Annotated in this window: 212 protein-coding genes, 3 tRNA genes and 1 riboswitch (2 of these 216 running past the window's edge); of the genes, 125 read left to right on the forward strand and 90 right to left on the reverse strand. The window is 56.2% G+C overall.

Features of this window, described 5'->3' with window-relative positions:
• The 5 genes from AC6I8B_RS01260 to pgi form a co-directional block, all read right to left on the reverse strand.
• Positions 1–1638, reverse strand: the 5' portion of a protein-coding gene (locus AC6I8B_RS01260; RefSeq protein ID WP_033770826.1) for a YjbH domain-containing protein. It extends 453 nt beyond the left edge of the window; the window shows 1638 of its 2091 coding nt (coding positions 1–1638); its start codon is at positions 1636–1638; its stop codon lies beyond the left edge, outside the window.
• Entirely contained in the window at positions 1638–2381 is a 744-nt protein-coding gene (locus AC6I8B_RS01265) for a capsule biosynthesis GfcC family protein (protein WP_010252675.1), read from the reverse strand. Before AC6I8B_RS01265 ends, AC6I8B_RS01260 begins: the two co-directional genes overlap by 1 nt.
• Complete coding sequence (locus AC6I8B_RS01270) at positions 2378–3025, reverse strand: YjbF family lipoprotein (protein WP_010672200.1); 648 nt, start codon at positions 3023–3025, stop codon at positions 2378–2380. Before AC6I8B_RS01270 ends, AC6I8B_RS01265 begins: the two co-directional genes overlap by 4 nt.
• A gap of 197 nt (positions 3026–3222) precedes the next feature.
• Positions 3223–3471, reverse strand: a complete 249-nt coding sequence (gene yjbE, locus AC6I8B_RS01275; protein ID WP_010252668.1) for an exopolysaccharide production protein YjbE — start codon at positions 3469–3471, stop codon at positions 3223–3225.
• A gap of 565 nt (positions 3472–4036) precedes the next feature.
• On the reverse strand, positions 4037–5683 hold the full coding sequence (gene pgi / locus AC6I8B_RS01280; protein WP_010672201.1) for a glucose-6-phosphate isomerase: 1647 nt from the start codon (positions 5681–5683) through the stop codon (positions 4037–4039).
• Between the two features lie 391 nt (positions 5684–6074).
• Positions 6075–6267: riboswitch (Lysine riboswitch) on the forward strand.
• Between the two features lie 113 nt (positions 6268–6380).
• On the opposite strand from pgi, the gene lysC reads away from it, so the two are divergent.
• The 3 genes from lysC to panS all read left to right on the forward strand — a co-directional run bounded on the left by lysC (position 6381) and on the right by panS (position 9768).
• Positions 6381–7733 carry a lysine-sensitive aspartokinase 3 gene (gene lysC, locus AC6I8B_RS01285; RefSeq protein WP_022625207.1) on the forward strand — a complete coding sequence of 451 codons (1353 nt, stop codon included), beginning with the start codon at positions 6381–6383 and terminating at the stop codon, positions 7731–7733.
• 238 nt (positions 7734–7971) lie between these two features.
• Complete coding sequence (gene aqpZ, locus AC6I8B_RS01290; RefSeq protein WP_304623069.1) at positions 7972–8667, forward strand: aquaporin Z; 696 nt, start codon at positions 7972–7974, stop codon at positions 8665–8667.
• A 183-nt stretch (positions 8668–8850) separates the two neighbouring features.
• Complete coding sequence (gene panS, locus AC6I8B_RS01295) at positions 8851–9768, forward strand: ketopantoate/pantoate/pantothenate transporter PanS (protein ID WP_010252655.1); 918 nt, start codon at positions 8851–8853, stop codon at positions 9766–9768.
• Positions 9769–9863: 95 nt separating this feature from the next.
• Here the strand turns inward: panS and AC6I8B_RS01300 are convergent, their stop codons facing one another.
• The 6 genes from AC6I8B_RS01300 to AC6I8B_RS01325 form a co-directional block, all read right to left on the reverse strand.
• Positions 9864–11489, reverse strand: a complete 1626-nt coding sequence (locus AC6I8B_RS01300) for a Na/Pi cotransporter family protein (RefSeq protein WP_497817558.1) — start codon at positions 11487–11489, stop codon at positions 9864–9866.
• Positions 11490–11597: 108 nt separating this feature from the next.
• The gene (locus AC6I8B_RS01305) at positions 11598–12590 is read right to left on the reverse strand and encodes an ABC transporter ATP-binding protein (protein WP_010252646.1); all 993 of its coding nucleotides are present in this window, start codon (positions 12588–12590) and stop codon (positions 11598–11600) included.
• Positions 12591–12592: 2 nt separating this feature from the next.
• Positions 12593–13378 carry an ABC transporter permease gene (locus AC6I8B_RS01310; RefSeq protein ID WP_033769434.1) on the reverse strand — a complete coding sequence of 262 codons (786 nt, stop codon included), beginning with the start codon at positions 13376–13378 and terminating at the stop codon, positions 12593–12595.
• Between the two features lie 11 nt (positions 13379–13389).
• Positions 13390–14235 carry an ABC transporter permease gene (locus tag AC6I8B_RS01315; RefSeq protein WP_157353530.1) on the reverse strand — a complete coding sequence of 282 codons (846 nt, stop codon included), beginning with the start codon at positions 14233–14235 and terminating at the stop codon, positions 13390–13392.
• A complete protein-coding gene (locus AC6I8B_RS01320) occupies positions 14232–15044 on the reverse strand; it encodes an alkaline phosphatase family protein (RefSeq protein WP_157353527.1) in 813 nt (270 codons plus the stop codon). The genes AC6I8B_RS01315 and AC6I8B_RS01320 overlap by 4 nt, the downstream gene beginning before the upstream one ends.
• 20 nt (positions 15045–15064) lie before the next feature.
• Positions 15065–16126, reverse strand: a complete 1062-nt coding sequence (locus tag AC6I8B_RS01325; RefSeq protein ID WP_010252250.1) for an ABC transporter substrate-binding protein — start codon at positions 16124–16126, stop codon at positions 15065–15067.
• A gap of 206 nt (positions 16127–16332) precedes the next feature.
• On the opposite strand from AC6I8B_RS01325, the gene AC6I8B_RS01330 reads away from it, so the two are divergent.
• The 4 genes from AC6I8B_RS01330 (at position 16333) to ubiA (ending at position 19016) form a co-directional block, all read left to right on the forward strand.
• Positions 16333–17040, forward strand: coding sequence for a UTRA domain-containing protein (locus AC6I8B_RS01330; protein WP_010672207.1), 708 nt, complete (start codon positions 16333–16335; stop codon positions 17038–17040).
• A gap of 71 nt (positions 17041–17111) precedes the next feature.
• Positions 17112–17522 (forward strand): phosphate-starvation-inducible protein PsiE, encoded by a 411-nt coding sequence (gene psiE / locus AC6I8B_RS01335; RefSeq protein ID WP_010252246.1) that lies wholly within the window; start codon positions 17112–17114, stop codon positions 17520–17522.
• Between the two features lie 86 nt (positions 17523–17608).
• Positions 17609–18121 (forward strand): chorismate lyase, encoded by a 513-nt coding sequence (ubiC, locus tag AC6I8B_RS01340; RefSeq protein ID WP_010252243.1) that lies wholly within the window; start codon positions 17609–17611, stop codon positions 18119–18121.
• A gap of 58 nt (positions 18122–18179) precedes the next feature.
• Positions 18180–19016 carry a 4-hydroxybenzoate octaprenyltransferase gene (ubiA, locus tag AC6I8B_RS01345; protein ID WP_154209916.1) on the forward strand — a complete coding sequence of 279 codons (837 nt, stop codon included), beginning with the start codon at positions 18180–18182 and terminating at the stop codon, positions 19014–19016.
• A 63-nt stretch (positions 19017–19079) separates the two neighbouring features.
• Here ubiA and plsB read toward each other — a convergent pair whose 3' ends face one another.
• Positions 19080–21503, reverse strand: a complete 2424-nt coding sequence (gene plsB / locus AC6I8B_RS01350; RefSeq protein WP_010252237.1) for a glycerol-3-phosphate 1-O-acyltransferase PlsB — start codon at positions 21501–21503, stop codon at positions 19080–19082.
• A 128-nt stretch (positions 21504–21631) separates the two neighbouring features.
• On the opposite strand from plsB, the gene AC6I8B_RS01355 reads away from it, so the two are divergent.
• The 4 genes from AC6I8B_RS01355 to AC6I8B_RS01370 all read left to right on the forward strand — a co-directional run bounded on the left by AC6I8B_RS01355 (position 21632) and on the right by AC6I8B_RS01370 (position 24523).
• Positions 21632–22000, forward strand: coding sequence for a diacylglycerol kinase (locus tag AC6I8B_RS01355; protein ID WP_010252234.1), 369 nt, complete (start codon positions 21632–21634; stop codon positions 21998–22000).
• A gap of 105 nt (positions 22001–22105) precedes the next feature.
• The gene (lexA, locus tag AC6I8B_RS01360; RefSeq protein ID WP_010252231.1) at positions 22106–22720 is read left to right on the forward strand and encodes a transcriptional repressor LexA; all 615 of its coding nucleotides are present in this window, start codon (positions 22106–22108) and stop codon (positions 22718–22720) included.
• A gap of 100 nt (positions 22721–22820) precedes the next feature.
• On the forward strand, positions 22821–24143 hold the full coding sequence (dinF, locus tag AC6I8B_RS01365) for an MATE family efflux transporter DinF (protein ID WP_497817559.1): 1323 nt from the start codon (positions 22821–22823) through the stop codon (positions 24141–24143).
• A 167-nt stretch (positions 24144–24310) separates the two neighbouring features.
• Positions 24311–24523, forward strand: a complete 213-nt coding sequence (locus AC6I8B_RS01370) for a CsbD family protein (RefSeq protein WP_033770834.1) — start codon at positions 24311–24313, stop codon at positions 24521–24523.
• A 73-nt stretch (positions 24524–24596) separates the two neighbouring features.
• On the opposite strand, the gene zur is transcribed toward AC6I8B_RS01370, so the two are convergent.
• Positions 24597–25118, reverse strand: coding sequence for a zinc uptake transcriptional repressor Zur (gene zur / locus AC6I8B_RS01375; protein WP_010252202.1), 522 nt, complete (start codon positions 25116–25118; stop codon positions 24597–24599).
• A 450-nt stretch (positions 25119–25568) separates the two neighbouring features.
• Here zur and AC6I8B_RS01380 point away from each other — a divergent pair, with 450 nt between their 5' ends.
• From AC6I8B_RS01380 to pspG, 3 genes are all read left to right on the forward strand, one after another.
• Positions 25569–26819, forward strand: a complete 1251-nt coding sequence (locus AC6I8B_RS01380) for a conjugal transfer protein TraF (RefSeq protein ID WP_010672213.1) — start codon at positions 25569–25571, stop codon at positions 26817–26819.
• 107 nt (positions 26820–26926) lie between these two features.
• On the forward strand, positions 26927–27919 hold the full coding sequence (dusA, locus tag AC6I8B_RS01385) for a tRNA dihydrouridine(20/20a) synthase DusA (protein ID WP_010252200.1): 993 nt from the start codon (positions 26927–26929) through the stop codon (positions 27917–27919).
• Positions 27920–28099: 180 nt separating this feature from the next.
• The gene (gene pspG / locus AC6I8B_RS01390; RefSeq protein WP_010252199.1) at positions 28100–28366 is read left to right on the forward strand and encodes an envelope stress response protein PspG; all 267 of its coding nucleotides are present in this window, start codon (positions 28100–28102) and stop codon (positions 28364–28366) included.
• 210 nt (positions 28367–28576) lie between these two features.
• Here pspG and AC6I8B_RS01395 read toward each other — a convergent pair whose 3' ends face one another.
• Positions 28577–29560: a quinone oxidoreductase gene (locus tag AC6I8B_RS01395; protein ID WP_010252198.1), complete on the reverse strand. Its 984-nt coding sequence runs from the start codon at positions 29558–29560 to the stop codon at positions 28577–28579.
• 96 nt (positions 29561–29656) lie between these two features.
• Here AC6I8B_RS01395 and dnaB point away from each other — a divergent pair, with 96 nt between their 5' ends.
• From dnaB to AC6I8B_RS01425, 6 genes are all read left to right on the forward strand, one after another.
• A complete protein-coding gene (gene dnaB, locus AC6I8B_RS01400) occupies positions 29657–31063 on the forward strand; it encodes a replicative DNA helicase (RefSeq protein WP_010252197.1) in 1407 nt (468 codons plus the stop codon).
• A 129-nt stretch (positions 31064–31192) separates the two neighbouring features.
• Positions 31193–31672, forward strand: a complete 480-nt coding sequence (locus AC6I8B_RS01405; RefSeq protein WP_010252196.1) for an Lrp/AsnC family transcriptional regulator — start codon at positions 31193–31195, stop codon at positions 31670–31672.
• Between the two features lie 240 nt (positions 31673–31912).
• Positions 31913–32527 carry a YitT family protein gene (locus tag AC6I8B_RS01410; protein WP_497817560.1) on the forward strand — a complete coding sequence of 205 codons (615 nt, stop codon included), beginning with the start codon at positions 31913–31915 and terminating at the stop codon, positions 32525–32527.
• A 40-nt stretch (positions 32528–32567) separates the two neighbouring features.
• Positions 32568–33761: an amino acid aminotransferase gene (locus AC6I8B_RS01415; protein ID WP_179257391.1), complete on the forward strand. Its 1194-nt coding sequence runs from the start codon at positions 32568–32570 to the stop codon at positions 33759–33761.
• 121 nt (positions 33762–33882) lie between these two features.
• Complete coding sequence (locus tag AC6I8B_RS01420) at positions 33883–34302, forward strand: secondary thiamine-phosphate synthase enzyme YjbQ (RefSeq protein ID WP_010252188.1); 420 nt, start codon at positions 33883–33885, stop codon at positions 34300–34302.
• Positions 34302–34625, forward strand: coding sequence for an MmcQ/YjbR family DNA-binding protein (locus AC6I8B_RS01425; RefSeq protein ID WP_010252186.1), 324 nt, complete (start codon positions 34302–34304; stop codon positions 34623–34625). The genes AC6I8B_RS01420 and AC6I8B_RS01425 overlap by 1 nt, the downstream gene beginning before the upstream one ends.
• 52 nt (positions 34626–34677) lie before the next feature.
• On the opposite strand, the gene AC6I8B_RS01430 is transcribed toward AC6I8B_RS01425, so the two are convergent.
• A complete protein-coding gene (locus AC6I8B_RS01430) occupies positions 34678–35742 on the reverse strand; it encodes an NAD(P)-dependent alcohol dehydrogenase (RefSeq protein WP_010252184.1) in 1065 nt (354 codons plus the stop codon).
• Positions 35743–35975: 233 nt separating this feature from the next.
• Positions 35976–38804: an excinuclease ABC subunit UvrA gene (gene uvrA / locus AC6I8B_RS01435; RefSeq protein WP_010252182.1), complete on the reverse strand. Its 2829-nt coding sequence runs from the start codon at positions 38802–38804 to the stop codon at positions 35976–35978.
• 224 nt (positions 38805–39028) lie between these two features.
• Here uvrA and ssb1 point away from each other — a divergent pair, with 224 nt between their 5' ends.
• Positions 39029–39592, forward strand: a complete 564-nt coding sequence (gene ssb1 / locus AC6I8B_RS01440; RefSeq protein WP_010252180.1) for a single-stranded DNA-binding protein SSB1 — start codon at positions 39029–39031, stop codon at positions 39590–39592.
• Positions 39593–39663: 71 nt separating this feature from the next.
• Here ssb1 and AC6I8B_RS01445 read toward each other — a convergent pair whose 3' ends face one another.
• A complete protein-coding gene (locus tag AC6I8B_RS01445) occupies positions 39664–40185 on the reverse strand; it encodes an isochorismatase family protein (RefSeq protein WP_497817561.1) in 522 nt (173 codons plus the stop codon).
• A 120-nt stretch (positions 40186–40305) separates the two neighbouring features.
• On the opposite strand from AC6I8B_RS01445, the gene AC6I8B_RS01450 reads away from it, so the two are divergent.
• Positions 40306–41133 (forward strand): AraC family transcriptional regulator, encoded by an 828-nt coding sequence (locus tag AC6I8B_RS01450; protein WP_179257386.1) that lies wholly within the window; start codon positions 40306–40308, stop codon positions 41131–41133.
• A 77-nt stretch (positions 41134–41210) separates the two neighbouring features.
• Complete coding sequence (locus tag AC6I8B_RS01455) at positions 41211–42170, forward strand: DMT family transporter (protein ID WP_346550587.1); 960 nt, start codon at positions 41211–41213, stop codon at positions 42168–42170.
• Between the two features lie 924 nt (positions 42171–43094).
• On the opposite strand, the gene AC6I8B_RS01460 is transcribed toward AC6I8B_RS01455, so the two are convergent.
• Entirely contained in the window at positions 43095–43490 is a 396-nt protein-coding gene (locus tag AC6I8B_RS01460) for a transposase (RefSeq protein ID WP_003855733.1), read from the reverse strand.
• A gap of 525 nt (positions 43491–44015) precedes the next feature.
• On the opposite strand from AC6I8B_RS01460, the gene AC6I8B_RS01465 reads away from it, so the two are divergent.
• Both AC6I8B_RS01465 and AC6I8B_RS01470 read left to right on the forward strand, forming a co-directional pair.
• Positions 44016–45272, forward strand: coding sequence for an oligosaccharide flippase family protein (locus tag AC6I8B_RS01465; protein ID WP_031591774.1), 1257 nt, complete (start codon positions 44016–44018; stop codon positions 45270–45272).
• Between the two features lie 8 nt (positions 45273–45280).
• Positions 45281–46231 carry an ATP-grasp fold amidoligase family protein gene (locus AC6I8B_RS01470; protein ID WP_010252168.1) on the forward strand — a complete coding sequence of 317 codons (951 nt, stop codon included), beginning with the start codon at positions 45281–45283 and terminating at the stop codon, positions 46229–46231.
• A 54-nt stretch (positions 46232–46285) separates the two neighbouring features.
• On the opposite strand, the gene AC6I8B_RS01475 is transcribed toward AC6I8B_RS01470, so the two are convergent.
• Together AC6I8B_RS01475 and soxS are read right to left on the reverse strand one after the other, a co-directional pair.
• Positions 46286–46567 (reverse strand): YjcB family protein, encoded by a 282-nt coding sequence (locus tag AC6I8B_RS01475; protein WP_010252166.1) that lies wholly within the window; start codon positions 46565–46567, stop codon positions 46286–46288.
• A 255-nt stretch (positions 46568–46822) separates the two neighbouring features.
• Positions 46823–47248, reverse strand: coding sequence for a superoxide response transcriptional regulator SoxS (gene soxS, locus AC6I8B_RS01480; protein WP_010252163.1), 426 nt, complete (start codon positions 47246–47248; stop codon positions 46823–46825).
• A gap of 100 nt (positions 47249–47348) precedes the next feature.
• On the opposite strand from soxS, the gene soxR reads away from it, so the two are divergent.
• The 4 genes from soxR to AC6I8B_RS01500 all read left to right on the forward strand — a co-directional run bounded on the left by soxR (position 47349) and on the right by AC6I8B_RS01500 (position 52043).
• Positions 47349–47834, forward strand: coding sequence for a redox-sensitive transcriptional activator SoxR (soxR, locus tag AC6I8B_RS01485; protein WP_497816108.1), 486 nt, complete (start codon positions 47349–47351; stop codon positions 47832–47834).
• A 39-nt stretch (positions 47835–47873) separates the two neighbouring features.
• The gene (locus tag AC6I8B_RS01490) at positions 47874–48539 is read left to right on the forward strand and encodes a glutathione S-transferase family protein (protein ID WP_497817731.1); all 666 of its coding nucleotides are present in this window, start codon (positions 47874–47876) and stop codon (positions 48537–48539) included.
• A 359-nt stretch (positions 48540–48898) separates the two neighbouring features.
• The gene (locus tag AC6I8B_RS01495; protein ID WP_311974756.1) at positions 48899–50248 is read left to right on the forward strand and encodes an NCS2 family permease; all 1350 of its coding nucleotides are present in this window, start codon (positions 48899–48901) and stop codon (positions 50246–50248) included.
• 145 nt (positions 50249–50393) lie between these two features.
• Positions 50394–52043, forward strand: a complete 1650-nt coding sequence (locus AC6I8B_RS01500; protein WP_010252155.1) for a Na+/H+ antiporter — start codon at positions 50394–50396, stop codon at positions 52041–52043.
• 44 nt (positions 52044–52087) lie between these two features.
• Here the strand turns inward: AC6I8B_RS01500 and AC6I8B_RS01505 are convergent, their stop codons facing one another.
• Positions 52088–52990 carry a LysR family transcriptional regulator gene (locus tag AC6I8B_RS01505; RefSeq protein ID WP_010252153.1) on the reverse strand — a complete coding sequence of 301 codons (903 nt, stop codon included), beginning with the start codon at positions 52988–52990 and terminating at the stop codon, positions 52088–52090.
• 103 nt (positions 52991–53093) lie between these two features.
• Between AC6I8B_RS01505 and AC6I8B_RS01510 the strand changes: the two genes are divergently transcribed.
• From AC6I8B_RS01510 to AC6I8B_RS01520, 3 genes are all read left to right on the forward strand, one after another.
• Complete coding sequence (locus tag AC6I8B_RS01510) at positions 53094–53519, forward strand: CidA/LrgA family protein (RefSeq protein WP_010672051.1); 426 nt, start codon at positions 53094–53096, stop codon at positions 53517–53519.
• Positions 53512–54207: an LrgB family protein gene (locus AC6I8B_RS01515; RefSeq protein ID WP_187484396.1), complete on the forward strand. Its 696-nt coding sequence runs from the start codon at positions 53512–53514 to the stop codon at positions 54205–54207. Before AC6I8B_RS01510 ends, AC6I8B_RS01515 begins: the two co-directional genes overlap by 8 nt.
• 136 nt (positions 54208–54343) lie before the next feature.
• Complete coding sequence (locus AC6I8B_RS01520; protein ID WP_010252147.1) at positions 54344–54889, forward strand: YfaZ family outer membrane protein; 546 nt, start codon at positions 54344–54346, stop codon at positions 54887–54889.
• An 82-nt stretch (positions 54890–54971) separates the two neighbouring features.
• Here AC6I8B_RS01520 and AC6I8B_RS01525 read toward each other — a convergent pair whose 3' ends face one another.
• From AC6I8B_RS01525 to acs, 3 genes are all read right to left on the reverse strand, one after another.
• On the reverse strand, positions 54972–56627 hold the full coding sequence (locus tag AC6I8B_RS01525; protein ID WP_022625224.1) for a cation acetate symporter: 1656 nt from the start codon (positions 56625–56627) through the stop codon (positions 54972–54974).
• Entirely contained in the window at positions 56624–56953 is a 330-nt protein-coding gene (locus AC6I8B_RS01530; RefSeq protein WP_010252143.1) for a DUF485 domain-containing protein, read from the reverse strand. The genes AC6I8B_RS01525 and AC6I8B_RS01530 overlap by 4 nt, the downstream gene beginning before the upstream one ends.
• Positions 56954–57093: 140 nt before the next feature.
• The gene (gene acs / locus AC6I8B_RS01535) at positions 57094–59049 is read right to left on the reverse strand and encodes an acetate--CoA ligase (RefSeq protein ID WP_010252142.1); all 1956 of its coding nucleotides are present in this window, start codon (positions 59047–59049) and stop codon (positions 57094–57096) included.
• Between the two features lie 583 nt (positions 59050–59632).
• Between acs and gltP the strand changes: the two genes are divergently transcribed.
• The 6 genes from gltP (at position 59633) to AC6I8B_RS01565 (ending at position 66901) form a co-directional block, all read left to right on the forward strand.
• Positions 59633–60934, forward strand: a complete 1302-nt coding sequence (gltP, locus tag AC6I8B_RS01540) for a glutamate/aspartate:proton symporter GltP (RefSeq protein ID WP_010252141.1) — start codon at positions 59633–59635, stop codon at positions 60932–60934.
• Between the two features lie 219 nt (positions 60935–61153).
• Positions 61154–61429, forward strand: a complete 276-nt coding sequence (locus tag AC6I8B_RS01545; RefSeq protein WP_010252139.1) for a type II toxin-antitoxin system RelE family toxin — start codon at positions 61154–61156, stop codon at positions 61427–61429.
• Between the two features lie 119 nt (positions 61430–61548).
• Positions 61549–61923, forward strand: a complete 375-nt coding sequence (locus tag AC6I8B_RS01550; protein ID WP_033780420.1) for a helix-turn-helix domain-containing protein — start codon at positions 61549–61551, stop codon at positions 61921–61923.
• Between the two features lie 839 nt (positions 61924–62762).
• Positions 62763–63674: an N-acetylmuramic acid 6-phosphate etherase gene (gene murQ / locus AC6I8B_RS01555; protein WP_010252133.1), complete on the forward strand. Its 912-nt coding sequence runs from the start codon at positions 62763–62765 to the stop codon at positions 63672–63674.
• The gene (murP, locus tag AC6I8B_RS01560; RefSeq protein WP_157353522.1) at positions 63674–65128 is read left to right on the forward strand and encodes a PTS N-acetylmuramic acid transporter subunit IIBC; all 1455 of its coding nucleotides are present in this window, start codon (positions 63674–63676) and stop codon (positions 65126–65128) included. The genes murQ and murP overlap by 1 nt, the downstream gene beginning before the upstream one ends.
• Positions 65129–65356: 228 nt before the next feature.
• On the forward strand, positions 65357–66901 hold the full coding sequence (locus AC6I8B_RS01565; RefSeq protein WP_010252127.1) for a methyl-accepting chemotaxis protein: 1545 nt from the start codon (positions 65357–65359) through the stop codon (positions 66899–66901).
• A gap of 22 nt (positions 66902–66923) precedes the next feature.
• On the opposite strand, the gene AC6I8B_RS01570 is transcribed toward AC6I8B_RS01565, so the two are convergent.
• Positions 66924–67889, reverse strand: coding sequence for an AraC family transcriptional regulator (locus tag AC6I8B_RS01570; protein ID WP_033770846.1), 966 nt, complete (start codon positions 67887–67889; stop codon positions 66924–66926).
• Positions 67890–67993: 104 nt separating this feature from the next.
• On the opposite strand from AC6I8B_RS01570, the gene AC6I8B_RS01575 reads away from it, so the two are divergent.
• The 5 genes from AC6I8B_RS01575 to AC6I8B_RS01595 all read left to right on the forward strand — a co-directional run bounded on the left by AC6I8B_RS01575 (position 67994) and on the right by AC6I8B_RS01595 (position 71714).
• Positions 67994–69181, forward strand: a complete 1188-nt coding sequence (locus AC6I8B_RS01575) for an MFS transporter (protein WP_010252123.1) — start codon at positions 67994–67996, stop codon at positions 69179–69181.
• Positions 69182–69393: 212 nt separating this feature from the next.
• Entirely contained in the window at positions 69394–69603 is a 210-nt protein-coding gene (locus AC6I8B_RS01580) for a YdgH/BhsA/McbA family protein (protein WP_009092571.1), read from the forward strand.
• Between the two features lie 202 nt (positions 69604–69805).
• Entirely contained in the window at positions 69806–70858 is a 1053-nt protein-coding gene (gene yncE, locus AC6I8B_RS01585; RefSeq protein WP_061901847.1) for a 7-bladed beta-propeller protein YncE, read from the forward strand.
• A 210-nt stretch (positions 70859–71068) separates the two neighbouring features.
• Complete coding sequence (locus tag AC6I8B_RS01590) at positions 71069–71422, forward strand: type II toxin-antitoxin system RelE/ParE family toxin (protein WP_497816110.1); 354 nt, start codon at positions 71069–71071, stop codon at positions 71420–71422.
• Positions 71415–71714 (forward strand): helix-turn-helix domain-containing protein, encoded by a 300-nt coding sequence (locus AC6I8B_RS01595; RefSeq protein ID WP_022625233.1) that lies wholly within the window; start codon positions 71415–71417, stop codon positions 71712–71714. Before AC6I8B_RS01590 ends, AC6I8B_RS01595 begins: the two co-directional genes overlap by 8 nt.
• A gap of 47 nt (positions 71715–71761) precedes the next feature.
• Here AC6I8B_RS01595 and sbmA read toward each other — a convergent pair whose 3' ends face one another.
• Positions 71762–73003: a peptide antibiotic transporter SbmA gene (gene sbmA, locus AC6I8B_RS01600; RefSeq protein ID WP_033770848.1), complete on the reverse strand. Its 1242-nt coding sequence runs from the start codon at positions 73001–73003 to the stop codon at positions 71762–71764.
• A gap of 276 nt (positions 73004–73279) precedes the next feature.
• Between sbmA and AC6I8B_RS01605 the strand changes: the two genes are divergently transcribed.
• Genes AC6I8B_RS01605 through AC6I8B_RS01615 form a run of 3 tightly spaced genes read left to right on the forward strand, consistent with a single transcriptional unit; the run spans position 73280 to position 77122 of the window.
• Entirely contained in the window at positions 73280–74014 is a 735-nt protein-coding gene (locus AC6I8B_RS01605; protein WP_010672043.1) for a gluconate 2-dehydrogenase subunit 3 family protein, read from the forward strand.
• Positions 74015–74016: 2 nt separating this feature from the next.
• Positions 74017–75801 carry a GMC family oxidoreductase gene (locus tag AC6I8B_RS01610; RefSeq protein ID WP_010672042.1) on the forward strand — a complete coding sequence of 595 codons (1785 nt, stop codon included), beginning with the start codon at positions 74017–74019 and terminating at the stop codon, positions 75799–75801.
• Positions 75802–75811: 10 nt separating this feature from the next.
• On the forward strand, positions 75812–77122 hold the full coding sequence (locus AC6I8B_RS01615) for a c-type cytochrome (RefSeq protein ID WP_033780611.1): 1311 nt from the start codon (positions 75812–75814) through the stop codon (positions 77120–77122).
• 46 nt (positions 77123–77168) lie between these two features.
• Here the strand turns inward: AC6I8B_RS01615 and AC6I8B_RS01620 are convergent, their stop codons facing one another.
• Positions 77169–78578 carry an MFS transporter gene (locus tag AC6I8B_RS01620; protein WP_061061385.1) on the reverse strand — a complete coding sequence of 470 codons (1410 nt, stop codon included), beginning with the start codon at positions 78576–78578 and terminating at the stop codon, positions 77169–77171.
• 381 nt (positions 78579–78959) lie between these two features.
• Between AC6I8B_RS01620 and nadS the strand changes: the two genes are divergently transcribed.
• On the forward strand, positions 78960–79244 hold the full coding sequence (nadS, locus tag AC6I8B_RS01625; RefSeq protein WP_022625237.1) for a NadS family protein: 285 nt from the start codon (positions 78960–78962) through the stop codon (positions 79242–79244).
• Between the two features lie 78 nt (positions 79245–79322).
• On the opposite strand, the gene abgT is transcribed toward nadS, so the two are convergent.
• The 3 genes from abgT to AC6I8B_RS01640 form a co-directional block, all read right to left on the reverse strand.
• Complete coding sequence (gene abgT / locus AC6I8B_RS01630) at positions 79323–80840, reverse strand: p-aminobenzoyl-glutamate transporter (RefSeq protein WP_010252101.1); 1518 nt, start codon at positions 80838–80840, stop codon at positions 79323–79325.
• A gap of 161 nt (positions 80841–81001) precedes the next feature.
• Positions 81002–82444, reverse strand: coding sequence for a M20 family metallopeptidase (locus AC6I8B_RS01635; RefSeq protein ID WP_157353508.1), 1443 nt, complete (start codon positions 82442–82444; stop codon positions 81002–81004).
• The gene (locus AC6I8B_RS01640) at positions 82441–83754 is read right to left on the reverse strand and encodes a M20 family metallo-hydrolase (protein ID WP_497816111.1); all 1314 of its coding nucleotides are present in this window, start codon (positions 83752–83754) and stop codon (positions 82441–82443) included. Before AC6I8B_RS01640 ends, AC6I8B_RS01635 begins: the two co-directional genes overlap by 4 nt.
• A gap of 114 nt (positions 83755–83868) precedes the next feature.
• Here AC6I8B_RS01640 and AC6I8B_RS01645 point away from each other — a divergent pair, with 114 nt between their 5' ends.
• Together AC6I8B_RS01645 and yjdN are read left to right on the forward strand one after the other, a co-directional pair.
• Complete coding sequence (locus AC6I8B_RS01645) at positions 83869–84765, forward strand: LysR family transcriptional regulator (protein ID WP_010252093.1); 897 nt, start codon at positions 83869–83871, stop codon at positions 84763–84765.
• Between the two features lie 75 nt (positions 84766–84840).
• The gene (yjdN, locus tag AC6I8B_RS01650) at positions 84841–85278 is read left to right on the forward strand and encodes a VOC family metalloprotein YjdN (protein WP_010252091.1); all 438 of its coding nucleotides are present in this window, start codon (positions 84841–84843) and stop codon (positions 85276–85278) included.
• A gap of 96 nt (positions 85279–85374) precedes the next feature.
• Here the strand turns inward: yjdN and AC6I8B_RS01655 are convergent, their stop codons facing one another.
• The 3 genes from AC6I8B_RS01655 to AC6I8B_RS01665 all read right to left on the reverse strand — a co-directional run bounded on the left by AC6I8B_RS01655 (position 85375) and on the right by AC6I8B_RS01665 (position 88532).
• Positions 85375–86241 (reverse strand): nucleoside-specific channel-forming protein Tsx, encoded by an 867-nt coding sequence (locus AC6I8B_RS01655; RefSeq protein WP_052271192.1) that lies wholly within the window; start codon positions 86239–86241, stop codon positions 85375–85377.
• A 279-nt stretch (positions 86242–86520) separates the two neighbouring features.
• Positions 86521–87876, reverse strand: coding sequence for a sensor histidine kinase (locus AC6I8B_RS01660; RefSeq protein ID WP_022625242.1), 1356 nt, complete (start codon positions 87874–87876; stop codon positions 86521–86523).
• On the reverse strand, positions 87873–88532 hold the full coding sequence (locus tag AC6I8B_RS01665; protein WP_010252086.1) for a response regulator: 660 nt from the start codon (positions 88530–88532) through the stop codon (positions 87873–87875). Before AC6I8B_RS01665 ends, AC6I8B_RS01660 begins: the two co-directional genes overlap by 4 nt.
• Before the next feature lie 546 nt (positions 88533–89078).
• Between AC6I8B_RS01665 and AC6I8B_RS01670 the strand changes: the two genes are divergently transcribed.
• The 4 genes from AC6I8B_RS01670 to AC6I8B_RS01685 all read left to right on the forward strand — a co-directional run bounded on the left by AC6I8B_RS01670 (position 89079) and on the right by AC6I8B_RS01685 (position 92338).
• A complete protein-coding gene (locus tag AC6I8B_RS01670) occupies positions 89079–89345 on the forward strand; it encodes a hypothetical protein (protein ID WP_154209812.1) in 267 nt (88 codons plus the stop codon).
• A gap of 241 nt (positions 89346–89586) precedes the next feature.
• Positions 89587–89955 (forward strand): helix-turn-helix domain-containing protein, encoded by a 369-nt coding sequence (locus tag AC6I8B_RS01675; protein ID WP_009092546.1) that lies wholly within the window; start codon positions 89587–89589, stop codon positions 89953–89955.
• A 170-nt stretch (positions 89956–90125) separates the two neighbouring features.
• Positions 90126–91022 (forward strand): LysR family transcriptional regulator, encoded by an 897-nt coding sequence (locus tag AC6I8B_RS01680; RefSeq protein WP_010252069.1) that lies wholly within the window; start codon positions 90126–90128, stop codon positions 91020–91022.
• A gap of 110 nt (positions 91023–91132) precedes the next feature.
• Positions 91133–92338, forward strand: coding sequence for an MFS transporter (locus AC6I8B_RS01685; RefSeq protein ID WP_010252067.1), 1206 nt, complete (start codon positions 91133–91135; stop codon positions 92336–92338).
• Positions 92339–92393: 55 nt separating this feature from the next.
• On the opposite strand, the gene AC6I8B_RS01690 is transcribed toward AC6I8B_RS01685, so the two are convergent.
• The gene (locus AC6I8B_RS01690) at positions 92394–94784 is read right to left on the reverse strand and encodes a glucose/quinate/shikimate family membrane-bound PQQ-dependent dehydrogenase (RefSeq protein ID WP_010252065.1); all 2391 of its coding nucleotides are present in this window, start codon (positions 94782–94784) and stop codon (positions 92394–92396) included.
• Positions 94785–95059: 275 nt separating this feature from the next.
• Positions 95060–95659: a hypothetical protein gene (locus AC6I8B_RS01695; RefSeq protein ID WP_029519503.1), complete on the reverse strand. Its 600-nt coding sequence runs from the start codon at positions 95657–95659 to the stop codon at positions 95060–95062.
• 400 nt (positions 95660–96059) lie between these two features.
• Here AC6I8B_RS01695 and AC6I8B_RS01700 point away from each other — a divergent pair, with 400 nt between their 5' ends.
• The gene (locus AC6I8B_RS01700; RefSeq protein WP_010252060.1) at positions 96060–97301 is read left to right on the forward strand and encodes an MFS transporter; all 1242 of its coding nucleotides are present in this window, start codon (positions 96060–96062) and stop codon (positions 97299–97301) included.
• Between the two features lie 323 nt (positions 97302–97624).
• On the opposite strand, the gene AC6I8B_RS01705 is transcribed toward AC6I8B_RS01700, so the two are convergent.
• Together AC6I8B_RS01705 and AC6I8B_RS01710 are read right to left on the reverse strand one after the other, a co-directional pair.
• Positions 97625–97834: a hypothetical protein gene (locus tag AC6I8B_RS01705; protein ID WP_124889615.1), complete on the reverse strand. Its 210-nt coding sequence runs from the start codon at positions 97832–97834 to the stop codon at positions 97625–97627.
• A gap of 215 nt (positions 97835–98049) precedes the next feature.
• Entirely contained in the window at positions 98050–99207 is a 1158-nt protein-coding gene (locus AC6I8B_RS01710; protein WP_010252054.1) for a Gfo/Idh/MocA family protein, read from the reverse strand.
• A 270-nt stretch (positions 99208–99477) separates the two neighbouring features.
• Between AC6I8B_RS01710 and AC6I8B_RS01715 the strand changes: the two genes are divergently transcribed.
• Together AC6I8B_RS01715 and AC6I8B_RS01720 are read left to right on the forward strand one after the other, a co-directional pair.
• Positions 99478–100362, forward strand: a complete 885-nt coding sequence (locus AC6I8B_RS01715; RefSeq protein WP_061901843.1) for a glucosamine kinase nucleotide-binding domain-containing protein — start codon at positions 99478–99480, stop codon at positions 100360–100362.
• 40 nt (positions 100363–100402) lie between these two features.
• Entirely contained in the window at positions 100403–101521 is a 1119-nt protein-coding gene (locus AC6I8B_RS01720; protein ID WP_010252050.1) for an ROK family transcriptional regulator, read from the forward strand.
• Positions 101522–101578: 57 nt separating this feature from the next.
• Here the strand turns inward: AC6I8B_RS01720 and AC6I8B_RS01725 are convergent, their stop codons facing one another.
• The gene (locus AC6I8B_RS01725) at positions 101579–102670 is read right to left on the reverse strand and encodes an ABC transporter ATP-binding protein (protein WP_157353499.1); all 1092 of its coding nucleotides are present in this window, start codon (positions 102668–102670) and stop codon (positions 101579–101581) included.
• 12 nt (positions 102671–102682) lie between these two features.
• A complete protein-coding gene (locus tag AC6I8B_RS01730) occupies positions 102683–103282 on the reverse strand; it encodes a GNAT family N-acetyltransferase (protein WP_033787521.1) in 600 nt (199 codons plus the stop codon).
• A 550-nt stretch (positions 103283–103832) separates the two neighbouring features.
• Here AC6I8B_RS01730 and AC6I8B_RS01735 point away from each other — a divergent pair.
• From AC6I8B_RS01735 to AC6I8B_RS01750, 4 genes are all read left to right on the forward strand, one after another.
• Positions 103833–105164, forward strand: coding sequence for an extracellular solute-binding protein (locus tag AC6I8B_RS01735; protein ID WP_010252044.1), 1332 nt, complete (start codon positions 103833–103835; stop codon positions 105162–105164).
• 57 nt (positions 105165–105221) lie between these two features.
• Positions 105222–106094, forward strand: coding sequence for a carbohydrate ABC transporter permease (locus AC6I8B_RS01740; RefSeq protein ID WP_497816112.1), 873 nt, complete (start codon positions 105222–105224; stop codon positions 106092–106094).
• On the forward strand, positions 106094–106909 hold the full coding sequence (locus AC6I8B_RS01745) for a carbohydrate ABC transporter permease (protein WP_010252038.1): 816 nt from the start codon (positions 106094–106096) through the stop codon (positions 106907–106909). Before AC6I8B_RS01740 ends, AC6I8B_RS01745 begins: the two co-directional genes overlap by 1 nt.
• A 103-nt stretch (positions 106910–107012) precedes the next feature.
• Positions 107013–108344: a glycoside hydrolase family 28 protein gene (locus AC6I8B_RS01750; RefSeq protein ID WP_475009996.1), complete on the forward strand. Its 1332-nt coding sequence runs from the start codon at positions 107013–107015 to the stop codon at positions 108342–108344.
• A gap of 1 nt (position 108345) precedes the next feature.
• Here AC6I8B_RS01750 and AC6I8B_RS01755 read toward each other — a convergent pair whose 3' ends face one another.
• Positions 108346–109416: a tartrate dehydrogenase gene (locus AC6I8B_RS01755; RefSeq protein WP_010672027.1), complete on the reverse strand. Its 1071-nt coding sequence runs from the start codon at positions 109414–109416 to the stop codon at positions 108346–108348.
• A gap of 64 nt (positions 109417–109480) precedes the next feature.
• Between AC6I8B_RS01755 and AC6I8B_RS01760 the strand changes: the two genes are divergently transcribed.
• Both AC6I8B_RS01760 and AC6I8B_RS01765 read left to right on the forward strand, forming a co-directional pair.
• Positions 109481–110422, forward strand: coding sequence for a LysR family transcriptional regulator (locus tag AC6I8B_RS01760; protein ID WP_497817562.1), 942 nt, complete (start codon positions 109481–109483; stop codon positions 110420–110422).
• A 198-nt stretch (positions 110423–110620) separates the two neighbouring features.
• Positions 110621–111715, forward strand: coding sequence for a YncE family protein (locus AC6I8B_RS01765; RefSeq protein WP_122889199.1), 1095 nt, complete (start codon positions 110621–110623; stop codon positions 111713–111715).
• Between the two features lie 30 nt (positions 111716–111745).
• Here AC6I8B_RS01765 and AC6I8B_RS01770 read toward each other — a convergent pair whose 3' ends face one another.
• The 4 genes from AC6I8B_RS01770 to AC6I8B_RS01785 form a co-directional block, all read right to left on the reverse strand.
• Positions 111746–112039 carry a DUF1330 domain-containing protein gene (locus AC6I8B_RS01770; protein WP_010252030.1) on the reverse strand — a complete coding sequence of 98 codons (294 nt, stop codon included), beginning with the start codon at positions 112037–112039 and terminating at the stop codon, positions 111746–111748.
• 10 nt (positions 112040–112049) lie between these two features.
• A complete protein-coding gene (yghU, locus tag AC6I8B_RS01775) occupies positions 112050–112913 on the reverse strand; it encodes a glutathione-dependent disulfide-bond oxidoreductase (RefSeq protein ID WP_010252027.1) in 864 nt (287 codons plus the stop codon).
• A 218-nt stretch (positions 112914–113131) separates the two neighbouring features.
• Positions 113132–114010 carry a sugar phosphate isomerase/epimerase family protein gene (locus tag AC6I8B_RS01780; protein WP_010252025.1) on the reverse strand — a complete coding sequence of 293 codons (879 nt, stop codon included), beginning with the start codon at positions 114008–114010 and terminating at the stop codon, positions 113132–113134.
• 18 nt (positions 114011–114028) lie between these two features.
• Positions 114029–115072 carry a Gfo/Idh/MocA family protein gene (locus tag AC6I8B_RS01785; RefSeq protein ID WP_346440258.1) on the reverse strand — a complete coding sequence of 348 codons (1044 nt, stop codon included), beginning with the start codon at positions 115070–115072 and terminating at the stop codon, positions 114029–114031.
• 330 nt (positions 115073–115402) lie between these two features.
• Between AC6I8B_RS01785 and AC6I8B_RS01790 the strand changes: the two genes are divergently transcribed.
• The 3 genes from AC6I8B_RS01790 to AC6I8B_RS01800 all read left to right on the forward strand — a co-directional run bounded on the left by AC6I8B_RS01790 (position 115403) and on the right by AC6I8B_RS01800 (position 118676).
• Positions 115403–116428, forward strand: coding sequence for a LacI family DNA-binding transcriptional regulator (locus AC6I8B_RS01790; protein ID WP_192073004.1), 1026 nt, complete (start codon positions 115403–115405; stop codon positions 116426–116428).
• 150 nt (positions 116429–116578) lie between these two features.
• Positions 116579–117496: a TIM barrel protein gene (locus tag AC6I8B_RS01795; protein ID WP_062759355.1), complete on the forward strand. Its 918-nt coding sequence runs from the start codon at positions 116579–116581 to the stop codon at positions 117494–117496.
• 10 nt (positions 117497–117506) lie between these two features.
• Positions 117507–118676, forward strand: coding sequence for a Gfo/Idh/MocA family protein (locus AC6I8B_RS01800; RefSeq protein ID WP_033759601.1), 1170 nt, complete (start codon positions 117507–117509; stop codon positions 118674–118676).
• 423 nt (positions 118677–119099) lie between these two features.
• Here the strand turns inward: AC6I8B_RS01800 and AC6I8B_RS01805 are convergent.
• The 6 genes from AC6I8B_RS01805 to aspA all read right to left on the reverse strand — a co-directional run bounded on the left by AC6I8B_RS01805 (position 119100) and on the right by aspA (position 124827).
• Positions 119100–119175, reverse strand: a tRNA-Phe gene (locus AC6I8B_RS01805).
• 107 nt (positions 119176–119282) lie between these two features.
• A complete protein-coding gene (gene dicD, locus AC6I8B_RS01810) occupies positions 119283–119858 on the reverse strand; it encodes a division control transcriptional repressor DicD (RefSeq protein WP_010252014.1) in 576 nt (191 codons plus the stop codon).
• A gap of 63 nt (positions 119859–119921) precedes the next feature.
• A complete protein-coding gene (locus tag AC6I8B_RS01815) occupies positions 119922–121622 on the reverse strand; it encodes a protein-disulfide reductase DsbD (RefSeq protein WP_089414648.1) in 1701 nt (566 codons plus the stop codon).
• Positions 121598–121912 (reverse strand): divalent cation tolerance protein CutA, encoded by a 315-nt coding sequence (gene cutA / locus AC6I8B_RS01820; RefSeq protein WP_052271182.1) that lies wholly within the window; start codon positions 121910–121912, stop codon positions 121598–121600. Before cutA ends, AC6I8B_RS01815 begins: the two co-directional genes overlap by 25 nt.
• 65 nt (positions 121913–121977) lie before the next feature.
• On the reverse strand, positions 121978–123279 hold the full coding sequence (locus AC6I8B_RS01825) for an anaerobic C4-dicarboxylate transporter (protein ID WP_157353495.1): 1302 nt from the start codon (positions 123277–123279) through the stop codon (positions 121978–121980).
• Positions 123280–123390: 111 nt separating this feature from the next.
• Positions 123391–124827 (reverse strand): aspartate ammonia-lyase, encoded by a 1437-nt coding sequence (gene aspA / locus AC6I8B_RS01830; RefSeq protein WP_010251996.1) that lies wholly within the window; start codon positions 124825–124827, stop codon positions 123391–123393.
• A gap of 328 nt (positions 124828–125155) precedes the next feature.
• Here aspA and AC6I8B_RS01835 point away from each other — a divergent pair, with 328 nt between their 5' ends.
• The 5 genes from AC6I8B_RS01835 (at position 125156) to AC6I8B_RS01855 (ending at position 129096) form a co-directional block, all read left to right on the forward strand.
• Positions 125156–125617 (forward strand): FxsA family protein, encoded by a 462-nt coding sequence (locus AC6I8B_RS01835; RefSeq protein ID WP_010251992.1) that lies wholly within the window; start codon positions 125156–125158, stop codon positions 125615–125617.
• 462 nt (positions 125618–126079) lie between these two features.
• On the forward strand, positions 126080–126373 hold the full coding sequence (locus AC6I8B_RS01840) for a co-chaperone GroES (RefSeq protein WP_010251990.1): 294 nt from the start codon (positions 126080–126082) through the stop codon (positions 126371–126373).
• A gap of 49 nt (positions 126374–126422) precedes the next feature.
• Positions 126423–128072 (forward strand): chaperonin GroEL, encoded by a 1650-nt coding sequence (groL, locus tag AC6I8B_RS01845; RefSeq protein ID WP_010251987.1) that lies wholly within the window; start codon positions 126423–126425, stop codon positions 128070–128072.
• A gap of 217 nt (positions 128073–128289) precedes the next feature.
• Entirely contained in the window at positions 128290–128445 is a 156-nt protein-coding gene (locus AC6I8B_RS01850) for a YegP family protein (RefSeq protein WP_073999522.1), read from the forward strand.
• 303 nt (positions 128446–128748) lie between these two features.
• The gene (locus AC6I8B_RS01855) at positions 128749–129096 is read left to right on the forward strand and encodes a DUF4156 domain-containing protein (RefSeq protein ID WP_010251983.1); all 348 of its coding nucleotides are present in this window, start codon (positions 128749–128751) and stop codon (positions 129094–129096) included.
• A gap of 53 nt (positions 129097–129149) precedes the next feature.
• Here the strand turns inward: AC6I8B_RS01855 and epmB are convergent, their stop codons facing one another.
• Positions 129150–130178, reverse strand: coding sequence for an EF-P beta-lysylation protein EpmB (gene epmB / locus AC6I8B_RS01860; protein WP_033759609.1), 1029 nt, complete (start codon positions 130176–130178; stop codon positions 129150–129152).
• A gap of 43 nt (positions 130179–130221) precedes the next feature.
• Here epmB and efp point away from each other — a divergent pair, with 43 nt between their 5' ends.
• The 3 genes from efp (at position 130222) to AC6I8B_RS01875 (ending at position 131208) form a co-directional block, all read left to right on the forward strand.
• A complete protein-coding gene (gene efp / locus AC6I8B_RS01865) occupies positions 130222–130788 on the forward strand; it encodes an elongation factor P (RefSeq protein WP_010251979.1) in 567 nt (188 codons plus the stop codon).
• Positions 130789–130839: 51 nt separating this feature from the next.
• Positions 130840–130971 (forward strand): entericidin A/B family lipoprotein, encoded by a 132-nt coding sequence (locus AC6I8B_RS01870; protein ID WP_003848306.1) that lies wholly within the window; start codon positions 130840–130842, stop codon positions 130969–130971.
• 102 nt (positions 130972–131073) lie between these two features.
• On the forward strand, positions 131074–131208 hold the full coding sequence (locus tag AC6I8B_RS01875) for an entericidin A/B family lipoprotein (protein WP_003848302.1): 135 nt from the start codon (positions 131074–131076) through the stop codon (positions 131206–131208).
• Positions 131209–131263: 55 nt separating this feature from the next.
• Here the strand turns inward: AC6I8B_RS01875 and AC6I8B_RS01880 are convergent, their stop codons facing one another.
• Complete coding sequence (locus tag AC6I8B_RS01880) at positions 131264–131788, reverse strand: lipocalin family protein (protein WP_010672015.1); 525 nt, start codon at positions 131786–131788, stop codon at positions 131264–131266.
• 135 nt (positions 131789–131923) lie between these two features.
• Here AC6I8B_RS01880 and epmA point away from each other — a divergent pair, with 135 nt between their 5' ends.
• Positions 131924–132901: an elongation factor P--(R)-beta-lysine ligase gene (gene epmA / locus AC6I8B_RS01885; protein ID WP_003848297.1), complete on the forward strand. Its 978-nt coding sequence runs from the start codon at positions 131924–131926 to the stop codon at positions 132899–132901.
• A gap of 160 nt (positions 132902–133061) precedes the next feature.
• Here the strand turns inward: epmA and degS are convergent, their stop codons facing one another.
• The 3 genes from degS to zapG all read right to left on the reverse strand — a co-directional run bounded on the left by degS (position 133062) and on the right by zapG (position 136098).
• A complete protein-coding gene (gene degS, locus AC6I8B_RS01890; RefSeq protein WP_039386970.1) occupies positions 133062–134123 on the reverse strand; it encodes an outer membrane-stress sensor serine endopeptidase DegS in 1062 nt (353 codons plus the stop codon).
• Between the two features lie 89 nt (positions 134124–134212).
• Positions 134213–135586: a serine endoprotease DegQ gene (gene degQ / locus AC6I8B_RS01895; RefSeq protein ID WP_010251960.1), complete on the reverse strand. Its 1374-nt coding sequence runs from the start codon at positions 135584–135586 to the stop codon at positions 134213–134215.
• A gap of 110 nt (positions 135587–135696) precedes the next feature.
• On the reverse strand, positions 135697–136098 hold the full coding sequence (gene zapG / locus AC6I8B_RS01900; RefSeq protein WP_003848291.1) for a Z-ring associated protein ZapG: 402 nt from the start codon (positions 136096–136098) through the stop codon (positions 135697–135699).
• A 178-nt stretch (positions 136099–136276) separates the two neighbouring features.
• Here zapG and zapE point away from each other — a divergent pair, with 178 nt between their 5' ends.
• From zapE to sspB, 5 genes are all read left to right on the forward strand, one after another.
• On the forward strand, positions 136277–137404 hold the full coding sequence (zapE, locus tag AC6I8B_RS01905) for a cell division protein ZapE (RefSeq protein WP_497817563.1): 1128 nt from the start codon (positions 136277–136279) through the stop codon (positions 137402–137404).
• A gap of 227 nt (positions 137405–137631) precedes the next feature.
• Positions 137632–138060 (forward strand): 50S ribosomal protein L13, encoded by a 429-nt coding sequence (gene rplM, locus AC6I8B_RS01910; RefSeq protein ID WP_008925400.1) that lies wholly within the window; start codon positions 137632–137634, stop codon positions 138058–138060.
• Positions 138061–138075: 15 nt separating this feature from the next.
• Entirely contained in the window at positions 138076–138468 is a 393-nt protein-coding gene (rpsI, locus tag AC6I8B_RS01915; protein ID WP_008925401.1) for a 30S ribosomal protein S9, read from the forward strand.
• Positions 138469–138799: 331 nt separating this feature from the next.
• Complete coding sequence (gene sspA, locus AC6I8B_RS01920; RefSeq protein WP_009092481.1) at positions 138800–139441, forward strand: stringent starvation protein SspA; 642 nt, start codon at positions 138800–138802, stop codon at positions 139439–139441.
• Between the two features lie 3 nt (positions 139442–139444).
• Positions 139445–139930 (forward strand): ClpXP protease specificity-enhancing factor, encoded by a 486-nt coding sequence (gene sspB, locus AC6I8B_RS01925; RefSeq protein WP_010251939.1) that lies wholly within the window; start codon positions 139445–139447, stop codon positions 139928–139930.
• 110 nt (positions 139931–140040) lie between these two features.
• On the opposite strand, the gene AC6I8B_RS01930 is transcribed toward sspB, so the two are convergent.
• Positions 140041–141798 (reverse strand): sulfite reductase subunit alpha, encoded by a 1758-nt coding sequence (locus AC6I8B_RS01930; protein WP_010251935.1) that lies wholly within the window; start codon positions 141796–141798, stop codon positions 140041–140043.
• Positions 141799–141983: 185 nt separating this feature from the next.
• Positions 141984–147515 (reverse strand): glutamate synthase-related protein, encoded by a 5532-nt coding sequence (locus AC6I8B_RS01935; RefSeq protein WP_157353488.1) that lies wholly within the window; start codon positions 147513–147515, stop codon positions 141984–141986.
• An 889-nt stretch (positions 147516–148404) separates the two neighbouring features.
• Here AC6I8B_RS01935 and arcB point away from each other — a divergent pair.
• Positions 148405–150738: an aerobic respiration two-component sensor histidine kinase ArcB gene (gene arcB / locus AC6I8B_RS01940; RefSeq protein WP_010251930.1), complete on the forward strand. Its 2334-nt coding sequence runs from the start codon at positions 148405–148407 to the stop codon at positions 150736–150738.
• A gap of 888 nt (positions 150739–151626) precedes the next feature.
• Positions 151627–152346 carry a monofunctional biosynthetic peptidoglycan transglycosylase gene (mtgA, locus tag AC6I8B_RS01945; protein WP_157353486.1) on the forward strand — a complete coding sequence of 240 codons (720 nt, stop codon included), beginning with the start codon at positions 151627–151629 and terminating at the stop codon, positions 152344–152346.
• 3 nt (positions 152347–152349) lie between these two features.
• On the opposite strand, the gene npr is transcribed toward mtgA, so the two are convergent.
• From npr to AC6I8B_RS02000, 11 genes are all read right to left on the reverse strand, one after another.
• Positions 152350–152622: a PTS phosphocarrier protein NPr gene (gene npr, locus AC6I8B_RS01950; protein ID WP_010251923.1), complete on the reverse strand. Its 273-nt coding sequence runs from the start codon at positions 152620–152622 to the stop codon at positions 152350–152352.
• Positions 152619–153473, reverse strand: a complete 855-nt coding sequence (gene rapZ, locus AC6I8B_RS01955; RefSeq protein WP_010251920.1) for an RNase adapter RapZ — start codon at positions 153471–153473, stop codon at positions 152619–152621. Before rapZ ends, npr begins: the two co-directional genes overlap by 4 nt.
• A gap of 47 nt (positions 153474–153520) precedes the next feature.
• Positions 153521–154000, reverse strand: a complete 480-nt coding sequence (gene ptsN, locus AC6I8B_RS01960; RefSeq protein WP_033787513.1) for a PTS IIA-like nitrogen regulatory protein PtsN — start codon at positions 153998–154000, stop codon at positions 153521–153523.
• Between the two features lie 152 nt (positions 154001–154152).
• On the reverse strand, positions 154153–154440 hold the full coding sequence (gene hpf, locus AC6I8B_RS01965; protein WP_010251913.1) for a ribosome hibernation promoting factor: 288 nt from the start codon (positions 154438–154440) through the stop codon (positions 154153–154155).
• 21 nt (positions 154441–154461) lie between these two features.
• The gene (gene rpoN, locus AC6I8B_RS01970; protein WP_010251911.1) at positions 154462–155895 is read right to left on the reverse strand and encodes an RNA polymerase factor sigma-54; all 1434 of its coding nucleotides are present in this window, start codon (positions 155893–155895) and stop codon (positions 154462–154464) included.
• A gap of 48 nt (positions 155896–155943) precedes the next feature.
• A complete protein-coding gene (lptB, locus tag AC6I8B_RS01975) occupies positions 155944–156669 on the reverse strand; it encodes an LPS export ABC transporter ATP-binding protein (RefSeq protein ID WP_003851107.1) in 726 nt (241 codons plus the stop codon).
• A gap of 5 nt (positions 156670–156674) precedes the next feature.
• Positions 156675–157226, reverse strand: coding sequence for a lipopolysaccharide ABC transporter substrate-binding protein LptA (gene lptA / locus AC6I8B_RS01980; protein WP_010672013.1), 552 nt, complete (start codon positions 157224–157226; stop codon positions 156675–156677).
• On the reverse strand, positions 157201–157773 hold the full coding sequence (gene lptC / locus AC6I8B_RS01985; protein ID WP_010251907.1) for an LPS export ABC transporter periplasmic protein LptC: 573 nt from the start codon (positions 157771–157773) through the stop codon (positions 157201–157203). Before lptC ends, lptA begins: the two co-directional genes overlap by 26 nt.
• Positions 157770–158336 carry a 3-deoxy-manno-octulosonate-8-phosphatase KdsC gene (gene kdsC, locus AC6I8B_RS01990; protein WP_010251905.1) on the reverse strand — a complete coding sequence of 189 codons (567 nt, stop codon included), beginning with the start codon at positions 158334–158336 and terminating at the stop codon, positions 157770–157772. The genes lptC and kdsC overlap by 4 nt, the downstream gene beginning before the upstream one ends.
• A 13-nt stretch (positions 158337–158349) precedes the next feature.
• Positions 158350–159333, reverse strand: coding sequence for an arabinose-5-phosphate isomerase KdsD (gene kdsD, locus AC6I8B_RS01995; RefSeq protein WP_010251903.1), 984 nt, complete (start codon positions 159331–159333; stop codon positions 158350–158352).
• Between the two features lie 16 nt (positions 159334–159349).
• Complete coding sequence (locus AC6I8B_RS02000; RefSeq protein ID WP_010251901.1) at positions 159350–160330, reverse strand: calcium/sodium antiporter; 981 nt, start codon at positions 160328–160330, stop codon at positions 159350–159352.
• On the opposite strand from AC6I8B_RS02000, the gene AC6I8B_RS02005 reads away from it, so the two are divergent.
• The 8 genes from AC6I8B_RS02005 to murA all read left to right on the forward strand — a co-directional run bounded on the left by AC6I8B_RS02005 (position 160329) and on the right by murA (position 165363).
• Entirely contained in the window at positions 160329–160586 is a 258-nt protein-coding gene (locus AC6I8B_RS02005) for a hypothetical protein (RefSeq protein ID WP_124889623.1), read from the forward strand. The two genes, AC6I8B_RS02000 and AC6I8B_RS02005, sit on opposite strands and share 2 nt — an antisense overlap.
• Complete coding sequence (mlaF, locus tag AC6I8B_RS02010) at positions 160558–161373, forward strand: phospholipid ABC transporter ATP-binding protein MlaF (protein ID WP_010672012.1); 816 nt, start codon at positions 160558–160560, stop codon at positions 161371–161373. Before AC6I8B_RS02005 ends, mlaF begins: the two co-directional genes overlap by 29 nt.
• Positions 161374–161377: 4 nt before the next feature.
• Complete coding sequence (gene mlaE, locus AC6I8B_RS02015) at positions 161378–162160, forward strand: lipid asymmetry maintenance ABC transporter permease subunit MlaE (protein ID WP_010251894.1); 783 nt, start codon at positions 161378–161380, stop codon at positions 162158–162160.
• A 4-nt stretch (positions 162161–162164) separates the two neighbouring features.
• Positions 162165–162710: an outer membrane lipid asymmetry maintenance protein MlaD gene (gene mlaD, locus AC6I8B_RS02020; RefSeq protein WP_010251890.1), complete on the forward strand. Its 546-nt coding sequence runs from the start codon at positions 162165–162167 to the stop codon at positions 162708–162710.
• 15 nt (positions 162711–162725) lie between these two features.
• Positions 162726–163361 carry a phospholipid-binding protein MlaC gene (gene mlaC, locus AC6I8B_RS02025; protein WP_010251887.1) on the forward strand — a complete coding sequence of 212 codons (636 nt, stop codon included), beginning with the start codon at positions 162726–162728 and terminating at the stop codon, positions 163359–163361.
• The gene (gene mlaB / locus AC6I8B_RS02030) at positions 163361–163666 is read left to right on the forward strand and encodes a lipid asymmetry maintenance protein MlaB (protein WP_010251883.1); all 306 of its coding nucleotides are present in this window, start codon (positions 163361–163363) and stop codon (positions 163664–163666) included. The genes mlaC and mlaB overlap by 1 nt, the downstream gene beginning before the upstream one ends.
• 113 nt (positions 163667–163779) lie before the next feature.
• Entirely contained in the window at positions 163780–164037 is a 258-nt protein-coding gene (gene ibaG, locus AC6I8B_RS02035) for a BolA family iron metabolism protein IbaG (protein WP_010251880.1), read from the forward strand.
• A 66-nt stretch (positions 164038–164103) separates the two neighbouring features.
• Positions 164104–165363, forward strand: coding sequence for a UDP-N-acetylglucosamine 1-carboxyvinyltransferase (gene murA, locus AC6I8B_RS02040; protein WP_010251868.1), 1260 nt, complete (start codon positions 164104–164106; stop codon positions 165361–165363).
• Between the two features lie 73 nt (positions 165364–165436).
• Here murA and AC6I8B_RS02045 read toward each other — a convergent pair whose 3' ends face one another.
• Positions 165437–165721, reverse strand: a complete 285-nt coding sequence (locus tag AC6I8B_RS02045) for a helix-turn-helix domain-containing protein (protein ID WP_022625265.1) — start codon at positions 165719–165721, stop codon at positions 165437–165439.
• Positions 165722–165959: 238 nt separating this feature from the next.
• Positions 165960–166931 carry an octaprenyl diphosphate synthase gene (ispB, locus tag AC6I8B_RS02050; RefSeq protein WP_008925415.1) on the reverse strand — a complete coding sequence of 324 codons (972 nt, stop codon included), beginning with the start codon at positions 166929–166931 and terminating at the stop codon, positions 165960–165962.
• A 257-nt stretch (positions 166932–167188) separates the two neighbouring features.
• On the opposite strand from ispB, the gene rplU reads away from it, so the two are divergent.
• The 3 genes from rplU to cgtA all read left to right on the forward strand — a co-directional run bounded on the left by rplU (position 167189) and on the right by cgtA (position 169188).
• Positions 167189–167500, forward strand: coding sequence for a 50S ribosomal protein L21 (gene rplU / locus AC6I8B_RS02055; protein WP_008925416.1), 312 nt, complete (start codon positions 167189–167191; stop codon positions 167498–167500).
• Between the two features lie 15 nt (positions 167501–167515).
• Positions 167516–167773, forward strand: a complete 258-nt coding sequence (gene rpmA, locus AC6I8B_RS02060; RefSeq protein WP_003851093.1) for a 50S ribosomal protein L27 — start codon at positions 167516–167518, stop codon at positions 167771–167773.
• Positions 167774–168015: 242 nt separating this feature from the next.
• Complete coding sequence (gene cgtA / locus AC6I8B_RS02065; RefSeq protein WP_003851092.1) at positions 168016–169188, forward strand: Obg family GTPase CgtA; 1173 nt, start codon at positions 168016–168018, stop codon at positions 169186–169188.
• 72 nt (positions 169189–169260) lie between these two features.
• On the opposite strand, the gene AC6I8B_RS02070 is transcribed toward cgtA, so the two are convergent.
• From AC6I8B_RS02070 to AC6I8B_RS02090, 5 genes are read right to left on the reverse strand one after another with little or no spacing between them, the layout of a single operon-like run.
• Positions 169261–169680, reverse strand: a complete 420-nt coding sequence (locus AC6I8B_RS02070; RefSeq protein WP_029519501.1) for a hotdog fold thioesterase — start codon at positions 169678–169680, stop codon at positions 169261–169263.
• A 2-nt stretch (positions 169681–169682) separates the two neighbouring features.
• Positions 169683–170441 (reverse strand): 2,3-dihydro-2,3-dihydroxybenzoate dehydrogenase, encoded by a 759-nt coding sequence (gene dhbA, locus AC6I8B_RS02075; protein WP_022625267.1) that lies wholly within the window; start codon positions 170439–170441, stop codon positions 169683–169685.
• Entirely contained in the window at positions 170438–171292 is an 855-nt protein-coding gene (locus AC6I8B_RS02080; protein ID WP_052271178.1) for an isochorismatase family protein, read from the reverse strand. Before AC6I8B_RS02080 ends, dhbA begins: the two co-directional genes overlap by 4 nt.
• Before the next feature lie 18 nt (positions 171293–171310).
• The gene (locus tag AC6I8B_RS02085; protein WP_010251844.1) at positions 171311–172927 is read right to left on the reverse strand and encodes a (2,3-dihydroxybenzoyl)adenylate synthase; all 1617 of its coding nucleotides are present in this window, start codon (positions 172925–172927) and stop codon (positions 171311–171313) included.
• Positions 172928–172937: 10 nt separating this feature from the next.
• Positions 172938–174116 carry an isochorismate synthase gene (locus tag AC6I8B_RS02090; protein ID WP_157353485.1) on the reverse strand — a complete coding sequence of 393 codons (1179 nt, stop codon included), beginning with the start codon at positions 174114–174116 and terminating at the stop codon, positions 172938–172940.
• Between the two features lie 177 nt (positions 174117–174293).
• On the opposite strand from AC6I8B_RS02090, the gene fepB reads away from it, so the two are divergent.
• Positions 174294–175262 (forward strand): Fe2+-enterobactin ABC transporter substrate-binding protein, encoded by a 969-nt coding sequence (gene fepB, locus AC6I8B_RS02095; RefSeq protein WP_033787509.1) that lies wholly within the window; start codon positions 174294–174296, stop codon positions 175260–175262.
• On the opposite strand, the gene entS is transcribed toward fepB, so the two are convergent.
• Positions 175257–176501 (reverse strand): enterobactin transporter EntS, encoded by a 1245-nt coding sequence (gene entS / locus AC6I8B_RS02100; RefSeq protein WP_157353484.1) that lies wholly within the window; start codon positions 176499–176501, stop codon positions 175257–175259. The two genes, fepB and entS, sit on opposite strands and share 6 nt — an antisense overlap.
• A gap of 145 nt (positions 176502–176646) precedes the next feature.
• On the opposite strand from entS, the gene fepD reads away from it, so the two are divergent.
• The 3 genes from fepD to AC6I8B_RS02115 are packed head-to-tail and all read left to right on the forward strand — an operon-like array spanning position 176647 to position 179401.
• Positions 176647–177636 carry a Fe(3+)-siderophore ABC transporter permease gene (gene fepD, locus AC6I8B_RS02105; RefSeq protein ID WP_072171285.1) on the forward strand — a complete coding sequence of 330 codons (990 nt, stop codon included), beginning with the start codon at positions 176647–176649 and terminating at the stop codon, positions 177634–177636.
• Positions 177633–178613, forward strand: coding sequence for an iron-enterobactin ABC transporter permease (gene fepG, locus AC6I8B_RS02110; RefSeq protein ID WP_045140844.1), 981 nt, complete (start codon positions 177633–177635; stop codon positions 178611–178613). Before fepD ends, fepG begins: the two co-directional genes overlap by 4 nt.
• The gene (locus AC6I8B_RS02115; RefSeq protein WP_010251825.1) at positions 178610–179401 is read left to right on the forward strand and encodes an ATP-binding cassette domain-containing protein; all 792 of its coding nucleotides are present in this window, start codon (positions 178610–178612) and stop codon (positions 179399–179401) included. The genes fepG and AC6I8B_RS02115 overlap by 4 nt, the downstream gene beginning before the upstream one ends.
• A gap of 43 nt (positions 179402–179444) precedes the next feature.
• Here AC6I8B_RS02115 and AC6I8B_RS02120 read toward each other — a convergent pair whose 3' ends face one another.
• From AC6I8B_RS02120 to fes, 3 genes are all read right to left on the reverse strand, one after another.
• Positions 179445–183374: an enterobactin synthase subunit F gene (locus tag AC6I8B_RS02120; protein ID WP_497817564.1), complete on the reverse strand. Its 3930-nt coding sequence runs from the start codon at positions 183372–183374 to the stop codon at positions 179445–179447.
• Complete coding sequence (locus AC6I8B_RS02125; RefSeq protein ID WP_029519500.1) at positions 183367–183585, reverse strand: MbtH family protein; 219 nt, start codon at positions 183583–183585, stop codon at positions 183367–183369. Before AC6I8B_RS02125 ends, AC6I8B_RS02120 begins: the two co-directional genes overlap by 8 nt.
• A 102-nt stretch (positions 183586–183687) precedes the next feature.
• Positions 183688–184893 (reverse strand): enterochelin esterase, encoded by a 1206-nt coding sequence (gene fes / locus AC6I8B_RS02130; protein ID WP_497816118.1) that lies wholly within the window; start codon positions 184891–184893, stop codon positions 183688–183690.
• A gap of 250 nt (positions 184894–185143) precedes the next feature.
• Between fes and AC6I8B_RS02135 the strand changes: the two genes are divergently transcribed.
• Positions 185144–187411, forward strand: coding sequence for a TonB-dependent siderophore receptor (locus AC6I8B_RS02135; protein ID WP_346553630.1), 2268 nt, complete (start codon positions 185144–185146; stop codon positions 187409–187411).
• A gap of 63 nt (positions 187412–187474) precedes the next feature.
• Here the strand turns inward: AC6I8B_RS02135 and dacB are convergent, their stop codons facing one another.
• Positions 187475–188908, reverse strand: coding sequence for a serine-type D-Ala-D-Ala carboxypeptidase (dacB, locus tag AC6I8B_RS02140; RefSeq protein ID WP_010251813.1), 1434 nt, complete (start codon positions 188906–188908; stop codon positions 187475–187477).
• Between the two features lie 249 nt (positions 188909–189157).
• Between dacB and greA the strand changes: the two genes are divergently transcribed.
• Positions 189158–189634 carry a transcription elongation factor GreA gene (gene greA, locus AC6I8B_RS02145; protein WP_010251811.1) on the forward strand — a complete coding sequence of 159 codons (477 nt, stop codon included), beginning with the start codon at positions 189158–189160 and terminating at the stop codon, positions 189632–189634.
• A gap of 106 nt (positions 189635–189740) precedes the next feature.
• Here greA and yhbY read toward each other — a convergent pair whose 3' ends face one another.
• Positions 189741–190034, reverse strand: a complete 294-nt coding sequence (gene yhbY, locus AC6I8B_RS02150; protein ID WP_010251809.1) for a ribosome assembly RNA-binding protein YhbY — start codon at positions 190032–190034, stop codon at positions 189741–189743.
• A 127-nt stretch (positions 190035–190161) separates the two neighbouring features.
• Here yhbY and rlmE point away from each other — a divergent pair, with 127 nt between their 5' ends.
• The 17 genes from rlmE to AC6I8B_RS02235 all read left to right on the forward strand — a co-directional run bounded on the left by rlmE (position 190162) and on the right by AC6I8B_RS02235 (position 208183).
• Entirely contained in the window at positions 190162–190791 is a 630-nt protein-coding gene (rlmE, locus tag AC6I8B_RS02155) for a 23S rRNA (uridine(2552)-2'-O)-methyltransferase RlmE (protein WP_010251807.1), read from the forward strand.
• A 113-nt stretch (positions 190792–190904) separates the two neighbouring features.
• Entirely contained in the window at positions 190905–192830 is a 1926-nt protein-coding gene (ftsH, locus tag AC6I8B_RS02160) for an ATP-dependent zinc metalloprotease FtsH (protein WP_010251805.1), read from the forward strand.
• 79 nt (positions 192831–192909) lie between these two features.
• Positions 192910–193749 (forward strand): dihydropteroate synthase, encoded by an 840-nt coding sequence (gene folP / locus AC6I8B_RS02165; protein ID WP_497817565.1) that lies wholly within the window; start codon positions 192910–192912, stop codon positions 193747–193749.
• Complete coding sequence (gene glmM, locus AC6I8B_RS02170; RefSeq protein WP_010251799.1) at positions 193746–195080, forward strand: phosphoglucosamine mutase; 1335 nt, start codon at positions 193746–193748, stop codon at positions 195078–195080. Before folP ends, glmM begins: the two co-directional genes overlap by 4 nt.
• Positions 195081–195296: 216 nt before the next feature.
• A complete protein-coding gene (gene secG, locus AC6I8B_RS02175) occupies positions 195297–195635 on the forward strand; it encodes a preprotein translocase subunit SecG (protein WP_010251798.1) in 339 nt (112 codons plus the stop codon).
• A 37-nt stretch (positions 195636–195672) separates the two neighbouring features.
• Positions 195673–195759, forward strand: a tRNA-Leu gene (locus tag AC6I8B_RS02180).
• A gap of 59 nt (positions 195760–195818) precedes the next feature.
• Positions 195819–195895: transfer RNA gene (locus tag AC6I8B_RS02185), tRNA-Met, on the forward strand.
• A 212-nt stretch (positions 195896–196107) separates the two neighbouring features.
• Positions 196108–196560, forward strand: coding sequence for a ribosome maturation factor RimP (gene rimP / locus AC6I8B_RS02190; RefSeq protein WP_010251795.1), 453 nt, complete (start codon positions 196108–196110; stop codon positions 196558–196560).
• A 24-nt stretch (positions 196561–196584) separates the two neighbouring features.
• Positions 196585–198072 (forward strand): transcription termination factor NusA, encoded by a 1488-nt coding sequence (gene nusA, locus AC6I8B_RS02195; protein WP_010251792.1) that lies wholly within the window; start codon positions 196585–196587, stop codon positions 198070–198072.
• A 17-nt stretch (positions 198073–198089) separates the two neighbouring features.
• Positions 198090–200783 (forward strand): translation initiation factor IF-2, encoded by a 2694-nt coding sequence (infB, locus tag AC6I8B_RS02200; protein ID WP_010251789.1) that lies wholly within the window; start codon positions 198090–198092, stop codon positions 200781–200783.
• Positions 200784–200848: 65 nt separating this feature from the next.
• A complete protein-coding gene (rbfA, locus tag AC6I8B_RS02205; RefSeq protein ID WP_010251785.1) occupies positions 200849–201256 on the forward strand; it encodes a 30S ribosome-binding factor RbfA in 408 nt (135 codons plus the stop codon).
• Positions 201256–202200, forward strand: coding sequence for a tRNA pseudouridine(55) synthase TruB (gene truB, locus AC6I8B_RS02210; RefSeq protein WP_497817566.1), 945 nt, complete (start codon positions 201256–201258; stop codon positions 202198–202200). The genes rbfA and truB overlap by 1 nt, the downstream gene beginning before the upstream one ends.
• A gap of 131 nt (positions 202201–202331) precedes the next feature.
• Positions 202332–202601 carry a 30S ribosomal protein S15 gene (gene rpsO, locus AC6I8B_RS02215; RefSeq protein WP_003851063.1) on the forward strand — a complete coding sequence of 90 codons (270 nt, stop codon included), beginning with the start codon at positions 202332–202334 and terminating at the stop codon, positions 202599–202601.
• Positions 202602–202911: 310 nt separating this feature from the next.
• On the forward strand, positions 202912–205050 hold the full coding sequence (gene pnp / locus AC6I8B_RS02220) for a polyribonucleotide nucleotidyltransferase (RefSeq protein WP_010251767.1): 2139 nt from the start codon (positions 202912–202914) through the stop codon (positions 205048–205050).
• Between the two features lie 129 nt (positions 205051–205179).
• A complete protein-coding gene (gene nlpI, locus AC6I8B_RS02225; protein ID WP_010251765.1) occupies positions 205180–206064 on the forward strand; it encodes a lipoprotein NlpI in 885 nt (294 codons plus the stop codon).
• Between the two features lie 105 nt (positions 206065–206169).
• On the forward strand, positions 206170–206226 hold the full coding sequence (yrbN, locus tag AC6I8B_RS02230) for a protein YrbN (protein ID WP_098053093.1): 57 nt from the start codon (positions 206170–206172) through the stop codon (positions 206224–206226).
• A 16-nt stretch (positions 206227–206242) separates the two neighbouring features.
• Entirely contained in the window at positions 206243–208183 is a 1941-nt protein-coding gene (locus tag AC6I8B_RS02235) for a DEAD/DEAH family ATP-dependent RNA helicase (RefSeq protein WP_010251762.1), read from the forward strand.
• A gap of 55 nt (positions 208184–208238) precedes the next feature.
• On the opposite strand, the gene AC6I8B_RS02240 is transcribed toward AC6I8B_RS02235, so the two are convergent.
• Positions 208239–208985: an SDR family NAD(P)-dependent oxidoreductase gene (locus AC6I8B_RS02240; RefSeq protein WP_172608700.1), complete on the reverse strand. Its 747-nt coding sequence runs from the start codon at positions 208983–208985 to the stop codon at positions 208239–208241.
• 174 nt (positions 208986–209159) lie between these two features.
• Here AC6I8B_RS02240 and AC6I8B_RS02245 point away from each other — a divergent pair, with 174 nt between their 5' ends.
• A complete protein-coding gene (locus AC6I8B_RS02245) occupies positions 209160–210080 on the forward strand; it encodes an AraC family transcriptional regulator (RefSeq protein WP_497817567.1) in 921 nt (306 codons plus the stop codon).
• Here the strand turns inward: AC6I8B_RS02245 and AC6I8B_RS02250 are convergent, their stop codons facing one another.
• The 3 genes from AC6I8B_RS02250 to ubiU form a co-directional block, all read right to left on the reverse strand.
• Positions 210081–211091 (reverse strand): luciferase-like monooxygenase, encoded by a 1011-nt coding sequence (locus AC6I8B_RS02250; protein ID WP_010251755.1) that lies wholly within the window; start codon positions 211089–211091, stop codon positions 210081–210083.
• Positions 211092–211211: 120 nt separating this feature from the next.
• The gene (locus tag AC6I8B_RS02255; RefSeq protein WP_497817732.1) at positions 211212–212090 is read right to left on the reverse strand and encodes a U32 family peptidase; all 879 of its coding nucleotides are present in this window, start codon (positions 212088–212090) and stop codon (positions 211212–211214) included.
• A gap of 9 nt (positions 212091–212099) precedes the next feature.
• Complete coding sequence (gene ubiU, locus AC6I8B_RS02260) at positions 212100–213095, reverse strand: ubiquinone anaerobic biosynthesis protein UbiU (protein ID WP_052271171.1); 996 nt, start codon at positions 213093–213095, stop codon at positions 212100–212102.
• Between the two features lie 204 nt (positions 213096–213299).
• Between ubiU and ubiT the strand changes: the two genes are divergently transcribed.
• Both ubiT and AC6I8B_RS02270 read left to right on the forward strand, forming a co-directional pair.
• The gene (ubiT, locus tag AC6I8B_RS02265) at positions 213300–213824 is read left to right on the forward strand and encodes a ubiquinone anaerobic biosynthesis accessory factor UbiT (RefSeq protein WP_010251750.1); all 525 of its coding nucleotides are present in this window, start codon (positions 213300–213302) and stop codon (positions 213822–213824) included.
• Complete coding sequence (locus tag AC6I8B_RS02270) at positions 213818–214324, forward strand: GNAT family N-acetyltransferase (protein ID WP_010251747.1); 507 nt, start codon at positions 213818–213820, stop codon at positions 214322–214324. Before ubiT ends, AC6I8B_RS02270 begins: the two co-directional genes overlap by 7 nt.
• Here AC6I8B_RS02270 and AC6I8B_RS02275 read toward each other — a convergent pair.
• Positions 214308–214601, reverse strand: a complete 294-nt coding sequence (locus AC6I8B_RS02275; RefSeq protein WP_031292823.1) for a GIY-YIG nuclease family protein — start codon at positions 214599–214601, stop codon at positions 214308–214310. The two genes, AC6I8B_RS02270 and AC6I8B_RS02275, sit on opposite strands and share 17 nt — an antisense overlap.
• 75 nt (positions 214602–214676) lie before the next feature.
• Between AC6I8B_RS02275 and AC6I8B_RS02280 the strand changes: the two genes are divergently transcribed.
• Complete coding sequence (locus AC6I8B_RS02280) at positions 214677–215105, forward strand: YhbP family protein (protein WP_497817568.1); 429 nt, start codon at positions 214677–214679, stop codon at positions 215103–215105.
• A 34-nt stretch (positions 215106–215139) separates the two neighbouring features.
• On the opposite strand, the gene AC6I8B_RS02285 is transcribed toward AC6I8B_RS02280, so the two are convergent.
• Positions 215140–215661 (reverse strand): type 1 glutamine amidotransferase domain-containing protein, encoded by a 522-nt coding sequence (locus tag AC6I8B_RS02285; protein ID WP_010251739.1) that lies wholly within the window; start codon positions 215659–215661, stop codon positions 215140–215142.
• A 144-nt stretch (positions 215662–215805) separates the two neighbouring features.
• Here AC6I8B_RS02285 and AC6I8B_RS02290 point away from each other — a divergent pair, with 144 nt between their 5' ends.
• A complete protein-coding gene (locus tag AC6I8B_RS02290; RefSeq protein ID WP_033759652.1) occupies positions 215806–216441 on the forward strand; it encodes an NAD(P)H-binding protein in 636 nt (211 codons plus the stop codon).
• Here AC6I8B_RS02290 and nrdG read toward each other — a convergent pair.
• Together nrdG and nrdD are read right to left on the reverse strand one after the other, a co-directional pair.
• Positions 216433–216900 (reverse strand): anaerobic ribonucleoside-triphosphate reductase-activating protein, encoded by a 468-nt coding sequence (nrdG, locus tag AC6I8B_RS02295; protein WP_022625291.1) that lies wholly within the window; start codon positions 216898–216900, stop codon positions 216433–216435. The genes AC6I8B_RS02290 and nrdG overlap by 9 nt on opposite strands.
• Positions 216897–219035 (reverse strand): anaerobic ribonucleoside-triphosphate reductase, encoded by a 2139-nt coding sequence (gene nrdD / locus AC6I8B_RS02300; protein ID WP_033759656.1) that lies wholly within the window; start codon positions 219033–219035, stop codon positions 216897–216899. Before nrdD ends, nrdG begins: the two co-directional genes overlap by 4 nt.
• Positions 219036–219284: 249 nt before the next feature.
• On the opposite strand from nrdD, the gene AC6I8B_RS02305 reads away from it, so the two are divergent.
• Complete coding sequence (locus AC6I8B_RS02305) at positions 219285–221663, forward strand: beta-N-acetylhexosaminidase (RefSeq protein WP_497817569.1); 2379 nt, start codon at positions 219285–219287, stop codon at positions 221661–221663.
• A 33-nt stretch (positions 221664–221696) separates the two neighbouring features.
• Here the strand turns inward: AC6I8B_RS02305 and galR are convergent, their stop codons facing one another.
• Complete coding sequence (gene galR / locus AC6I8B_RS02310; RefSeq protein ID WP_010251726.1) at positions 221697–222698, reverse strand: HTH-type transcriptional regulator GalR; 1002 nt, start codon at positions 222696–222698, stop codon at positions 221697–221699.
• A 190-nt stretch (positions 222699–222888) separates the two neighbouring features.
• Between galR and AC6I8B_RS02315 the strand changes: the two genes are divergently transcribed.
• The 4 genes from AC6I8B_RS02315 to AC6I8B_RS02330 form a co-directional block, all read left to right on the forward strand.
• On the forward strand, positions 222889–225162 hold the full coding sequence (locus tag AC6I8B_RS02315; RefSeq protein ID WP_497817570.1) for a molybdopterin guanine dinucleotide-containing S/N-oxide reductase: 2274 nt from the start codon (positions 222889–222891) through the stop codon (positions 225160–225162).
• Positions 225163–225442: 280 nt separating this feature from the next.
• Positions 225443–227182, forward strand: a complete 1740-nt coding sequence (locus AC6I8B_RS02320; RefSeq protein WP_010251720.1) for a penicillin-binding transpeptidase domain-containing protein — start codon at positions 225443–225445, stop codon at positions 227180–227182.
• A 420-nt stretch (positions 227183–227602) separates the two neighbouring features.
• On the forward strand, positions 227603–228814 hold the full coding sequence (locus AC6I8B_RS02325; RefSeq protein ID WP_497817571.1) for an efflux RND transporter periplasmic adaptor subunit: 1212 nt from the start codon (positions 227603–227605) through the stop codon (positions 228812–228814).
• Positions 228811–230686 carry the 5' portion of an efflux RND transporter permease subunit gene (locus tag AC6I8B_RS02330; protein WP_497817572.1) on the forward strand. 1364 nt of this gene lie beyond the right edge of the window, so the window shows 1876 of its 3240 coding nt (coding positions 1–1876); it begins with the start codon at positions 228811–228813; its stop codon lies off the right edge, out of view. Before AC6I8B_RS02325 ends, AC6I8B_RS02330 begins: the two co-directional genes overlap by 4 nt.

Raw genomic sequence — 230686 nt, forward strand, 5'->3', positions numbered from 1 at the left:
GACCGGGCGATAGAGCAGCTCGCCGCCCACGCCGCCATACATCGTCTCCAGGTACCCGCCGTAAACCTGACCATAGAAGCCGTTACCGAGGTGGCCCATATAGTTCGCCTGCAGATCGTTGACGTAGACGTTGTTCTCAACGTAGTCGCGGATATGGGTACGCACACGCGGCAGCGAAGAGTCCGCCGGTGCGCCGTTGTAGTTGAACTTGTCGTAGTTGTTGGCGAGGTTACCAAACAGACTACCGCCCACCAGCAGGTGATCCGTCAGCCAGTAATCAGCGTTAGCCATTACGCCGACCTGATACATATAGAAGCTTTCCGGGCCGCCCACCGACTGATTCAGCACGGGTGAGAGGCTGTAGTTCAGGCGATCCTGACGAATAAACATACCCTGCTCGGTGCTACCCGGATCGACCGGTTCTTTGCGGGTCTGTTGCAGTGGCTGCTCATGGCCCAGCGGATAGCCTTCCAGATTGTTACGCAGGCTGGCGACCTGTGTCTCAGTCGTCACCTGTGGCATGTTAAAGCGCGACTCGGTGACATTGATGGTGTCGATGCCGTCAGGCAGGTGGTTCATGATGATGCGGTTCGCACGATCCACCCCTTCACGGGTATCGCGATACTTCGTCTGCTCGCCTGACACATAGATCGTGTGACCCTGAGTCTGAATACGCGGACCATCGAGACCGGCATTGTATTTCAGATCGGTCAACTGAGTGCCCACCACCGTCGGCTCCAGCAACTTAGGTTGCGGCTGCGGATTGTAGGAAGGCTTCTCACTGTCGATGTGCGCCTGACGCAGATCGTTGAAGTTGGTGCGAATGGTGACACCAAACATAAAGGTGTTACCGCGTTCGTAGCTGGCGTTGATGTCAGCCCAGTCGGTCACGCGATAAATCGCGCCGACGTTGAGCTTGCTGCGCTGCTCAAGGCGACCAGCAAAGTCATTCTGGTAGTCGTTGCCCTCATACTCCATTTTAAGGCGCAGCGGCTGCCAGGGCGTCTGATACTCCACGCCGCCAAACAGCGCCGTCGGGCCGTGGAACATCTGCGAGCCGTTGATTGAACCCGCTTCGCCCACCTGCGGACGCTGGCAATAGCTGTCGCTGTATGAGCAGAAGGGGTTCTTCACGGTGCCGCTGTTGCCGAGATAGCCCCAGCCAAGCCCCAGGGTAAAGTCGAACGGTCCCCATGCTTTGGTCGCCACCAGATATTCGCTGTCGAACAGACCGGTACCGCCCAGATCGCGGGTTCCCACCGCCACTTCCGGCAGCCAGAAGCCCTCCTGCCACAGACGGAGTTTCAGGTCGAAGGCTTTATCTTTATAGCTCTGCGTGCCGCTGAATTCTGAGACCGCACTGTACTGACGGGTGCGCACGTCGGTATACCGCACCGTGGTCTCCAGCCAGGGAAAGAGCTGCAGTGACGCGGAGTAGTATCGGTACTGATCGTTGTCGCGCGCGTTGAGGCTGAACTCGCCCTCTTTGGCCATGCGCGCCGTCGGCACCTGCATCAGACCCACGCCGCCGAAATCGGATTGTGAAGGGCCCACCGGCTCGGGCCAGGTGTCAGCCTGCGCCTGACAGGCTGCCGCCACGGAAACAGCCAACAGGCTGAAGAGATAACGTTTTTTCATCAGTCTGGTATCCGGTGAGTCAGTACGGAAAGGATGCGTTCATTAAGGTCTTCATAGCTGCCTGGCAGGCTCCATGACGAAAAGCCGAGCCAGATAATGCTGCCTGGCTCCACTTCCGCGTGGCGATGATTCCAGTAGGCAACCGGCACCTGCTGTGTGGCGCCTGAAGGTGCAATCACGGTGACAAAATTGCGTTCTGCCCCGGAGAGTGCGTCATGACCATCCAGATAGTCGCGTACTGATTTACCCGGCTGCCAGCTCACTTTGCCAGCGCCGCTCAGCGCGCCGAGCAGCAGCACAGAATCGGAGGGGGCCTGCAGATAGAGGTCATAGCTGCCTTCCAGCCGACGGTTGTCAGCCGGATGCAGACGGATCCAGTCCGGGTCGAGCGACGTGAACTGGCGACCTGCTACTTTGATGGCGCTCAGCTGGCGGATCACCTCATCAATGGCCGCCGCCCGATCGCCGCTGCTGTCGGCACGCCAGGCACGTAACGCGCCCAGCGTCTGTTGATAGTGCTGCTGTGCCACTGCGCTGGCGCCGCGCTCGGCAATAAAGGTCGCACGCCAGTCAGTGTTGACCTGCAGTGGAGGCAGAGTCACCAGCTGGGAGAGATCCGCGACCTGGCTCAGCTCAGCCTGACCGCCGTTGTGCGGTGCATGAACGATAACCTGCGCAGTTGCCTGCGCTTCTGCGGCGCTGAACAGGCTCAGCCCGGCCAGCAAAAAAGTGATTTTTTTCATGATTTCGCCGGCTTCAGAATAGTGATATCTACAGGGAAGGCGTCTGCCGCCAGCATCTGATGGGCCTGCACCACATCGCCGCTGCTGTTATCGATCCAGAAGGTGTTTTCCCACTCGCGGTTACTGCTGTCGATGCTCACCTGCTCATGCCAGACGCGGCACGGAATGCGGTTGCCCGCCACGGTCAGGACTTCGTCGGTGCCGCGCTGGAAGGTTGAACGCACAGTCGCGCCGCGAACCTTGCCCTGTTCGGTCCACTGCACGATGCGGGTCCAGCCTGCACCGTTGCTGATATGCAGGCTGTCAGCGAGCGGATCCTGTTGCAGATTGCTGACGCTAAGCAGGTTATCCGGCAAGCCCAGGGTTTTAACCAGGCGGCCATGCTGTGTCACCAGCATCGCCTGATCCTGTGTCACCCATTTCTGCTGACCTTTCTCGTTGTAGCCGAGCACTACAAAAATGCGCGGACCTTCATTCAGGCGAGCATAGAGACTGGCATAGGGAAGATTGTTGACCTGTTGATCGGTAACGGTCACGTCGTCCGGACCGTTAACCGCAAGCAGCAGAGTCTGTTCAAGACCTTTTTGCGTTTGTGTACAGGCCTGCAGCAGCAGGCAAGCGAGCAGCAGAGGAAGTTGGCGCACTGTGTGTCCCTGATAAGTCATGCCAAAGTAAAAAATAACCACACAGGCGTGTGGTTATGTTTAAAGGTGCTCTGCCCGTCCCGTTCCGGCTGCAGAAATACAGGTTACGTGGCTCAGCGTCCTCACTCACCGAAGTCAGTGGTTCAGCCTCTGCCCGTTTGCTGCAGATCAGCAATCAGACGGGGGTCGGGCATCCATCAACGAGTGGTGCTCGTCGTGGTCGTGGTTGTTGTACCGGTATTTGCACCGTCACCACCGCCAGAAGCGGCAATGCCGAGCCCGACCAGCGCGCCAAGTGCACCGATACCCACAGCGGTAGACGTGCCAGCAGAGATTGCTCCCGCCTGCGCGCCAGCTGCGGTACCAGCTTCTTCCGGCGCAGCAAATGCGCTGGAAGAGACGGCAACGAAGATCAAGGCTGCACCGGCAACCATAGTTTTTTTCATAACAGCGTTTCCTGCATTGAGTGAATGAAGGATCTCTGTCCGCTGAGGTTGCAACGCAGTCAGACTGCGGCAAAATCGACAGACAGTCCCATTGCGGGCGCGTTCAGTATAGGGCAACAAAATACCAGAGTTCAGCACCGGAAAAACCAGGGTGAATAGCGGGGTGGGCGCGTGATTTAATTAGCTGGATTGGGGATAACTACTTTTTATATCGGAATATTTCGGGCTGATGCCAGATATTTCGCTGCTGGCGAATCAATTGCAAAGCGTAATGTTCTTTTTTATTAATATCTGGTACGGAATAAGAATAATCAGAATTTACTCAGGATTGCTGAAACTGAATATGATTATGAATCAATAGCTAACAATAGAGATTACCCGATTTCAGGACCATTTTATACTTTATGCTGGCCCGTTCAGCGCATCGATGTTCAGAATTATCTTAGGTTATTTTAAGACTTTTCCCTGACAACCCATGCTCTCCAACGATATAAACAGCCCATTCAGATGTAAAAACAGTCAAAAAAAGGGCGGCAAAGTGGCCGCCCGATGAAATTAACGCCGATTAACGCCAGGATTTATAGCGGTTAATTAAGGCATTAGTGGAGCTGTCGTGAGTGGTAACTTCGTCCTCGTTTTCCAGTTCCGGCAGAATACGGTTCGCCAGCTGCTTACCTAATTCCACACCCCACTGATCGAAAGTGAAGATATTCAGGATGGCACCCTGAGTGAAGATTTTGTGCTCATACAGGGCAATCAGCGCGCCCAGGCTGTAAGGGGTAATCTCACGCAGCAGGATGGAGTTAGTCGGGCGGTTACCTTCAAACACCTTGAACGGCACGATATGGGCCACAGACTCTGCAGATTTACCGGCATCGGTAAACTCTTTCTCTACGACGTCGCGTGACTTACCAAACGCCAGCGCTTCAGTCTGGGCAAAGAAGTTAGAGAGCAGCTTCGGATGGTGATCCGCGAGCGCATTATGGGTAATGGCCGGCGCAATAAAGTCGCACGGAACCAGCTTGGTACCCTGGTGGATCAGCTGATAAAACGCGTGCTGACCGTTGGTGCCAGGTTCGCCCCAGATGATTGGGCCAGTCTGGTAGTCCACCGGATGACCGGCACGATCCACATACTTGCCGTTTGACTCCATATTGCCCTGCTGGAAATAGGCGGCAAAGCGGTGCATGTACTGGTCGTAAGGCAGAATCGCTTCGGTTTCAGCACCAAAGAAATTGTTGTACCAGATGCCAATCAGTGCCAGCAGCACCGGCAGGTTCTGCTCAGCCGGCGCAGAGGCGAAGTGCTGGTCCATGGCATGTGCGCCGCTCAGCAGCTGCTCGAAGTTATCGAAACCAATCGAGAGAATGATCGACAGGCCGATCGCTGACCACAGTGAATAGCGGCCGCCAACCCAGTCCCAGAATTCAAACATGTTGTTGGTGTCGATACCAAATTCGCCCACCGCTTTGGCGTTGGTCGACAGCGCAGCAAAGTGTTTCGCTACGTGCTGCTGGTCGCCTGCCGTTTTCAGGAACCAGTCGCGCGCGCTGTGGGCGTTGGTCATGGTTTCCTGGGTGGTGAAGGTTTTCGATGCCACCAGGAACAGGGTGGTTTCCGGGCTGAGGTCTTTCAGCGTTTCGGCGATGTGGGTGCCGTCAACGTTAGAGACAAAATGCATGTTCAGATGGTTTTTGTACGGGCGCAGCGCTTCAGTCACCATAAACGGGCCGAGGTCAGAGCCGCCGATACCGATATTCACCACGTCGGTGATCGCTTTACCGGTATAGCCTTTCCATTCGCCGCTGATGATGCGCTCAGAGAAGCCTTTCATCTTATCCAGCACCGCGTTGACCTCTGGCATCACATCTTTGCCATCCACCAGAATCGGCGTGTTACTCCGGTTACGCAGCGCGACGTGCAGCACCGCACGATCTTCGGTGCGGTTAATCTTCTCACCCGAGAACATAGACTTAATGGCACCGCTCAGGTCGGTCTCTTTGGCCAGCGCCTGTAACTTATCGAGGGTTTCCTGGGTGATGCGGTTTTTGGAGAAATCCACCAGCATCTGATCATCAAAGGTGGCAGAGAATTTGGCAAAACGATCGGCATCCTGGGCGAACAGATCGGCAATTTCTACCGACTTCATCTGCTCAAAATGCTGTTGCAGCGCTTTCCAGGCTGCGGTTTGTGTCGGATTGATATTTTTCATGGCAACACTCTTGTTGATATTAAGAACCGTCATTCCATCGGAGGCACATCATGCCCGTTTAGCGTTTCAGTATGACCACAGTTGTAACTGAAAGGAAAAATTTTGTCAGCGCGCGCCGGACAGGCGATCTGAACGCCGCTGTTTATCGCCAGCATTCACTGGCGCGAACAGCCAGCGGACCGCAGAGGCAACGCGCGGTAAAGTGTGACGCGAAAGTCTGCGCAAAACGTTGTGCCGTATCAGGGATTGCTGCATGGGCTGAACCCATTAAGCACTGTAGCCGCTGCGACGCAGAGTCATTTGTTTTCTGATGCGGCGCTCCGGGCATCGCTGACATTGACAGCAGGTCCAGAAAAGGCTAGATCTATGCGCCTACTTGCGCACCTGTGCGCAAGCCAGAAGAGGCGCGTCGCCCAGGCAGTGTGTTGGAGGAACCGTATCCGGTGAAAACACATGATGGGGAGCGACGCCGAGGTGGGTCAGCACGCGGTGTGCTGCCTGTCGGCTACAGGGGCTGAATCCTCTGGGTTGTCACCAGAAACGTCTGCAGTCGACGTTTCGCAAGGTGGGGCGCTTCTGGGTGACTCGTCTATCCGATCTTGTCCGCCCGTTTCTGCTCTTTCCTTGTGCCTGGCTGAAAGAATGTTTCTCGACCCTTTCATCGGCGAGAACAAGATAACCTGACACGAGGTCCTACATGTCTCAAACACTGATAGTGGCAAAATTCGGCGGCACCAGCGTAGCCGATTTTGAAGCGATGAACCGCAGCGCCGATGTGGTGTTGCAGGACGCCAGCACGCGTCTGGTGGTGCTCTCTGCTTCGGCGGGCATTACTAATCTGCTGGTTGCGCTGGCTGAAGGCCAGCAGGCTCCCCAGCGCGCTGTGCTGCTTGATGATATCCGCCGTATCCAGTACGCCATTGTTGATCGACTGCAGCGTCCGGAAGTGATCCGCGATGAAATTGATCGGATGATCGACAATATCAGCATGCTTTCCGAAGCCGCCTCACTGGCCACCTCGAATGCCCTGACCGATGAACTGGTCAGCCACGGTGAGCTGATGTCATCACTGCTGTTTGTGGAAATTCTGCGTGAACGCCAGGTTAATGCGGAGTGGTTCGATGTCCGCAAGGTAATGCGTACCGACGATCATTTTGGCCGGGCAGTACCGGATGTACAGGTGCTGGCGGAGCAGGCGACGGCGCAGTTACAGCCGCGCATTGAGCAGGCATTAGTCATTACTCAGGGTTTCATTGGCAGTGAAAGCGAAGGGCGCACCACCACCCTGGGTCGCGGCGGCAGTGATTACACCGCCGCGCTGCTGGGCGAAGCGCTGAATGCGGCGCGTGTGGATATCTGGACGGATGTGCCGGGCATCTACACCACCGATCCGCGCGTGGTGCCGACGGCGAAGCGTATTGATGAAATTACTTTTGAAGAAGCCGCTGAAATGGCGACGTTCGGTGCGAAAGTGCTGCACCCGGCGACGCTGCTTCCCGCTGTACGCCGGGGTATTCCGGTATTCGTCGGTTCCAGCAAGGATCCGGCAGCTGGTGGGACCCGCGTCTGCAATGAAACCCGCAACCCGCCGCTGTTTCGGGCGCTGGCGCTACGCCGTAAGCAGACGCTGTTAACGCTGCACAGCCTTAACATGCTGCATACGTTTGGTTTTCTTGCTGAACTCTTCAATATTCTGGCGCGTCATAACGTCTCGGTTGACCTGATCACCACCTCCGAAGTGAGCGTGGCGCTGACGCTCGACACCACCGGATCGACCTCAACCAGTGCCAGCCTGCTGACCCAGGCTTTACTGACTGAACTCTCGTCGCTGTGCCGGGTTGAAGTGGAAGAAGATCTGGCGCTGGTGGCGATTATCGGTAACCAGCTGTCAAAAGCGTGCGGCGTCGGCAAAGAGGTGTTTGGTGTGCTCGACCCGTTCAACCTGCGGATGATTTGCTACGGTGCCAGCAGCTACAACCTCTGCTTCCTGGTACCGGGCAACGATGCGGAAAGCGTGGTACGTACGCTGCATCGTAATCTGTTCGAGTAAACTTCTCTGCCATTCAGGCCGCGTCAGCGCGGCCTGAAAAACGGCAAAAATGGTTCATATCTCCCTCATTACTCCCCCGGCACGCGACTTCCGATAAAACCTGTTAATACATAAAGTTACATTCTGTTATTGCCAAATGGCAACCCCTTTCTCTGCGCATTTCGTGCACCTGCATTGCGCTCCCTTTCCGCAGATTTATAATCCCGCCGCTGAATCAATTCACCCAAATTTAGGAAATATCATGAAAAGGTTAGTCGCAGAGGCGCTGGGTACCTTCGTGCTGGTGGCCGGCGGTTGTGGAAGTGCCGTGCTGTCAGCTGCGTTCCCGGAGCTGGGCATTGGCTTCATGGGCGTGGCGCTGGCTTTCGGGCTGAGCGTGCTGGTCATGGCGTATGCGGTCGGTCACATCTCAGGCGGGCACTTTAACCCGGCGGTGACCCTGGGATTAGTGGCAGGCGGACGTTTTCCCGCGTCTCAGGCCATTCCTTACATCATCGCGCAACTGGCAGGCGGCATTGCCGCTGGCGCGGTGCTCTATCTGATCGCCAGCGGTAAAGGCGACTTCAGTGCAGCGGCCAGCGGCTTTGCGGCGAATGGCTACGGCGAACACTCGCCAGGCGGCTTCAGCCTGCAGGCAGGCATGATCGCCGAAGGGGTGATGACCGCTATCTTCCTGATTGTGATTATGGGTGCCACCAGCGAACGCGCGCCGAAAGGCTTTGCACCTATTGCGATCGGCCTGGCGTTAACCCTGATCCACCTGATCAGCATTCCGGTAACCAATACCTCGGTTAACCCGGCACGCAGCACCGCGGCAGCCCTGTTCCAGGGTGACTGGGCGATCTCTCAGCTGTGGATGTTCTGGTTAATGCCGATTATCGGTGCCGTGATTGGTGGTTTGATCTACCGCGGTTTAGAGGAAAAAGCAGCGTAATTTCTTCGATATGCAGCGGATCGGCAGCAGTCGATCCGCATTTTCCCGCCTCGACCCATCTTCGCCTTACGCCATGATAATGAAATGTTATGATCCCGCCTTCGTCACGGCAGTCGTTCCTGCATGATGACTCTCTATGGCAAATCTGCATAAAACATAACATTCTTATAAGGAAGTCTGGCTATGCTCGCCACGTTAACCCGCCTGTTCCCGCTCTGGGCCGTGCTGTTGTCTGTCGCCGCTTATTACTCTCCAGGTACGTTTCTCGGCATCGGACCCTGGGTCACTTATCTGCTGATGCTGATTATGTTCGGCATGGGTGTGACCCTGAATATCGACGATTTTAAACGGGTCCTGACCCGACCTGCGCCGGTGATTGCCGGAACCTTTCTGCACTATCTGGTGATGCCGTTAGCCGCCTGGGGGCTGGCAAAACTGTTTCATATGCCGCCAGATCTGGCTGCCGGTATGATTCTGGTCGGCTCAGTTGCCAGCGGCACCGCCAGCAACGTCATGATCTATCTGGCGAAGGGGGATGTGGCGCTGTCGGTGACGATCTCGTCAGTCTCTGCGCTGGTGGGTGTGTTCGCCACGCCGCTGTTAACCCGCTTTTATGTTGATACCCACATTCAGGTTGATGTGGCTGGCATGCTGCTGAGCATCGTGAAGATCGTCGTGATCCCCATCTCCCTGGGACTGATCATCCATCACAGCATGAACAGCGTGGTTCGCCGGGTGGAACCCTGGCTGCCTGCGTTTTCGATGGTCTGTATTCTGCTGATCATCAGTGCGGTGGTGGCGGGCAGTCAGGCCTTTATTGGATCGGTGGGTCTGATGGTGATCGCGGCGGTGATCCTGCATAACGCGATTGGCCTGCTTGGCGGCTACTGGGGCGGTAAGCTGTTTGGCTTCGATGAGTCAACCTGCCGTACCCTGGCGCTGGAGGTCGGCATGCAAAACTCCGGTCTGGCGGCGACGCTGGGCAAACTCTACTTCTCACCGCTGGCGGCATTGCCAGGCGCGCTGTTCTCGGTGTGGCACAACCTGTCAGGTTCACTGCTGGCGGGTTACTGGTCAGGAAAGCCGATTAAGAAGAAGTAACAGTGGCGGCGCATTATTACACTGCGCCGCATCTCACTGCTGCCGCGCCAGACGATCGCCGCTCCGGCGCGGCAGGTTATTCACTCCGCTCAGTTTTATTCATAGTCACGTTCATCGTCGGGCTGTTCCAGCACCGTGTAGGCCACACTACAAAACAGTGAATTCAGGCGCTTCATGTCGCCCAGTAAACCGAGATGCAGCGAACTGGTCTCAATACTCTGCACGTTCTTCTGGTGCAGGCGGTCAACATGCGCATGAGAGTAGCGACGGATCATCAGACGGAAGCGATGTTTAGCGCGACGCAGACGTTTAGCGCTGGTGATATCTTGTGACAGAAACACCGACAGACTCATTCTGAGGTTAGCGATCAGCAGCTCATGCAGCTCCTGCAGCTCTTTTAATCCCTCGGCAGAGAACGCGCGGCCCGCTGCCAGTGACTTGTCAGCGACATCGCCGCTCATCCGCTCAATGATGTCCCCGGCCTGCTCCAGATTTAGTGACATTTCAATGATTTCGCCCCAGCGACGTGAGTCCTCTTCGGGGAGGTCCTCTTTTGGCATCCGCGCCAGATAGAGTTTGATGGCGGTATAGAGCACATCGACATCATCATCCAGCCTGCGCACCGTGCGTTCCTCGCGGGATTCGCCATGTACCACCTTATTAAACGCCTCCAGCATCTGCTCCAGCACGTCACCCATGCGCAACGCTTCGCGGGCGGCATTCACCAGCGCCAGCGCCGGCGTATCCAGCGCGCTGCGATCGAGGTGCTTCGGCTTGAGGTGCAGCGCGTTATCCACGTCGTCGGCGATCATACGGCGACAGAGGCGCGCCATCAGGTCAGCAAACGGCACCATCGCCACGCAGCGGATCAGGTTGTAAAACACATGGAAGAAAATCACTAACTCTTCATCGTTGACCGGCAGCTTATCCAGCCACTCCGCCACAATATCGACAAACGGCAGGATGAACACACAGCCGATCAGCTTGAACAGCAGGCTGCCGAGCGCCACGCGCTTGCCCGCGGCATTCGAGCCGCTGGCGTTGATCATCGCCAGCAGGCCGCTACCGAGATTGGCACCAATCACCAGACAGAGCGCCACCTTGAACGAAATCACGCCGGTGGCGGTGAGCGTCGCGGTGATCAGCACCGCGGCCAGGCTGGAGTAACTGATGATGGCAAATACCGCCCCCAGCAGCGCATCGAGCATCACGTCGCCGGTCAGGCTGGAGAAAAGCACCTGGACACCGGCGGCCTGGGTAATCGGGCGAGCCGCTTCGACAATCAGCTGCAGCGCCAGCAATATCAGGCCCAGGCCGATACTGGCCCGGCCTAACTGACCCGCACGGGTCTGCTTGCGGCTGAGGAAGAACACCACGCCAAAGAAGATAAACAGCGGTGAAAGCCAGGAGAGATCAAATGTCAGGATACGCGCCATAATCGCGGTGCCGACATCCGCGCCAAGAATCACCACCAGCGCGGGCGTCAGGCTGACCAGATTCTGCGCCACAAAAGAGGTCACCAGCAGCGTGGTGGCGTTGCTGCTCTGCACCAGCGTGGTCACGCCAATGCCCGCCAGAAACGCCATCGGTTTTTTTTCTATGCTGCGACTCAGGACGCGGCGCAGATCGGCACCGTAGACCCGCATGATGCCGGTTCGTACGATATGCGTGCCCCAGACCAGCAGGGCCACCGCAGAGAGTAAATTAAGCAGGGTTAACACGTGGTGTCGCTCCTCGAATGTCAGGCTCAAAGCACAGACTGCCAGCCTGACGGAAGAGAGCAATCTGTGAAGGGGATTGCCGTGCTATGCGTGATTTTTTCCTGTGTTTTAAGCCACCTGGCGCAAAGTCGACATCTCCAATTGTAGACCAATCTTCCTGCCAGCGGGATGCAAATCCGCCGCCGATCGGTTAAGCACATCAACCGAAAGTTCCACATCATGCGCCCGGATACGATAGCGGATCACGTTGCCCAGCAGGCTGTGGCTGAGGATTTCCGCAGGAATGCCCTGGCCCGGCGCGGTGAACAGCATTGATTCCGGGCGAATGGCCACCTGGCTGTGGAAAGGCTGACCGGTCAGTCGCGTCGCCTGCTCAGCGCTCAGCAGGTTGTAGTTGCCAATAAATCCGGCGGCGAAGAGATCGACCGGTTGGGTATAGAGCGCTTCGGCATCGCCATTCTGCACAATTTTGCCCCGGTTCATCAGCACGATACGATCGGATAGCGTCAGCGCCTCCTCCTGATCGTGGGTGACGAACAGGGTGGTGAGATTCAGCTCGCGCTGGATGCGCCGGATTTGATCGCGCAGATGGCGGCGAATACGCGCATCCAGCGCCGACAGCGGTTCATCCAGCAGCAGCAGACGCGGACGCGTCACCAGCGAACGTGCCAGTGCCACGCGCTGACACTGCCCGCCTGACAACTGGTGCGGATAACGGCGTGCATAATCATTGAGTTCAACCAGCTCCAGCACCTCCAGCACCCGCTGGCGAATCTGCGCTTCGGGCAGTTTCTGCATCTTCAGGCCAAATGCGACGTTCTTCTCTACCGTCATGTTGGGAAACAGCGCATAGCTCTGAAACACCATACCGATGGCGCGCTTCTGCGGGGCCAGCGGCACGATATCTTTGCCCTCCAGCCTGATTTCACCGCTGTCGACGCCGGTTAATCCCGCCAGACAACGCAGCAGCGTCGATTTACCGCAGCCGCTGGGGCCGAGCAGGGTGACAAATTCCCCTTCAGCGGCGCTGAAATCGATCTGCTCAAAAATGGGCGTGGGTCCATAGGACTTGTTCAGCTCTCTGACCTCAAGGTAACTCATATTCAGCCTCGTTCGGGATTCAGGGCGTTGGCCAGCCAGGTAACCAGCAGCACCACAAAGAAGTAGGAGATCACCAGCGCGCTGGTGAAGTGACCGCTGCCGTTACGCATGTTGAAGAGGTAAACCTGCAGGGTTTCATAGCGGTTGCCGACCAGCAGGTTAGCGAAGACAAATTCGCCAATCAGGAAGGAGAAAGAGAGCAGCACGGCAATCAGCATCCCTTTGCGCAGGTTGGGCAGCACGACCCACAGCGCCGCCTGCCAGGTGCTGGCACCCAGCAACTGCGCGGCATCAATCAGCTCTTTGAGGTTGATCGCCTGCATATTGTTCGCCAGTGCCCGGTAGATAAAGGGCAACGCGATAGTGAAATAACAGCCGATTAAGATCCACGGCGTGCCGGTCAGCATCAGCGGTGACGAAGAGTAGAGTTGCAGTAATCCCACTGACGACACCACCGGCGGCACGGCGAAAGGCATCAGGATCAGGACGTTCATCACCGCATCCAGTCGAGGAAAATAGTAAGCGATTACAAACATGGCAGGCAGCACCAGCACCAGCGAGAACATAAGCGCACCCAGGCAAATCAGCAGCGAATGGCTCAGCGCCGTCAGAAATCGCGGGTCGCTCCAGAGCTGGATGAACCACTTCAGGCTATAGCCCTGTGGCAGAATGGTGTTACTCCAGTCGGACGACAGTGCATAAAGCAGTGTGGCCAGTAAAGGCAGTGCCAGCAGGGTAAAGAGTAACCCGACCATTATCCGGTGATAGAGGTGCTCAGCACGTGACATGGCGGCTCCTTTCATGGCTGTTTCGCATTGAGATAGCTACGGCGCACCAGATATTGCTGCACCAGGGTGATCAGCGCCATAATCGCCACCAGCAGCATCGCCAGCGCACTACCGGTGTTGGGATCCAGCGAGATATCGCCGGAGACCAGCGCGGCAATGCGCACCGGCACCACGTTGAAATTACCCGTGGTCAGGGCATAAATCGTGGCGTAAGCGCCCAGCGCATTCGCCAGCAGGATCACAAAGGTCCCGAGCAGCGCCGGAAACAGAATCGGCAGGCCGATGTGCCACCAGTAGTGCCAGCGGCTGGCACCCAGCAGCGCAGCGGACTCCTGCCACTCTTTTTTCAGCCCGTCGAACGCCGGGTAGAGCAGCAGCACGCCCAGCGGGATCTGGAACCAGGTGTAGACCAGCACCATGCCGTTGCGCGAGAAGAGTCTGAAGCTCTCAACCAGACCAAAATGGCGCAACAGCAATGTCAGGCAGCCGTTCAGCCCCAGCAGAATCACAAAGGCAAACGCCAGCGGGACACCCGCAAAGTTGCTGGTCATATTGGTAAAAGCGATGAGAAAGCGCTGCAGTCGCCCGCCGCCGAGCTGATGCAGTGAATAGCCGGTGACCAGTGCAATCAGTAAGCCGTAGACGCTTGACCAGAGTGAGATATCCAGCGAAAAACGAAACGCCTGCTGGTAGAAGGGCGAGGTGAGAATGTCCTGATAGTTATCCCAGCCCCACTGGCTGTTCATCTCACTCCAGAAGCTGTTAATGGCGATCCACAACAGCGGTGCCAGCTGAAAGGCGACCCAGAACAGGGTGAACGGTAACAGCAGCAGCAGCGCGACTCCTTTTCCTCTCATCTCTTCGACTCCGCCAGCAGGCCGCGACAGACCGGCTTGTCATGCGCCACCTCAAGCAGTTCACACAGCGTGCCGCACAGATCGGTCTGCTGCGGTGCCAGGTCAGGCTGCAGCGAGAAAGCCCGGCCAAAGACAAACAGCGGCACCGTGGTCTCTTCCGGCAGAATGCCGCCGTGGGAGCGATCGTCATTCATGCCGTGATCGGCGGTCACCATCACCTGATAGCCCTCAGCCAGCCACAAGGGCATCCACTGCGACAGCAGGCCGTCGGCGATGCGTGCCCGGTTGCGGTACTGTGGCGAAGAGAGGCCCGATTTATGACCGGCATCGTCGATATTCATCGGGTGGATTAGCAGAAAATCGGGATCGTGACGCAGCCGCAGGCTCTCTGCATCTTCAAACAGATGCGAGTCGGGATAGCTATCGTCAGAATAAAAATGGCCATACTGAATGGGCAGGTCCGGCGCGTCAGTGTGACGATCGCGCGCCGGAACGAACGGCGTTTGGTTATAAAGCTCACTCACCCAGTGGTAGGCCGCCGCCGCAGTCGTCAGTCCCGCCGATCGCGCAAAGTGAAAGATGCTACGCTCGCGGCTTAACCGACTGACGCCATTATGAATAATGCCGCTTCTGACCGGCGGAACACCGGTCAGAATGCACTCATAAAGCGGGCGTGACAGCGAGGGTAATTCACAGGTCATACGGTAATAAAACCCGTTGCCCTGCGAACATTCGGCATGCAGGTAACCCATTGCATGTTGTGCGACCTGATTGCTCAGGCCGTCCAGCACTACCAGGATGGTCTTCATTCCGTTCTCCCTGCCGCGAATTACTGCTGCATGTTGATGATGACGTTTTCCTGCCACAGGCGCGGCAGCATTTTCGACGATTTATCCCAGGCAGCCTGATCCTTCACCGGACGGGCATTTTTATATTCAGATTGCGGCAGCAGGCGAGCCTGAACGTCCGCTGGCAGCGTCAGATGTTCAGCACGGATAGGACGGGCATAGCCTTTCGCCAGATTGATCTGTCCCTGGTCTGAGAAGATATATTCGCGCGTCAGTTTTGCGGCGTTAGGGTGTTTCGCATATTTGTTGATGACGGTGGTGTAGCCGGAGGTCACGGAGCCATCAGACGGGATAACCACTTCGTAGCGGTTTTTGTCGATCTGGTCCCGGTAGTTAAGGGCGTTAAAGTCCCACACCACCGCCATCTGCACTTCGCCTTTTTCGATATTGGCAATCACCGGATCGGTAACGCCAAGACGACCCTGTTTAGCCAGATCGGCAAAGAAAGCCAGCGCCGGTTTCAGGTTCTTCTCATCGCCACCTAAGGCGTAGTTTGCCGCCAGTACGCCGTTAGCCGCCTGAGCTGCCACGCCGACGTCACCGATAGTAACCACATACTTACCTTTTTTCAGATCGGCCCAGCTATGGGGGATATCTTTAACCTGCTGCTTGTCGATCAGAAAGGCGATGGTGCCGGTATAGGCCAGCGCCCAGTGGCCATCTTTATCTTTAGCCCAGGCCGGAATCTGATCCCAGTGAGTGGGTTTATAGGGCTGGGTCACACCTTTAGCGACAGCGATCGGGCCAAAGGCGGCACCCACGTCACCGATGTCAGCGCTGGCGTTCTCTTTTTCTGCATCGAATTTCGCCAGCTCCTGCGCCGATGACATATCGGTATCGCTGTGCTTAAGGCCATATTTGCTGCTGATGTCGTTCCAGGTATCTTTCCAGTTAGCCCAGCTATCCGGCATCCCGACGCTGTTGACCTGGCCTTCACTGCGTGCCGCTTTTTCCAGTGCGGCAAGGTCGTTATCGGCGGCCTGCGCAACGGGCAGGGTGAGCACTACAGCACTGGCTACTACAGAGGCGATAAACGCTTTCATCTCAGTTGCTCCGGGTGTAAGTTGATGGGCCTGGCTGGTCTAGTCCAGCAAGAACCGAGCCAATGTAGCCCCTGTATATGAACGATTTATGACAGGGCGGCGCTGTGCGGGGGATGGGCGATGAAAGATGTGACCCGTTCGCCTGTCACAGGCGCGTTTACCTGAACAGTAAGAGTGCGGAGTCGCACCAAAATGAGGCTACTGTTGTGGAGTCGATAGCACTCAAAACGGCGGATGCGATCGCCAGCGTCCTGCTGACGCGTATTCAGGCCGGAGAGTTCAGCGCCGGGCGACTGCCGGCGGAGCGTGCCTTAAGCGAAGCGTTCAGCACGACCCGGATTACCCTGCGGGAAGCACTGGGCAAGCTGGAAGCCCAGGGAATGATCTACCGGGAACTGCGTCGCGGCTGGTTTATCGCACCGCCGCGGCTGATCTATAACCCGCTGCATCACAGCCACTTTCATGCCATGGCAATGGAGCAGGGACGGCAGGCGGCCACCGAGGTCATCGCCGCCGAACAGGTCGCGGCGCACGACAGCGTGGCGACGGCGCTGCGGCTGGCATCCGGTTCGGCGGTGTACTGCATCCGCCGTTTGCGGCGCATCGACGGGCGTGCGGTGCTCTATGTTGAACACTACCTCAATCCGCGTTTTTTCCCTGGTCTGCTTGATGAAGATTTGACCCGCTCACTGACCGATCTCTATGACCAGCGCTACGGCATTCGTTACGGCGGCGCGCGCTTCACCATCCTGCCCGGCCCGCTGCCGGAGGTCGCCGCACCCATGCTGAATGTGGCACCGGGCAGCCCCGGTTTGTTGATCACCCGCATCAATCGCAACCAGCAAAAAGAGGTGATTGATTGCGACTGTGAATACTGGCGTTACGATGCGCTCTGTGTTGATGTGGAGGCCTGAGGAGTTATTGTGATTTGCGTCACACTCGCGCATGATACCGCGCGCTAACAACTCCTTTTTTAAGGCGCAACATGAGTGACAAAAATCCTTTGGCCCGCCACCTTGCAACGGTACTGCAATGGGTGCTGAATCTGGGTCTGCTGAGTCTGGCGATCATCCTGATCGTCTTTTTAGGCAAAGAAACTATCCATCTGGCAAACGTGCTGTTTAACACCAGCGAGCAGTCATCCTCCTATCTGTTGATTGAGGGGATTGTCATTTATTTCCTCTACTTCGAATTTATTGCGTTGATTGTTAAGTACTTTCAGTCGGGATATCACTTTCCGCTGCGCTATTTTGTCTATATCGGTATCACGGCAATTATCCGCCTGATTATCGTCGACCATAAAAATCCCTTCGATACGCTCTGTTACTCTGCGGCGATTCTGATTCTGGTAATCACTCTGTGGCTGGCAAACAGCAACCGCCTGAAACGCGAGTAATCTCCCTGCCGTCTGTCATGACGGCAGGTGTTCGCATCGCGTCTCTGCGCTAAACTAGCGTCCTGAAAATTATTGGGAGTGGTGCTATGTCGCAAGACGCGCTCAGCTTATTACGTGCGCTCAACTGGCTTTCTCCGTCGCAGGCAACGCTTGCGCCGCCATTGCTCGACTGGCTGATGGAGGAGGATTCAATGACGCGCCGTTTTGAACAACATTGTCAGCGGGTCACGGTTCAGCCGCTGCGTGAAGGCTTTATCGACGCCAGCGAGTTGGGTGATGAAAAGGGCTTGTTGCCAGACGATCAACGCTTCTGGCTGCGTGAAGTGTTGCTGTTCGGCGACGATCAGCCCTGGCTGGCTGGCCGTACGCTGGTGCCGGAAAGCACCCTTAACGGGCCAGAAGCGATGCTGCAGCAGCTGGGCACCCGGCCGCTGGGTCGCTATCTCTTCTCCTCTTCAACGCTGACCCGCGATTTTATTGAGCCGGGGCAGGTGGAGGGATTGTGGGGACGACGTTCACGCCTGCGTCTCTCCGGCAAACCGCTGCTGCTGACTGAACTATTTTTACCGGCATCGCCGCTCTATCGCGATCTGGTCTGAGGATCCTGTGGTGCAAAATAGCTTAAGTATAAATAAATGGCGGGCCTACACGCGCCTGATGCGTATCGATAAGCCGATCGGTACGCTGCTGCTGATGTGGCCAACGCTCTGGGCATTATGGCTGGCTGACATGGCGATCCCGCCGCTGCCGGTGCTGGCGGTGTTTGTTGCCGGTGTCATCGTGATGCGTGCAGCCGGTTGTGTGATCAATGACTATGCCGATCGCAAAGTAGACGGTCATGTCGAACGCACGAAACATCGGCCACTGGCCAGCGGCGCGGTGAGTGCAAAAGAGGCTAAGCTGCTGTTCGTGATACTGGCTCTGGCGGCTTTTGCGCTGGTGCTGACTATGAACATGATGACGATTATGCTCTCCGTGGTAGGGCTGGCGCTGGCCTGGGTCTATCCCTTTATGAAGCGCTATACCCACCTGCCGCAGGTAGTGCTGGGTGCCGCCTTTGGCTGGGCCATTCCCATGGCATGGTCCGCAGTTAGTGAGTCCTTACCTCTGGTCTGCTGGCTGGTATTCATCGCCAACATCTGCTGGACGGTCGCCTATGACACTCAGTATGCGATGGTGGATCGGGATGATGACCTGAAGATTGGCGTGAAGTCGACCGCGATTCTCTTTGGCCGTTTCGACAAGCTAATCATTGGTCTGCTGCAACTGGCGACGCTGTTGCTGATGGCGCTGGTTGGCCTCATGCTACATCTGAACAGCGCCTTCTACTGGACGCTATTACTGGCCGCCGCGCTGTTTGTTTATCAACAGAAGCTGATCGCCGGACGCGAGCGGCAACCCTGTTTCCAGGCTTTTCTCAATAATAACTATGTTGGGATGGTGCTGTTCCTCGGTGTACTGATGAATACCCCGCCGTTCAGCCAGCTGTTCTGACAGGGGATTCAGGCACAAAAAAGGCGACCTCATGAGGTCGCCTTTTTACTATGCGCGCTGGGGTCAGTCGTGCGCCACAGCGGTTTCAATCGTCATGCGGACATCGCTGGTGACCAGGTCTGCCAGCATATGCCAGGTCGCCAGGGTCTGCGCAACATCGGCATCACCGCTGTCGCTGATATAACCTTCATCGCGCAGGGTCAGGACCAGTGAGGTAAAGACCGCTTTGTCGAAGAATTCCGGGGCATTGATACCGTGCAGCACCGACAGACGCTGTGCCAGCGTCCGGCTCTCTTTCTCCAGCGTGCCGCGGTTAATCGTCGGCTTGGCGCTGAGAATGGAGAACGTAATGGCATAACGCTGCAGCGTTTCACGCACACCGGCGGCCAGCAGTTGCAGCGTGCGATAGCGCGCTGAGGAAAAGCGCAATTCGCCAGCTTCGAGCGTAATCAGGCCCTGACGCGCCAGCTCCTGACTCAGTTCGGTCAGCAGTTGTGGCAGCTCATCGGTCTGCCAGCGCAGGAACAGCTCACTCTTCAGCATCGGGTAGATCAGGCTCACCTGACGCAGCAGTTCTGCTTCGCTCAGTGTCTGATGCTGCTGAACAATAGCGGCAATCAGCGACGGCATCACCAGCATGTGATGAATATTGTTGCGATAGTAGGTCATCAGCACCGCCTGCTCACGCGGCAGAATGATGATGTCGCCAATGCTGTCCTTTTCACTCTCAAACTTATTCATACCCATGGCGTGATCCAGCAGCGCTTCCGCTGAAAGATCGGGTACGGTCGCATTTGGCGAGTAAGGCACGTTGCGCAGCAACTGGGTATAGCACTCCAGTTGTTCAATCAGCTGTTCACGGGTTAGTGAGCGCTGACGTGACGCCAGCAGGGCGGTGACACAGAGGTTCATGGCGTTAGCCGCGCCCGCTTCATTGATACGCACCATCAGGCTGGCAGCAATATCGTTGACGGTTGGTGTTAACCAGCTGGGACGCTGCGGCTCAATCGGATCGATGGCATCGCGCCATTCCGGCACCCGCTTGTTGAGATAGTTGACCAGCGGCAGGGGTTCGCCAAAGTTCACGTAACCCTGACCGAGATTGCGCAGCTTGCGTAAGCCGCGCACCATCTGCATGAAGCCCTCTTTCTCTTTCGCCGCGCCGCGCAGTTCTTTAGCGTAAGTGCCCACTTCCATCACGTGCTCATAGCCGATATAGATCGGCACCAGCGTGATCGGGCGATTTCCGCCGCGCAGCATCGCCTGCAGCGTCATGGCTAAGGTGCCGGTTTTAGGGTCCAGCAGGCGACCGGTTCGTGAACGGCCTCCTTCGACAAAGTACTCAACCGAATAGCCGCGGGTGAATAGCTCGCCGAGATATTCGCGGAATACCGTGGCGTAGAGCTTGTTGCCTTTAAAGGTACGACGAATAAAGAAAGCGCCCAGGCGACGGAAAATCGGGCCGGCTGGCCAGAAGTTGAGATTGATACCGGCTGCGATGTGCGGCGGCACCAGACCCTGATGATAGAGCACATAGGAGAGCAGCAGATAATCCATGTGGCTGCGATGGCACGGCACATAGACAATCTCGTGGCCATCCTGCGCCAGCTGGCGGACTTTTTCGCCGCCATTGACGTTGATGCCCTGATAGAGCCGACTCCAGAGCCAGCCCATCACGCGGTCAGTTACGCGGATGGCTTCATAGGAGAAGTTTGCCGCAATCTCCTCCATCATTTCGACGGCGTTCTGCTGCGCTTTCTCATGGGAGATTTTTTTGCTGCGAGCTTCATCTTCTACTGCTTTTTCAATCGCTTTGGATTGCAGCAGACGAGTAAACAGATCCTGACGCGCCGGCAAGCGCGGGCCAATCGCCGCCAGCCGCTGGCGGGCAAAATGAATGCGCGCCACGCGAGCCAGCTTCTGGGCGATCGACTGATCCGTACCGTGTTCAGTTGCCATGCGGCGCAGCGACACTGTCGGCGAGAAGCGGACAAAACTGTCGCGCCCGTGCCAGATAACGGCAAAGAACTTCTGCACCCCGTTCAGCACCCGCAGGTGTGGCGTTGCTTCGCCCTGGACTTCACGTCCTGGTGCGCGGCCAAACATCACCGTGACCGGCAGCATCTGAATATCCAGCTTAGGGTTATTGCGATGCAGGTCCAGGTAATCGTGAAAGATTTTCACAGATTCAACGCTGGGCACAAAATAGGGGAAGACGCGTGGGCCATTGTGGATAAAGACGTGGCGCGGCAGCAGAGAACCATCAATCTCCAGCGGAGTGAGCGGGTCGGGCAGGTGATGCCGCAGACACTGTGCACGTAAAGTCAGTAAGTCGGCCTTCGAATCGTAAGGCAAAACATACATAATAGGTCGGGTCGGATCCAGACCATGTTCAGACACGGGATCGGCCGGAATGGCCTTACTTTTTACCAAAAACGACAGTGGTAAATTAAGCAGTTTGTAATAGAGTTTACGCCAACCTGACATAGACAACATGAAGCCTCTTGTTAGCAAAGCGCCGCAAGCATACCAGAAAGCGCAGCGAAGATCTGTGGTGGTGCCAATTGCACGCAGCCCAGACATTGACGTCAATCCGATGAAAGGGTTCCCACATCATGGCAAATAATGCCACCGGACTTATCAGAATAGTAAAAGCTGCAGGTTACTCATGGCAGGGGCTTCGTGCCGCCTGGCAACATGAAGCGGCGTTTCGGCAGGAAGCGCTGGCTGCGCTGGCCGCTATTGTTATCGCGTGCTGGCTGGATGTCGATGTGGTCTCCCGCATCCTCATGATTGGTGCGGTGGTGCTGGTGGTCATTGTTGAAATCCTCAATAGCGCCATTGAAGCGGTGGTCGACCGCATCGGTCAGGAGCATCATCCGCTGGCGGGCCGGGCAAAAGACATGGGCTCGGCGGCGGTGCTGATCAGCATATTACTGGCACTCTTCGTCTGGATCGCGCTGCTCTGGACACATTTGCGATAAGCCTTCCATAACGCGTCTGAGGGCGCGTTTTCCCTGACAATCGGTTTCCATTTCACCAATACCTGTATATACTCACAGCGACTGTATAAACAACCAGGGGGCGGGATGAAAGCATTAACCAGCAGGCAGCAGCAGGTCTATGACCTGATTCGCGACCATATTTCTTCAACGGGCATGCCGCCTACGCGTGCCGAAATCGCCGCGCAGCTGGGCTTCCGTTCGCCGAACGCGGCAGAAGAGCATCTGAAAGCGCTGGCGCGCAAAGGCGTCATCGAGATCGTTTCCGGTGCATCGCGCGGCATTCGACTGTTAATGGAAGAAGAAGCCTCAGAAGGGCTACCGCTGATTGGCCGGGTTGCTGCCGGTGAGCCGATCATGGCGCAGGAACATATCGAAACCCACTACAAGGTCGATCCGGGCCTGTTTAAGCCGTCTGCTGACTTCCTGCTGCGCGTCAGCGGAATGTCGATGAAAGATATCGGGATTATGGATGGCGACCTGCTCGCGGTGCATAAAACCCAGGATGTGCGTAACGGCCAGGTTGTGGTTGCCCGCATTGATGATGAAGTCACCGTTAAGCGCTGGAAAAAGCAGGGTGCTATCGTGCATCTGCTGCCGGAAAACAGCGATTTTGACCCGATTGTCGTCGATACCCGTGCGCAGTCACTGACCATAGAAGGTCTGGCTGTTGGCGTGGTGCGCAACGGCGAGTGGCTCTGATTCTTCTGCCAGCGTGCATTCGCCTTCTCTGATGCTATTCTGTCTGCCCTAATTTTGTCGCTGCCTCTTTTGCGCAGCGACACTGAGCACGGAACGGCGAATGCGCTTTATTACGGCAACCGATAAAAATCTCTGGCGGCTTGCGCTGCCGATGATCCTTTCAAATATCACCGTTCCCTTACTGGGAGTGGTCGATACTGCAGTAATTGGTCATCTCGACAGCCCTGTCTATCTTGGCGGGGTTGCGGTCGGGACTACAGTGACCAGCTTCCTCTTTATGCTGCTGCTTTTCCTTCGAATGAGTACCACTGGCCTTACGGCGCAGGCATTTGGCGCTGGCGATAAAATGGCGCTGGCACGCGCGCTGACTCAGCCGCTGATCATTGCGCTGCTGGCGGGCGTACTGTTCATCGCTTTGCGTTATCCGATTATTCAGCTGTCGACCCATCTCGTTGGCGGCAATCCCGATGTACTCGAACAGGCGGCACTGTTTATTCAGATTCGCTGGCTCAGTGCGCCTGCCACGCTGGCAAACCTGGTCATTCTGGGCTGGCTGCTGGGCGTGCAGTATGCACGCGCGCCGGTGATCCTGCTGGTGGTGGGCAACCTGGTTAACATCGTGCTCGATCTCTGGCTGGTGATGGGGCTGCACTGGGGTGTCGCGGGGGCGGCAACCGCCACGGCGCTGGCGGAATACATTACGCTGGTTGTCGGCAGCATCATGGTCTGGCGGGTGTTAAAACTGCGCGGAATTACGCTTAGCCTGCTGAAGCAGAGCTGGCGCGGTGACAGCGGCCGGCTGCTGCGACTGAACCGGGACATCATGCTGCGCTCTCTGATGCTGCAGCTCTGTTTCGCCTCGCTGACCGTACTGGGTGCCCGGCTGGGTCCGGATGTGGTGGCGGTTAACGCAGTATTACTGATGTTCATCACTTTTACGGCTTACGCGCTGGATGGCTTTGCCTATGCGGTTGAAGCTTTTGCGGGTGAGGCGCATGGTGCAAAAGATGGCAGCAAGCTCCTGCGCGTCTGGCACTCTGCCTGTCGGCAGGCGGTAGTGGTGGCGCTGTTCTTCTCGCTGATCTATGCCATTTTTGGCCCGCAGATCGTTACCCTGCTGACCTCTCTTCAGTCACTCCAGCAGACAGCGGACCGCTATCTGGTCTGGCAGATGATAATGCCGCTGATCGGCGTCTGGTGTTATCTGCTGGATGGCATGTTCATCGGAGCGACGCGCGGGCGTGAGATGCGTAACAGCATGGTAGTTGCCGCAGCCGGCTATTTTCTGACGCTGCTTAGCGTACCGGTGTTAGGTAACCATGGTCTGTGGCTGGCGGTCACGATTTTCCTGGCGCTGCGCGGCCTGTCGCTGTGGCTCATCTGGCGTAAGCACTGGCGTCAGAACAGCTGGTTTGATGCCTGAGTCAGCCGTGGCTGCACGCAAGCCGATACGGATTATTCTGTATTATTCCACGGTTAATAAATTGGCTACTACAATTAACTCCATGCAGCGCAGTTAACCAGCGCTTTGTATCGTTATTTTGTTAAGTAGCAAGATAATCATTAAAACCCGAGGATTGGAGGTCTGCCATGAATAAAGACGAAGCAAGCGGCAACTGGAAGCAGTTCAAAGGCAAAATGAAAGAGAAATGGGGCAAGCTGACCGACGATGATATGCAGGTTATCGAAGGTAAACGCGATCAGCTGGTCGGCAAAATCCAGGAGCGTTACGGCTCTACCAAAGATGAAGCCGAGCGCGAAGTAAGCGACTGGGAAGGTCAGAACAAAGATCACCGCTGGTAATCAGACAATAGCTTGATAATCAGCTGAATGCGTTCCGGTGGGCCCTCACCGGAACCGCACAAGGATGTGCCGATTACCCGCGTTTCCCCCGCTTTTTACCCTCATCCTGATGGTCATGCTCGCAGCTTTCATGGTGCGTACAGGCTTCAACCGCAGCACAATTTTCACATAAACCATGCGCTTCAATCACGCTGTGGCGTAATGCAAACTGCGCTTCACCTGCCAGACCAGCAATAATCTTCTCTACGCCCTGCGCCTGCTTCTCTGTAACGGCGGCACAGCGGTCACAGACCAGCATCACCGATGTATGTGCTGGTGCCTCAAAATGGTGACACATGACGTAGCTGTTGTTGGATTCCACCCGATGAATGAAACCCTGCTCCAGCAGGAAATCGAGCGCCCGGTAAACCGTGGGTGGCTTGGCCTGCGGCTCGCTGACCCGGAGTTGATCCAGCAGATCGTAGGCGCTGATCGAGCCAGGCTGCTCGGCCATCAGGCGCAACACTTCAGCACGTTGCGAAGTCAGACGCACACCGCGCTGCAGGCACATCTTTTCGGCCTGAATCAAAATTTGCTGCGACGTCATGTTTGTCATGAAAATTCTCCGCTGGATAAGTGATGTTATTTTATCACACATAGTTTCGCGGCGCTGAGGTTGGTTTTCGTCTGAAAAAACAGCATCATTTGCCTGATAAAGCAGCATAATCAGAATTTAAGCCGTCTTCTATCTCAAATCTGACGACAAATCAGATCCATTCTGAATCCACCTGAAGCGGAATTTGTTGGCATTTTGCTTTGCATCTCACTGAGTTAAGAAGTAATGTTCAGAAAGACTTAAGAAAAGTCTGGCATTATTTGAAATATCCCAATGCAGTTTGAACAATTACAACGGTTTTTTGATTGGAAAACGTCCAATCCTTTGAATTAAGACACTGTTTCCTTTGAATTCACAGCAATAACGCGTTAGCCAGGGTTCACAATAGGGCTAACAAACTATTCAGTCATTGAATGTTTCAATGACAATTTCTCAGGTGATGGCAGGCAAATGGTGAAAAAATCCGCTCAACGTTCAGCGCTAATCTACACAGCTGTAACGACCGCGCTTTTCCTTTCTTCTTCCGCCATGGCGGCAGGGACCTGGTATGATGCACGTAATGACGCCATGGGCGGCACCGGCGTAGCATCTTCTCTTTATGGCTCCGCAGTGCTGGCGAACCCGGCATTAATGACGCGCGCCAAACCCGACGATAGCGTCAGCATTATTTTCCCTTCAGCCGGTATTCAGGTCACCGACAAAGATAAGCTGATAGATAAAGTGGATGATATTACCGATACCGTTGATCGCTACCGCGACGTGCTCAGTAATTTAACCTTCGCTGATTATCTGCGTGGCTATCCTGAAGTGCGCGCCGCCTCAGGCGATGTCGCCAACCAGCTAAATGATTTACGCGGCAACAAAGCGGACGGTAACGCCGGGGTTGCCCTGGCCGTCACTATCCCTGACGAGACGCTGCCTTTCGCCTTTATCACCAAAGCCTATGGCTCAGCGCACGTGCGTGCCAATGTGGTCCAGAGCGATATCGACTATCTGCGCGGTGTGGCTAACGGCACAGTGCTTCCTCGTCCTGGCGATCAAAATAACCTGCGCTCCAGCGCGAATGGCTTAGCGGCGCTGGTCACCGATTATGGTGTGGCGGTGGCGCATGAGTTCACCATCGCTGGTCAGCCAGTATCGGTAGGCGTCACACCGAAAGTGCAGAAAACCTGGCTCTATAACTACACCGCCAGTATTTACAACTACGACAAAAGTGACATCAATAACAGCCAGTATCGCAGCACCGACACCGGCTTCAACGTTGATGCCGGTCTGGCGACCACCTTTGCTGAAAACTGGACGCTGGGTGTAACCGGACAGAACCTGGTTTCACGCGATCTGCAGACCAAAGAGGTCAATGGTTTCCGCGACACCTACCAGATTCGCCCGCTGGTCACCACCGGTCTGGCCTGGGATAAAGGTCCGTTTACCGTGACGGGCGATGTGGATCTGACTGAAACCAAACGCTTCAAAACTCAGGATAACAGCCAGTATGCGGCAGTGGGCGCGGAATACCGCGTACTTGACTGGCTGCAGCTGCGTGCAGGTTATCGTGCGGACATGCGTTCTAACGACGAAAATGTCGCTACGGCCGGTTTTGGTCTGTCACCGTTTAACAAAGCCGTACATCTGGATCTGGCGGGCTCTGTGGGTGCTAACAACACCTGGGGCGCGATGATGCAGCTGGGCTTTAACTTCTAAGCGCGTTATTCAGACTGTTCGGGGGCGGGCGATGCACTATCGCCCGCCCTTGTGTTATCCTTGCACAGAATTCCATCACCCCTTAATTACCGGATTGTCTGCGCTTCATGCCTAATTTCTCTTCGCAACGTTTCTCTATCGCCCCTATGCTCGACTGGACCGATCGTCACTGTCGCTATTTTCATCGCCAGCTGACCGGTGACACGCTGCTCTACACCGAAATGGTGACCACGGGCGCAATCATTCATGGCAAAGGGGATTACCTGGCTTACAGTGAGGCTGAGCATCCGGTCGCGTTGCAGCTTGGTGGTAGCGATCCGGCGGCACTGGCGCAGTGCGCGAAGCTGGCAGAGCAGCGCGGCTATGATGAAGTGAACCTTAATGTCGGCTGTCCCTCTGATCGGGTGCAGAATGGCCGTTTCGGCGCCTGCCTGATGGCCGAGGCGAATCTGGTCGCAGATGCCGTTAAAGCGATGCGCGACGTGGTTTCAATTCCGGTCACGGTGAAAACCCGCATTGGTATCGATGAGCTGGACAGCTATGAATTCCTGACCGATTTTATCGGCACGGTGGCGGGACGCGGTGAGTGTGAGACATTTATCATTCATGCGCGTAAAGCCTGGCTCTCCGGCCTCAGCCCGAAAGAGAACCGCGAGATTCCACCGCTGGATTATCCCCGCGTCTATCAGCTGAAACGCGATTTTCCGCAACTGACCATTGCCCTCAATGGCGGCGTGAAAACCCTGGAAGAGGCACTGACCCATCTGCAACACCTTGACGGCGTGATGATGGGACGTGAAGCCTACCAAAACCCCGGCATTCTGGCGCAGGTCGATCAGACATTGTTTGGTCGTCAGCATCCGGCGGCGAACCCGGTTGAAGTGGTGCGCGCCATGTATCCCTATATTGAAGCGGAACTGGCAAAGGGGACGTATCTGGGACATGTCACGCGCCATATGCTGGGTCTGTTCCAGGGGATCCCGGGCGCCCGCCAGTGGCGACGCCACCTGAGTGAAAATGCCCACAAACCCGGTGCCGATGTCCGTGTGCTGGAGGCGGCGCTGGCGCTGGTAGCGGATAAAATCCCCCAGGAAGCCTGACGCCTCACCTGAACCCGAAAAAACCAGCTCTGAATGCTGGTTTTTTTTACGCCACTATGTGGTTTTTCTCACCAGGTGGCGCTCTTCTGTTTATCTCTTATCAGAAAAAAATCAATGAGTTAACTGTTGGCACGTTTTTTGTAATAGCTATAACAATCAATCTCAAAAAGGAGCGCTGACGTGGAAATTTTATTCGTATTGGGGTTTTTCCTGATGCTGTTGCTGACCGGCGTTTCGCTGTTAGGCGTGCTGGCGGCACTGGTGGTAGCAACCATCGTGATGTTTGTCGGTGGGCTGTTTGCAATTGTTATTAAAGTGTTGCCGTGGCTGGTGCTGGCGGTGATTGCGGTCTGGCTGCATCGTGCCTTTTTTGGCGACAGCGATGAGCGAGCACGTCGTAAGCTGCGGCGTAAGATCAACAGGTTAGACCGCAAAGGCTGGCGCTAAATGCGGTGAAGATCACAGTGTGAGAGATTGGTCAGGGCTGATCTGCAATTAAACATATTTTTTACTTATGTTTTCTGGCAGGATGCCTGTCGTCAAATCGATGTGCCATCGACTCGACACGAATTCATCGCCGCTGTCCCTACACCAGCGCGAACAAAAAATAAAAAAAGAGAAGGGCTTCCCGCAGGAGGCCCTTTTTGTTGCTCACTACTATGGAATTAAGAGACAGGATCCCTGCGTGGCGCGGCTCTCCAGCATCTGGTGCGCTTTGCTGGCCTCTTTCAGCGCAAACTTCTGCTGCTCCGGCACATCAACTTTAATTGCGCCACTCGCCAGCAGCGAGAAAAGCTCGGCACTGGCGGTTTCCAGCTCCTGGCGGTTGGTGATATAGCCAAACAGTGAAGGGCGGGTCACAAACAGCGAGCCTTTCTTATTCAGAATGCCGAGATCAATCCCGGTCACCGGACCCGAAGCATTGCCAAAACTGACCATCAGCCCATGACGGCGCAATGAGTCCAGCGATGCTTCCCAGGTATCTTTGCCCACGGAGTCATAAACTACACCCACTTTTTTCCCGTCGGTCAGTTCGCTGACGCGTTGCGCAATATTCTCTTCGCGGTAGTTAATCGTCGCCCAGGCGCCGGCCTTTTTCGCCATCGCTGCCTTTTCTGCTGACCCGACTGTGCCAATCAAATGGGCACCCAGCGCTTTTGCCCACTGACAGGCAATTAACCCGACGCCGCCCGCTGCGGCATGAAACAGGAAGGTCTCACCGGCGCTGATTTTATAGGTCTGGCGCAGCAGATATTGTGTGGTCAGCCCTTTCAGGTAGCTGGCTGCGCCCTGCTCAAAGCTGATCGCCTCCGGGAGATGCATCAGGCGATCTTCCGCCACGTTGTGCACTTCGCTATAGGCCCCCATCGACGCCAGACAGTAGACCACGCGATCGCCGGGCTTAAATAATGTCACGCCACGTCCAACCCGCGACACCACGCCTGCGGCTTCTGTACCCAGGCCAGAGGGAAAAGCGGCGACCGGATAAAGCCCGCTGCGAACATAGGTATCGATGTAATTAATCCCGATAGCGCGATGTTCTACCTGCACTTCATGTTCGGCCGGGTCAGCAGGTTCAAAATCTGTCCACTCTAAAACGTCCGGGCCGCCATGTGCGCTGAACTGAATACGCTTTGCCATTCTGACTCCTGTGATTGTTTCATCATGAGGGTGAGGCACGCACCCCAACTAAGGTATACTTGCGCGTCCCCACAGAAGATCGGTAATGCATTCACTATGGCAGGAAATAAACCCACCAACAAATCGAACGAAACGCAGGATCGCCAGCTCGCAGGCGTGAAAATGCCCCCGCATTCGCTGGAAGCGGAGCAGTCGGTGCTCGGTGGGTTAATGCTGGATAACGAGCGCTGGGACAATGTCTCTGAGCGCGTCGTCGCGAATGATTTTTTCAACCGCTCGCATCGGCTGATTTTTTCAGAGATGCAGCGGCTGCTGGAAAACAGCAAACCTATTGACCTGATTACGCTCTCCGAATCGCTGGAAACCCGTGGCGAGCTGGAGATGGCGGGCGGCTTCGCCTATCTGGCGGAACTGGCGAAAAACACCCCGAGCGCGGCGAACATCGGCGCCTATGCTGACATCGTGCGCGAACGTGCGGTGGTGCGTGAGATGATCGCCGTCGCTAACCAGATTGCCGATGCCGGTTATGATCCGCAGGGGCGTAACAGCGAAGAGCTGCTCGACTTCGCGGAGTCGAACGTCTTTAAAATTGCGGAAGCCCGCGCGGATAAGGATGCTGGCCCGAAAAACATCGAGCAGATTCTGGAATCGACCGTCTCGCGTATCGAATCGCTCTATCAGACACCGCACGATGGCGTCACCGGCGTCGATACCGGCTATCAGGATCTGAATAAAAAGACCGCGGGCCTGCAGGGTTCTGATCTGATTATTGTTGCCGCACGTCCTTCGATGGGTAAAACCACCTTTGCGATGAACCTGTGCGAAAACGCCGCCATGCTGCAGGAAAAACCGGTGCTGATCTTCAGTCTGGAGATGCCCAGCGAGCAGATCATGATGCGTATGCTGGCGTCACTCTCCCGCGTCGATCAGACCCGCATCCGTACCGGGCAGCTGGATGATGAGGACTGGGCGCGTATTTCCGGCACCATGGGTATCCTGCTGGAGAAGAAGAACATGTACATTGATGACTCTTCCGGCCTGACGCCCACCGAAGTGCGTTCGCGCGCCCGCCGCATCTACCGTGAAAACGGTGGATTAAGCATGATCATGATCGACTATCTGCAGCTGATGCGTGTGCCGTCGCTGTCGGACAACCGTACGCTGGAAATTGCTGAGATCTCCCGCTCGCTGAAAGCACTGGCCAAAGAGCTGAACGTGCCGGTTGTGGCGCTGTCGCAGCTTAACCGCTCGCTGGAGCAGCGAGCCGATAAACGTCCGGTCAACTCGGATCTGCGTGAATCGGGCTCGATCGAGCAGGATGCGGATTTGATCATGTTTATCTATCGCGATGAGGTTTACCACGAAAACAGCGATCTTAAAGGGATCGCGGAGATCATTCTGGGTAAACAGCGTAACGGCCCGATCGGTACAGTACGCCTGACCTTTAACGGTCAGTGGTCACGCTTCGACAACTACGCTGGCCCGCAATACGACGACGAATAATCCCCGGTTTGTGCTGTCATGCACGATCTGTGCATGACAGCACCCATCATCACAAAATAGTGTTGGACAACCTCTCGGGTTATCGGGTTATCTGTAACAAAGCGACGCCCATCACGCTGTGGAAACGGAATGACTCACGTAGACGATTACGACCTTAAAATCCTGACTTTATTACAATCCAACGGCCGTCTGACCAACCAGGAACTCAGCGATCTGGTCGGCCTTTCCGCCTCACAATGTTCCCGCCGTCGTATCAATCTGGAACAGGCTAATCTGATCCTGGGTTATCATGCCCGGCTGTCGCCCGATGCGATCGGGCTTGGCATGGTGGGATTGATTGAGGTGCGCTTAATTAACCACACCGCAGAATATGTCGAGAGCTTTCACCGGATGGTGGAGCAGGAGCAGGCGATCGTGGATGCCTATAAAACCACCGGCGATGCGGACTATCTGCTTAAAGTGGCGGTGGCCGATCTCAATTCCCTTAGTGCGTTAATCAGCCAGTTAGTCGCGGGCCACCAGAGCGTTTCCCATGTGAAAACGTCGGTAGTGCTGGGACGCATGAAAGAGAACGGGCTGATGATGCTGCCTGAGCAGAAGACGCGCTAAAAAGGTGCGCGCTGTGCGCTTTTGGTGCACACTTGCGGCAATTAATGCGAAGAGCGCGCATAGAGGCGGACTTTAACGCATAGGTTGACGGTATCAGCCGGAATTTATGCACAAAGTTCTTTTTTAAAGCGCCTTAGATATCAATGGGATATCGCTGGCACCCGGTTTACAGCAGTTCAGTGCTGTGGCGATGGTGCGTTTTTTGCATCGAAACCGCATCCTTTGCCCTGAGAAAACCCCATGGATAACATCGCAGAACCCTCCCGCGTCCCGCATTCGCGCATTGAAGATGCGCTGGCGATGGTGCTTGGCACCCTGATGGTCTCGTTCGGCGTCATTATGCTGAAACAGGCGGGAGCGCTGACCGGCAGCACCGCAGGCATCGCCTTTCTGATCAGCTACCTGTCGCCGCTTTCGTTCGGCAGCGCGTTTTTCCTGATCAACATCCCTTTTTACTGGCTGGCGGTAAAACGCATGGGCTGGGAATTTACGCTGAAAACCTTCTGCGCCGTCGGTCTGGTGTCGCTGTTTACCCAGCTGCACCCGCTGTTCGTCCACTTTTCTGACCTTAACCCCTTCTATGCGACACTGTTCGGTAACGTCATCATGGGAATCGGGTTTATAGTGTTATTTCGTCATAAGGCGAGCCTGGGCGGCATCAATATTCTGGCGCTGTGGCTACAGGATCGCTTTGGGATCCGCGCGGGGAAGCTGCAAATGGTGGTCGATACCTGCGTCGTGCTGGCGTCACTCTATGTGGTGAGTGGCCCCATCCTGCTCGCGTCGATTGCGGGTGCGGTGATCCTGAATCTGATTATTGCAATGAACCACCGTCCGGGACGCTATCGGGTTTAATCCGCATCTTCCCTCTGGACCAATCATGGAGACCTACACCGTGTTTCAAAACGTTGATGCCTATGCTGGCGATCCGATTCTGTCGTTGATGGAAGCCTTCAAACAAGACCCACGCGAACACAAAGTTAACCTGAGTATCGGCCTCTATTACGACGAAAAGGGCATCATCCCGCAGCTGAAGGCTGTAGCCGCTGCCGAAGAGCAGATCTATGCTGAGCCGCATCAGGCATCGCTCTATCTGCCAATGGAAGGACTGAACAGCTACCGTAGTGCGATTGCACCGCTGCTGTTTGGTGCCGATCATCCGGTGTTAAACGCGGGCCGTATCGCCTCTATTCAGACGCTGGGCGGTTCTGGCGCGCTGAAAGTGGGCGCGGATTTCCTTAAGCGCTACTTCCCGCAGTCTGCGATCTGGGTCAGCGATCCGACCTGGGAAAACCACGTCGCGATTTTTAATGGTGCAGGTTTTGAGGTAAATACCTATCCCTGGTATGACGCAGAGACCCACGGCGTGCGGTTTGATGCCTTTATCAGCACCCTGAAAACCCTGCCAGCGCAGAGCGTCGTGCTGCTGCATCCCTGCTGTCATAACCCGACCGGTGCTGACCTGACCGATGCGCAGTGGGATCAGACCGTTGAGGTGCTGAAAGCACAGCAGCTGATTCCTTTCCTGGATATCGCCTATCAGGGCTTTGGTGCCGGCATGCAGCAGGATGCCTATGCGCTGCGTGCAGTCGCGGCGGCGGGCCTGCCAGCCCTGGTGAGCAACTCCTTCTCCAAAATTTTCTCGCTCTATGGCGAGCGCGTGGGCGGTCTCTCTATCGTCTGTGACAGCGCCGAAGAGTCAGCGCGTGTGCTGGGCCAGTTAAAAGCCACGGTTCGCCGCAACTACTCCAGCCCGCCGAATTTCGGTGCGCAGGTTGTCGCGCGCGTACTCAACGATGACGAGTTGAAAGCCAGCTGGCTGGCTGAAGTGGAAGCGATGCGCTTACGCATTCTGGACATGCGTCAGTCGCTGGTGGACGTGCTGAGCACTGCACTGCCAGGTAAAAACTTCGACTACCTGCTGAAGCAGCGTGGCATGTTCAGCTACACCGGCCTGAGTGCGCAGCAGGTCGATCGTCTGCGTAACGAATTTGGCATCTATCTGGTGGGCAGCGGCCGCATGTGTGTGGCCGGTCTGAACAGCAAAAATGTGCATCAGGTGGCTGAAGCGTTTGCCGCCGTGATGTAACGGCCGCCAGGCTGTAAAAAAAACCGTCAGGGTGCTCTCTGGCGGTTTTTTTATGGGTCAGGGTTTACCTTTCGGCGACATGCTGCACACTTAAACGGGGTAACCGTTTCAGGAATAAGCTATGTGGCATCAACAAACTATTACGCTGAGCGCGAAGCCGCGCGGGTTTCATCTGGTCACCGATGAGATCGTGAACTCGCTCTCCGGACTGCGTGATATCAAAACCGGTCTGCTGCATCTGCTGTTGCAGCACACTTCGGCGTCGTTAACCTTAAATGAGAATTGCGACCCGACGGTGCGCAGCGACATGGAGCAGCATTTCATGCGGCACGTGCCGGAGAATGCGCCTTATCAGCACGATTACGAAGGGCGTGATGATATGCCGGCGCACATCAAATCGTCGATCTTAGGGGTTTCGTTGTTATTACCGGTTCAGCGGGGACGTCTGGTGCTGGGCACCTGGCAGGGTATCTGGCTGGGCGAGCATCGCATTGAGGGCGGTGCCAGGCGGATTGTCGCCACTTTACAAGGGGAATCGTAATGAATAACTCAGACTTACTGACCTATTGCATGAGCAAGCCGGGCGCGGAGCAGAGCGTCCACAGTGACTGGAAAGCCACGCAGATTAAAAGCAACGGCGTGCTGTTTGCGATGGTACATGAGGCGAAAGGGAGGCCAGCGGTCTCGCTGAAATCGACGCCTGCGCTGGCCGAATTACTGCGCGAAGAGCATAGCGATATTATTCCCAGCGAGCATCTGAACAAGTCACACTGGAGCACGCTGTTCCTGGACGGTTCGCTGAAAGATTCGCAGATCTACTATCTGGTCGATGCCTCATTCCAGCAGGTTGCAACGGCCCGCTAAATGGCAATAAAAAACTCTCTTACCTGAGCAAGAGGGTTTCAGAGGCAACGTGTTACGCGGCAGGCTGCTCGCGCAGGGTATTAATGTCGATAACGAAGCGGTATTTCACATCGCTTTTCAGCATGCGCTCATAGGCTTCATTGATCTGGTCCATCGCGATCAGTTCAATGTCTGACGTAATGCCGTGCTCACCACAGAAATCGAGCATCTCCTGGGTCTCTGCGATGCCGCCAATCAGTGAACCGGCGATGCTGCGACGCTTGAAGATCAGGTTAAATACCTGCGGTGCCGGGTGATCGTGCTCCGGTGCACCCACCAGCGTCATGTTGCCATCCAGCTTCAGCAGGGTGATGAAGGGGTTGAGATCGTGCTGAGCCGCCACGGTATTCAGAATGAAGTCGAAGCTGTTGGCGTGCTGCGCCATCTGCTCCGCATCTTTAGAGATCACGACTTCATCGGCACCCAGACGTTTGCCATCTTCAATTTTGGAAGGCGAGGTGGTGAACAGCACCACATGTGCGCCCATGGCATGGGCAATTTTCACGCCCATATGGCCCAGGCCGCCTAAGCCTACGATACCCACTTTCTTGCCCGGGCCGACATTCCAGTGGCGCAGCGGCGAGTAAGTGGTGATACCGGCACACAGCAGCGGTGCCACGCCCGCCAGCTCCAGGTTCTCGGGAATGCGCAGCACAAAGCTCTCATCAACCACCATCGACGTTGAGTAACCGCCGTAGGTAATGGCGCCGGTTTCACGATCTTCACCGTTATAGGTGCCAACAAAGCCGTTTTCACAATACTGCTCCAGACCCTGCTGACAGCTCGGACAGCTGCGGCACGAATCGACCATGCAGCCTACGCCGACCAGATCGCCGACTTTGTATTTCTGCGTCTGCGGGCCAACGGCCGTGACGCGACCGACAATTTCATGGCCCGGAACCACGGGAAAAATGGTGTTTTTCCACTCATTACGGGCCTGATGCAGGTCTGAGTGGCAAACGCCACAGAACAGCACCTCAAGCTGAACGTCATGGGCGCGCAGCTCACGCGGCTTAAAATCGAACGGTGCCAGTTTGGATTTTGCATCCTGAGCAGCATACGCATGCGTAATATTCATGGTGTCTCCAGTTTCGATGTGTCGTGAGTGTTATTCGATGAAGTGCAGCAGCGTTGATGTGCTGCGAAAACAGGGCGACGCCAGGGGCGTGCCAAAGAGGAACCGCTTAAGGATAGTCAGCGTGGGGAAAAGCGTATATGCCTATACATGTCTGAATCTTGCCTGATTCTGCAATTTTCTGGCTGAATCGACAGGGGAGAGTAAAAGGCCCGCACGCGGCGGGCCTGACAGAATTACTTCTGTAACAGTGGCTTCAGGAAGCGCGCGGTATGTGATTTCTCACATTCCGCCACGGTTTCTGGCGTACCAGCTACCAGGATTTCACCGCCGCCGCTGCCGCCTTCCGGACCCAGGTCGACAATCCAGTCTGCAGTTTTAACCACATCCAGGTTGTGCTCAATCACCACGATGGTGTTGCCCTGATCGCGCAGCTTATGCAGCACTTCCAGCAGCTGCTGGATATCGGCAAAGTGCAGGCCGGTGGTCGGCTCATCCAGAATGTAGAGTGTCTGACCGGTGCCACGCTTCGACAGCTCACGCGCCAGCTTCACGCGCTGGGCTTCACCGCCGGAAAGAGTGGTCGCGGACTGACCGAGGCGGATGTAGGTGAGACCCACATCGATCAGCGTCTGCAACTTACGCGCCAGCGCCGGCACCGCATCGAAGAACTCACGTGCCTCTTCGATGGTCATCTCCAGCACTTCGTGAATGCTCTTGCCTTTGTACTTCACTTCCAGCGTTTCACGGTTATAGCGTTTGCCTTTGCACTGATCGCACGGCACATAAATGTCCGGCAGGAAGTGCATTTCGACTTTCAGCACGCCATCGCCCTGACAGGCTTCACAGCGACCGCCACGCACGTTAAAGCTGAAGCGGCCCGGATTATAGCCGCGCGAACGCGCTTCCGGCACGCCCGCAAACAGTTCACGCACTGGGGTGAAGATGCCGGTGTAGGTGGCCGGGTTGGAGCGCGGTGTACGACCAATCGGACTCTGGTCGATGTCGATCACTTTGTCGAAGTGCTCCAGTCCCGCCACGTCACGGTAAGGTGCCGGTTCGGCGATGGTCGCGCCGTTCAGCGCCCGCTGGGCAATCGGGAAGAGCGTATCGTTGATCAGGGTCGATTTACCCGAGCCGGAAACACCGGTAATACAGGTGAACAGCCCGACCGGCAGCGTCAGCGTGACATCCTTGAGGTTGTTGCCGCGTGCGCCGGTAATCTTCAGTACTTTGGCCGGGTCGCCTTTGACGCGCTCCTCTGGCACTGCAATGCCACGCTTGCCGCTCAGGAACTGGCCGGTCAGTGACGCTTCCTGCGCCATGATCTGATCAACCGTGCCTTCAGCCACCACCTGGCCGCCATGTACGCCCGCACCCGGACCGATATCGATCACATGGTCAGCGGCACGAATCGCATCTTCATCATGCTCAACCACGATCACCGTGTTACCGAGGTCGCGCAGATGAATCAGGGTGCCGAGCAGGCGTTCGTTGTCGCGCTGGTGCAGGCCGATTGAAGGCTCATCCAGCACATACATCACGCCGACCAGACCGGCACCGATCTGACTGGCCAGACGGATACGCTGTGCTTCACCACCGGACAGGGTCTCGGCGGAACGCGACATCGAAAGATAGTTCAGGCCGACGTTGACCAGGAAGCTCAGGCGATCGCCAATCTCTTTCAAAATTTTCTCGGCGATCTGCGCACGCTGGCCGCTGAGTTTCATGTTTTCAAAGAAGGACATCGCATGGCCGATGCTCATCTCAGAGATGGTCGGCAGCGTGGTGTTCTCCACGAAGACATGACGCGCTTCACGACGCAGACGGGTTCCTTCACAGCTGGCACAGGCGCGGTTGCTGATAAATTTCGCCAGCTCTTCGCGTACCGCTGAGGACTCGGTCTCTTTGTAGCGGCGCTCCATGTTATTGAGCACCCCTTCAAATGGATGACGGCGCACCGAGGTGTCGCCGCGATCGTTGATGTACTTAAATTCGATGCTCTCTTTGCCTGATCCGTACAGAATCACTTTCTGTACGTTTTCTGGCAGGCTGCCGAACGACGCTTCGATATCAAAATCGAGGTGTTCCGCCAGCGAACGCAGCATCTGGAAGTAGTAGAAATTGCGGCGATCCCAGCCGCGGATTGCACCGCCCGCCAGCGAGAGTTCAGGATTCTGCACCACTCGGTCAGGGTCAAAATATTGCTGTACGCCAAGGCCGTCACAGGTCGGACAGGCGCCCGCCGGGTTGTTAAACGAGAACAGGCGCGGCTCCAGCTCGCTCATGCTGTAACCACAGATCGGGCAGGCGAAGTTAGCCGAGAAGAGCAGCTCTTCTGCGGCGCTGTCATCCATGTCCGCCACGATGGCCGTCCCGCCGGAGAGCTCCAGCGTGGTCTCAAACGATTCCGCCAGGCGGGTTGCGAGATCTTCACGTACTTTAAAGCGGTCAATCACCACTTCAATGGTGTGCTTCTTCTGCAGCTCGAGTTTTGGCGGATCGGAGAGGTCACACACTTCGCCATCAATACGCGCACGGATATAGCCCTGGGTCGCCAGATTCTCCAGCGTTTTGGTGTGCTCACCCTTACGATCTTTCACCACCGGCGCCAGCAGCATAAGGCGACGGCCTTCCGGCTGGGAGAGCACCTGATCGACCATCTGGCTGACGGTCTGCGCCGCCAGCGGCACATCATGATCCGGGCAGCGCGGTTCGCCAACGCGGGCAAACAGCAGACGCAGGTAATCATGGATCTCGGTGATGGTTCCCACGGTCGAGCGTGGGTTGTGCGAGGTGGATTTCTGTTCAATGGAAATGGCGGGCGACAAACCTTCGATATGATCGACGTCCGGCTTCTCCATTAACGAAAGAAACTGGCGCGCATACGCAGAGAGCGACTCCACATAGCGGCGCTGACCTTCCGCATACAGCGTATCAAACGCCAGTGAGGATTTACCGGAACCTGACAGGCCGGTTACCACAATGAGTTTGTCGCGTGGGATGGTCAGGTTGATGTTTTTCAAATTATGGGTGCGGGCACCACGAACTTCGATCTTATCCATTCACCTTTCCCGGATTAGCAGCACTCACCGCGCCTTGCCGACACGGCCAGAATAAACGTGTCATTATGGCACAAAAAATAGACTGAATAAATATCCAGTACTCTCAGCCTCTGGCGCGCAGCGGATTAAAACTGGAACCCCGCTCGAAAGTGGGAAACAGACCGCAGGACGTGTTAGAATTGATAGATTAGACTGTATGCATTAACTCATCGGGAGACAGCAACATGGCCAGTCGTGGCGTTAACAAAGTGATTCTTGTCGGGAATCTGGGTCAGGATCCGGAAGTACGTTATATGCCAAATGGTGGCGCTGTTGCCAACATTACGCTGGCTACGTCGGAAAGCTGGCGCGACAAGCAGACCGGTGAAAACAAAGAGATCACTGAGTGGCACCGTGTGGTGCTGTTTGGCAAACTGGCTGAAGTCGCGGGTGAATACCTGAAAAAAGGGTCGCAGGTCTATATCGAAGGCCAGCTGCGCACCCGTAAATGGCAGGATCAGGGTGGCCAGGAGCGTTACACCACCGAAGTCGTGGTTAACGTTGGTGGTACCATGCAGATGCTGGGTGGCCGTCAGCAGGGCGGTAATGCCGGTGCAGGCGCTCCAGCCGGTGGTGGCGCGCAGGGCGGTGGCAACAACAATGGCTGGGGTCAGCCGCAGCAGCCGCAGGGCAACAATAACCAGTTCAGTGGTGGCGCGCAGTCCCGTCCGCAGCCGCAGCCACAGAGCGCGCCGGCCAGCAACAACAACGAACCACCAATGGATTTCGACGACGATATTCCGTTCTGATTCCGTTGGCCAGAGAGTACAAAAAAAGCCCGCTTTGCGGGCTTTTTTTATGCGCGGCGTCTGGCGGCCAGCTACGACCATTCCGCCAGAATCGCCTCCGTGCTCAGCACACGTGGCACGTTGCCGGAGATCAGCAGTGAGGCCCACACATCATTGTGCTGGTTAATCAGTGCTTCGGCGCTGACCCAGCGGCGATCTGCCGTGGTGTGCGCATCGGCGGCAACGGTAATCGCATAGCCCGCACTGGCACCGACTTTTATCGTGGTATCCAGGCAGTAGTCAGTGGCACAACCGCACACCACAAATTCCTCTACCGCCAGCCTCTTTAACAGCGTGGCCAGGTCGGTGTGCCAGAAGCTGTCGCAGGCAGTTTTGGTCACATAGTGTGCGCCAGCAGGCTGAGCGATTTCTGGCAGCAGCTCGAAAGCCGCATTACCCTCGCACATCTCGCCTTCGCGGTGCTGGATAAATATTGTGATATCGGCGCGTTCGGTCAGCCGGTTAATCTGTGCAATCCTTCCCGCTGTGTCGAAGCGTGGCGTGCTGAAGACGCCATTCTGCATATCAATGACCACGACTACCCGCTGTGCCATGCTTAATCCCATCTGGTTTGAAAAAAGCAGTGTTACCTGAGGCATTGCGGAAAGCAATCTTTTGCATTTTCCCCCCTGTCACAGGCATGCTAAACCGACTGGTTAAATAAGGAGAGAGAAGTGGAAGGTGTTCCGGCGAGTTTTCCCTGTGAGAAAGACCGCGCCCGGTTTCAGCAACTCGCCGAGCTGCCCGGTGTGGAACTCTATCAGGCCCACATCTCCCGCTACGCATTTGAACCCCATACCCATGAAGCCTTTGGTATCGGCACCATTGAAGCGGGCGCGCAACGCTTTCGCTACCGCGGCACCGAATATACTGCGCCGGAGAACTCGCTGGTCATGATGAATCCGGATGAGCTGCATACCGGTGAGTCAGCGTGTGAAGAGGGCTGGCGCTACCAGATGATCTACATTCAGCCGCAGCTGATGGATGAACTGACCGGCGATCGCGGCTGGTGGTTCAACGAGGCGCTGTTGACCGATCCGCGCGTGGCGCGGCCGCTCTCCCGCACGCTGGCGACACTCTGGCAGGCGGAATCACCACTGGCGCGCCAGAGCCTGCTATCAGAACTACTGTTGCAGATTCGTCCGCTGGCACGCATGTCCTCACAGGACAGACCGGATGCACGGCATCGTTTTGATCAGGTAAGAGACTTTCTGCGCGCGAACCTCGCAGAACCGGTGCGGCTGGATGAGCTGGCGGCGCTGGCCTCGCTTTCGCCGTGGCACTTCTTACGCGCCTTTCGTCAGCACTATCACGTTACGCCGCATCAGATGCTGATGGCTTTCCGGCTTTACGACGCCAAGCAAAGGCTGGCACAGGGTGAAGCGGCTGCCAGCGTTGCGGCGGCGGTGGGATTAACCGATCAGGCTCATCTGACCCGCGCCTTTGCAAACCGTTATGGCATCACGCCGGGCCGCTATCAAAAGCAGGTGCGCCAGCCCTGATACCACCGCAATCTGCTACAAGCATTCCCCGCCCGAACCCGCCACACTGAACGAAAAAGCTATATAAGGAAGAAATTATGTTTGCTGGTGTCATGTTTGCCGTCACCGCCGGACTGCTGTGGGGGCTGATCTTTGTCGGGCCGCTGCTGGTGCCTGACTATCCTGGCGCGCTGCAATCGGCGGGACGTTATGTGGCGTTTGGGCTGATTGCGCTGCCGCTGGCCTGGCACGGTCGTCATCGCCTGCGCAAGCTGGCCCGGGCCGACTGGCGTGAGGCGGTAAAGCTCTCGCTGGTGGGAAACCTCTTCTACTATGCGTTTCTGGCGAACGCCATTCAGCGCACTGGCGGGCCGGTCTCCACCATGATTATCGGCACGCTGCCGGTGGTGATCGCTGTGACGGCCAATCTCTGCTACGGCCATCTTGAAGGACGCCTGCCGTGGCGGCGGCTGTTTCCGGCACTGGTCATGATGGCGGCCGGATTACTCTGCGTGAATGCGGCGGAGCTACAGAGTCAGGGCCACACCCTTGATCTCAGCCGTTATCTGACCGGTATCGCGCTGGCGCTGCTGGCTGTGGTCTGCTGGACCTGGTATCCGCTGCGCAATGCCCGCTGGCTGCGTACACATCCCGAACTGCGGCCATCGACCTGGGCAACAGCGCAGGGAGTCGTGACGCTGCCGATGGCGCTAATCATGTACGCGCTGGTCAGCTCGCAGCTCGCCTGGCAACAGCCGGCTTTTTCGCTGCCGTTTGGGCCGCGTCCTGCGGTGTTTATCTCCCTGATGCTGGCGATTGGTCTGCTCTGTTCCTGGCTGGGGACCTTATGCTGGAACGCTGCCAGCCAGCGTCTGCCCACCGTACTGATGGGGCCACTGATTGTTTTTGAGATCCTTTTCGGTCTGTTGTGGACTTTTCTCTGGTATCAAAGCTGGCCACCCCTGCTCACCGTGACGGGGATTATTTGTCTGATGGCGGGTGTCCTGTGGGCAATGCGCATTAAACCGCAGCCTCTCGTCGTCGCGGTTAAAGAGTAAACCGCGAAGATTGCCAAAAGACCTCTGCCGCGCGGATAACACGCCGCGCGGCTTTTTAAGATTAAACCCTACCCCGATTTGCTCGCTCTCCGGCAGATTTGTGCCGCGAAATCGATTTCATGCCTCTGCGTAATCGTGCCTTTACCCCCGAAAGCCTCTTTCATCCCCTGTTTGTCAGTGAAAAAACGGGACTGATGGTCTCCTGAACATAGCCATGTTTAGCGTTGCCAGGGAGGAACTGTTCAGATATCGGTCATTAATCAGGAAAAATCGCGCAGCATTATGGACGTTATGCTTTTATCAGCGGCTTTTTATTGCGGTATGGTCCTGAGAAAGGGAGGCTGAAAACCACTATTAACTTCACTCAGTGATGAATGAGTAAGAAAACTCCGCCGCTGCGTTAATAATTAAAGATTAATCTCTGGCATCAATGATGCGCAATGAAGAGAGCGAAAAGATAGACACATAACGTTAGTGATAAGGAGCAATAAACTATTTATCCTGGATTAATCCTGGAGAAAGTATATGCCATTAACCCATTCCCCGGAATTAAACGCAGCCGCAAAAATTTGAGTCAGGTCCAGCATTAACTCAAATATACGGTGATTGTTTTTTGCGCGATGTTTAAATTGGCTTAATGATATTGAGAAGATTTAGTTCCGACTATTAGCTGAGCTTACGTAAGAAAGGGAGGGCCCAATCCCGCGTAAACGAGATTGGGAAGGGAAGAGTAGCCGTAGAATGCGAGACGTTTGCTGTTGTGAATCAATTTTACCGCAAAAAAAGAAGCTTAGCCGTGAAGCCATTCATTAGTTATAAATGGAGCGGAAAAGGGTGCCGCAATTGTCCTGTTAAATGATCTTCATCTCTTCTGGTAAGAACAAATCTCAGCGTTAAGTCTAAAAAGCGCGGTAGCATTGGGGTTTAGCGGTTCTCCGTGCCTGACGGATAATGGTATACGCTGCGACTGATATCTAATAAGCGGCAGCTGCGACGGGTGCCAATGTCAAAGGTGGCCTGCAGGAAATCCACAGCCTGACGTTTTTCATTAGTGGTAAAGAAGTGCTTCAGAACACTCTGCAGCATCTCTTTGTCCGAGTTGAGCGTCTGCAGTTCACGCGTGATGTTCTGCAGTTTTTCTTCCAGCTCTTTGATTTTTCTGCCTTCTTCCGAAGACAACCCAGAAAACTTCTTCTTCCAGCTGTAGAACGTGGCTTCAGAGATGCCTAACTCTTCACAAATCTCTCTGACTTTCACGCCCGATTCAGAAGCTTTAATGGCATTTGTGATTTGATCTTCGCTGTATCGTGACTTTCTCATAAATGCTCTTACCTTTCTTATCGATTAATGGATGAGAATGACTTTAATAATTTCTGGCACTGTAAGATTCTATTAAGGCAGTATTAAAGTGCGCGAATTGAATTGCGAAGCCTAAATTAAGATATTTAGAATAAATATCATCATGGGATAAATCTTATTTTATTCTTATCCGGTGGGCGTGCCTTCCTGGAGGGGGATTTTTGTTATAAATTCATCGCATCCAAAATACGAAAAAATTCTACGTACATTGGATATTTAGCCTGACCGACTTGATTAATATGGCGGGAAGGGCTCTTAAAGGTTGTTTTATTTTCAGCCTGAAATCGTTTCCATCTGAAGTGATTCGCGCCATTTATAATAAGAATTATCCTGAATTAACACTCCGGATCATGATTTACATCTCAATTTTCGGACCAGCTTGGTCTGAAGTCTTACATTTTCGCCAGGCCCACTGAGCGCTTATTAATTCGTTACAGGGATGTTGTACCGAAGCGGTTGTAGTTGAGTAATACTAAGGAAGAGTCGATGAAATTGAGCGTAATGTCTAATGCCGCCTGGATGATGTCTGAGAAGATCATCTCCGTTTTTGGCGTCATTTTTGTGACGTCTTACGTGGCGAAATCCTTTGGCCCAACGGTGTTTGGCCAGATGGCGTTTTCTACTTCACTATTTGCGATGGTGCAAACCGTTGCAATCTTTGGCACCGAAACCATTCTGTTTAAACGCGTCAGCAAAAATGCGTCAAAAGGCCTGCGCCTGATGACCATCGCCCGCACGATGAGAATGGTGCTGTTGCTGGTCACTTCGGTGCCAGTCTTAATCTGGGTCTGGTACAACATGCAGGAAAATTTCCTGGCGTTTGCACTGGCCTCATTTGTTGCCTCGGTTTTTGTCACCCAGGACACCTTCAGCGTTTATAACAACGCGCGTCTTGCCTCGCGTCTTAACACCATCGCCAACGCCGTGGGCATGCTGCTGAGTTTCGGCATCAGCTTCACCGTCGCCTGGCTGCGTCTTAATCCGCTCTGGCTGACGCTGTCGATTGTCGCAGTGACACTGGTGCCTTACCTGATTAAGCGTCACAACTTCTATCAGGACCATCAGGATCAGATGCCACCGCGCGAAAAGCGCACGGCCTATCTGCGTTATCTGATGTATGCCGGTCTGCCACTGGCGATCTCCAGCATCTTTATCTCTGTGCAGGTAAAAGCGGCGCAGATGTTCCTGGCAGGCACGGCACCCGCGCGCGACCTCGGGCTGTTTGCGGCGGCGAATACCATTTCCGCCTCATGGATTTTTATCCCGGTGGCGCTCATCACCTCCTGCTTCACTGAAATCTTCAGGGAGCGGGGCGAGGTCGCCATTAAGCTGGCTGCGCGGCTCAATGGCTATGTTATGGCGGTTTCATTGCTGATGCTGCTGGTCATTTCGCTTTACGGCGAGCGGATCATCATTGCGTTGTACGGCCCGGAATTCACACAGTCAGGAAGTCTCATTACGTTGCTGTCGATAGCGACCAGCTTTTCGGCAATGGGGACCGTAGCGTATCGCTACATGGTCAAAGAGGGAGGATTTAACTACTTGCTGAGGAAAATCATCTGCCTGATGGTCATCAGTTTGCCGCTCTCCTGGTGGTTGATCCAGGGTCACGGCATCATGGGGGCCGCGTGGAGCGTTTTCCTTTCAGAACTTTTGTCCCTGACCGTAATGAATTACTTCTTTAAAAACGGCGTCATTCAAAAGATTCAGGTTTCCTCACTCAACTACAAAACATACAAATGAGGTCAGATATGCTCAAGTTGAAAGAAGAACTCAGAAGAAGTGTGCAGTATTTTATTAAGAAGATGCCCTGGGCTTATCAGGACCGCATCTACTACTTCCATAAGTTCAGAAAGCTGCCCAATCTGCGTCAGCCAAAAGTGTTCAACGAGAAGGTGTTGTACCGTAAGTTTATCTTCGGCGATTACCAAAGCTATGGTCGTCTGTCAGATAAGTACTCGGTGCGCGAATTCATTGCTGAAAAAATCGGTAATGAATACCTGATCCCGCTGGTACACGAAACGACTGACCCGACCACGCTGAACAGCTTACCCTGCTGGAAGGGGACCGTGATCAAGCCGAACCACGCCTCCAACATGGTAGAGATTCTGCTGGAGGAGCCAGACGCACTGCGCAAGCAGCAGATCATTCATGACTGCTATCGCTGGCTGAAGACCGACTTCGCCAACGAAGCGCGTGAGATTCACTATCGCTACATCAAGCCACGTATCCTGGTTGAGAAGTACATTGGTGATGGCAAAAGTGCGCCGATTGATTACAAGTTTCATATGTTCAACAAGCGTGATGGCAAGTTCGAATATGTGCTGCAGGTGATCTACAACCGCTGCCAGCCGCTGCTGTCGATGAATTTCTACGTGAATAACCTCAATGAGGCCTATCACAAGATTCGCGATACCGGTCTGGATGTCTCACCGATTATGCCGTCACTGGAACATGCGCTCGAACTGAGCAAGAAGCTGGCCAGTGATTTCGACTACGTGCGTGTGGACTGGTATATCCATGACGAGCGCATCTACTTTGGCGAACTGACCTTCACCCCAGGTGCAGGACTGGTCACCGGATTAGATCGTGGTTTAAATCAGATGATGGGAGATATGTGGATTCAGGACCGCCGCGGAACGCAGAGCCCGGGCGTTACAGTGCAGGATGTTAATATTCCTGCCATGTTGAAGAAAATTTAAGCACACACAGCAATATAAAAAACCCCGCTAAGCGGGGTTTTTTATGCGCAAAAATCAGGGCATCGGCCAGTCAGCAGGCGCCTGGCTCATCACATCGATAAAGGCATGCTTTGAGATTTCCAGAAAGTTATGCACGTTATCCATACTCAGGGTAATGCCCATCAGACCGGTAACAAACCAGCAGGTCATGCCTAAACCAATCCCGCCACACATAAATGCCATCACGTGACGGCTATCCTGACGAAGTTTGGTTTTCAGGGTGCTGGCAAAAAACATCATGATTGCGCTCAGCAATTCCCAACGCATAACAAGTAAACTGGCGGTTAACGTAGCCATCGGCCGGACCTCAATATCAGTAAGTATTCCTGACAATCTGCGGACATCACCGGCGGCGGAAAAGTGTGTCAGGGGGTGCTTTTTCGCCGTCAACCCAGGTTCAAAGTGTGACTTGAGTCACATTATATCACCCGATTTTAAATTTTGAACAAAATTTGACTCTGGTATGGTAGCGGCGTGAGGGAATAGTGAGCAGTAGAAGAAGAACGGCGGGGAAATCAGTCAGATGCGCCCGGGCGGGCGCATCTGAGGGGGTCAACGAACCGGACAGCACTCGCCGGTCGTGCGCTGGGTAAAGCTACTGATACCGTCATTGCAGCCAAAACTCAGCAGGCGAGGGCGCTGAATCGCCTGGCGGCGCATGGTATGGCGGTAAGCGGTAGGCGTCTGTGAAAACTGACGACGAAACACACGGGAGAAGGTCTGCTGCGAGTCATAGCCATACTGCATCGCGATATCAAAAACCGGCCGCTGTGTCTGTGACAGCGCTTCCGCTGCCAGCGTCAGACGGCGCTCGCGAATATAGCCACCCAGCGTCTGCTTCGTTACCGAACGGAACATACGCTGCAGATGCCATTTCGAATAGCCCGATTTTGCGGCAACCTCATCGATCGACAGGCTCTTATCCAGGTTCTGGTCAATCCAGTGCGTCAGGGAATGAATGATCTCTTCTTGCATCATGGTCTCATCCTTCTGGTGCTTAATAAGCGGTAATGGGAGTTTAGTGGTTTTGATGGAGAGCGAGTATAATTCCTCAAGTTAACTTGAGGTAAAGAGCCTGATGAAAAAAGAACGCAACTATCCGAAACCGGTCTTAACACCGGGTGAAGTGGCGCGCCGCAGCGGTGTGGCGGTTTCGGCGCTGCACTTTTATGAGACAAAAGGACTTATTTTCAGCACCCGCAACAGCGGCAATCAGCGGCGATACAGCCGTGACGTGCTGCGACGCGTCGCGATTATCAAGATTGCGCAGCGTATCGGCATTCCGCTGGCAACGGTCAGTGACAGCCTGGATCACATTCCGCCTGACAAGCGCATGTCGACACCGGAGTGGGATGCGCTGACACAGCACTGGCGCGAAGAGCTGGATAAGCGCATTGAAACCCTGACCCGCCTGCGTAATGACCTGGATGGCTGTATCGGCTGCGGCTGTTTGTCGATGCGCGACTGCCCGCTGCGCAATCCCGACGACCGGCTGGGTCAGCAGGGCTCGGGTGCGGTGCTGCTTGACCCGGAACAGGATGATAAACATCCCGATGTGGAGTGACGTCTATACTTGGTGAAGGTCAAAACACAGGGAATCATGATGATCACCGTTCACCATCTTGAGAAATCGCGCTCGCATCGGGTGCTGTGGCTGCTGGAAGAGCTGGAAGTGCCGTACCAGATTAAACGCTATCAACGCGAACCGACCATGCTGGCCCCGGAGGCGCTGAAAAAAGTGCATCCACTGGGAAAATCACCGGTGATTACCGACGGGAACCAGGTAGTGGCAGAGTCAGGTGCCATTCTCGAATACCTTGAAGAGAAATATGATCACGAGTTCCGGCTCAAAGTGAGTGATGAGGCATCACGACTGCAGTGCCGCTACTGGCTGCACTATGCCGAAGGCTCGCTGATGCCGCTGCTGGTGATGAAGCTGATCTTCGGTCAGATGGGTAAAGCACCGGTGCCGTGGCTGCTGCGCCCGGTCGGGGCGGCATTCGGTAAAGGTGTACAGAAGGCGTTTCTGGATAAACAGCTTAAGCCACACATGCAGATGATCGAACAGCATCTGACTGCAAATCCCTGGTTCGCCGGTCAGCGCTTCAGTATCGCTGATATCCAGATGAGCTTTCCGCTGCTGGCGCTTGCGCGACGTGCCGGACTGGAGCAGATGCCCGCCAGCCAGAAATGGCTGCAGACTGTGCAACAGCGTGCCGCCTGGCAGCGCGCGATCGATCAGGGCGGTGAGCTTTCGCTGCCAGGTTAATTCCCCTCCTCCACTGGCGGGTCGTGTCTCATCACGGCTGCGCCGGTGCGCATCCTCCCTGAAAATCGCGTTAACTTCAGGGCGTCAGCGTTTGACGTCGGCCTGGGCCACGTGGCTGCTGGCCACTTAAGCCTGATCTTTATGCTGAAGAATCTCCCTCTGACAGTTGAAAATGTGCCGCTAAACGCCGGATAATCGCATGCCTTTTTATCTGGCCGCTTCTGGCGGCCAACTATCTGCGGCAAGGTAAACGTTTGCCTGCCGGGTAAAACCCGACAGTGACGCCGTCTACCCGCTTATTCCAGGGACAGCGATGGTCGCAGAGCGATCCACACAACAAAAATTTTTGAGGCTCAACTATGTCAACTGAATCACGCCCGGCCAGTGGAAAACTGGACGCCTGGTTCTCGATCTCGGCGCGCGGCAGCAGCATGCGCCAGGAAATTCTGGCCGGACTTACCACCTTCCTGGCGATGGTCTACTCCGTTATCGTGGTGCCGGGAATGCTGGGCAAGGCCGGTTTTCCCCCTACTGCCGTGTTTGTCGCCACCTGCCTGGTTGCCAGCTTTGGTTCCATCATTATGGGACTGTGGGCCAATCTGCCGATGGCAATTGGCTGTGCAATCTCCTTAACCGCCTTTACCGCTTTCAGCCTCGTGCTGGGCCAGCACATCAGCGTGCCGGTTGCGCTGGGCGCGGTGTTCCTGATGGGCCTGCTGTTTACCCTGATCTCAGTGACCGGCATTCGAGCCTGGATCCTGCGTAACCTGCCGATGGGCGTGGCGCACGGCACCGGCGTCGGAATTGGCCTGTTTTTGCTGCTGATTGCGGCTGACGGTGTAGGCCTGGTCGTGAAAAACCCGGCACCGGGCCTGCCGGTGGCGCTGGGCCACTTCACCACTTTTCCGGTAATGATGACGCTGTTGGGACTGGCAGCAATTATTGGACTGGAGAAGCGCAGGATGCCCGGCGGTATTCTCATGACAATTATCGCCATTTCGCTGCTGGGGCTGATCTTCGATCCGGCGGTGAGCTACAAAGGATTGTTTGCGCTGCCGAGCCTGCGTGATGCCAGCGGTGAGTCGCTGCTGTTCAGCCTCGACATTATGGGCGCGATGCAGCCGGTCGTGCTGCCAAGCGTGCTGGCACTGGTGATGACGGCGGTCTTTGATGCGACCGGCACCATTCGCGCGGTCGCGGGTCAGGCAAATCTGCTGGATAAACAGGGCCAGATTATCAATGGTGGCCGTGCGTTGACTAGCGACTCCGTCAGCAGCCTGTTCGCGGGTCTGGTGGGCGCGTCACCGGCTGCGGTTTATATCGAATCGGCGGCAGGAACGGCGGCGGGGGGTAAAACCGGTCTTACCGCGATTGTGGTCGGCCTGCTGTTCCTTGCCATTCTGTTTATGTCACCGCTGGCGTATCTGGTGCCGGCTTACGCCACCGCGCCTGCATTAATGTATGTGGGTCTGCTGATGCTCAGTAATGTGGCGAAAGTCGACTTTAATGATTTTGTCGATGCGATGTCGGGCCTGTTAACGGCGGTGATTATCGTGCTCACCTGTAACATCGTCACCGGCATTATGATCGGCTTCGCCAGCCTGGTCGTGGGGCGTCTCTTCGCGGGGGAATGGCGCAAGCTCAACGTCGGCACCGTCATTATTGCTATCGCGCTGGTGGCGTTTTACGCCGGTGGCTGGGCGATCTGACTGTACAACCGGGCGTGCGGCTGCACGTCCGGAATTTTTCACTATTTTCCCGCCCGGCGCACGCGTAGCTGACAATCTTCACCGCAGTTTGTTTTACACTTTAGCGCTTAACCAATGATTGAAAGAAACGACGCCTAAGGAAAGCATGGAAATCTTTTTTACAATTCTCATCATGACGCTGGTCGTGTCGCTCTCTGGCGTCGCGGCTCGTATCCTCCCTTTTCAGATCCCGTTGCCGCTGGTCCAGATCGCTGTTGGTGCGATGCTGGCCTGGCCAACTTTTGGTCTGCATGTCGACTTTGACCCGGAGCTGTTTCTGGTGCTCTTCATTCCGCCGCTGCTGTTCGCGGATGGCTGGAAGACGCCGATCAGTGAGTTCCTGCATCATGGTCGCGAGATAATTGGCTTAGCACTGGCGCTGGTCCTGATTACCGTGATCGGCATCGGCTATCTGATCTACTGGCTGGTACCAGGTATCCCGCTGATCCCTGCCTTTGCGCTGGCGGCGGTGCTGTCACCGACCGATGCCGTGGCGCTCTCAGGCATTGTCGGTGAAGGCCGTATTCCCAAGAAGATTATGTCGATCGTGCAGGGCGAAGCCCTGATGAATGACGCTTCGGGCCTGGTATCGCTGAAATTTGCCGTGGCAGTCGCCATGGGCACCATGGTGTTTACCTGGGGCGGTGCCAGCGTTGAGTTCCTGAAAGTGGCGGTGGGTGGTCTGATTGCGGGTGTCGCGATCTGCTGGCTCTACGGTAAGTCACTGCGCCTGCTCAGCCGCTGGAGCGGTGACGATCCGGCCACCCAGACCGTACTGCTGCTGCTGCTGCCGTTCGCCTCTTACCTGATTGCTGAACATCTGGGTGTCTCAGGCATCCTGGCGGCCGTGGCGGCCGGTATGACCATCACCCGTTCCGGTATTATTCGTCAGGCACCGCTGGCGATGCGCCTGCGTGCCAACAGCGTCTGGCAGATGCTGGAATTCGTCTTTAACGGCATGGTCTTCCTGATGCTGGGCCTGCAGTTGCCGGATATTCTGCAGACCTCTGTCGATCAGGCGCAGGCCGATCCAAACGTCGAACTCTGGATGCTGTTTGCCGATATCGGGCTGGTCTATGCCGCGCTGATGATCGTGCGTTTTGGCTGGCTGTGGATTATGCAGCGCTTCAGCAAACGCCTGCTGAAGAAGAAGCCGCTGGAGTTCTCCAACTACTCGTTGCGTGAACTGCTGATCGCCTCCTTTGCGGGTGTGCGCGGCGCGATTACCCTGGCCGGTGTCCTGTCGATTCCGCTGTTCCTGACCAACGGCGAGCCTTTCCCGGCGCGTTATGAACTGGTCTTTATCGCCACCGGCGTGATTCTCTTCTCGCTGTTGGTAGGGGTAGTGATTCTGCCGATTCTGCTGCGCGGCATTGATACTATTGATAAAGGCGCACACCGTCGCGAGTTGCAGAATGCGCGTGCGGTAATGGCAGGCGCAGCCATTGAGAGCCTGCACAAGATGGAAGAGCGGCTGGAGAATGAGTCGGAAGAGAACATCGATCCGGAGCTGCTTAAAGAGGTGAGTCTGCGGGTAATTGGCAACTTACGTCGTCGCGCCGAAGGGAAGAATGACCTTGAACACGCGCTGTTCGCTGAGAACCTGGAGCGTCGCTTCCGCCTGACCGGACTGCGTGCCGAACGTGCTGAGGTCTATCATCTGCGCGCCACCCAGCAAATCTCCAATGAGACGATGCAGAAGTTACTGCACGACCTGGATCTGCTGGAAGCGCTGCTGATTGAAAAAGAGGAGTAAGTCCTGACTGGCACGCCTGCGCGTTAATGCGGCGTGCCAGCCTTTCACACCGACAGCCGCGGCGGCTCATCCGGCCAATGCTCGCGACAACAGGCTATCCACGCCTGCGCACTGCGCGACAGATAACTCCCTTCCCGCCAGATCAATCCCAGACTCCACTTCAGCTCCGATTCCAGCGGCAGCCACAGCAGCGACTGCTTATCCAGCCGCTGACAGATCGGCTCCGGCAGAATCGCCAGCCCCATCTCCGCCTGCACCATCGCCGCCAGAAAATCCCACTGTCCGCTGCGAACCGCCACCGTTGGCGTCAGGTTGAGCCGCTGAAACGCCTGCATCAGCTGACGATTCAGCGAGAACTCCTCATTAAAAATCAGCAGTGGATGCTCTGCCAGTTCTGCCAGTCCAATCTGCTGGCGGCTGAGCCACTCCGGGCGACGCGGCAGCAGTACGCAGAGCGGATGATGCATCAGAGGCAGGGTGTTCAGCGGCAGCTCGGCATCGACCGGTAGCGCGGTCAGGGCGATATCCAGACTGCCCGCCAGCACCGCCTGTTGGACGGTCAGACCGCCGAACTCAGAGATTTTCAGCTTCACACCGGGATAGCGGCGGCGAAACGCGGAAATCGAACCGGCAATCTGCATACCGACCATCGGCGGAATACCCAGTCGCAGCTCACCGGTTTTGAGCTGGTTAATGTCACCAATCTCCGCTTCCAGCTGATGAAACTCCTGCAGGATCGCCAGGCCGCGCTGATAGACCGCCTGGCCGCTGTCGGTGAGGTGCAGACGACGACCATCGCGCAGGATCAGCGTGCAGCCCAGCTCCTCCTCCAGCTGGCGCAGCATTTTGCTGATGGTCGGTTGCGTCACAAACAGCTTCTGCGCCGCACGGGTAAAGCTCTGCTGGCGTACGACTTCAGTAAAGTAACGCAGGGCGCGGACATCCATAACTATTCCTTTCAGGCATGATTTCGATAATTTTAATTCATTTTTTTCACCTTCTGTTGACGATTTATACTGGTGACGTCAATTTAATCGGGGAGACAAGGTGATGGCGTTAGCGCTCACTTTACGCAGCAACCGCGCAGTGCAATGGCTCAGCCTGCCGCTCCAGCTGGGTTTCTATATCGGCCTGTTTATCGCCTGCGACCGGCTGGTGAGCTGGCTGCATCTGCCGCTGCCCGCCAATATCGTCGGGATGCTGCTGCTGCTGGCGTTAATCGTGACGCGGATTGTGCCGCTGAACTGGGTGAAAGCCGGATCACGCTGGCTGCTGGCCGAGATGCTGCTGTTCTTTATTCCGGCGGTGGTAGCGGTGGTGAACTATGGCGATCTGCTGCGGGTTGATGGCTGGCGCATCTGTGTGGTGATCGGCGTCAGTACGCTGCTGGTGCTGGCCTCGACTGCCTGGGTGGTGGACCGGCTTTATCAGTATGAAGTCGCGCGTGCTGCGCGTAAGCAGGATCCGCATGCGTGATTTTCTGCTCAGCCTGCTGTGTGTAGCCGTTACGCTGCTGGTTTATGCGCTGAATAAACGGCTTTACCGCCGCTGGCGGACGCTGCTGCTGATGCCACTGGTGATGACGCCGCTGGTGCTGGTGGCATTGCTGCTGCTGACGCATATCAGCTGGCAGGATTACATCGCCGAAAACCACTGGCTGCTCTGGCTGCTGGGGCCGGCGACGCTGGCGTTTGCCGTGCCGGTCTATGAGAATGTGGAGATTATTAAGCGCCACTGGCTGTCGCTGAGCGCGGGCGTAGTGACCGCGACGCTGGTCGCCGTCTGCAGTTCCGTCTGGCTGGCGCGGCTGTTAACCCTGCCGGAGTCGATTCAGCGCAGCCTGGCCGTGCGCTCTATCACCACGCCGTTTGCGCTGGCTGCGGCGGGTTCGATTGGCGGGCAGCCCGATCTGGTGGCGCTGTTCGTGGTGATTACAGGCGTGTTTGGCATGGCAATCGGCGACGTGCTGTTTCTGCGGCTCGCCATTAAGCAGGGCGTGGCGAAAGGCGCGGGATTCGGTGCGGCGTCACACGGTGCCGGCACGGCACGCGCCTATCAGATTGGCGAGCAGGAGGGCGTGGTCGCCAGCCTGGTGATGATGCTCTCTGGCGTGGTGACCGTGGTGCTGGCCCCGCTGATTGGGCACCTGATGTGGACAATATAGGCTACACTCCGTCGCACAGACGCTGGTCTGCGCTGAGACACGTATTTTTACGTAAAGTTTTCCAGATTTTGTTGTCTCCCCATTTCAGGCTGTTAACCTTGCGGCCGAATTAATTGTCCTTTCACGGAGTGGAATCATGTTTAAGCAACTTGTTGCCGGGAGCGCCCTCGGGCTGGTTTTAATGAGCGGTGCCGCTCAGGCGATTGAAGGCAGTGTTGATGTCAGCGAACACAACACCAACCTGAATGTGGGTCTGGGCACCACAACACCCGGTCTGTTTCTGAAAGGTAACTGGCTGCGTAGCGATCATGACGGCAGCACCTACGGTGCCGGTCTGGGTTACAACGTTGATTTCGGGCCGCTGCGTCTGGCGCCGACCGCAAAAGCGATCTTCACCCATCCTGAAGATGGAAAAGATGGATTTGCGGTGGCGCTGGGTGGTGCAGCACACTACAGCTTCAACAGCATGTGGGGCCTGTATGGCGAATATTATTACGCGCCAGAGTCTTTCACCGATCAGCTCGACAGCTATCAGGAAGCCGGTGGCGGCCTGAGCTTCACGCCGGTTTCACTGCTTAACCTGCGTGTGGGTTATCAGTACATCGAACTGAACAACAAAGATGGACGCAAAGATAACGTGCTGGTCGATGGCCCGTACGTGGGTGCATCGCTGCGCTTCTGATTCTGCTGCGCAAAAGAAGAGGGCGACTACTTCGGTAGCCGCCCTTTTTTATTGCCTGCTCGTTATGAACGAAAAGCCACGATCAGTGCGCTTTGCCCTGTTCGATGCCGGTGCCGGTCTGCGAGCGGATAAACTGTGCACGGAAGCGTGAACGTTCTTCTGCGCCCTGCTGCGAATGGTCGGTAATCGAGAAGAGCCAGATGCCCACAAAAGCCACCGCCATGGAGAACAGCGCCGGATACTCATAGGGGAAAATCGCCTTCGCGTTGCCCAGCACCTGTACCCACACCGTCGGGCCGAGGATCATCAGGATAACGGCGGTCAGCAGACCGAGCCAGCCGCCCACCATCGCGCCGCGCGTCGTGAGTTTTGACCAGTACATCGACAGCAGGATGATCGGGAAGTTACAGCTGGCCGCAATCGAGAAGGCCAGCCCGACCATAAAGGCGATGTTCTGTTTCTCAAACAGAATACCCAGCGCAATCGCCACCACGCCCAGCGCCAGCACGGTAATTTTTGAAACCCGCAGCTCATCTTTCTCGCTCGCCTGACCTTTACGATACACGCTGGCGTAGAGGTCGTGAGACACCGCCGACGCACCTGCCAGGGTTAAGCCTGCGACAACGGCCAGAATCGTGGCGAAGGCAACCGCAGAGATAAAGCCCAGGAAGGTGCTGCCGCCCACGGCGTTCGCCAGATGCACCGCCGCCATATTGGTGCCGCCAATCAGCGCGCCGCTGGCATCTTTAAAGGCCGGGTTAGCCCCCACCAGCAGGATGGCACCGAAGCCGATAATAAAGGTCAGGAAGTAGAAGTAACCCATAAAGCCGGTGGCCCAGAAGACGCTTTTACGTGCCTCTTTAGCATCCGCTACGGTAAAGAAGCGCATCAGGATATGCGGCAATCCGGCCGTACCAAACATCAGCCCCAGCCCCAGCGACAGCGCGGAGATAGGATCTTTGACCAATCCGCCAGGCTGCATAATCGCGATGCCTTTTGGATGGACCGCCATCGCTTCAGTGAACAGCGTATTAAAACTGAAACCGGTCGCCTTCATTACCATGACCGCCATGAAGGTGGCACCAAACAGCAGCAACACGGCTTTGATGATCTGCACCCAGGTGGTGGCCAGCATGCCGCCAAACAGCACATACATCACCATCAGAATGCCGACCAGGACTACCGCAACATGGTAGTTAAGGCCAAACAGCAGCTGGATCAGTTTACCGGCCCCGACCATCTGCGCGATCAGGTAGAGCGCCACGACCACCAGTGAGCCGCAGGCTGACAGGGTGCGGATCGGCATCTGCTTCAGACGATATGAGGCGACATCGGCAAACGTATAGCGACCCAGGTTGCGCAGTCTCTCGGCGATTAAAAACAGAATCATCGGCCAGCCGACCAGGAAGCCGAGCGAGTAGATCAGCCCGTCATAACCAGAGGTGTAAACCAGCGCCGAAATGCCCAGGAACGAGGCGGCCGACATGAAGTCACCCGCCATCGCCAGGCCATTCTGGAAGCCAGTGATATTGCCGCCCGCGGTGTAGTAGTCATTACGTGATCGGGTGCGCTTTGAGGCCCAGTAAGTAATTCCCAGCGTGGCCCCGACGAAAATCGTAAACATGATAATCGCCTGGTAGTTGGTCGCCTGGCGCTGCACGGCACCGGTTATCGCATCGGCAGCCAGCGCTGAAAACGGCAGCATTAAGGCCAGCAGCCATAAGGTGAGACGAGTCATGATTTCACCTCGCTGAGGATCGCTTTCGTTAAACGGTCAAACTCACCGTTGGCACGCCAGACATAGACGCCGGTCAGCACAAACGACATCACAATCAGCCCGACCCCAATCGGGATACCGCGCGTGACGTTGGTGCCGGCATGCAGCGGGGTACCGAGCCAGCCGGGTGCAAACGCGATCAGCAGGATAAAGCCGACATAGAGCACCAGCATGATCAGCGACAGCAGCGTCGCGAACGCCTGGCGCTTACGGACTAATTCATGAAAAAGGGGATTACGCTCAATCTGTTGATTGATGGCATCCTGATTCGAAAGGGCGTCATTCATCACATTTTCTCCAGAGGGCTTGCAGGCGAGAACCTCGCGACAGGGCGCGGATTCAGCTGGTTATAATATTTGTGACTACCGAAACAGACTGCGTAGGGCGGGTGTGGCGGGAAGCGATCTTCCCGCCGGACAGCGTGCGCTTAAGGCATTTTGATCGACTGTTTCTCCTCAAGCAGTTTTTCTACTACGCCAGGATCGGCGAGCGTAGAAGTATCACCAAGATTACTGGTATCCCCGGTAGCAATTTTGCGCAGAATACGCCGCATGATTTTGCCGGAGCGGGTTTTCGGCAGTGAGTCGGTCCAGTGCAGTACATCCGGTGTGGCTATCGGGCCAATCTCTTTACGGACCCACTGGCGCACTTCGGTGTACAACTCCGGCGACGGCTCTTCGCCATGATTCAGCGTGATATAGGCATAAATCGCCTGGCCTTTGATGCTGTGCGGAATCCCCACTACCGCCGCTTCGGCAATTTTAGGGTGCGAGACCAGCGCCGATTCAATTTCGGCGGTGCCGAGTCGATGACCGGAAACATTGAGTACGTCATCGACGCGTCCGGTGATCCAGTAGTAGCCATCTTCATCACGACGGGCACCATCACCACTGAAGTAGACATTTTTAAAGGTAGAGAAGTAGGTCTGCTCGAAACGGTCGTGATCGCCATAGAGGGTACGTGCCTGACCCGGCCACGACTCGGTGATCACCAGATTGCCTTCACAGGCGCCTTCCTGGGGCTGACCTTCGTTATCCACCAGCGCGGGCTGCACGCCAAAGAACGGTCGGGTGGCGGAACCCGCTTTCAGTTCGGTCGCACCCGGCAGCGGCGTGATCATGAAGCCGCCGGTTTCGGTCTGCCACCAGGTATCAACAATCGGGCAGCGGCTGTTGCCGATTTTCTTGTAGTACCACTCCCAGGCTTCCGGGTTAATTGGCTCACCGACCGATCCCATAATGCGCAGGCTGCTGCGGTCGGTGCCGGCAATCGCCTTATCACCTTCCGCCATCAGCGCACGGATGGCAGTGGGCGCGGTGTAGAGCAGCGTGACTTTATGTTTATCGACCACTTCCGCCATACGGCTCGGCGTTGGCCAGTTCGGCACCCCTTCAAACATCAGTGTGGTGGCGCCACAGGCCAGCGGGCCATAAACCAGATAGCTGTGGCCCGTCACCCAGCCAACATCAGCGGTGCACCAGTAGATATCATCCTGATGGTAATCAAAGACGAACTTAAAGGTGGTCGCGGCATAGACCAGATACCCGCCGGTGGAGTGCAACACGCCTTTGGGTTTGCCGGTTGAACCGGAGGTATAAAGGATAAACAGCGGATCTTCCGCGCCGACTTCTGCGGCAGCGTGGTTGGTGCTCGCGTTCAGCATCAGGTCGTGCCACCACTGATCGCGGCCTTCAACCCAGCCCACATCTTTACCAGTGCGCTGGAACACCACCACGTTTTTCACGCTGGTGACATTAGGATTTTTTAACGCGTCATCAACATTTTTCTTCAGCGGAATGCTGCGACCGGCGCGGATCCCTTCATCGGCCGTGATTACCAGCGAGGCGCTGGAATCGACGATGCGGCCCGCGACCGCCTCCGGTGAGAAACCGCCAAAGATCACCGAGTGAACGGCACCGATACGCGCACAGGCCAGCATCGCTACTGCGGCTTCCGGCACCATCGGCATATAGATCGCCACCACGTCGCCTTTTTTCACTTCCAGCAGTTCCAGCACGTTGGCGAAGCGACAGACTTCGGCATGCAGCTGGCGGAAAGTCAGGGTTTTGCTTTCGCTGGCGTCGTCGCCTTCCCAGATAATCGCCGGGTGATCGCCGCGCGTGGCTAAATGACGGTCAAGGCAGTTTGCCGCCAGGTTGAGCGTGCCATCTTCGTACCAGCGAATGTTAATGTTACCTGGTGCAAACGAGCAGTTTTTCACTTTGCTGTAAGGCTTGATCCAGTCAAGGATTTTGCCCTGTTCGCCCCAGAAACTGTCTGGATCGTCGACAGATTGCTGATACATCGCCTGATACTGTTCTGCAGTAATCAGGGTGTTTGCTGCAATATTCTCTGGAACGGGATGTTTGTGTATTTGGCTCATGGCGGATCTCCTTGAAGATGTTAATGATATGTCAATCAATGGTTAATTAAAGCCTGCGCCAGAGCTTTGTTTCTTTTTTGCGCCACAGATCACGTGATACACATCCCCCGAGAAGCGTTAAGCCATTCTGATCTATCAGGTTAACGCTCTGGCGGCGCTGGAGAAGTCAGGCATCTGTTTTACGCTTTTATCCTGAATAAAAAGCGAGCAAACGCGCCGGATCAGTTTTTAATCGTTTCTGCATAGCTATGCGTAAATTCATCGAAGTAATACTTTTCATAACAGCAGGTTAGGGTTTTTCAGCTCCAGCAGCACTTTATGCTGCTTAGATGGTGAACTTTTAATCGGATCCGCCAGGGGTTGCATTTACCACAGTGAAAATGGTACTTATCTCGCCCCTGTTCTGCAGGTATCAACTCAGACCGCGTCTGAAAATGGGTATGGGAATCATCAGATTTTCATACGAGGCGCTGTTTCAAGACACCCTCTAATTTACCGGGCTTTTTGCTCACTCCCTGTGTGTATTGTCTTCTGCACCTTCGCAGTAGAGAGAAACGGGTTTTGACTGAGGAAATTACACGTTATGAAAGGTTTTAAAATCAGCCTGGCCTGGCAGATTCTGACAGCCCTGGTGCTTGGCATCGTTGTGGGTGCTGTGTTGCATAATCAGCCAGACAATCGTGAATGGTTAGTCACCAACATTCTCAGCCCGGCAGGCGATATCTTTATTCATCTTATCAAGATGATTGTGGTACCGATTGTGATTTCATCCCTGATTGTCGGCATCGCTGGCGTGGGTGATGCAAAGAAGCTGGGACGCATCGGCGTCAAAACGATTCTCTACTTTGAAGTGATCACCACCATTGCCATTGTGGTCGGTATTACGCTGGCCAACGTATTTCAACCCGGCACCGGCATTGATATGTCAACGCTGGCAACGGTGGACATCTCTAAATATGAAGCGACAACGGCAGAGGTACAGGGCGGTCCGCACAGCCTGGTGACCACCATTCTGTCGCTGATCCCGCAGAATATTTTCGCCTCAATGGCGAAGGGCGACATGCTGCCGATTATCTTTTTCTCGGTGCTGTTTGGCTTAGGCCTGTCGTCACTGCCGTCAGAACAGCGCGATCCGCTGGTGAACCTGTTCCGTGGCATTTCTGAAGCGATGTTTAAAGTGACGCACATGATCATGCGCTATGCCCCGGTGGGTGTGTTTGCGTTGATTGCGGTGACGATTGCTAACTTCGGCTTTGCCTCGCTCTGGCCACTGGCCAAGCTGGTGCTGCTGGTTTACGCGGCAATTCTGTTCTTCGCCTTTGTGGTGCTGGGCGGAGTGGCGCGCTTCTGTAAGCTGCGGATTACCACGCTGATGCGTATCCTGAAGGATGAGCTGATTCTCTCTTACTCTACTTCCAGCTCGGAAACGGTGCTGCCGCGTATCATGGAGAAGATGGAAGCCTACGGGGCGCCGAAAGCGATCACCAGCTTCGTGGTGCCGACCGGTTACTCGTTTAATCTGGATGGTTCAACGCTTTATCAGAGTATCGCAGCGATCTTTATTGCGCAGCTGTATGGCATTGACCTGTCGCTGACCGACGAGATTGTGCTGGTAATAACGCTGATGGTGACCTCGAAAGGTATCGCTGGCGTGCCAGGCGTCTCCTTCGTGGTGCTGCTGGCCACGCTGGGCAGCGTCGGCATTCCTCTGGAAGGTCTGGCGTTTATCGCCGGTGTTGATCGCATCATGGATATGGCGCGTACCGCGCTGAACGTGGTCGGTAATGCGCTGGCGGTGCTGGTGATTGCCCGCTGGGAAAACCAGTTCGACGTCGAAAAGGCGAAAGAGTATGAGCTGGAGCTGCGGACACAGACCGCAAGCTGAACACGGCATTAACGTAAGAATGGGCTCAACGAAAGTTGGGCCTTTTTTTTTATGAGATTTTTCATGGCAGATATACAGGTTGACTGAAAATTAAAAGGTTATAATTTTATAACTAAAAACCATGTTTATACGACAGGGATATTGTGATTATGATTGATTATAGTTATATTTCGTTGCGGTAAGTTGACTGTCTTCTTTGACAACATGGAGTGTTGACGGATGCCAGAAATTAACTGGACGAAAAAGGCATTGAAACAGCTTTATGGGCTGCCTCAGAAAGAGGGTAACGCTATTGAAGATGCTGTAGAGGCGCTGGCTAAATGGCCGGATATTCCCCATCTGAAAGTCGAAAAGCTGACTGATGATAAACAGAAGCGAATGAAGCTGGTAGTAGGTCACTACCGCGTACTCTGGAAGATAGAGAAAGGTCAGCCAGTAGTGATAGATATACTTGAAGTCGTAAGAAGAACATCGACCACGTACAAAAAGCGCTAGCAGTGTGGCAGGAGCAATGTGCGTCATCAATAAGTTCTGTGCAGCCGGGTTTAGCGTTCCGCAGCACAGGCAGACGATCAGACAGTGTTGCCTGCCGTACCAGTAAGGAGTGATTACCCATGAATGCTATACAGTTTCTGACGGACGAGCGCGGGAACCGCACTGGTGCTGTCATCCCTATAGAGCTGTTTAATAAGCTCATGGCTGAACGTCATTTAGATGATGTGTTTGAGTCTGTCCCTTATGAAGTGGGTCCAGACGATGATGAAACGATTCCTCACGATGTAATGAAAATCAGCCGACGGCAATCCGTTCCTTTGCATGTTGCCTGGCGTTTGCATCGTCACCTGTCACAGGAAGAGGTGGCGAATAAACTGGGCATCACGCAGGCTGGCGTGTCGAAGTTAGAGTCGAGAAAGAAACCTCAAAAACAAACGCTTGAGAAGCTGGCTGCTTTATATGGCTGCAGAACGTCACAACTTTATATTGATTAAATGGATGCGCTTTTAACCTGCGATTGGTGGGTTTTAATTGTCTTTTGGATGAGTGACATAGGATGGGAGGCGAGGTCTTTGCAGGGAAAACAGTGCTCCGTTCAGTCGGATACCAGCAGTGACTGCGTAAAGTCGTCGAAAGCCCATCCCTGGGGCCTCGGCCGCCGGTTCACTCACCTCATCCATGAGGCTCGCCCGCAAGCGGGCCAACGCTTTGCATTGTTCAAAAACGCTCCCGACGTTTTTGAACAATGCGGCGGACGCTTAACTCCGTCAATGCTGGTATCCGCCTTCTCATCCACCTCGGGTACAGATTGTCAGAAGGACAAAAACCAGGAAAGGACATCTTACTCCAGCAGGCCTTTTTCAACGTTTATGTCCGACTCAAGCCTCTTTTCAAGCAGCCATAAAAAAGCCTGAGGGATGAAAAGGTTCACCTGAAGAGTAAAGCGTCCCACGGCAGGGACGGCGTGGGCTTAGCGTCAGTGTGCCTGAGGCCGCGTTCCATCATTCAAACAGCAATAAAAAAGCTTGAAGGAAGAAAAGGTTCACCTGAAGAGTAAAGCGTCCCACGGCAGGGACGGCGTGGGCCGAGCGTCATGGATGACGAATGCGTCTTTACGATCAGGCGAATCTTTTCTGACCGGCACCGGTCTCCCAGCGATTGCACTCACATGCACCGAACCCAGGTCGTAATGCTTATACTCATCACTCAACCAATCTGATCCCCCGCAACATGACTCACCCCACATCCATCGAAAAAAGATCTCACCCAATGAATTAATCATTCGTTATGATGGTTAGTAATTTGAATAATTTATTCCTTTGCGGAGCCCGCCATGAAACTCGACCTCAGCCAGATGATCACCGAAGGCCGCAACCCGGCCAGCCAGAATATTGACGAACTCTCCACCGAAGCGATGCTTCGCGTCATCAATGATGAAGATAAAAAGGTGGCGCTGGCGGTTGAGGCCATCGTGCCGCAGATTGCCGCCGCCGTTGACGCCATCTGCGCCGCATTCCAGGCCGGTGGACGACTGATCTATTGCGGCGCAGGCACCTCCGGTCGGTTGGGCATACTGGATGCCAGCGAATGCCCACCTACCTTTGGCACACCCCGCGAGCAGGTTATCGGCCTGATTGCAGGAGGCCATACCGCCATACTTCAGGCGGTAGAAAACGCGGAAGACAACCGGGAGCAGGGCGCGCAGGATCTGAAAGATATCCACTTCAGCCGCCACGATGTGCTGGTTGGCATCGCCGCCAGCGGTCGGACACCCTACGTACTGGGCGCACTGGCTTACGCGAACGAACTTGGCGCGACTACTGTATCGCTCACCTGTAATCCAGGCAGCGCCATGTCGCAGGTTGCCGCGATTGCGCTCACGCCGGTGGTCGGCCCGGAAGTGGTCACCGGGTCTTCCCGTATGAAAGCGGGCACGGCACAAAAACTGGTGCTCAACATGCTCACTACCGGGTCGATGATCCGCAGCGGAAAAGTGTACGGCAACCTGATGGTCGATGTGGAAGCCACCAATCAGAAACTGGTACAGCGTCAGGTTAACATCGTCATGCAGGCCACTGACTGTGATGAGGCGACGGCCAGCGCCGCGCTCACCGCCTGTGGCGGACACTGCAAAACCGCCATCCTGATGGTACTGGCTGACCTGGCTGCTGATGAGGCGAAAGCGCTGCTCAGTCAGCATCAGGGCTTTATCCGTCAGGCTTTACAGGCAGCGGGAGCACGCTAATGGCCAGAATCACCGAGGCACTGTTGCGCGACATCCTGCAGGCGGTCGGTGGCGCGCAGAATATCGCGGCCTGTGGTCACTGCATGACGCGGCTCCGCCTGACGCTCAATCAGCCGGGAGAGAGTGATCTGGCACGGTTAAAAAGCCTGCCGGGTGTCTTAGGCGTTATCGACAGCGAGGCACAGTTGCAGATTGTGCTGGGACCTGGCAAGGCGCAAACCGCCGCCGAGGGGATGCAGAACCTGCTGGCTCAGGGTGATACCGCGCTGGCACCGCAGGGCGAAACAGCGGAACTTCGCGTGCTGGCGCAGCAGCAGAAGCAGCAGCTAAAGGCGAAACAGACCAGCGGCGTGCATCAGTTCCTGTCGCGCTTCGCCACCATCTTCACTCCGCTGATTCCGGGCTTTATCGGCGCGGGGCTGCTGCTGGGATTTGCCACGCTGATTGAACAGAGTCTCCACCTCACTGCACCCGGTGACCACGCGCCCTGGCTGCTGCATACCGTGGCGTACATGAAAGTCTTCGGTAAAGGGCTGTTCACCTTTCTCAGCATCCTGATTGGCTACAACGCGCAAAAAGCGTTTGGCGGCAGCGGCGTCAATGGCGCAATCATCGCCTCGCTGTTTGTGCTCGGCTATGTGCCCACGGCCACCACCGGCTACTACAGCGGCATGGAAAACTTCTTTGGCCTGGCGATCGACCCGCGCGGCAACATTATTGGCGTGCTGATGGCGGCGATTATCGGGGCGTGGATTGAAAAACAGCTGCGCAAAATCATTCCCGACAATCTCGATATGATCCTCACCTCGCTGTTTACGCTGTTGATCACCGGCGCCATCACCTATCTGTTGATCATGCCGCTGGGCGGCGAACTGTTTAAAGGGATGTCGTGGCTGTTTATCCATCTCAATAACAATCCCTTTGGCTGTGCGCTGCTGGCCGGGCTGTTCCTGATCGCGGTGATGTTCGGCATCCATCAGGGCTTTATTCCGGTCTACTTTGCGCTGATGGAAACCCAGGGTTTTAACTCGCTCTTCCCGATTCTGGCGATGGCGGGAGCAGGCCAGGTCGGCGCATCACTGGCGTTGTGGTGCAAAGCAGAAAAAGGGGCGCTGCTGCGGGCGCAGATCAAAGGCGCAATCGTGCCGGGGCTGCTTGGCGTCGGTGAACCGCTGATCTACGGCGTCACTTTGCCGCGCCTCAAGCCCTTTATCACCGCCTGCGGCGGTGGTGCGCTGGGCGGGTTCTTTATCGGGCTGGTGGCGTGGCTGGGTTTGCCGGTCGGGATGAACACGGTATTCGGACCCTCCGGCCTGGTCACGCTGCCACTGATGACCTCCAGCCAGGGGATCTTCGCTGGCATGGCGGTCTATCTGGCCGGGCTGATGGTGGCCTGGATCGGCGGATTCCTGCTCACCTGGTGGTTTGGCACCCGTAATGTCGACCTCAGCTGACCCGCTGCCGGAATTCTCCAGTCCGGCTAACGGATGGATAATCAACCAAAAATGTGAAAGCCGCTACAAAGCGGCTTTATTATTGCCACTAATTTAACTTAAACGCTAAAGAGTAGGCAGAAGCATGCCGAAAACATAAAAAAAGGTAATCGTTATCTCTCAGCCCACAGTTTTCATGCCGACACTCAGACCGTCGCGTGCAGGACGTCGGGTCTCCAAGGACTTTTGATGCGTAACAACCAGCCTGTCTCTCAGCGTGAATATCTGTTCGACGATAATGCGACACTGATGTCGACCACCGATCTTAACAGCCACATCACCTACGCTAACGACGCGTTTATCGAGGCGAGCGGCTTCACCGCCGACGAGATCAACGGCCAGCCGCATAACATGGTACGTCACCCCGATATGCCATCAGAAGCGTTTGCCGACATGTGGGCGACGCTGAAACAGGGTGAACCCTGGACGGCACTGGTCAAGAACCGCCGTAAAAATGGCGATCACTACTGGGTGCGGGCCAACGCCATTCCGGTAGTCCGCGACGGTAAAGTGCAGGGCTACATGTCGGTGCGCACCAAACCCACGGCAGAGGAAGTGCGTCAGACTGAGGTGCTCTATCAGGATTTTCGTGAAGGCCGCGCCAGAGGGCGACGTTTTCACAAAGGCCTGCTGGTTCGCAGCGGCTGGCGTCGTCCCGCCTCAATCCTGAAGACGCTGCCCCTTCGCTGGCGGATCCGCACAACGCTGCTGACGTTACTGCCCCTCTCGGTGGCAGGCGTCTGGGCGCTGGGCATGACGCCCGCGGCACTGGCAGGTTTTACCGCGGGAATGGCTGCGCTGCTTCTGCTCTGCAGCCTGTGGCTGGAGCAGCAGATTTCACGCCCTATTGAGCGGATGTGCAAACAGGCGCTGAGCGTGGCAACCGGTGCCAGCCATAAAGTGGAGCAGATGGACCGCGTTGATGAGGTGGGTGTGACGCTGCGCGCCATCGGTCAGCTCGGATTGATGTTCCGCTGGCTGGTGGATGATGTCAGCGGCCAGGCGATCAACGTGCTGAGCGCCAGCGACGCCATCGCCCGCAGCAACAACGAACTCAGCCGCCGTACCGAACAGGCGGCTGCCAACGTGCAGCAGACTGCGGCCACCATGAACGAAATGACCGCCACGGTGAAGAGCAACACTGAAACTGCGCATGAGGCGAATACCCTCTCAGCCGGCACCAGCCACGCTGCCAGCAAAGGCGGCGAGGTGATGACCGAAATGATGGGCATGATGGGCGAAATTGCAGACAGTTCAAAGCGGATTGCCAATATTACCAGCGTTATCGACGGGATTGCCTTCCAGACCAATATCCTGGCACTGAACGCCGCCGTGGAAGCGGCTCGGGCCGGTGAGCAGGGCAAAGGCTTTGCGGTGGTCGCCGGAGAAGTGCGCAGCCTGGCGCAGCGCAGCGCCAAAGCCGCGAGCGAAATCAAAATGCTGGTTGAAACCAGCGCCAGCCGGGTCAACTCGGGCAATGAGCACGCCAGCGCGGCAGGCCGCACGATGCAGGATATCGTGTCGCAGGTGCAGAATGTCACCGCACTGATCGCCCAGATCAGCGCCGCCACGGCCGAACAGGCGACCGCGCTCAGCGAAGTCAGTTCAGCGGTGGAAGATCTTGATGATATCACCCACCAGAATGCCGCCCGCGTGACAGAAAGCGCCGAGGCTTCAGGTCGCATGACCCATCAGGCTAACCGTCTGGTCGAAGCGATCAGCGTCTTTCGTTAAGAGAAGAGATTCAGCGGCCCGGTTAAGAGGCCAGCGCCTGCGTGCCGTCGCGTCCGGCACGCAGTGCGCCTGGTGACTGACCGACAATACGTTTAAAGGCGCGACTGAATGCCGCAATCGAGCCGTAGCCGAGATGATAAGCCACGGCTTCCACCGCTTCACCGTTGTTCACAATCCGCTGCACCGCCAGCCGCATCCGCAACTCCGTCAGATAGCGCAGCGGCGTCATGCCGGTGGCATTGAGAAACCGTCCGGCAAACACTGAGCGCGAACAGCCTGCCACGCTGGCCAGCCGCGCCACCGTCCAGTTTTCGCCTGGCTCCCGATGCATCGCGGCAATCGCCTGACTCAGACGTGGATCGCGCATCGCCTGCACCAGCCCACTGCGCTCGCCGCAGCCGTTTTCTACCCAGCCGCGCACAATCAGCGCGGCAACCACGTCTGCCAGACGCGACAGAATACCGGCGAATCCCGCCTGGCGGGTGAGCGACTCCCGCTCCATCGCCGCCAGAATCGGCTGAATCTCCGGGTATTGCGACAGCAGAGTACTCACCAGCATCACATCGGGCATGGTGTTGATCAGCGGCTGCATGCCGCCGAGCTCAAACGCCATGCAGGCGCTGAACAGCAGCACACTGTGCTCGTCATCACAGGCATCTTCCGGGGCTGCAATGGCACAGACGCTGTCGCAGAGCGGCTTGCTCGCCATGTTCTTAATACACTGGCAGCTCGCCTCCTCACTGGAGATCAGGCTGTGGGGTTTGCCGTGCGGCACCAGCAGCGCATCGCCGCTGTTGAGCTGAAACACCTCGCCGGAGGCGCTGCGCACCATCAGTGAGCCGCGTCCGACAAAGTGGAACTGCGCCCGGCCCGGCGCGTGATCATAACGCAGCCCAAACGGCGCGCTCACTGCGATACGCTGATAGTTCACGCCATAGAGGCGCATCCCCATCAGCAGTTCACTGGTCAGATCTCCATAGTGGCTCATGTGATTCCAGACGAATTATCAAAAATGAAGGTGTAAGCATCATAGATCGTCCTGACACGGCGTTCTATGCTCACACTCACTTTTTTATCTTCCGGAGAAGCAGCATGAGTCTGACAACCGAAGTGGCTGATGAGGTTTCCTCGCCGACCCGTCCCGCGTGGGGCGCGGTATTTGCTATGGCATTTGGGGTGTTCAGCCTCATCACCGCCGAATTTTTACCCGTGAGTCTGCTGACGCCGATGGCCCACAGCCTCGGCGTATCCGAAGGCCAGGCGGGACAGACCGTCACCATCACCGCGCTGGTGGCGCTGTTTACCAGTCTGGTCACCGGCAGCGTCACGCGGCGCATCGACCGCCGCATCGTCATGCTGGTGTTTTCGCTGTTGCTTATTGCGTCGGCACTGATGGTGGCGTTTGCGGCTGACCTGACGGTGATCCTGCTGGCGCGGGTGCTGCTGGGTATGGCCATTGGCGGCTTCTGGACACTCTCAACCGCCATCACCATGCGCCTGGTTCCCACCGATCAGGTGCCGCGTGCGCTCTCTATCGTCTTCAGCGGTATCTCGCTGGCGACGATTATCGCTACGCCACTGGGCAGCTATCTCGGCGGACTGGTGGGCTGGCGCAACATCTTTATGCTGACTGCCGGACTGGGTGCGGTGGCGCTGCTGTGGCAGTTCTTTACCCTGCCCGCCATGCCGGCAGAGAACAAAGCCCGCAACGGCGGGGTGCTGGCGCTGCTGCGTATTGGTGTGATGCGCTGGGGAATGCTGGCGGTAATCATGATGTTTACCGGTCACTTTGCCTTCTTTACCTATCTGCGTCCATTTCTGGAAAGCGTTGCGCAGCTCAACCTCAATCAGCTGTCGCTGGTGCTGCTGGCCTTTGGTGTGGCGAACTTCTTTGGCACCTCGCTGGCCGGTTTCCTGGTCACCCGCAGCGTATCACTGACCCTGAGTGGCATGGCGCTGTTGATGAGTGTCACCGCGCTGCTGCTGGTAAGCTTTGGCGATGTCAGCTGGATGGTAGGCGCAGGCGTGGCGATCTGGGGTATGGCGTTTGGTTCGATGCCAACCGGCTGGTCAACCTGGATTTCGCGCGCGGTGCCGGATGATGCGGAGTCGGGCGGCGGTTTACTGGTTGCCACCATCCAGCTGGCGATTACTGTCGGTGCAGCTGCGGGTGGCTGGATGTTTGACCTGCGCGGCGCAGGCGGTGTGTTCGTTGCCAGCGGAGTGCTGATGCTGCTGGCCGCGCTGACCATCTTCACCCGGGTACGACATCACGGTTAAATTCTCAAGGGCAGCAATATATGCTGCCTTTTTTAATGGGCGTAGATTATTAACCTTTTGAGTGATAACTGTGCGAAATGTGCTTTTTATCATCAATTTTACTGAATGAGTTAAGCAAAACCCTCCGCTTTTTACTGATCAACTTCCGGACTAATATATCTCTCAACAAGGCAGCACGCCTTAACTGATAAAAATTAACCGAGGAATTGACCATGAAATCTATCAAAACTTTTGCAGCTGTTATCGCGCTTTCTGTTCTGCCATTCGCCAGCTTCGCCCAATCTGTGACCGCCATCGACTCTACGCTGGATGGTGCTGAAGCGAAAATCGCTGCGCAGGCTCAGGAAGCTGGTGCTTCATATAAAATCACTGAAGCTTACACCAACAACGGCGTTCACATGACCGCTGAGCTGCTGAAATAAGTTAAGTTTTACCCTCTTGTGCTGACAGGACGCCTTTGGGCGTCCTGGCGGCGTTTATCCGCTAATAATCCTGTCCCTTTTCCCCCGAAATAATTATTATTCTCAAAAACAATTCTGCATCTGACTGCTGGTCAGCTGTTTCTGGTTGCAATGTCGGGCTTTCTTTTCACTGCGTCTGCAGTGGATTAACTATGGAGAAGTTATGAAAGCGATTACCAATACGTGCCGGACCCTGCGTCCGCTGTTACTGGCTACGGCCCTGTTCTCTGCCTCAGGATGGCTGGCGGTGCAGGCTGAAGATCTCAATCAGGCTGTGGGTAAAGGCGTCTATGAACTGGCAGTCAGCCCGAAAGATAACGCGCTGTTCGTGGCGACAGCGCAGAACAGCAGCGGTGACGGCGGCACAGTTTTCCGTCTCGACCCGGCTACGCTGGCGGTACAGCAGTCGATCAACACGGAGCTGAAATCGTTCGGCGCGGCGATCAACCCGCAAACCAACGTGCTCTACATCGGCAACACCGTAAACGGCTCGGTTACGGCCATTGACGCCAGCAGCGGCAAAGTGCTCAACACGCTGGTGCTGGATAGCCGTAAGCGCAGTGAGACAGTGCGCCCATTGCAGCCGCGTCAGGTGGCGGTTGATGCTAAAACTAACCGGGTTTATATCACCGGCCTGGGACCGCAAAGCGTGGTCTGGGTGGTGGATGGCAGCACGCTGAAGCTTGTCAGTACCATCCCGAATACCGGTAAAATGGGCACCGGCCTGGCGGTAGATTCAGACGCGCAAAAGGTCTACGTCACCAACGGTGATGGTGAACTGGTGACGATCAATGCGCGCACCAATGCCATTGAGAAAAAGCAGAAGATTGACGGAGATAAAGAGCACTTCTTCCTGAACATCGCGCTGGATACGCGCGGTCAGCGCGCCTTCCTGACAGATTCAAAGCAGGCGCAGGTGCTGGTGGTTGATCTGCGTAATCAGCAGGTGATTCAGCGGATTGATGTGCCGGAATCACTGGCGGTGCTGTTTAATGGTGAGCGCGATGAGCTTTATGTCACCCATCGCAAAGCGGGTGAAGTCAGCATCATCGACGCCAGCAGCTATAAGGTGAAGCGCACGGTGAAAACCCCGGCGCTGCCTAACAGTCTGGCACTCTCGGCAGACGGCAAGGTGCTTTATGTCAGCGTGAAGCAGCCTGGCTCGCGTAAGGCGCCGCCAAAAAATCCTGACAGCGTGATGCGTATTGCACTGTAAGGCGTGAGGTCCCGGGCACTGCTGTGTTGAAGCTGTTTTACATCCGGTCTTTGTAAACGAGAAAGCCACTCTGACGAGTGGCTTTTTTTATTTTCAAAGCCGGTTTGAGGTCTGGGATATCCTTTTGCCCTGGCGGCCCGCGAGACACTTGCCTTTATAGCGAACAGGCTATAGTATCATTTATAGCTTATTCGCTATAAGGATGTTGCGATGTGGGATGTGGATACAACCAAAAGATTTGATGAGTGGTTTAAGGCTCAGAGTGAGGAACTGAAGGAGGATATGCTCGCTGCGATAGTTATCCTGTCTGAGTATGGGCCGCATTTAGCGAGGCCGTTTGCTGATACCGTAGACGGCTCTGATTTTCCGAATATGAAAGAATTAAGAGTGCAGCATCAAGGCAAACCGATACGGCCCTTCTTTGCTTTTGATCCTTCTCGCCGCGGCATTGTGTTGTGTGCAGGCGATAAAACCGGGGTTAAGGAAAAGAAATTCTATAAAGACATGATCAAATTGGCAGATGCTGAATTCCGCAAATATTTGAATGGAGGGGATAATGGCTAATTTAAAAGAGCTGATGGCAAATCAAAGTCCGGAGAGTCGCGAACGCATTGCCAAAAAAGTCGATGCAATGCGGCAGGTTATCGCGCTACACATGTTGCGCGAAGAACTTAACCTGTCACAGACAGAGATGGCGCACGCAATGGGTGTGAAACAGCCAACTATCGCCAGAATGGAACAGGCTGATAATGATCCTCGCCTTTCTACGCTGAAGCGTTACGTTACGGCTCTGGGAGGCGAGATAAGTATCGATGTCAAATTGCCGACAGGCAAAAGAATAGCTTTTGATCTGTGATTAGAAGAGAGAAGCCACATTATCGTGGCTTCTCTCTTTCCAACCCGTTACACCTCTTCCGACGCTTCGCGCATCATCTCATCGTGCGGAACATCATCCAGAATCTGTTCAAAGCTGCGCAGACGCTTATAGATCGACATCAGTTCGATCAGCGTCGACCAGGAGGCGATCAGATACTGGAACGAGCCGCGCACCTGATCAAACACGTTGGTGATCTGGTTGAGTAAGCCCAGCGTGATGGTGCCCGCCACAATGGATGGAAACAGCAGGAACAGACCAAACACGTTATCAACCTGCAGATAGAGAATGCGGGTGATGTTGAAGTAGAGATAGTGAAAGTAGAGACGGAAGTAGTTAACCCGCACCCGACTGAACAACTCCTGAACCGTCTGCGGTGTGGCACGATCGGCATTGTCTTCGCCGTAGACCAGCTCTTTACGGTAGGCGGCTTCAACCCGCTGATTGCGGAACTCCAGTCCCGGCAGCTTAATCCCTACCAGCGCCAGCAAGCCAGTACCAAACACTGACCAGAGCACAGCGGCAATTACCAGTGCGTAAGGAATATTGCCGAGGATGGGAATATCTTTCACGTGATGGGAGAGCGCGACCAGCACCGGTAAAAACGCCACCAGCGTCATAATCGCCTGAATAAAACTGACACCCCAGTTTTCCAGCGTGGTCGCAAACCGCATGGTGTCTTCCTGCACACGCTGTGCGGCACCTTCGACATGACGCAGACGCTGCCAGTTGTGCATGTAGTAGTTATTCATGGCGCTACGCCAGCGGAAAACCCAGTGGCTGATAAAGAAGGAGTTGAGTACGCCAATCACCACCGCGATTAATGCGATGCCGAGAAAAGAGAAAACCTCATGGTAAAACTCCGCAATTTGCACCGATCCCGCTTTGGTTAACGCTTTCTGAATCAGATCATAAAACGGTCCATACCAGGCGTTAATGGCCACTCCGACCTGCACGCCAAACCAGGTCACAAAGATGATCAGCGCGGAGCCCCAGACTGACCAGCGTTGCCATGGATGCGCATCAATCAACCGCCAGACCCCGGCAAAAATGGCTACCATGATCCAGTAATAGAGGTAGAACCAGAGCTGACTCACGGCGATAAAACGCGCTGCCGTCGTCGGCAGGGGCTGTTTCATTGCTGTTTCAAAGGTGGGCCAGATGCCGGGCAGATGCGCGGCAAAGCCGAACCAGGCAAAAATCGCTACTAAGCTCCAGACAGCCGCAGAGCTGAAAAACAGCGCTGGCCGCGGAAAAAAAGACTTAAACATAGGCACTCCGCTGTTGTGTGTTGCCTGTTATAACGTTTTTGACGGGTCGCTGTCTGTAGTCTGTTGTTTCTGCTAATGACAGGAGGGGGATAGATGTTAATGAAATTGTGCGGTTTTGTTTCCTGGAACTAAATCTTTGTGAATGGCAGTGTTACAATAGGTTGTTTGTTACCGGTAACAAACAGGCTCCTGGCCTGTATCTGCTGATAAAAACCATTACAACGCAACCACCTATTTTTTTCATACCGCCGGTCAGCGCGGGAATGAGGCAATGTCATGTCAGAACAAAAAAAGGGTCATTCACGCAGGGATTTTTTGCTGAAGACAATCACCCTGGCGCCTGCAATGGCGGTAGGTTCCACAGCGATGGGTGCACTCTCCCTGCCGCTGGCCACACAGGCGGCTGAAACCCCGGCCACGCCACAGCAGGCGCGCGACTACCAGCCGAACTGGTTCACCGCCGAAGAGTTTGCTTTTATTACCGCCGCCGTGGCACGGCTTATCCCCAGCGATGAACGCGGGCCTGGTGCGCTGGAAGCGGGCGTGCCTGAGTTTATCGATCGTCAGATGAATACGCCGTATGCCACGGGGTCGAACTGGTATATGCAGGGGCCGTTTAACCCCGACCTGCCGAAAGAGCTGGGCTATCAGCTGCCGCTGGTGCCACAGCAGATCTACCGCCTCGGTCTGGCCGATGCCGATAATTACAGCAAAAAGCAGCACGGCAAGGTGTTCGCCCAGCTCAGTGGCGAGCAGCAGGATGCCTTACTGCAGGCGATGGAAAATGGCAGTGCTGAATTCAGCCAGCTGCCAGCAAAAGTCTTCTTTAGCTTCCTGTTGCAGAATACCCGCGAAGGCTTCTTCAGCGATCCTATACACGGCGGGAATCAGGGCATGGTCGGCTGGAAGCTGATTAACTTCCCTGGCGCACGCGCCGACTTTATGGACTGGGTAGAGCGCGGCGAACGTTATCCGTTCCCGTCAGTGTCGATTCGCGGGGAGAGAAGCTAAGCATGGCAAACGAAATGAAAAAAGTGGATGCGGTGATTGTCGGCTTCGGCTGGGCGGGTGCCATTATGGCGAAAGAGCTGACCGAAGCGGGCCTGAACGTGCTGGCGCTGGAGCGCGGACCGCACCGCGATACCTATCCCGATGGCTCCTATCCGCAGTCCATTGATGAGCTGACCTATAACGTCCGCAAAAAGCTTTTCCAGGATCTCTCCAAAAGCACCGTGACCATTCGTCATGATGCGTCGCAGACCGCAGTGCCCTATCGTCAGCTGGCGGCATTTCTGCCCGGCACCGGTACCGGTGGCGCGGGTCTTCACTGGTCCGGCGTCCATTTCCGTGTCGATCCGGTTGAGTTGCGGATGCGCAGCCATTACGAAGAGCGCTACGGCAAGAACTTCATTCCGGAAGGCATGACGATTCAGGATTTTGGCGTCAGCTACGATGAGCTGGAGCCGTTCTTCGACAAAGCGGAAAAGGTTTTTGGCACCTCAGGCAGCGCCTGGAGTATCAAAGGCAAAGTGGTCGGCAAAGATACAGGCGGCAACCCGTTTGCGCCCGATCGCTCAGATAACTTCCCGCTGCCCGCGCAGAAGCGCACTTACTCGGCGCAGCTGTTTGCTCAGGCGGCAGAGTCGGTCGGCTATCACCCTTACGATCTGCCGTCCGCCAATACCTCGGGTCCGTATACCAACACCTACGGCGCACAGATGGGGCCGTGCAACTTCTGCGGTTATTGCAGCGGCTACGCCTGCTACATGTATTCCAAGGCGTCGCCTAACGTCAATATCCTGCCTGCGCTGCGTCAGGAGCCGAAGTTTGAGCTGCGCAATAACTCTTATGTGCTGCGGGTCAATCTCAGCGATGACAAAACGCGTGCGACCGGCGTGACCTATGTGGATGGGCAGGGCCGCGAGCAGATTCAGCCCGCTGACCTGGTGATCCTCTCCGCCTTCCAGTTCCACAATGTTCACCTGATGCTGCTGTCGGGCATCGGCAAACCCTACAACCCGATTACCAACGAAGGGACCGTAGGCCGCAACTTCGCCTATCAGAACCTCTCTACGCTGAAGGCGCTGTTTGATAAGAACACCACCACTAATCCGTTTATCGGTGCGGGTGGCGCAGGCGTTGCGGTTGATGATTTCAACGCGGATAACTTCGACCATGGGCCGCTGGGCTTTGTTGGTGGTTCGCCATTCTGGGTTAACCAGGCGGGCACCAAACCGATCTCCGGCCTGCCGGTGCCGGCGGGTACGCCCAACTGGGGCAGCAAATGGAAAGCGGCGGTGGCGGATACCTACACCCATCATCTGTCAATGGATGCGCACGGCGCCCACCAGTCTTATCGCGCCAACTACCTTGATCTCGATCCCAACTACAAAGATGCTTATGGACAGCCGCTGCTGCGCATGACCTTTGACTGGCAGGATAACGACATCAAAATGGCGCAGTTCATGGTCGGTAAGATGCGCAATATCGCGGAAGCGATGAATCCGAAGATGATCATCGGCGGCGCGAAAAAGCCGGGCACCCATTTCGACTCCACGGTTTATCAGACTACCCACATCAGTGGCGGGGCGATCATGGGCGACGATCCAAAAACCAGTGCGGTTAACCGTTATCTGCAAAGCTGGGACGTACCGAATGTGTTTGTACCGGGCGCATCAGCTTTCCCGCAGGGATTGGGCTACAACCCGACCGGCATGGTGGCGGCGCTGACCTACTGGTCAGCTAAAGCGATTCGCGAACACTACCTGAAAAATCCAGGCCCACTGGTGCAGGCATAAGGACATGGCGATGAAAAATGGCATTCTGGCTCTGATTCTTGGCTCCCTGACGTTCGCCGCCCTGGCGGAGAGCAGCCAGGACGATCTGGTTAAACGGGGTGAGTATCTGGCGCGAGCCGGTGACTGTGTGGCCTGCCACACCAGCAAAGGCGGCGCGGCGTTTGCCGGTGGGCTGCCGATGGCAACACCGATTGGCACCATCTACTCCACCAACATTACGCCCGATCCCGCGACTGGCATTGGCGAATACAGCTACGACGACTTCCAGAAAGCGGTGCGTCAGGGTGTGGCGAAAAATGGCGATACGCTCTATCCGGCGATGCCATATCCCTCTTATGCAGTGGTCAGCGATGAAGACATGAAGGCGCTTTACGCCTACTTCATGCATGGCGTCGCGCCGGTCGGGCAGCCAAACCGGGAGAGCGACATTCCCTGGCCGCTGTCGATGCGCTGGCCGCTGGCGATCTGGCGCGGGATTTTTGCGCCCGACGTGAAAGCGTTCCAGCCTGCAGCCCAGGAAGATCCGGTGCTGGCACGTGGTCGCTATCTGGTAGAAGGACTGGGTCACTGCGGGGCCTGTCACACGCCGCGCAGCATCACGATGCAGGAGAAGGCGCTGACCAACAATGAGGGCAGCGACTATCTGGCGGGCAGCAGCGCACCGATTGATGGCTGGACCGCCAGCAATCTGCGTGGCGACAACCGCGATGGACTGGGTCGCTGGAGCGAAGAGGACCTGCGTCAGTTCCTGCGTTATGGCCGCAACGATCAGACCGCTGCTTTTGGTGGCATGACCGACGTGGTGGAACACAGCCTGCAGCACCTGAGCGAGTCCGATATCACGGCGATTGCGCGCTATCTGAAGTCGCTGGGCGCGAAAGATCCTCATCAGGCAGCTTTCAGCGTCGATGACGCCACCGCCAAAGCGTTGTGGAAAGGTGACGACAGTGCGACGGGTGCAGCCACCTACGTCGACAGCTGTGCGGCGTGCCATAAAACCGATGGCAGCGGCTATAAACGTTTCTATCCGGCGCTGCGCGGTAATCCGGTGGTGCTGGCGGACGATCCGACCTCACTGATCCATATCGTACTGGTGGGCGGGCAGTTGCCTGGTGTCAATGGCGCGCCGTCGACGATTACCATGCCAGCATTTGGCTGGCGTCTTGACGATCAGCAGGTGGCGGACGTGGTGAACTTCGTGCGTAACAGTTGGGGCAACAAGGCGTCGGAGCCGGTCAGCGCGAAACAGGTCGCTGAGCTGCGTAAAGATGAGAAAGATCGGCTGGGCAGTGCAGATATCCGGGTACTGGAAGGCAAATAATCGGCAGTAAAAAAGGCCGTCATCATCAGGATGACGGCCTTTTCTTTTAGATATTCTCCAGATCGATACCGCGCGTTTTCGGCCCATAAATCCCTACCGACAGCATCACCATCACCATGCTCAGCACGATAAAGGTAATCACGCCTGGCGTACCGGCGTACTGCAGGATCACCCCAATCAAAATACTGCTGAATACCGTAGAGAGGCGACTGAAGGAGTAGCAGAAGCCGACCGCCCGCGCCCGAATATGGGTCGGGAAAATCTCGGTCTGATAGGCGTGGAAACTGAAAGTCAGCCAGGCGTTGGACCAGGTGATCAGGAAGCCGCAGAGAATCAGCAATACCGGCTGCGTCTGGAAGGCGAACAACGTGCCGAACACCACCGTCATCAGCGACGACAGGACAATCTGCCACTTATTTTCCAGCTTATCGGCGTAGCGGCTACAGATCAGCGATCCCAGCGGATAGGCGAGCGTGATGAAGAAGGCATAAAGCAAACTGTGCGTCACCGTGGCACCGCGGCCTGACAGCAGCGCAGGCAGCCAGTTACCAAAGCCGAAAAAGCCGATCGCCTGGAAAAAATTCATCACCACCAGCATCAGGGTGCGCTTGCGGTAAGCGGGTGACCAGATCTCGCTGAAGCGCCCCCGTTTTGGCAGCTGCGCCGCGGCGTCATCGGCTGAAAAAGCGGGTCCGGCCGGGATGCCGCAGCGTTGCTCCATCGTGGACAGCACCTGATGCGCCTCCTGATGACGACCCTGCTGCGCCAGCCAGCGCGCCGACTCCGGCAGGTTCCTGCGCACCAGCCAGATCACCAGCGAGCAGACCGCGCCCGCAATGACCACCCAGCGCCAGCCTTCAAGGCTGAACAGCGTTTGTGGAATCAGCCACCACGACATCAGCGCCACGGCCGGCACCGATAAAAACTGCACGAAAAAGGAGAAGGCAAAGGCGCGGCTGCGCAGATGGGTCGGCACCCATTCCGACAGATAGGTGTCGATGGTCACCAGCTCGACGCCCAGCCCGATCCCCACCAGAAAGCGGAACAGAATAATCATCTCTGCGCTCTGCTGGAACGCCATCAGCAGTGAAAACAGCCCGTACCACAGCAGCGCACACATAAAGGTGAGACGGCGACCAAAGCGGTCAGCGTAGGGTGCCAGCAGGCTGGCACCAAAAAACAGACCGAGAAAAGTGGCTGAGGCGAAGGCCGCCTGATCGGAGAAGCCCAGCACGCCTGCCGCACCCGTGTGAAATACGCCGGCCGACAGAAGGCCGGTACTGATATAGCCGGTTTCAAACAGGTCATAAAGCTCAAAAAAGCCGCCCAGCGCCAGCAGCGTAATAAAGCGCCACAATCCGGCGGAGGAGGGCAGCGCATCAACCCGAGCGGCTAAGCTGTTACGGGCCGCCGATGAAGCGTGCATCGGCGGCAGGCTGGTGGAGGAGGTGGTCATGTCAGCGTGAACCTCAGGCAGTGTGGAGACGACTCGCAGCCGGTCGGAGGCTTATTAAAATAGTTAACCGTTAGCAAGCGAAGAAATAGCAGAATAGTCAATTCATCCGCCGTTGCCGAGAGGGTCGTTGCTGACTATTTAGCAACGTACGTTGCAGGTTTTGCCATCCGTGGCAGGCGCACTCCGGCAGCGGCGACCAGGCCAGAATCTGATTGCAGCGAACTCCGGACTGTCTCTCAGTCCGGTAACGCGGGGGCAGGAGCGCATGGATGCAAATGGCGTCCTTGCGTTATCATAGCCTTGCTTTATGACACCTTTTCACGGACGCGGAAAAAGCTGAGCTGAAGAAGCTGACACAATTACTGAAAGATGAGGTGTAACGTGAGTTTTTTTGACGAGCTGAAAGCATCGCTGGAAGAGGCTGTGGAGATCAAAAACGGTATCAGGGAGCCCGGTCGTGTTACCCGTTACGCGGTTGCCGACGTGAAGGCTATCCGGGCACAGCTTAACGTCTCACAGAGCGAGATGGCGACGGCATTGGGAACCAGCCTCGATACCATTAAGAGCTGGGAAGCCGGACGGCGTAACCCGACCGGGCTGGCAGCTAAAGTACTGGTCACTATCCAGAAAAACCCGGAATTTTTTAAGGAGCTGGCGGCGCAATGAGCCGTTGTTCCCTGCACGCCGTTTAACAAAAAAAATAAAACGTGCCACCGATGAAACATTCATCGGTGGCACTGTGCTTTACGGCAGTTTCGGCCAGACGCCTGGCCCGATCGGCAGACCCAGCAGATACCACACCAGCAGCAGCGCTATCCAGCTGATAAAGAACACCAGCGGATAGGGGAAGATCAGCACGTAATAGGTGCCGAGCTGCGCATCTTTCTGGTAACGCTGCAAAAAGGCGAGAAACAGCGGCAGAAACGGCGACATCGGTGCCAGTGGCAGCACGGCGGAGTCGGCGATGCGGAAAATCATCTGGGCAAAGGCGGGGTGGAAGCCGAGCAGCATAAACATCGGCACAAAGACCGGCGCCAGAATCGACCAGATGGCTGAGCCGCTGGCGATAAACATGCAGAGAAACGCCGACAGGAACATCAGGCCAAGAAAAGCGGGCGCGCCGCTGACGCCTGCGCTCTCCAGCACATCAGTCAGCCCGATCGCCATGAATTTGCCCATGTTGCTCCAGTTGAAGAACGCCACGAACTGCGACAGCGGAAACACCATCACGATAAAACCCGCCATGCCCTTCATCGGATCGACCAGCAACTGCGGGATATCATCCGGACGGCGGATCTGTCGGGTGACCACGCCATAAGCAATCGCCACCACAAAGAAGAACAGAATGATGATCGGCACAATGCCCTGAATAAAAGGCGAGGGAATAATGGCGCCGGTGGCGGGATTGCGCAGCGGTGCATTTTCCGGCACCACCAGCAGCGCCATCAGGGCGATAAACAGCAGCGCGGCGATCCCGGCAGCCCGCAGACCGCGGTTTTCAAGCGGCGTCAGCGCCGCCAGCTTCTCGCCGTTGCCCTGCCACTTTGGCAGTCGCGGCTCGACAAATTTATCGGTCAGCAGCGCGCCCACAATCGTCAGCACAATCACCGACGTGGCCATAAAGAACCAGTTATCGATGACGCTGACATGCACTGTGTCGCTGACCGCTTTAGCCGCTTCAGTGCTGATGCCCGAGAGCAGCACATCGGTGGTGACAATTAGCAGGTTGGCGGTAAAGCCGGAGGCCACACCGGCAATGGCGGCCAGCAGGCCCGCCACCGGATGACGGCCCACCGCCAGAAAGATCAGTGCGCCCAGCGGCGGCATCACCACCAGCGCGGCATCCGAGGAGATATGGCTGAAAAAGGCGATAAACAGCACCATGTAGCTGGCATAACGGCGGCTGACGCGTGACGCCATCTTCACCATCAGCGACTGGAGCAGGCCGACCTTTTCCGCCAGTCCGGCACCAATCACCAGCGCCAGAATCGATCCCAGCGGGGTAAAGCTGCTGAAATTTTTGATGATATTTGGCAGGATCCACTGAATGCCTGCGACGCTCAGCAGGTTATTCACCCGCACGATTTCGCCGTTGCTCGGATTCTTCACCGCCAGATCCAGCGCGCTGATAATGGCGGTCGCCACCATCAGCACCACGATCAGATAGACAAACAGTAAAAACGGGTTGGGGACTTTATTCCCCACGCGCTCGATCCAGCTGAAGAGCCGGCCAGGACTGCGGTTCTCGGATGTTGCTTCCATGGTATTGGTTCTCGTCTTGTGTCCCTTTTATCGGCGGTAGCAAGGCCTGACGCCGGTCGCGTTGTGCGACAGGCGGTGAGTTCAGTTCCGGCACCGCTGAATCGGGGAAGTGTTTGCAATATTTTTTTATAGTGGTCCGCGTCAGAGACACGGCCGTTGGCTCATTCGGCCAGTTTTGTTGGTGTGATCCCCGCCGGGATCGGGCAGTGATAGGGCTGCGCGGCGCGTACCCGATCAAACTCGGCCCGGCAGCCAGCCAGCGCCTGCCGATCCGTTAACAGCGTTAACACCGTGGCCGCCATCACTTTGCCCGCCAGAAACATCCCCTTATGCCCGATACTGGTGCGTCCCTGCGCCACCAGTTGCCAGGTGTGCAGCGGCGTGCCGAAGGTAAAGCAGGGCGCAAAACACTGTGCAGTCGGCGTCACCCAGCTGACATCGCCGACGTCGGTGGAGCCATAAAGCAGTTCACGTGTGACCGCATAGGGCGCGACCTCATCCATAAACAGCTTGTCGCCCAGTTTTTCAGCCCAGGCGTGACCTGCTTCACCACCGGTTCGGGCGGCATTGAGCCGGGCATTGCGCAGATCGTCATCAGTGAGCGTGGCACGCAGTTCAGCCGCAAACGCGCGTTCTTCGTCGCTGTAGTCGGGCAAACCAAACTGATGCAAATAACGCTCCATGACCGCTTCCAGCGCGCGATTCGGGACGTAATCCGAGCAGGCTTTGTCAAAACGTACGGTCAGCGTGGTGTCGGTCATCAGTGCTGCCCCCCTGGCGATATTGATCACCCGTTCATAGATCGCCTGCGCCTGTGGCAGTTCCGGGGCGCGGATCAGGTAGAGCACCTCCGCATCGGCCTGCACCACGTTCGGCGATACACCGCCGCTGTTGGTGATGGCGTAGTGCAGACGTGCCTCCTGAACGATATGCTCGCGCAGAAAGTTGGCCCCGGTATTCATCAGCGTGACGGCATCCAGGGCGCTTCGGCCCAGATGGGGAGAATTGGCCGCGTGCGCCGCAACCCCTTTGAAGCTGAACGCCGCCTGAATATTGGCGAGGGTGCGCAGATTGAACATGCCGCTGAACCCCTCCGGATGCCAGGTCACGGCGGCATCAACGTCGTCAAACAGCCCTTCGCGCACCATAAAAGTCTTGCCCGAACCGCCTTCTTCGCCAGGGCAGCCGTAAAAGCGCACCGTGCCACCCGTGTGATGCTGTTCCATCCAGGCTTTCACGGCGCAGGCCGCCGCAACACCCGCCGTGCCGAGCAGGTTGTGACCGCAGCCGTGTCCGTTGCCGTTGGCTTCCAGCGGTTGCGGCCGGGCGCAGCCCGCCTGCTGGCTCAGGCCCGCCAGCGCATCGAACTCGCCAAGGATGGCAATCACCGGCTTGCCGCTGCCCGCACTGGCGATAAACGCCGTATCGATGCCACCCACGCCGCGTTCCACTCTGAATCCCTCTTCTGCCAGCGCATCAGAAAGCAGGGCTGACGAGCGGGTTTCGGCAAAGCGGGTCTCCGGTGTGTCCCAGATGGCGTCGCTGAGCGTGCTGAAACGAAGCTGATGACGATCGATATAGTCGGCAATAAAGTCTTCCATCATCGTGAGCCCCCATACTGCGCCTGGTTCAGCGCCAGCGTCGCCAGCAGCGTGATGGCGTCCGGCATCACCCGCTCATCGAAGTCGAATTTCGCATTGTGGTGACCCGCCGCCAGCTCACAGCCAAAAATGACGTAAGAGGCCTGACCGCCGCGCTGCTTTACCCGTTCCATCATGTAGGTCGCATCTTCCGAACCTGCCGCCTGCGCTTTACGATCGACCACGGAGTCGAAGATACCGAGCGCGTCCGCCTGCTGATGGATGAAATCAACCCATGGCTGCGTCGGTGTACAGCTGCGTGCGGCCCCCATCAGCGAGACCTGCTGCTCAACGCCATACATCGCCGCCGCACCGGCAATCACCCGCAGCGCCTGCTGATAGATGTCGTCGTTGACCTGATTGGTCACGCCACGGGTTTCGACTTTCAGCAGGGCGCAGTCGGCTACCACGTTGCGGCCGGTTCCCGCCTGCAGCACGCCCACGTTGACCCGTGCCACGCCGCCGCTGTGCTGGGTTAAACCATGCAGCGCCAGCGTTGCCTGTGCGGCGGCCAGCAGGGCATTACGCCCCTCTTCAGGACGACCGCCCGCATGGGCACCGACGCCGGTAAAGTGAACATCCAGCTTGGTAGTGGCGAGGAAGCTGTCGCTGCCGCACACCACTTCGCCTGCCGGCACGCCGGTGCCGATATGAATGGCGGTGAAGCGATCAACGTCATCGACTACGCCCGCCGCCACCATCGCTTTTGCGCCGCGCACACCCTCTTCGGCGGGCTGGAAGATCAGTTTAATCGTGCCGCTGAGCTGATCTTTCATCGCCATCAGCAACGAGGCGAGACCCAGCCCGATGGTGGTGTGGCCGTCATGTCCGCAGGCGTGCATCATGCCTGCGTTGCAGGAGGCGAACCCTTCACGCTGCGGCAGATGATCGTCAGCCTGGCTCTCGTTGAGATCCAGGGCATCCATATCGACGCGGAAGCCCATCACCGGGCCAGGACGGCCGGTCTCAAGCGTTGCCACGATGCCGCAGAATCCGCCGGAGAAGTGGCTGATCCACTGCGGCAGCGCGCCCTGTTGCAGCGCGCGCGCTTCCTGCTGCTTCAGCACTGCCTCGTCGGGCAAGCCCATCCGCGCGTCGGCGTCGATGACCTCACGGCCCAGCTTCAGTTGATAACCGAGCTTATGCAGCTCTTCAGCGACGAAGGTGGCGGTGCGGAACTCCAGCCAGCCAGATTCGGCATAGTGATGGAAGTCGCGACGCCACTGTTGCAGCTGTGGCAGCCGGGCGCTGACGTGGTCTGAAAGGGGGTTCATCGGCTCTCTCCTCGTTGTTGATTTTTTATGCACTGTTCCGAATCTACACAATGGTATTGACCGGCATAAGATGCGAATATCTTGTGACTGATAAACAACGGTTATCGCAAAATTATGTCTGCCAATCTCAAGCTCCATCAGCTGCGCGCCTTCGTTGACGTGGCGCGACAGGGCAGTATCCGGGCGGCAAGCCGTCTTTCCGGGCTGTCACAACCGGCGTTAACCAAAGCGATTCAGGAACTGGAGCGCGAGCTGGGGGCAAAGCTGTTTATCCGCCGTCAGCAGGGCGTGGTGTTAACCGATATCGGTGATAACTTTTTTCGGCATGCCAGCCTGGTGCTGGCAGAGCTGCGGGTCGCCGAAGAGGATATTCAGCAGCGGCTGGGACTGGGTGGCGGTCAGGTGAATATCGGCGTCGGTGGTAGCGTGGCGCGCACCATTATGCCGCAGGTGATTAACCAGTTTCATCGCGAATACCCGCTGGTGAAGGTGCGCATCGTCGAAGGCCAGCTGGTGTCGATGGTGCATGAACTGCGTCAGGGGGCGCTCGATTTCACCATTAATACCTACGATCAGAGCCATCTCGATCAGGAGCTGATGTATGAGCGGATGATGGAGCGCGAGTACAAGGTGGTGGTGCGCAAAGGCCATCCGCTGGAAAAGGCGCGCTCTCTGGCGGAGTTACAGCAGGCGGACTGGACGATGCCAACGCCTAAAGGCAGTTACTACCGCTTGTTGCACGATCTGTTTGGCGAACGCGGCATGGCCCCGAAAATTGTGGTGACCTGTGAAACCTTTATGGCCTGCACCAGCCTGGTCGCGCAAAGCGATTTCATCAGTATTCTGTCGGTCGACGTCATTGACGACCCGATTCTGGGTCGGTCGCTGGTGGCGCTGACGCTCGACGAACCCCTGCCGAAAGCGATCTTCTATCTGATCCAGCGCAAAGACACGACGCTGACCCCAATGAGCAGTTATATGGCACAACTCTTTCGCCGTTATTGCCAGTAAAATCAGTGAGTAAAGTTGATCGTCTACACTGTTAAGGTACTGAAAAAAATCCACCCGACAAATATAGAGGTTACGATGCAAGTCAGTCCTTATCTGTTTCTCTATGGCCGTTGCGAAGAGGCTATCGACTTTTACCTGCAGGCGACCGGGGGAGAGTTGCTCTCTAAAATGAAATTCGGTGATATGCCGGATCAGGGTGAGCAGGTCGGCGATCAGTCTGCCGCGCCGCAGCCGCCAGAAAAGATCATGCATGCCCAGCTGCGTATTGGTGACGGTGAGCTGATGCTGAGCGATGGCAACACCGATCAGCCGCCAGCGTCTGAGCATGCCGGTTACGCGGTCAGTCTCTCAACTACCGATGTCGAAAAGGGTAAAGCCTGGTTTGAGAAACTGTCGGCAGGCGGCAAGGTGACAACTGAGTGGCAGGAGACGTTCTGGTCGAACGGATTCGCGATGTTTATTGATAAGTTCAACATTCCGTGGCGCATCAATGTCGAGAAGCCGCAGGAATAATCGGGCCAGCCGGCGTCGCAATTTGCGGCGCCGTATTAATTAATGGCAACTGCCCGGATTAATGCGCGGCGGCGCTATTCAGGCCGCCGCACGTAATCAGAAGTTATAACCCGCCACCAGGTAGTAACCCCAGCCAGTCGATTTCACTTCAAACGGCCCGTTGCCAAAATTCTGTTCCTGTCCATCCGCCCACTGTCCGCCGTTGTGGAAGTAACGCGCTACCGCAGAGAAGTGCCAGTGATCGTAACCCAGTGACAGAATGTGGCTGGAGGCGATGGAGTTGCTGGTGCGTGATGAACCGCCTTTATCGCGGAGATCGGAACCCCAGTCGAAGTTGGTGAAGCCCACATAGCCCAGGTTACCGCCCCACAGCGTGGTGATTGGCACGAAGTATTTCACCTTGAAGCGATAGCCATCCCAGCTGTTTTCATTCGCCGCACCGTAGTTTTCCCACTGATATTTGGCGTAGACGTTCAGCGACAGACCGACATCGCTGTGCGTATCGATATCGGTGCCCAGACCCATGTACCAGGTGTTCTGGCGGCTATCGCTGTTGCGGCCCATGTCGTAGATGTAGTTGTTAGCGAAATACCACTCTTTGAACGGACCAAACGCCAGGCTGGTGCCGGTCAGTTTGTCGATAGAGAAGCGCGGCTCAATCTCCATAAACATCGGTGAACCGTGATCAAAAATGCCGTTGGCGTTGCTGTTGCCTGCGCCGAAGAAGTTGGTCAGATCGAGGTAGCCATAAAAATCGAACCAGTCCTTCTTCGCAAACGCTTCATATTCCAGATAAACGTCGTTGTTAAACTGCGGTCCGAAACGGGTGTGGTAGCTGCCTACCACGTTAACGCTCTGATGCCACCAGTCGGAGACATACTGCGGATCGCTTTCAGCGGCCTGCGCAGCGCCACTCAATGAACATGCCAGCACGGCACCTGCTATCAACGTTTTAAATTTCATTATTATCAGCCACATGCTTTTGACCGCCGCACAGCAGACGCAGTCAGAGAGAAATCGGTCCCTTGATGGGAATGAGGGTTTCACAGCAAATAACAGCCAGTTCTTCAGCCCGCGTAGCGTGCCTGTAACAGATCGATAGAAAATAGATTTTGCTCACGTTTGTCAAAAAGTGTTGCATTACAATTCAGCTAAAATGTGATGCGCTTCACAATAATGACCAGGATCGAACGGAACCAGGCAACCGTTTACGTTGTCTGGTTCGTGATCAAACGGGCGGGATCAGGGAAGGGTGACGCGAACCTGCAAACCACAAATGGCACCCTGTGGCGTCATGCAATTGGAAAGGGCGACGTGAATCTGATGCTTCTGTGCGACGTTGCGCACAATGGATAATCCCAGCCCGCTGCCCTGGGCTTTAACGTCAGGTGAACGGGTAAAACGGTCAAAGGCGCGTTCGATAAAGGATTCCGGCATGCCTGGCCCGTTATCGACAATATCGACCACTGTTTTACCTGCGACCCGATGCAGCAGCACATCGACCAGGCTGCCCTCCGGCGTGTGCAACATGGCGTTACCAATCAGATTGTCGAACAGGCTGCGCAGCTCGGAACGGCTGGCCTGCAGACGATACTGCGTGGAGCCATTAAAGCCGATATCGATGCCGCGTTTATCTGCCACTACCATCAGCTGCTCAATGCTCTCTTTCAGCAGATCGTCCAGTTCGATATGCTCGACGCTGGCGACCACGCTCTGGTCATCCTGACGCGAGACATTAAGTAACTGCGTGACCAGATGACGGGTGCGTGTGACGCCCGCTTCCAGCTGGCTGAACTGCCGGCTCGCTTCGCCTGGCTGGATATGCTGACGCAGATTTTCCAGCTGCAAGGTCACCGCCGTTACCGGCGTGCGCAGCTCATGCGCCGCATCTTCCAGGAACTGACGCTGCGACGACCAGGCCTCACGCAGCTTACTCAGCAGCGAGTTGTAGGCGGCCACCAGCGGCAGGATCTCATCCGGCAAGCCTTCGGGTGAGACATTGTGCGGATGATGCGTCTCCTGCGCGGCAATCTGACGCGAAGCGACCTGCAGATCCCGGGTGATCTTGCGCACCACCAGCCAGATCACCAGCAGTGACAGCGGCATCATCAGGATCAACGGAATGATCGCTGACAGCGCCCGCTTGACCATCAATGCCTTCATGTAGCTGAGGTTGTGCATCACCTGGATGGTTTTGATCTCGCTGCCAGGTAAGCCGGGCCGGGTATAGATGCGCCATTCGCAGTCGTCGCACTGACCCACATGCACGTCGCGATAGCCCCGTTGATTTTGCAGCGGAGCCTGCAGCTCCGGCCATGAGCTGGCCCGTAACTGACCCCGATCGTCCCACAGTTGCACCACAAAGGCGCTCTTCGCCTTGTCAGGCGCAATAAGCATCGGCATCAGGGCGGGCATCTGTTTATTAGTGGACCAGGCATCAGCGATTTTTGCCAGCTGATCGTCCTTCATGGTGCCGACCATATCGCCGTAGCAGCTGAAGAAATACCAGGTGACGCCGCCGATCATCAGCAGATGAATAATCAGCAGCGTAGAGAGTAATTTGTTGCGTAATGAACGCATAAAGGTGAAGGGTTTCATATTGCCGGTACCCGCCAGCCCAGTCCGCGCACATTGCGGATCACGTCGTTATCCAGCTTGCGGCGCATCCCGTGGATCAGAACATCCACCGCGTTGCTGCTGACTTCATCGCCCCAGCCATAGATGCGATTTTCCAGCTGCTCGCGCGACAGAATAGCGCCTGGCCGCTCCAGCAGGGCGTAGAGCAGGGCATATTCGCGCGCCGTAAGCTGCTCGCGCTGTCCTTTGTAGAGCACTTCGCGGGTCATCATATCCAGCTGCACATCGCCGCTGCCCAGCACCGAGTCTGCTGCGCCGTGGCTGCGTCGGGTAATCGCGCGCATCCGGGCCATGACTTCCTGTAAATCGAACGGTTTAAGCAGGTAGTCGTCAGCGCCGCTGTCGAGTCCCTGAATCCGCTGCGCCACCGTGTCGCGTGCGGTAAGAATCAGCACCGGCGTGGCGTCGCCGCGCCCGCGCGCCCGGCGCAGTACCTGCAGGCCATCATCGCGCGGTAAGCCGAGATCGAGCAGCACGCAGCTGTAGCCGCCTTCGCTCCAGGCATTCTGGGCATAGATGCCATCACGCACCCAGTCCACCGACCAGCCCGCGCCCTCCAGTGCCTGCTGCAGGTTCGCGCCGATCATTTCATCATCTTCAACCAGTAACACGCGCATGGCTGATCTCCTTCATAAAGATAGGGAGAGAGTTTACTCACCAATTGTTAGGCCAGAATTATCCGCCGTCATACTTCGCACTGTGGCGGCGTTGGCTGCTTTTGCTCACCCCAGTCACTGACTTATGTCAGCTCCCGGGGACTCGCGCATTTGCCGCCTTGCCACAGCATGAATTATTTCGCGGACCGCCGTCACCGGTATTTTATGGAGGAGTCAGGTGGCCTGATGTCCCCATCCATATCCATTGAGATGCCAGCGATTGCAAGCGTAAATGGGGTGACGTATATTTGAGCAACAGATTAATGCCAGACATTTCAGCGGTGAATAGTATGTCAGCCCAGGAAGCAAAAATCAGACATCAGCGCGAGTATCAGGATCGTGTTGAAGCCGTCCGAAATGGTCAGGCTCCGGGCCGCGTGCTTGAAAAACGTCCTCAGGGTATTGTGCCTGCAAAAAGTGGACGCAGCCTCGCATTTTTCTGATGTCACGCCGTGCTGAAATCAGCCAGGTAGTAAAATAAGCTCATCATACAGGTGGGCTTTTTTTATGACATTGCACGCTATTCCTCCAGAAGAACAGATCCTTAAACTCAACCATTATCTTATTGATAACGCCGGACAACTTCCGTCACCGGTTATTACTGTAGGCGGTCAGGCTGTTATGTACTGGTATCTGACCTACCTGCATCTTTATCCTGATCAGCCTGATGTAACATCCATAACCTCAATTGATGTTGATTATGTCACCCGAAAGGAAGGCGTTGATTTTCTGGCTCAGGAATATCAGCGATATCTCAAACATGTTGACGCCTGACAGGGCTGAATGCCCCCGTCACTTATGATGCAGAAATAAATTTGTCTGACTCAGCGTTTTTATCTTCTGCCTTTTTTCAGCAGCAATCTCTTCACGAACTTTCACACTAAAGCCCCGCTGGCCGCGCGATTCCGCCTCCGTTTCCGCCGTTGCTAATTCTGCGCTAATTTTCTGCTAATTAAGGGATAAATTTTAGCAGGTAGAGTGGCTCCACTGCACATCAGCATCAACAGGAGGAACCATGAATCAGCGCGAGTTTATTCGGAGTTTGCTGGACTGGATTGAGAACAACTTAGGACACGATCTGCATCTGGATGAGGTGGCGCGCCGCTCGGGCTATTCGCGCTGGCATCTGCAACGGCTGTTTCGCCAGCATACCGGCTTTTCACTGGCAGAATATATCCGTCAGCGCCGTTTAACCGAGTCTGCGCTCACGTTGCTGAGCAGCAACGAAGCGATACTGCAGGTGGCGATGAACTATGGCTTTGATACCCAGCAGGCCTATACCCGCACGTTTAAAAACTACTTTATGGTGACGCCTGGCCAGTTGCGCCGTCAGCGTCGCGTCGAGCCGGATCGGCTGCTATTCCCTCTGGCGATGGCCAGCTGATGCCTGATAAGACCTTCCCGTCACAGCCTGCGGACGGGAAGGTCGGCCCGCGCTTTGCGCTTCTCTCCACTTGTTCTTCGCCTCGCCTTTTTTTGCCCATCAGCCACAGTGACCCCGCCCGAACGTGTTAGTTTGTTGCCAGCATCCCTTTACTGTCGGAGTCGGGAAACATGGAAAACGGCGCGAATTTAACCGCCATGTTGGTATTTGCACGGGTTGTGGAATTACAGAGTTTCAGTGAGGCGGCACGCGCACTCGGCTTGTCCAAATCCCATGTCAGCCGGGAGATCGCCCGTCTGGAGCTGCGGCTCGGTATCCGGCTGCTGCAACGTACCACCCGGCGGCTGGCGCTGACCGAGCTGGGCCAGGCGTACTATCCCTACTGTGTGCGGATGCTGGCCGAAGTGCAGCGCGCCGAAGCCTTTGTGCAGCAGGTGCATCAGCAGCCCGCAGGCCATGTCAGGCTGCAGGCACCCGTCACGTTTGGCTGCCAGTGCGTAGTCCCTGTCCTTAACCGCTTTCTGCGTCGGCATCTGCATATCAATGTCGATCTTGATCTGACCGATCGCAGTCACGATCGGCTCGATGATCAGGCGGATCTGGCGATTGTGATCCGATCCCGATCGCCACAGCAGGGCAATTTTCGGGTACTGAGCGAAATCGAGTGGGGGCTCTATGCCGCGCCCGCCTACCTGGCGCAGCGACCCGCCATCACGCATCCTGAGATGCTGCCACGCCACGACCTGCTGCTGTTTCATGGTCCGGCGCACACCGCCGCACTGCCGTTCCGCCGTGATAAACAGCGGCTGGCACTGGATGTACGTAGCCGTTTTCGCGCCAATAACAGCATGGCGCTGCTCAATGCGGCACTGGCAGGGAGCGGCATCGCCTATCTGCCCTCCTACATGGCCCAGGAGGCGATGGCGCGCGGGGATATTCAGCAACTGCTGCCGGAGTGGCAGATGGATCGTCTGCAAAGTTATCTGCTGCTGCACGACACGCCTGAACCGGCGTCGCCCGTGACGCTGCTGTGCGATGCCCTGGTTGCGGCGCTGAATACAGGCTGATTGTTGCCTGTTGACAACAATCAGCGCCACAGAGTAACTATCCCGCCGCGACTGTTGTTACTCCGCTACGCCGGTTAGCCTGTATCCCTGATTACTCACCGGATATCATCATGCAACAGTCACCCGAAACTGCAGAGTTTCAGCACTGGCGACGTAACTTAGGGGTCTGCGTCGTCGGCTCTTTTACCACTATCGTGGCGATGACGCTGCTGCTGCCGTTCCTGCCGCTCTATGTTCAGCAACTCGGCGTTGAGCAGCCTGCCGCTATCGCCCGCTGGTCCGGCCTTGCCTACGGCGCGACCTTTTTCAGCGCCGCACTGACGGCGCCGTTGTGGGGCAGGCTGGCTGACCGCTATGGTCGTAAGCTGATGCTGATTCGGGCCAGTCTCGGGATGGCGATTGCGATGTCACTGATTGGCATGGCGACCGCGCCGTGGCAACTGGTGGCGCTGCGCCTGCTGGCGGGGCTGCTGGGCGGCTACGCATCGGGATCGACCATTCTGGTGGCGGCGCAAACGCCGAAAGCGCAGACCGGCTGGGCGCTGGGGGTATTATCTTCCGGTATTATGGCCGGTAACGTGGTCGGACCGCTGCTCGGCGGTGTATTACCGCCACTGATCGGGATTCGTCAGACTTTCTGGCTGACCGGTGCCGTGATTTTTCTCGCCTTCCTCGCCACCACCTTTTTACTCAAAGAGCAGCCACGTGCTCCCGCTACATCGCGCGCCAGCCAGCAACCGCATCCTGAAGCCGGGCCGGTTAATCACAGCCTGATACGGCTGATGTGGCTCTCTGGCATGTTGCTGATCTTCGCCAGCATGTCGATTGAGCCGATTATTACGCTTTACGTGGGCGAGTTTGTGCAGGGCGACCACCAGATCACCCTGATAGCCGGACTGGTGATGTCCGCGGCGGCGCTGGGCACGGTCCTGGCGGCACCACGACTGGGTCGGCTGGCCGATCGGGTAGGGCACTGGCGGGTGCTGACCGGCGGTTTAGTCGTTAGCGGGCTGCTGCTGATACCCCAGGCATTTATCACGGCGGCCTGGCAACTGGTGCTGCTGCGTTTTCTGATGGGGATGGCGCTGGGCGGGTTGATGCCGTGCATCACGGCGATTATTCGTCATAACGTGCCGGGCTCACAGGTTGGGCGTATGCTGGGATATTCGACATCGGCACAATATATCGGCCAGGTCAGCGGCCCGCTGTTCGGTGGGCTGGTGGGCGGTGCATTCGGGATGCGGCCGGTGTTTCTGGCAACCTGCGTGGTGATGCTGTTTTGCGCCTGGCTCAACTGGCGTGGCATGAAAAAGTAGTGCGATCAAAAAAGGCGGACCGGAGTCCGCCTTAGTTTATTCACAGCTGCGTGAATTACTTCTGGTCTGGCAGCGCGTAGGCAATCACATAATCGCCCAGCCTGGTACCAAACGAGCCGTGACCCCCTGCCGCGATGACAACGTACTGCTTGCCATCCACTTCATAGGTCATTGGTGTCGCCTGGCCGCCTGCTGGCAGACGTGCCTGCCATAACAGTTCGCCGGTATCAGTGCTGAAAGCACGCAGGTAGTTATCTGCGGTCGCACCAATGAAGAACACCTTACCTGCGGTGGTGATAGGACCACCCAGCATCGGCATACCCATTTTGAACGGCAGCGGAACCGGTGCGCTATCGCGAACGGTACCGATACGCTGTTTCCACACCACGTTGTTGGTCTTCAGATCCACCGCGGAGATGTAACCCCAGGCAGGCTGTTTGCATGGCAGACCAAACGGTGACAGGAACGGGTTCAGCTCGACGCCATACGGCACGCCATACTGAGGCTGAATACCGGTTTCGGTACCTGAACCACCTTCAGCGCCTTTCGGCGGCTCAATCGGGTTGCCTGGGCCACGTGGAATCAGCTTAGAGACAAACGGCAGCGCCATTGGGTTAGCAATCGCGATCTGACGATGAGGATCGACTGCGATGCCGCCCCATTCGAACATACCGAGGTTACCCGGGAACACCAGCGTACCCTGCTCAGATGGCGGGGTGAACGGACCTTCATAGCGCAGGCGCTTGAAGATCACGCGGCACACCAGCTGGTCAAACATCGTTGCGCCCCACATATCCTTGTCCGTGAGATTCTGTTTCGGACGGAAGGTCAGCTCAGAGTAGGGCTGAGTGGCGGCAACGTGATCGCCTTTAGCAGCACCCTGTGGCACTGGCGTTTCTGGCGCAGGCACGACTGGCTTGCCGGTACGGCGATCCAGTACAAAGATGTTGCCGGTTTTCGCTGGCGCGTAGACAACCGGTACGGTGTTGCCATCTTTGTCGGTGATGTCAGCCAGCGTAGGCTGCGACGGCAGGTCCATATCCCACAGATCGTGATGCACAGTCTGATAAGACCAGACCAGCTTACCGGTGGTGGCGTTCAGGGCCAGCACGCTGCTCGCATAACGCTCCTGCTCTGGTGTGCGGTTACCGCCCCAGATATCCGGTGTGCTCACGCCCATCGGCAGGTAAACGGTATCCAGTTTCGGATCGTAAACTGCCGGTGCCCATGAGTTCGGAGAGTTCATGGTGAAGGTGTGTTCATCAGCCGGAATGGCATTAGGATCTTTTGCGCCTGGATCAAACACCCACAGCAGTTTGCCGGTATTCACATCAAAGCCACGAATCACGCCTGACGGCTCGCGGGTTGAGTAGTTATCGGTAACCGCACCCGCCATCACGATGGTGGTGTTAGTAATCACCGGCGGTGAGGTCGGCTCATACTGACCTGCAGTGGTGACAGGCTGTTTGTGTTGCAGATCCAGCTCGCCGTTGACGCCAAATGCCGGGCAGCGTTCGCCGGTCTCTGCGTCCAGTGCAAACAGACGACCATCGTTGACCGGCAGATAGATACGACGTGAACACAGCGCAGGCTGAGTGTTCGCTGCATCGGCGGCTGCCGGCACTTCGTGGTAAGAAACACCGCGACAGGTCACGTGCTGGAAGGTCGGGTTGACCTTCATGCCCGGATCAAACTTCCACTTCTGCTTACCGGTGGCCGCATCCAGTGCAAACAGGATCTGGTGTGGCGAACAGAGGTAAAGCGTGTCGCGGATTTTAATCGGCGTGACTTCGTCGGTAATTTCACCCGGATCGTTAGGGGTTTTCATGTCGCCAGTCTGGAACTGCCAGGCAACCTGCAACTCTTTCACGTTCTGGTGATTAATCTGCTTCAGCGGAGAGAAACGGGTTCCCTGCTGATCGCGCGCATAAGCGGGCCAGTCAGCATCCGGGATGTTGCTCAGCGGCGCAGCCTGCGGGGCGTTGTCAGCGGTTTCTGGTACTGACCCGTTGATGACCTGCGGATCGTTGAATACCGCATAGGCCAGCACAATGGCACTGGCAATCAGCGCCACAGCCATGGTACCCAGCGCGGCTTTGCTGCCCGCGTTGAAGCTGCGATAAACAAACGGCAGGATCAGCCAGACACCGAAGATCACCAGCACATCGGTGCGTGGTGCCAGTGCCCAGAAGTCGGTGCCCACTTCCCATACACCCCAGATCAGGGTGCCGATCAGCAGCAGCGCATAGAGAACCAGCGCAGTGCTTTTACGACGGGAAAGCAGATAAGCGGTGATAAGCATCACCACACCGCCAAAAACGTAATACCAGGAACCACCAATGGCGGCTAACCAGCCACCGCCAATCAGCATAAACGCGCCCGTCAGCACTGCGAACAGCACCGTCAGGAAACGAATTACGCCAAAAGATGAGGAGTTTTTCCCCATAATATCGACCTCGTTTCGTTGCCATAAAACACACGAAAACAACCAGATAGGCTGTTTCCAGTTATCAAGTACAAATGATTAGGGTGTTCTGAAGTATCTCTTCCGTTAAGACAGACGATCCCTTTGTGTTAAATGTTATAGCAAAATCAGATCGAGGTTTGATTTTTTTGGCTTAAACCGCTTAACAACTGGAATAAAACGACATTTTATGGGGGATTAAAGGACGTTAAGCGCACCGCCGTGTGCCCTTAACGCCGGAAGGCAGGATTTGTGAATCAGCAGCTAATAAGATCGCCGTCCGAGCGTTGCTGTTGCCAGCCGCTGATATTTATCTCAGCAAACTGCTCAGCGGTTAAGGGCGGCGTATGACTTCGTACGATTACCTCTGCCCCTTTTTCACGGAACGTCGCCATAAAAAAGGGAAAGGTAAACTTCTCATAATTATCATTAAAGAAAGATTCGGTTAAAACAATTCCTGAAAAAGGAAAAGATTCCAGCAGTCGCCAGTCTGCACCCGGCGGCGCAAAATCATAAAGCCAGAAATCAAATTTCTTTGTTAATTCAAGCAGTGACGTACTGTGTGCTGCCAGACTGGAATAATTAATTCCAATCCGGACACGCGCATTTTGTAAATGCGTATAGGCATCCGGAACCGCGATCATTCCCCGTAATCGAATATCTTCCACCGGCACAACCATTAATGCTGCTTCAGTAGCAATTTGATTGTGTAATGAAATAATGTTGTTTGTATTAAGTATATTGCCGCTATCCTGGTTTTGCTGAAGATAAGGCACGCTATAACAAATGCCAGTGACATTACGCTTAACGTGATGGATTGGTTCAGTAACATAGGGGTTATATAAACTGTTTTTCATTATCTCTATGAAATTCAATAGAAAGGATTTGTTGTTAATTAAGCATATAAAAAGTCGCATTTTTCTAAACGCGTGAATAAATATAGATCACATGCTTAATCCAAATCATCCTTTTGTTGCCTGAGAAAGTAAATAAACCTGTTAGCAAAGAAACGATAATTCCTTTGGCGTCTGATGATGTGCTGGAATATATTCAATAGTCGGGACCAATAGGCTGGTAATAATCATGAGGGGTCTGACGCGCCTCGGCCGGACAGGGACGCTGCTTATCGCGCAGGGAGGCTGCGCTGAAGCCGCAGGCCTTCTGCTCGCATCCGGTCTGCTATCGTGAAGCCGACAATCACCACACCAATAACACCGCGCAACGACGCGGGTTTCCTCACCTGATTTGGGATAAGACATGGGATTTATGGCATCGGCAGCGGAAGAGTCGCTGTGGCGACATCGGACATTTGTCGCCTTCTGGGTGGCGCGTACCTGCTCATCATTTGGTTTTCAGATGTTCTCGGTCGCAATCAGCTGGCAGATCTATGCGCTGACCAACAGCGCGATGGCGTTAGGGATGATTGGCTTAATGCAGTTTCTGCCGTCGGTGTTGCTGGCGCTGCCAGCGGGCCATCTGGCGGATCAATATGACCGGCGGCGGATCGTGCTGTTGGGTCAGCTGGTGGAATTTGCCGCACTGCTGGCATTAGTGGTGCTTACCTTATTCCATACCCCCGATAAGACCGCCTTGTGGGGGCTGGTGTTTATGATTGCGGTGGCGAAAGCGCTGGAGTGGCCTGCGATGTCTTCGATGCTGCCGTCGCTGGTGCCGCCTTCGATTCTGGCGCGTGCGATGGCGATGAACTCCGTGGGCGGTCAGGCAGCGGTTATCGTCGGGCCGACGATTGGCGGGCTGCTTTATGTCGCCGGGCCGCATGTGGTGTATGGCGTTTCCGGTCTATTTTATCTGGTTTCGCTGACGCTGGTGAGTCTGCTGCGTTATGAACGCCCGGTGCAGGCTCGTCTGCCGATGAATATGAAGAATCTGTTTGCCGGGATTCACTTTATCCGTGAGCGCAAAGATGTACTTGGGGTAATTTCGCTCGATCTGTTTGCGGTGCTTTTGGGCGGTGCAACGGCGCTGCTGCCGATTTTTGCCAAAGATATTCTGCATACCGGGCCCTGGGGGTTGGGGATGTTGCGCGGCGCACCGTCGGTGGGAGCATTGCTGGTGGGCATCTGGCTGAGCCGTCACAAGCTGGAGAAGCATGTCGGGATGATTATGTTTGGCTCGGTGGCGGGCTTTGGCGTTGCGACGCTGGTGTTCGCGCTTTCCACGCAGTTATGGCTGTCGCTGGTGGCGCTCTGTGCATTGGGTGGCTTTGATATGGTGAGTATGGTGATCCGGGGTGCGCTGGTGCAGCTGGATACGCCGGATACCATGCGCGGTCGGGTGAATGCGGTTAACGCGATTTTCATTAATACGTCGAATCAGCTGGGCGAGTTTGAGTCGGGGTTGCTGGCGGCCTGGATGGGTGCGGCACCGGCGGCGGCGATTGGCGGCATCGGTACGCTGGTAGTGGTGGCGCTGTGGATGAAGTTGTTTCCACATCTGCGGCGTCGTCAGAAGCTGGAGAATGAGGTGGATCCGGTTTGAACAACCGAGGTTGGTGAGGCAGATACGGTTGTAGAATTGAGTGCAGTCTCAGGGAGCCTATGCCTTGCGCAAAGACGCAAAAGCGCCATCCATTCGCTGTGAGTATGTAAGTTGCCTCTGACTGAGACGCAAACCGGACGAACGCAAAGCTCCGTGACGCCTTTCAAAACGTTCCTGATTTACACGAAAACGCGTTCCTTGCTATAACTTATCTCTCATCGGCAGGCCTGTGGCCTCCTCAGTCAGCTTAAGCGCTTATAGAGGGTACCGTTATGAATCAGACTCACTCCATTCCGGAAATTTATAATCCTGATGTGCCGTATTCAGTAAAGTGCGAGATCGTGGCGCAGCTGTGCCGGGCGCTGGCTTCCCATAAAAACATCCCGGTTAGCGCCCTGAGAAAATATCTTCTGGAAAAAACTCACGTTGATTTCGAAAATCTGGAGGATAACCCGGTAGGAATGCTGCTGCTGTATGAGTATCTTCACTGCCAGCGCCCCTCGGTCTGCGCCCGGAATGAAAAAAACCTTCATTAAGCGCTGCCTTCAGCAGGGGGCCATTTAATCAAATACGCCTTCGGAGAAGATGGCTGGAGAGGGGGCGGCTGAGTTGTCGCTGGCGACGGTTTCCCGAGCCAGCTCAACCTCAATATTGTCACTGGCCCGAAGGCCAGTACAGGAAGTTACCAGTCATACTGCCATTAAAATCCTGGGGTCAGAGGGGGAGGCCGACCCGCAGGCTGGGGCCATCAGGCCCCGGTTTTTCCCAGGTTGGCGTCAAATGTTAGCCAGCTTTCACGCATGTCCACTACGCTGCGGGTTTTACGAGCCTCATCGATTTTAATTGCCGTGAGGCCCGCTTCCAGCGCGTCCACTACTGAAACTTTCAGCGGTGTTCCCTGTTTAATATGTTTAACGATCTCTTCAGCCATCAACGCATCTGCGCCGTAATGGCCATCATACGCATTGCCACTGTAGGCGGTATCGACCTCTTTCTCGCCGCTGCGCGCGTTGTGTACGCGGAAGTAGTTGCGCACGAAGTCGCCTTCCGCCATGCCGTCGGTGCCCATGACACAGAAACGGCGGAACTCATCCGGCACATTCAGATTGGCGTGGAAGGCCAGCGTCGCGCCGCCTTCGTACTCAATCAGGGCAGTCTGGTAGTCGACAATATCGGCATCGCTGTCGAACACCGCATCGGTGCTCGACCAGCCGCTGGGCTTCACGTGATAAAGTTCTGAGTCAGCGGTGATAGCTCCCTGCGGCGCATGAGCGGGAGTAAAGGATTTCCGGCCACCAAAGCTGGCGACGCGGATCGGGCGCTCCTGCAACAGCCCCTGATAGAGATCGATGTCGTGACAGCATTTTTCCAGAATGTACGGGCCGGCATATTTCTCCAGACGTCGCCAGTCGCGCTGAAAGAATGCGCCGTGATAAGGCTTGATATGTTCTGTCGCCTCAATCGAGGTGATCTCACCCAACTGACCCGCATCGCGTGCCGCCAGCAGATCGTGATAGAGCGGGGAATAGCGCAGTACCAGGCCGACCAGAATGCGCGCTTCGCCATACTGACGCACCAGCTTCGCCATCTCCATGGTCTGCTCTTCATTGATCACCACCGGCTTTTCGGTAAACACCGTGTAACCCGCTGCCAGCGCCTGACCCACATGCTCCAGATGCAGAAAGTTGGGAGAGCCAACCAGCACGACATCCATTCCGCCATGTTCCAGCAGAGCATCGATTGACGCAAAGGCCTGGCCGGGCGCGATACCAAAGCTGTGCAGATTAGGCAGTCCGGCGGGTGCCGGATCGTAATAACCCACTACCGAGAAGGCGTCGTCGGCTTTGCTGAACTCTTTGATCACGTGGGACAGTCGAAAGCCGAGACCGATAATGCCTACTTTCATGTTAAACCCCTGCTCCTGAAATCGCATGATGCATAGCCCGCCTGTGATCGGGCGCGCCTGTTGATAATCTGACCACCAACTTATTACGACAGAAAAACTAATGTCAATAACGCACTGCGCGTTTTGCGAGGGGGTTTTTGTTATGACGATGTAAAATAACAAGAAAATTCAGATATGATTTTGCTATATTTATTTGTTATTGCGATTTAAGTTTTTTTATCCTATCGTTCGCTCATTATGGCTATAACCCTTAATCAGGGAAGGAAGCGCGTGCAACCACACTATCTTCTGGGCATTGATGGCGGCGGTACACAGTGTCGCGCGCGGTTAACCGACCTGCAGGGTCGCATCCTGGCTGAAGCCACCGGCGGGCCTGCCAACGTCTGGTCAGACTATGACGCGGCACTGACCTGCGTCGGGCAGCTGATCGAACGGGTATTGTCACAGGCGGGATTAGCCCCGGAGGCGCTGACGCAAACCGCGCTGGTGGCCGGATTAGCCGGTGCGAACGTCACCTCGGTACAGGCGCGGCTCGCCAGCTGGCAACCTGCCTGCGCGGCGTTACAGGTGGTCAGCGATGTGGAGATCGCCTGTGCGGGCGCCCATGGCGGCGCACCTGGCGCCGTCTTTATTATCGGCACCGGCAGTCAGGGAGCCGCGTGGGATGGCGAACAGTTTACGCTGCTTGGCGGCTGGGGCTTTGCCTTGTCTGACCAGGGATCGGGCGCTGAGCTGGGCCGTCGTGCGCTGCGGCTGGCGCTGCTGGCCCATGAAGCGATTATTACCCCGAGCGCTCTTACCCGGCAGCTGATGGCGCAGTTCGACCACGGCCCGGAAACCATGCTGCTCTGGACGCGCTCAGCGACGCCTGCAGACTGGGCTCGCGTGGTGCCACAGATTTTTGCGGCCGCCGACGCGGGCGATGGTCATGCACAGGATCTGCTGCATCAGACCGCAGCCGATATCGGCCTGATGGTCCGCCGTCTGACTGCCCTGAGCAGCGGACCCGTGGCGCTGATGGGGGGACTGGCCACGCCGATTCAGCGCTGGCTGGATGACGATATTCAGGCCCGGCTGGTGACGCCGCAGGGCGATGCCCTGAGCGGGGCGCTGATACTGGCGCAGCAGCTGACGCCTGCCCGATTACCGATCTGAAGCTGGCTGAGCATCCTCAGCCGGATAACCCGAGGAATTTATGACCGCTCCCAACGTAACCGCGCGCATTCTGCGGTTGATTGTTGAAAATGCGCCGATCAGCCAGTCAGACCTGAAAGTTCGTAGCGGACTGAGCATGTCGACCGTGTCGCAGGCGACTAATCGCCTGCTGGCGCAGGAAATCGTGCAGGAGCTGGGGCTGCGTCGCGTGTCGATGGGGCGGCCAAAAACGTTGCTTGGGCTCAATCCCGATCGCGCCAGCGTGATTGGCATTCAGCTCAATGCAGAACGCAACCTGATCGTCATGACCGATCTCAGCGGCAATCTGCTGGGCGAACAGCAGATGCCGAAAGGCACGCTGACACCGCGCCAGCTCGGCGATGCACTGGCGAAATTCCTGCGCGGCGTTGAGGAGAAGCGGGTGGGCGCCATTGGCCTGGCCTTGTCGGGACTGGTCGATGCCGAAAACGGCTACTGTATCCGCTCCAAAGTGCTCGACTGGGACAACGTCCCGATTGCGCGCCTGCTGGAAGAGCGTTTCTCGCTGCCGGTGTTTATCGAGAATGACGCCAACGCCATGGCAATGGCGGCGCTGGTATTTGGTCAGCTCGGCAACGCGCAGTCGGCGGTGATCGCCACCTATGGCAAAGGGATCGGGGCGGGCATCATCCTGAATCGTCAGCTATACCGCGGTCGTCACGGCAAGGCGGGGGAGATTGGCAACGGGCTGGTGGGCGACGGCTCACTGCGTCTGCTGGAAGATGTCGCCTCATCGCGCGCCATTCTGCAACGGCTTGCTGAGCAGGAACCGGTGGAAGGCCTCACGTTGCAGGCGCTGGATCAGCGGCCAACGCCCGAGGTGCTGGCGGTGCTGGAAGAGGCAGGACGCGAGCTGGGAATTTCACTGGCGAACCTGTCGGTGGCTTACGATCCGGATGTGGTTTATCTGGCGATGGAGCCGCACATGGCGTCACGCATTCTGCTCGATCACATCACCCAGAGCTTCCAGGCCTACCGGCTTAAACTGACGCCGCACATGACGCCGCTGCAGTTCCTGACTGAATCGAACCGCATGTGGGCGCTGGGCGCGGCGGGTTTTGCTGTCAACCGGCTGCTTGATCTGCTGGCGGCGCAGGCCGATGAAGAGCCGGTTACTTGAGTTATCCCTCGAATAAAAACGGGCGCCACGGCGCCCGTTTTTGTTTCCGCGCTTCCCTTAGCGCAGGCGCATCCCCTGATCATCAAACAGCAGGCAGTGTGCGGCAGAAAAGCCCAGTTCAACCTGGGTTCCCAGATCGCGCGTGGTTGCTTCACGCTCTTCCACCACCAGCATCTCTTCACGCCCGATATCCAGGTAGAGATAGTTGGTGTGGCCCAGCATTTCGCCATAGGCCAGCTCGCCGTGAAAGCGCAATGCCTCCGGCGTCTGCGCGGCAGGCTGGAAATGCTCGGGACGAATTCCCAGCGTCACGGTTTGCCCCTCGCGGCAGTCGGCGGCGATTTTCAGCACCAGCCCCTCAATCTTCAGTTCCGGCACCCGCAGCTGCACTTCACCCTTGCCCGTGGCGCTGATTTCCGCCCGCAGGAAGTTCATTTTTGGCGAGCCGATAAAGCCGGCGACAAACAGGTTATCCGGGTCGTGATAGAGCGTCAGCGGTGCGCCGACCTGCTCAATGCGGCCCTGACGCAGCACGACGATGCGGTCAGCCAGCGTCATCGCTTCCAGCTGATCGTGGGTGACATAAATCATGGTATTGCCGAGCGAGGCGTGCAGCCGCGCAATCTCAATCCGCATCTGCAAACGCAGCTCGGCATCGAGGTTAGAGAGCGGCTCATCGAACAGGAAGATACGCGGATGACGGATAATTGCCCGGCCAATCGCCACGCGCTGCCGTTGTCCGCCAGAGAGCGCGCGCGGCAGGCGGTCGAGCAGTTCGGTGAGATGCAGGCGGGCGGCCGTCCGGGCAATCGCCTCGTTGATCTCCGCTTTGGACTTTTTCATTACCTCAAGCGGATAGGCCAGGTTGCCGCGCACCGTCATGTTGGGGTAGAGCGCATAAGACTGAAACACCATAGCAATGCCGCGCTCGGTGGCGGGCTGCTGCGTCATGTCCTGCTCCTCAATCAGCAACTGACCGCTGCTGATCTCCTCCAGCCCGGCGATCATCCGCAGCAGTGTCGATTTGCCGCAGCCGGATGGCCCGACAAACACCACAAATTCGCCGCTGTTGATCGTCAGATCGATGCCATGAATGACATTAACGTGTTCATAAGACTTCTTCACATTCTGCAAGCGCAGGCTGGTCATCGGCTACCTCACTCAGAGTAACTGGCCCATGTAGATGGCATTGCTGCGCAGGATTGGGGTGAACCCCATGCGCTGATAAAAGGCACAGACCTGCTCATTCTGCAGGCTGACGCCAAGATGGACACCAGTGACACCGGCAGCGCGCAGCGCCGCCAGCTCATGCTCAATCATCCGGCGACCCCAGCCGCCTTTCTGTGCCGGGGGTAGCAGGTTGATATGCAGATGAGCGGGCCACTGCGTCACCAGCGTGTCAGCGGCCTGGTCAGGATGGCGTATTGAGTCGAGCACTTTGCTGTCGAGCGGCGCGCTGGCGCTGCGATCACGATATTTCTCCTGCAGCTGCGGCCACCATTCGGCCTGTAGCTGCGCTTCAAACGCGCGGGTATCGGGCGCGGCGACCACATAACCCTGCACCTCACCGTCCCGCTCCAGCACAAAAGCAAAGTCAGGCGCGAAACGCGCATAAGGCACAGCAAAACGCTGGCCGGGATAGTCAGGATCGGAATAGAGCGCGCGGGCATCGCCACCTGCATCGGCTGTTTCCAGGCAGATGCGGTAGAGCGCCGGGTAGTCCGCCGGGGTGGCCGGACGAATGACACCTTGATTCGCCATGGTGAATTCTCGTGAGTGAGTGAATCGGTCAGGGATTGAACAGATCCGCAGATAAAAGTTACGTTAATGAAAGTGGACTTAGTTTTCAAGATAGAATAATTACCTTATCTCACTAACACGGGCGCTTCGGCAATGTTTACCGGCATCTGGATGCACAACTGTGATCGCCGACACGCCCGGATCGTGGCGGCTGGCAGCAGATTCACGGCCAGTGAAAGGGGAAAAGTGTGAGCGTGATAGGATTTTCGTATGTTTTATCAGGACGTTATTTTGCAATTATTGCACTGGCATCTCCTGCTGCAGAAAAAGTAGCTGGCGACGCACCGCCACGGTTAATCGCGTAAATGCCAGCGCAGTGTGCTGAATTTCACGCCATGTCGCTGTTTATTTGCGCGTGCTCACAGCGTTGCAATTCCCCGCGCAGGCTGTTTGACTTTATTTTTTTATTAAAGTAAGTATGAGTGAGTGCGTTTGTGTGCGGCTGCAGCCTGCAGGATGTCAGGCGGTGAGATGAAAGGATGCCGATCCTGGTCTGAAGAAGGTGAGCATAATGTCTGTTTCCTCCGTTCGTTCGTTCCGAATTCGCAATGTGGGTCGGCTGCTGGCAGCGGGCCTGCTGGCGGGCAGCGTCTCGCATGCCGCCCACGCCGCCGTTACCCTGAATGAGTGGGATATCTACAACTACCCGGAGCAGACTGCCGCGGTAGATGAAGGGATTAAAGAGTTTTCCCAGCAGAATCCCGGCATTGTGATTAACCGCTCGGTTCACTCCTTTGAAGATACCCGTATTCCCCTGAAGCTGGCGCTGACCGCCGGTGATGGCCCGCAGATCGCTCAGGTCAACCAGGGCGGCGGCGATATGGGCTCGCTGGTTAAAGATAAGCTGCTGCTGCCGCTCGACAGCTACGCCGCCAGCAACGGCTGGACCACACGCTTCCCGGACTCGATTCTGAAACGTAACCGCTGGTCAGACAGCGGCGAGTTTGGCAGCGGCAAACTCTATGGCGTCGCCAGCCTGGGCGAGATGGTCGGGCTCTATTACAACAAAGCGCTGCTGGATAAAGCAGGTATTGCCGTGCCGAAAACGCTGGCTGAGCTGGAAAGCGCGATGGCGAAACTGAAGCAGCAGGGCACCGCGCCGATGATGCTCGGTCTGCTGGATGGCAACATGGGCCAGCAGCTGCTCAGCACCCTGTGGCAGGCGCAGATTGAGAGCCACGACCGCAAGACGCTGGATAATCTGATTTACGATGTGGGCGGCACTTTCAAAGACAGCAAGCTGGTCAATGCCGCCTCTATGATGAAGAGCTGGACCGACAAAGGGTACTTCTTCCCTGGCTTCCAGGGCATCGGTCACGACGATGCGGCGACCCTGTTCCAGAACGGCCAGGCTGCGTTCCTGGTCAGCGGCACCTGGTATCTCGGCCAGTTTAAAGACAACAAAGATATTCACTTTGCCGCGATGCCTGCCGGTGAAGGCGTGAAGCAACCGCTGATGGTGGGCGGTACCGATCTGGCGTTCTCCATCACCAGCACTGCCAAAGGCAAAGATCAGCAGGAAGGTGCGGCGAAGTTCATCAACTATATGGTCTCTGATGCCATGGCGAACCGCTGGCTGAAGGTGGGCTTCCTGCCTGCCAGCACCAACAAAGCGGCGAAAATGCCAGCGGACAATCCGCTGCTGGCCGAGGCGTATCAGGTCTGGCTGACGCTCAATGATTACGACGGTTTAGGCCACTACGTGGACTGGGCGACACCCACCATGAACGCCGAGCTGAATCAGAACGTTCAGCTGCTGCTGGCGGGCCGTCAGACACCCGATCAGATGGTAGTTAATTTTGATAACAACTATCAGCGTTACCTGAAAACACTGAAGCATTAAGCCGGAGGCCCGGCGAACAGCCGGGCCTGAGCCTCGTTCTGAACCACGAGTAGAGTTATGTTGAATTTAAGTGGCTGGCGTAATTTTCTCTATGTTCTGCCTGCGGTGCTGGTCTATGCGGTGTTTCTGCTGTTCCCGCTACTGGCCTCGCTGGGCATCAGTTTTACCGAATGGGACGGCACCTCGCTGCCGGTGTTTAGCGGCGTCAGCAACTATCTGCGGATGTTCAGCGATCCGGTGTTCTGGATTGCACTGGGCAATAACGCCATCCTGATGCTGTTCTATACCCTGTTGCCGATTGGCGTCGGCCTGCTGCTCTGCAGCTTTCTGTATGACACGCGCAACAACAGCGAACGCAGCGTGCTGCGCATTCTCTTTTTCCTGCCCTACATCATGCCGATGGCGGTGCTGGGCGTGGTGTGGCGCTGGCTCTATAACCCGGCGTTTGGTCCGATCGACCAGATATTACGCGCAATAGGATTGCCCCAGCTGGCGCTCTCCTGGCTGGGTGATTTTACCTGGGCGCTGCCCGCCGTGGGTCTGGTCGCCACCTGGTACTTCTTCGGCTTCTGTCTGGTGCTGTTTATGGCGGGCCTGCAGCGCATGGATCCGTCACTGCTGGAAGCGGCCGATCTCGATGGCTCGTCGCGTCGCCAGAAGTTTATGCGCATTATGCTGCCAGGCCTGCGACCCGAGCTGCGGATTGCCCTGCTGCTGACGGTGATCGCCAGTCTGAAAGCCTTTGACCTGGTCTATGTGATGACGCAGGGCGGCCCGGGCACCTCCACCATGGTGACCAACATCTTTATGTATAAGCAGGGCTTTGATCTGCACTACTTTGGCTACGCCTCGTCGGTAGCGGTGTTCAGCATGGTCATTGTTTTAGGGATTAACTATCTGATCCATCTGGCCTTAAAGGAGCGTTACTGATGCGAAGCACGCCGGTGATTTCACGCGCGCTGATCTGGATCGTGGCGCTGATGACGATTCTGCCGTTCCTGATGGCGCTGATGACGTCGTTCAAAACCCAGATGGAGCTGTTTCAGGGGGTCTTCACGCTGCCCGCCTCGCTGAATTTCAAAAACTACCTGACCGCGTGGCAACAGGGCCACTTCAACGTCTACTTCCTCAACTCGGTGCTGGTGGTGATTCCGGTGGTGCTGTTCAGCGTGCTGCTGGGCATTCTGGCCGGGTTCGGTTTCGCGTGGCTGAAAATCCCTGGTAAAAAAGTCATCGGAGCGATGCTGGCGCTGGGGATGGTATTGCCGAGTGAAGCCTTTATCATTCCGCTCTATCACGAGCTGCGCTGGATGGGGCTGACCAACACCTATCTGGCGCTGATCCTGCCGCAAATCGCCCTGTCGCTGCCCTTTACCACGCTGATGATCGCCAGCGCTTTTCAGCAGGTGCCGAAAGAACTGGTGGAAGCGGCGGTAATGGATGGGGCATCGCGGGTCAAAATTCTGTGGGGCATTCTGGTGCCCGCTATCTGGCCGACCCTCTCAACGCTGGGGTTGCTGCTGTTTATCTGGACCTGGAATGAGTTCCTGATCCCGCTGATTCTGGTCAACAAGGATGAGTTACGCACACTGCCAATTGGCATGATGTTTTTCCAGAACAAAAACACCATCGACATTCCGGTGCTGATGGCGGGCGCGATGATTGTGATTATGCCGCTGATCGTGGTGTTCCTGATTTTCCAGCGCAAGTTCATCAGCGGCGTCACCGAAGGGGCCGTGAAGTAATCTGTGATAGCCCGCACGAAACGGCGCACTGGCGGCCAGACAAAGGTTTGCCGCGCCGTATCGTGCTGCAATTCCTCCTCCTCAATCCTGCGGGAGACGCATGATGCACCTTTCCCTTGCTGATTTTCACCCTGTCGCCGATGGCGAAACCCCGGACACGGCCGTGCTGCAACGCGCTATGGATCAGATTGCGGCGGCGGGCGGTGGCCGTCTGACCCTGCCTGCCGGGCGTTATCGCAGCGGCTGCCTGAATCTGCCCTCTGATTTTGAATTCCACCTTGAAGCGGGCGCGGTGCTGATCGCCAGTCAGCGGCTGGCTGATTACCAGGCGGTACAGGCGCTGAGCTGTGCTGAGAAGTCCCACAATGTGCTGCTCTATGCGCTGGGCCAGCGCAATATCACCATCAGCGGCACCGGCCGTATAGACGGTGACGGTGAAGCCTGGTTTGCCGCTGAGCGTGACGAGCAGGGCTATCGCCTGCCGCGTGCGGACCGCCCGCGGATCATTGTGTTTGAAGATTGCGAGCAGGTAACGCTGACCGCCTTTACCATCGTGCAGGCGCCGATGTGGACGGTGCATCTGGTGAGCTGTCGCCATGTGCATATCGACCACCTCACCATCGACAATGCCATGACCATGCCGAATACCGATGCGCTCGATATCGACAGTTGCGAAGCGGTGTTTGTCAGCAATAGCTATCTCAGTGCCGCCGATGATGCCATCTGCATCAAAACCACCCATAAACCGGCCGCGCTGCGGCGTCCGGCGCGGCAGATTATGATCACCAACTGCCTGCTGCGTAGCTACAGCTGCGCCTTTAAAATCGGCACTGAAACCTGGGATGATGTGGAAGATGTCACGGTGACCGGCTGCACCATTTTTGATTCCAACCGTGGCATCGGCATTCTGTCGCGTGACGGCGGCGCGATGCGGCGTCTGCTGTTCAGTAATCTGACTTTTGCCTGTCACCATGCGCCGCCCTGTCACTGGGGAAAAGCCGATCCGCTGCATATTTCGGTGCGCAGGCGCGATCCCGCCATTACGCCCGGCATCGTAGAGCAGGTGCAGTTCAGTAACGTTACGGGCGTGGCGGAAGGGGCGATTAACCTGCATGCGGCAGAACCGGGCTGGATACGCGATGTGGTCATCAGCCAGCTGCAGATGCGGCAGACCGTGGCACCGGTTGCACAGGGACACTATGACGTACGGCCGCCCTGTAACCCGGACTCCCCGACCGGCATGGGGCTGGATAACGCCTACAAACTTGACCCGAAAACCGGCGAGGCTTTTGGCGTAGAGCGCTATCCCGGCGGGCTGCCGGGCCTGTTTGCACGCGGGGTGGAGAACCTGCAACTGCACAGCCTGGCGATAGTACGACCGGAACCGTTACCGCCAGGCTGGCACCCCGAGTGCGTGGTGCAGTTGCCGGACTAAATCACAGCGCGGCGGCGATGGCCATACCGAGCTGTTCGGTGCTGGCGCTGCCGCCGAGATCGCGCGTCAGGTGCTCACCCGCTGCCAGCGTGCGTTCAATCGCGTCTAACACCGCATCACCTGCCGCTTTGTAGCCGAGGTGCTCCAGCATCATCGCGCCACACCAGATCTGTCCGATGGGATTGGCGACGCCTTTACCGGCGATATCGGGCGCAGAACCGTGAACCGGTTCAAACAGGCTGGGGAACAGGCCTTCCGGGTTGATATTGGCCGAAGGGGCGATGCCGATGGTGCCGGTACAGGCCGGGCCGAGATCGGAGAGGATATCGCCAAAAAGATTGCTGGCGACCACTACATCAAACCAGTCCGGATGCAGCACGAAGTTAGCGGTGAGAATATCGATGTGATACTTATCGACGCGAACCTCGGGGAACTGACCGGCCATGGCTTCAACGCGGCTATCCCAGTAGGGCATGGTGATGGCAATGCCGTTCGATTTGGTGGCGGAGGTCAGGTGTTTCTTCGGCCGACTCTGCGCCAGCTGATAGGCAAACTTCAGGATGCGATCGACGCCGGTGCGCGTCATCACCGTCTCCTGAATCACCACTTCACGTTCGGTGCCGGGGAACATGGTGCCGCCGACGCTGGAGTATTCACCCTCCGTGTTTTCGCGTACCACATAGAAGTCGATATCGCCGGGCTGACGATTCGCCAGCGGCGCTTTGACGCCTGGCATCAGTCGCACCGGACGCAGATTCACATATTGATCGAACTCCCGGCGGAACTGCAGCAGCGAGCCCCACAGTGAAACGTGGTCGGGCACCACATCGGGCCAGCCGACTGCGCCAAAATAGATTGCATCAAAGGCTTTCAGCTGTGGAAACCAGTCGTCAGGCAACATTTTGCCATGCTGCTGCCAGTAGTCGGCACTGGCGTAATCGAACCACTCCCAGCGCAGCGGAATGTTAAATTTCTCTGCGGCCGCATTCATTACACGGACGCCTTCCGGCATCACTTCTTTGCCGATGCCGTCGCCAGGGATCACGGCAACAGAGTGAATTTTGTCAGTCACAGGGTACCTTTCCGGTTGATGTTCGAATTGTGTACGCAGTATAACTGTCGCTTCCGGGGAAATAATGAGCCTGAAAGGCAATCCAGTGTTGAATAAAAGTAGAGAATCCCGCACCTCCACCGATGATTTAGCCTTCTTTGTTCGCCTGGCTGCGCTGGATAGCCTGACTGCGGCGGCGCGCGAACTGGGACTGTCGCTGGCGGCGGTCAGCAAACGTCTGAGCCAGCTGGAACAGCGGCTTGGTGTGCAACTCCTGCGCCGCACCACGCGACGACTGGAGCTGACGCCGGAAGGGCGCCGATATCTGGCGGGTGCGCGTCCGTTGCTGGATCAGCTGGCGGCGCTGGAAGAGGCGGTCAGCGGCGAAACCGCCCAGCTGCGCGGCACACTTAACATCAACGCCTCATTTGGCTTTGGCCGTCGGCATATTGCGCCCTGCGTCTCGGCTTTTGCCGCGCTGCACCCGGAACTCTCGCTGTCGCTGCAGCTCAGCAGCCAGCCACTTAATTTTCTTGATGCCCACATGGATATTGATATCCGCGTCGGAGAACCGCCCGACTCACGGCTGGTGGCGCGCAAACTGCGTACCAATCCGCGCATTCTCTGCTGCTCACCCGCCTATGCCGCCCGGCACGGTCTGCCGGAGACAGTGCGCGATCTGGCACAACACAACTGCATTTTACTGCGCCAGCACGACAGCGATTTTACCCTGTGGCGACTGACCAGCGGCGAACAGAGCATCAATCAGAAAGTGCGCGGCAGTCTGATCACCAACGATGGCGAAGTGGCGATGCGACTGGCGATGGATGGGCATGGCATCTTGCTGCGTTCCTGGTGGGACGCGCAGCACAGTCTGGCGACGGGCGAACTGCTGCCGGTGTTACCCGACTGGCAGGCACCGGATGGCGATATTTTTGCGGTCTGGCAGGCGCAGCGTCAGCTTCCGGCGCGTATTACCGCATTTGTGACGTTTCTGCAGAGCAATCTTCAATCGGTTGATTATTAAGGCTTTTAAAGGCAGTTTCTGGCGCAGCCAGACGCCTGCGGACAATAAACATACCGCATTAAGCTGATTCGGTTGCGTCAGCATGCCGCTGCGTTTACAGCGTTTTAGCGGCTGCGTATGATTCTTATTCTTTTTATTTCCTGCCTGTCCTCTGCGTTGTGGCCAGCCGGGAGCAGCAGGCAGATAGGGGAGTTAAGTATGAAAGCGTTGTTCAGTCCGCGTACAGCGGCACTTACACTGGCGATGGTGACCACCTTCAGCCTGACGGCGTGCCAGATGCCGGCGAAAAAAGTGGATGCCAGTGCGCCGGTGGTGATGCAGCCCTCCAGTCCCGATAACCTGATTCAGCGCGAGCTGGGTGAAGGTTTGTATGAGATGGCCTATCTGCCAGCAAAAAATGCCCTCTATGTCGCCAGCGCGCAGGGATTTAAAGATATCAGCGGCGGCATGATCTACCGTCTTGATGCTTCCACGCTGCAGAGCACCGGCGCGGGACACTTCGACCTGAAAAACTTTGGTCTGATCAGTGCGCCTGACGGCAGCGCACTCTACGCCACCAACACGCTGGATGGCGGTATCTCTAAAATCGATCCTGATAACGGTAAGGTGCTGAAGCGCCTGATGTTTGACGAGAAAAACGAGAAAGGCATGCCCTATGGCACGCGTGAAATCTTTCTGCATGACGGGCTGCTCTATGTCGGCGGCGTGGGTGATCCGGGCGTGATCTGGGTGGTTGATGCCAAAACCCTGACGCTGAAAACCCGGATAAAAAATGCCGGGAAGTGGGTCACAGGCATCATCTTCTCGCCGGTCAGCGACCGGATTTATGCGGCGAACGGCAGCGGAGAAATCCTGGTGATCAATCCGCGCAATAACAAAATCGAGCAGCGCCTGACGGCGGGTGACGGGCAGGAGTATCTGTTCCTGAATATGGCCGAGGATCCGGCAACCGGTCGCCTGTTTGTTACGGATAATTCAAAAGCGAAAAATACGCTGGTGTTTGATGAGCGCAGCGGCAAGGTCATTAAGCGTCTGAATCTGGGCGACTCACTGGGGATTAAGTTTAATGGCAAGCGCAATGAGATTTATATCAGCCAGCGCGAATCGAAGAAGGTGCTGCAGCTGGATGGCACCACCTATGAGGTGAAAAACAGCTGGTCATTTGATAGCCACCCCAACAGTCTGCTGGTCTCACCGGACGGGCAGACCCTGTTCGTCACCCTGAAGCAGGGCTTCAATGACGATCACAGCAGTCAGGGGCTGGATGGCGTGGCGCGTATCACACTGCAATAAAAAAAGGCGGCATCGCTGCCGCCTGTATCTTTACTTAGCCACACCTTCTACCAGCACCACGCGATAGTTCGCGCCTTTCAGACGGTGCGCTTTGGCAGCCTGATATTCCGGGCTGTCATACCAGGCATGTGCGGCTTCGCGGCTCGCGAATTCCAGAATCACCACGCCTTCCGCTTCCTGTCCTTCCAGCGTTTCCAGTTCGCCATAAAAGGCGAGAGGATTGATCTGATGATCGCCGCGAGCCTCGCCCGCTTTCTCGGCATAGATCGCCATTTCGTCCTGGTTCAGGGTGTTATCACGAATAAATACAACATATGCACTCACAGATCTCTCCTTAAGCTTTTTTATCCTGGGTTTTGGTATCGAAGTCAGCGGCATCATGACGCTCGTGCAGCTGATCGGCCGGGTCGCCCATGACACGATTGACCTTACGGCCACGAATCACAGCAGGTCGCAGCGCGATCTCTTTCGCCCAGCGCACCACATTTTTATAGGACTGCACATCCAGGAATTCGGCACCGCCATACTGATCATTCAGCACCATGTTGCCGTACCACGGCCAGGTGGCGATATCAGCGATGGTGTAGTCATCACCGGCCAGATAGCGGTTATCTGCCAGCTGACGATCCAGCACGTCGAGCTGACGCTTCGCTTCCAGCGTGAAGCGGTTAATGGCGTACTCAATTTTTTCTGGCGCGTAGTGATAGAAATGACCGAAACCACCGCCGAGGTAAGGCGCTGAGCCCTGTAACCAGAAGAGCCAGTTCAGGGTTTCGGTGCGGCCAGCGATATCTTTCGGCAGGAAGTAGCCATACTTCTCCGCAAGATAGAGCAGGATGTTGCCCGATTCAAATACCCGAATCGGCGGCGTTGCTGAGTGGTCGCTCAGCGCCGGGATTTTCGAGTTCGGGTTTACGTCGACAAAACCGCTGGAGAACTGATCGCCTTCGCCGATACGGATCAGCCAGGCATCATATTCCGCATCGTTGACGTTAAGCGCCAGCAGCTCTTCCAGCAGGATGGTCACTTTCTGGCCGTTAGGCGTGCCAAGCGAATAGAGCTGTAAAGGATGCTTGCCGACCGGCAACGCTTTTTCATGGGTGGGACCAGCGAACGGACGATTAGTTTTAGCGCCGTTACCTTTGGCTTCAGGGTCCCAGGTCCAGACTTTTGCGGGCTGATATGCATTTTCCGACATAATGAAAGTTCGCCTTATGGTGTGGTATTGGTCTGGAGTGTAGCAGGTGCTGCGAAGGGGGTTTAACTCTGCTGGCTGCACAAGGCCGTGCTGCAGGGGGCTGATGTCAGGCGGGCAGCGGCACTGGAGAAAAGTGAATAAAAGTTTGTCAGGCAGGTGGTTCGTTATCCTGAGCGGAGGTGGCCGTGCAGTCAGCAGCGACTGCACGGCAGGCAGGGTTACAGCAGTTCACGCTCAATCAGTTCGCGGGTTTCTACCGCCTGAACCTTCATCTTTTCCGGGTAGCCAAACAGAGACGCCGCGATGATCGGTTCACCGCCGACTTTATAACTGCGGGTGGCAAAGCCGGTGTCGCGCAGCGTTTTAAACAGGGTGTCGAAGTCCACTTCGCCTTCGCCCACGCCGACATGCTGGTGAATGGTGGCATCCACCCCTGGCGGGTTAACGATGTAGCGACAGTGTTTTGTATGGTTCATGGTGTCGGCGATCAGCATGTGTGACAGATCGTCACCGGCATACTCCAGCATCGGTTTCACATCACCTTTGCCTTTGTCATAAAAGAAAGTGTGTGGTGCGCTATAAATATACTTCACGTTATCGCTGCGAAACGACTTCACGATATCCACGGTTTCGTTGTTCTCTTCGCAGAAATCCCACGGATGGGCCTGGATTTCGACGCGGATGCCTTCACGTTCGATGATCGGCAGCAGCTCTTCCATAGAGCGATAGAACATCTCTTCACAGATTTCCGGCTCGTTAGGCGTGCCGGAGAGCTCGGTGTTGATCACCTGCACACCCATCTCAACCGCGATCTCGATCATCCGCTTCCAGTTCTTCACCGCCGCCTGACGACGCAGCTCATCCGGGCCGGACCAGCGATAGACCACGATAAACGAGGAGATCTCCAGCCCGGTGGCGTTTAACGCATTCTTATACTCGGTGATGATTTCACGGCTGGCTTTAGGATGCTTATAAAACGGGTTGATCTGCGGATGCGGCGACTGTTCGATATATTTGTATCCCCAGTCGGCCACCTGATGAACCATACGGGTGATGCCTAAATCTTTAATCACATCCACATCAAAAGCGATTTTCATCTTTCTGCTCCGGGCACATTAAGGTTGCTGTTCTTCATTGAAGGTCACGCCAATCTGCTGCCTGACGTTGTCCATCGCGGCCAGGGTGGTAATCGCCTGGTCAAGCGAATGGATGGGCGAATCGATCCGGTTCTGGCCGATACACCAGGCGAAGTGGTTAATTTCATGACAGAGCTGTTCATAGCGGCTGGCAGGCTCCTGCCACTGCAGGCGATGACGCCGATCGCTGGAGGTCAGGGTGAAGTTACCGGGCGCATAGAACTGGCCCGCCAGTTCCAGCGTGGCCTCGCGTCCGGCGATCACCGCGCCGCCTGGCGTGTTGCTGAACAGGGTGGTATTCAGCACCGAATGCATGCCGTGCTGATGGGTAAACAGCATCGACGTCTGACCGTTTACACGCCCATCCGGGACGGACTGGCCCCGGGCGACGATCGTGTCAGGCGCACCGCCGCCAACAAACACGCTAAGCGCCACCAGATAGCTGCCCAGATCCAGCATCGGGCCGCCCGCCAGATCGGCATTGAAGATGCGATGATCCGGGGTGAAAAACTCGCCATGATCGGCAATCAGGGTGTGAACATCGCCGAGCACGCCATCCTCCAGCAGCTGACGGATAACGTCATATTTCGGTGTGAAGTTGCACCACATCGCCTCCATACAGAGCAGGTTCGCGGCAGCGGCAGCCTGTTTAAGCTGTGTCGCCTGCTGAGCATTCAGCGCCAGCGGCTTTTCAATCAGCAGATGCTTTCCGGCGGCAATCGCGCGCAGACCATCGGGAAAATGGTGGTTGTGGGGCGTAGCGATATAGACCGCATCAACATCCTCCCGCGCCAGCAGCACGTCGATACTGCCCGTGGCATGGCTGATTGACCATTTGTCGGCAAAGGCCTGTGCTTTTGCCGGGTCACGCGCAGCCACCGCCGTGATCTGCTGATGGGTATGCTGGCGCAGTGCATGGGCAAAATGGTCGGCGATCCAGCCCGGCCCGATAATGCCCCAGCGCAACTGTGGTACCTGGCTGGCAGCGGTCAGGCGTGGAACCGGAAGCGTTGAAGGGAACATAACTTTTCCTTTTATACGTGCAGGCAGGTGCTGCTCAGGGCTCCACTATAGAAAGCCCGCCGTCGTCGCTCTAACCTTTTAATGATGTGATCCCATCAACCCGATCGGCGCAGGATTTTTATCCGTTTTAGCAAATGGGCGTTTTAAAGAGAATGCAGAAAGAAATGAATGTTTCATTTTGCGAGGACGATCAAGATTAACGCTGATTTTCTATCAAATAAATGAGAGGAAATGGCTGTGCCGCGATAGAGTGTTGATGTCTCAGACAACAGAATATATAGGCGTAGCCGTCAGCCAGCGCTACAGAGAGCAGAAGCAGGGAGAAGGATGATGTCAAAAGTGACGATGACCGCTATTGCGCAGGCGGCGGGCGTGGGCGTGGCCACCGTGGATCGGGTGCTGAATGGACGCGCGCCGGTGCGCAGCGTGACCGAGCAGAAAGTGCTGGCTGCGGCCCGCGAGCTGGGCTATCACCTGACGCAGGCACACCTCCGGACAACATCGCCGCTCGCTGCGGCAACAGTTCGCGTGAGCTTTATCCTGCTGCCTGCCCGTTATTCGTTTTATCAGCAGCTAGGCGAGGTGCTGAAACAGCAGCTGAAGGCGCAGCAGCCACAGGGCAGCGAACCTGAATTCTGCTGGCATGATATTCATGAAGTGGAGGCGGTGGCGCACTCGCTGCGTCTGCTGGCACAGCGCAGTGATGTGATTGCGCTGGTGGCGCTGGATCATCCGCTGATTCGTCACGCGATTCAGGATGTGTCCCGACTGGGCGTGCGGGTTTACGCGCTGTTTTCTGATTTTTCGCCCTGTGAGCATGCGGGATTTATCGGCATTGATAATCAGAAAGCGGGACGTACGGCGGCCTGGATGGCACAGCATCTGCTGCGTCAGCCGGGATGCGTTGGGGTGCTGCTGGGCGATCACCGCTTTACCTGCCAGGAGAGCAGCGAGATCAGTTTCCGCTCTTACCTGCGCGAGTCAGGCATCAGCCAGCGGGTACTGGAACCGTTAAAAACGCATGAGTCGGGTGAAGGGGGCTATCAGGCGACCCGGCAGTTGCTGGACACCCATGATGATCTGGTGATGATTTATGCGCCATGCGGCGGCATCGAGGGTGTGGTGCGGGCGCTGCGTGACAGCGGGCGCAGACAGATCGATCTGCTGTGCCACGGTCCGCTGCCCGGCGATGAGCTGGCGCTGATTGATGGCACCATTACGCTGATGTTGCGCCATCGTATTGATGCCATGGCTGCGGCGGTGATCGCCACCTGCCTCAATAGCCGGATGGAACAGCGCGACCATTTTGCGCAGGTGACCGTACCCTTTGAAATCGTGACGCGTGAAAACCTGTAGAAAGAGCAGGTTAGCGGAAATTTGATAGAAAACTATCATATAAAGAAATATTTAAACGCGATCTCTATCAAAAAATGAAACTTTCATTGTTGTCTGAGATGAAATTTTCATTTGATACTGCCAGCAGTTCTCACTGCACAGGCAGATATCATGACCTTTCACATTGCTAATGCGCCCTGTAGCTGGGGCGTCGACGATCCCGCTAATCCCTGGCTGCCGCCATGGCAGAAAGTCCTGACTGAAGCCGCTCAGGCTGGCTATCCCAGTATTGAACTTGGCCCCTGGGGCTATCTGCCAGCGGATGCAGCCGAACTGACCCGGCAGCTTAATGCGCATCAGCTTTCGCTGGTGGCGGGTACGATTTTTGATGATTTGGTCAGTGAAGCGCATTTCCCTGAACTGGTCACGCTCACCCACAACCTGTGCCGTACCCTGGCCAGCGTACCAGCCGCCGTCAAAACGCCCGGCGCCAGCGCGCCTTATCTGGTGGTCATCGACTTCGGGAATCCGGAGCGGGCGAAATATGCCGGTCAGTCAGAAAAAGCGCCACGGCTCTCCGCTGACGACTGGCAGCGCATGATGCGACACATCACCATTCTGAGTGAGATTGCCTGGCAGGAGTATGGCGTGCGACCGGTGATCCATCCGCATGCGGGCGGCTGCATTGAGTTTGCCGATGAGCTTGCGCGGCTGGTCAGTGATATTCCGCATCAGGTGGCTGGTTTATGTCTGGATACCGGCCATCTCTATTACGCCGGGATGGATCCGGTCGCTTCACTGCAACAGTACTGGACCCGCATCGATTACCTCCACTTCAAAGACGTTAACCAGCGGGTCTGGCGAGACGCCCTCTCTCGCGGACTCGACTTTTTCACTGCCTGCGCGCAGGGGGTGATGTGTCCGCTGGGGCAGGGCGCAATTGACTATCCGGCGGTGCGCGCACTGCTGACTGAGCGTAACTATCAGGGCTGGATCACCATCGAACAGGAGCGTGATCCGCGCCATGCCGACACCAGTCTGCGGGATGTTAAAGCCAGCCTGGACTATCTCCGATCAACAGGATTTTGAGGACAACAGCATGATTAACGGTAAAAAAGCGGCTAATCGCTCGCTGCGCTGGGGCATGATCGGCGGCGGCGGCACCAGCCAGATTGGGTATATCCATCGCTCTGCGGCACAGCGTGACGGAAACTTTGTGCTGCTGGCGGGGGCGTTTGATATTGATGCCGCACGCGGGCGTGAGTTTGGTCAGGCGCTGGGTGTGGCACCGGACCGCTGTTATCCCGATTATGCCAGCCTGTTCGCCGGGGAAGCCGCGCGTGAAGATGGCATTGAGGCGGTGTCTGTCGCCACGCCTAATAATACTCATTTCGCCATTTGCCGCGCGGCGCTTAATGCCGGGCTGCATGTGGTGTGCGAGAAGCCCCTCTGTTTTACGGTCGAAGAGGCGGATGAGCTGGAGCAGCTGAGCCGGGAGAAGCAGAAGGTTGTTGGCGTCACCTACGGTTACGCCGGGCATCAGCTGGTTCATCAGGCCAGGGAAATGATCGCCGAAGGGGCTTTGGGTGAGATCCGCATCGTTAACATGCAGTTTGCCCACGGCTTCCATAATGAGGCGGTGGAGTTGCAGAGTGAAAGCACCCGCTGGCGGGTTGATCCGCGCTTTGTCGGCCCGAGTTACGTGTTAGGCGACCTGGCGACGCATCCGTTATTTATCGCAGAAACGATGTTGCCACAGCTGAAAGTGACGCGTCTGCTCTGTTCGCGTCAGAGCTTTGTCGCGTCGCGTGCGCCGCTGGAGGACAACGCCTTTGTGATGATGGAGTATGACAACGGCGCAGTCGGCACGTTATGGGCGTCGGCGGTGAATGCCGGATCGATGCACGGGCAGAAGATTCGGGTCGTCGGATCGAAAGCCAGTCTGGAATGGTGGGATGAGCAGCCGAACCAGTTGCGCTATGAAGTGCAGGGCGAGCCAGTGCGCATTCTGGAGCGCGGCATGGGCTATCTTAATCCGCGCGCGCTGGAAGAGGACCGCATTGGCGGAGGGCATACCGAGGGGTTATTTGAAGCCTGGTCCAATCTTTATCGTCGCTTCGCGCTGGCGATGGATGCCACCGATCGCCATGACACCGACTTCCTGCAGAATTTCTGGTATCCCGACGTGCATGCCGGATTAATGGGCGTGCGCTGGGTCGCGCAGTGCGTGAAATCGGCGGATGCCGGTGCAGTGTGGGTGGCGTGCTGAAGCAGAGGGTGAGCCACAGGATGTGGCGAGTGTATCGAACCTTCGATAACGGGTTCGCTCCACAAAAGCAAAAAACCCGCCAGAGGCGGGTTCTTTAAATATGGTGCCCGAACCCGGACAAAAATGCCGGGAGCATTTTTGCATCGCGCGGCTTCGCGCGACCCGGAGGGTGAGCCACAGGATGTGGCGAGTGTATCGAACCTTCGATAACGGGTTCGCTCCACAAAAGCAAAAAACCCGCCAGAGGCGGGTTCTTTAAATTTTGGTGCCCGAACCCGGACAAAAATGCCGGGAGCATTTTTGCATCGCGCGGCTTCGCGCGACCCGGAGGGTGAGCCACAGGATGTGGCGAGTGTATCGAACCTTCGATAACGGGTTCGCTCCACAAAAGCAAAAACCCGCCAGAGGCGGGTTCTTTAAATATGGTGCCCGAACCCGGAATCGAACCAGGGACACGGGGATTTTCAATCCCCTGCTCTACCGACTGAGCTATTCGGGCAACGGGGCGCATTAAACCGTAAAGGCCGCGGGTCGTCAACGGCTTTCACTAAAAAACCCCTGGAAACGTGACTGATTGCCTGATTTTCAGTCAAAGCGGGTAAAACCTCAGGCCAGCGCGCCATTTTTACGGCACAGCGCGATGCTGTAAACATCCTCCGCCAGCCGCTGTGCGGTGGCGACATCCTGCACATTGCGCTTCACCAGCAGCTTGCTGAGGCAGCCTTCAAGAATCAGCTCCATCTGATCGGCCACCATGCTGGGGTTGTCCAGCGCCTGCTCCACCAGAATGTCGTGGGTGAACTGCCATGAGCCGCGTTTCTGCTGTTCGGCCAGTTGATGGATGGGCTGATCGGGCTGCGGGTAGAAGCTACAGGCGGCGATAAACAGGCAGCCTGGAAAGCGTCCTTTGCTGACCTGCTCACTCAGGACCTCATAGCGTGCCATCAGCTTCTGGTCGGGCGACAGCGATTCATCCAGCAGGATCTGGCGTCGCCAGGTATCAATCTGCTGCCCGTGATAGCGCAGCGCATCGTAGAGCAGGGCGTCACGATCGGGCCAGAACTGCTGAAGCTGGTCACGGGTTAATTCGGATCCCGCCAGGGTTTCCAATGAGAGGGTGGCGGCGAGGCCGTTCTGTTCAAGCACATTCAATGCATGCTCGAGTATCTGTTCACGCTGCAAGTGACTCTCCTCTGGTATGCAGGCCCGGTAATGCACCGGGCAATGACCTGACTCCAGTGTTGTTTACGGGGTAAGTTTCTGCAAATGCGCCCGGAAGTCGGCGGCATTGAGAAACCCGGTGATGCGCGATCCGGCGATTTCGCGGCCCTGCGCATCAAAGAACAAAATCGTCGGTAAGCCCAGCACCTGAAGGTGCTGCAACAGCGCGTTATCACTGGCGTTGTTGGCGGTGACGTTGGCCTGGAGCAACTGTACCTGACTCAGGCTATCGCGCACGGCGCTGTCACTAAAGGTATATTTTTCAAACTCTTTGCAGGCGACGCACCAGTCAGCGTAGAGATCGACCATGGTGATGCGGCCGCGGGCCTGCTGCAGCGCGCTATCAAGCTGCTGCGGCGTCTGGATAGTATGGAACGGCAGCGGTGCCACAGCCTGCTGCTGCGCCGGTCCGTCAAAGGCCCAGTCCTGCAACGGGCGTGCGCTGATCAGCGCAGCGGCCAGCATGATAATCTGCACTACGCGCCACTTACCGCTGCTGGCGCGCAGGCTGACGCTGAACGCCCAGCCAAAGAACGCCACGCCGAGCAGGCTCCAGAGCCGCAATCCCCATGCATCGCCCAGCACCCGCTCCAGCAGGAAGACCGGCAGCGCCAGGATGACAAAACCAAAGCCCTCTTTAACGGTTTGCATCCACGGGCCGCTTTTCGGCAGCAGCCGGTTGCCAAACAGGGTCACGGCGATCAGCGGTAATCCCATTCCGACCGCATAGAGCCACAGCGTCCCGGCACCGGCCCACAGATTTCCGCTCTGCGCGATGTAAAGCAGAATAGCGCTGAGCGGGGCGGTGGTGCAGGGTGAGCAGATCAAACCCGCCAGCGCGCCCATCAGGAAGACGCCGGGCAGCGAGCCACCCTGCTGACGATTACTCCACAGGGTCAGGCGGGTTTGCAGGCTGGCGGGCAGTTGCAGCGTAAACAGGCCGAACATTGACAGCGCCAGCACGATAAACAGCAGTGAGAGCGTGAACAGCACATAAGGATGCTGCAACGCGGCCTGGAAGCGCAGGCCCGCTGCCGCGACGACCACTCCCAGCAGCGTGTAGGTCAGCGCCATCCCCTGCACATAGACCATCGCCAGCGCGAACAGCCGGCCCAGCGAATAGTGGCGCTGTCCGCCAAGGATAATGCCGGAGATCAGCGGATACATCGGCAGTACGCAGGGCGTAAACGCGACACCGATACCAATCAGTAGCGCCCAGAGCGGCGAGAAAGGCAGCGGGCTGGCGGGCGCAGGCTGAGCGCTGACCGGCGGCGGTGCGCTGCTGGCGGTCACCGCACTTACCGGAACGCTGCGCGTTTCTGGCGGATAACAGAATCCGGCGGCGGCACAGCCCTGATAAGTCACACTGAGCGTGGCGCCGCTGGCCGCCTGTTGCAGCGTCACCGGCAGCGTCAGATCCTGCGGATAGATTTCACTTTTGCCGAAGAATTCATCTTCATGCGGCTGACCAGCCGGCAGCGTTAACGGCGCGATGGTCGCGTTCTGCGGTGTGATGTGGATCTGCTGGCGATAGAGGTAATAACCCGATTTCACTTTCCAGTGCAGGTTGAGCTGCGCGCCCTGCTGGTCGAAGTCAAAAGTAAAGGCCTGATCAACCGGCACAAAGCGACTGGTCGTCGGATTTGAAAAGAGTGAAGCGTGCGCCTGCAGGCCGATAAACAGCGTCAGCAGAAGCGTAATTAAGCGAGAGATGCGTGCAGCCATGACAAGTATTCACTGTCTCCATATTGAACCGGCAGCGCCAGCAGTTCGGGCACATCGTAAGGGTGAGCGTCTTTGAGCAGATCACACAGCGCCTGCTGATGATCGCTGTCGCATTTCAGCAGCATCTGGACTTCGCTGCTCTGCTCCATTTTTCCCTGCCAGAGATACCAGGAGGTGGCGCCCGGCAGCAGTGTGACACAGGCCGCCAGCCTGGCTTCCAGCGCTAAGCCAGCAAGGTGCTCCGCCGTGACCTGATCGGGTGTGGTGCAGAGGATAACGACAGCATTCATCCTGTGACTCCTGTTTTAAAGAGCGCCGATGATAGCACGCTCCATCCGTAACACGAGGAGTGCGCTTATAGCAGCAATCCGCCAAAAACGAAGCCAGAGAGCACCGACAGCGCAATGGCGATCACGCCGGGAATGATAAAGGCATGGTTAAACACATACTTGCCAATCCGGGTCGAGCCGGTGTCATCCATCTCAACGGCGGCCAGCAGGGTCGGGTAGGTCGGCAGCACAAACAGCGCCGAAACCGCCGCGAAGGAAGCGATGGCAGTAAGCGGCGTAACGCCCAGCAGCAGCGCGGCGGGCATCAGCGCTTTGGTAGTCGCAGCCTGCGAGTAGAGCAGCATCGAGGCGAAGAACAGCACCAGCGCCAGCATCCACGGATAGGTTTTCAGCGTGTCGCCCGCCAGCATCTGAATCTCCGCCAGATGTGCCTTCACAAAGGTATCGCCCAGCCAGGCGACGCCCATTACGCAGATACAGGCGCTCATGCCGGACTTGAAGGTGCTGGCGCTGAGGATTTCGCTGGTGTCGAGTTTGCAGGTCAGGCTGATCAGCGTGGCGATGGTCAGCATAAACACCACAATCGCTTCATTGCGTGGCAGCGGTGGATTGACGATCAGCCCGACGCTGGCGCTGGTCGCGGTGGCATAAAGCACCACGGCCACGATGCCCGTCAGAAACAGCAGCACCGATTTTTTCGCGCCCGGTTTTGCCTGGTAGAGGCTGGCACCGCGCAGCGTGACTTCGCCTTTAGCGAGACGCGCCTGATAAACCTCATCATCCTTTAGCTCACGGCCGAGGAAGTTAGTCACCAGAGCCGCCAGGAAAATGCCCACCATGGTCGAGGGGATGGCAATCGCCAGCAGCGTGATATAGCTGACGCCGCGCGGCTCAAGCAGGGTGGCGAAGAAGACCACCGCGGCTGAAATGGGTGATGCGGTAATCGCGATCTGCGAAGCCACTACCGCAATCGACAGCGGCCGGGAAGGGCGAACGCCTTGCTCTTTCGCCACTTCGGCAATCACCGGTAATGTTGAGAACGCGGTATGTCCGGTACCGGCCAGCAGCGTCATCAGGTAGGTCACCAGCGGGGCCAGCAGCGTAACGTGGCGTGGATGACGGCGCAGCAGGCGTTCCGCCAGGCTCACCAGATAATCCATGCCGCCTGCCACCTGCATGGCGGCTATCGCGGCGATCACCGCCATGATGATTTCAATCACATCGAACGGAATAGCACCGGGTGCCATGCCAAATCCCAGCGTCAGGATTAGCACGCCCATCCCGCCTGCGAACCCGATACCAATGCCGCCAAGACGTGCGCCCAACCAGATCGCCATCAAGACGATAAGCAGCTCAACCACAAACATGAATGACTCCTGAAAGATAAACCGGTAATAGCAGGGTGTGCTGTTTAACAAAAAAAAAGGCACACCGTGTTGATCGCGGTGTGCCTTTGGTTAACCAGCGTCGGTTAAACCTTACTGTTCGTTTTCATCAGTATAACGTTTGGCTTTATAAACCGGGTACATCAGGTTCTGCACCGAGAAGATATCGTCCAGCTCACTTTCCGTCAGCAGGCCGCGCTCCAGCACCACCTCACGTACGCTTTTACCGGTTTCCGCACAGATTTTACCGACGATGTCGCCGTTGTGGTGGCCGATGTAAGGGTTAAGGTAAGTCACGATACCAATCGAGTTGAAGACATAGGCTTCGCACACTGCGCGGTTGGCGGTAATGCCGTTGATGCACTTCTCCAGCAGGTTGTAGCAGGCGTTAGTCAGAATGCTGATCGACTCAAACAGCGCCTGACCAATCACCGGCTCCATCACGTTGAGCTGCAGCTGGCCCGCTTCAGAGGCCATCGTCACGGTGATGTCGTTACCAATCACTTTGAAGCAGACCTGGTTTACCACCTCCGGTACAACCGGATTGACCTTGGCGGGCATGATAGAGGAACCCGCCTGCAGCTCTGGCAGATTGATTTCATTCAGGCCAGCACGCGGGCCAGAGGAGAGCAGGCGCAGGTCGTTACAGATTTTAGAGAGCTTCACCGCCAGACGTTTCAGCGATGAATGGACCATCACATAGGCGCCGCAGTCGGAGGTTGCTTCAATCAGATCTTCCGCTGGCACCACCGGCAGGTTGCTGACTTCCGCCAGACGCTGCACCGCCAAATGCTGATACCCTTCCGGCGTGTTGAGGCGGGTGCCGATGGCGGTCGCGCCCAGGTTCACTTCCAGCAGCAGTTCCGCGGTGCGCAGAATGCTTTTGGTCTCTTCGTTCAGCAGTACGCTGAAGGCGTGAAATTCCTGCCCGAGGGTCATCGGCACGGCATCCTGCAACTGGGTACGGCCCATTTTCAGGATGGTCTGGAACTCATCGGCTTTGTGCTGGAAGCCTTCGGCCAGCTGGCTGATGCCATCAAGCAGTTTCAGTAGCGAGCTGTAGACCGCGATGCGGAAACCGGTTGGGTAAGCGTCGTTGGTGGACTGGCATTTGTTCACATGATCGTTGGGGTTGAGGTACTGATATTCCCCTTTCTGGTGGCCCATCAGCTCAAGGCCGATGTTCGCCAGTACTTCATTGGTGTTCATGTTGACCGAGGTCCCGGCACCGCCCTGATAAACATCCACGGGGAACTGGTCCATACAGCGGCCGTTGTTGAGCACTTCGTCGCAGGCCTTAATGATGGTATCGGCAATATTGCGCGGGATGGTCTGCAGCTCTTTGTTGGCCATCGCCGCCGCTTTTTTTACCATCACCATGCCGCGGACAAATTCAGGTATGTCGCTGATTTTGCTGTTGCTGATATAAAAATTCTCAATCGCACGCAGAGTATGAACGCCATAATAGGCATCCGCCGGAACTTCGCGCATACCTAACAGGTCTTCTTCGATACGAATGTTGTTCGCCATGATAACCTTCTTGTTGTTGCCGCTAACCATCACAAAGGATGTGTTTATTTTGTCGTGGTGTACCCGTGCCGACATATTATCCGTCTTCATAGGGGCGTGTGCGATCATATTCTGATGCATATGAAAAGCACGCATGCAGATCACTTAATGCTGCAGCCTGGTTAACGATATGTGAAGTTGGTTACAAAATTAACCCCGCAGGATAAATTTGACAGGATCGGTTGAAAATGGCGGCGCGGGTGCCCATCTCTTTTCTTATCATCCTCAGGATGAACGCTTTCTGCTGACCGGCACGCTGCCGTTCAGCCCCTACTTACAGGAGAGTACGGTGCGCTGGATACCGTTATTAGTCTTTTTCGTTCTGGCCTGGATTGAGATTTCCCTCTTCATTCAGGTTGCACACGTCATGGGCGTGCTGCTTACCATGCTGCTGGTGGTCTTCACCTCGTGCATCGGCGTCTCGCTGGTCAAAAATCAGGGCATGAAAAACTTTATGCTGATGCAGGAGAAGCTGGCACGTAATGAAAGCCCGGCCAATGAGATGATCAAAAGCGTGTCGCTGATCATCGCCGGTTTCCTGCTGCTGCTGCCTGGTTTCTTTACCGACCTGCTGGGCCTGCTGCTGCTGCTGCCACCGGTGCAGAAACATCTGACGCTGAAGCTGATGCCTCATCTGCGCGTCTGGCGGGGACCGGGAGCCGGTCCAGACAGCGGCTACACCATGGATGGCGAGTTCGAGCGTAAAGACAGCGATCGCCTTGAGCATCATGACGATCACAAGGATCGTTAACCGCAACTGTCACTTCTGAAAGCGCAACCTTCGGGTTGCGTGAGATTGTTGTAAAAAACCTGACCCGGCCAGCTGTGAGACCGGAGCCGCACAGGGAACAGGGTCAGATCGGAAAGTCGCAAAATCGTCATCCATGACTTCTCGGCCCGCGCCATCCGTGGCGCGTGACGCTTTCCTCTTCTGACCCTGTTTCCTGCGCCCTGAGCTTAGCCGTTGCTGCCAGGGTCATCCTGTACTGAGTTTGTCAGCACGCTGGCGCAACCTACGGGTTGCGTTTTTTATTTGCCCCATCATCTGTTCAAAAAGCCATCACTTATCACTCACAGGTAAAAAATTTGTTGTCCGCCCCCTTGAAAGTGGGTGGCAGCGGCCCTATCTCTCTGGTCACGAGGCCGGAAGCCATGCAGCCCGGTGTTCAACCCCAAAACTGAATGATTGGACTTCTCAAAGGAGAGCTATCAAATGAAAATTCGTCCATTGCACGATCGCGTTATCGTCAAGCGTAAAGAAGTTGAAGCTAAATCAGCTGGCGGCATCGTGCTGACCGGTTCCGCAGCCGGTAAATCCACCCGTGGTGAAGTACTGGCTGTCGGCAATGGCCGCATCCTTGAGAGTGGCGACATTAAGCCGCTGGACGTGAAGGTTGGCGACATCGTGATCTTCAGCGAAGGTTACGGCGCGAAAACCGAGAAAATCGACAACGAAGAGGTGCTTATCATCTCTGAGAGCGACATTCTGGCCGTTGTTGAAGCGTAATTTTTACGCGTAATTCACTGAACGAAACGAATTTAAGGGATATTTAAAGATGGCAGCTAAAGACGTAAAATTCGGTAATGACGCACGCGTAAAAATGCTGCGTGGCGTGAACGTACTGGCAGATGCAGTAAAAGTTACCCTGGGTCCTAAAGGCCGTAACGTAGTCCTGGATAAATCTTTTGGTGCACCGACCATCACTAAAGATGGTGTTTCTGTTGCACGTGAAATCGAGCTGGAAGACAAGTTCGAGAACATGGGCGCGCAGATGGTGAAAGAAGTTGCCTCTAAAGCGAACGACGCTGCGGGCGACGGTACCACCACTGCAACCGTACTGGCACAGTCTATCATCACCGAAGGCCTGAAAGCGGTCGCAGCGGGTATGAACCCGATGGACCTGAAGCGCGGTATTGACCAGGCTGTTATCGCTGCGGTTGAGAAACTGAAAGCGCTGTCTGTTCCTTGCTCTGACTCTAAAGCGATTGCGCAGGTAGGTACTATCTCTGCTAACTCCGATGAAACCGTGGGCCAGTTGATTGCTCAGGCGATGGAGAAAGTGGGTAAAGAAGGCGTGATCACCGTTGAAGAAGGCACCGGCCTGCAGGATGAGCTGGATGTGGTTGAAGGTATGCAGTTTGATCGCGGCTACCTGTCACCTTACTTCATCAACAAGCCAGAAACCGGTGCGATTGAACTGGAATCTCCGTTCATCCTGCTGGCTGACAAGAAAATCTCTAACATCCGTGAAATGCTGCCAGTGCTGGAAGCCGTTGCGAAAGCCGGCAAACCACTGCTGATCATCGCGGAAGATGTTGAAGGCGAAGCGCTGGCAACACTGGTGGTTAACACCATGCGCGGCATCGTGAAAGTGGCTGCGGTTAAAGCACCAGGCTTCGGCGACCGTCGTAAAGCTATGCTGCAGGATATCGCTATCCTGACCGGTGGTACCGTAATCTCTGAAGAGATCGGTATGGAACTGGAGAAAGCGGCTCTGGAAGATCTGGGCCAGGCAAAACGCGTTGTGATCAACAAAGACACCACCACCATCATCGACGGTGTGGGTGAAGAAGCGACAATTCAGGGCCGTGTAACCCAGATTCGTCAGCAGATCGAAGAAGCAACGTCTGACTACGACAAAGAAAAACTGCAGGAGCGCGTAGCGAAACTGGCAGGCGGCGTAGCCGTTCTGAAAGTAGGCGCAGCAACTGAAGTTGAAATGAAAGAGAAGAAAGCCCGCGTTGAAGATGCGCTGCACGCAACCCGTGCTGCCGTTGAAGAAGGTGTGGTTGCTGGTGGTGGTGTGGCGCTGGTTCGCGTGGCAGCACAGCTGGTTGATCTGCGCGGTCAGAACGAAGATCAGAACGTCGGTATCAAAGTTGCGCTGCGCGCGATGGAATCTCCACTGCGTCAGATCGTTTCTAACGCCGGTGAAGAGCCATCTGTTGTCGCTAACAACGTGAAAGCGGGCGACGGTAACTACGGTTACAACGCGCAGACTGAAGAGTACGGCAACATGATCGACTTCGGTATCCTGGATCCAACCAAAGTGACCCGTTCTGCTCTGCAGTACGCGGCCTCTGTTGCGGGTCTGATGATCACAACCGAATGTATGGTCACTGACCTGCCAAAAGGTGACGCACCTGATTTAGGCGGCGGCGCTGGCGGTATGGGTGGCATGGGCGGTATGGGCGGCATGATGTAATTGCCGTTGACTGCTTAAGTCATCAAAGAACCCCCGATCGGAAACGGTCGGGGGTTTTTCTTTTTCAGCGTCTGAATGCTGGCAGCAGCAGGAAAAACCCATTAACTTTTTTTATGTTCTGCATCATGGTTTAGTCAGGGCGGGATGCTCTAACGTGGATCCCGGCGCAAAATAGCGCGCTCTGAAAGGGATAAACAACAGATTAAGGAAAATTAAAATGCACGATAAATGGGATTTTTATAAGGACGAAGCACACAAGTGGCGCTGGAGAAGAACGGCGCCCAACGGCAATATTACCGGCGCCGCCAGTCAGGGCTACGTTAACAAAGCCGATTGCATCGAAAATGCACGACGTAATGGCTACACCGGTTAAGGGCATCACGCTCTGACATCACCCCCGATCGGAAACGGTCGGGGGTTTTTCTTTTGGGTGGGAAAATAGTATAAGTAAGGCGCAATCGTTCGTCTTTCCTCTTGATATGTCACGCTGTCTGCGGCTGCGCCGACTGATCGACTGGCTTCATTTTATTCACCAGCATCGGCACGCTTGCCAGCCTGCAAGCGGCGTGAAATATTGAGACGATATAACGGGATAAGGGCAATGAATGTGCAGAAAGAAAAATCCTTTTTCTGCTACGCTGCCACCCGACTCTGATGATAATAAATGGGGATTACAATGCGGATTAACCTCTTGCTCGGACTGACGGCTGGCGCGTTATTGCTGGCGGGCTGCAGCAGCTCTACGCAACTCTCTTCAGCAGGACAGCGCGTGACGTTCACCGATCAGCAGCCTGGCAATACCTGTCAGCTTCTGGGCAATATTACCGGCTCTCAGAGCAACTGGCTGAGCGGTGCAGGCGGGGAAACCAGCGCACTGCGTGGCGCAGCAAACGACCTGCGCAATCGCGCAGCGGAGATGGGCGGTAACGTGATTTATGGAGCAACCAGTCCGACGCAGAACCTGTTGTCCGCGTTCGCGCCACTCGACAGCAAAATGACCGGCCAGGTCTACAAGTGCCCATAATGTGAATCAGGCAGTCTGCCAAATTGAACCGGCCAGCCTTTTGCTGGCCGTTTTTATTCCTGACGTAACTGTAAATCTAACGGTGTTTTACTTGGCTCTCCGCCAATTTCACGCGCCAGCTTTGGCACCAGATAGCCGGAGACCTGTGACAGTAATGCACGCACCAGCTGGCGGGCCTCGTCATCTGACACAAAGAAATGCGCCGCACCCTGTACCTTATCCAGCACGTGCAGATAGTAGGGCAGAATGCCGGCATCAAATAGCGCATTGCTCAGGGTGGCCAGCGTCTGCGCATTATCGTTGATGCCACGCAACAGGACACTCTGATTCAGCAGGGTCACTCCAGCACGCTTCAGGCTGCTCATCGCCTCACGCAGCTCATCATCAATCTCCTGGGCATGGTTGATGTGCGTCACCATCACCACCTGCAGATGCGTCTCGCTGAGCATCTGACAGAGCTGATCGGTAATGCGCGCCGGTATCACCACCGGTAAACGGCTGTGGATGCGCAGACGTTTCAGATGCGGGATCTGTTCCAGCGCGGCGATAAGCCAGGCGAGCTCATGATCTTTCGCCATCAGCGGATCGCCGCCGGAGAAAATGATCTCATCCAGCTCGGGATGATCGGCGATATAGTCCAGTGCAGCCTGCCAGCTACGCTTGTTGCCGGGATTATCCTGATAGGGGAAATGACGGCGGAAGCAGTAGCGACAGTTGACGGCGCAGCCGCCTTTTACCAACAATAAAGCCCGGTTTCGGTATTTATGCAGCAATCCAGGTACAACGTTGCTTTGTTCATCGAGCGGATCGGTGCTATAACCTGGCGCATCAGTGAATTCCTGGCGGCGGGTCAGTACCTGAAGCAGCAGCGGGTCGTGCGCATCGCCTTTTTTCATCCGGCGGATGAACGCATGCGGTACACGTAAGGCGAAAAGACGCCGCGCATCCGCACCTTCAGCCAGCTCAGTGTGCTGATCAAGGGCTAAAATCCGCAGTAATTCATCAGGTTCGGTGACAACATCCGCAAGTTGCTGCAACCAATCTTCTCTGGAAGGTGTTTTTAGGGTTACAATGTGTGCCATTTTTTTGGCTTAGTACCAGTGTCAATTTTCGTAGAGGGCCTTCATGGCGACTTATTCTAGCAACGATTTCCGTCCCGGTCTTAAAATCATGTTCGAAGGCGAGCCGTATGCCATCGAATCCAGTGAGTTCGTTAAACCGGGTAAAGGTCAGGCATTCGCGCGCGTTAAAATGCGTCGCCTGCTGACGGGTTCTCGCGTTGAGAAAACTTTTAAATCTACCGACTCCGCCGAAGGCGCTGACGTAGTAGATACCAACCTGAACTACCTGTACAACGACGGTGAGTTCTACCACTTCATGCATCCGGAAAGTTTTGAGCAGTTCCAGGTTGAAGAGAAGACGGTAAGCGATGCAGCGAAATGGCTGCAGGATAACGCTGAATGTATCGTTACGCTGTGGAACGGTCGTCCGATCGCCGTTCAGCCGCCGAACTTTATCGAAGCTGAAGTTATCGAAACCGATCCAGGCCTGAAAGGTGATACCGCAGGGACTGGCGGCAAGCCAGCTAAACTCTCTACCGGTGCCGTGGTGAAAGTGCCACTGTTCGTGCAAGAGGGCGAAGTGGTGAAAGTTGACACCCGCTCTGGCGAATACGTGTCACGCGTGAAATAAGATTCGCAGGCGCATCTTCTGGTGCGCCTTTTTCTTGTCTGAGAGAAAAAAATGATCAAGCTGGCAAAATTAATCGCGTTCGCGTTGCTGGTCTCCTCTGCGTTAAGCGCCTGCAACACATTCCACGGTTTTGGCGAAGATGTCTCTCACTTAGGTGGTGCCATTTCGCGTGCAGCAAAATGACCTTAACTGATTGTCCTTTTTAAAGTCTCGCCAGCAGCAACTGCCGGAAATCCGGCTATGCTTAAAGCGCTGTACTTTACATCCATCAAAAAGGACATTGTTATGTTAAAGAAAAGTATTGCTGCAATCTTCTCTGTACTGGTGCTCTCTTCCCTGCTCACAGCTTGTAATACAACGCGTGGCGTAGGTGAAGATGTCGAAGCGGGCGGCCAGGCGATTCAGAACAGCACGAAGTAACCTGTTATTCCAACCGGTACGAAATGCTTTTCGTACCGGCTTGTCAGATTCTGCACTATTTCTGTTTTACCCAGATTAACTCTTCAACCGGGAAACCATCCCGACGCGCCTGATCAACCAGTTTCTCTTTTACGCCCGGTTCCAGTTGTGGTGTGCGTGACAGTATCCAGAGATAGTGGCGATTTGGTCCACATACCAGCGCATAGCGGTAGTCAGGATCGAGAGCAATCACGTTATAGCCGCCATAGAAGGGGCCGAAGAAAGAGACTTTCAGAGAAGCCCGCGTGGGTTCACCGGTGAAGTAGGCTTTGCCGACGCTCTCCTGCCAGCGCTGCTTTTTGACGTTATAGCCACGGTTGATTACCTTCAGGCCGCCATCTTCACGCGGGCTGTAGTTTGCTGTTACCTGTTCAAGGCCGCGCTCAAAAGGGTGGTTAAGGCGGGCAATCTCATACCACTGACCGAGATAGCGCTGGCTGTCAAAGTTATCTACGACCGTGACGTTCTTTGGCGGCGTAGTGCTGCAGGCGACAGAGAGAAAAGCACTCAGGCTGGCAACAACTGTTTTCCATGGAGACATAGTGGGATTCCTTTGTGATTTAACCGCTTAAGTATAGAAGCCGAAACGCTGTTTTTGGCAGTACGGGCACGAGATTGTTTGCCGCAGGCATTGCAGGTAGACTTCCCCCCCTAATTTGTATCAGGAGTCATCACCATGAGCGAAACGGCAAGCTGGCAACCAAGCGCATCCATCGCCAATTTGTTAAAACGCGCCGCTATTTTAGCAGAAGTGCGTCGTTTCTTTGCCGATCGCGGCGTGCTGGAAGTGGATACGCCGGCGATGAGCCAGGCCACCATTACCGATATCCATCTGGTGCCATTCCAGACGCGTTTTGTCGGGCCTGGCGCTGCGCAGGGGCGCGATCTCTGGCTGATGACCAGCCCGGAATATCATATGAAACGCCTGCTGGCGGCGGGCAGTGGCCCGATCTATCAGATGGCGCGCAGCTTCCGCAACGAAGAGGCGGGACGTCACCACAACCCGGAATTCACCATGCTGGAGTGGTACCGGCCGCATTACGACATGTACCGTCTGATGAACGAAGTCGACGATCTGATGCAGCAGGTGCTGGAGTGTGACAGCGCTGAGTCGCTCTCCTATCAGCAGGCGTTTATCCGTCATCTTGAGCTGGATCCGCTGTCAGCGGATAAAGCGCAGTTGCGTGAAGCGGCAGAGAAGCTGGGTGAAGGCGAGCTGGCGCGTGCAGAAGAGGATCGCGATACCTTACTGATGCTGCTGTTTATGCTGGGTGTGGAACCGAAGATTGGTCAGGATAAACCCTGCTTCGTTTATCATTTCCCGGCCAGCCAGGCAGCCCTGGCGGAGATCAGCACCGAAGATCACCGCGTGGCCGAACGCTTTGAGGTCTATTACAAAGGCATTGAGCTGGCGAACGGTTTCCGTGAGCTGACCGACAGCCGTGAGCAGCGTCAGCGTTTTGAGCAGGATAACCGTCGCCGTGCGGCACGCGGCCTGCCTGTGCATCCTATTGATACGTATCTGCTGGATGCGCTGGCGCATGGCATGCCTGCCTGTTCCGGGGTCGCACTGGGTATCGATCGCCTGATCATGCTGGCGTTGAAAGCGGAGTCATTGAGCGATGTGATCGCGTTTCCGGTGGATCGCTGCTAGAAGTCCGGGTGAAAAGGGCAGGGATGGCCCATCTGATCGCAAAGGAACCCTGCATCCCTGCAGGTCGGCCTCGCCATCCTGGCTCGGACGCTTTGCTCTTCAGATGGGCCACCCCTGCCCGTCAGGCTAATCCATTGCGGTGAGTCTAAAGCCCCGGTAATCAGTTGCTGCTGTCAGGAAACTCCTGAATGGTGACCGGCAGCGTCAGTTTCTGATCGTTTCGCAATACCTGCACATCAATCACTGAACCCGGACGAATTTCTGCCACCTGATCCATGGTCTCCTGCGCGGAGATGGCCGGCTTGCCATTAACGCTGAGCAGCACATCGTTGGCCTGAATCCCGGCTTTATCCGCTGGCCCATCTGGCGTGACCACGCTGACAATAATGCCCTGAACCCGATCCAGATTGCTGCCCTGTCCATGCAGCGGCGGCAGCTCACGCCCGGTAATGCCGATATAGCCGCGGATCACCCGACCATCACGAATCAGCTTATCCATGATCTTCGAGGCTAAAACGGTTGGAATGGCGAAACCAATCCCTTCCGGGGTTTCACCATCACTACTTTTATCGAAGGTCAGGGTGTTAATGCCCATCAGCTCGCCTAGCGAGTTAATCAGCGCGCCGCCGGAGTTACCCTGATTGATTGACGCATCGGTCTGCAGGAAGTTCTGTCGGCCTGATGAGCTTAAGCCAACCCGGCCCGTGGCGCTGATAATGCCCTGCGTGACCGTCTGACCGAGGTTATAGGGGTTGCCGATCGCCATCACCACATCCCCGATATGCGCCTGGCGATTTGGATTGATGGGGATAACGGGCAGGCCGGAGGCCGTAATCTTCAGTACCGCCAGATCGGTCATGCCATCGGAACCCACCAGCGTCGCTTCAAAGAAGCGGCCATCCTGCAGCGCCACGATAATTTGATCGGCATTATTGATCACATGCTTATTGGTAAGGATGTAGCCTTTTGCATTCATGATGACCCCTGAACCCAGGGTCGTGATGCCACGGTTGTTGTTGCCGTGGGCGCTACGATTGTAAACGTTCACAACGGCAGGCACGGCGCGGCGCACCCCTTGATTGAAGCTAAAGGGCGTTTCGTCTGTAATATTTTCGTGGTTATAGAGGGCGTCGCTGCCCATACGCAGTGCAGGCAGTGCTGCGAGCAAAATACCCGCCACAATCAGGCCCAGCACCACGGCACGCAAAAGTTTAAGAAACATGGTGTTAAATTACGCCAGGGGAGATCGCAGGGGAGAATAGCATGAGAGCGGCGGACACACACGTGCTTGTGTCCGCCGTAATGCGAGGTTTATCTCAACAACAGATAGATACTTTCATCGCCGCGCACCACATTCAGTGCCAGTACCGGCGGTTTCCCTTCCAGTATTTTACGCATTTCAGCAATGGTCTGAACCCGGTTACGGTTAACGCCGATAATCACATCATCTTTCTGCAGACCAACCTGTTCAGCCGGTGTGCCTTTTTCGATGGTATCGACCTTCACGCCTTTATCACCGGTTTTAGTCTGTCCATCACTCAGGGTTGCGCCCTGAAGCGCGGGTGACATCAGCTGTGCGCTGGCGGTGCTCTGTGCGCTCTGCTCCAGCGTAACGGTAACCGTTAATGGCTTACCTTCACGCAGCAGGCCAAGTTTAACCTGTTCACCTGGCGGCGTGGTTCCCACTTTGACGCGCAACTCAGCGAAGCTGGTAATCGGCTTGTCGTTGATCGACGTAATGATATCGCCTGACTTCACGCCCGCTTTCTGCGCGGCAGATTGCGGTAAAACTTCAGAGACAAAGGCGCCGCGCTGTGCATCGACATTGAATGCTTTAGCCATATCGGCTGTCATTTCAGTGCCTTTGATGCCGAGCTGACCGCGCTTCACTTCACCAAATTTAATCAGCTGCTGCGCGAGGTTCATCGCCATATCACTCGGGATAGCAAAGCCGATACCGATGTTACCGCCGCTGGAGGCGAGAATCGCAGTGTTGATACCGATCAGTTCGCCGTTAAGGTTGACCAGCGCACCGCCTGAGTTGCCACGGTTGATCGCGGCATCGGTCTGAATAAAGTTTTCCAGTCCTTCCAGGTTCAGGCCGCTGCGGCCCAGTGCGGAGATAATACCGGAGGTGGCCGTCTGTCCCAGCCCGAACGGGTTACCGATCGCCACCGCGAAATCACCCACTTTCAGCTGGTCAGAGTCCGCGACTTTCACCTGCGTGAGGTTTTTTGCGCCCTGAATCTGAATCAGCGCGATATCGGTCTGCTCATCATGACCAATCAGTTTGGCTTCATATTCACTGCCGTCGCCAAGCTGTACGTTGATTTTATCCGCACCGTTGACCACATGATTGTTGGTGAGCACGTAGCCTTTCGCGGCATCGATGATCACGCCAGAACCTAAACCTTCAAACGGCTGTGGCTGACTATTTCCGCCAGGCATCTGACCAAAAAAACGCTTCAGCGGTTCAGGAATATCCTGAGCCTGTGCACCCGAATCAGTGCCTTCCACATGCACACTGACCACGGCAGGTAACACTTTCTCCAGCATCGGTGCCAGACTCGGCAGCGGCTGGCCCGCAATTTGTGCTGGCAGCGTTGCCATCGCGTCTGGCGCGGCGGCAAGGCTCATCCCAATACTCAGGGCTAATGCGCTAAACAGGCGTGCTTGTTTTTTCATTGCTACAACGCTCTCGCTGCAAAAGGTGGGAGGAATTAATAAGTGTGACAGTCGTTTGCGGTCAGGGTTCGCAAAAACAGCGGGCGCAGACAGGCTGCGCCCCAAAAAGATTAGTCGCGGGCAGGGCGCTCGCCACGCAGTAAACCGGATGCGCCTTCAGAATAGTCGCGCGGCATCTGCACCGGCACCTGATCGTTGTCCGCTTCGGCTTCAGTCAGCTGATAGGCAAACGGATTTTTCTGGCCAGGCAGATTCGGCAGCAGGTCATTTGAGCCTTTTGCCATGTGCTGATAGAGCTGACGATAATCACGCGCCATGTTGTCCAGCAGCTCCGCACTCTGCGCGAAGTGGTTGGTCAGCTCTTCGCGATAATCCGCCAGCTCCGCTTTCGATTTTTCCAGCTCGTACTGCATGCTGCGCTGCTCACGCAGCTTTTTGTTGCCAAAACGCATGGCGACTGCGCCGACAATAATACCAACCACTAAACCAATTAGCCCGTATTCCCAGGTCATAATGACTCCCGTGTTATTTCCATTGTTCCGTAGGGCATTGCACCATTTCAATAATAGTCACTATACCCGTTAATCTTATGGATGTGGAACTCTGGAGCAGCATGGCTTAGTGTAGAACGGCCTTTTTTTCAGCAACCGTGGTATGAATCAGACACCATTCAGGGACTTTGAAACAACAATGCAAACCTCAACTCCGCTTACACGCTATGAACAGGCGCTGTCGCAGGGCGAATTCAGGCCCGATGACGTACAACGTGAAGCGATTACCCGTTTAGACGCGCTGCAGCAGGCGCTGGTTGCACGGCAACAATCCGCCGCGCCTGCCACATCCGGCCTGCTGGGTCGCCTGTCAAAATTGATCGGTAAAGAGAAAAACGAGACGCCACAACCGGTACGTGGACTCTATATGTGGGGCGGTGTCGGTCGCGGTAAGACCTGGGTCATGGATCTCTTTTTTCAGTCTATTCCTGGCGATCGCAAACTGCGTCTGCACTTCCACCGCTTTATGCTGCGGGTGCATGAAGAGCTGACGCAGCTTCAGGGGCAGAGCGATCCGTTACTGATTATTGCGGACAGATTCAAAGCGGAAACGGACATCCTCTGTTTTGATGAATTTTTTGTCTCCGATATCACAGATGCGATGCTGCTGGGCACGCTGATGGAAGCGCTGTTTGAACGCGGCATTGCGCTGGTGGCCACCTCGAACATTCCGCCTGATGATCTCTATCGCAATGGTCTGCAGCGCGCGCGCTTCCTGCCTGCCATCGAGCAGATCAAACGTCATTGTGATGTGATGAATGTGGATGCCGGTATCGACTACCGGTTCCGCACGCTGACCTCCGCGCACCTGTGGAACTCTCCGCTGAACAAAGAGACGCACGCTGAAATGGCGCGGATGTTTAAAGCGCTGTCGGGCAGCCAGCCTGAAGATGCGCCGGTTCTGGAAATTAATCACCGCCAGATGCCGACGCTGGGCGTCAGCGAGGGCGTGCTGGCGATTAATTTCACCACCCTGTGTGGCGAAGGGCGCAGCCAGCATGACTATATTGCGCTGTCGCGCCGTTTTCACAGTGTGCTGCTGTATGACGTGCCGGTAATGATCTACAAAACCGAAGATCAGGCACGGCGTTTCCTCGCACTGGTCGATGAGTTCTATGAACGGCATGTGAAGCTGGTGGTCGCGGCAGAAACGTCACTGACCGAGATTTATCAGGGCACGCGGCTGAAGTTTGAATACCAGCGCTGTTTATCCCGACTTCAGGAGATGCAGAGCGAAGAGTATCTGCGTTTACCGCACCTGCCGTGAGAATAATCGGGATAAATACCGAAATAGGGTTCGATTTTTGTAACCGACTTCTCTATAATCTTGCGACCCCACGTTACAGCAAAGGATTTTTTTCCCAAATCCTCTGTGTTCCAGTAACTCTATCCGAAGGGGTGGCTTGCTGGTCAAAATGGTCGTGTGAGCCTCATTCGTTTACTTAAGCGTTTGGGATTTCACCAACGTGTAACTTAATTTGGGTAAGCTTTTCGATGAAAACTTTTACAGCTAAACCAGAAACCGTCCAACGTGACTGGTTTGTAGTTGACGCAACGGGCAAAACTTTGGGTCGCCTGGCGACTGAACTGGCGCGCCGTCTGCGTGGTAAGCATAAAGCGGAATACACTCCGCACGTTGATACGGGTGATTACATCATCGTTCTGAACGCAGAAAAAGTTGCTGTAACCGGCAACAAGCGTACTGACAAGATCTACTATCACCACACTGGCCACATCGGTGGTATCAAACAGGCGACCTTTGAAGAGATGATTGCTCGCCGTCCTGAGCGTGTGATTGAGATCGCGGTTAAAGGCATGCTGCCGAAGGGCCCGCTGGGTCGTGCTATGTACCGTAAACTGAAAGTTTACGCAGGCAACGAGCACACCCATGCGGCACAGCAACCGCAAGTTCTTGACATTTAATCGGGATTAAAGGCAATGGCTGAAACTCAAAACTACGGCACTGGTCGCCGCAAAAGCTCTACCGCTCGCGTATTCATTAAGCCGGGTAGCGGTAACATCGTAATTAACCAACGTTCTCTGGAACAGTACTTCGGTCGCGAAACTGCCCGCATGGTAGTTCGTCAGCCGCTTGAGCTGCTGGACCTGGTTGGTAAATTCGATCTCTATGTCACTGTTAAAGGTGGCGGTATTTCTGGTCAGGCTGGTGCGATCCGTCACGGTATCACCCGCGCTCTGATGGAATACGACGAATCACTGCGTGGCGAGCTGCGTAAAGCTGGCTTCGTAACGCGTGATGCGCGTCAGGTTGAACGTAAGAAAGTCGGCCTGCGTAAAGCACGTCGTCGTCCTCAGTTCTCCAAGCGTTAATTGTTTGCAGCTCCGGCTGCGGCAATTGGCTCAAAAAACCCGCTTCGGCGGGTTTTTTATTTTCTGCCTTCCCATAAACTGTCCGCGAAAACCGTAACGCCGCGCTCAATTTACCTGCAAAGATTCATTCCACGCCCACAAGCAGCCTAAAATCTGGTAAACTCTGTGTCACTTTGCGCCCGCAGGCCGGTGCGTTATGCGCCTCCCCACTGTCGGGGCGTCAGTATCTGTGACGCAGCTAACCAGGTTGCGTGCGAGTTCGATAAGCAAGTGAGTCGCCGTGTGGTTGGCTATTCGCAGTATCTTTTTGTGAACAAACTTGGAGGTTTTCATGGCTGTCGCTGCCAACAAACGTTCGGTAATGACGCTGTTTTCTGGTCCTACTGACATTTTCAGCCATCAGGTACGTATCGTCCTGGCGGAGAAGGGTGTCAGCGTAGAGATCGAGCAGGTCGAAATGGATAACCTGCCGCAGGATCTGATTGACCTCAATCCGTATCGCACGGTACCGACGCTGGTAGATCGTGAGCTGACGCTGTATGAATCACGCATCATCATGGAATATTTAGATGAGCGCTTCCCGCATCCGCCACTGATGCCGGTTTATCCGGTTGCCCGTGGTGATAGCCGCCTGATGATGCACCGCATCGAGCAGGACTGGTATAGCCTGATGAGGAAAGTAGAGAACAGCAGCGGTCAGGAAGCGGAAGCGGCACGCAAGCAACTGCGTGAAGAGCTGCTGGCTATCGCGCCACTGTTTGGCCGTACCCCTTATTTCATGAGCGAAGAGTTCAGCCTGGTTGATTGCTATCTGGCTCCGCTGTTATGGCGTCTGCCGTCAATGGGTATCGATTTGATCGGCTCAGGTTCAAAAGAGCTGAAAGGTTACATGAATCGCGTATTTGAGCGTGACTCCTTCCTCGCTTCATTAACTGAAGCTGAACGTGAAATGCGGCTGCAAGCCCGGGCTTAACGTATGGAAATGTCGCAACTTACTGCACGTCGTCCCTATCTGCTGCGCGCTTTTTATGACTGGTTGCTCGACAACCAGCTGACGCCGCATCTGGTGGTCGACATTAATCTGCCGGGTGTGCAGGTGCCGCTGGAGTATGCGCGCGATGGTCAGATAGTCCTGAACATTGCGCCACGTGCTGTCGGTAACCTCGATCTGGCAAACGATCAGGTGTCGTTCAACGCCCGCTTTGGTGGCGTTCCTCGCCAGGTTAACGTGCCGATGGCGGCGATTCTGGCAATCTATGCGCGTGAAAATGGCGCCGGGACGATGTTTGAACCGGAACCGGCTTACGAGCTGGGCACGCATGAGGCGTCAGAGGGTCAGGAAGAGACTATGATGTCGGTGATTGATGGTGATCGTCCTGACGATGCCAGCGATGACGAAACACCGCCTGATGACGATCCACCGCCACGTGGTGGACGACCTTCACTGCGCGTAGTGAAATAGCAGTGACATAACAGCGAATACCCGTCCATCCGACGGGTATTTTTTTGCCTGTCGGCCATAAAAAATCCGGCTGCCTGCGCAAGCCGGATTTTTTCAGCAGACCATCGCGATCAATAGACGTCGCGCAGGTAGCGCTTCTCTTTCTTCAGCTGATCGACATAGTCAGCAGCGCGCTCGGTGGAGAGACCACCAAACTGGCGAACCACTTCATACAGCGCATTATCCACATCCTTCGCCATACGCGATGCATCGCCACAGACATAGAAGTAAGCCCCTTCCTGTAGCCAGGCATACAACTCAGCGCCCTGTTCAAGCATCCGGCTCTGCACGTAGATCTTCTTCTCCTGATCGCGTGAGAAGGCCAGATCCAGACGCGTCAGCAAGCCATTATCGCGCCAGGCAAGTAATTCATCCTGATAGATAAAGTCATGTTCCTGATGCTGATCGCCGAAGAACAGCCAGTTTTTCCCCTGCGCGCCGGTTGCCTGGCGCTCCTGCAGGAAGGCACGGAATGGTGCGATACCGGTACCTGGTCCCACCATGATCAGCGGTGCGCTGTTGTTGGCAGGCACGCGGAACGATTTATTGGGTGAGATAAAGATGGCGGGCTTCTCACCGCGACGCACACGCTCGGCCAGGTAGGTTGAGCAGACGCCACCGCGATTACGGCCGCCACTGTGATAACGCACCGAGGCAACGGTCAGATGCACCTGGTCAGGATGGGCTTTAGAGCTGGATGAAATTGAGTAAGCGCGATGCTGCAGCGGACGCAGCAGCGCGACAAACTCGGGTACCGCCAGCGTGCGCGTCAGCTCAAGCTGCAGCAGGTCAAGGGTATCTTTGCCCCACAGCCACACGCCCAGCGCATCTTTATCATCATGCTGTAACACATGACGCAGCTCCTGGTTGGTGGTGTTCTGCCCGACCCATTCGATTAACTTGCGTGACGGCTCTGAGATCTCAAACTGATAGGTCAGCAGGTCGCCAAGGCTGCGATCAAAGCCGGGCACCGGCGTCTCGTAGTCCGCGTTAAGCTGGGTCAGCAGCAGGCTGACCAGCGACGGCTCGTTGACCGGAATCACGCCCAGCGCATCGCCCGCTTCATACTTCAGGCCGCTGTCAGACAGGTCGAACTCGAAATGACGAATATCTTTGGCTGACTGCTCGCCTGACAAACGCTTGTTGGTGATCAGCGCGGCGGCGTATGGATTGGATTTGTTGCTGCCTGGAATGACTGGCGCTTCAGGCGCGCTTTCCAGCACGGTGCCGCTGCTGCCCGCGCTGGCGGCAAACTGTGGCATTGAGCTGTTCAGCCACTCGCTGGAAGGCTCCTCAAAATCGATATCACAATCGATACGATCAACCACGCGTTTCGCGCCCAACTGCTCAAGGCGCATATCAATAAACTTGCCCGCCTGACAGAAGCCATCGTAGCCGGTATCGCCAATCGCCAGCACGGCGAAATGCATCTGCTCCAGACGCGGTGCGGTACTGGCAGAGATCGCATCCCAGAACAGCTGCGCGTTGTCCGGCATTTCACCTTCGCCATAGGTCGAGGTGACGATCAGTACATGGCGCATGGTGGCAAATACGTCGAGATCGACATCGCCCAGCGCCTGAACCACCGGCACCAGACCTTTAGCGCGCGCAGACTTCGCTGCGGTCTGCGCCAGTGCTTCAGCATTGCCGGTCTGTGAGCCATAAAGAATGTGCAGTTGCGTCGTCGCGGCTGCGCTTGTGCCCGCGGCGGGTTGCTGCTTGTCTTCTAATACCAGCAAACGGGAGTGCAGACCCGCAAGAAAGCCAGCCAGCCAGTACTTCTGATCGCCATTAAAAGGTGCATCTTCTGGAATATAAGGAATTTTCATGGGTACTTTTACTCAATCCCGTTCTCGCCCGTCATCAGTGGCATTGTCCGGTGTGAAAGCGGTTCCGCTTTCCCGCGCCGCAGCGTGTGCGACAGGGGAGAGCGGTGCTGCATCTGTCCGGTACAACGATTAATCCGGGCAATGATCAATTAATAATATTCAGTTCAGCCTGATCAGTATCACTGTCAGGAGAGTTTACCCACCGCAGCGGCGATTTCCGGCAATGCCGCACGTGCAAACAGCTCTTCAAAGTCAGGCAGGTGGCCCAGCACTTCCCGGTTACAGGCATCCTGGTACATGATCCAGCCGTAGGTTGCCAGACTGTCCATGGAGCGGATGTTACGTTGCGTCAGCGCCGCTTTGTAATCTGACATGCGTTTGGTTCCAATCAGACTCGCCAGTTCATCATCGCTGTAGCTCTCGATAGCGGAACGGGCATGACGCTGCAGCTTGCTTATCAGCGAAAAGTCTTCCGTCATCAACAGATTACGGACCGCTTTTTCAACTGCCGCATCTTCAACCGGGGTGCCTTTCGGTAATTTGCCCAGCGCCAGCTGCTGGGCAAAACTCAGCACGGTGTAGTTGTTGAGCAGGACAAACATCTCCAGCGTATCGGTCGCGCCATAAGCCGGTACGGCACCGTTGGCGATGGTTTTACCCTGACGCCATGCGGCTTTAAACTTCGCCACCTGATGGCCTGCCAGCGCCGTCGACAGCTCTTCGAGCAGATCTTTGCGGCTCTTGGCTTTCAGAATCTCGCCGCCATCCTGATAGAGCAGCAGCGAGCGCGGCATCACGTAAACAAAGTGGTGACACTCTGTTTCCCAGTTCTCCAGCAGCCAGGCGGCACGCGGTGATTTGGTCGCCTCCAGATGCCAGTTCAGCATGGTCAGTACCGCCTGCTTGTGCACCTGGGCCATTTCATCCTGATCGGCAATCGAGCCGAACTGTACCGAATCACCGGCAGCATGGCTGGCCAGCGATCCATAGGGGTCGTACTGGTAGGCGAAGCCGCCGCTCATGCCGTTGCCAAATCCTTTACCGAAGGTGCCCAGGTTGAGGATGGCGCCATTGGTCATATATTCGCAGCAGAAGTCACCGACGCCTTCAACCACGGCGGTGGCACCGGAGTTACGCACCGCGAAACGGTCACCGGCCTGGCCCTGCACGAACAGACGTCCGCCGGTCGCGCCAAACAGCGCAAAGTTACCAATCAGCACGTTGCCATCGGCATCCTGCGCGCCGCCACCAGGCGACATCACGATCAGTTCGCCGCCACACTGTCCTTTGCCGACACCGTCGTTACAGGTGCCGTAATGGGTCAGCTGCATGCCATCGTTGCAGAAGGCGCCAAACGATTGACCGGCAGAACCGGTGGTGGAAATTTTTACGCTCTCAGGGGCCAGATAGCGACGACCGCGATCATCAGTCATTACTGCAGGCATCGCCTGCAGCTGCTCAGAACTCAGCTGATGGTTCAGCATCCGCTCAATATCGATGGCCAGCTGGCCGCCGACACTTTTGTTTCGGTTATTCAGCACGATGTTGTTGCCCAGAGTGACGTCAGGATTTCCCTGATCCACCAGCGACAGCTTCAGTTGCTCAATCCAGACATCATCCAGCTCAAAATCTTTTTCCAGATAAACCGGCTTGTCGATTTTCAGCTCAGGCACCACGGTAAGCATGGCGCGTAAGTCGAGCTTGCCCACTTCCAGCGGGTGATCCATCAGGTGCAACAGGTCAGAGCGACCGCGTGCCTCACGCAGGGAACGCAGGCCCATACGCGCCAGGATTTCACGCACTTCATGCGCTACGTTGAGGAAATACTGCGCCAGCTGACGCGGATCGCCATCAAACGCTTCGGCATTCGTGGTTAAGCCAGCCGGGCACTTAACGTTACAGTTCTTCGCCATCACGCATTTCAGCATCATCAGCGCCGTCGTACCGAACTCAAAGCTGTCGCCGCCCAGCAGTGCAGATTTCACCACGTCGCTGCCGGTCTGCTGTGCGCCAGAGCAGCGCAGCAGCACTTTCTCACGCAGGCCGTTGGCGCACAGCGCCTGGTGGACTTCAGCGATGCCGATTTCGGCCACGCGTCCGGTATATTTCAGGCTGGTCACCGACGCAGCGCCGGTACCGCCGGTGTTACCCGCAACGTTAATCACGTCTGCACCCGCTTTGGCCACGCCGACCGCGATGGTGCCGATCCCTTCAGACGAGACCAGCTTGACGATAACGCGCACCCGCGCGGCTTTGCAGTCGTGGATCAACTGCGCCAGATCTTCGATGGAATAGGTGTCGTGATGCGGCGGCGGTGAGACCAGCTCGACGCCAGGCGTACCGCCACGCGCGGCAGCAATCTCGACGGTAACTTTGGCCGCCGGTAACTGACCGCCTTCACCAGGTTTCGCACCCTGACCAATTTTGATCTCCAGCTCTTCCAGCATCGGATCCGCCAGATAGGCAGCCCAGACGCCAAAACGACCCGAAGCCAGCTGTTTGATGCGTGAGGCACGGATGGTGCCGTGACGGGAGTAATGCTCGCCGCCTTCACCGCAGTTACTCATGCCGCCGACCATATTGGTGCCGTGCGCGACCGCTTCATGAGCGGGAGCCACCAGCGCACCGTGGCTCATCGCCCCGGAGGCAAAGGTACGGGTAATTTCACAGGCTGGCTGCACTTCGCTCAGTGGCAGTGAGGGCAGGGTGGTGAAGATACGTGACAGATAATCGGCCGCTTTACCGTAAGCGGTCACTTTCAGACCGCCAGTCACCACTTCGCTGCTTTCGATATCGTCGCCGAAGCGGGATTTCAGGGCGCGAGACAGGTTCTGCAGGCGTTCGCTCTCAGGCTTCAGTCCTTCAATCGCATCGGTCAGACGCAGCATAAAGTGATTCAGGCTGCCATCTACCGCTTCACACTCCATGCCACGAATGGCAAAGCCGTTGTTGGTCAGCGAGTAGCGTCCCAGCTTGCGGCGGAACTCCGCTTCGCTGTCGATGTGGGTCAGGTCAGCCGGGAATGTCAGGATGTCGCGCAGGGCCGCCGGGCGACGTTTACGCTCTTCATACATCAGGCTTGAGAACTGACGGTAATCAGCAGTAATCGCGAAATTATTGATCACCTCATCCGGGATGCGCTCAAAGCTGCTGTCTTTAAAGGTCTCTGGCTTGATGCCAAACGCATTATCCAGTTTAGCCAGCGTCATCAGGCGGATGAAGTTGTCCTCTTCGCGCGCTTTGTCGGCAAAGCGAATCGGTTCTTCGGTCATATCGATAAAGGTCCGCACGGCGATGGTGCCGTAGGAGTGACCTGCGCCTTCTGCACGCTCTTTGAACAGGCCCAGCAACGGAACTTCAGATTCGCCCTGAATCTTCAGTGCGCTCTGGTGCCAGTCAACGGCCATCTGCGCGATCGTCGCGAAGCCTGCGCCGCCCACCGGCGTTTTGATATTCGGGAAATACTTTTTCAGCACCGGATCATCGGTGTTGAGGAAGTTAGGCTCAAAGAACTCACCGCTGCTGTAGCTCTCAACGGTACAGAGGCCCACTTTGCCCATGGTTTTCATCAGTGCTTTTTCAGCCGCTTTGGCATAGCGCTTAAAGGCTTTGTTACCTTCTTCACCTTCACCAAATTTCTCCTCTGCGCGCATCTGTACGCCCAGCGGATAGATAGCTGACGCTCCAAAGCCAAGTGTGGCGGCAATGTGGTGCGACGAGATGCTCTGGCCGCTTTCAACCACCAGAGAAACATCCAGACGCAACCCTTCCTTTATCAGGCGCTGGTTGATGGCGGAAACCACCAGCAGCATCGGGATCGCGGCGTGCTTTGAAGAGATATGGCGATCGGTAAGTACGGCGATGCCACCCTGGGTACGGGCAAAATCAACCACCTGTTGCGCCAGGTCATCAATCGCTTTTTCCAAAGCATTCGCGTTCGCGGTGGTGCTCAGCAGATCTTTGCCGATCACCGGCTCATAGAGCATCTCAAAGCGGGCATAAGGTGCGATAGTCTGCTCGCGTAAACGCAGCATATCGAGGTGGCTGAGAATCGGGGTCGGCACCACAATCTGACGGCCTTTGCTGCGGCCCAGATGGGGTTTTGCCCCCAGCGCGACCCGCAACGTCATGCCATCCACTTCACGGATAGAGTCCAGCGGCGGGTTGGTGACCTGCGCAAAGCGCTGAGAGAAGTAGTGCGCCATGCCGCCTTCATGATCGGATAAGCCGTTGATGGCATTGCCGTAACCCATCGCAGAGATCTTCTCTGCGCCGGTATTCAGCATCGGATCCATCATGAACTTGAAGCTTTCCTGGTTGTAGTAGTAGGCAACAAAGCGCTGATACGTTTTCAGATCGCCACGATAACGCAGCGGTGAACCCTGTTGTTCTGCCGGGATTTCGGGCAGATCGTCAAGAACGACGCGCGCTTCACGCAGCAACGCCGAATAATCTTTCTCTGCGGCCAGTTTTTCCAGCGCCTGCAGCGTGGTAAAGCTGCGTTTTTCACGGTGATCGAAATAGAGCATACCGCCCGCTTCGATACGCCCACGACGCAACACGCTTTCAGGTGGGAAGGCGATCTGGCCGGCTTCCGACATCGCACCGATATAGTCAGCGGTTTCTACTGAACGCAGTGGACGCAGACCCAGACGATCAAGACGGGCGCCAATTACTTCGCCATTACCAAAGATTAAGGCAGCAGGGCCGTCGTTCTTCTCTTCATACAGCGAGAAGTACTCCAGCATGTCACGCACTTCTGGCGACAGCGCGCTGTCGTTTTCCCAGGCGGGCGGCATCATCGACACCACGGCGGTGATCAGATCGAGGTCATCTTCCATCAGACGGCTGTGGATGCTCTGATCCAGGCGCGAACTGTCGGACTGGCCTTTAGGCCGCACGATGGTCTTGCCACGAGCCAGCGCCAGCGCGGACTCAGCGATGCGGTTTTTACGGTCAGTGTTCAGCTCGCCGTTGTGCGCCATCAGGCGGAACGGCTGCGCCATCGTGGTATGGGGATCGGTGTTAGTGGAGAAGCGGGTGTGGAAAAACAGCCCGCGCACCTGATGATCGGGATCGGTCAGATCTTTGAAGTAAGGGATCACTTCATTGGAATTCAGACGGGCTTTGAATACCTGCGTGCGTGACGACAGCGACAGCGGATAGAGGCCGCCAAATTCGCTTTCGGTAAAGGCTCGGGCTTCAATGGTTAACAGGGCACGGTAGATGCGTTTTTCGAAGTCGTTCTGATCAACCACATCCTGTGGCGCAGTGAAAATCCACTGCAGAATCGGTAACTGGAACTGCGCGGCTGCCGGGCGCGTCACGCTGCTGTCGAGCGGCATGTCACGCTTCATAAGTACCGGCAGACCAAAGCTGCTGAGGGTTTCATCCACCAGACGTTCGGCATTCGCGCGCAGCTCAGCATCTTTCGGCACAAAGAAGTTACCGACACCAAAGCGTCCCGCTTCCAGCGGCTGGCCGGTAATTTTGCGGAAGAATTGCAGCGAAAGATCAACGTTGACCCCCGCGCCGTCGCCAACGCCTTCCGCTGACATGCCGCCGCGGTGAGGCACCGTACACAGGGCGCTGTGCGCCATCTGCAGAATCTCGTGGGTCTGCTCGCCGTCCTTACGCGTAATGAAACCTACACCACAGCTGTCACTGCCTGCTGTCGGATCATACAAGCCATAGGATTGAGGTTTTTTAGTGGACATTGAGGGTCTCCTTAAACTGCTTTGACATTACCTGCACTGTTTCAGGGTCTGAGCGCAACGGGGGCGCTATCATTTTCATCGCCATGCTCTGTCGAGCGCGCGTCATAGCCCTGAGCATTTCTCTCCAGACATCGGTAAAACGTCCTTAATTGAGCTGCTCTCTGATTTCCGGTCTCTTAAAGGAGATGACTTAAACCACGCGGGAGTCTTCTTGTTGCATAGATATGCCGAGACAATGGCCCGTCTGGAAAGCTTTCAGCGGATTTCCAACTTATCGGGAAAGCGTAATCAGGTCAAATAGGGCGGTCAGACGGGATTATCATGCGTTTTATCTGCTTAAGTGTATGAATTTAATAATTTTTCAGGTTTAAAATGTATCACTCTGGTGCCTGGCGACAGGCCGATAAATGTGAACTGACTCACTGTAGTGCAGGCGTCAGATCTCTGCACCATGCTGGTGACAGGGTGTTAAGCAGCATTAAATGCTGTTCAGCACCCATGATGCATAGCATGTATCTGTTTTTCTTATGTCCGGTTATTTGAATGAAACCGCGGTTGGTTATAAGAAAAATTAATCAGCATGGGCATGCTTAAAACAGCATTAAAGATGAATGGCTATGCATATAAAAGGGTGTGCCTGTGCAACAGGACGCTGCCAGGATATTGAAAAAAGGCCGTACAGAGAAATCGGTGATTCGCTGGCGGCCTTACAGATTATTCATTTGGCACAGTCAGTCAAGGGTTTTAACCGCTTTGTCCTTAACGTCGCCGATCGGCGAGGCTGCTGCACCATAAAAGCGCATTTGATCCCTTATCTCCACGCGACGTGCTGCGACGGCAGCGGGTTAACTGCGCTATTATGAGGCTGTTTCTCTTCCAGGGAGTTGTTATGAAACAAATTCGTCTGTTGGCGCAGTACTACGTTGATTTAATGGTGAAGCTTGGACTGGTGAGGTTCTCGCTGCTGCTGGCGTCTGCGCTGGTGGTGCTGGCGATGATTGTCCAGATGGCGGTCACGATGGTACTGCGGGGCCATGTCGAGAGTATTGACGTGGTGCGTTCGGTCTTCTTCGGGCTGCTGATCACGCCCTGGGCGGTCTATTTCCTCTCGGTGGTGGTCGATCAGCTGGAGGAGTCACGGCAACGCCTGGCACGGCTGGTGGATAAGCTGGAAGAGATGCGTACCCGCGATCTGGAACTCAATCAGCAGATGAAAGAGACCATTACGCAGCTGAATCAGGAGATCAGCGATCGTAAAAAGGCGGAGCTGGCACGCGAACAGGTGATGGATAAGCTGCGTGAAGAGGTAACGCGTCGTGAGCAGGCACAGATTGAGCTGGAACAGCAATCCTCCTTCCTGCGCTCCTTCCTGGATGCCTCGCCTGACCTGGTGTTCTATCGCAACATCGATAAACAGTTCTCCGGCTGCAACCGTGCAATGGAGCTGCTGACCGGCAAAAGCGAAAAGCAGCTGATTGGCCTGACGCCGCGCGATATCTATGATGATGAAGCGGCCACTAAAGTGCTGGAAACGGACGAGAAGGTGTTCCGCCACAACGTCTCGCTGACCTATGAACAGTGGCTGCAATATCCCGACGGACGCAAAGCCTGCTTCGAGATCCGTAAAGTGCCTTACTACGACCGCGTGGGTAAGCGCAGCGGATTGATGGGCTTTGGCCGCGATATAACCGAACGTAAGCGCTATCAGGACGCGTTAGAGAACGCCAGCCGGGAGAAGACCACCTTTATCTCTACGATCAGCCACGAGCTTCGTACGCCGCTTAATGGCATTGTCGGCCTGAGCCGCATCCTGCTGGACACCGACCTCAATCAGGAACAGCTGAAATATCTCAAAACCATCCACGTCTCCGCCATCACGCTGGGCAACATCTTCAATGATGTGATTGAGGTGGACAAAATCGAGCGCCGTAAAGTACAGCTGGATAATCAGCCGCTCGACTTCACCGGTTTCCTGGCCGATTTAGAAAACCTCTCTGGCCTGCTGGCACAGCCGAAAGGGCTGAAGTTTGTGCTCGCGCCGCAACTGCCGCTGCCGCATATGATCTCGACCGATGGAACGCGTCTGCGCCAGATTCTGTGGAACCTGATTGGTAACGCCGTGAAGTTTACCCAGCAGGGCGAGATCGTGGTGCGGGTAACCTATGAGCAGGACGAGACGCTGCGCTTTGAGGTGCAGGACTCCGGCATGGGTATCCGTCAGGAGGAGCAGGATAAGATCTTCGCTATGTACTATCAGGTCAAAGATCAGCATGGCGGTAAACCGGCTACCGGTACCGGCATCGGGCTGGCGGTATCACGCCGCCTGGCGCAGGCGATGGGCGGTGATATCCGGGTGCACAGTGCGCCCGGACAGGGTTCCTGCTTCACTGTAGAGATTAAAGCGCCACGCATTGCTGAAGAGGTGGAGGATGAAGGCGTGGACGACAGCCTGCCACTGCCTGCGCTGCACGTGCTGCTGGTTGAAGATATTGAGCTCAATGTGATTGTGGCGCGCTCGGTACTGGAGAAGCTGGGCTGCAGTGTAGAGGTCGCCATGACCGGCAGCGAGGCGCTGGCGATGTTTGACCCGCTGGAGTTTGACCTGGTGCTGCTGGACATTCAGCTGCCCGATATGACCGGGCTGGATGTCTCACGTGCGATTCGCCAGCAGTACCAGGGAACGCATCTGCCCCCGCTGGTTGCTCTTACCGCCAATGTCCTCAAAGACAAAAAAGAGTACTTCGACGCGGGAATGGATGACGTGCTCAGCAAACCGCTGGCAGTGCCGGCACTCACTGCGATGATTAAAAAGTACTGGGATTATCAGGCAGAACCGGAAGAGGAGATCGCTGATGTCAGCGATGACAAAACCCGAATGCTGCTGGATGTCGCGATGCTCGAACAGTATATCGAGCTGGTTGGTCCCAGCCTGATTACCCAAAGCCTGACGATGTTTGAAAAGATGATGCCGGACTACCTTGCGGTGCTAGAGTCGAATCTGATGGCGCGCGATCAGAAAGGCATTGCTGAAGAGGGACACAAAATCAAAGGGGCGGCGGGTTCGGTCGGGCTGCAGCGTTTGCAGATGCTGGCGAAACAGATTCAGAGTCCGGAGTTACCGGCGTGGTGGGACAATGTGGGTGAATGGATTGATGAGCTGAAGCATGAATGGCGACACGATGTGCAGGTATTACGCGACTGGGTGGCAGAGCAGGATAAGTGATACCCCGGAAAAAAATGACCCCAGCCGAGGCCGGGGTGCGCGAAATACTGCGCCAACACCAGGGAAATCATTGCGGCCGCTATGATTTGAATAATTAATGCAGCCGCAGGGTATTGGTTAACACTGTCATCACCTTAGCAAATTCATCTTCTCATGCGACAAGATTCATTAAAATTTGTGATATTGAGCAGCGTTTAAATACAGAAAACATTAATTTGGCAACACAGTCAAGTAAGGAATTAATTTCTGTGCTGTGTTGCTGCTATTTTAATCAGTTTTACGCTTTTTCGTGTAGTTTTAATGCTGCCGGGCAGGGAAACTGAAGCTGAGCAGCACCAAAGTGAGCCGCCGTTAACATTTGCCTTTTGAGTGAGGCTAACGCGCTGATATTGCAAGCGCGCTGCCTGAAATGACACGAATTATCCAAAACGATTTGGAATGATAAAAAAGAATCTAAAAGTTTGTCCTTCTGTCGTTCTGCTATCAGGGTTATTACTGGAAGGAAATAGTGCCATTCTGGCAACCCGTGACGCCATTAAGCGCTGTTTATTTATCCGTTATAACGATAATTCTGATTAACCTTTGGGCTCGGCAGGATTAAGAAAATAATAACAGTTAAGCATAGTAAATGATTCATGCGGGCGCTTATTACTCATTATTAAGTGTTTATCTGGAAAGATGCTAAGCAATGGCAATGAATGGAACCGATTCCTTTTTTGCGGAAGTACTTGAACTATTTCGAACTGTTGCAGCATGTTGATGCAAAATGATTGAATAAAGTCTGGAAACAGCCTGTCAGTTTTCAGCGATAATCGTAAAAAGGCTGCTTTTTTAGCAGTGATTACATGAGTGATTGATTAACGTCTGAAACAAGTGTGGGAAGATTGCATGAACAAGCATAAAGGAAGCGTCGGACAGCGTATCAGACGTATTGTTGGTCGTATCGTACTGGTGTGGCTGGGAATATGGCTGGCGGGCATTTTACTCTTTTCGTTCTTACCCGTGCCGTTCTCAGCGGTGATGGCTGAACGACAGATCGGAGCCTGGTTACGCGGTGATTTTAGTTATGTCGCCCATTCAGACTGGGTCAGCCATGACGAGATTTCGCCCTGGATGGGGCTGGCCGTTATCGCCTCAGAAGATCAAAAGTTTCCCACCCATTGGGGCTTTGATGTGGCAGCGATTGAGTCCGTACTGGATAACAGCGATAGCCGGATGCGTGGGGCGTCCACGCTGTCTCAACAGACGGCGAAGAATCTGTTCCTCTGGGATGGTCGCAGCTGGGTGCGTAAAGGTCTGGAAGCGGGTCTGACGGTAGGAATTGAAACGGTCTGGACGAAGCGGCGTATTTTAACCGTCTATCTCAATATTGCGGAGTTCGGGCCGGGCATCTTTGGCGTTGAGGCGGCTTCTCAGCGTTACTTCCATAAGCCTGCCAGCCGGCTGACCGCAGCAGATGCCGCCTTACTGGCAGCGGTGCTGCCTAATCCGATACGTTATCGTGCTGCTGCACCCTCAGGCTATGTCAGAGAGCGGCAGCAGTGGATACTGCGTCAGATGCGCCAGCTTGGCGGGGAAGGCTTCCTGCAGCGTAATCAGCTCGATTAAGCGTTAATCTTCATCGAAACCCGCTTCAAATAACTCAATGACCGCTGCCAGCGCCGGGATCTCCTCCGGGCCGCTGGCTTCAATCTCAATGTGGCCGCCTTTTGCCGAGTCGAGCATCAGCAGCGCAATCACGCTGCTGGCTTCGGCTTCAGTGCCCGCTTCATTACGCAGTAATACTTCGGCATCAAAGCTCTGCACCAGCTCAAATAACTTCATCGCCGGACGTGCATGCATGCCCAGCTTATTTTTGATTTCTACAGTTTGTCTGACGGTCATGATTTGCGCTTTTCCAGCGTACGATGGCGTGACTGCACATTCTTACCCCGTGAACGGAAGTAATCTGCCAGCTGTTCTGCAATATAGACTGAGCGGTGTTTACCGCCGGTGCAGCCAATCGCCACGGTAAGATAGCTACGGTTATTGGTCTCCAGCATCGGCAGCCAGAGTTCAAGGTAGCTGCGCGTCTGGTAGATAAAATTATGCACTTCGGTGTGGCGATCAAGGAAGGCCGCCACAGGACGATCGAGGCCGGTCATCGGGCGCAGTTTGGGATCCCAGTGGGGGTTGGGCAGAAAGCGCACGTCAAATACATAGTCAGCGTCAATCGGAATGCCATGCTTGAAGCCAAACGACTCAAACACCATGGTCAGCTCACGTTCACGCTTGCCCAGCAGGCGGGTACGCAGCATCTCTGCCAGCTCATGCACCGACATCTCTGAGGTGTCGATGATCAGATCGGCACGTGAACGAAGTGGCTCCAGCAGATCGCTCTCTTCATCAATCGCGCTCTCCAGCGAGAGGTTTTTGCTGGAGAGGGGATGCAGACGGCGCGTATCGCTGTAACGACGAATCAGGGTGTTGCGATCGGCGTCGAGAAACAGCAGCTGAGGGGAAAATGTATCAGGCAGATTATTCAGTGCGGTTTCAAAAATTTCCGGGGATTCGGGCATATTACGCACGTCGATGCTGACCGCCGCCGAAATATTGCGCTCAGCCAGCGAGTTAGCTAACTCAGGCAGCAGCACGACCGGCAGGTTATCAACGCAGTAGAACCCCATATCTTCCAGCGCACGGAGCGCCACTGACTTCCCCGAGCCTGAACGACCGCTAACGATCATCAGCACCATGACCTTCTCTCCCGTTTTAAAACCGGCACCCGGCCGGTAAAGACGCGTTACTGATCCGACTGGACTTCCGTAATAATGGCATAGAGCTCTTCATCACTCTGCGCTGCGCGCAGACGACGGCAAACCGTTTTATCTGCCAGACGCTTTGCCACCAGTGACAGGGTGTGCAGATGTGTTTTGCACTGGTCAGCCGGGACCAGTAAGGCAAACAACAGATCGACCGGCTGGTTGTCGACGGCATCAAACGCAATCGGCTGTTCGAGGCTGATAAACACCCCAACCGCGCGCAGCGTATCCTCTTCCAGCTTGCCGTGCGGGATGGCTATCCCGTTACCAATACCGGTACTGCCCATGCGTTCGCGGGTCAGGATCGCTTCGAAAAGCGTCTGGTGCGGCAGGTTGAGCTGCTTAGCGGCCAGTTCGCTGATGATTTCCAGCGCACGTTTTTTGCTCTGGCAGTGGACGCCGCTGCGGGTGCAGTCTGGCGAAAGCACTGTGCTCAATTCCAGTGTGAGATCGTTGTTCATTATCGTTTCACTTGCGTGTTCACCAGGCCATTCACCGCCAGCGCGTATTGACGCGTGTGACAAACGGCGCCTGCTCAGATGACAAAACGGGGCGGATTATCCGCCCCATCCTGTCGGCTCTGCGCGCCAGGCGCGCGTCGCTAGCGTGAAGGTTAGTGTTTTTTCAGTTTATCTTTGTGTTTGGTCAGCTGACGGGTGAGCTTATCGATCAGTCCGTCAATGGCCGCATACATATCTTCCGCTTCGGATGTGGCGTGCAGCTCGCCACCATTCACGTGTAGTGTTGCGTCAGCCACCTGCGTGACTTTCTCAACCTTCAGGACAATATAGACCTGATTGATATGTTCAAAATAGTGTTCCAGTTTGGCAAATTTACCGTTGACGAATTCACGCAGAGGTGGAGTGATTTCAACGTGTTGCCCGGTCAGGTTCAGCTGCATAGGTCTTCCTTCTCATTTCTTTCAAACCAGTTGTTTACGCTGGTTCGATGGCGGGATGGATAAAGACTCACGATATTTGGCGACGGTACGCCGTGCCACCATGATCCCCTGATCAGATAACATGGAGGTCAGTTTACTGTCGCTCAAGGGTTTGGCTGGATTTTCCGCCGAAATTAATTTTTTCACCAGGGCACGAATCGCGGTAGAGGAGGCTTCACCGCCACCTTCGGTATTCACGTGACTGGAGAAAAAGTACTTCAGTTCAAAAATGCCACGCGGGCTGTGCAGATACTTCTGCGTGGTAACGCGGGAGATGGTCGATTCGTGCATCTCAACGGCCTGGGCGATATCCGCCAGCACCATCGGGCGCATAAATTCTTCACCCTGCTCGAAAAAGGCCTGCTGCTGCTCAACAATACAGCGCGTCACTTTCAGCAGGGTATCATTGCGGCTTTCCAGGCTCTTAATCAGCCAGCGGGCTTCCTGCAGATTACTGCGAATGAACTGGCTGTCGCTGTCGTTTCGCGTCGCGCCGCTCATTGCCGCATAGTGCTGATTGATCTTCAGGCGTGGCACGCTATCGGCATTGAGTTCAACCGTCCAGCGGCTGCCGATCTTACGCACCAGCACATCGGGAATGACATATTCTGGTTCGCCGGTGTTGATCGACTGACCCGGACGCGGGTCCAGCGACTGAATCAGCAGCATCGCCTCTTTCAGCACCTCTTCTTTGAGGCGTGTGACCCGCATCAGGCTGCGGAAGTCATGGTTTGCCAGCAGATCGAGATGTTCGCTGACGATCAGACGCGCCTCTGCCAGCATCGGCGTTTCGGGCGCATATTGTGAAAGCTGCACCAGCAGGCAGTCACGCAGATCGCGCGCGCCAACACCAATCGGGTCAAAGCGCTGGATGCGTTTCAGCACCGCTTCAACTTCATCCGCTTCGAGCTCATCATCGCCAATGCTGTCAAGGATCTCCTCAAGCGAAACGGTGAGATACCCGGTGTCATCAATAGCATCGACAATAGAGGTGGCAATGGCGCGATCGGTATCGCTGAACGGCGTCAGGCCGACCTGCCACATCAGATAATCCTGCAGCGACTGGGTTGTTTCGCCCTGATAAACCGGTAACTCATCATCCTGGTAATCGGTGCCGGTGCCGGAAGGCGTACCCGCGGTGTAGATCTCATCCCAGGTCGCATCCAGCGGCAGTTCATCAGGCATCTCTTTCTGCTCAAGCGCTTCGCGTGTATCCAGCGCCTCGGCCTCTGAAGACTCCCGTGAATCGATCTCTTCATGCAGGTCAGTCTGCTCAAGCAGCGGATTACTTTCCAGCGCAAGCTGAAGCTCCTGCTGGAGTTCAAGCGTAGAGAGTTGCAGCAGGCGAATCGCCTGTTGCAATTGCGGAGTCATTGCCAGCTGTTGGCTGAACCTGAGTTGTAAACCTTGCTTCATAGACAGGATGATCGTTCCCAGGTAAACATCGGTATTAACGACACCTTATCAGAGTCTGAACTCTTCACCCAAATAAACCCGCTTAACCTGCTCATCCGCAAGAATTTCATTCGGTGTGCCGTGTGCGATCAGGTGCCCCTGGCTGACGATATAAGCCCGCTCACAGACCGCTAACGTTTCGCGTACGTTATGGTCGGTAATCAGCACACCGAGGCCGCTGTCACGCAGATGCTCAATGATCTTCTTAATGTCGATAACGGAGATGGGGTCAACACCGGCAAAAGGTTCATCCAGCAGGATAAATTTAGGATTAGCCGCCAGCGCTCGCGCAATCTCAACACGACGTCGCTCACCACCCGAAAGTGCCTGGCCCATGCTGTCGCGCAGGTGCTCAATGTGAAACTCTTCCATCAGCTCACGGGCACGATCCTGGCGTTGCTCTTCGGTCAGATCGTCACGGATCTGCAAGACCGCCATCAGGTTATCGTAGACGCTGAGGCGACGGAAGATCGATGCCTCCTGCGGCAGATAGCCGATGCCACGACGCGCACGGGCATGCAGCGGCAGGATGCTGATATCTTCATCATCAATAATAATGCGGCCAGCGTCACGCGGCACAATGCCCACTACCATGTAAAAGGTGGTGGTTTTACCGGCACCGTTCGGGCCCAGCAGGCCGACAATCTCGCCGGATTTTACCTGCAGGCTGACATCTTCTACCACGCGACGGCCCTTATATGCCTTCGCCAGGTTTTCTGCGATTAATGTGGCCATAGCTATCAGTTACTCTTCTTTCCGCTGTTGGACGAACCTTTGTCCTGAAGTTGCGACGGCACCAGTACAGTCGTGACGCGCTTGTTCTGGCCCTGACTGAAAGCCTGCATTTTCTGCTCTTTCACCAGGTAGGTAATACGATCGCCTTTGATGTTGCTGTCCTGCTGCTCAATGAACGCATTGCCGGTCAGTTCAACGAAATCATTAGCCAGTTCATAGTGCAGTTTTGCGGCATGGCCCTGCACCGGCTTACCGCTGTCCTGCATCTGATAGAAGGTGGCGGGATTACCGTAGGCGTCAACGATGGTTTTCTTGCTGTCGCCGCCCGGACGGGTCACCACGACTTTATCTGCCGTGATTTTAATTGAGCCCTGCGTCACGATGACATTGCCGGTAAAGGTCGCGACATTGCCTTGCAAATCCAGCGCCTGATTCTGCGAGTCAATATTGACGGGCTTGTCCGAGTCACCGGTCAGAGCCAGCGCCGGAACGCTGGTTGCCAGCAGCATGCTGGCCAGTAAAAGCTTCAGGCTATTTTTGTTCATTTTGAATTTCATAAGAGGTTTTGACCTTCTCGATTAACTCGGCGTTTTTTGTCCGTAAATTGCCGCGCATTTTCATGCCGGTGGAGTTAAAACTGCGGCCATACAATGTCACCTGGTCATCAGAGGTAACGTCCTGAGTGACAAGATTAATCTGGGCGTTATCGGTTTTGATCCGCTCAAGCTGAGAATCCTGCGTCAGCGTATTCAGCTCAACATGGCCATACAGGTAAAGCATACGATCTTTGGTGAGCTTTGCTTTATCCGCGCGTAACGTCCAGGTAGGGATTTTGTTCTCATCAAAGGTGGTCATGACCGGATTGTCGAACCAGCTCAGTTCATCATCCGAGAAATAGGTCACTTTGTCAGAGACCAGTTTATATGACAGCGCGCCCTGCGGGTTATAAACCACAGTGTGTGAATCAGCACTGGTGTAGGTCGGTGACTGACTGTCCGTCCCGACTGGCGTGCCATCGTCATCCTGGTTAGTAAGATTCCAGCCGATCAAAACCAGTGCAATCAAGGTCAGAATCAGCGTTATCCAACGCCTGCTTTTACTCATACTGATTGCCCTTTGGCATCCTCAAATTTGTTCTGCGCCATTAAGATCAGGTCACATACTTCGCGAACTGCACCGCGTCCACCGGCAATCCGCGTGACATAATGCGCGCGCGGCAACAGGATCGGATGTGCATCCGCCACCGCCACGCTTAAACCCACTTTCGCCATAACCGGCCAGTCGATCAGATCGTCACCAATGTAGGCGACCTGGTCGTCGGAAAGAGACAGTTTATCCAGAAGTTCACGATAGGCCAAAAGCTTATCCGATTGTCCCTGATAAAGATGACGGATGCCGAGCGTTTTGCAGCGATCTTCCATCAGACGGGCATTGCGGCCGGTAATAATAGCCACTTCCACATCGGAGGTCAGCAAACAGCGAACGCCGTAACCGTCCCGCACGTTGAATGCCTTCAGCTCTTCGCCATTATTCCCCATGTAGATCACTCCGTCGGACATCACGCCATCGACATCGCAGATCAGCAGACGAATCCTGCTGGCGCGCGCCATAACGTCAGCGCTGACCGGGCCGTAGCAGGTTTCAATCGGGTGGGTTGCCTGTTGCATTTTCTCTTCCTGTTCAGACTACGCCAGCGCGCAGCATGTCATGCATATGTACCACACCGAGCAGATGGTCGTCATCGGCCACCAGAATCGAGGTAATGTTTTTGGTCTGCATCAGGTTCAGGGCTTCCACTGCCAGCATATTAGGCCGGACGCGGATGCCACCTGGCGTCATCACTTCCCCGATGGTGGCGCGCTGGAAATCGATGCCCATATCAAAGATGCGGCGCAGGTCACCATCGGTAAAGATACCTTCAATTTTCATCAGGTCGTCGACGATCACCGTCAGCCCCAGATTTTTGCGGGTAATCTCCAGCAGCGCATCGCGCAGCGAGGCGTCCCGTGTGACGTGCGGCAGTTCATCGCCACTGTGCATGATATCAGCCACATGCAGCAGCAGTTTACGGCCCAGCGCACCGCCAGGATGGGACAAAGCAAAGTCTTCGGCGGTGAAGCCGCGCGCTTCCAGCAGCGAAACCGCCAGCGCGTCACCCATCACCAGCGTGGCTGTGGTACTGGTGGTCGGTGCCAGACCCAGCGGGCAGGCTTCCTGCGGAACATGGACACACAGATGCACATCGGCAACCCGGCCCATCGCACTGTCAGGCCTTCCGGTCATGCAGATCAGCGTAATGTGCTGACGCTTTAAAACCGGAATCAGCGCGAGGATTTCGTTCGACTCACCGCTGTTGGAGATGGCGATGACCACATCATTTTTGCTCACCATGCCCAGATCGCCATGGCTGGCTTCGGCCGGATGAACAAAAAAAGCGGGCGTGCCGGTACTGGCAAAGGTCGCCGCCATTTTTTTGCCGATATGGCCAGACTTGCCCATGCCCATCACCACCACTTTACCCTGACAGGCGTAGATCAGGGCGCAGGCGCGGGCGAAATCGTCGTTAATATATTGATCGAGTTGTTCCAGACCTTCGCGCTCAATGCGCAGTACGGTTTTCCCCGCCTGCTGGAAATCAAATGCTGTTGGTTGCTGATATGACATAGTGAGTCTGTCCTTGTTAGCCGTCCATGAATGCCGGCTGCATCCACAGCAGCGTCACCCAGACGAAGAAACCACAGAGTAAAAATAAGCCTGCCGTACGGCCAACGCGGCGGCGACGTAGCAGGCAGAGCAGGGCAAACAGCACGCTGACTCCCAGCATCACCCAGTAATCACGGGCGAAGGCGTGATAATCGACACTGCCAGGGTGAATCAGCGCCGGCAGACCCAGCACAATGGCAATATTATAAATGTTGGCGCCGATCAGATTGCCGATCGCGATATCATCTTCGCCTTTCAGCGCACCGGCAATAACCGTTGCCAGCTCGGGCAGGCTGGTGCCCACGGCGATCAGCGTCAGGCCCATCACCAGTTCGCTGACGCCAAAATAGTCGGCAAACGCCGTGGCATTGTCGATCACCATTCGTGTCGACATCGGCAGGATAATCAGCGCGACGGCCAGCCAGAGAAAGGCCACCGTATTTCCGCTCTCTTCGCGTGGCAGCTCGGCCAGCTGCTCGCGGGTCAGGGTGTCGTTGTTATCCCGTTCTGCTTTACGCGCAATGCGAATCACCACCATCAGATAAATCGCGGCAATGGCGATCAGGCCTATTCCATCCAGTCGACTAAGCTGATTGTCAAACAGCATGAAACCGCTGAGCAGGGTAACCAGCAACATTAACGGCAGTTCACGGCGTATCAGATTAGAATGGACGCTGAGCGGGTGCATAAGCGCAGCGGCACCCAGGATGAGTAAAATATTGGTAATATTCGAGCCGAGCGCGGTGCCAACAGCAAGATCCATCTGGCCATGCTGCGCGGCGGAAAAGGAGAGGATCATCTCTGGCAGCGAGGTGCCGATGCTGACAACGGTCATGCCAATAATCAGTGGCGGGATGCCAAATGATCGACACAGTATAGAGGCGCTAAACACCAGACGATCGGCACCATATGCCAGTAAAAGCAAACCGATAATCAGCAGTGCAGAAGCTACGAACATGAAAAATCCTTGCGTAAAAACCCAGGCCGGCAATGCCTTTCCCGACCGGTTTAAGGTTCTGTTTGGCGAGACAGGCGCTGATTTTGACCGTCCGGACGGCAAAAGTAAATTTAATGACCATTTTCGCCAAATCTTAGCGGTAAGTTTCTGTAAAGCTATCGTGAATCAGGACCGAACAGGCTACCATCGTACCCCATGTTTACGCCCGATCCTTACAAGAGGTTATAATGATCCAGCAGCAATCGAATCTGGTTGAGGTTCGTGGCGTGAGTTTTTCGCGCGGAGATCGCACCATCTTCGATGACATTTCGCTGACCGTGCCAAAAGGCAAAGTGACGGCGATAATGGGGCCGTCGGGGATAGGAAAAACCACGCTGCTACGCTTGATTGGGGGGCAACTTCAGCCGACCCGCGGTGAAATCTTTTTCCGTGGTGAAAACATTCCGTCATTGTCTCGCACTAAATTGTACGAAGCGCGCAAAAAAATGAGCATGCTGTTCCAGTCTGGCGCGCTGTTTACTGACCTGACGGTCTATGAAAATGTTGCCTGGCCGCTGCGTGAACATACCCGTCTGCCTCCTCCGCTGCTGCACAGCACAGTGCTGATGAAGCTGGAAGCGGTGGGTCTGCGTGGCGCGGCCCAGCTGAAGCCCGCGGAGCTGTCGGGCGGAATGGCGCGTCGTGTGGCACTGGCGCGCGCTATCGCGCTGGAGCCGGAACTGATCATGTTTGATGAGCCTTTCGTCGGTCAGGATCCGATCACGATGGGCGTGCTGGTAAAACTCATTGATGAACTGAACCATGCTCTGGGCCTGACCTGTATTGTGGTCTCGCACGACGTACCGGAAGTACTGAGTATTGCGGACTATGCCTATATCGTGGCCGGACAAAAAATTATCGCACACGGCACCACGCCGGAGTTGCGAGCGAACAATGACCCGCGCGTTCGCCAGTTTATTGATGGCGATGCGGATGGTCCGGTTCCCTTCCGTTTTCCTGCCGGCGACTATCTCGCTGATTTAACCGGCTCAGGGAGTAACTAAACTGATGGTGTTGAAGGCGCTGGCGACATTTGGACGTCAGGGAATTGAAACGTGCGCCAGTTTTGGACGCGCAGGACTCATGCTCTTTCATGCGCTGGTGGGCAAGCCAGCGTTCCGCAGACACACGCCGCTACTGATTAAACAACTTTATAGCGTCGGCGTGCTGTCGCTGCTGATCATCGTGGTTTCCGGTCTGTTTATCGGCATGGTGCTTGGCCTTCAGGGTTATCTGGTCTTAAACACCTATGGCGCGGAAACCAGCCTCGGTATGCTGGTGGCGCTGTCATTGCTGCGCGAACTGGGGCCGGTTGTGACCGCGCTGCTGTTCGCCGGACGGGCAGGGTCTGCGCTGACCGCCGAAATCGGCCTGATGAAGGCCACCGAACAGCTCTCCAGTATGGAGATGATGGCGGTTGACCCGTTGCGCCGGGTGGTCTCGCCGCGCTTCTGGGCCGGTTTTATCAGTATGCCGTTACTGACGCTGATTTTTACCGCGGTAGGGATTGCCGGTGGTGCGCTGGTCGGGGTGAGCTGGAAAGGGATTGATCCCGGTTTCTTCTGGTCGGCGATGCAGAATGCCGTCGATTTTCGTGCCGATGTGGTTAACTGCCTGATTAAAAGTGCGGTATTTGCCATTACCGTGACGTGGATTGCGCTGTTTAACGGCTATGATGCGATTCCAACCTCTGAAGGGATCAGTCGCGCGACGACGCGCACTGTGGTGCACGCGTCACTGGCGGTGCTCGGATTGGATTTTGTGCTGACAGCACTGATGTTTGGGAATTGATGCAATGCAAAGCAAAAAAAGCGAAATCTGGGTTGGCATATTTATGATTATGGCGTTGCTGGCGGCGCTGTTTCTCGCGCTGCGCGTCGCCGATTTAAAGTCAATGGGCACCGAGCCGACGTGGAAGCTCTACGCCACCTTTGACAATATTGGTGGTCTCAAAGCCAGTTCACCGGTCAAGATTGGTGGGGTGGTGATTGGCCGGGTGACCGATATTGAGTTAGAGCCGAAAACGCTGCTGCCGCGTGTCACCATGGACATCAGCGATCAGTATGCGAATAAAATTTCAGACACCAGCTCGCTGGCGGTTCGCACTCAGGGACTGCTGGGTGAGCAATTCCTGGCACTCAACTTAGGTTTTGACGATCCTGAACTGGGTTCAGCGATGCTGAAAGATGGCGATACGCTGCGCGATACGAAATCCGCCATGGTGCTCGAAGACCTGATCGGTCAGTTCCTTTATAAGAGCGGCGATAATAAACAAAACAGTGAAAACAAGGATGCGCAGGAAGGCGACAGTGCTGCGCCTGCGGCACCGGCTCAACCTTAAAGAAGAGGGTATACCATGTTTAAACGTTTACTGATGATTGCCATGCTGGTGGTTGCGGTACCGCTGACGGCAACCGCAGCCGATCAGAGCAACCCCTACAAACTGATGAATGAAGCGGCGCAAAAGACGTTCACCCGTCTGAAAAACGAGCAGCCGAAAATCAAGCAGGACCCTAACTACCTGCGTCAGATTGTGCGTCAGGAGCTGCTGCCCTATGTGCAGATCAAATATGCGGGCGCGTTAGTGCTGGGCCGCTACTATCGTGATTCGACGCCCGCTCAGCGTGAAGCCTACTTCAGCGCCTTTGGTGACTATCTGGCGCAGGCTTATGGTCAGGCACTGGCACTGTACAACGGACAGAGCTACCAGATTCAGCCTGAGCAGCCGTTAGGCGATGCCCAGATTGTCGCTATTCGCGTTTCCATTATCGATCCAAATGGCCGTCCACCGGTTCGCCTCGACTTCCAGTGGCGTAAAAACAGCCAGAGCGGTAACTGGCAGGCGTATGACATGATCGCTGAAGGCGTCAGCATGATCACCACCAAACAAAATGAGTGGAGCGATCTGTTACGTACCAAAGGTATCGATGGTCTGACGGCGCAGCTGAAATCTTCTGCGGCACAGCCAATCACGCTGGATAAACAACAATAATGCACGAATCGTTACGCTGGGAGCGGGAAGCCAGCACGCTATTACTGAAAGGCGAACTGGATCGCGACACGCTGATGAGCCTGTGGCAGCAACGTGAAACGCTGATTAAAGATGTCGATACCATCGACGTCGCGGCGCTGGAGCGTGTGGACTCTTCCGGGCTTGCCCTGCTGGTGCATCTGCGGGAAATCGCGCGGGCACAGGGTATTACCCCTCGCTTTACGGGCATCAGCGACAAACTGCATTCGCTGATAACGCTTTACAATCTGCAACAGATTATTGTTTCTGCGGATAAAAGCGCCTGATATCCGGTTGTTATGCTAAGCCCCTGTTTTCAACAGGGGCTTTTGCGTATTTAAGAGTCAGCCGCTTTCCTCTACTATGTCAGCCTTATTATTATTAAGTGAAGTTAAGCCCAATGGAAAACAGTGAAATTCAGGCCGTGCTGATGGCAGCATTGCCTTTAGACGAAGTGCATGTGATGAGCAATGATGGCAGCCATTTTCAGGTGATCGCCGTAGGCGAACTGTTTGGCGAACTGAGCCGCGTGAAAAAGCAGCAGGCTGTCTACGCGCCGCTGATGGAATTTATCGCGGATAACCGCATTCATGCTGTCTCTATCAAAACCTATACTCCCGCTGAATGGGCGCGTGACCGTAAACTCAACGGTTTCTGATCCCCAGCGGGGTGAACTCGTCGCTGGCGAGTCCAATCTTTAGCTAGTTAATTGAGAGCCGTGTTAATGGACAAATTTCGTGTGCAAGGCCCCACCCGCTTAAGTGGTGAAGTAACCATTTCCGGGGCAAAGAACGCCGCGCTTCCTATTCTGTTTGCTGCGCTGCTGGCTGAAGAGCCGGTCGAGATCCAGAATGTGCCAAAGCTGCGCGACATTGATACCACCATGAAGCTGCTGAGCCAGCTGGGTGCGAAGGTGGAACGCAACGGTTCTGTGCATGTCGATGCCAGCGCGGTAGATGTATTTTGTGCGCCTTACGATCTGGTCAAAACTATGCGTGCCTCAATCTGGGCGCTGGGCCCGCTGGTGGCGCGTTTTGGTCAGGGTCAGGTTTCCCTGCCGGGTGGCTGCGCTATCGGCGCGCGTCCGGTTGATCTGCACATCACCGGTCTTGAACAGCTGGGTGCCGAGATCAAGCTGGAAGAGGGCTACGTGAAAGCGTCAGTCAATGGCCGCCTGAAGGGCGCACTGATTGTCATGGACAAAATCAGCGTTGGCGCGACCGTAACCATCATGAGTGCTGCGACACTGGCGACCGGTACCACCGTGATTGAGAATGCGGCGCGAGAGCCGGAAATTGTCGATACCGCCAACTTCCTTAACACCCTGGGCGCCAGAATCAGTGGTGCAGGCAGCGATAAAATCACCATCGAAGGCGTAGAGCGTCTGGGTGGCGGTGTTTATCGTGTCCTGCCGGATCGTATCGAAACCGGTACCTTCCTGGTGGCTGCCGCCATTTCGGGTGGCAAAGTGATGTGTCACAAAACCCAGCCGGATACGCTGGATGCTGTGCTGGCCAAGCTGCGTGATGCGGGTGCCGATATCGAAACCGGCGAAGACTGGATCAGTCTGGATATGCACGGCAAGCGGCCAAAAGCGGTCAACGTGCGCACTGCACCGCATCCAGGTTTCCCGACCGATATGCAGGCGCAGTTCACACTGTTAAACATGGTTGCGGAAGGCACGGGCGTGATTACCGAAACCATCTTCGAAAACCGTTTCATGCATATCCCGGAACTGATTCGTATGGGCGGACATGCTGAGATTGAGAGCAACACGGCGATCTGTCATGGGGTTGAAACCCTGTCAGGTGCGCAGGTGATGGCGACCGATTTGCGTGCGTCTGCCAGCCTGGTTCTGGCTGGTTGTATTGCGGAAGGAACGACGTTCGTTGATCGCATTTATCACATCGATCGTGGCTATGAGCACATCGAAGATAAGCTGAAAGCCATGGGCGCAAACATCGAGCGCGTCAGCGAAGAGTAATCCCGCAGATGCTCTGAAAGAGCCAGCCCCCTTTGGGGGCTGGTTTTTTTTCGCCTGAGGATCGCCTGAGTTTTCAGGCGGTATCGGAATGATCGACAGGCGCCCGGATACGTTTTCTGCGATCCAGCAGGCAGTGGGTCTCGGGATCGTAATAGCGGCTAGGCCAGATCTCACAAGGATGAACCTTGATCGCGTCAGCGATCAACCATTCGCCCTTGGGCCATGGACGCGTGAGCGCATTAGCCAGCGTTGATGAACTGAGACCTGCTGCGCGTGATAGCGCCGCGAGTGTCATTCCACGCTTATGCAGCGCCGCGATAATGTCAGCCGGGTGCCAGTCTTCCATCCTTTTTTGCATATCCTGTTCTCCTTTTCCCTGTCATTGCGTCGTCCCGCAGGACGTGAGCTTTCCTTTTTACCGTTATCTGGAAAGATTGAGGTTTTTATAGCAAATAGTTCCCATTAGTTTCCAGTAATATTTGGATCCAGCATCTGATCTGTGGGGTGGCATGCAAAAGGAGTGCAACAGCTAAGAGGTAACAAAAAGAAGTGAGAGCAGGGATGTAAAAACGGAGCCTGTCAGGCTCCGTGAGGGATCAGAAATCGCGCTGAACTGACATGTGCGCCAGCGACTCCAGCGCACTGCGCCACGGCGATTCGGGCAGAATACGCAAGGCTTCAATGGCTTTATCCGCTTCCTGTTCGGCGCGGCTGCGCGTCCATTCGAGTGAACCACACTGATTCATCGCTTCCAGTACCGGTTCCAGCAGATGGCGGCCATTTCCCTGCTCAATGGCTTCACGGATCATCTTCGCCTGCTCAGGTGAGCCGTGCTGCATAGCATGCAGCAGTGGCAGCGTGGGTTTGCCTTCACTCAGATCATCGCCGGTATTTTTGCCCAGCGTCTCGCCGTCAGCACTGTAATCCAGTAAGTCGTCAATTAACTGGAAAGCGGTGCCCAGATAGCGCCCATAATCCTGTAGCGCTTTTTCCTCTTCAGGTGTGGCTTCAGCCAGTATCGCCGAGGCCTGCGAGGCCGCTTCAAACAGACGCGCGGTCTTGCTGTAAATCACGCGCATGTAACTCTCTTCGGTGATGTCGGGATCGTTGACGTTCATCAGCTGCAGGACTTCGCCCTCAGCAATCACGTTTACCGCTTCTGACATCAGCGCCAGGATACGCAGCGAACCCATGCTGGTCATCATCTGGAAGGCGCGGGTGTAAATAAAATCACCGACCAGCACGCTTGCCGCATTGCCAAACGCCGCGTTCGCGGTCGCTTTGCCACGACGCATATCGGATTCATCCACGACATCGTCATGCAGCAGCGTGGCGGTGTGGATAAATTCGATCAGCGCCGCATTGGTCACGTGCAGATCGCCCTTGTAGCCCATGGCACGTGCGGATAGCACGGCAATCATGGGACGGATACGCTTGCCCCCACCACTGATGATGTAGTAGCCCAACTGGTTGATGAGCGAGACATCTGAATTCAGCTGGTCGAGGATGGTCTGGTTAACGGCAGCCATATCCTGTGCGGTTAATTCATTAATCTGTTCTAAGTTCATTCGTCTTTTCAGCTATGACTCGTTATCTCTGCCATGGTAAGTGCTTTTACCCAGCCAGCGTTCAGGTAATCTGTTACTGATTGTACTTGAATTTTCTGCCTGAGAAACGGTTGCATTCAGCCTGTGTTTTTTTTCTGCAAGAGTGTGCAAAGTGCTCTTGTCTTCTTCTGGAGTTTTGCGTAGAATTCGCGCCCTATTGTGAATATTTAGCGCGCCGCCTGATGAACTAAAAGGCAAGCGCAGAAGCGGAGTTTTATATGTACGCGGTTTTCCAAAGTGGTGGTAAACAACACCGAGTAAGCGAAGGTCAGACCGTTCGCCTGGAAAAGCTGGACATCGCAACCGGTGAAACGATTGAGTTTGACCAGGTTCTGATGATTGCTAATGGCGAAGACGTGAAAATCGGCGCGCCACTGGTTTCAGGCGGAATGATCAAGGCAGAAGTTGTTGCTCACGGTCGTGGCGAGAAAATTAAGATCGTTAAGTTTCGTCGTCGTAAGCACTACCGTAAGCAAGCAGGCCATCGCCAGTGGTTCACTGATGTGAAAATCACTGGTATCACGGCATAAGAGGAGATCTGACAAATGGCACATAAAAAGGCTGGTGGTTCGACTCGAAATGGTCGTGACTCCAATGCAAAACGTCTGGGTGTAAAACGTTTCGGTGGCGAATCTGTTCTGGCAGGTAGCATCATCGTTCGTCAGCGTGGCACCAAATTCCACGCCGGTACCAATGTAGGTTGTGGTCGTGACCACACCCTGTTTGCTACCGCAGACGGTAAAGTACAGTTCGAAGTTAAAGGTCCGAACAACCGTAAATACATCAGCATCGTTGCTGAGTAAGGTTGTCGTGACGCAGACGTTTGACGTCTGAACGCACGAATTGAAGGCCCCGCAGCTCCTGCGGGGCTTTTTACATTCTGCGGTCTGTTGCGGTAAAAGCGACGCATCACAAAAGTTTGCTGTACACTTTATGTACGCACTGGCGAAAGCCAATCCTGATTTATCCGCCGCTGGTCAGCGCAGAAGACCCTGGCGGACCCGTCTGCAGAGTGCTGCAGGCGATTGTGTGACGGAGATAGAAAATGAAGTTTGTAGATGAAGCGACAATTTTGGTCGTCGCCGGTGATGGCGGTAATGGTTGCGTAAGCTTCCGCCGCGAAAAATATATCCCGAGAGGCGGCCCTGATGGGGGTGATGGCGGTGACGGCGGTGACGTTTATCTGATCGCTGATGAAAACCTCAACACCCTTATCGATTATCGTTTCGAAAAATCTTTCCGCGCCGAGCGTGGGCAGAACGGCCAGAGCCGCGACTGTACTGGCAAACGCGGTAAAGATATCGAAGTTAAAGTGCCGGTCGGCACCCGGGTTATCGATCAGGGTACCGGCGAGACACTGGGCGACATGACGCGTCACGGCCAGAAACTGATGGTCGGCAAAGGCGGCTGGCATGGCCTGGGTAACACCCGCTTTAAATCATCTGTAAACCGCAGTCCGCGCCAGAAAACCATGGGTACCCCAGGTGAAAAGCGCGATCTGCAGCTGGAGCTGATGCTGCTGGCAGATGTCGGGATGCTGGGCTTACCGAATGCCGGTAAATCGACCTTTATCCGTGCCGTATCGGCAGCGAAGCCAAAAGTGGCGGACTATCCGTTTACCACGCTGGTGCCAAGCCTGGGCGTGGTTCGTATGGACAGCGAGCAGAGCTTCGTCGTGGCCGATATCCCTGGCCTGATTGAAGGCGCAGCCGATGGCGCAGGCCTGGGCATTCGCTTCCTGAAGCACCTTGAGCGCTGCCGCGTGTTGCTGCACCTGATCGACATCGACCCCATCGATGAAAGCGATCCGGTTGAAAATGCCCGCATCATTCTCGGCGAGCTGGAAAAGTACAGCGAGAAGCTGTTTAACAAGCCACGCTGGCTGGTCTTCAACAAAATTGATCTGATCAGTGAAGAAGAGGCGCAGTCACGGGCTAAAGCGGTGGCTGAAGCGCTGGGCTGGGAAGATAAGTATTACCTGATTTCTGCCGCAAGCCGTACCGGTGTCAACGAACTCTGCTGGGACGTGATGAGCTTCATCAACGCTAACCCGAAAGAAGCGGAGCTTGAAGAGAAGCAGCCGGAGAAAGTGGAGTTCATGTGGGACGATTACCACAAAGAAACCATTGAAAACACGGTTGAAGTGGAAGATGAAGAGTGGGATGACGACTGGGATGATGAAGACGACGAAGGCGTTGAAATTATCTATCAGCGTTAACCGATCGCCTGCTACAGCGTGATATGCAATGCCCCCTTTCAGGCCTGAAAGGGGGCATTGTTCTTTCTGCAGCTAGCTCATCACCGCTACACTCAGTCGCGCACTGCAGCACAGCTGATCCCGACCGTTCCGAATCTCAATCTGCCAGCTCTGACTGCGTTTACCCAGATGCAGTGGACGGCAAATTCCCCGCACCAGACCGGCAGAAACCGCACGATGATGGCTGGCATTCACTTCTACGCCAACCACGCTGCTGCCTTCCTCAACCGCCAGATATCCGGCAATTGAGCCCATCGACTCCGCCAGCACCACGGACGCACCGCCATGCAGCAGCCCGAACGGCTGTTGCGTACGGGCATCGACCGGCATCGTCGCTTCCAGATAATCATCACCTATCAGGGTAAAAACGATACCCAGATGGGCCACCAGAGAGTTCTCACCCAGCGCATTCAAGGCGGGAAGATCAATGGATCGCTTCCAGATCGCTGTCATCATCAGGCTCCCAGGGTTGCGCCACCATCAACCACAATATCCTGCAGCGTCACATGGCTGGCAAGATCCGACGCGAGAAACAATACGGTGGCTGCAATTTCCTGCGGCTGCGCGATCTTGCCCAGCGGGATACCCAGCTTGAACTGATCCGGGAAGCCGGCAATCATCTCCTGCTCACCCGTCGGTGTGTGCCACAGGCTGCGCTGCATATCGGTGTCGGTGGAACCGGGTGAAACGATGTTGCAACGGACGCCATAGGGCGCCATCTCCAGACCCACGGTCTGACAGAGACTGCGCAGCGCCGCTTTTGAAGCGCCATAAGCGGACATGCCAATACGCGGGGCATGAGCCGAATTAGACGCGACGGTGACGATGGCACCGGCGCGCTGTTCGCGAAAGCGTGGCAATGTCTGCTGGAACAGATTAAACGCGCCGCCCGCATTGACGTTAAGACACGCCTGCCAGTCGGCAAACGACAGCTCATCGGTGGCACCAATCCGTAAGATACCGGCTGCGTTGACCAGCACATCAATGCGCGGTTGCACGGCCAATACGCGCTGGCAGATCGTTTTGACCTGAGCCGGATCGGCTACATCCATCGTGTGGCAGGGAAACGGGTAATCATGGCCCTTAAAACGTTGATCAAAGGCCTCGACCTGTGCGCCAGCCTGATGAAAGGCTAACGCAGTATGATAGCCGATGCCCTGGCCAGCACCGGTTACCCAGACGATTTTACCGCTGAAGTCGAATGTGTGGCTCATTTCGCCGGCTCCCGCGTCAGCAGCGCCCACCAGCCATCAATGCTCGGATTTTTCGCCAGGCTGACGAAATCGATATCACGATGTACCTGACGCCAGCGTGCCGCCAGCGCCATCACGCGTACTGAGTCCAGACCGTAATCAATCAGGTTTTCATCATCTTCCGGCACCTCATCATCTTCCAGCAGCGGCAGGATCAACGCGCGCAAATCATCTTTGCTGAGTGGCACAGGCATCAGATCGGCGGTCATCACCACTTTTCCGCTACGGCCCGCGGTGTAGGTCAGCGCCATCATATGTTCCTCACGGCTGAAGTCAGCCAGCGCATCGGCCACCATAAACGGCTGAATATTGCGCATAAACGCATCGGTGGCGGTGGTCAGGCAGCCAATATGGGCATAGACGCCGGTGATAATCAGCTGATCGCGGCCCATCTCCTGCAGGATCGACTCCAGCGGCGAGCGGTGAAATGCACTGTAGCGCCATTTGGTCAGGACCTGATCGTCCTCATCCGGTGCCAGCGCATCCACGATCTTCTGCTGATCGGGATGTTTATTCAGGCCCGGTCCCCACATGTCGTTGAGCAGCGCACGATCTTCATCGCTCTGCGCGTTTGGCTGAGCGGTGTAAAACACCGGAATACCCTGCGCTTTGCAGTAGCGACGCAGGCGGGCAATATTGTCGACTACCTGCTCAACCAGCGGGCTATTTTCGCCCCAGAAGTTGAGAAAATAGCGCTGCATATCGTGGATCAGCAGGGCGGCACGGTCCGGCTCCAGCATCCATTTCACTTTGTTGTTGGGCAACTCGGTGGCGGCTGGCAGCGGATAAGAGGTCAGTTGTGGAATAGCCATTGAAAATCTCCGGACAGATCAGGCTTGCGCTTGTTGATCGGCAAGTTGTTGGCGCAGACGTTTTTTGTCCACCTTTCCGACCGCGGTCAGCGGCAGGGCATCTACGCAGGTAATACGGTCGGGCAGCTTAAATTCTGCCACGCCAAGTTCACGCAGGTGACGACGCAGCGCTACCGGTTTAACCGGCTGACGGGTGACGATAAAGGCACAACTCTTTTCACCCATCAGCTCGTCGCTCATGGAGACCAGCGCAGCGTGGATCACATCCGCATGGCGCTGCAGCAGGTTTTCGATCTCTTCGGCTGCGATCTTTTCGCCGCCCCGGTTGATCTGATCTTTCTCCCGGCCCTGCACGATGATGTTGCCAGAGGGCGTGATCTCGATCAGATCGCCAGAGCAGTAAAAGCCCTGGTCATCGAAGCTGGCGGCGTTATGTTCCGGGCTGTTGTAGTAGCCGCGGAAGGTATAAGGACCACGCGTCATCAGGCGACCGATGGAGCCTGCTGGCAATGGGTTACCCTGATCGTCGGCGACCCATACCTCGTCATCCGGGGAGATCGGGCGTCCCTGCGTGGTGAGAATGGTCTGCTCATCGTCATCCAGTCGGGTGTAGTTCACCAGACCTTCCGCCATACCAAATACTTGCTGCAGGGTGCAGCCGATCTCGTTCTGGATGCGCGCGGCCAGCGTTTCACCCAGCTTTGCGCCACCGACCTGAATGCGTTGCAGCGAGGCCAGCGCAGCATTGCTGCCCCATTCCTGAATCGCCTGCAGCCAGAGACTGGCGGCGGGCGGGACCAGGCCGGTATCGGTGACCTGATGCTTTTCAATCAGCGGGAAGCAGAGCGTTGCGCTGGGATCGGCGGCTAAGATCACCTGTCCGCCCGCGTAAAAAACGCCCAGCGCGCCCGGCGAACTCATCGGGAAGTTATGCGCGGCGGGCAGGGCGATCAGGTAGCGGGTGTCGGCGGTAACATCGCAGATAACGTCACTCTCACGGATGCTGTAGTAGTAATCATTATGGGTACGTGGGATCAGTTTCGGTGTACCGGTACTGCCACCCGACAGCTGGAAAAAGGCGACTTCATCGCCTGCGGTCGGGGTTGCGATGAAGTTGCCCGCGGGTTCAGCCAGCAGGGCGTCGAGGCTGTTTTCCGTCTGAGCGTCATTACGCAGGATCACCTGTTGGAGTGAACGCTGATCGCGGCGAAGTTGCGCAATAAACGCATCATCGGCGAACAGTGCGTGGCTGCGATCGGCAATTAACAGGCTCGGCGAGATCTGACTGGCATAGGCGGCCAGTTCAGTGCGCTGATGGCTGAACAGGGCGTTAACCGGGGCAACGCCGATTTTGAACAGGGCAAACAGCGTCAGGTAAAATTCCGCCACGTTGCCAAGCTGCACCAGCGCCGTATCGCCTGACTTCAGGCCGCGACGCTGCAATGCCGCGGCCAGGTTGTCACTCAGCGCCGCCAGCTGGCGATAGGTAAATTGTCGTTCGCCATCAATCACCGCTACGCTCTCGCTGTCGCGATGACGTTCCAGGATATCGGTCATCGGCAGATCGAGCCAGTAGCCTTTTTCACGGTAACGTGCGGCCAGATCGTCCGGCCAGCGGCTGTAGGAAATCGTCATACAGGTTCCTTTATTGCAGTCCAAAAGCGCGAAGCATGGTGTCGAGTTTGACGCCGGTTTCACGCCATTCTGATTCAGGTTGTGAGTCCGCTACGATGCCTGCGCCCGCAAACAGCCGCACCCGCGGGCCATTCACCGTACCGCAGCGAATGGTGACGACCCATTCGCCATTGCCCTGATCGTCACACCAGCCGACGATGCCGCCAAACAGCTGACGTTCAAATGGCTCCAGTCGCTGAATCAGCGCCTGAGCACGCTGATGCGGGAAGCCGCTGAGGGCCGGTGTCGGATGCAGCAGACAGGCCAGTGACAGCGCATTTTCGCGATCGTCCAGCACGTCACCCTGAATCTGCGTAGCGAGATGCCACAATGTTGCGGTGGTCAGCAGTGAAGGTGTCTCGGGGACCGACAGCAGGCGGCTGCGCGGCTGCAGCGTCGCGCGCATCGCATCCGTGACCAGCTTATGCTCATGACGATCTTTTGCTGAGTGCATCAGGCTGTCGCCAGAGGCCTGGTCACGCTGCGGATCGCGATGACGCGGCGCTGAACCGGCCAGCGGACAGGAGCAGAACTGGCGGCCCTGCTTACGAATCATCAGTTCCGGGCTGGCGCCAACCAGCGCGCCACCATCGGGCAGCGGCAGATGGAAGTGATAGCTGTTAGGGTTCTGCGCCACGATGCGCTGCATCAGGGCGGCCGTATCAACCGGCTGTTCCGCCACGATATCCATCAGCCGCGACAACACCACTTTATCCAGATCGCCGCGCTGCGTAGCCGCCACCGCCTGCGCAACCATGTCGATGAAAATGTCATGGTCCGGCACCGCCGTGCGGCGACGCACCTGCGGCAGTTCAGCCTCAGCCAGAGAGGCACTGGCGTTGAGATCGTCACGGTTAAAGGTCTGATACGACTCAGGGATAAACAGCGCAGCGGGCTGATCCACGTCGAAGGGGATTGCACCCACCAGAATGGGATGGGCAATGCCCTGTTTTCTGGCTGAAGCAAAATGGTGCTGTAGTTGCTGCTGAAACTCCCCTGTCAGCTGCTCACCCTGCCTTACCGGCGCGGTAAGGGTAGTAAAACAGCCCTGTGTGGTCAGGCTTTGCCAGGGAGAGGTAAACAGAAAGCCACGGCAGAGTGCCGGGAAATCCTGCAACAAGGGATGTTCAAACGCCAGCGATTCCACCATAATTTCCACCTATAAATGATAAGATAACTAATAATGATTATCATTTGTATTGTGGGCCAGTAACCTACGTTGATTAGCTGAAAGTGTCAATAATTACGCGGCGATTCAGCTGGCATGGCCGGTTAAATCAGCACAAATGGTCTCTCTCTTTTTCCGGGTAAAAGTGGACGAAAATCTATGAGTAAACATGGTGTCACATCGGCGATAGCGCTGTTTTTCCTGAGCATCAGCCTGTTCAGCGTTACCGCTGCTGCCCAGACCGGCTGGCCGCGAACTGTCGCCGGGGCAACAGGCAATATCACGCTGACCCAGGCACCGATGCGTATCGTTTCGACCAGCGTTACCCTGACCGGCTCGCTGCTGGCGATTGACGCGCCGGTCGTCGCCAGTGGCGCAACTGCACCCGGCAGTCGGCTGGCTGATAAGCAGGGATTCTTCCGTCAGTGGGGCGAAGTGGCCAAACAGCGCGGCGTAAAACGTCTCTACATTGGTGAGCCCAGTGCAGAAGCGATTGCTGCTGAAGCGCCAGACCTGATTGTGGTCAGCGCCACCGGGAATGATTCGGCGATAAAACTGGTCGATCAGCTCGCGGCGATTGCGCCGGTGCTGGTGGTGAATTACGACGATAAAAGCTGGCAGCAACTGGTGACGTTGCTGGGTGAGGCGACCGGGCATGAAGCGGAAGCTGCCGCCCGGAAAACTGAGTTTGATGCGCGAGAAAAGGCTCTGAAAGCGAAGCTGACCCTGCCGCCGCAGCCGGTTTCAGCGATGGTGTGGAACGGGGATGGCCGGGCAGTCAATCTGTGGACGGATGCGTCGGCGCAGGGGAAATTACTGCAGCAACTGGGCTTCACTCTGGCGACGCCGCCGGCCACTCTTCAGTCTGGTCACAGCATGGGACAGCGTAAAGATATCCTGCAACTGTCAGGAGAAAATCTGGCGGCAGGCCTTAATGGTCAATCATATCTGCTGTTTGCCGCTGAAGAGCCCACCGCCGCACAGGTGATGAGCAACCCTTTCCTGGCGCAGACCCCAGCTGTGCGCGCAAAAGCGGTCTATGCGCTGGGGCTGGATAGCTTCCGGCTCGACTACTACAGCGCCAGCAATTTGCTGACGCGGCTGGAGACGTTGTTCGTTAAATCATGATCCCGTTTCCGCCGGTGCAGGCGGTTGATAGCGACGCAGACGCGCCATCAGCAGCCACATGATGATGCCCAGCACGGTGGCTGCCAGACCAGCCAGGCTGGCCGCCTGCTGCGGCAACAACAGTGAACCCATCGCGCCAATCATCGCTGCACCTATCGCATCGCCGGTGACATTCTGCGCTGTCCAGAGGCTGTTGATCCTGCCGAGCAACGCATCAGGCGTCAGCGTCTGGATCAGCGCGTACTGCACCAGGCTGTTGATGGCACTGAAATAGCCAAAGGCCGCAAGGCAGACCAGACTCGCGCTGAACCACGGCATCAGGCTGAACAGAGCCAGCGCGACGAAAGCAGCAATAGCACTCGCCAGAATCAGGCGGCCCGGCTGCGGTGACTGTGCCAGCCGTCCGCTGGTGAGGGCACCTGTGGCAGCACCCAGCGGAACGGCGGCATACATCAGCCCTAACTCCGTCACGCCGACCTGCCAGTGTGGCGCCAGCGCCGGATAGAGCACGCGCACCGCGCTGGCTAACGTCACCAGCGCGCCGACCAGCGCCGCCATGCCAACGATCGGGCTGGCAAACAGGAATTGCACGCCGCTGACCAGTGCTTTTAGCGGATGCTCACGCGGCTGCGGCGGTGGCGCCAGCCGCGGCAACCGCAGCAGGGTTAGCACCGTCAGCAACGTGCCGAACGCCGCCAGTCCGTAGTTCCACGCCACACCGCCCTGCGCGATGACCAGTCCGGCAATGGCGGGGGAGAGAATCGCGCCAAAGCGCACCGTCAGCATGGTAATCGCACCTGCTTTCATCAGGTTTTCACGCCCGACCAGCGCCGGAGTCGCCGCCAGCAGCGCGGTGACGCCTATCGCGCCGAAAAAACCATCCCACAGTCCCAGCACAAAGACGGCGATCACCGACGGCGAAGGGAGCAGGGCATTGATGCATAAGGCGACAAAGCCCAGGCCACAGGTGGATCGGGCAAACAGGATCAGACGTCGGCGCTCATAGCGATCCGCCAGCACGCCGCCGGTCAGCAGGCCGATAAACATGCCGGCACCGGCCAGCGTCACCGCCAGACCCACCAGCAGCGGCGACTGCGTTAGCTGCTGAATCTGAACCGGTACCGCCACCGCCAGCATGCCGAGGGCGACGATGGAGATAAAGCGGGCGATAAAAATGGCGCGAAAGGCGGGGTGGGTTCTCAGCAGGCTGAGATCGATAAAGTGGGAGGGTTTGTTCATAACGTCGCTTTTTTGCACCCATTTTCCTCATCATTGAGTCCGGGAGTCATGGTAACATACAAAAAATCACTAATAACGATAACAAGTATCATTATCATAATGACTCGTGCTGCGATCTCAATGAATCGATGAAGGTTTAAACGTTATGCGTCAACTTCGTGCAATAGCAGGTTCAGGGATGCTGCTGTTGTTGCTTCTCGCGCTCAGCCTGATGCTGGGTGCCAAATCTATCCCCTTTCATGATGTCACGCAGGCCTTATTCAGCGACTGTAACCGCGTCGATTGTGTCATCGTGCGCGATGCCCGACTGCCGCGCACCCTGGCGGGTCTGCTGGCCGGGATCAGTTTAGGTCTGGCGGGCGCGCTGATGCAGAGCCTGACGCGCAATCCGCTGGCCGATCCCGGCATTCTCGGTATCAACGCCGGTGCAGGCTTTGCGGTAGTGCTGGGCATCGCCCTGTCTGGCGCTGACTCCCCCGCGGACTGGCTTGGCTTTGCCTTTACGGGCGCACTGCTGGCCTCCCTGCTGGTGGCGCTGACCGGTGCGCTGGGCGGTGGCCGCGTTAATCCGGTGCGTCTGACGCTGGCAGGCGTGGCGCTGGGCGCGGTGCTGGAGGGGTTAACCTCTGGTTTATCGCTGCTCAATCCTGACATCTACGATCATCTGCGTTTCTGGCACAGTGGCTCGCTGGATATCCGCAATTTTGCCATTCTGCGCACCACCTTTCCGGCGGTAGTCGCCGGTAGCCTGCTGGCGCTGCTGCTGGCGCGTTCGCTCAACAGCCTGAGTATGGGCGGTGATATGGCGACCGCGCTGGGTACCCGGGTGATGCGTACCCAGCTGGTGGGATTACTGGCTATTGCGCTGCTGAGTGGGGCGGCGACAGCCGCTGTCGGCCCCATCGCGTTTGTCGGCTTAATGACGCCACATCTGGCCCGCTGGCTGCTGGGTAACGATCATCGCTGGATGCTGCCCGGAACCCTTCTTATCACCCCCTGTTTGCTGCTGGCCGCCGATATTCTGGGACGGCTGCTGGTACCGGGCGAACTGCGCGTGTCGATTGTCACGGCCATACTGGGCGCGCCGATGCTGATTGTGCTGGTGCGCCGCAAGTCGGGAAGAGGGCAGCTATGAAACGGGTGATGATTAATGCGCTGATGCTGCTGGTGGCCTGCGGGGTGCTGACCTTTCTGAGCATTACGCGCGGCACCTTACCGATCTCCGCCAGCCAGTTGTGGGCCCTTATCAACGGCGAGGCGGCGCGTAACATACAGCTGATTGTACTGGAGTGGCGACTGCCGCGTGTCATGATGGCGCTGCTGATTGGTGCGGCACTGGGCGTCAGCGGGGCAATTTTTCAGTCGCTGCTGCGCAACCCGCTGGGCAGCCCCGATATTCTGGGTTTCAATACCGGCGCTTACAGCGGCGTGCTGGTGGCACTGGTGCTGTTCCAGCAAAACATGGAGGGCATGACGCTGGCGGCACTGCTTGGCGGACTGCTCACGGCGGGCGTGGTCTGGCTGTTCAGCTGGCGCAACGGCGTGGAGACCTTTCGTCTGATCATTGTGGGCATCAGCGTGCGGGCGCTGCTGATGGCGCTGAACAGCTGGCTGATTATCAGCGCCTCACTGGAGGCGGCACTGAGCGCCGGACTCTGGAGCGCCGGTTCACTCAACGGCATTACCTGGGCGAAAACGACGCCGGTGATTACCGTGCTGCTGCTGGCGCTGCTGGCGACAAGCATGCTGGCCCGGCGCATGCGTCTGCTGGAGATGGGTGACGACACCGCCTGCGCGCTGGGCGTACCGGTTGAACGCAGCCGCGTTTTGCTGATGCTGACGGGCGTGATCCTCACCGCCGCCTCTACCGCGCTGGTCGGTCCTATCTCCTTTATTGCGCTGCTGGCACCGCAGATTGCTCGTCGACTGTGTGGCGGTATCAAAGGCGCGCTGCCGCTGGCTGCCTTGTGCGGCGCGCTGCTGTTAACCGCCGCGGATTACGCCGCGCAGCACTTTTTCCTGCCTTATCAGCTGCCGGTTGGCGTCATCACGGTTAGCCTGGGCGGACTCTATCTGATTGCTTTACTGGTACGGGAGGCGCGACGCCAATGACAGTGAAAACACGTTTGCAGGGCGACGCGCTGACGCTGGGGTATGACAAAAAAATCGTGGCGGAGAATCTCACCGTCGCGATCCCCGACGGTGAACTGACCGTTATTATTGGCCCCAACGCCTGCGGAAAGTCGACGCTGCTGCGTACCTTAAGCCGCCTGGTCTCGCCCCTGAAAGGCCAGGTGCTGCTGGATGGCAATGCGATTGCTCACTACGCTACCAAAGAGGTGGCGCGTCGGCTGGGGCTGCTACCGCAAAGCTCGAATGCACCAGCGGGCATCAGCGTCAGCGAACTGGTCGCGCGCGGGCGTTATCCGCACCAGTCGCTGTTTGGTCGCTGGCGACAGGACGATGAGACGGCTGTTCAGCAGGCAATGCAGGCTACCGGCGTGGCAGATTTGGCGCAGCAGCAGGTTGATACGCTCTCTGGCGGCCAGCGGCAGCGGGTGTGGATTGCGATGGTGCTGGCTCAGCAGACGCCACTGTTGCTGCTGGATGAACCGACCACCTGGCTCGACATCGCCCATCAGATTGAGTTGCTGGAATTAATGCAGGATCTCAATCAGCAGCATGGCCGTACGCTGGTGGTGGTGCTGCATGATCTCAATCAGGCGTGCCGCTATGCCAGCCATCTGATTGCGATGCGAGACGGGAAAATCATTGCCGAAGGGAAACCGGCGGAGATCGTCACGCCGGAACTGATAGAAGCGATCTACGGCCTGCGCTGCATCATCATTAACGATCCGGTGGCCGGTACGCCGATGATTGTGCCGCTGGGAAGAGGCTGACCTGCGCTTTCTCCACCCGAAGAAAGCGCAAAGTCAGAACGGTTCAGGGATTCAGCGACGCCAGGCACTGCTGCAGTCGTGGCCCAATCTGTTCGAACATGCGCGGTGAGATGATCTCGACGTGCGCACAGTCCAGCGGCCAGATAGTCAGCTCGCCGACATAGGGCGCCCAGGCGCGGCGCGCATCCTGACCGGGCTGCTGCGTCTGTTCCGCCAGGAACAGAGTTGCGTGTCCGGTGAAGCGGGCACTGCGCGCTGTTGCCAGCAGGCGCACTGAACTGGCGTAATTGGCTTCAATGGTGGTAAACAGTGCCTCCATTCCTTCACCGGCCTGCTGCCGTTGCGCAGCGATAAACTGCTCGCGCTCACGATTAACCTCTTCCAGCACCGCCGGATCCAGCACGTTTTCACCGCGCCGTTCATCCCAGTTCTGCGTCTCCGGCGGCCAGGTATCCAGCAGTCCGAGGAAGGCAACGGTTTCACCTTCGGCCTCCAGCCGCGCGGCGATACCCTGCGCCAGCGTGCCACCCAGCGAGTAGCCCAGGAAATAGTATGGCCCCTGTGGCTGCTGCTGACGCACCGTCGCCAGATGCGCCTCACACACCGCGTCAAGGTGCTGCGCCTGGTTCAGCGGGCTGGCGGTGTCGGGTGACTGAATGCCGAGTAGCGACCAGCGTGCATCCAGATAGCGCTGCAACACGCTGAACTGCCAGGCAAAACCGGAGGCGGGATGGAAGCAGAACAGCGTCGGGCCAGTGCCGCGTCGCAAGGGTAATACCGCTTCAAATCCGGCACGAGCCACATCCGCGGGCTCGCTGCTGAGCAGTGTCGCCAGCTTTTCTACCGTGGATGCCACCATGATCTGGCCCACTGACACCGGCTGATTCAGCGTCCGGCGCAGCTGTGCTGCCAGCCGCATCGCCAGCAGCGAGTGGCCGCCCAGCGAGAAGAAATCATCCTGGGCGCTCACCGGTTCGCACTCCAGCAGCCTGGCAAACGCCTGTGCCAGTGTCGTTTCGAGTCCGGGATGCGGCGCGCGACCAGCCAGCGCTGCCTGCGTTTGCGGCAGCGGCAGCGCTTTGCGATCCAGTTTACCGTTGCTGCTGAGCGGTAACGCCGCCAGCTGAACAATCGCCACCGGCACCATATGCGTCGGTAACTGTGTGGCCAGAGTCTGACGCATTGCGTCGGTATCGATCGGGCCATCAGCCACCACATAGCCGACCAGCTGGCGGGCATCGCCCTGCTGATCGCTGCTGCTCCCCAGCACCACCGCATGTGTGACGGCCTGCTCAATGCCAGGTAGCGCAGCCATGGCGTGGTCGATCTCGTTCAGCTCGATACGCTGTCCGCGAATTTTAAGCTGATCGTCGCTGCGGCCCAGATACTCCACCGCACCATCCGGCAGCCAGCGCGCCACATCACCAGTGCGGTACATCCGGGAGCCGTGACCCCACGGATCGGCGACAAACCGGCTGGCAGTGAGGTCGGGACGATCAAGATAGCCATGCGCCAGCTGCACGCCGGTCAGATAGAGATCGCCAGCCACGCCCGGTGGCACCGGCTGCAGACGCGCATCCAGAATCCGTAAGCCGGTGTTCCAGACCGGGAAGCCAATCGGCACGCTGGCCCCTTCGACGGCCGCCAGCTCCGGGCCAAAGGCCGGATAGTAGCTGACATCAACCGCCGCTTCGGTCGGACCATAAAGATTATGCAAGGGCACACGGGTCAGCGCCTGCCACTGGCGCGATAACTCTGCGGGCAGCGCTTCGCCGCTACAGAAAACCCGGCGCAGGGTGGCGCAGCGCGCTATCGCGTCACCTTCCTGCAGCGAAGCGACAAAAGCAGCCAGCATCGACGGAACAAAATGGGTGGTGGTCACGCGGTAGCGGGCAAACAGCTGCTGCAGCGCGTCCGGGTCGCGATGAGCATCGGGCGGAGCCATCACCAGCCGTGCGCCGACGATGAGCGGCCAGAAGAACTCCCATACCGAAACATCAAAGCTGCTCGGGGTTTTCTGCAACACCACATCATCGCTGCCGAGCGGATAGCGATCCTGCATCCATAACAGACGGTTGACGATCGCCTCATGACTGACCAGCACCCCTTTTGGCCGACCGGTCGAGCCGGAGGTATAGATGATGTATGCGCCATCCTGTGGACGCGGGGCCTGCATCAGCACGCTATCAACGGGTGTTAACAGCGCGTCGTAAAACAGCGGCGCGACGGGTGAGAGTGCCGCCAGCCGCTTGGCCAGTTCACGACAGGTGATCAGCGTTTTCGGCGCGGCATCTTCCAGCATCATCTGTAACCGATCGTCCGGGTAGCCGGTATCAAGCGGCAGCCAGGTTGCCCCCACGCTGACGATCGCCTGCAGCGCCAGCGATAAAAAGACCGAACGCGGCAGCGCTACGGCGACGATATCACCCGGCGTCACTCCCTGCGCAATCAACTGTTGCCCCAGCGCGGCGACCTGCTGCTGCATCTGTTGATAGTCAAGCTGATGCCCCTCATCTGCCAGTGCCGGAGCGCGCGGCGAACGCTGTGCCTGACGGAGCAGCAGGCTGCTCAGGGTTTCTGCAGGCAGCATTACGGCAGTCTGGTTGATCGCCGCGAGCTGCTGATGCTCTTCCGGCATCAGCATATCCAGCTCGCCACAGGCACTGGCTGGCCGGACGGCAAGCTGCTGAAGCAGCAGGCCAAAGCGGCTGGCGTGTTGCTTTAGCGTTGTGTCGCTGTAGCGCTGTGCATTAGCCAGTAACTCCAGCGTCAGGTCGCCCTGTTCGCTGAGGTAGATAGCAATCTCCAGATCGCGTACCGGTCCTGACGCCAGCTGATGGGTTATGCCTTTGATGCCAGCGAAATCGAGCTGGTAATCAAACATCTTCAGATTGATTACCGGCCCATAGAGCGGATCGCTGTCGCCGGAGCGACCCAGATCGCGCTGCACCTGTTCAGCGTCGTAACGCTGATGACGACGCATTTTTTTGACTTCGCCCGCCAGACGCCCGGCCAGTGCCGTCAGCGGCTGTGCCGGATCGTAATGCACCGCCAATGGCAGCACGTTAATCACCGGACCGGTGGCGCAGAGCGCGGCCGAGCCGATACGGCGCATAAAGATGAAACCGGCGGCGAACGCATGCTGACCGGTGAGGCGCGCCAACCATAAGGCCACCAGCGCAAAGGCGGTATCCGCAGCACTGAGGTTGTGCTGCCCGGTGTGCGTCAGCAAAGCCTGAAAAGTGTCGCGATCCACGGCAAACGTGTGGCGCAGCAGGTCGGTACTGGCGCTCTGACCGGCCAGCGGCAGAGCGGACAACGAGGCGGGCGCAGGTAGCTGCGCGCCTTTCTCCAGCCAGAACTGGCGATCGCGCTGCCAGCCCGAAGATTGCTGATAGCGCTGATATTCATCAACGACGTCGCTGAACGGCACGAACGGGCTTGGCTCCGGCGTGTCGCCGCGCTGCCAGGCGCTGTAAAGATTGGCGATACGGCGGGTCAGGGCGGTGAAACTAAAACCATCGACCACCAGATGATGGTATCGCTGATACCAGTACCAATGATCCTCATCCAGCCGAAGCAGGCTGTGATGGTAGAGCGGCGCGCCGCTCAGCACCCGCAGATCGCCGGTCATATCCTGCTGCATCAGCGCACGTGCTGCGGCCTCCGGATCGGCGGCGTCGCGCAGATCGACCACCTCAGGCTCGCGGAAAGCCTGGGGTTCAGGCCACTGTAGCGGTTCACCCTCCAGCTCGCCAAAGGCCATATTCAGTGTGTCCGCTTCCTGCATGCCAGCAATTATGGCCCGTGATAACAGCGCGCTGTTCAGCGCACCGCGCAGTTCGACAAAATGCGCCACGGCGTAAGCATTGGAATAGGGCGATAGCTGGTCAGCGATCCAGATTCCGGGCTGAGCGGCCACCAGCGGCAGCGTTTTTTGTTCTGTCTGCGGGTTGAGGGTGATCTCAGACATTTTCGCCTCTGTCCTGCGTCATAACCGGACGGATATCGTGCCAGTTTTCATTCAGCCAGCTCAGACAGTCAGCCTGTGGCCCGGGACCAAACACCGGCTGCCATCCTGCCGGAACCGCACAAAAGGCGGGCCATAAGCTGTACTGCTGCTGATCGTTCTTCAGCACCTGACAATCCTGTTGCGGATCGTCGAAAGGGTTAAGTTGTTGCATGTCGGTCTCCTGTCCGCAGTCACCGGGCGCGCTAACGCCGCTGTCCTGCATATCCGATATCTTTCAGTGGCGCGCAGAAGGCGGAATATAAGCGGGTTAGGGCTATTGCCATATGGCTTTAAGGCCTGCCAGCAGTCCGCCGCGCCAGCACAGCGCATCGTGACCACCTTCGACCGGGTGATAGCTGACCTGATGTCCGGCAGCGGTCAGATCGTGCTGAAACTGCTGGTTTGCTGCCAGAATCAGCCGTTCGCGTCGTCCCGCTTCCAGGTAGAAGCGGCGAGGGGGGGCCTGCAGTAAGCCCTGTTGTAACTGCTGTGGCAGCCAGCCATTGGGATCGCCGCGCGCGGGCCACCAGAACGACCCGGAGAGGCTGATCGCCCCAGCAAAGGTTTCCGGCCAGGTCAGGGTGGCGTAAGCGGCAGAAAGGCCGCCAAAACTCTGTCCCGCTACCAGCGTGCTGTCGGCACGAAACGGCGCCCAGCGCTGAACCTGCGGCAACAGCTCGTGCTGAATCGCCAGCCAGAAGTCAGGGTTACAGGTCAGCTCACGCGTGCGGTGCTCGCGGTCGATGATGTCGATCATGACATAGACCGCAGGGGGCAGTTCGCCTGCCTCTGTCAGTTGCTGAAGCGGGCCGGCAACCGGCATGTTCTTTGCCCAGAACTGACCATCCAGCAGCAGTACCAGCGGACGATCGCCTGCACTGGCGTCTCCGGTAACAGAGATCCAGATCTGACGCTGGTTCCCCAGCCGTTCGCTGCGCCACAAATAGTGTTGCAGCGGAATATCGGCGGCACGGCCCTCATCAACTGCACGCCACACCTGCTGATCCGGCGCGTGTGGCAGGTGCAGTGGCGAGACCCTCATTCCGCGTCCACCCGCCCAGCTTCGCAGAGGATTCAGCGGATCGCTTTGCGCCTGCGGGAATTTCTGACTCCACCACTGGCGCACTGACTGCATATCGGCCTGCCCGGTAAAAGTCTCTTCCTGACTATCAGGAATCAGGCAGTAGCTGCCGCGCCAGTCAGCGGGCAGAGCGGTTTGCCACCACCAGACATCGGTATCGGGAACAGGCGTTAATGAGGAGGGGACCGCTGAATGATGATGATCGGTTACGCCGGTAATATTGATCCAGACGCGCCGGGTATTGGAGTGCTGCGTGTCACCCTGAGGATCGCGCCAGAAAAAGGTGACCTGACAGGTTCCCTTTTCGCCAGCTTCAACCAGAGGAATGCCCCGTTGCTGCTGCTGTTGCCACCAGCGTTCACTGCCGGTTTCTTCATTTAACCACGTCATACGCGCCATCTTTCGATCACCCTTGATTAGGGTCATGCATGTTATGAATAATAGTATTGATAATTATTTGCATTTGCAATAGGGTGTTTCCGCCCGACAGGGAGCGCGCGCATCCTCTCTGCCGCACCGGCTTTCAGACTGATGCAAAGCGCTTCTGACGCTGGCCCGGCGACAAGGGGAAAACGTTGCAGGCAAGGTTATTACTTTTTTACCGGCACGCCGGCAGTGGCATCCTCGCCGGCACTCCAGGAACAGAAAAATGAAAAAGTTATCCCGGCTTTCGTTAGCCATTATGATTGAACTGGGTTTCACCGCCTCTCTCATTTCTGCCGGTGCCGTGGCTGCTGAAGCCACCCGCGAACCGGCTATCGACAGCAGCCCCTCCGATACCCTCCACGACGACACCATGATGGTGACCGCCGCCGAGCAGACGTTGCAGGCACCTGGCGTGTCGACCATCACCGCCGACGAAATTAAAAAACATCCACCCGCACGCGATGTCGCCGAAATTATTCGCACCATGCCTGGCGTCAATCTGACCGGTAACTCCACCAGCGGCCAGCGCGGAAACAATCGCCAGATCGATATCCGCGGCATGGGGCCGGAAAATACCCTGATTCTGATCGATGGATTGCCGGTGACCAGCCGCAACGCGGTTCGGCTTGGCTGGCGTGGCGAGCGTGATACGCGCGGCGACACTAACTGGGTGCCGCCAGAGATCATTGATCGCATTGAGGTAATCCGCGGTCCGGCAGCGGCTCGTTACGGTAACGGTGCAGCGGGCGGCGTGGTGAACATCATCACCAAAAAAGAGATGGATAATCAGTGGCACGGCTCATGGAGCGCCTATTACAACGTGCCGGAACACAAGGAGGAGGGCGCGACCCGTCGCACCAACTTCAGCCTTGAAGGGCCACTGGGCGAGGATGTCAGTTTCCGGCTCTATGGCGGTCTGGCAAAAACGCAGGCTGATGCTTACGACATTAATGAAGGGCACGCCGCAGACCGCACCGGCAGTTACGCCGGATCGTACCCGGCGGGCCGGGAAGGCTCGATCAACAAAGATATTCATGGCCTGCTGCGCTGGGCATTTGCGCCGATGCAGACGCTGGAAGTGGGGGCCGGTTACAGTCGTCAGGGCAACCTCTACGCCGGGGACACGCAGAACACCAATACCAACGCCCTGGTGAAAAGCAAATATGGTGACGAGACCAACCGGCTCTATCGGCAGAACTTTTCTGTTAAGTGGACCGGTGCCTGGGATAATGGCATCAGCACCAATACCTACGCGCAATATGAGAACACCCGCAACGCGCGTCTGAATGAGGGGCTGGCAGGCGGCACCGAAGGCATCTTCGCCAACAGCAACTTCAATACCATCCAGCTGGATGATGTGTTGTTGCACAGTGAGATCAGTGTGCCGTTTGAATGGCTGGTGAACCAGACCGCGACTTTCGGGACGGAATGGAATCAGCAGCGGATGAAGGATCCTTCATCGACGACTCAGGCCGCCAGCTACGGGTCGATTCCCGGTATCGCTACGACCGGCCGCACACCCTATTCGCAGGCGGAGATCTTCTCGCTGTTTGCCGAAGACAATATTGAGCTGACCGACAGCACCATGCTGACGCCGGGCCTGCGCTTCGATCACCATTCGATTGTCGGCGATAACTGGAGCCCGTCGCTCAACCTGTCACAGGGATTAGGCGATGAGTTCACACTGAAAATGGGTATTGCGCGCGCCTATAAAGCCCCGAGCCTCTATCAGACCAACCCGAACTATCTGCTCTACAGCAATGGTCAGGGCTGCGCCGCCAGTGCCGGTGCCTGTTATCTGATGGGTAATGACGATCTGAAAGCGGAAAACAGCATCAATAAAGAGATTGGGGTCGAATGGAAGCGCGACGGCTACCAGGCGGGCCTGACCTGGTTCCGCAACGACTACCGTAACAAGATCGAGGCTGGCACGGCGCCAACCGGCACCGCATCTAACGGCAAAACCGACATCTACAAATGGGAAAATGTGCCGAAAGCGGTCGTCGAGGGGCTGGAAGGCACGGTTAATGTCCCGTTCTCCGACAGCGTAACGTGGAACAATAACTTCACTTACATGCTGCAGAGTAAGAATAAAGAGACCGGCGATCGTCTGTCGATTATTCCGGAATATACGCTCAATTCGACGCTGAGCTGGCAGGCGATGCAGGACCTCTCCCTGCAAACGACCCTGACCTGGTACGGTAAACAGGTACCGAAGAAATATGACTATAAAGGTAACGCCGTTACCGGTAGCGCCACCGATCAGGTGAGCCCCTATTCGGTTGTGGGCATGAGCGGCACCTATGACGTTAATAAATATGCCAGCGTCACCGTGGGTATCGACAACCTGTTCGACAAGCGCCATTTCCGGCAGGGCAACGCGCAGACCACCGGCAATGCCACCACCGGAGCGTGGCTCTATGGCGCCGGGGCCAATACCTTTAACGAGTCGGGCCGCACCTGGTATATGAGCGTGAATACCCGCTTCTGATGGACGGGCAATAAAAAGCGCAGCGGTTGACCTGACCGCTGCGCTTTTTTCATGACTGAATAATCAGTTGTTCTGATTGATATCGCGGTAGAGACGGCTCTCAAATCGCACCAGCGGAATACGGCGGGTACGCTGATCTTCCGGCGGGACCGCATAACCGGAAAGGAACTGAACGAACGCCACCCGCGCGCCACTGGAAGTAGTAATAAAGCCCGCCAGGTTATAGACGCCCTGCAGTGAACCGGTTTTCGCCGAGACTTTGCCATCCAGCCCCGCCTCATGCAGCCCGCCGCGATACTGCAGCGTGCCGTCGTAACCTGCCAGCGGCAGCATCGAAATATAATCCAGCGTGTTGTCATTCTTCGCAATGAACTGCAATACCTGCATCATGGTTTGCGGCGAAATCAGGTCATGGCGGGAGAGACCTGAACCATCCACCTGAATGCTATTACCCATGTCGACATTGGCTTTGGCTTTCAGGATGCGGCGAACGGCATCCTGTCCGGCGCGGAACGTGCCGGGCACATTGAAGTAGTGATGACCAATGGTGCGAAACACCGTGTCGGCAATCATGTTGTCTGACTTCTTCAGCATGGTGTGCAGCAGCGTATGCAGCGGCGCGGACTGGGTCGATGCCAGCACGGTACCCGGTTCGGTGACCTGCGTCTGTCGCACCAGATGCCCGCTATAGTCAATCTCAGACGACCGTAGTTCCGCCTTGAGGATTTCGCCAGCCCAGGCCGCGCCATCCTGCACCGCAAATGCCAGCGGCAGCGGTTCCGCGCGCTGGCGCATACAGCCCGTGAGGGTGTAGCGGTTCAGCTCGCCCGGCACCACATCCAGTTCGCAATATTGCCCTTCGCCGCTGTTGCGGCCAATGGTGCGCACCTGGCTGTACATATGCGCCGGATAATAGGAGGCGATACGTACAAAGGCATTCTCACCCGGCGTATTAGCACTGTAGAGCGAAACCGAGAAGCAGTTTTTATCAACGATTGCCGCACCCGGCGGAGCACTGAAGCACTGGGTCATATCGTTCCACGGCCAGCCCGGCGCCATATCGTGACTGGCAAAAACGGAGGTGTCGATAACCAGATTGCCTTTGATATGGTTAATGCCCTGCTTCTTTATCGCCGCCACCATGTTGCGCAGATCCTGACGGCTTAAGGTGGGATCACCGCCGAAACGTGCAACTAAATCGCCGTTCAGGGTGCCATCGATAATGGCGCCGCGAGTCTCAAAAGTGGTCTGAAAACGGAAGTCGCCACCCAGTTCCAGCAATGCTGCCAGCGCCGTCACCACTTTCATGGTACTGGCGGGCAGGGCCATCTGTTTTCCGTGATAATCAATAATCGGTGTTGATGCGCCTACTTTTTGTACCATCAGCGCCAGATTGGCGCCGTCTGGCAGGTACTGCATGTATTCATCAACTGGCGCTGCGTGTGCCTGCAGCATAAATGCGCAGCTTAATCCGGTAACAAGTCGTGAAAATCGCATAATCTCGCGGTAACTGGCAGGTGAGGGCGTCAATACTACGTCGCTGGACGGTGCAAAGTAAACGATGACCCGCAGGGAACTCTGGGGTAAAATACGTATCAAATTGCAAAACTCTTTTCTGGCCTGGAAGCATCTCCGGGTCAGGATTCTTTTATTTGCAAAAACGGGCTAATGCGCCGCAGAACGCTTTTTTCTGCAGTCACCGGTCAGGATGACATCGTTAAACAGGAAAGATGGCGAGGAGCTTAAATGAATCAGATTCCGATGACGTTAAGAGGCGCTGAAAGATTGCGCGAAGAGCTGAACGAGCTGAAAACCGTGAAGCGCCCGCGCATTATCGCCTCTATCGCTGACGCACGCGAACATGGCGATTTAAAAGAGAACGCGGAATATCACGCTGCGCGTGAAGAGCAGGGTTTTTGCGAAGGCCGTATTCAGGAGATTGAAGCCAAACTCTCCAATGCGCAGGTTATCGACGTCACTCAGATGCCGAAAACCGGACGCGTGATTTTCGGTGCAACCGTTACCGTGCTGAACGTCGAAACCGACGAAGAAGCCACGTATCGCATTGTGGGCGATGACGAAGCGGACTTTAAGCAAAATCTGATTTCGGTCAATTCGCCGATGGCGCGTGGCCTGGTGGGTAAAGAGGCCGATGACGTGGCTATCGTGAAAACCCCGGGCGGCGACGTTGAGTATGAAATCCTGAAGGTGGAATACCTTTAAGATGTTGCTACGCTTTGAAAAGCGTTAAAGCACAATGTAAAGAAAGGAAAAAGGCCGCATTGCGGCCTTTTATCTGAGGTAAGAGCATGTCACTTTCTTTGCCCACTTAGCGTGGCAGAGAAATTTTGCTCTCTTTAGAGGGGCGATACAGCACCAGCGTTTTGCCGATCACCTGTACGTTGCTGGCACCGGTCTCACGCACGATAGCCTCAACGATCAGCTGCTTCGTTTCACGATCTTCCGAGGCGATTTTTACCTTGATCAGTTCGTGATGCGACAGAGCCTGCTCGATTTCGGCCAGCACGCCTTCAGTCAGGCCATTGCCACCCAGCATAACCACTGGCTTGAGCGGATGGGCGAGGCCCTTGAGGTGCTGTTTTTGTTTGGTACTTAGATTCATCGTAGTTTTTTACTTACTCAGGGATTGAAAACGGTTCATTCTACCGCCATCTCGGGTATATCACCAAATCGACGCAACCCATTGCGTGCAGGTTTATCGCTACGATGACGATTTAGTTGGAAATATTATGACGGGTAAAAAGCGTTCGGCCAGCTCCGGCCGCTGGCTTCAGGAACACTTTAGCGATAAATATGTGCTCCAGGCGCATAAAAAAGGGTTGCGTTCGCGCGCCTGGTTTAAACTTGATGAAATACAACAGGGTGACAAGCTTTTCAAACCCGGCATGACCGTGGTAGATCTGGGTGCTGCACCCGGAGGCTGGTCGCAATATGTGGTACAGCAAATTGGGAACAAAGGGCGAGTCATTGCCTGTGATATCCTGCCAATGGATCCGATAGTCGGTGTCGATTTCCTTCAGGGCGATTTTCGTGAAGAATCGGTGGTCAATGCGCTGCTTGAACGCGTTGGCGATCAAAAAGTTCAGGTTGTCATGTCCGATATGGCGCCGAATATGAGTGGTACACCTGCCGTAGATATTCCCCGGTCGATGTATTTAGTCGAGCTGGCGCTGGAGATGTGTCGGGATATCCTGGCACCTGGCGGCAGTTTTGTAGTGAAAGTGTTTCAGGGAGATGGCTTCGATGAATACCTGCGGGAAATTCGCTCCCTGTTTACGAAAGTGAAAATTCGTAAGCCGGACGCTTCACGTTCACGTTCACGTGAAGTGTATATTGTGGCGACTGGGCGCAAACTATAACCAAATTGCTGGAGAAGTCCGCAGTTTTGCTGCGATTCCATGTATGCGGGATCTATAGTACCCTACGCTATCTGTTAACACCGTTGTAATATGAGGTTAATCCCTTGAGTGACATGGCGAAAAACCTGATTCTCTGGTTAGTCATCGCGGTCGTGCTGATGTCAGTATTCCAGAGCTTTGGGCCCAGCGAGTCGAATGGCCGTCGGGTTGATTATTCAACCTTCCTGTCGGAAGTGAACCAGGATCAGGTCCGCGAGGCACGTATTAACGGGCGTGAAATTAACGTCGTTAAAAAAGACAGCAATAAATACACGACCTACATTCCTGTCAACGATCCCAAGTTGCTCGATAACCTCTTGACCAAAAACGTCAAAGTGGTTGGCGAACCGCCGGAAGAACCAAGCCTGCTGGCTTCAATCTTCATTTCGTGGTTCCCGATGTTGCTGCTGATCGGTGTGTGGATCTTCTTTATGCGTCAGATGCAGGGCGGCGGCGGTAAGGGCGCGATGTCCTTCGGCAAGAGCAAAGCCCGCATGTTGACGGAAGACCAGATTAAAACCACTTTCGCCGACGTAGCAGGTTGTGACGAAGCGAAAGATGAAGTTGCTGAACTGGTGGAATATCTGCGTGAGCCAAGCCGTTTCCAGAAGCTGGGCGGTAAGATTCCAAAAGGCGTTCTGATGGTGGGGCCACCGGGTACCGGTAAAACCTTGCTGGCAAAAGCGATTGCCGGTGAAGCGAAGGTGCCTTTCTTTACCATCTCCGGTTCTGACTTTGTGGAAATGTTTGTCGGTGTCGGTGCATCCCGTGTGCGTGACATGTTCGAACAGGCCAAAAAAGCGGCTCCGTGCATCATCTTTATCGATGAGATCGACGCAGTCGGTCGTCAGCGTGGCGCCGGTTTAGGCGGTGGACATGACGAACGTGAGCAGACGCTGAACCAGATGCTGGTTGAGATGGATGGTTTCGAAGGTAACGAAGGTATTATTGTTATCGCCGCAACTAACCGTCCTGACGTACTGGACCCTGCGCTGCTGCGTCCAGGTCGCTTTGACCGTCAGGTTGTAGTTGGCCTGCCAGATGTTCGCGGTCGTGAGCAGATCCTGAAAGTGCATATGCGTCGTGTGCCGCTGGCAACTGATGTTGATGCAGCAATCATTGCACGTGGTACGCCAGGCTTCTCGGGTGCCGATCTGGCCAACCTTGTTAACGAAGCAGCGCTGTTCGCGGCCCGTTCAAACAAGCGTGTGGTTTCGATGGTAGAGTTCGAGAAAGCGAAAGACAAAATCATGATGGGTGCGGAACGTCGCTCCATGGTGATGACGGAATCGCAGAAAGAGTCAACTGCCTACCACGAAGCAGGCCACGCCATTATTGGTCGCCTGGTGCCAGAGCATGACCCGGTTCATAAAGTAACGATTATCCCGCGCGGTCGCGCACTGGGTGTGACCTTCTTCCTGCCTGAAGGCGACGCGATCAGCGCCAGCCGTCAGAAACTGGAAAGCCAGATCTCAACGCTTTACGGCGGTCGTCTGGCAGAAGAGATCATCTATGGTGCAGAACGTGTTTCTACCGGTGCGTCCAACGATATTAAAGTTGCGACCAATCTGGCACGTAACATGGTGACGCAGTGGGGCTTCTCTGAAAAACTGGGCCCGTTGCTCTATGCAGAAGAAGAGGGTGAAGTGTTCCTCGGACGTTCTGTCGCGAAAGCGAAACATATGTCTGATGAAACGGCCCGCATCATCGACCAGGAAGTTAAGCACCTGATCGACAGCAACTACCAGCGTGCTCGTCAGATTCTGGGTGAGAACATGGACATCCTTCACGCGATGAAAGACGCGCTGATGAAGTATGAAACCATTGATGCACCGCAGATCGACGACCTGATGGCGCGCCGCGAAGTGCGTCCGCCAGCGGGCTGGGAAGATCCAGGCAGCAACTCAGACAGCAACGGTACGCCAAAGGCGCCACGTCCGGTTGATGAACCGCGTACGCCAAACCCAGGCAATACCATGTCAGAGCAGTACAACAAATAAGACGTAACATCGTCAGACAAAACCCCGGCTGGTCCGGGGTTTTTTACATCCAGATATTGATCAGCAAGGAGTTTCCGCCATGAAGTTGTTCGCCCGTGATTCCCATCTCGATTTATCTTTTCCACATGTGATGGGCATTCTTAACGTCACGCCGGACTCTTTTTCAGATGGTGGAAAGCATAACGCGCTGGTTGATGCGCTGACGCATACCAATGAGATGGTCAATGCAGGCGCAACCATCATCGATGTGGGTGGGGAATCAACCCGTCCTGGCGCGGATGAAGTGAGTGTGGAGGAGGAGCTGGAGCGGGTGATTCCGGTCATCGATGCCATTGCCCAGCGTTTCGAAGTCTGGATTTCAGTGGACACCTCTAAAGCCGATGTCATCCGGGAAGCCGCGCGAGTGGGTGCTCACATCATTAACGACGTGCGTTCACTTTCCGAACCCGGAGCACTGGAAGCCGCCGCCTCGACCGGGCTGCCCGTCTGTTTAATGCATATGCAGGGCGAACCGCGCACCATGCAGCAGGCACCGGTTTACGAAAATATTTTAAGCGAAGTGGACACTTACTTCGCTCAGCAGATAGCGCGCTGCGAAGCAGCGGGCATGAAAAAAGAGCGTCTGATACTCGACCCGGGCTTCGGTTTCGGTAAAAATCTCAGCCACAATTATGAACTGCTGGCTCATCTTGGCGATTTTCACCACTTCGGCCTGCCGCTGTTAGTGGGGATGTCGCGTAAATCGATGATTGGCCAGCTGTTAAACGTCGGCCCGTCACAGCGTTTAACCGGCAGCCTGAGTTGCGCGGTGATTGCTGCTATGCAGGGCGCGCAGATTATTCGCGCCCATAATGTAAAAGAGACGGCTGAAGCGATGCGCGTGGTCGAAGCGACCCGAAGAGCAAAAGGAGTATCATGAGTAATCGTAAATATTTCGGTACAGACGGCATTCGCGGCAAAGTCGGTGAAGCACCCATCACCCCCGATTTCGTCCTGAAGCTGGGCTGGGCCGCAGGTAAAGTGCTGGCGCGCCACGGTTCAAAGAAGATCATCATCGGTAAAGATACCCGTATCTCTGGTTATATGCTGGAGTCCGCGCTGGAAGCCGGTCTCGCTGCAGCAGGCCTGACGGCCGCCTTTACCGGCCCGATGCCGACACCAGCCATCGCCTATCTGACCCGTACCTTCCGTGCAGAGGCGGGCATTGTGATTTCAGCGTCACATAACCCCTTTGACGACAACGGGATTAAATTCTTCTCGTCCGAGGGCACCAAACTGCCCGACGATGTTGAAGAGGCGATTGAGCTGGAGATGGAAAAGCCGATTACCTGCGTTGAATCAGCGCAGTTAGGCCGCGCCAGCCGCATCGTCGATGCAGCAGGGCGTTACATTGAGTTCTGCAAAGGGACGTTCCCCAGCGAACTGAATCTGAATGGCCTGAAAATTGTGGTCGACTGCGCCAATGGTGCCACCTACCACATTGCGCCGAATGTATTGCGTGAACTGGGCGCGACGGTGATTGCTATCGGTGTCCAGCCAGACGGCATGAACATCAACAAAGAGTGCGGTGCCACCGATCTCAAACTGCTGCAGCAGCGCGTGCTGGCGGAGAAGGCCGATATCGGCCTGGCCTACGACGGCGACGGCGATCGCATCATGATGATTGACCATCTGGGTGACAAAGTTGATGGCGACCAGATCCTCTACATCATTGCGCGTGAAGCCCTGCGTCAGGGACAGCTTCGCGGCGGCGTCGTGGGTACGCTGATGAGTAACATGGGGCTGGAGTTAGCGCTGAAACAGCTTGGCATTCCGTTTACCCGTGCCAAAGTCGGTGACCGTTATGTACTGGAGAAGATGCAGGAGAAGGGCTGGCGTCTCGGTGCAGAGAACTCCGGTCATGTGATCCTGCTGGATAAAACCACAACCGGTGACGGTATCGTTGCAAGTTTGCAAGTGCTCACTGCGATGGTGCGTAACCACATGAGCCTGCACGATCTCTGTAGTGGCATGAAGATGCTGCCGCAGGTCCTGGTTAACGTACGCTTTGCGGGCGAACATGATCCGCTTCAGAGTGACGCGGTAAAAGCTGTCACGGCCGAAGTGGAAAAAGCGCTGGCGGGTCGCGGACGCGTTCTGCTGCGTAAATCAGGTACTGAGCCATTGATTCGTGTCATGGTCGAAGGCGAAAATGAGGCGCAGGTTACCGAACTGGCGAATCGCATCGCCGACCAGGTCAAGGCCGTTTAAAACCGTAACAGGCGGTCTGCAGGGTGCTGAACTGCCTGTAAAATCACCGGGATGGCGTTTTTTTCTGCAAACAGTATGGGTAGTAAAAATTGCACTTGCAGAGATATGCGCCTTTGGTTAGTATTCACACCCGCTTCTGATGGGTGATGACGAGACTCCCCATCAATACTGGTTGAAGCTTTAACTGTACGATTACCGTGCAAGGAACAGGATGATATGTACCAAGCTCTTTTAGTAGTTTTCCTTATTGTAGCTATCGCCCTCGTGGGTATGATCATGCTGCAGCAAGGCAAAGGCGCTGATATGGGAGCCTCATTCGGTGCAGGCGCATCCGGTACGGTGTTTGGTTCTTCGGGTTCAGGTAACTTCATGACTCGTACAACCGGCATCTTAGCAGCGCTGTTTTTCATCATCAGCCTGGTTCTGGGTAATCTGAACAGCAATAAAGCGTCTAAAGGAAGCGAGTGGGAAAATCTTTCTGCGCCGGCGCAGTCTTCTCAACAGACTGAAAAGCCAGCTCAACCGGTAACGCCGGGCAGCGATATTCCTAAGTAAGGTCGTCAGCACAACGAATCGTTGTGATCAGTGCAGTGCCGTGGTGGTGGAATTGGTAGACACGCTACCTTGAGGTGGTAGTGCCCGATTGGGCTTACGGGTTCAAGTCCCGTCCTCGGTACCAAATAGCAGTATACCTTGCATTTTATGCAGGTCTGGCGTATTATTCGCCACGTTTTCGGACGCGGGGTGGAGCAGCCTGGTAGCTCGTCGGGCTCATAACCCGAAGGTCGTCGGTTCAAATCCGGCCCCCGCAACCAATTTTCCCTTTGAGTTCTTTTTCAAATATACTGTATGCATCGACGGACGCATTCACGGTTATTTTTTGAAAGAAAATTCTTTGGATGGAGTCCGGGCCGCATTGCGGCATACAGGGTCCAGTGATTAAAAGCCCCGAATATTCGGGGTTTTTTGTTATTAGCGAATCGTAATACTGGGCTATAGGCCCTTTTTTTATGTCTTGGGGGTGGGCTTGTCCACATTAGAGCAAAAATTGACAGAGTTGGTATCGGCTCCCGTAGAAGCGCTGGGTTACGAACTGGTTGGAATTGAATTCGTTCGTAGTCGCACATCTATCCTGCGCATCTATATTGATAGTGAAGATGGCATCAATGTCGATGATTGCGCCGATGTCAGCCACCAGGTAAGTGCGGTAATGGATGTTGAAGATCCCATTACGGTCCCTTACAACCTAGAAGTCTCTTCACCGGGACTCGATCGTCCTCTGTTCACTGCAGAACACTACACCCGCTTTATGGGTGAAGAAGTGAGTCTGGTGTTGCGTATGGCCGTGCAGAACCGCCGTAAATGGCAGGGAACCATTAAGTCAGTTGATGGCGAGATGATCACGGTGCACGTTGAGGGTAGCGATGAAGTGTTCGCACTGAGTAATATTCAGAAAGCGAACCTGGTCCCCCACTTTTAAAAGTCCGGATTGAGGCTAACCAGGATGAACAAAGAGATCTTAGCTGTTGTAGAAGCCGTTTCTAACGAAAAAGCCCTGCCGCGTGAGAAAATCTTCGAAGCGCTGGAGAGCGCGCTGGCGACTGCGACCAAGAAAAAGTATGAGCAGGAAATTGAGGTACGCGTCAGCATTGATCGCCGCAGTGGCGATTTCGATACTTTCCGCCGCTGGGAAATCGTAGAAGAGGTGACACAGCCGACGCGCGAGATCACGCTGGATGCGGCCCGCTTCGAAGATGAAGCATTCAATCTGGGCGAATATGTCGAAGATCAGATTGAATCGGTCACCTTTGACCGTATCACCACTCAGACCGCTAAGCAGGTTATCGTGCAAAAAGTGCGCGAAGCTGAGCGCGCAATGGTGGTTGATCAGTTCCGTGAGCAGGAAGGCGAAATTATCACGGGCGTGGTGAAGAAAGTTAACCGCGACAACATCTCCCTCGACTTAGGCAGCAATGCCGAAGCGGTGATTCTGCGCGAAGATATGCTGCCGCGTGAAAACTTCCGTCCAGGCGACCGTATTCGTGGCGTACTCTACTCTGTACGTCCGGAAGCGCGTGGCGCGCAGCTGTTCGTGACGCGTTCTAAACCAGAAATGCTGATTGAACTGTTCCGCATCGAGGTGCCAGAAATTGGCGAAGAACTGATTGAAATTAAAGCCGCTGCCCGTGATCCGGGTTCGCGCGCTAAAATTGCAGTCAAAACCAACGACAAACGTATTGATCCGGTGGGTGCCTGTGTGGGCATGCGCGGCGCGCGTGTTCAGGCAGTTTCCAGTGAACTGGGCGGCGAGCGTATCGATATCGTGCTGTGGGACGATAACCCGGCGCAGTTTGTTATTAACGCCATGGCTCCGGCCGATGTGGCGTCAATCGTGGTTGATGAAGATAACCACACCATGGATATCGCCGTAGAAGCTGGCAATCTGGCTCAGGCGATCGGCCGTAACGGCCAAAACGTGCGTCTCGCTTCACAGCTGAGTGGCTGGGAGCTGAACGTGATGACCGTCGATGATCTGCAGGCTAAGCATCAGGCTGAAGCACATGCAGCGATCGATATGTTCACTAAACATCTCGACATCGACGAAGAGTTCGCCACCGTTCTGGTGGAAGAGGGCTTCTCCTCGCTGGAAGAGCTGGCATACGTGCCAATCAACGAGCTGCTGGAAGTCGACGGCCTCGACGAAGAGACCATTGAAGCCCTGCGTGAACGAGCAAAAAATGCGTTAACCACCCTGGCACTGGCGAAAGAAGAGAGTCTTGGAAATCAGGAGCCCGCTGAGGATCTTCTGAATCTTGAAGGCCTCGATCGTGCGCTGGCGTTCCGCCTGGCGTCGAAAGGCGTTTGCACGCTGGAAGATCTCGCTGAGCAAGGTGTTGACGATCTGACGGATATTGAAGGCATGTCTGATGAACAAGCCGGCGCGCTGATTATGGCCGCACGTAATATCTGCTGGTTCGGCGATGACGCGTAATAACAGGAAGGAACAGCATGACAGATGTAACCGTAAAATCGCTGGCCGCAGAAATTCAGACTCCGGTCGATCGCCTGGTACAGCAATTTGCTGATGCGGGGATCCCTAAGTCTGAAAATGACGCGGTGACCCAGCAAGAGAAAGAAACCTTACTATCTCATCTGAACCGTGAACACGGTCAGGTCGGTTCAGCTAAGCTGACGCTGCAGCGTAAAACGCGCAGCACCTTGAATATTCCAGGTACCGGGGGTAAAAGTAAGTCGGTGCAAATTGAAGTCCGCAAAAAGCGTACCTATGTGAAGGGTGATGCAGAGGCTGAGCAAGCTCAGGCAGAAGCTGAAGCCGAGGCGCAGCGTGAAGCGGAAGAGCAGGCGCAACGCGAGGCTGAAGAAAAAGCCCGTCGCGAAGCTGAACAGAAAGCGCAACGTGAAGCCGAAGATAAAGCCAGGCGCGAAGCCGCTGACAAGGCCAAACGTGCAGCAGCGGAAAATGAAAAAGTGACAAATCAACCTACCGACGAAGTGACCAGGGCTGCGCAATCAGACAAAGCCCGTCGCGAAGCTGAAGCTGCCGAACTGAAGCGTAAAGCTGAAGAAGAAGCCCGCCGTAAGCTTGAAGAGGCTGCCCGCCTCGTAGCAGAAGAAGCCCGCCGTCTGGCTGAAGAGAAATCAGCTGAATGGGAAAAACCGGAAGAAGAGGATAAAGGCGACTATCACGTCACCACTTCGACCCATGCCCGTCAGGCGGAAGACGAAAACGACCGTCAGGTTGAAGCAGGTCGTGCGCGTGCGCGTACTACTGCTAAAGCTGCGCGTCCGGCGAAAAAAGGCAACAAACACTCTGAAGCCAAAACTGACCGTGAAGAAGCGCGTGCGCAGGTTCGTGGTGGTAAAGGCGGCAAGCATCGCAAACCTAGCGCACTGCAGCAGGGCTTCAACAAGCCAGCGCAGGCCGTTAACCGCGATGTTGTGATTGGCGAAACTATCACCGTAGCCGAACTGGCTAACAAAATGGCGGTGAAAGGTTCTCTGGTCATTAAAGCGATGATGAGAATGGGCGCCATGGCGACCATTAACCAGGTCATCGACCAGGAAACTGCACAGCTCGTTGCCGAAGAGATGGGCCACAAAGTGACCCTGCGTCGTGAGAACGAGCTGGAAGAAGCGGTAATGGACGATCGTGATACTGATGCTGCGCAGGAGTCTCGTGCTCCGGTTGTCACCATCATGGGCCACGTCGACCACGGTAAAACGTCCCTGCTGGACTATATCCGTTCCACTAAAATCGCCTCTGGCGAAGCGGGCGGTATTACTCAGCACATCGGTGCTTACCACGTTGAAACCGACAACGGTATGGTTACCTTCCTGGATACCCCGGGCCACGCCGCGTTTACCGCGATGCGTGCACGTGGTGCGCAGGCGACCGATATCGTTATCCTGGTGGTTGCAGCAGACGATGGCGTGATGCCACAGACTGTCGAAGCTATTCAGCACGCCAAAGCCGCTAAAGTGCCGGTTGTGGTTGCAGTGAACAAGTGCGATAAGCCAGAAGCGGATCCGGATCGTGTTAAAAACGAACTGACTCAGTACGGTATCATTCCGGAAGAGTGGGGCGGCGAAAACATGTTCGTTAATGTCTCTGCGAAAGCGGGTACCGGCATTGATGACCTGTTAAACGCTATCCTGCTGCAGGCGGAAGTGCTGGAACTGACCGCTATCCGTGAAGGTATGGCAAGCGGCGTGGTGATCGAATCGTTCCTCGACAAAGGTCGTGGTCCGGTTGCCACCGTGCTGGTACGTGAAGGTACGCTGAACAAAGGCGACATCGTTCTTTGTGGTTTCGAATATGGCCGCGTTCGTGCAATGCGTGACGAACTGGGTCGCGAAGTCATGGAAGCGGGTCCATCTATCCCGGTTGAGATTCTGGGCCTGTCCGGCGTGCCGGCTGCGGGTGATGAAGCGACCGTGGTACGTGACGAGAAGAAAGCACGTGAAGTTGCGCTCTATCGTCAGGGCAAATTCCGCGAAGTTAAACTGGCTCGCCAGCAGAAATCTAAGCTCGAGAACATGTTTGCTAACATGACCGAAGGCGAAGTGTCTGAACTGAACATCGTTCTGAAAGCTGACGTTCAGGGTTCTGTGGAAGCAATCTCCGACTCCCTGCAGAAACTCTCCACCGACGAAGTGAAGGTGAAGATTGTGGGTTCAGGCGTGGGCGGGATTACCGAAACCGATGCGACCCTGGCTGCGGCCTCTAACGCCATCCTCCTTGGCTTCAACGTTCGTGCCGATGCCTCTGCGCGTCGCGTCATTGACGCAGAAAGCCTGGATCTGCGCTACTACTCTGTCATCTATAACCTGATTGACGAAGTTAAAGCGGCGATGAGCGGCATGCTGGCACCAGAGTACAAACAGCAGATCATCGGTCTGGCTGCGGTGCGCGATGTGTTCAAATCACCGAAGTTTGGCGCGATTGCCGGTTGTATGGTGACGGAAGGTAACATCAAGCGTCACAATCCAATCCGTGTCCTGCGCGACAACGTGGTAATTTACGAAGGCGAGCTGGAATCTCTGCGTCGCTTTAAAGATGACGTCAACGAAGTGCGTAACGGCATGGAGTGCGGTATCGGCGTGAAGAACTACAACGACGTTCGCGTTGGCGATATGATCGAAGTGTTTGAAATCATCGAAATTAAACGCACCATCGAGTAATAGACTGCTGATGTGTTGCAATTTGGGAGGCCTCTGGCCTCCCGAATTATTTGGGAGAAATAATGATGGCGAAAGAATTTGGTCGCCCGCAGCGCGTTTCACAAGAGCTGCAAAAAGAGATTGCGATGATCCTGCAGCGTGAGATCAAAGATCCACGTCTTGGCATGATGGTCACCGTATCAGGCGTTGAAGTCTCACGCGATCTCGCTTACGCAAAAGTGTTCGTGACTTTCCTCAACGACAAAGATGAAGAAGCGATTAAACATGGCCTGAAAGCGCTGAAAGAAGCGTCAGGTTATATCCGCATTCTGCTGGGCAAAGCGATGCGTCTGCGTATCGTGCCTGAGCTGACTTTCTTCTACGACAACTCGTTAGTCGAAGGGATGCGCATGTCCAATCTCGTCACCAGCGTCGTGAAGAACGATACTGAGCGCCGTGGTCCGGACGCCACTGGCGATGACGAGGAGGCGTAATGAGTCGTCCGCGTCGTCGCGGTCGCGACGTCCATGGCGTGTTGTTGCTGGATAAGCCACAAGGCGTCTCGTCGAATGATGTCCTGCAGAAAGTGAAGCGTATCTTTAACGCGAATCGCGCAGGACATACCGGCGCGCTGGATCCTCTGGCTACCGGCATGTTGCCGATCTGCCTGGGTGAAGCGACGAAGTTTTCGCAGTATCTGCTCGATTCCGATAAACGCTATCGCGTGATTGCCCGACTGGGCGAGCGGACCGACACGTCAGACGCCGATGGCAACATCGTGCAGACGCGTCCGGTCAGCTTCAGTCAGGCCGATCTGGACAGTGCTCTGGAGAGCTTCCGCGGCGAAACGCTGCAGGTGCCTTCTATGTTTTCGGCACTGAAGCATCAGGGACGTCCGCTGTATGAATATGCGCGTCAGGGCATTGAGATTGCGCGTGAACCGCGCCCCATCACTGTCTATGAGCTGCAATTTATTCGCTGGCAGGATAACGAGCTGGAGCTGGAAATTCACTGCTCCAAAGGCACCTATATCCGCACCATCATCGATGACCTGGGCGAAAAGCTGGGATGCGGTGCGCACGTGATTATGCTGCGTCGCGTGCAGGTTGCCCGTTATCCGTATGAAAGGATGGTGACGCTGGAACAGCTCAACACCCTGCTGACGGAAGCCACAGAAGCCGGCATTCCACTGGAAACGCAGCTCGATCCGCTGTTGTTGCCGATGGACAGCCCCGCCTGTGATTTCCCTGAAGTGAATATCCCGCCTGCCGTGGCAGATTTCTTCCGCCAGGGACAGCCGGTACAGACCAGTAATGCGCCTGCCCAGGGGCTGGTAAGGGTATCGGAAGGCGAAGCGCGTAAGTTTATCGGTATGGCAGAAATTGCCGACGATGGCCGGCTTGCGCCACGTCGTTTAGTGGTTGAGTATCAGGATTGAGCCAGGCGTTCACTTTTCGCTGATGGGGCATTTGCGTTGCTATCGGGCGCAGAGTAGAATAGCGCGGCTTTAAAGCGGGATGCTGAATTAGAGATCGGCACCCATACATTCATTTATTACTGGAGTTTATTATGTCTCTAAGCGTAGAAGCTAAAGCGGAGATCGTTGCTAAATATGGCCGTGGTGCTAACGACAGCGGTTCAACTGAAGTTCAGGTTGCCCTGTTGACCGCGCAGATTACCCATCTGCAGGGTCACTTCTCTGAGCACAAAAAAGACCACCACAGCCGCCGCGGTCTGCTGCGCATGGTATCTCAGCGTCGTAAGCTGCTGGACTACCTGAAGCGTAAAGACGTTGCACGCTACAGCAGCCTGATCGAAAGTCTCGGTCTGCGTCGCTAAGTCTGAAGAATCTGATCGTCGGGGCATTATGCGGGCTTTTGCACTCTGTGCAGCTTACGATCAGATTTGTGCGAGTTTCGTGAAGAGGGGGCCTTTATGGCCCCTTTTTTCGAGCAATCGGCAGCAATCCGGACCAAACTGATGTATTGTTGCTTAGTGTGATCTTTAGTTTGCAGAATTTCGCGCGGCTAATGAGAGGCTTTACCGCAGGGGCGGTCGAGGGTTGTCATTAGTCGCGAGGATGCAACTGAAGATTGGTAATCAATGGCGGGCTACAGATAGCCATGCCCCGAAGTTAAGGACTTTGATTTTGCTGAATCCGATCGTACGCAAATTCCAATATGGTCAACATACCGTCACGCTGGAAACCGGCATGATGGCTCGCCAGGCGACAGCCGCTGTTATGGTGAGCATGGACGATACTGCAGTATTCGTCACTGTAGTAGGTCAGAAAAAATCTAAACCAGGTCAGGATTTCTTCCCACTGACCGTGAACTATCAGGAGCGTACTTACGCTGCTGGTCGTATCCCAGGCAGCTTCTTCCGTCGTGAAGGCCGTCCAAGCGAAGGCGAAACCCTGATTTCGCGTCTGATTGACCGCCCGATTCGTCCGCTGTTCCCGGAAGGTTTTGTTAACGAAGTTCAGGTTATCGCCACTGTTGTCTCTGTGAACCCACAGGTTCATCCGGACATCGTTGCCATGATCGGTGCTTCTGCTGCACTGGCGCTTTCTGGTCTGCCGTTCAATGGCCCAATTGGTTCTGCGCGTGTTGGTTACATCAACGATCAATATGTCCTGAACCCAACCGCAGATGAGCTGAAACAGTCTCGTCTGGATCTGGTGGTTGCCGGTACGCAGAATGCCGTTCTGATGGTTGAATCTGAAGCTGAGATCCTGTCAGAAGAGCAGATGCTGGGCGCCGTGGTCTTTGGTCACGACCAGCAGCAGATTGTTATCGAAAACATCAATGCCCTGGTTGCTGAAGCGGGCAAACCACGCTGGGACTGGCAGCCAGAAGCGGCCAATACCGCACTGATTTCTCGCGTTGCTGCCCTGGCAGAAGCGCGCATCAGCGATGCTTACCGCATCACTGACAAGCAGGAGCGTTACACCCAGGTTGGCGTCATTAAAGACGAAACCATCGCTGCGCTGCTGGCTGAAGATGAAACGCTGGATGGTTCAGAAATCGGCGACATCGTGCATAGCCTTGAAAAAACCGTCGTTCGTACTCGCATCCTGAATGGCGAGCCACGCATCGATGGTCGTGAAAAAGATATGATCCGTGGTCTGGATGTGCGTACTGGCGTATTGCCACGTACACACGGTTCATCACTGTTCACTCGTGGTGAGACGCAGGCACTGGTTACTGCAACGCTGGGTACGACCCGCGATGCGCAGAACCTTGATGAGCTGATGGGTGAACGTACCGACAGCTTCCTGTTCCATTACAACTTCCCTCCATACTCTGTCGGCGAAACCGGCATGGTAGGTTCGCCGAAGCGTCGTGAGATTGGTCACGGTCGTCTGGCGAAGCGCGGCGTGTTAGCGGTAATGCCTAAAGCGGAAGATTTCCCTTACACCATTCGTGTTGTTTCTGAAATCACCGAATCTAACGGCTCTTCTTCAATGGCCTCTGTCTGCGGTGCCTCACTGGCGCTGATGGATGCAGGTGTGCCAATCAAAGCCGCCGTTGCCGGTATCGCAATGGGTCTGGTGAAAGAAGATGAGAAGTTTGTTGTTCTGTCTGACATCCTGGGCGATGAAGATCACCTGGGCGACATGGACTTCAAAGTAGCTGGTAGCCGTGAAGGTATCACTGCGCTGCAGATGGACATCAAAATCGAAGGCATCACGCGTGAAATCATGCAGGAAGCGCTGAACCAGGCCCGTGGTGCACGTCTGCACATTCTGGGCGTTATGGAACAGGCTATCAGCACACCGCGTACTGAGATTTCTGAATTCGCACCACGCATTTACACCATCAAAATCAGCTCTGACAAGATCAAAGATGTGATCGGTAAAGGCGGCTCAGTGATTCGTGCACTGACCGAAGAGACCGGCACAACGATTGAAATTGAAGATGACGGCACCGTGAAAATCGCTGCGACCGATGGTCTGAAAGCGAAAGAAGCGATTCGTCGTATCGAAGAGATTACCGCAGAGATCGAAGTGGGCCGCGTTTACAGTGGTAAAGTGACCCGTATCGTTGACTTCGGCGCCTTCGTTGCAATCGGCGGTGGTAAAGAAGGTCTGGTTCACATTTCACAAATCGCTGATAAGCGCGTTGAGAAAGTGACCGACTATCTGCAGATGGGTCAGGAAGTACCGGTTAAGGTGATGGAAGTTGATCGCCAGGGCCGTGTACGTCTGAGCATCAAAGAAGCGACAGAATCTAAGCCGCAGGCTGAAGAAGCTGTCGCGGTGACCACGCCTGACGCTGCTGAATAAGTCGTTGCTGATTTGCCCCTCTCTGCCTGGCAGAGAGGGGCGTTTGTATCATCGCGAGGGCGGGAATCCTTGTGCACAGCAGGCGGATGACAGGATGGTTATCCCAATGTTTGTATTCGGGAGTGGGAAATGAAGCCTTTTCTGCGCTGGTGTTTTGTTGCGACAGCTTTGACGCTGGCAGGATGCAGCAACTCCAATTGGCGTAAGAACGAAGTTCTTGCAGTGCCTTTACAGCCCACACTGCAGCAGGAAGTGATACTGGCGCGCATGGAACAAATTCTTGCCAGTCGCGCTCTCACCGATGATGAACGCGCACAGCTGTTATATGAGCGCGGAGTGTTGTATGATAGTTTAGGTCTGCGGGCATTAGCGCGGAACGATTTTTCGCAAGCGCTGTCTATAAGACCAGATATGCCCGAAGTGTTTAACTACTTAGGCATATATTTAACGCAGGCGGGCAACTTTGATGCCGCCTATGAAGCGTTTGATTCTGTACTTGAGCTTGATCCAACTTACAACTATGCGCATTTAAACCGTGGTATCGCCCTCTATTACGGCGGTCGATACAAGTTAGCGCAAGATGATCTGCTGGCGTTTTATCAAGACGATCCTAACGATCCTTTCCGCAGTTTGTGGCTCTATCTCGTTGAACGTGAGATGGATGTCGACAAGGCAAAAGTCGCGCTTCAACAGCGTCACGACAAAGCGGTCAGAGATCAATGGGGATGGAATATTGTCGAGTTCTACCTTGGAGATATCAACGAGAAAACGTTGATGGAAAGTCTCAAGGCGGACGCAACGGATAACACCTCGCTCGCTGAACATCTCAGTGAAACCAACTTCTATTTAGGTAAGTACTACCTAAGTCTGGGGGAGAAGGACGACGCGAAAGCGTTGTTCAAACTGGCGGTGGCCAACAACGTCAATAACTTTGTTGAACACCGATACGCATTGTTGGAACTGGCGCAACTCGGCCAGGCACAAGACGATTTATCAGAATCTGACCAGCAATAGCTGACGAACTTAATTTGCCTGTAAAACCTGTTAAGTCATCATCTTAAAGGATGAAGGCTTTTCTGTTCGTCAAAACTTTTAATTTGAGCCGGTTCACACTTTTTGATGAAAATGACTGAAAGTTTTCACGACGAGTTATGTAGACTGGCCGCCGCAATCTAAGAGGCACGTGTACTACATGACTGATATTCAAACCACTTTTGCTGACCTTGGCCTGAACGCCGACATCCTTGAATCACTGAATGGCATGGGCTACGTAAAGCCATCCCCAATCCAGGCTGAGTGTATTCCTCACCTGCTGGCGGGCCGTGACGTGTTAGGCATGGCGCAGACCGGGAGTGGTAAAACCGCGGCGTTCTCTCTGCCGCTGTTACACAACATTGATCCTACTGTTAAAGCGCCACAAATCCTGGTGCTGGCACCTACCCGCGAACTGGCGGTACAGGTTGCTGAAGCAGTTACCGAATTCTCTAAACACATGCGTGGCCTGAACGTGGTTGCCCTTTACGGCGGCCAGCGTTATGACGTGCAGCTGCGCGCACTGCGTCAGGGACCACAGGTTGTTGTGGGTACGCCTGGCCGTCTGCTTGACCACCTGAAACGCGGCACGTTAGACCTTTCTAACCTGCGTGGCCTGGTACTGGATGAAGCAGACGAAATGCTGCGCATGGGCTTCATCGAAGACGTTGAAACCATCATGGCGCAAATTCCAGCCGATCATCAGACCGCGCTGTTCTCTGCAACCATGCCGGAAGCGATTCGTCGTATCACCAAACGCTTCATGAAAGATCCACAGGAAGTGCGTATTCAGTCAAGCCTGACCACGCGTCCTGATATCAGCCAGAGCTACTGGACCGCTTACGGTCGTAAAACAGACGCACTGGTTCGCTTCCTGGAAGCAGAAGACTTTGATGCTGCCATCATCTTCGTGCGTACCAAAAACGCAACCATGGAAGTGGCAGAAGCGCTGGAACGTAGTGGCTATAACAGCGCCGCGCTGAACGGTGACATGAACCAGGCTCTGCGTGAGCAGACGCTTGAGCGCCTGAAAGATGGTCGTCTCGACATTCTGATTGCAACCGACGTTGCGGCCCGTGGCCTGGACGTTGAGCGCATCAGCCTGGTTGTTAACTACGACATCCCGATGGACTCAGAATCTTACGTTCACCGTATCGGCCGTACCGGTCGTGCTGGTCGTGCTGGCCGTGCGCTGCTGTTCGTTGAGAACCGCGAACGCCGTCTGCTGCGTAACATCGAACGTACCATGAAGCTGACCATTCCTGAGGTAGAACTGCCTAACGCAGAACTGCTGGGTGAGCGTCGTCTGGCTAAGTTCGCTGCTAAAGTTCAGCAGCAGCTGGAAAGCAGCGATCTGGATCAGTACCGTGCTCTGCTGGCTAAAATGCAGCCAGAAGACGAAATGGATCTGGAAACACTGGCAGCCGCACTGCTGAAGATGGCACAGGGCGAACGTCCTCTGATTCTGCCACCAGAAGCACCGCGTCCGGCACGTCGCGAATACCGCGATCGTGACGAGCGTGATGGCCGTCGTGACAGCCGTGAAGCGCGTGGCGATTCTCGTGCTCCGCGTGAAAACCGCGAAAGCCGTGATGGCGATCGTCCACGTCGCGAACGTCGTGACGTTGGCGAAATGCAGCTGTACCGCATCGAAGTAGGCCGCGATGATGGTGTTGAAGTTCGTCACATCGTTGGCGCTATCGCTAACGAAGGCGACATCAGCAGCCGTTACATCGGTAACATCAAGCTGTTCGGTACCCACTCGACTATCGAGCTGCCGAAAGGCATGCCAGGCGATGTGCTGCAGCACTTTACCCGTACCCGTATTCTGAACAAGCCGATGAATATGCAGTTACTGGGTGATGCACAGCCGAACGAAGGCCGTGGTGACCGTCGTCCAGCTGGTGCTGGCGGTGAGCGTCGCAGCGGTCCAGGTGCAGGCGGTCCGGGCGCAGCTAACCGTGAAGGTGGTCGTCGCTTCTCTTCTGAACGCCGTGAAGGTGGTCGTGAAGGCGGCGGACGTACTTTCAACCGTGAAGGTAGCCGTGGTCCACGTCGTGAAGAGGGCGCAGCCGCCGCTCCACGTCGTCGTGATGCATAACGACTTAGCGTCGTAACAAAAAGGGAAGCCAATGGCTTCCCTTTTTTTATGCCTGTCAGGCACCGCCGCTGATCATCACGCGCTCGCCGCTGACCCAGGCGGACTCTTCAGAGGCCAGAAACAGCGCAACCTGCGCCACATCTTCCGGCAGACCAAAGCGTCCCAGCGGCGTGGCAGCCAGCAGTTGCGCTTTGAGCTGCGGGCTCATTCTCTTCGCGGCCAGTAATCCTTCCGTCAGAATCATGCCTGGTGCCAGGGCGTTAACCCGGATGTTCTTTGCGCCCAGCTCGCGCGCCAGTCCCTGGGTCAGGGTATCCACTGCGCCTTTGGTTGCCGCCCAGAGCACGGAACCCGGCGTGCTGTTTTTACTGTTCAGGGCGCTGAGATTAATAATGCTGCCGCCGTGCGCCGGGAAGTGACGAATCGCCTGCTGACAGACCATCAGCGTACCCAGCAGGTTAACGTTAATCTGCTGCTGCATCTCCTCCAGCGTCAGCGCCGCAAACTCGCCGTGATGAAAACTGCCCGCATTGTTCACCACAATGTCGGGCGCGCCGAAGCACTCTGCGGTGGTGGCGAAGAGCCGTTCCACATCCCGCATGAGAGAGATATCTGCCTGTACCGCCACGGCTTCACTGCCCAGGTTGACGATATCGCTGACCACGTCAGCCGCTCCCACTTCATCCTGACGATAATTGACCACGACGCGGGCGCCAGCCGCGGCAAAAGCGATGGCAATCGCCGCACCAATGCCTTTTGAGGCGCCTGTTACCAGCGCAATTTTATTCTGCAGTGCCTTCATTATGTTGTTCTCCGCCGTAATGATTGCGTCGAAAGACTATGCGCGCTGGCGCCGAAAAGCGGGTAGTGCAATCCTGCAAGCTTCTTGCACGATCCTGCAAAAGTAACGCAACGGGACAGGTATTCCGCTCAGCGTCAGGTAATATCAGCACAGATAGCGGGAGGGGAGAACACAGTGACAGAGAGTGAGAAGTGGCAGGGGCTGGCGCAGTTAATTGCCCGTCATGCTCCGGAGGATGGGCGGCATTCCAGTGCCATAGATTGCCTGTTTTTTGGCCGGGTTTCAGCACCGACTGAGCCAATGCACTTTGCTCAATGGGCCAGTTTTGCCCTGGTGGCACAGGGCGGTAAGGCGCTGCATATCGGTGATGAGGTGCTGCACTATGGTCCGGGCGATCTGCTGCTGGTGACGCTGGATATGCCGGTGCGCGCCTGCGTCACCGTCGCCACGCCGGAAAAACCCAATCTGGGGATTGGTATTGCCATCAATGAATCCCGGCTGATGCGCTACCTCGAACAGTTTCCCCCGACGCTGCCGCTGGTGACACCAGACAGTGAACGCGGCGTCACCGTGCATAAGGTCTCACCTTTGCTGGTGGATGCGGTTATCCGGCTGGTACGCCTGCTTGACTATCCTGAGGACATTGAGGCGCTGGCCCCGCTCATTGAGCAGGAGATTTTCTATCGGCTGCTGACCGGGCCGGAAGGTTCGCGCATCCTGAATATGGCGCTGGCTGAGCGGCCGGGCAACCGGGTCGCGCAGGCTGCCCGCTGGCTGCGGGAAAACTTTCATCAGCCGCTGAAGATCGATCGGCTCGCCAGCGGTGTCGGCATGAGTATCTCTTCGCTGCATCATCACTTCAAAGCCGTCACGGCCATGACGCCGATGCAATACCAGAAACAACTGCGGCTGAATGAGGCGCGACGTTTGATGATGGTAGAAAAGCTGGATGCCGGTACGGCAGGCTATCGGGTGGGGTATCAGAGCGCGTCACAGTTCAGCCGAGAGTATCGCCGCCTGTATGGGCAATCTCCGGCCAGGGATAGTCGTCAGCTGGCGGTGAGCCCGGACAGATTGCGCCCACCGCAGAACTGATTACAGGCTGTTAGCCGCTTCCATCGCAATGGCGAAGGAGCGCAGGCGCGCTTCGGAATCAAAAATCTGGCCATTGACCATAATTTCATCCGCCTGGGTTTCACGCATCAGCGAGGCCAGCCCATGACGCACTTTGTCCGTATCGCCGACCAGCGACATGCTGAGCGCCTGCTGTACACCATATTGTTCTGATGGCGACCAGAGGTTATCCATATTTTCAACCGGTGCCGGTAACGGGCCCGGTTTGCCGCGGCGCAGGTTAATAAACTGCTGCTGCTGCGAGGTAAACAGGAAGCGCGCATCACGCTCACTATCTGCGGCGATCACGTTAATGCAGACCATGGCATAAGGCTTGTCAAGACGCGCCGATGGCTGGAAGTTTTCACGGTAGACGTGCAGCGCCTGGAACAGCTGGTCAGGGGCAAAATGGGAGGCAAACGCAAACGGCAGGCCCATTTTCGCTGAAAGCTGTGCGCTGTAGAGACTGGAGCCGAGCAGCCAGACCGGGATCTGCAGGCCCAGACCGGGTACCGGCTGCACTGGCGGCTGCGCATCCGCTTCAGCATCGAACCAGCTAATCAGTTCAGCCACATCCTCGGGGAACGTGTCGATGTGCATGTTGGCCTGATGACGGCGCAGCGCCATCATGGTGCGCTGGTCAGAACCTGGCGCGCGACCTAAGCCGAGATCGATACGGCCAGGATAGAGAGAGGCCAGCGTACCAAACTGCTCGGCGATCACCAGCGGCGCATGGTTAGGCAACATAATGCCGCCGGAGCCCAGCTTCAGAGTCTCGGTATTCGCCGCCAGATAGCCAATCAGCACGGAGGTGGCTGCGCTGGCAATCCCCGTCATGTTGTGATGTTCAGCCAGCCAGTAGCGTTGATAGCCCAGTTTTTCAGCCTGACGCGCCAGCGCCAGCGAATTATGGAACGCATCCCGAGCGGTCGCGCCCTGTGGAATCGGCGCGAGATCCAGCACGGACAGGCGAAGAGGTTTTTTATCAGACATGACTACTCCCGTTGTATGGCGCAGGCGTTAAGTTAAGGCCTGCACCATTTAGTATTACGCATCATTCCTTATATTAAAACTGCTAACCTCAGCAGGAATATAGCCGGTATGTGCTTTTATTCAGGATGCCAGCGTCATGCCCGCCAGTTTGCGCCAGTAACCGTTACAATCACTGCCTTTTGCGACCATTAGCGGAGCCTGACCGTTTTCATTGGCGCGGAAACGGTCGATCTCTGCCAGCGTCGTCACATCCTGCGGCGAGAGCCGTATGCAATCGATCTGGCCGCGCATACCGGCCAGATCGTTACCCAGGTTATAGCAGTAGCCGCTCATGGTCTGAATGCCATTGAGGACGAACACCTGCTGCCCCTCCTGGGAGTTGACGCGCCGGCCTGTCGGATAGTTGATACAGCAGGTTTCGCAGTCATCTTTCGCGCGGTTTTCCGAGCGGGCGGTGAAGCAGCGCGCTGAGAGCGCCAGCGGCAGATGACCGTAGCCCAGCACCTCCACCTCAAACTGCTGCCGGATACCCCGCGTCTCGCACTGCTCCAGCAGCTGTAGCAGCCAGTCACGTGACATCTCCACCGGCATACACCAGCGCGTCATGCCCTCTTTGACCAGCAGCTGCAGCGTGTCGGCGTTATAAACATTGAGCGTCGGGCCCGCGACAAAGGGCAGATGACGCTCAGCGGCCATGTTTACCGTGCCGATATCATTGGCTTCAATCAGGAACTCACCGTTCTCTACGTAACGCTGCAGCTCTTTCAGCTCAGAGGGCGATTGCAGCAGCGCCAGCGTGCTCAGCACCACCTGTTTGCCGCTGGCCGCGAGTTCACGGGCCAGCGCCATCCAGCGGGCATAGGGCGTGGCGCGACGTTTACTGCACACCGCTTCGCCAAGGTAGATAATATCCGCGCTACTGCGGGCAGCCTGCTGGTAAAAATCTTCCAGCGTATCGGTCGGCCAGTACCAGAGCACCGGCCCAAGGGCATATTGCATCATGACTCCTTATTGCCATTCACGGTGATAAGCACCCAGCGTGGTTTGCGAACCTTCTGAGAGATCGCCCAGCGTCTGCATCCACTGTGGTGCGACTTCAAACTGTTCCGGCTGCGCCTTGCAGCGATCAATTGCCTGACGCCAGACGCGCGCCACGTCAGCGACATAGGCAGGGCTGCGCTGACGGCCTTCGATTTTCACCGAGGCGATGCCTGCCCGCAGCAGTTCCGGCAGCAGCTCCAGCGTGTTCAGACTGGTGGGCTCCTCCAGCACGTGATAACGCTTGTCGTTAACCATATAGCGTCCTTTGCAAAGTGTCGGATAACCCGCGCTTTCGTCCGGGGCGTAGCGATCAATTAACACTTCATTAAGACGTGACTCCATACCCTGCGGCGTCTGCTGCCAGCGCACAAACTTCGCCGGAGAGCAGGCACCGGCGCTGTTAGGTGATTCACCGGTCAGCCAGGAAGAGAGGTAGCAGCGGCCTTCCGCCATGATGCACAGGCTGCCAAAGGCGAATACCTCCAGCGGCACCGGTGTGCTGCGCGCCAGCTGTTTAACCTGGTGAATCGACAGCACGCGAGGCAGCACCACACGCTGCAGATTGAAGTGGCGATGGTAAAAGCGAATCGCCTCCAGATTGGTCGCCGAAGCCTGTACAGAAAGATGACGTTCAACCTGGGGATAGTGCGTCGCGGCATACTCCAGCGTGGCGATATCCGCCAGGATCAGCGCATCGGCTCCGTTTTGCGCCGCCACATCAATCGCCCGCTGCCAGCGACCCATGCCATCCGGATGGGCAAAGGTGTTGATCGCGACATGCAGTTTGCGACGATGCTGATGAAGATAACGCGCGGCTTCAGCCAGTTTTTTATCGGTGAAATTCAGACCCGCAAAATGACGGGCATTGGTGTCATCTTTCAGCCCCACATACACCGCATCAGCGCCATTCTCTACAGCGGTGCGCACTGCGGGTAAGTTTCCTGCCGGGCAGAGCAGTTCCATAGATATTCCTCTCAACATGCAGATGGGCGTCGAGTCTAGGCATCTGGTCCGGGCTGCGTGTTGATTTGGGGCAGTGAAATTCAAATTCATCCGCCCGGCGGCGCTTTTTTTACCTGCATGGCAGCGGTTTTTATTGATCTCAGAGGAGGCGCGCAGAAAAGGATATGGCAATATACGTAAAATTTTCTGAAGGGAGTGACGAAAGTGTTAGAGCGGATACATGCCCATTGTGTGAAAAACGGTCCTAAAATCTTAGGGTTACCCGCTGCGTTCACCCCATTCCCGGTCAAAAAGTTGCTTCTGCAACAACTCTTAAACTGGCAATTTCGTCATGCTTTGGCTGAAGGTGAGTTAGACTTTCTGGATGGTCGCCTGCTGGGTATTGAAATTGCCGATCTCAATCTGCAATGGATAACCACGCTGCAGGACGGCCGACTGGCGGTATTGCAACAGTCCGAAGCGGATGTCTGGTTTCGGGGCAATGCCAATGATCTGTTGCTGGTGGCAGCACGTAAAGCAGATCCCGACATGCTGTTCTTTCAACGCCGGCTGGTGATTGAAGGTGACACTGAACTGGGACTTGAGGTGAAGAACGTAATGGATGCTATTGAACCCGAGGCTATGCCCACCGCGTTACGCACGGCAATTGAGCAGATGGCGGCATTTGTCGACGCCGGCATGAAACAGGACGCGAAGGCCGCACAGGCGCGCGCAGGTGCTGCATGTTGATTCGTAGTGAAATTGGCGTGGATGCCGCAGGCATCGACGCGCTGCTCAGACGCTGCTTCAGTACCTCTGCAGAGGCGGAACTGACTCAGGCGCTGCGTGAAGATGGCTTGCTGACCTTAGGTGTGGTCGCGACGGATGACGAGGGACAGGTGCTGGGTTATGCCGCATTCAGTCCGGTCAGCGTGCAGGGTGAAGATCGCGGCTGGGTTGGGCTGGCACCGCTGGCCGTCGATGAGACGCTGCGCGGTCAGGGAATTGCCAGCAAGCTAATCTATGAGGGGCTGGATACGCTCAATGAATTTGGCTACAGCGCGGTAGTGGTGCTGGGCGATCCGGCGCTGTTCAACCGTTTTGGTTTTGAACCGGCGGCACGCCACGGCCTGCGCAGCCGCTGGCCGGGCACAGAGGCAACGTTCCAGGTCTACCGTCTGGCGGATAATGCGTATGACGGGGCGGAAGGGCAGATCGACTACGCCGAACCCTTTAATCGCCAGCCGTAATACCCAGCCAGCTCTCCAGACAGCCGGGCTGGCCCGCCACCAGCAGTAATTTCTGCTGGCGGGTCAGCTGCTTGACCTGATACTCCAGTCTGGAGGCGCTGGCGCGATCGCCCGCGTCACAGTGAAACACCAGGTCCAGCGGCCCTTTGCCGCGCAGCGCGCGGGCGCCGCGTCCGCTCTGGTGCTGAGCGACCCGGCGCACCACATCCGTGGTGATACCGGTGTACAGGCTCCCTTTCGCCGTACGGACGATGTAGAGTTGCCACTGCTGACTCATCGCAATTATTTCCCAAAAAAAGGTGCCGGGCAGTGTAGCGCGCTTCACTCTCCGGTGCACCGCCAGGAGTTTATCTTGTCCGATCACGCCCATCTGGTTCGCTATCTGAGAAAGCAGCATGTGCTTTCACTCTGCTGTACCACCGACGATCAACTGTGGTGCGCTAACTGCTACTACGTCTTTGACGAGACGCGCATGGTCTTCTGGATCATGACGGAACCCGATACCCGCCATGGTGAGTTAATGGTGCAGAATCCGCAGGTTGCGGGCACCGTCAATGGCCAGCCCAGAAGTGTGCTGCTGATTAAAGGGGTGCAGTATCGTGGCCATGTCAAACGGCTGGAGGAGACAACAGAGCAGATCGCCACAGCCGCTTACCAGAAACGTTTTCCGGTCTCACGCAAAGTGTCGGCACCGCTGTGGGAGATTGTGCTGGATGAAGTGAAGATGACGGATAATGCGCTGGGATTCGGCAAGAAAATTGCCTGGCAGCGGGAGAAATAGAAACGCCCTTTTCAGCAGAAAAGGGCGTCGCGGCTTACAGCGCTTCGAGGATCCGCAGGGATTCACGATTAAAGGCCGGTAAATCGGCCGGAGTGCGGCTGGTGACCAGCTTATCGTCGTCTACCACCACTTCCTTGTCATGGAAGTCGGCACCGGCATTGATCAGGTCAATGGCAACGGCTTTAACGGTAGTCATCTTGCGACCACGCACGCCGTTAGCGCTAATCAGCAGCTGTGGCCCGTGGCAGATGGCAAAAATTGGCTTGCCGCTGGCGACAAACTCTTTGGTAAAAGCAACAAAACGATCGTCGCCGCGCAGGGCATCGGGCGAGTGGCCGCCAGGCAGGAGCAGGGCGTCAAATTCAGCCGGGCTGACGTCATCAATGCTGCGATCGATGGTCACTTCCGCTTCGCCTTTCTTGCCTTTAACGACATTACCGGCTTGTTTCTCAATGGTAACCACCTCAAAACCAGCGCGTTTGTAAACTTCCGCAGGTGAGGTAAATTCTGAGTCTTCAAATTCATCGGTAATTAAAACCGCCACTTTCTTGCTCATTTTTTCCTCCTTCAGCATGTGGAGCGCGAGACGCGCTTTCCGGATAACGCTATAAGCCTGGTCGCTGAGAGTGAGAACGCAAGCCAGGCCGTTAAGATCAGCTATCTTTTAACCAGTCAGCAGTGAAATAAGGATGAATCTGAGATGAATCGCGTATTACTGACCGGTGCCACCGGCTTAGTCGGGTCGCATCTGCTGCGCTTACTGATTGAGGATCCACGCGTCGATGAGATCATCGCGCCAACCCGTCGGCCACTGCCCGCGATGAACAAGGTGGTGAACCCGGTTGAGGCCGATCTCACCGATGTACTCGGACCGCTGCAAAGTTCGCTGGACACGGTGTTCTGCTGCCTGGGCACCACGCGTAAGCAGGCAGGCAGTAAACAGGCCTTTATCCACGTTGATTACACCCTGGTGGTGGACAGCGGGTTAAGCGGATTACGCCTGGGGGCGAAGCAGATGCTGGTGGTCAGTGCGCACGGGGCCAGTCGTCACTCGCCGTTTTTGTACAATCGCGTCAAAGGCGAAATGGAGAATGCGCTGCGCCATCAGGGCTGGCCACGCCTGACGCTGGTGCGGCCTTCATTGCTGCTTGGGGATCGCGCGCAGAAGCGCCGGGGCGAAAGCCTGGCGGGACCGCTGTTTTCGCTGCTGCCGGGCAACTGGCGGGCGGTCAGCGCGCACGACGTGGCACGCTGTCTGCACCAGCAGGCTTTTACGCCGGGGAGTGAGAGCGTCAATATCATTGAGTCTGGCGAAATCCCGCGCCACTCAGCGTAACTGCCAGATAATCTGATTACGGCTGCCGCGCCATTGCAGCGTGGCATCCTTCTCCTCTTCGACAAAACGGCCATCGATCAGCACGTCGAGATAGACCAGCACAGCGCGCTGCGCCGCATTCAGCTCCTGCATCCGGTAACCGGTCCAGAGCCAGATATCTTTACCGGGACACGTCTGTCGCACCCGTTTCACCAGACGGCGAATGTGCGGCACGTTATGCGGATGCAGCGGATCGCCGCCGCTCAGCGACAATCCCTGGCGCGGAATGCGGGTGTCCTGCAAATCCGCCAGCAGTTGCTCCTCCATCGCAAGCGTAAAGGGCACGCCGGAATCAAGCCGCCAGGTGCTCTGGTTGTAGCAGCCGCGACACTGATGTTCGCAACCAGCGACAAACAGCGTGCAGCGGGTGCCAGGTCCATTAACGATATCCACATCATAGTAGCGATGGATGTGCATCATCCCAGTGGCCCTTCAGACAGATGCTTCACCCGACGCTGCACTTCCTGCTGTTTACCGGCATTAAAGGGCCGCGCATCCGGGCTGCCCAGATAGCCGCAGACCCGCCGGGTGACGGAGACGCGCGCCGGATCGTGGTTGCCGCAATTCGGACAGGTGAAGCCGCGGCTGGTACAGGTGAACTCGCCGTTGAAGCCGCACTCGTAGCACTCATCAATCGGGGTATTAGTGCCGTAATAGGGCACGCGGTCGTAGCTGTAATCCCAGACATCCTCCAGCGCCTTGAGGTTGTGCTGCACATTCGGGTATTCGCCGTAACAGATGAATCCGCCATTCGCCAGCGGCGGATAGGGCGCTTCAAAGTCGATTTTGTCGTAAGGATTGACCTTCTTCTCAACGTCAAGATGGAAGCTGTTGGTGTAGTAGCCCTTGTCGGTAACGCCTGGCACCAGGCCAAACTGCGCAGCATCAAGACGGCAGAAGCGGTCGCACAGATTCTCGCTTGGCGTGCTGTAAAGGCTGAACCCATAGCCTGTTTCAGCTTTCCAGCGCTCGGTGGCATCGCGCATGTAAGCAATGATCTCTACCCCTTTGGCGCGCAGGGCCGCGTCATCGTAAGGATGCTGATGACCGCCGCTGAGCGCATTCAGGGTTTCATGCAGGCCGATATAGCCCAGCGACAGCGACGCGCGGCCATTACGGAAAATAGGACCGACTTCATCATCCGCATTCAGCCGAACGCCACAGGCGCCTTCCATATAGAGGATGGGCGCGACGCGCGCTTTGGTCTTCTCCAGCCGCGCCACCCGCGTCATCAGCGCCCGCTTAGCCAGCTGCAGTCGCGCATCGAGCAGCGTCCAGAAGCGCGCTTCATCACCGCCCGCTTCCAGTGCGATGCGCGGCAGGTTCAGGCTGATCACCCCGATATTGTTGCGGCCCTCATGAATCTGCTCGCCGTTCTCTTCATAAACGCCCAGGAAACTACGGCAGCCCATTGGGGTTTTAAACGAGCCGGTGACTTTAACCACCTGATCGTAATTGAGGATGTCGGGATACATCCGCTTGCTGGCGCACTCCAGCGCCAGTTGTTTGATATCGTAATTAACGTCGCCCGCCCGGCGGTTGACGCCTTCGCGAATGCTGAACACCAGTTTAGGGAACACCGCCGTTTTGCGATTTTTACCCAGTCCGGCCAGCCGGTTAAGCAGAATCGACTGCTGAATCAGCCGGGCCGCCCAGTCCGTCCCCAGACCAAAACCAAAGGTGACAAATGGCGTCTGGCCGTTGGCGGTGTGCAGGGTATTCACCTCATACTCCAGCGACTGAAAGGCGTCGTAGCACTCTTTCTCCGTACGCTGGCGCGCATACTGCTCGGCCTGCGGGATCTGCCACTGCTCAGCAATCGCCAGATGCCGGGCATAGCTCTGCTCAACAAACGGGGCCAGCACTTCATCAATACGGTTAATGGTGGTGCCGCCGTAAATATGGCTGGCGACCTGCGCGATGATCTGCGCGGTCACGGCGGTGGCGGTGGCGATCGATTTAGGCGGCTCAATTTCAGCATTGCCCATTTTGAAACCGTTGGTCAGCATGCCTTTCAGATCGATCAGCATGCAGTTGAACATCGGGAAGAAAGGGGAGTAGTCGAGATCGTGATAGTGGATCTCGCCGCGCTCGTGCGCCAGCACCACATCGCGCGGCAGGATCTGCTGCTGTGCGTAGTGTTTAGCCACGATCCCGGCCAGCAGATCGCGCTGCGTCGGGATCACTTTGCTGTCTTTGTTGGCATTCTCGTTCAGCAGCGCCGCATTGGTCTGATCGACCAGTCCGCGAATGGCGTGATGTAACTGGCTCTGACGATCGCGGGCGACATCGCGATCGTGGCGGTATTCAATGTAGGCGCGGGCCAGTTGAGGGTAAGGGCCCGCCATCAGCGTCTCTTCAACCGCACACTGAATTTCACGGATATCTACTTCCGGACAATCGGCCAGCCGCAATGCCACGCGCTCAGCGACCTGTGCGCACCAGGCCGCGTCTTCTACTTCGGCTGCCCTTGCCGCCGCCGCCACGGCCTGCTCAATACGCTGCGCATCAAAGCCTGTCCGGCATCCATCACGCTTGATTACCACCGTCGCCATTTCTCTCTCCATAAACTACATATAGGGGTCGAAAGGATTCTATTCGCTACATGTAGTGATTGCTGAGAATTATTGCGATCAGATTTGACCTGAAACAAGGAAGCCTCAACCTGCTGGAAAACTCCGGCTGATGTAAAAAATCGGGTGCTGGTTCAGGTTTCCTGCAGGATCCACTGGCGGATTGGCGAGCAGCAACTTTAATCAACGTTCTGCCCTGTCAAAACGTTGACGTTACAAGGATGCCCGCCAATGTGGTTACCCCGTTCTCTGCTCCTGCTCCTGCTCCCGGCCCTCAGCCCAATCGCCCTGGCCAGTCCGCTGCCGCTGATGCCCTGGCCGCAACAGGTGGAACAGCCCGCCAGCGGCGGCACGCTTATCCTGACGCCGCAGCTGACGCTGCAAATCGCCGGCGATCATCTGGCGGGTGCCGAAGCGCGCTGGCTGGAGCGCATCAGTAATCAGACCGGCTGGCCGCTGTTGCCCGCCACCCAGCCGGTGGCAGCACCGACTATCCGCATCGTCATTGCGAAGGCGGTGGATCCGCTGCCGCTGCCTGATAGCGATGAGAGCTATCAGTTGCAGGTCGATGGCGACGGCATCCTGTTAACCGCGCCCAGCCGTTTCGGCGCGATGCGCGGCATGGAAACCCTGCTGCAGCTGATACAAAACGGCGCACAGGGGACAACCATTCCTTACGTCACCATCCACGATCATCCGCGCTTTCCGTGGCGCGGCGTGCTGATCGACACGGCGCGTCACTTTATGCCGGTGGAGACGCTTAAACGTCAGATCGACGGCATCGCCGCCGCGCGCATGAACGTCTTTCACTGGCATCTTACTGACGATCAGGGCTGGCGCTTCGCCTCCAGCCACTATCCCCAGCTGCAGCAGAAAGGCAGCGATGGCAACTATTACAGCCAGCAGCAGATGCGGGAGATCGTGAAATATGCCACCGATCGCGGGGTGCGTGTGGTGCCCGAGCTGGATATGCCGGGACATGCGTCCGCGCTGGCGGTGGCGATGCCAGAGCTGATTAGCGCACCCGGCCCCTGGCAGATGGAGCGCGGCTGGGGCGTCTTTAAACCGCTGCTCGATCCCAGCAACGAACAGGTTTATCAGGTGATCGACACGCTGGTGGGTGAGATGGCGGCGATCTTCCCCGATCCCTGGCTGCACATTGGCGGCGATGAGGTGGATCCGACACAGTGGAACGACTCGCCCACTATCCAGCAGTTTATGCGCGATCACGATCTGAAAGATGCCCATGCGCTTCAGGCATATTTCAATCAGCGGGTAGAGAAGATCCTGGAAGCCCATCACCGTCAGATGGTGGGCTGGGATGAGATTGCCCATCCCGATCTGCCGCGCAGCATTCTGATCCAGTCGTGGCAGGGTCAGGATGCGCTGAGCGCGCTGGCAAAAGAGAACTACCGCGGCATCCTCTCCACCGGTTTCTACCTCGATCAGCCTCAGCCTGCCAGCTATCACTACCGCAATGAGGTCACGCCACAGGGCCTCAACGGCCAGGATCGTCTGCGGCCAGGCGATCAGGCGCAGAGCTGGTCATTCACCATGCCGCGGCTGAAAGGCAGCCCGGTGAAGGGCAGCTTTACGCTGATACAGGGAGAACCAGGCTGGCGCGGTTTTATCGACTTCGATGGCAAAGCCCGCCGGATGGTCAGTCAGATCAACTGGCTCTCGACTCAGCAGGTGCGGTTTAGCGTGGATAGCTGGATGGGGCCGTTCCAGCCGGTGTTTACGCTGCAACAGAACGCTCTTAAAGGTTATGCAGAGGTAGGCAACGTGCGTTATCCCACCAGCGGCCAACGGCTGGCGCAGACGCCTGCGGGCATCGCGCCCGCGCTGCCCACACCTGAGCAGGTGCAGCAAAATCTGCTGGGTGGCGAGGCGGCGCTGTGGGCGGAAAACATCAACAGCCAGATTATTGATACCAAACTGTGGCCGCGCGCCTTCGTGGTGGCCGAGCGGTTATGGTCGGCGCAGGATGTCACCAATACCGACTCGATGTATTCGCGGCTGGCGGCGATGGATCGCTGGAGCAGCGTGTCGGTCGGAACGCTGCAACATGCGCAGACGGAGCAGCAGATGATGCGGCTGGCCAGTGGGCATGACATCGCCCCACTGCGGGTTCTGGCCGAGGTGCTGGAACCGGCGCAATACTACACGCGTCAGCATCTCAAGTTTCAGGCGGGCCATTACGACTACCATGAACCCCTGAACCGGCTGGCAGATGTACTGCCCGCTGAGAGTGAGGCGGTACGTCAGCTGGAGCAGCAGGTCGCCGTGTTAATCGCCAATCGTAATAATCCGGCTGCCGCCTCTGCGGTTCGCGCGCCGCTGCAGCGCTGGCAGGCTAACACCAGCGCGGTGCTGCCGATCATTAACGCCAGTGCAACGCTGAAGCCGCTGGCACAGAGCGTGCAGCAGATCGAGGCGCTGAGCGCCATGGGCCTCGCGCTGGTTAATGCTTACGTTCGCAATCAGGCGTTTGGTGCCAGTGAAGTGGCGGAGATGCGTGCGACACTGGATGCCGCCGCAGAGGTACAGGATGAAACAGTGATTGCGCTGGTCAGGCCGCTGGAGACGCTGCTGCGCGCCTTTCAGTAAACGCTGCGGCCGGATAAACCGGCCATAGCGTCCTCAGGCCGGGCCGCTGACCGAGTGGCGGCGCACCAGGGTCGGACTGAACATGTGGGTCACTTCCGGCAGCGGCTGATTGTTGGCCAGCGCCAGCGCCAGCTGGGCCGCCTGCTGCGCCATGGTGACAATCGGATAGCGGATGGTGGTGAGGCGCGGTCGCACATAGCGCGAAACCAGCACATCATCGAAGCCGATCAGCGACATCTCTTCCGGCACCCGAACGCCGTTATCGCTCAGCACCGCCAGCGCGCCGGCGGCCATTGAGTCGTTGTAGCAGGCGACGGCGGTGAAATTCTTGCCGCGACCCAGCAGTTCCGTCATCGCCTGCTCACCGCCCACTTCATCCGGTTCACCCCAGGTGACCAGCCGATCGCTGCACGGCAGGCCATGTTCTTTCAGCGCATCGTAGTAACCCTGCAGGCGATCTTCTGCATCGGAGATAGTGTGGGTCGAGCAGATAAAGGCGATATTCTGGTGGCCAAGCTGGATCAGATGACGGGTCGCCAGCCAGGCGCCGTAACGGTCGTCGAGCGCGATACAGCGTTTTTCAAAGCCTTTTATCAGCCGGTTCAGCAGCACCATGCCAGGCACCTGCTTCATCAGCACTTCCAGTTCTGCATCCGGGATTTTCTTAGCGTGAACCACCAGCGCCGCGCAGCGGTGACGCATCAGTTGTTCAATCGCCTGCCGCTCTTTTTGCTCATTATGGTAACCGTTACCAATCAGCAAAAAGTTACCGGTGTCACCTGCCACCTCATCCACGGCTTTTACCATTGCGCCAAAAAAGGGATCGGAGACGTCACCGACAATCAGGCCGAGCGTTTCGGTCGATTGCTGCGCCAGCGCACGTGCGTTGGCGTTCGGGTGATACTGAAGCTGCTCCATCGCCTGACCTACGGCCTGTCGGGAGCTGTCGCTGGCTTTGGGAGAATTATTGATTACACGGGAGACTGTGGCGACAGAAACGCCAGCCAGTCGCGCAACATCCTTTATGGTAGCCATGCGTTGACCTGCTTTGGGGAAAACGTTTACACATCGCATCAGTGTTACGGAAAAGGGCTGACACATCAACCCGACAGAATGCCAGCGTCGTCGCAAAAAGGGGCAAAAACGGTCACTGCTGCACGTCTTCTGCTGAGGCGTCGCACCATGCTATGCTCAATCTCCCACCTGGCTACCGTGAAAAACAACGATGAAAACCAAAGTGCCACATCTGGCGCACTGGGGCGCCTTTACCGCCGTCACTGAAAACGATCGCCTGATTGGCTGCGAACCTTTCTTCGCCGATGCCGATCCGTCACCGATGATCCACACCATTCCTGAACTGGTCTATTCCGACAAACGCATTCGTCAGCCGATGGTGCGGCGCTCGTGGCTGAAGTCACGCGAAAAGAGCGACCGTACGCTGCGTGGCCGGGAGGATTTTGTTGCCGTCGACTGGGAAACCGCGCTGGATCTGGTGGCGGAGGAGAATCGCCGCATTCGCGAGCGCTATGGCGCATCGGGCATTTTCAACGGCTCCTACGGCTGGTCATCGGCCGGACGTGTTAACCATGCCCGCACCCTGATTCGTCGCTTCTACTTTCAGGGCGGCGGCGGCGTTGATCAGCAGGGTAACTACAGCTGGGGCGCCGCGCAGTTCTTCCTGCCCTATGTGATTGGCACCTACATGCCGCTGACCGGGCGCGTCACCGAATGGCCGCAGGTGGTGGAACATGCCGAAATTTTTGTCGCCTTTGGTGGGCTGGCGCTGAAAAACGCCCAGGTCGCCTCGGGGGGCGCAGGGCAGCACAGCCTGAAACCGGCGCTGATGCAACTGGCGGCCAAAGGCACGCCGGTGATCAACATCAGCCCGATGCGTGATGACTGCCCGGAATTTGTTAACGCCGAGTGGATTCCGATTCGCCCCAACACCGACGTGGCGCTGATGCTGGCGCTGGGACATGAGATCACCCAGCGCGGCGCGGTTGACGAAGCGTTTCTCGCCAACCACTGCACCGGCTGGCCGCAGCTGCGCGCCTATCTGCTGGGCGAAACCGACGGCGTGGCGAAAACCGCCGGCTGGGCCAGCCGTATCACCGGCATCCCGGCCGATCGCATTGTGCAGCTGGCGCAGCAGCTCACCGGCAAGCGCAGCTTTATTACCTGCTCCTATTCCGTTCAGCGCGCCCATCGCGGCGAACAGCCTTACTGGATGATGATTGCGCTGTCGTCGATGCTCGGCCAGCCAGGCCTGCCGGGCGCAGGTTTCTCCTTTGGTCACGGTTCGATGAACAGCGTCGGCAACCCGCGCCAGGAAGGTCCGGCTCCGATGATGAGCACCGGCCCGAATCCTTCCGGGCTGTCGATTCCGGTGGCGCGGATCAGCGATATGCTGCTCAATCCCGGCCAGCCTTACCGCTTTCAGGGCGAAACCCTGCACTATCCCGACATTCACATGGTGCACTGGGCGGGCGGCAATCCTTTCCATCATCATCAGCAGCTCAACCGGCTGGTGGAGGGCTGGCAGCGGCCCGATACGGTCGTGGTGCAGGATATCGTCTGGACACCCGCCGCGCAGATGGCGGACATCGTACTGCCTGCGACCACCACGCTGGAGCGCAATGATATCGGCGGCTCCTCACGCGACCGCTTTGTGCTGGCGATGCATCAGGCGATTAAACCGCAGCATCAGGCTCGCAACGACTTCGATATTTTTGCTGACCTGGCGGAGCGCCTCGGCTACCGCGATACCTTCACCGAAGGGCGCAACGAGATGCAGTGGATCGCCCATCTTTATCAGCAGTGTGCGACGGCGCATCAGCGTAAAGGCATCGATTTCCCATCGTTTGAGGAGTTCTGGCAGCGCGGCTTTGTGGAGATTCCCGAAGGGGGCAAACCCTATCAGTTTATGGATGATTTCCGTGCCGATCCGCAGGCCAATCCGATTAAAACTGCCAGCGGCAAAATCGAGCTCTTCAGCCAGACCATTGCGGACTACCAGCTGGACGATTTCGCCGGCCATCCGGAATGGCGTGAACCGCAGGAGTGGCTCGGTTCGCCGGTCAGCCGCGACTATCCGCTGCACATGATCTCGATTCAGCCTTCCGACCGGTTGCACAGTCAGCTGGATGCGACAGAAACGGTGCAGGGCAATAAAACCGCCGGACATGAAACGCTCTACATGCATCCGCAGGATGCGGCCGCGCGCGGGCTGGTGGAGGGCGACGAGATAGAGGTGAGCAACGCACGCGGCGTGATGCTGGCGGGCGTGCGGATCACCGATGGCGTGACGCAGGGCGTGGTGATTATCGCCACCGGCGCCTGGTTTGATCCCGGCTTTGGCAAGGCGTGGCAGCCGCACGATCGCGCGGGTAACCCCAACGTGCTGACGCTCGACATCGGCACCTCGTCGCTGACGCAGGGGCCAAACGCCATGAGCTGCCTGGTGGAAATCAAAAAACATCAGGATTGCACAATAGCGTAAGGATCTCATGGCTGGTTACATTTTGCCGGTAACTGTTGCGTTTGAGAGATGGCAGCCGATCGATCCCTCTTGCTACATTCAGGGTCCCAGAGGTATTGATGGGTGAACATCAATAGATTTTCTTGATTACACCAACCTGCGCAGATGCGCAGGTTTTTTTTTTGCCAGAAATCGGCTGCCGATAACGAACTGATACACAGTTTTCCTGTTATACGGCCAGCGCTTTCTTTATAACTGCTGGCACCAGCCCCTTTCTCTTTATTTTGCGCAGCGGAATGCCATGCCCCGGATTAAAAAACTACTGGGAAAAGACCAGATAAAAGCGCCGTTTAACCCTTTTCGTTTCCGACTGATCTGCCTGGGTGTCACGACCTGTCTGGTGGTGCTGCTGGCGCGCGTCGCGGACCTGCAGTTCCTGAATCAGCCGATGCTGGAGCACGAAGCGGATCAGCGATCGCTGCGTACCGTGACGCTGCCGACCAGTCGCGGCACGCTGCTGGATCGTAACGGTGAAGCGCTGGCGCTCAGCGTCCCGTCGCGCGACGTGATTGCCGATCCGCAGCGCGTGCTGGAGAGCAACCCCGATTTTACCAGTGCCAAATGGGCCTATCTGGCGGCGGCGCTCAACACCCGTCCCGAAGAGCTGGCGGCGCAGATCACCGCCAACCCGAAACGTCGCTTCCTCTATCTGGGGCGTAAAGTCGAGCTGGGCATCGCCAAAGATATTAAAGAGCTGAAGCTGAAAGGCATCAGCGAAGTCTATGACGACAGCCGTTTCTATCCGATGAGCGAGGCCTCTGCGCCGCTGATCGGTATCGTCGGGGCGGATAACGTCGGCCTGAACGGACTGGAAAAGGGCTTTGATAAAGTATTGCAGGGCGAGCCGGGCAAAGAGGTCTATCGGCAGGATGCCGCAGGCAATATCATCGCGATGATCAACTATCAGCCGCCGACCCAGCCGCCGACGGTACAGCTCAGCATCGACAAATATGACCAGTACACGCTCTACAGCAAACTGCGCGACGGCGTACTGATCAACAAGGCGGACTCCGGTGCGGCCGTGCTGGTGAAAATCGACACCGGCGAGATTCTGGCGATGGCCTCCTATCCGTCGTTCAACCCCAACAATTATGAAGGGGCAACGCCCGCGCAGATGCGTAACTCTGCCATCAATGACAGCTACGAACCGGGATCGACCGTCAAGCCGTTAGTGGTGATGGAAGCGCTGGAGCGCCACCTGGTGCGCCCGGATTCGGTGATCGACACCACGCCTTACAGCGTTAACGGCCACCTGATCCGCGACGTCGGCCACTGGCCGCGCCTGACCATGACCGGCATTTTGCAAAAATCGAGCGACATCGGCGTGTCACACCTCGCGCTGGCGATGCCCGCCGAAGCGCTGGTCAACACCTATCATGCGTTCGGCCTTGGCAAACCAACCGGCTTAGGGCTGACCGGCGAAAGCGTCGGCTACTTTCCGTTGCACCGCACCCGCTGGGCAGATATCGAGCGGGCCACCTTCTCCTTTGGCTATGGCCTGCGTGTGACGCCGCTGCAGATTGCCCGCGAATACGCCACGCTCGGCTCCTATGGCATTTACCGTCCGCTGTCGATCACCCGCGTTACGCCACCGGTCATGGGACGCCAGGTCGCCAACCCGGAAACGGTGAAAGAGGTGGTGCACATGCTGGAGAGTGACGTCCTGCCGGGCGGAACCGGGCTGAAAGCCGCGGTGCCGGGCTACCGTCTGGCAACCAAAACCGGTACGGCGGAAAAAATGGGCACCAGCGGCAAGTATGATGGCGGCTACGTCAACTACACCGCCGGTCTCGCTCCCGCCAGTCATCCTGAAGTGGCACTGGTGGTGATGATCAACCATCCGACGGCGGGCGATCACTTCGGTGGCTCGGTTGCTGCGCCGGTGTTCGGCAATATCATGGGACCGGTACTGAAACACATGAATATTGCACCGGATGCCATCTACACCAAACCGGCCGCCACGCCTTCAGATAAATCTTAGAAAAATCAGAGTGTAAGCGAGGCGTGAAGGATATTCACACCTCGTTGCACTTCCCCGAATTCGGTTGCGTTTTCCTGCTGTCTCCGCGCGGTCAATCAGTGCGAGGATAGCAGTCCCAGAGGTATTGATGGGTGTGAAAACAACACTGCTTCGGCAGTGAGACCCTGTTATTACACCAACCCACGCAGATGCGTGGGTTTTTTTTGCCTGCTTGCCTGAGCCTGCCGTTACCGCTGTAAAAACCCCCGCTAAATCAACATCGTTCTTAACGAAACCCTGACAGTTTGCCAATAGAAAGGCGCGTCGCCTTTCACTGATAATGGCCGCCGTGAAGCCTGGCGGTTTTTTGCTCGCCGCCGCTCACTGCCGCATTCCGCACGTTCCGGGATTTCTTTTTCTGCTTATCTGAAGAGTTCGACGATGACTCACCTTTCTCGCCCCGCGCGTTCCTTTGGGCTTAAATGGCTGCTTCTGTTGCTGGTGGCGGCGATTGTCGCTGGGGTTATCTGGCGTCTGCTGGCGGCAGGTCACGGGCCGGGCGAGGGGATGCCGTCGGGCAGACCGGGTGCGCATGGCATGATGGGCGGAGGGGCAACGCTGGTTCACAGCGGTGTCGCCAGCACGGCGGATGTGCCGGTGTGGCTGAATGCACTCGGCACGGTCATCCCCAACGCCAGCGTCACGGTGACCAGCCGCGTTGACGGCCAGCTGGAGCAGGTTTTCTTTACCGAGGGGCAGAAAGTCAGCGCCAGGCAGCTGCTGGCGCAGATCGATCCGCGCAGCTTTCAGGCCACGCTTAACCAGTATCAGGGCGAACTCAGCGAAAACCAGGCGCTGCTGAAAAGTGCGGAGCTGACGCTGGCGCGCTACCGCAAACTGGCGGCGCAGGATGCACTGGCGCGTCAGGATCTGGACAGCCAGATTGCCACCGTCGGGCAGTATCGCGGTGCCGTCGCCGCCGATCAGGCGCAGATCGCCAGTGCCAGACTCAGCATTGAATATGCCCGGATCACCGCCCCGATCAGCGGGCGCGTCGGCCTGCGTCAGGTCGATCCCGGCAACATGGTTCAGAGTGCCAGCAGCACCGGTCTGGTGACCATCACCCAGATGCAGCCTGCCGCCGTGACCTTTAGCGTGCCACAAAGCGAAATCCCGACGCTGGTCAGCGTGCTGCATCAGGGGCAGAGCCTGCCCGCCACGCTGTATGATCAGGACAACCAGCATCAGCTCGGCAGTGGCGAAGTGAAGTTCATCAGCAACCAGATCGACACCGCCACCGGCACCGTGGCGCTGAAAGCGGTGTTCGCTAACCAGGATGAGTCGCTGTTTGCCAATCAGTTTGTGAATCTGCGGCTGCAGACCCGGGTGCTGAAAGGCGCGACGGTGATCCCGGCCCAGGCGCTGCAGCTGAGCAGCGACGGCAGCTTTGTCTTTGTGATCAACCAGGATCACAGCGTTACGCGCAAAGCGGTCACCACCGGTCCCGCTTTCGGAGACGAACAGCAGGCGATCCTCAGCGGCGTTTCGCCGGGCGATCGGCTGGTGACGGAAGGGATCGATCGTCTGACCAGCGGCAGCAAAGTGTCGCTGGCCGATGAGACGCCCGCCGCTGCGGGTGCTGTGTCGAAATGAACCCGTCGCGCCTGTTTATTCTGCGTCCGGTCGCCACCATTCTGCTGATGGTCGGCGTGCTGATCGCCGGCATTTTTGCCTGGAAATTCCTCTCTACCTCGGCGCTGCCGCAGGTCGACTATCCGATCATTCAGGTCACCACGCTCTATCCGGGTGCCAGCCCGGATGTGATGGCATCGTCGGTCACCTCACCGCTGGAGCGCCAGTTAGGGCAGATGGCGGGGCTGAGCCAGATGAGCTCCACCAGTGCCAGCGGCTCCTCGATCATTACCCTGAAGTTCAGCCTCGATCTGTCGCTGGATGTCGCCGAGCAGGAGGTGCAGGCAGCGATCAATGCGGCGAATAACCTGCTGCCCGACGACCTGCCCAATCCGCCGACCTACAAAAAGGTCAATCCGGCGGACAGCGCGGTGGTGACGCTGGCGGCGAGCTCCAGCACGCTGCCGTTGACCGCGGTGCAGGATCTGGTCAACACCCGGGTGGCGCTGAAGCTGTCGCAGATCTCCGGCGTCGGGATGGTGACGCTGGCGGGCGGCCACCAGCCGGCGATTCGGGTGCAGATGAATCCTCAGGCGCTGGCGGCGCATCATCTGACGCTGGAGGCGGTAAATACGCTGATTGGCAACAGCAACGTCAATGGCTCCAAAGGCGGCTTTGACGGGAAATATCATTCGGTGACCATTGACGCCAACGACCAGCTGCGCACCGCAACCGAGTACGGCAACCTCATCCTCAGCTATGAGAATGGCGCGGCGCTGCGCCTGAAAGATATCGCCCACATTGAACAGGGCCCGGAAAACAGCTTCCAGTCGGCGTGGGCCAACAACCAGCCCGCGATTGTAATCAGCGTGCAGCGTCAGCCGGGCGCGAACGTCATCCAGGTGGTGGACAACATCAAGGCGCAGCTCCCCGCGCTGCAGGCGGCACTGCCGGAGGGGGTGAAGATGACCATTCTCTCCGATCGCACCCAGACCATTCGCGCCTCGATCAGCGACGTGCAGTTTGAACTGATGCTGTCGATTGCGCTGGTGGTGATGGTGACTTTCCTGTTCCTGCGCAACGTTGCTGCCACGCTGATTCCGAGCGTGGCAGTGCCGCTGTCGCTGGTCGGCACCTTTGGTGTGATGTATCTGGCGGGCTTCAGCCTGAATAATCTGTCGCTGATGGCGCTGACCATCGCCACCGGTTTTGTCATTGATGACGCTATTGTGGTGGTCGAGAACATCTCCCGGCGGCTGGAGCAGGGCGAGTCACCGATGGAAGCCGCGCTGAAAGGCTCACAGCAGATTGGCTTCACCATCATCTCGCTGACCTTTTCGCTGATTGCGGTGCTGATCCCGCTGCTGTTTATGGGCGATGTGGTCGGGCGACTGTTCCGGGAGTTCGCGATTACGCTGGCGGTGGCGATTCTGGTGTCAATGCTGGTGTCGCTGACCCTGACACCGATGCTGTGTGCCTGGCTGCTGCGCCACATTCCGCCCGAGCAGCAGTCGACGTTTGCCCGCAAGGGCGGCGAGCTGTTTGATGCCCTGGTGCGCGGCTATGACCGGCTGCTGACCGTGGTACTGAATCATCAGAAACTGACGCTGCTGGTGGCGCTGGCCACCTTCGGGCTGACGGCGCTGCTCTACATGATGGTGCCGAAAGGCTTCTTCCCGACCCAGGATACCGGGCTGATTCAGGGTATTACCGTCGCCTCACAGGACGTCTCGTTTAACGCCATGGCAACGCGGCAGCAGGCGTTGTCGGCGCGGATCCTGAAAAACCCGGCGGTGGAGAGCGTCTCATCGACGATCGGCATCGACGGCACCAACACCAGCCTTAACAGCGGGCGGTTGCAGATCAACCTGAAGCCGTTTGGCTCGCGTGATG

The sequence above is a fragment of the Pantoea sp. X-Soil-ISGK-285 genome, from assembly GCF_059730815.1.

Excerpts from the sequence above, each read along its gene's own strand:
- AC6I8B_RS01265 (WP_010252675.1), bottom strand. The coding sequence starts at position 2,381 with ATGAAAAAAATCACTTTTTTGCTGGCCGGGCTGAGCCTGTTCAGCGCC.
- yjbE (WP_010252668.1), bottom strand. The coding sequence starts at position 3,471 with ATGAAAAAAACTATGGTTGCCGGTGCAGCCTTGATCTTCGTTGCCGTC.
- pgi (WP_010672201.1), bottom strand. The coding sequence starts at position 5,683 with ATGAAAAATATCAATCCGACACAAACCGCAGCCTGGAAAGCGCTGCAA.
- lysC (WP_022625207.1), top strand. The coding sequence starts at position 6,381 with ATGTCTCAAACACTGATAGTGGCAAAATTCGGCGGCACCAGCGTAGCC.
- panS (WP_010252655.1), top strand. The coding sequence starts at position 8,851 with ATGCTCGCCACGTTAACCCGCCTGTTCCCGCTCTGGGCCGTGCTGTTG.
- AC6I8B_RS01305 (WP_010252646.1), bottom strand. The coding sequence starts at position 12,590 with ATGAGTTACCTTGAGGTCAGAGAGCTGAACAAGTCCTATGGACCCACG.
- AC6I8B_RS01310 (WP_033769434.1), bottom strand. The coding sequence starts at position 13,378 with ATGTCACGTGCTGAGCACCTCTATCACCGGATAATGGTCGGGTTACTC.
- AC6I8B_RS01315 (WP_157353530.1), bottom strand. The coding sequence starts at position 14,235 with ATGAGAGGAAAAGGAGTCGCGCTGCTGCTGCTGTTACCGTTCACCCTG.
- AC6I8B_RS01320 (WP_157353527.1), bottom strand. The coding sequence starts at position 15,044 with ATGAAGACCATCCTGGTAGTGCTGGACGGCCTGAGCAATCAGGTCGCA.
- AC6I8B_RS01325 (WP_010252250.1), bottom strand. The coding sequence starts at position 16,126 with ATGAAAGCGTTTATCGCCTCTGTAGTAGCCAGTGCTGTAGTGCTCACC.
- psiE (WP_010252246.1), top strand. The coding sequence starts at position 17,112 with ATGAGTGACAAAAATCCTTTGGCCCGCCACCTTGCAACGGTACTGCAA.
- ubiC (WP_010252243.1), top strand. The coding sequence starts at position 17,609 with ATGTCGCAAGACGCGCTCAGCTTATTACGTGCGCTCAACTGGCTTTCT.
- ubiA (WP_154209916.1), top strand. The coding sequence starts at position 18,180 with ATGCGTATCGATAAGCCGATCGGTACGCTGCTGCTGATGTGGCCAACG.
- plsB (WP_010252237.1), bottom strand. The coding sequence starts at position 21,503 with ATGTCAGGTTGGCGTAAACTCTATTACAAACTGCTTAATTTACCACTG.
- AC6I8B_RS01355 (WP_010252234.1), top strand. The coding sequence starts at position 21,632 with ATGGCAAATAATGCCACCGGACTTATCAGAATAGTAAAAGCTGCAGGT.
- lexA (WP_010252231.1), top strand. The coding sequence starts at position 22,106 with ATGAAAGCATTAACCAGCAGGCAGCAGCAGGTCTATGACCTGATTCGC.
- dinF (WP_497817559.1), top strand. The coding sequence starts at position 22,821 with ATGCGCTTTATTACGGCAACCGATAAAAATCTCTGGCGGCTTGCGCTG.
- AC6I8B_RS01370 (WP_033770834.1), top strand. The coding sequence starts at position 24,311 with ATGAATAAAGACGAAGCAAGCGGCAACTGGAAGCAGTTCAAAGGCAAA.
- zur (WP_010252202.1), bottom strand. The coding sequence starts at position 25,118 with ATGACAAACATGACGTCGCAGCAAATTTTGATTCAGGCCGAAAAGATG.
- AC6I8B_RS01380 (WP_010672213.1), top strand. The coding sequence starts at position 25,569 with ATGGTGAAAAAATCCGCTCAACGTTCAGCGCTAATCTACACAGCTGTA.
- dusA (WP_010252200.1), top strand. The coding sequence starts at position 26,927 with ATGCCTAATTTCTCTTCGCAACGTTTCTCTATCGCCCCTATGCTCGAC.
- AC6I8B_RS01395 (WP_010252198.1), bottom strand. The coding sequence starts at position 29,560 with ATGGCAAAGCGTATTCAGTTCAGCGCACATGGCGGCCCGGACGTTTTA.
- dnaB (WP_010252197.1), top strand. The coding sequence starts at position 29,657 with ATGGCAGGAAATAAACCCACCAACAAATCGAACGAAACGCAGGATCGC.
- AC6I8B_RS01405 (WP_010252196.1), top strand. The coding sequence starts at position 31,193 with ATGACTCACGTAGACGATTACGACCTTAAAATCCTGACTTTATTACAA.
- AC6I8B_RS01410 (WP_497817560.1), top strand. The coding sequence starts at position 31,913 with ATGGATAACATCGCAGAACCCTCCCGCGTCCCGCATTCGCGCATTGAA.
- AC6I8B_RS01420 (WP_010252188.1), top strand. The coding sequence starts at position 33,883 with ATGTGGCATCAACAAACTATTACGCTGAGCGCGAAGCCGCGCGGGTTT.
- AC6I8B_RS01425 (WP_010252186.1), top strand. The coding sequence starts at position 34,302 with ATGAATAACTCAGACTTACTGACCTATTGCATGAGCAAGCCGGGCGCG.
- AC6I8B_RS01430 (WP_010252184.1), bottom strand. The coding sequence starts at position 35,742 with ATGAATATTACGCATGCGTATGCTGCTCAGGATGCAAAATCCAAACTG.
- uvrA (WP_010252182.1), bottom strand. The coding sequence starts at position 38,804 with ATGGATAAGATCGAAGTTCGTGGTGCCCGCACCCATAATTTGAAAAAC.
- ssb1 (WP_010252180.1), top strand. The coding sequence starts at position 39,029 with ATGGCCAGTCGTGGCGTTAACAAAGTGATTCTTGTCGGGAATCTGGGT.
- AC6I8B_RS01445 (WP_497817561.1), bottom strand. The coding sequence starts at position 40,185 with ATGGCACAGCGGGTAGTCGTGGTCATTGATATGCAGAATGGCGTCTTC.
- AC6I8B_RS01455 (WP_346550587.1), top strand. The coding sequence starts at position 41,211 with ATGTTTGCTGGTGTCATGTTTGCCGTCACCGCCGGACTGCTGTGGGGG.
- AC6I8B_RS01460 (WP_003855733.1), bottom strand. The coding sequence starts at position 43,490 with ATGAGAAAGTCACGATACAGCGAAGATCAAATCACAAATGCCATTAAA.
- AC6I8B_RS01465 (WP_031591774.1), top strand. The coding sequence starts at position 44,016 with ATGAAATTGAGCGTAATGTCTAATGCCGCCTGGATGATGTCTGAGAAG.
- AC6I8B_RS01470 (WP_010252168.1), top strand. The coding sequence starts at position 45,281 with ATGCTCAAGTTGAAAGAAGAACTCAGAAGAAGTGTGCAGTATTTTATT.
- AC6I8B_RS01475 (WP_010252166.1), bottom strand. The coding sequence starts at position 46,567 with ATGGCTACGTTAACCGCCAGTTTACTTGTTATGCGTTGGGAATTGCTG.
- soxS (WP_010252163.1), bottom strand. The coding sequence starts at position 47,248 with ATGATGCAAGAAGAGATCATTCATTCCCTGACGCACTGGATTGACCAG.
- soxR (WP_497816108.1), top strand. The coding sequence starts at position 47,349 with ATGAAAAAAGAACGCAACTATCCGAAACCGGTCTTAACACCGGGTGAA.
- AC6I8B_RS01490 (WP_497817731.1), top strand. The coding sequence starts at position 47,874 with ATGATCACCGTTCACCATCTTGAGAAATCGCGCTCGCATCGGGTGCTG.
- AC6I8B_RS01495 (WP_311974756.1), top strand. The coding sequence starts at position 48,899 with ATGTCAACTGAATCACGCCCGGCCAGTGGAAAACTGGACGCCTGGTTC.
- AC6I8B_RS01500 (WP_010252155.1), top strand. The coding sequence starts at position 50,394 with ATGGAAATCTTTTTTACAATTCTCATCATGACGCTGGTCGTGTCGCTC.
- AC6I8B_RS01505 (WP_010252153.1), bottom strand. The coding sequence starts at position 52,990 with ATGGATGTCCGCGCCCTGCGTTACTTTACTGAAGTCGTACGCCAGCAG.
- AC6I8B_RS01510 (WP_010672051.1), top strand. The coding sequence starts at position 53,094 with ATGGCGTTAGCGCTCACTTTACGCAGCAACCGCGCAGTGCAATGGCTC.
- AC6I8B_RS01515 (WP_187484396.1), top strand. The coding sequence starts at position 53,512 with ATGCGTGATTTTCTGCTCAGCCTGCTGTGTGTAGCCGTTACGCTGCTG.
- AC6I8B_RS01520 (WP_010252147.1), top strand. The coding sequence starts at position 54,344 with ATGTTTAAGCAACTTGTTGCCGGGAGCGCCCTCGGGCTGGTTTTAATG.
- AC6I8B_RS01525 (WP_022625224.1), bottom strand. The coding sequence starts at position 56,627 with ATGACTCGTCTCACCTTATGGCTGCTGGCCTTAATGCTGCCGTTTTCA.
- AC6I8B_RS01530 (WP_010252143.1), bottom strand. The coding sequence starts at position 56,953 with ATGAATGACGCCCTTTCGAATCAGGATGCCATCAATCAACAGATTGAG.
- acs (WP_010252142.1), bottom strand. The coding sequence starts at position 59,049 with ATGAGCCAAATACACAAACATCCCGTTCCAGAGAATATTGCAGCAAAC.
- gltP (WP_010252141.1), top strand. The coding sequence starts at position 59,633 with ATGAAAGGTTTTAAAATCAGCCTGGCCTGGCAGATTCTGACAGCCCTG.
- AC6I8B_RS01545 (WP_010252139.1), top strand. The coding sequence starts at position 61,154 with ATGCCAGAAATTAACTGGACGAAAAAGGCATTGAAACAGCTTTATGGG.
- AC6I8B_RS01550 (WP_033780420.1), top strand. The coding sequence starts at position 61,549 with ATGAATGCTATACAGTTTCTGACGGACGAGCGCGGGAACCGCACTGGT.
- murQ (WP_010252133.1), top strand. The coding sequence starts at position 62,763 with ATGAAACTCGACCTCAGCCAGATGATCACCGAAGGCCGCAACCCGGCC.
- murP (WP_157353522.1), top strand. The coding sequence starts at position 63,674 with ATGGCCAGAATCACCGAGGCACTGTTGCGCGACATCCTGCAGGCGGTC.
- AC6I8B_RS01565 (WP_010252127.1), top strand. The coding sequence starts at position 65,357 with ATGCGTAACAACCAGCCTGTCTCTCAGCGTGAATATCTGTTCGACGAT.
- AC6I8B_RS01570 (WP_033770846.1), bottom strand. The coding sequence starts at position 67,889 with ATGAGCCACTATGGAGATCTGACCAGTGAACTGCTGATGGGGATGCGC.
- AC6I8B_RS01575 (WP_010252123.1), top strand. The coding sequence starts at position 67,994 with ATGAGTCTGACAACCGAAGTGGCTGATGAGGTTTCCTCGCCGACCCGT.
- AC6I8B_RS01580 (WP_009092571.1), top strand. The coding sequence starts at position 69,394 with ATGAAATCTATCAAAACTTTTGCAGCTGTTATCGCGCTTTCTGTTCTG.
- yncE (WP_061901847.1), top strand. The coding sequence starts at position 69,806 with ATGAAAGCGATTACCAATACGTGCCGGACCCTGCGTCCGCTGTTACTG.
- AC6I8B_RS01590 (WP_497816110.1), top strand. The coding sequence starts at position 71,069 with ATGTGGGATGTGGATACAACCAAAAGATTTGATGAGTGGTTTAAGGCT.
- AC6I8B_RS01595 (WP_022625233.1), top strand. The coding sequence starts at position 71,415 with ATGGCTAATTTAAAAGAGCTGATGGCAAATCAAAGTCCGGAGAGTCGC.
- sbmA (WP_033770848.1), bottom strand. The coding sequence starts at position 73,003 with ATGTTTAAGTCTTTTTTTCCGCGGCCAGCGCTGTTTTTCAGCTCTGCG.
- AC6I8B_RS01605 (WP_010672043.1), top strand. The coding sequence starts at position 73,280 with ATGTCAGAACAAAAAAAGGGTCATTCACGCAGGGATTTTTTGCTGAAG.
- AC6I8B_RS01610 (WP_010672042.1), top strand. The coding sequence starts at position 74,017 with ATGGCAAACGAAATGAAAAAAGTGGATGCGGTGATTGTCGGCTTCGGC.
- AC6I8B_RS01615 (WP_033780611.1), top strand. The coding sequence starts at position 75,812 with ATGAAAAATGGCATTCTGGCTCTGATTCTTGGCTCCCTGACGTTCGCC.
- AC6I8B_RS01620 (WP_061061385.1), bottom strand. The coding sequence starts at position 78,578 with ATGACCACCTCCTCCACCAGCCTGCCGCCGATGCACGCTTCATCGGCG.
- abgT (WP_010252101.1), bottom strand. The coding sequence starts at position 80,840 with ATGGAAGCAACATCCGAGAACCGCAGTCCTGGCCGGCTCTTCAGCTGG.
- AC6I8B_RS01635 (WP_157353508.1), bottom strand. The coding sequence starts at position 82,444 with ATGATGGAAGACTTTATTGCCGACTATATCGATCGTCATCAGCTTCGT.
- AC6I8B_RS01640 (WP_497816111.1), bottom strand. The coding sequence starts at position 83,754 with ATGAACCCCCTTTCAGACCACGTCAGCGCCCGGCTGCCACAGCTGCAA.
- AC6I8B_RS01645 (WP_010252093.1), top strand. The coding sequence starts at position 83,869 with ATGTCTGCCAATCTCAAGCTCCATCAGCTGCGCGCCTTCGTTGACGTG.
- yjdN (WP_010252091.1), top strand. The coding sequence starts at position 84,841 with ATGCAAGTCAGTCCTTATCTGTTTCTCTATGGCCGTTGCGAAGAGGCT.
- AC6I8B_RS01655 (WP_052271192.1), bottom strand. The coding sequence starts at position 86,241 with ATGAAATTTAAAACGTTGATAGCAGGTGCCGTGCTGGCATGTTCATTG.
- AC6I8B_RS01660 (WP_022625242.1), bottom strand. The coding sequence starts at position 87,876 with ATGAAACCCTTCACCTTTATGCGTTCATTACGCAACAAATTACTCTCT.
- AC6I8B_RS01665 (WP_010252086.1), bottom strand. The coding sequence starts at position 88,532 with ATGCGCGTGTTACTGGTTGAAGATGATGAAATGATCGGCGCGAACCTG.
- AC6I8B_RS01670 (WP_154209812.1), top strand. The coding sequence starts at position 89,079 with ATGACATTGCACGCTATTCCTCCAGAAGAACAGATCCTTAAACTCAAC.
- AC6I8B_RS01675 (WP_009092546.1), top strand. The coding sequence starts at position 89,587 with ATGAATCAGCGCGAGTTTATTCGGAGTTTGCTGGACTGGATTGAGAAC.
- AC6I8B_RS01680 (WP_010252069.1), top strand. The coding sequence starts at position 90,126 with ATGGAAAACGGCGCGAATTTAACCGCCATGTTGGTATTTGCACGGGTT.
- AC6I8B_RS01685 (WP_010252067.1), top strand. The coding sequence starts at position 91,133 with ATGCAACAGTCACCCGAAACTGCAGAGTTTCAGCACTGGCGACGTAAC.
- AC6I8B_RS01690 (WP_010252065.1), bottom strand. The coding sequence starts at position 94,784 with ATGGGGAAAAACTCCTCATCTTTTGGCGTAATTCGTTTCCTGACGGTG.
- AC6I8B_RS01695 (WP_029519503.1), bottom strand. The coding sequence starts at position 95,659 with ATGAAAAACAGTTTATATAACCCCTATGTTACTGAACCAATCCATCAC.
- AC6I8B_RS01700 (WP_010252060.1), top strand. The coding sequence starts at position 96,060 with ATGGGATTTATGGCATCGGCAGCGGAAGAGTCGCTGTGGCGACATCGG.
- AC6I8B_RS01705 (WP_124889615.1), bottom strand. The coding sequence starts at position 97,834 with ATGAAGGTTTTTTTCATTCCGGGCGCAGACCGAGGGGCGCTGGCAGTG.
- AC6I8B_RS01710 (WP_010252054.1), bottom strand. The coding sequence starts at position 99,207 with ATGAAAGTAGGCATTATCGGTCTCGGCTTTCGACTGTCCCACGTGATC.
- AC6I8B_RS01720 (WP_010252050.1), top strand. The coding sequence starts at position 100,403 with ATGACCGCTCCCAACGTAACCGCGCGCATTCTGCGGTTGATTGTTGAA.
- AC6I8B_RS01725 (WP_157353499.1), bottom strand. The coding sequence starts at position 102,670 with ATGACCAGCCTGCGCTTGCAGAATGTGAAGAAGTCTTATGAACACGTT.
- AC6I8B_RS01730 (WP_033787521.1), bottom strand. The coding sequence starts at position 103,282 with ATGGCGAATCAAGGTGTCATTCGTCCGGCCACCCCGGCGGACTACCCG.
- AC6I8B_RS01735 (WP_010252044.1), top strand. The coding sequence starts at position 103,833 with ATGTCTGTTTCCTCCGTTCGTTCGTTCCGAATTCGCAATGTGGGTCGG.
- AC6I8B_RS01740 (WP_497816112.1), top strand. The coding sequence starts at position 105,222 with ATGTTGAATTTAAGTGGCTGGCGTAATTTTCTCTATGTTCTGCCTGCG.
- AC6I8B_RS01745 (WP_010252038.1), top strand. The coding sequence starts at position 106,094 with ATGCGAAGCACGCCGGTGATTTCACGCGCGCTGATCTGGATCGTGGCG.
- AC6I8B_RS01750 (WP_475009996.1), top strand. The coding sequence starts at position 107,013 with ATGCACCTTTCCCTTGCTGATTTTCACCCTGTCGCCGATGGCGAAACC.
- AC6I8B_RS01760 (WP_497817562.1), top strand. The coding sequence starts at position 109,481 with ATGAGCCTGAAAGGCAATCCAGTGTTGAATAAAAGTAGAGAATCCCGC.
- AC6I8B_RS01765 (WP_122889199.1), top strand. The coding sequence starts at position 110,621 with ATGAAAGCGTTGTTCAGTCCGCGTACAGCGGCACTTACACTGGCGATG.
- yghU (WP_010252027.1), bottom strand. The coding sequence starts at position 112,913 with ATGTCGGAAAATGCATATCAGCCCGCAAAAGTCTGGACCTGGGACCCT.
- AC6I8B_RS01780 (WP_010252025.1), bottom strand. The coding sequence starts at position 114,010 with ATGAAAATCGCTTTTGATGTGGATGTGATTAAAGATTTAGGCATCACC.
- AC6I8B_RS01785 (WP_346440258.1), bottom strand. The coding sequence starts at position 115,072 with ATGTTCCCTTCAACGCTTCCGGTTCCACGCCTGACCGCTGCCAGCCAG.
- AC6I8B_RS01790 (WP_192073004.1), top strand. The coding sequence starts at position 115,403 with ATGTCAAAAGTGACGATGACCGCTATTGCGCAGGCGGCGGGCGTGGGC.
- AC6I8B_RS01795 (WP_062759355.1), top strand. The coding sequence starts at position 116,579 with ATGACCTTTCACATTGCTAATGCGCCCTGTAGCTGGGGCGTCGACGAT.
- AC6I8B_RS01800 (WP_033759601.1), top strand. The coding sequence starts at position 117,507 with ATGATTAACGGTAAAAAAGCGGCTAATCGCTCGCTGCGCTGGGGCATG.
- AC6I8B_RS01815 (WP_089414648.1), bottom strand. The coding sequence starts at position 121,622 with ATGGCTGCACGCATCTCTCGCTTAATTACGCTTCTGCTGACGCTGTTT.
- cutA (WP_052271182.1), bottom strand. The coding sequence starts at position 121,912 with ATGAATGCTGTCGTTATCCTCTGCACCACACCCGATCAGGTCACGGCG.
- AC6I8B_RS01825 (WP_157353495.1), bottom strand. The coding sequence starts at position 123,279 with ATGTTTGTGGTTGAGCTGCTTATCGTCTTGATGGCGATCTGGTTGGGC.
- aspA (WP_010251996.1), bottom strand. The coding sequence starts at position 124,827 with ATGGCGAACAACATTCGTATCGAAGAAGACCTGTTAGGTATGCGCGAA.
- AC6I8B_RS01840 (WP_010251990.1), top strand. The coding sequence starts at position 126,080 with ATGAAAATTCGTCCATTGCACGATCGCGTTATCGTCAAGCGTAAAGAA.
- groL (WP_010251987.1), top strand. The coding sequence starts at position 126,423 with ATGGCAGCTAAAGACGTAAAATTCGGTAATGACGCACGCGTAAAAATG.
- AC6I8B_RS01850 (WP_073999522.1), top strand. The coding sequence starts at position 128,290 with ATGCACGATAAATGGGATTTTTATAAGGACGAAGCACACAAGTGGCGC.
- AC6I8B_RS01855 (WP_010251983.1), top strand. The coding sequence starts at position 128,749 with ATGCGGATTAACCTCTTGCTCGGACTGACGGCTGGCGCGTTATTGCTG.
- epmB (WP_033759609.1), bottom strand. The coding sequence starts at position 130,178 with ATGGCACACATTGTAACCCTAAAAACACCTTCCAGAGAAGATTGGTTG.
- efp (WP_010251979.1), top strand. The coding sequence starts at position 130,222 with ATGGCGACTTATTCTAGCAACGATTTCCGTCCCGGTCTTAAAATCATG.
- AC6I8B_RS01870 (WP_003848306.1), top strand. The coding sequence starts at position 130,840 with ATGATCAAGCTGGCAAAATTAATCGCGTTCGCGTTGCTGGTCTCCTCT.
- AC6I8B_RS01875 (WP_003848302.1), top strand. The coding sequence starts at position 131,074 with ATGTTAAAGAAAAGTATTGCTGCAATCTTCTCTGTACTGGTGCTCTCT.
- AC6I8B_RS01880 (WP_010672015.1), bottom strand. The coding sequence starts at position 131,788 with ATGTCTCCATGGAAAACAGTTGTTGCCAGCCTGAGTGCTTTTCTCTCT.
- epmA (WP_003848297.1), top strand. The coding sequence starts at position 131,924 with ATGAGCGAAACGGCAAGCTGGCAACCAAGCGCATCCATCGCCAATTTG.
- degS (WP_039386970.1), bottom strand. The coding sequence starts at position 134,123 with ATGTTTCTTAAACTTTTGCGTGCCGTGGTGCTGGGCCTGATTGTGGCG.
- degQ (WP_010251960.1), bottom strand. The coding sequence starts at position 135,586 with ATGAAAAAACAAGCACGCCTGTTTAGCGCATTAGCCCTGAGTATTGGG.
- zapG (WP_003848291.1), bottom strand. The coding sequence starts at position 136,098 with ATGACCTGGGAATACGGGCTAATTGGTTTAGTGGTTGGTATTATTGTC.
- zapE (WP_497817563.1), top strand. The coding sequence starts at position 136,277 with ATGCAAACCTCAACTCCGCTTACACGCTATGAACAGGCGCTGTCGCAG.
- rplM (WP_008925400.1), top strand. The coding sequence starts at position 137,632 with ATGAAAACTTTTACAGCTAAACCAGAAACCGTCCAACGTGACTGGTTT.
- rpsI (WP_008925401.1), top strand. The coding sequence starts at position 138,076 with ATGGCTGAAACTCAAAACTACGGCACTGGTCGCCGCAAAAGCTCTACC.
- sspA (WP_009092481.1), top strand. The coding sequence starts at position 138,800 with ATGGCTGTCGCTGCCAACAAACGTTCGGTAATGACGCTGTTTTCTGGT.
- sspB (WP_010251939.1), top strand. The coding sequence starts at position 139,445 with ATGGAAATGTCGCAACTTACTGCACGTCGTCCCTATCTGCTGCGCGCT.
- AC6I8B_RS01930 (WP_010251935.1), bottom strand. The coding sequence starts at position 141,798 with ATGAAAATTCCTTATATTCCAGAAGATGCACCTTTTAATGGCGATCAG.
- AC6I8B_RS01935 (WP_157353488.1), bottom strand. The coding sequence starts at position 147,515 with ATGTCCACTAAAAAACCTCAATCCTATGGCTTGTATGATCCGACAGCA.
- arcB (WP_010251930.1), top strand. The coding sequence starts at position 148,405 with ATGAAACAAATTCGTCTGTTGGCGCAGTACTACGTTGATTTAATGGTG.
- mtgA (WP_157353486.1), top strand. The coding sequence starts at position 151,627 with ATGAACAAGCATAAAGGAAGCGTCGGACAGCGTATCAGACGTATTGTT.
- npr (WP_010251923.1), bottom strand. The coding sequence starts at position 152,622 with ATGACCGTCAGACAAACTGTAGAAATCAAAAATAAGCTGGGCATGCAT.
- rapZ (WP_010251920.1), bottom strand. The coding sequence starts at position 153,473 with ATGGTGCTGATGATCGTTAGCGGTCGTTCAGGCTCGGGGAAGTCAGTG.
- ptsN (WP_033787513.1), bottom strand. The coding sequence starts at position 154,000 with ATGAACAACGATCTCACACTGGAATTGAGCACAGTGCTTTCGCCAGAC.
- hpf (WP_010251913.1), bottom strand. The coding sequence starts at position 154,440 with ATGCAGCTGAACCTGACCGGGCAACACGTTGAAATCACTCCACCTCTG.
- rpoN (WP_010251911.1), bottom strand. The coding sequence starts at position 155,895 with ATGAAGCAAGGTTTACAACTCAGGTTCAGCCAACAGCTGGCAATGACT.
- lptB (WP_003851107.1), bottom strand. The coding sequence starts at position 156,669 with ATGGCCACATTAATCGCAGAAAACCTGGCGAAGGCATATAAGGGCCGT.
- lptA (WP_010672013.1), bottom strand. The coding sequence starts at position 157,226 with ATGAAATTCAAAATGAACAAAAATAGCCTGAAGCTTTTACTGGCCAGC.
- lptC (WP_010251907.1), bottom strand. The coding sequence starts at position 157,773 with ATGAGTAAAAGCAGGCGTTGGATAACGCTGATTCTGACCTTGATTGCA.
- kdsC (WP_010251905.1), bottom strand. The coding sequence starts at position 158,336 with ATGCAACAGGCAACCCACCCGATTGAAACCTGCTACGGCCCGGTCAGC.
- kdsD (WP_010251903.1), bottom strand. The coding sequence starts at position 159,333 with ATGTCATATCAGCAACCAACAGCATTTGATTTCCAGCAGGCGGGGAAA.
- AC6I8B_RS02005 (WP_124889623.1), top strand. The coding sequence starts at position 160,329 with ATGAAAAATCCTTGCGTAAAAACCCAGGCCGGCAATGCCTTTCCCGAC.
- AC6I8B_RS02000 (WP_010251901.1), bottom strand. The coding sequence starts at position 160,330 with ATGTTCGTAGCTTCTGCACTGCTGATTATCGGTTTGCTTTTACTGGCA.
- mlaF (WP_010672012.1), top strand. The coding sequence starts at position 160,558 with ATGATCCAGCAGCAATCGAATCTGGTTGAGGTTCGTGGCGTGAGTTTT.
- mlaE (WP_010251894.1), top strand. The coding sequence starts at position 161,378 with ATGGTGTTGAAGGCGCTGGCGACATTTGGACGTCAGGGAATTGAAACG.
- mlaD (WP_010251890.1), top strand. The coding sequence starts at position 162,165 with ATGCAAAGCAAAAAAAGCGAAATCTGGGTTGGCATATTTATGATTATG.
- mlaC (WP_010251887.1), top strand. The coding sequence starts at position 162,726 with ATGTTTAAACGTTTACTGATGATTGCCATGCTGGTGGTTGCGGTACCG.
- mlaB (WP_010251883.1), top strand. The coding sequence starts at position 163,361 with ATGCACGAATCGTTACGCTGGGAGCGGGAAGCCAGCACGCTATTACTG.
- ibaG (WP_010251880.1), top strand. The coding sequence starts at position 163,780 with ATGGAAAACAGTGAAATTCAGGCCGTGCTGATGGCAGCATTGCCTTTA.
- murA (WP_010251868.1), top strand. The coding sequence starts at position 164,104 with ATGGACAAATTTCGTGTGCAAGGCCCCACCCGCTTAAGTGGTGAAGTA.
- AC6I8B_RS02045 (WP_022625265.1), bottom strand. The coding sequence starts at position 165,721 with ATGCAAAAAAGGATGGAAGACTGGCACCCGGCTGACATTATCGCGGCG.
- ispB (WP_008925415.1), bottom strand. The coding sequence starts at position 166,931 with ATGAACTTAGAACAGATTAATGAATTAACCGCACAGGATATGGCTGCC.
- rplU (WP_008925416.1), top strand. The coding sequence starts at position 167,189 with ATGTACGCGGTTTTCCAAAGTGGTGGTAAACAACACCGAGTAAGCGAA.
- rpmA (WP_003851093.1), top strand. The coding sequence starts at position 167,516 with ATGGCACATAAAAAGGCTGGTGGTTCGACTCGAAATGGTCGTGACTCC.
- cgtA (WP_003851092.1), top strand. The coding sequence starts at position 168,016 with ATGAAGTTTGTAGATGAAGCGACAATTTTGGTCGTCGCCGGTGATGGC.
- AC6I8B_RS02070 (WP_029519501.1), bottom strand. The coding sequence starts at position 169,680 with ATGACAGCGATCTGGAAGCGATCCATTGATCTTCCCGCCTTGAATGCG.
- dhbA (WP_022625267.1), bottom strand. The coding sequence starts at position 170,441 with ATGAGCCACACATTCGACTTCAGCGGTAAAATCGTCTGGGTAACCGGT.
- AC6I8B_RS02080 (WP_052271178.1), bottom strand. The coding sequence starts at position 171,292 with ATGGCTATTCCACAACTGACCTCTTATCCGCTGCCAGCCGCCACCGAG.
- AC6I8B_RS02085 (WP_010251844.1), bottom strand. The coding sequence starts at position 172,927 with ATGACGATTTCCTACAGCCGCTGGCCGGACGATCTGGCCGCACGTTAC.
- AC6I8B_RS02090 (WP_157353485.1), bottom strand. The coding sequence starts at position 174,116 with ATGGTGGAATCGCTGGCGTTTGAACATCCCTTGTTGCAGGATTTCCCG.
- fepB (WP_033787509.1), top strand. The coding sequence starts at position 174,294 with ATGAGTAAACATGGTGTCACATCGGCGATAGCGCTGTTTTTCCTGAGC.
- entS (WP_157353484.1), bottom strand. The coding sequence starts at position 176,501 with ATGAACAAACCCTCCCACTTTATCGATCTCAGCCTGCTGAGAACCCAC.
- fepD (WP_072171285.1), top strand. The coding sequence starts at position 176,647 with ATGCGTCAACTTCGTGCAATAGCAGGTTCAGGGATGCTGCTGTTGTTG.
- fepG (WP_045140844.1), top strand. The coding sequence starts at position 177,633 with ATGAAACGGGTGATGATTAATGCGCTGATGCTGCTGGTGGCCTGCGGG.
- AC6I8B_RS02115 (WP_010251825.1), top strand. The coding sequence starts at position 178,610 with ATGACAGTGAAAACACGTTTGCAGGGCGACGCGCTGACGCTGGGGTAT.
- AC6I8B_RS02120 (WP_497817564.1), bottom strand. The coding sequence starts at position 183,374 with ATGTCTGAGATCACCCTCAACCCGCAGACAGAACAAAAAACGCTGCCG.
- AC6I8B_RS02125 (WP_029519500.1), bottom strand. The coding sequence starts at position 183,585 with ATGCAACAACTTAACCCTTTCGACGATCCGCAACAGGATTGTCAGGTG.
- fes (WP_497816118.1), bottom strand. The coding sequence starts at position 184,893 with ATGGCGCGTATGACGTGGTTAAATGAAGAAACCGGCAGTGAACGCTGG.
- AC6I8B_RS02135 (WP_346553630.1), top strand. The coding sequence starts at position 185,144 with ATGAAAAAGTTATCCCGGCTTTCGTTAGCCATTATGATTGAACTGGGT.
- dacB (WP_010251813.1), bottom strand. The coding sequence starts at position 188,908 with ATGCGATTTTCACGACTTGTTACCGGATTAAGCTGCGCATTTATGCTG.
- greA (WP_010251811.1), top strand. The coding sequence starts at position 189,158 with ATGAATCAGATTCCGATGACGTTAAGAGGCGCTGAAAGATTGCGCGAA.
- yhbY (WP_010251809.1), bottom strand. The coding sequence starts at position 190,034 with ATGAATCTAAGTACCAAACAAAAACAGCACCTCAAGGGCCTCGCCCAT.
- rlmE (WP_010251807.1), top strand. The coding sequence starts at position 190,162 with ATGACGGGTAAAAAGCGTTCGGCCAGCTCCGGCCGCTGGCTTCAGGAA.
- ftsH (WP_010251805.1), top strand. The coding sequence starts at position 190,905 with ATGGCGAAAAACCTGATTCTCTGGTTAGTCATCGCGGTCGTGCTGATG.
- folP (WP_497817565.1), top strand. The coding sequence starts at position 192,910 with ATGAAGTTGTTCGCCCGTGATTCCCATCTCGATTTATCTTTTCCACAT.
- glmM (WP_010251799.1), top strand. The coding sequence starts at position 193,746 with ATGAGTAATCGTAAATATTTCGGTACAGACGGCATTCGCGGCAAAGTC.
- secG (WP_010251798.1), top strand. The coding sequence starts at position 195,297 with ATGTACCAAGCTCTTTTAGTAGTTTTCCTTATTGTAGCTATCGCCCTC.
- nusA (WP_010251792.1), top strand. The coding sequence starts at position 196,585 with ATGAACAAAGAGATCTTAGCTGTTGTAGAAGCCGTTTCTAACGAAAAA.
- infB (WP_010251789.1), top strand. The coding sequence starts at position 198,090 with ATGACAGATGTAACCGTAAAATCGCTGGCCGCAGAAATTCAGACTCCG.
- rbfA (WP_010251785.1), top strand. The coding sequence starts at position 200,849 with ATGGCGAAAGAATTTGGTCGCCCGCAGCGCGTTTCACAAGAGCTGCAA.
- truB (WP_497817566.1), top strand. The coding sequence starts at position 201,256 with ATGAGTCGTCCGCGTCGTCGCGGTCGCGACGTCCATGGCGTGTTGTTG.
- rpsO (WP_003851063.1), top strand. The coding sequence starts at position 202,332 with ATGTCTCTAAGCGTAGAAGCTAAAGCGGAGATCGTTGCTAAATATGGC.
- nlpI (WP_010251765.1), top strand. The coding sequence starts at position 205,180 with ATGAAGCCTTTTCTGCGCTGGTGTTTTGTTGCGACAGCTTTGACGCTG.
- AC6I8B_RS02235 (WP_010251762.1), top strand. The coding sequence starts at position 206,243 with ATGACTGATATTCAAACCACTTTTGCTGACCTTGGCCTGAACGCCGAC.
- AC6I8B_RS02240 (WP_172608700.1), bottom strand. The coding sequence starts at position 208,985 with ATGAAGGCACTGCAGAATAAAATTGCGCTGGTAACAGGCGCCTCAAAA.
- AC6I8B_RS02250 (WP_010251755.1), bottom strand. The coding sequence starts at position 211,091 with ATGTCTGATAAAAAACCTCTTCGCCTGTCCGTGCTGGATCTCGCGCCG.
- AC6I8B_RS02255 (WP_497817732.1), bottom strand. The coding sequence starts at position 212,090 with ATGCAATATGCCCTTGGGCCGGTGCTCTGGTACTGGCCGACCGATACG.
- ubiU (WP_052271171.1), bottom strand. The coding sequence starts at position 213,095 with ATGGAACTGCTCTGCCCGGCAGGAAACTTACCCGCAGTGCGCACCGCT.
- AC6I8B_RS02270 (WP_010251747.1), top strand. The coding sequence starts at position 213,818 with ATGTTGATTCGTAGTGAAATTGGCGTGGATGCCGCAGGCATCGACGCG.
- AC6I8B_RS02275 (WP_031292823.1), bottom strand. The coding sequence starts at position 214,601 with ATGAGTCAGCAGTGGCAACTCTACATCGTCCGTACGGCGAAAGGGAGC.
- AC6I8B_RS02285 (WP_010251739.1), bottom strand. The coding sequence starts at position 215,661 with ATGAGCAAGAAAGTGGCGGTTTTAATTACCGATGAATTTGAAGACTCA.
- AC6I8B_RS02290 (WP_033759652.1), top strand. The coding sequence starts at position 215,806 with ATGAATCGCGTATTACTGACCGGTGCCACCGGCTTAGTCGGGTCGCAT.
- nrdG (WP_022625291.1), bottom strand. The coding sequence starts at position 216,900 with ATGATGCACATCCATCGCTACTATGATGTGGATATCGTTAATGGACCT.
- nrdD (WP_033759656.1), bottom strand. The coding sequence starts at position 219,035 with ATGGCGACGGTGGTAATCAAGCGTGATGGATGCCGGACAGGCTTTGAT.
- AC6I8B_RS02305 (WP_497817569.1), top strand. The coding sequence starts at position 219,285 with ATGTGGTTACCCCGTTCTCTGCTCCTGCTCCTGCTCCCGGCCCTCAGC.
- galR (WP_010251726.1), bottom strand. The coding sequence starts at position 222,698 with ATGGCTACCATAAAGGATGTTGCGCGACTGGCTGGCGTTTCTGTCGCC.
- AC6I8B_RS02315 (WP_497817570.1), top strand. The coding sequence starts at position 222,889 with ATGAAAACCAAAGTGCCACATCTGGCGCACTGGGGCGCCTTTACCGCC.
- AC6I8B_RS02320 (WP_010251720.1), top strand. The coding sequence starts at position 225,443 with ATGCCCCGGATTAAAAAACTACTGGGAAAAGACCAGATAAAAGCGCCG.
- AC6I8B_RS02325 (WP_497817571.1), top strand. The coding sequence starts at position 227,603 with ATGACTCACCTTTCTCGCCCCGCGCGTTCCTTTGGGCTTAAATGGCTG.